The organism is Phytohabitans sp. LZ39, assembly GCF_059359075.1.
Map to the genome: position 1 here is coordinate 1 of NZ_JCADBM010000020.1, position 207,876 is coordinate 207,876.

Below are 207,876 nucleotides of genomic sequence, written 5' to 3' on the forward strand. Positions count from 1 at the left end.
AAGACCCGAAGTCAGTCCGTCGTAGGGTCAGACCCCCGACGGGAGGTGCTCACAAACATCATCTCTGTCCGTCGTGGTCGCTCTCCGTTGCTCCCGCGGCCTCACTCGTCCGCTGTTGGTTGCGCTTTGCCTCCGGCGGGAGCGCTCCGGACCAACGGATATGGGGTCGGCGCGGCCCCGCTGCGACGGTGGCGGCGATCTTGGGAGTTTGGGCGCCTCGCCTTTCGCGAGTTCGAGCCGGTTGTTCCTTGCTCTGCGGTTTCGGCTTCGCTTGTGGTTGCGGTTACTGCGCCTCCGGCGGGGCCTCGGGCTCCGGCCGGGCCGTCCCCGGCTTGTTCACTCTTCTTGGTGGGTGGTTGCGGTGGGAGCCGTGCCGTATGCCGTCGTCCAGGCAAAGCCGAGCAGACCAGCGCCGGGACCGCCAGCCTTCCGTCTGATCCTCACCCCGCGCGTGTCGTGGCGGCCCCGGCGCTGGTCCGCTCCCCGTGCGGGTGGACGACGGCATACGGCACGGCTCGGGCTACGCCAGCTAGCTGCGGCAAGGGGCGGGGCCGGCCGTGTGGGGTAATGACCGTTTTCAGCCGACTACTTGCAGGCGGATCTTTCCCGGGTCCGTGTCAGCGGTGGACCGTATGCTCCCGCGGGCAAGGGTCCGCTCCGGCCATCGGGCTATCGGTTACACGGGGTCACCGGCCGGGATCGGGTGCTTTGAGATCTAGGACGGTTAGGGTTGATATGACGCCCTACTCTCCAAGATCTCGAATCTTGTGCCGCTCACACCGTCACGGCGGTTACTCGCGGCGACAAAGCCCCGGCTGGCCCCGGCGCGGGGCCTCTGAGCTGGGGAGACACCGGAAAGCTCTGCGCCGCACGCGGTCTCAAACTCCGAACGTCGAGGGGCGGCCATAACAACCGTGAGGCGCCTAGATCGCGAAGTCGCCACCACACCCCGCTCACGCTGCGTCGACAGACGTCGGGGTGGGGCTCGGCGCAGCCGCTGGGGTTGGGGGGACCAGCGGCGGATGGGTTGGGCCGCGGGAAATGCACCCCAAGAAAACGCTCCGCTGCGCTCCACGTTTCCCCGGGGGCCCCGCGCAGCGGTCTGGACCACGACGGACGTCGCGGTAGCTCAAATCGTGGCTTTGAACGGTCCAGGGCGTATCCGCACGATCGCGGACACGCCCTGGACCCTGAGGCTCAGCTGCCGAAGAAGACTTCCGCTTCGGTGTAGCGCTCGATCGGGACCGTCTTGAGCTCGCCGGTGCCGTCCTTGAGCGGCACGCGGACGATGTCGGTGCCGCGCAAGGCCATCATCTTGCCGAAGTCGCCCTCGTGCACCGCGTCGATCGCCTGGAGGCCGAAGCGGGTGGAGAGCACGCGGTCGAAGGCGGTCGGGGTGCCGCCGCGCTGGATGTGGCCCAGCACGACCGTGCGGGCCTCCTTGCCGGTCTTCGCCTCGAGCTGCTCGGCCAGCCACTGGCCGATGCCGCCCAGCCGCACGTGCCCGAACGAGTCGAGCTCCTGGTTGTGCAGCACCATCTGGCCGTCGAGCGGCTGGGCGCCCTCGGCGACGACCACGATCGGCGCGTACTGGTGCTGGAAGCGCTTCTCGACGTACTGGGCGACCTGGTCGACGTCGAACTGGCGCTCGGGCAGCAGGATCACGTTGGCGCCACCGGCGATGCCGGCGTGCAGGGCGATCCAGCCGGCGTGGCGGCCCATCACCTCGACGACCAGCGTGCGGTGGTGGCTCTCCGCCGTGGTGTGCAGGCGGTCGATCGCCTCCATCGCGATGTTGACCGCGGTGTCGAAGCCGAACGTGTAGTCGGTCGCGTTGAGGTCGTTGTCGATGGTCTTGGGCACGCCGACGACCCTGACGCCCAGCTCGTCGAGGCGGGTGGCGACGCCGAGCGTGTCCTCACCGCCGATGGCGACGAGCGCGTCGACGCCGAGGGAGGCGAGGTTTTCCTTGATCTTCTCCACGCCACCGTCGATCTTGAACGGGTTGGTGCGGGAGGAGCCGAGAATGGTGCCGCCGCGCGGCAGGATGCCTCGCACCTCCGCGATACCCAGCGGCTTGGTCACGCCCTCCAGGGGACCCCGCCAGCCGTCCCGGAAGCCCACGAACTCGTGCCCGTAGGTGGCGACGCCCTTACGCACCACCGCTCGGATCACCGCGTTGAGACCTGGGCAGTCACCGCCGCCGGTGAGCACGCCGATACGCATGATGTCCTCAGTCCTCCTGGGGAAAATGTGAAAGAAATGGCCCGTCGGCGTCGTTGCCGGCCCGGGGCGGAGCCGTCAAACGCGCACTGTAGTCGCCCTGTCTGAACTCAAGATGGCCGGGCTAACCCATCGCCCGCCAGCGCGCCAAGTTGTGGCGGGCGTCCACCAACGCGTCGTGGCGGTCCGCTTCGGCCTCCGGCAGCGGCGGCCGGCCACGGTCGTCCCAGCGCTGCCGGAGATCCTTCGTAAACCGGGGTATCTCCCGCGGCAGCGCCGGCATCGGACCCCAGAGCTGCGCGAGGGCCACGTGGTCGTAGGCCGCGTACCAGGCCCACAGCTCCATCCGCTCGTGCTGGCGCCCCTTGATCGGCTCCAGCAGAAACGCGTAGAGGTCGTCGCGGATGCGCTCGCGCGAGCGCCAGGCGGGGTCGCCCGGCGAGGGGAGTCGGTCGAGCACGTTGCGGCGCACCCAAGGCACCGCCTTGGAGTCGTCGAACTCGGTCGAGATCGCGTAGAACTCGCGGCCGTACTCGTCGACGACACCGATCGAGACGAGGTCGACCACCTGGCCGTCCTCGATGAACTCGCAGTCGTAGAAATAGCGGTACACCATCGGGGGTCATCATGCCCTGTGCCCCGATCGGGTGTTAATGCGAGCCGGCCGGGTTAAAGCAGGCCCCCTCGCTTTAACCCGACCGACTCCTCATCCCCGCCGCCTGACCCGCCGCGGCCCCCGTAAGTTCCCCCACCTGCGACGGATCTGTGCTCTAGCCTGCACGTATCCTGAGACTCTGACTGTCACCGATGTGATCGCGGGACTGTACAGCACGCGACACGCGCGACAGCATCTGGTGTTGACAGGTCCGCCACTGGCGGTGATTGTTGTGTGTTCGACCTGTTTCTGCCGCGATGGTGGGCGAAACGGGAATGTGGTCCTTACCGGGGAGGGGTTGGACCGTGGAAGGTCGCCTGCCAGATCCTGGCGACGCACTGACAGGCGTCGAGATGTTCGCGGGTCTCGAGCCCGAGGCAAGACAGCGGGTCATCAACGCGGCGGTGCCGCGTACCTACCGCAAGGGTCAGCTTCTCTTCGTCGAGAGCGACCCCGGTGACTCGCTGATCATCCTCAAACGCGGCGCCGTCGCCGTCTTCCGCACCTCGCCCACCGGCGAGCGCGCCGTCCTCTCCGTGGTCCGTCCGCCCGACGTCATCGGCGAAGTGTCCCTTCTGGACGCATCCACCCGGTCGGCCTCGGCGGAGGCGATCGAAGACTGCACCGCACTCGCCCTGTCCCGCCAGGCGTTCATGGAGCTGGTGCACAACAATCCGCGCATCCTCGACGCCGTCATGCGTTCGCTCGGCGCACTGATCCGCCGCCTCACCGAGCAAAACGCCGACCACGTCTTCCTCGACCTGCCCGGCCGGGTCGCCAAGACCCTCGTCCGGCTGGCCGGCGAGAGCCAGGCCCCGATGATCACCATCGAGCTCAACCAGAGCCAGCTCGCCGAGATGGCCGGCGGCTCCCGCCAGAGCGTCAACCAGGCCATCGGATCGTTCGCCAGCCGCGGCTGGCTGCGCACCGAAGGACGCCGGATCGTGGTCACCGACGTGGCGGCCCTGCGCCGCCGAGCGGGCATGGCGGATCGGTAGGCCGGGTGATTCGGCCGACTGCCACCTTCCGGCGTCGGCTGGGCGCGGCGATACTCGGTCTGGTAAGGGCTCGACCACGCCCCTACCTTTCTGGAGGACGGCATCACCGCCCCATGCCCTCGGTGCGCCCGGCCAGCCGCCGCCGCTGACCGCTTCTGCGCAGGGTGCGGCGCCGAGCTCAGTCCGGCGTGCCCGCGCTGCGCGCGGCCGGTCGCGGCCGGTGCGGCGTACTGCACCGGGTGCGGGGCGGCCATCGGGCCGGTGCAGGCCACCGCGCCGCAGGAGGACCGGCGGCGGATCAGCGTGCTGTTCGTCGACCTGATCGACTTCACGCCCTATGTGGAGAGCAGCGACCCCGAGCTCGTCCGCGGCATGCAGACCGGCTTCTTCTCGGCCACCCGCCGCGTCGTGGGGCAGTACGGCGGGGTCGTCGAGAAGTACATCGGCGACGCGGTCATGGCCATCTTCGGCGCGCCGGTGGCCACCGAGAGCGACGCGCTGCGGTGCGTGCGGGCCGGGCTGGAGCTCCAGCGGGTGCTGGCCGGGTTCGCCGGCGACCTGCGCTTCCGGGTCGGCGTCGCGACCGGTGAGGCGCTCGTCGACGTGGCCGCCGCCCGTGACGGCGGGCAGGCGATCGTGGCCGGCGACGTGGTCAACACCGCCTCCCGCATGCAGGCCGTCGCACCGCCCGGCGGGGTGCTGGTGTGCGGCACCACCTACGCGCTGACCCGCGCCCGGATCCGGTACGCCGCCCGGCCCGCGGTGACGCTGCGCGGCCGCTCGGCGCCGACCGAGGTGTGGCTGGCGGAGGCACCACTGCGCGCGGCGCGCGCCGACCGGGCGCCCGATGCCACCCCGATGATCGGCCGCGAGCACGAGCTGCGGCTGCTCGACAACGCCCTCCACCGCGCGCTGCGCGACCGCGCGCCGCAGCTGGTCACCCTCTTCGGTCACGCGGGCATCGGAAAATCCCGCCTGGTACGCGAGCTGCACGCGGCCACTCCCCCGGTCGGCGCGGTGACCTGGCACGTGGGGCACTGCCCACCGTTCGGCGACGACGTGGCGTTCGCGGCGCTGGCCGACATCGTCAAGGCGGAGACCGGCATCCTCGACACCGACACCGCGCCCGCCGCCGCCCAGCGCCTCTCGCGCGCCGTCGCCGACCTTGTGCCGGCGGCCGAGGCGGGGCGGCTCGTCGACGCGCTGCGCCCGCTCGTGGGGCTCGACAGCAGCCGCATGCCGGCCGAGGAGGCCGAGTCGGCGTGGCGGCGGTTTCTCGTCGCGCTCGCCGCCCGCCGCCCCACCGTGCTCGTCTTCGAAGACCTTCACTGGGCCGGCGAGACGATGCTCCGCTTCCTGGAGCTGCTCGCCGCCTCGGCCCGCGACGTGTCGCTGATGGTGCTCTGCACCGCCCGGCCCGAGCTGCTCGACCGGGCACCCGGATGGGCCGGCACAAGCTCACTCGCGATCATGCTCCCGCCGCTGCCCGGCGCCGGGATCGCCGCCCTGTACACGCACCTGTTCGGCCGCGGGCCGGTCTCCGCCGACATGCTCGGCCCGCTCGTCGAGGTCGCCGACGGCAACCCGCTCTACGCCCACGAGTACGTCCGCATGCTGATCGAGCAGGGCGCGCTGCGGCAGTCCGGGCGCGGGTGGTCGCTCGACGCCGAACGCGAGCTGCCCATGCCCGACAGCGTCCACGGCGTGATCGCCAACCGCATCGACCTGCTCGACAGCGACGACCGTCAGGTCCTGCTGGCCGCTTCGGTGGTGGGCACGTCGTTCTGGCCCGGTGCGGTCGCCGCCGCGCTCAGCCGCCCGGCCGAGTGGGTGGAGCGCTGCCTGCGCCGGCTGGAGCAGCGCGACTTCGTGCACGAGCGGACCGTGTCCGCGATCGCCGGCCAGGCCGAGTACCGCTTTCGCCACGTGCTCGTCCGCGACGTCTGCTACCGCCGCATCCCCCGCACCGAGCGGGTCGCCCGCCACGAGCGCACCGCCGACTGGCTCGACGCGCTCTCCCGTACCCGGGACACGGATCTCGCCGAGGTCCTGGCCCACCACCGGTGGGCGGCGCACGACGTCGCCGGGCGGCTGGGCGTACGCGCCGAACGCTACGCCGCGGCCGCCCGCGAGGCCCTGCACCGCGCGGCCCGGCGCGCCTACGCACTGCACGCGCTCGACGCGGCGGCCGCGCACGCCGAGCGGGCCCTGGCGCTGCCCGGCATCCCCGGGCTCGAGCTGGAGCTGCTGGCCGCCGAGATCGCCTTCCACCGGGGCGGCTCGCTCGACGTCCCGTCGCTGACCTCGCTCGCCGAGCGCCTCTTCGCCGGCGGCGACCACGCCGGCGCGGCCCGCGCCTGGACGCTGCTCGGCCAGGCGGCCTGGGTACGCGCCGACCGGCCGGCCGCGCTCGCCAGCCTCGACCGGGCCGTCGAGCTTTTCGACGCCCTGCCGGACAGCGCGCAGAAGGCCGACGCGTACGCCGAGCTGGGCCGCCTCCACATGCTCAACTACGAGCGAGAGCCGGCGGTGCAGGCGGCGACCGCGGCGGCCGAGATGGCGTCACGCCTCGGCGCGGTGGAGGTCGCCGCCAACGCGCGCATCACCATCGCCGCCGCCCGCTACCAGGCCGGCGAACGGGCCGGGCTCGACGAGCTGCACGAGGTCACCGCATTCTGCCGCGAACGCCGGCTGCTCGCCCTCCCCCGCGCCGTGCAAAACCTCGCCTGGGCGGTACGCGAGGAGGGCGACTGGGTCGGTTCGGACACGCTGCTCGGCGGCGGCACCGACCCGGGCGTGCTCGCGACGGGCTACTCGGGCGAAGCGATGCGGGCGTACTTCGCCGGCGACTTCCCCGCGCTGCTGGCGGCGGCGGACGCGTTCCTGCACACGCCCACCGGCCAGTGGGACATGCAGGTACGCGGCGTCCGCTCCGTGCTCCGCATCCTCCGGAGCGAGCCACACACCGACGACGTCGACGAGGCACTCGACACGGCCCGGGGCAGCGGCTTCCATCGGCCGTACTGGACCGCGCTCGGCCTCGGCGCTCTCTGCCGTGCCCTGGGCGGCCGCCGGCGCGAGGCCGCCGCACTGCTCGACGAGCTGGTGGCCGCGTGGCGCCCGGTGCCCGCTTTGGCCAGCGGCGAATGGGTGGCCGCCGCCGCGAACGCGGCCGCTCTCACCGGCCCCGACGCGGCGGCCCTACTGCGCGAGGCGCTCGCCGATGTCCCGCACCGCACCCCATGGGTGGAGGCCGCGCTGCACACGATCTCACCGGGTGGCGCGGCGGGCCTCCTGGCGGCGGCCGAGATCTACGCCGGCATCCCGGACGCCACCGACCGGGTGCTGGCGCTGGCGCTCGGTGCGGGCGAGCTGCGCCGGTCGGGTGACCACACGGCCGCGGACGCCGCGCTGCAAGAGGTGCGCGCCTTCGCCCACCGCAACCAGGCGCCGGGCCTGGTGCGCCTGGCCCACGGCGCCACCCCCGACACCAACTACACCCCGATCCTCGCCTCCTGAGGGACGCGCTCGCCCGGATTTTTGGGCTACCGCGATGCCCGTCGTGGTCCATGCCGTTGCTCCCGCGGCCTCACCCTGGTTTCTTGGTCGCGGTTACCCCTTTCAAGCCTCCGGACCATCGGGATGGCTGTGACACCGAAACCACGCCCCAATCGGGCTAACGATCATGCGAGGAGCAGCTGCGAACCGCACGATGGGTTAAGGGCACCCCCTCCTGATGGGGAAGGCTGGAGAGGTGTGACCGTGACCTGCCCGACCGGCCTCACCAGCCACCGTCTGTGACGCAGCGTCAGCAGGCTCAGGCAAGAAACTTCGAGATCCAGGACAGTTAGGGTTGATATGGCACCTTAACTCTCCAAGATCTCGAATCTTGGGCCGCGCGCACGGCGACGGCGGTTACTCAGGGCGACGAAGCCCTGTTTTCGATCTCGCCGCGCCTGTTCGGTAACAGGCATAGTGGACAAACACCACCGCACCGCGGGAGCAGCGGACCAGACCATTGTCGACTTTCGGTGAGTGGCATTGGATCCGGACCACGACGGCCATAGCGGTGGCTCAAAATCGCTGTGCTCAGCGATCTCGGTCAGGCGGCCACCGGGGCGGGCGGGGGCTCGGCGCCGGTGTCGGTGGGGGGCGTGGCGGCCTTGGCCTGCTGGGTCTTGATCTTCTGGGCGTAGATGTCGACGTACTCGCGGCCGGACAGCTCCATCAGCTCGTACATGATCTCGTCGGTGATCGCGCGCTCGACGAAGCGGTCGCCGGCCATGCCCGCGTACCGGCTGAAGTCGAGCGGGCGGCCGAAGCGGATCTGCACGCGCTGGATCTTGGGGATGATCTTGCCGGGGGGCTGGATCTCGTCGGCGTTGAGCATCACCACCGGGATGACCGGGGCGCCGCTCTCCAGCGCCAGCCGCGCCACGCCGGTCTTGCCGCGGTAGAGCCGGCCGTCGGGCGAGCGGGTGCCCTCCGGGTAGATGCCGGCCAGCTTGCCCTCGCGCAGCACGCGCAGCTGGGTGTCGAGCGCGGCCTGGGCGGCGCGCCCGCCGGAGCGGTCGACCGGGATGGTGCCGGTGCCGACGAAGAACATCTTCACGAGCCAGCCCTTGATCCCCTTGCCGGTGAAATACTCGGCTTTGGCGACAAAGGTGACTTTCCGCTTGACCATCAGCGGCATGAAGATCGAGTCGGAGAACGACAGGTGGTTACTAGCGATGATGGCCGGCCCGGTGCTGGGCACGTTGTCGCGACCCTCCACCCGCGGCCGCCAGATCAACCTGAGCCATGGCCCCAGCAGGATGTACTTGAGCAACCAGTACAGCACAGGCGTCCTTCCCGCAGAGCTCCGCGCACGGAGCCGTCGGGATGAGCCTACGAAGCGGGTACGCCGCGCCACAACGCACTCCCCGAACCAGTCCTCGCCGTGTCACGATTCAGTGCACGGCCCGCACACCCGCGTGCGGGTCGTCGAGCCGAGCCGACCGGGCGCCACGAGCGCCAGCGAGGAGTGTGTGCGGTGTCAGCGGGTGGTGCCCGGCGGGGGCGGCGGGACAATGGGCTCGACGCGACCGAGTACGCCGTGGCCGGCGATGTCGACCCCCGGGTCGGCGAGCACCTCCTCGACGTGCTGGCCGCGGGAGGCATCGCGGCCTACCTCCAGCCCTCCGCCGATCTCAACCCCGTGACCCGCACGACCACCATCCCGCCGCGACCCACCGACCGCCTCTACGTCGACCGCGCCCACCTCGAGGTCGCCCGCGACCACTTGGCCAAGCTGGCCGAGCCGCCGCAGCCCGAGCCGCGCGAGATCGACGTCGACGTCGACGCGGAGTGGCAGCGGATCGTGGCCGGCTTCCACGACGAGGCGGCCGAGCCGACGCCGCCGTGGCCCCCCGCCGAAGAGGCGCGCCGGGGCGACCCCGACAAGCCGCTCACCGACGCCACCCGGGTCAGCGGGGTGACACTCGGCCGCCGCCACGAGGAGCCGTCCCTTCTGGACGGTCTCGACACGTTCGGCGCCGACCTGCCCGACGACGAAGACGACGAGGAGGGATACACCCCGCCTCCGCCGCCGCCCTTCCCCCGCATCTCGAAGTTCGCGGTCCTCGGCGTTCTCGCGATCATTGGCGGGTTCGCGCTCTTCCTCTTCCCCGAGCTGCTCCCGACCGACCGCGGCATCACGACGCTGATCGGGTTCACCGCGATCCTCGCCGGCTTCGTCACGCTGATCTGGCGCCTGCGCTCCGGCGACGAGGAAGACGACGACCCCGACGACGGAGCGGTCGTCTGACGCGTCGAGCACGATAAATTCGTCTGCCGGCGTATCCGCTACGTAACGCTTGTGTAACTTCGCGTCAGTAGGAATACTCCTAACACGCCAATTCCCCCGACCAAGGCGCACGGTTTTCGATGCCCTCTTCCGATCACCGTCCGCCGAAACGAGGTGCCGAATGCGGCAGACTTCCCTCGTGGTGGTGGCCAACCGCCTGCCCGTCGACGACACGGTCGCGCCCGATGGCGCCTGTGAGTGGCGACGTAGCCCAGGCGGCCTGGTCAGCGCCCTACACCCGATCCTCCACCACACACCCGCGACATGGATCGGCTGGGCCGGTGGCACCGGCGAGGCACCCAGCCTGCCCGACGTCGACGGGGTGCGCATGCACACGGTGGCCCTCACCGCCGAGGACGTGCGCGACCACTACGAAGGCTTCGCCAACGCCACCCTCTGGCCGCTATACCACGACGCGGTCGAGCAGCCCGTCTACCACCGCCGCTGGTGGGAGTCGTACCAGCGGGTCAACCAGCGCTTCGCCGAGGCGGCCGCGGAGGTCGCCGAGCCCGGCGCGGTCGTCTGGGTGCAGGATTACCACCTCCAGCTGGTGCCCGGCATGCTCCGCGAGCTCCGCCCCGACCTGCTGATCGGCTTCTTCCTGCACGTGCCGTTTCCGCCGCCGGAGCTGTTCATGCAGCTCCCCCGCCGGGCCGAGCTGCTGCTCGGCATGCTCGGCGCCGACCTGGTCGGCTTCCAGCGGGCCCAGGCCGCGCACAACTTCGCCCAGCTCTGCGCCAAGGTGCTCAACGTGCCGGCCACCGACCGCCGTATCGCGGTCGAAGACCGGGTGGTGCGCATCGGCGCGTTCCCGGTCTCGATCGACATGGCGGAGATGGAGCAGCTGGCCGCCCGCCCCGACGTTGTCGCGCGGGCGAAGCAGTTCCGCGCCGACCTCGGCGAGCCGCAGCACATGATCCTCAGCGTCGACCGCATGGACTACACCAAGGGCATCGAGCACCGGCTCAAGGCATACAGCGAGCTGATCGCCGACGGCCACATCAAGGTCCGCGACACGGTGATGGTGCAGGTCGTCGTGCCCAGCCGCGAACGGGTCGAGCGATACCAGGTGCTCCGCGACCGGGTCGAGCACAAGGTCGGCCGCATCAACGGCGAGTTCGGGCGCGTCGGCGAGCCGGCGATCCACTACCTCAACCAGCCGTTCGACCGGGCCGAGCTGGCCGCGCTCTACCGGGCCGCCGACATCATGGTCGTCACCCCGCTCCGCGACGGCATGAACCTCGTGGCCAAGGAGTACGTCGCCGCCCGCGTCGACAACACCGGCGCGCTGGTGCTGAGCGAGTTCGCCGGGGCGGCGGCCGAGCTGACGCAGGCGTATCTGGTCAACCCGCACGACCTCGACGGCCTGAAGCTGACGCTCATGCACGCGAAGGAGGCCGCGGCCAGCGACGTGAGCGCCCGGATGGGCGCGATGCGTGAACACCTGCGCGGCCACGACATCCAGGCGTGGGCCCGCACCTACCTGACGGCGTTGGACCACACCGGCTCGCTCGTGGCCCGCCTAGGAGCTTCTTGACCTTTATCTGGGCTACCGCGATGTCCGTCGTGGTCGCCGTCCGTCGCTCCCGCGGCCTCACCCATCTGCCGTTGGTCGCGGTCACCCCTTTCAAGCCTCCGGACCATCCGAAGAGGAAGTGAGCGTGACCAAGCGCGCAGGGTGAGGCCGCGGGAGCAGCGGTCTGGACCACGACGGACGTCGCGGTAGCTCAAATCCTTTTAGGAACCGCCCTTTTCCAGCCAGTCGAGGATGGCGTCGATCGGCTCGCGCCAGCGGGCGTCGAGCATCAGGTCGTGGCCCATGCCGGGGAACAGCAGGGGTGCGCCGCCGTAGCGCCGGGCCGCGCGGGTCAGTGCCGACGCGGGCACCACGCGGTCGTCGGGGCTGCCCACCACCAGCACAGGCGGGTCGCCGACCGGGGGCTCGGGTGCGCGGTGGAGCAGCAGCTGCCACTGCGCGCGGGCGGAGGCGCGGCCGAGCCGGTCGGTGTATCCGCGGGCCACCGTGTCTGGCACCTCGCGGCTGAAGAGCTGGCGGCGGCTCAGCCGGAGCCGGCCCCCGAAGATCGCCGGAAGCGTGCCCGCGGGGTTTCTTCGCAGCGCCGCGCCGAACGTCGCCCAACCGCCCAGCACCGGCGCCGCGAGCACCGCGGCCCGCGCCGGGTAGCGCGCCAGCGCGCGCTGCACCACCAGGGCGCCGGCACCCTGCCCCACCAGCACCGCCTGCCGTGGCAGGGCCGCCGCGGCCTGGACGACGTCATGCGTGTACGCCCGGAGGGTGGCCCTCGGTGTGTCGCCGCTGCCGCCGTGGCCCCGCGGGCTGACCGCGTGTGCGGGGAAGCCGCGGCCGGCGGCGTGCTCGAGCCAGAACTCGGCGAACGCCCACGCGCCGTGGCCGAAGCCCGGCACGAACAGGACCGGCGGCTTGCCCTCGTCGAGCTCCGGGGTGGCGCTGAGCACCTCTCGCCGCACGGGCGCGATCGGCTTGGCCCAGTCTTCGAAGCGGATGAGCCTCATGCGCGCGCTCCCGCCAGGCTGTCGATCATCTTCTGGAGCGCCCGCAGGTAGTCGACGTGGCTCACCTCGAACCAGTGGCGCGGCGTGTCCCGCACCTTCGCGCGGGTCCAGCGGCGGTCGGGCTGCTTGGCCACCGCGCCGGCCCAGAACTCGCCGGCCCGCTGGGGCGCGGCCTCGCGCAGGCGCAGCCAGCGCGCGATCGCCACGGTCTGCCAGTGAACGAGCGGCAGGATGCCCGAGTCGGACTCCAGCAGCCCGGCGACCGCCAGCGTGGGGTGGCGCCGCGAGAACGCGTGCAGGTGCAGCCGCGGCCGCCCCTCCGCCGTGGCGGCCAGTGCCTCCGGGGCCAGGAACTCGAAGCGCGGCCGGTATCCGGTCGCCGCGACCACCAGGTCGGGCTCCACCTCGGTGCCGTCGGCCAGCTCGACGCTGTACTGCCGGAAGCGGGCGATGTCGGGCACCGGCACGATGCCGCCGTGGCCCACCTGGTAGATCAGCTGACTATTGACGATCGGGTGGGTCTCGAAGACCTTGTGGTCGGGCCGCCGCATGCCGAAGCGCCGCGGGTCGCCCACCGTCAGCCGGAGCGTGCGCTGGAGCAGCCACTGCCGCAGGCGCAGCGGGAGGCGCAGCCGCAGCACCGCGTCGTGAAACTGGTCGGCGGGGCGGCCGAGGACGTACTTCGGCGCGTACCAGTAGCCGCGACGCGTCGAGTGCCAGCAGCGGGACGCCTGCTGCGCCGCCTCGACCGCGATGTCGCATCCCGTATTGCCACCGCCGATCACCAGCACCCGCTTGCCGCGCAGCTCGGCCGGATCCTTGTACGCCGACGAGTGGATGACCCGGCCCTTGAAGTCGTCGAGCCCCTCGTAGGCCGGGAGGCTGGGCGACCAGTTGTGACCGTTGGCGACGACGACGGCGGCGTAGCGGTGGGTGCGCTCCGCGCCGTAGCCACCGGTGCTGCGCGTGGTCACATCCCACCGCATGCCGTCGGCCGGCTCCACCTTGACCACCTCGGTGCCGAACCAGATGTGCGGGCGCAGGTCGAAGTGGTCCGCGTAGCGCTCCAGGTAGGACAGCACCTGGCTGTGGTGCGGGTAGTCGGGCCAGTCGTCCGGCATCGGAAAGTCGGGGTACTGCGTGAAGGGTTTGGACGAGATCAGATGGGCGCTGCCGTAGACCGGACTGCGGTCGTGGCGCCAATTCCACCCCCCGCCGACACCGGTCTCGCGCTCGTAGCAGTCGACGCCGAACCCGTGCTCTCTCAGGTTTTTGACGGCGACGAGCCCGCTCGGCCCGGCGCCCACGACGCAGACTGTCTCGCCCCGGTCGTAAACCGGGCGTCCGTCACGCCAAAGGGTCGCGCTGTCATGATCGGTGGAGGTGGTCACCGAGTGTCTCCTAAAATCGCGGCTGCGAAATCCTCTCGACTGGCCGCACCCTTTGTCCACCCCCGGGAGGAGTGTTTCAGCGTTTATGCCACGCTCTTATCCCTCACTGGTGTTTCCGCCGCCACGCGCCGGGGCGGGACGGAGGAGGTTGCGCAGGAGGATGACGGTCACGGCCATCAGGGCGATGTACAGCGGGACGCCCGCGCCCAGCTGCTGCGCCATCGCGGCCAACGGCGGGTAGTCGGCGGCCGGTGGCAGCGGGGACGACGGGTCGCCCAATGCCTGGGTGACCCGGTCGGCGACCCAGGTGCCGCGGCCGACGATCATGTCGTGTGCGATCGGGCCGGGCGTGGTCACCAGGGCGAAGGCCGTGCCGGCCACGGTCGCGTACAGCCAGGGGATCACGTGTCTGGACGCCGGTGCCACCGCTCGGGCGACCCACACCGCGAACGGCATGATGAGCGCCAGCGCGGGCGTGAGCGCCACGAAGGCGAACGACGAGTCGAGCAGCCAGTGCACCACCCAGCTGATCGCGGGCCCGCCTTCGTCGAGGTAGATCGCGTGAAACCAGAACATGGCCAGGCCGCCGACGTAACACATCGTCAGCGCGGTCACCAGCAGCGCTAGTCGGGATGCGGGGTCGCGGTAGAAGTCGGCGTAGGCACGGACGGATGGCGGCGGGGCCGCGTGGGCCGGGCTGAGGACGGCGCGGAACGAGGGGGACACGACGACACTCCATAGATGGATGTATATATCTCTATGGTTAGTGTCCGCCGGAATGCCGTGAAAACAGCTCCCCCCAAGGGATTCACGTGAACGAGAGGTGAGCCACCACGGGGAAGTGGTCGCTGGCGCGGAGCGCCTCGGGGGTGTCGACGACGTCGTATCCGAGCACCGTCACGCGCGGATCCACGAAGAGAGCGTCGATGCGCTCGCGCGGGTTGGCACAGGAGAACGTGGGCCGCTGGAGGTCGCCCGCCGCATCCGTCATCCCCTCCGCCAGGATCCGCCATGCCTCACCAGAAGTCGACTCGTTCAAATCAACGCCGAGGATCACCGGCAGGTCTACTTTGGACATCTCGGCCCGGACCGCGGAGGCCTGCGCCGGACGCTCGTCCGCATACTTGGACAGGTGTGAGCCGGCGATCACAAATCGCGCCGGACCCACCGAGCACTCCGCGAACGCCGCGCCCCGCATGTGCCGCCCCGCCGTGTGCGGCAGGCGGATGGACCACGCGTCGTGCACGCGCACCCGGAGGCTCGTCAGCACGAGGTTGCCCAGCGACGGCAGCCCGCCCGAGGCGACGAGCATGCCGAACGACCGGGCCAGCGCCGCGCCCTTGCTACGCCAGCGGAACCGGCGCGGTCCCTCCTGGACGATCAGCACGTCCGGCGCGATGTCCTTGACCACCGCGGCGAGCGCGTCCTGGTCGTCCTTCTGGCTGTGCACGTTGTACGTCAGCACCCGCAGATCCACAGCGTCTCCTGGTCGCTCGCTCACCACCGTCGTGGGCGAGGCCCGTCCGCGCCCGCTCACTCACGGACCGAAACCTAACGCCGGCGGGCGAGGTCTCCCGCACCGACCACGCCGGCCGTGTTGCCCATCTCGGCGGCCCTCAGCTCGGCCACCGCCGCCCTGTTGCGCTGCGCCAGGGAGTCCACATAGGACCGACGGGTGGGGCCGAGCAGGAGGTCGCCCGCCTCCACGACACCGCCACCCACCACGAGCATCTGCGGGTCCAGGATCTGCACCATGTCGGCGAGCGCGATGCCCAGCCAGTGGCCGATCTGCGCGAACGCCTGCCGCGACACCGGATCTCCGTCCATCGCCGCCGCGGTGACCATCGGGCCGGCGATCGCCTCCGCGTCGCCCTCGGCGAGCTCCAGGAGGGCGGCGGCGTTGCCCGGATCCTGGCGGGCGCCGGCGCGGGCGAAGCGGACCAGCGCGTTGCCGCTCGCGTACTGCTCCAGGCAGCCGTGGCGGCCGCACCCGCACAGGTGGCCCTCGGGCACCGAGAGCACGTGGCCCAGCTCGGCCGCGATGCCGTGGGTGCCGCGGACCAGGTCACCGCCGAGCACGAGCGCGCCGCCCACGCCGGTGCCGATCGTGAACATGACCATCGAGTCTTCGGCCTGCCGGGCCGCGCCGAAGCGGAACTCGGCCCAGGCGGCGGCGTTGGCGTCGTTTTCGACGATGACCGGTAGCCCGGTGGCGGCCGTGACGTACTCGCGGAGCGGCTCGTCGCGCCACGCGATGTTGGGGGCGAAGAGCACGTTGGAGCGGGTGGCGTCGATCCAGCCGGCGGCGCCGATGCCGACCGCCTCGATCTCGCGCCCCGCCGCCAGCTCGGTGACCGCCTCGATGATCACGTCGCGGGTCTTGGCCACGTCTTCCGCGGGCGTGTCGCGACGCGTGTGCGCCAGCACGGCACCGGCCGGATCGACGACTCCGGCGGCCACCTTCGTGCCGCCGACGTCAACACCGATGGTCAGCGTCACGCCGATGTCCCCTCTGAAATCCTTACTCCGACGCTGGATCATGACTGGCCCGCGTGGCGGCCCGCCAGACATCCTCCCCATCGTCTCGCGTACCGGAATCCGGCGTGGCGGCTTCGTCACGCTCGGCAGGCGTGGACAGGGACCGCAGCAGGCTCGCCACCCCCGCCGCGAAGTCACCCGCCCCGGTCGCCACCCGCTCCGCGAACTGGGGGTTGGGGTCGCGCATCGCGGCGATCACCCGGCACAGCGGGCACACGCAACACTCGGCGGAGCCGGTCGAGACCGGGCCGGCGGGCGCGCCGAAGAGGGACCCGGACGAGACCGTGGCCAGCACGGTGGCCACCAGGCGCTCGGCCTCCTCGCGGGCGGAGATGGGATCGGTCGGGTTCATGAGGAGGCTCCCTCGGCCCGGCGCTTGAGCTGCTTCAGCGCGGTATCCATGATCATTTTCTCGGCCTTGCGGCGGAACATTCCCAGCATGCCCACCGACAGCTCCACCTCCAAGGTGTAGGTGACGGTGGTCGTGCCGTCGCCGTTGTCGGCGATGTCGTACGACCCGTTCTGGGTCTTCTGCATCTTGGACGGCTCGACGAGATGCCACTCGATCCGGGAGATGTCCTCGGCGTACTCGTATGCGAGTGTGTACTCGTCCGCGATCACACCGGCGTCGAGGGTGAAGCGCACCTGGCTCGCGTAGCCGTCCTCGTACTCCTCGAGGACCTCGACCTTCTTCATCGCGTCGGTCCACTCGGGGTAGCGGGCGAAGTCGCAGATGACCTCCGCGACCCGCTCGGGGGGCGCGGCGACGACGATCGACTGGGTGGAGGAGTCCGCCATGCCCGGGAGGTTACCCCGTGCGAGCGGAGAGGCCCTGTTCCCGGGTAGGTTGCGGATAGTTTTCCGTGAGGAGTGCCGTGCGCGAGTTCGCCGTACCGCCGGTGGTGACCATCGGCGACACCGCCAACCTGACCGACCCCGTGTGGGACAACGCCGAGACCGCCCCGGACACGGTGCAGTTCTCCCGGCACACGTCCGGCGGGTGGGTCGACGTCACCTGCGCCCAGTTCCGGGACGAAGTGGTGGCCTTGGCCCGGGGCCTCGTCGCGGCGGGCGTCGAGCCGGGCGACCGGGTGGCCCTGATGAGCAAGACCCGATACGAGTGGACGCTCATCGACTACGCGATCTGGTCCGCCGGCGGCGTGACGGTGCCGATCTACGAGACCTCCAGCGCCGAGCAGGTGGCCTGGATCCTCTCCGACTCGGGCGCCACCGCGTGCTTCGTGGAGACCAACGCCCACGCCCTGGCCGTGGCGGGCGTGCGCGAGGAGGTGCCCGCGCTCGACAAGGTGTGGCAGATCGAGACCGGCGACCTGGAGGCGCTGACCGAGCGGGGCGCGGCCGTCGACCCCGCCGAGGTCGACCGGCGCCGCGCCGCGGTCAGCGCTGCCGACGTGGCCACCATCATCTACACCAGTGGCACCACCGGTCGCCCCAAGGGCTGCGTGCTCACCCACCGCAATATCTACTCCGACATCGAAAACGCCATCCCGGGGCTGCACCACCTCTTCCGCCCGGAGGCCTCGACACTGCTCTTCCTGCCGCTGGCACACTCGTTCGCCCGGCTGATCCAGGTCGGCGTGGTCACCGCGCGCGCCCGGATGGGGCACACCGCGGACGTGAAAAACCTGGCGGCCGACCTCCAGTCGTTCCGGCCGACGTTTGTGCTCTCGGTGCCGCGCGTCTTCGAGAAGGTCTACAACACCGCCAAGCAGCGGGCACACGGCGACGGCAAGGGCAAGATCTTCGACCGGGCCGAGGCGGTCGCGATCGCGTACAGCGAGGCCAAGGACAAGCCCGGCGGGCCAGGACTCGGCCTCAAGCTCCAGCACGCGCTCTTCGACCGCCTCGTGTACGGCAAGCTCCGCGCGGCCCTCGGCGGCCAGTGCGCCGACGCGATCTCCGGAGGAGCGCCGCTGGGCGCGAGGCTCGCGCACTTCTTCCGCGGCGTCGGGGTGACGGTCTACGAGGGGTACGGGCTGACCGAGACCTCACCCGCCGTCGCCGTCAACCTCGAGAAGGCGATCCGCATCGGCACGGTCGGCCGCCCGCTGCCCGGTGTGACCATCCGCATCGCCGACGACGGCGAGATCCTCATCAAGGGCGACATCGTCTTCGAGCGGTACTGGAACAACGAGGACGCCACGGCCGAGGTGCTCGACGCCGACGGCTGGTTCCACAGCGGCGACCTGGGCGAGCTCGACGGCGACGGCTACCTCGCGATCACCGGCCGCAAGAAGGAGATCATCGTGACCGCCGGCGGCAAGAACGTCGCCCCGGCGCTGCTCGAAGACCGGCTGCGGGCGCACCCGCTGGTCAGCCAGACGGTGGTGGTCGGCGACCGGCAGCCGTTCATCGCCGCGCTCGTCACGATCGACGAGGAGGCCTGGCCGAAGTGGCTCGCCACGGCGGGCTACCCGGAGACCGACACGGTCGCCGACCACCGCGAGGACGAAAAGCTGCGCGCCGAGATCCAGGCGGCGGTCGACGAGGCCAACAAGGCGGTCTCGCACGCCGAGGCGATCAAGGTGTTCCGCATCCTCCCGCGCGACTTCGCAGAAGCCACCGGTGAGCTCACCCCGTCGCTGAAGGTCAAGCGGGGTGTGGTGCACAAGACGTACGCCGACGAGATCGCCGCGATCTACGGAGGCTGAGTTGCTCCCGTCCCCCACCGCGGCCCGGCCGCGCACGCGCCCGCACGGGCAGCCGAAGCCACATCCGCTGGCGGTGGCGGCCCGGCTCGTCGTGCTCGCGCTCGTCGCGGTGCTTACGCTGATCACCACGCACGAGGTACCGCAGCTGCGGTGGATCGGGCTGCTGGCCGTCGCGGCGATTCCGGGCGTGCTCGCCCCCCGCCATGTGGTACTCGGGCCGCTCGGCCGCTTCGCCGAGGTGATCATCGTGGGGCTGGCCGCCGGCAAGGTGGCCGCCGAGGCGCAAAACCAGGGGATGCTCGGCTCCGGGCTGGGCGCCGAGGCGATGCTGCCGTACCTTGCGGTCCCGCTGACCGTCGCCACCCTCTACCGCCGCACCCGCGAGGCCCTCGCACTGCTCGGTGTGGCGGCGGCGACGCTGGCCTTCGGCGGCGTGGTCACCGAGGCCAACGGCGAGCGCCTGATCACCGACGCCGGCTACCTGCTGGCCTCCGCGCAGTGGCTCATCCTCGCCGCGGTGGGCATCACCGCCGCCGGCACGCTCCAGCGGGTGCTCCAGGCGCGCGGGGAGAGCCGGCCGCCGCAGCCGTACGCCGAGGCGACCCGCCTGCTCACCCAGCTGCGCAGCGTCGCCCGCCAGCTGCCCGGCGCCACGCTCGACCCGGGCGGCATCGCCGAGCACCTGCTCGACGAGCTGCGCACGATCACCCGCGCCGACCGGGCGGCCGTGCTGACCGCGAGCGGGGGCGGGCGCCTGGTGGTGCTCGCACAGACCGGTGTCGACCGGGTCGACTGGGAGACGACGCTCGACGCGGACTCGGCGATCGCCGACGCGTGGGCGAGCCAGCAGCCGCAGACCGCTCACCGGTCGCAGGCGCGGTCGCACCGCAAAGGCGACGTTTCGGCCCTCGTGGTGCCCCTTGTGGCTGGCGTCCGCACTGTCGGATTAGTGACTCTCGAGGCAGATATCACCAGCGCGTACCCCTCTTCGGTCGTAGATAGGGTGACCGCCGTGACGGGCCCCGCGGCGCTCCGCCTGGAGGCCGCGCTGCTCTTCGACGAGGTCCGTTCGCTCGCCACCAACGAGGAGCGGCAGCGCCTCGCGCGGGAGATCCACGACGGCGTGGCGCAGGAGTTGGTGATGGTCGGCTACGGCATCGACAACGCCCTCGCGCTCCTCCCGGAAGACGCCAAGGAGAGCGGCGAAGAGCTCCGCTCGCTGCGTGGCGAGGTCACCCGCGTCATCACTGAGCTGCGGCTCAGCCTCTTCGAGCTGCGCAGCGAGGTCGACCGGCAGGGCGGTCTGGCGGCCGCGATCTCCGAGTACGCGCGGCAGGTCGGCGCCTCCGCGGGGCTGCGCGTGCACTACACCCTGGACGAGTCGACCGCCCGGCTGCCGGCCGCCACCGAGGCCGAGTTGCTCCGCATCGCCCAGGAGGCGATCACCAACGCGCGCAAGCACGCGGGCGCGTCCAACCTCTGGGTCACCTGTGCCGTCGATCCCCCGTACGCCCAAATTGAAGTGTCGGATGACGGTCAGGGCATCGCTGACCAGCGGCCGGACGGGAGGTACGGTCTTGCGATCATGGCTGAGAGGGCGGAACGTATCCGTGGCCGGCTAGAGATCAGGCCACGCCACCCGAGCGGCACAACTGTCGCTGTCGTACTGGGAAGCTCGCCCCGGCGCGATAGCGTGCGCGATAGCGTAAATGCACCAGAAGGGGAGTAAGCCCAGCATGACCACCAGCCCCACACCACCGCCGACAACGCGTACGAAGGTTCTCCTCGTCGACGACCACGACCTGATCCGCAAGGGTCTTCGGCACGCCTTCGAGCGCGACCGCCAGTTCGAGGTCGTCGGTGAGGCGGCCACGGCCGCCGAGGGGGTCCGCCAGGCCGGCGCGCTTCAGCCCGATGTCGTGATCATGGATCTGCGCCTCCCCGACGGCAGCGGGTTGGAGGCCACCCGCGCGCTGCGCAAGTCGAGCAACACGATGGGCATCGTGGTGCTGACCATGTACGCCGGCGACGACCAGCTCTTCGGGGCGCTGGAGGCGGGCGCGAGTGCGTTCGTGCCGAAGACCGCCCCGGCCGACGAGGTCGTGGCGGCCGCCCGGCACGCGGCCTCCTCCCCCAGCGCGTTCACCGCGGCCGACCTGGCCGAGGCGATGAAGCGCCGGCTCGCCCCGTCCGGCCCGCAGCTGTCGCCCCGCGAGGGCCAGGTGCTCCGCCTGCTGGCCGACGGCATGAGCGTGGCCGGCATCGCCAAGCAGCTGTTCGTCAGCGAGTCGACGGCGAAGACCCACATCTCCAAGCTGTACGAGAAGCTCGGCGCGGCCAACCGCGCCCAGGCCCTCATGACGGCGCTGCGGCTCGGCCTTCTCGAAGCGCCCGACGCACCGAAGTTCTAGGGCGCGGGGACCCGGGCGGCCAGCGGCCGCCCGGTCAGGCGCCGGATCGCGAGGAAGACCTCGCACCCCAGGCACAGGCCGAAGACCGCGTTCAGGAAGGCCGCGACAAGCGCGAACCCGGCCATCACCAGGCCCAGCGCGGCCACGCCGGAGAGGTAGCCCACGGCCGCCACCGCCATGAACGCGAGGCCGACCACCTGGGCGAAGCGCACCGGTGCGGCCGGCTCCAGCTCGGCCGGGCGGCCCAGCCGGGGCGCGACAAGCGCGCGGTAGACCAGCCCGTACGGGCCGCGGCGGGGGTCGATGGCGGTGACGGCGAAGACCGCCGCCTGGACGAGGGCGAGCCATCCTGAGCCGGTGATCAGGACGGCGACGATGACGGCGGCGGTCAGCGCCGCGGCGAAGCGCGGCCCGCGCGGGTCGAGCAGCATGGAGAGCCTCCGGGAGAACGACGGGACGGACTAGGAAGTCGGTCCCGTACAGAGGCTCGCCGCGAGCCGCCCGTGGTCGACGGCGCGGCGGCGGGTGAGCAGCGGGCGCGTCATGCCGCCGGCTCCAGCAGCGGGGCGACGGCCGCGATGACCTGGCCCTTGGCGGGCACGCCGGAGGCCCGCTGGACCACCTGGCCACTCCGGTCGACGATCAGCACCGTCGGGGTGCGCCAGATGCCGAGCTCCCGGACCGCGTCCAGGTGGCTCTCGGCGTCGACCTCCACGTGCCGTACCCCATCGAGGGTCTTGGCCACGTCGGCGCAGATCCGCCGGACGGCGCGGCATGGCGCGCAGAAGGCGGACGAGAACTGGAGCAGCGTGGCCGGCGCCCCGGGCTCGACGCCCAGGGTGGTGAGGACCGCCGGCGGAGCCGCGGACGCCGCCCGGAGGCGACCATCGCGGCGGCGGCGCCACAGCCCGAACGCGGTCGCGGCGGCCAGCGCCACCACGGCCACGACGAGCCCGGTCCATGCCGTACGGTCCACGTCCACCACCGTGACACGTCACCGGCCGGAATGACCATGACGTCCCGCCGGCTGGGCGAACCTCACACCGGCCCGTTCGGGCGTAGTCTGCCCGTACGGGGCGGGGTATGGCGGGCGGTCTGGAAGGTAGGACACTCTCCGGGCACAATGGCGGCGACCACCCAAGCGCGCCTTTTAAGCCCCGGACAGGACAGAGGGGACGGTATGCGACGTCCGGACTGGGCACCAGCGACGATCGACATCGATCGGCCCAGCGCAGCCCGCATGTACGACTACTTCCTCGGTGGGTCGCACAACTTCGCCGTCGACCGCGAGGCCGCCCAGGCGATGATCGCGGCCGTCCCCGAGACACCGCTGATCGCCCAGGCCAATCGGGCGTTCCTGCGGCGGTCGGTGCGCTTCCTGGTGGAGGCGGGCATCCGGCAGTTTCTCGACATCGGCTCCGGCATCCCCACCGTGGGCAACGTGCACGAGATCGCCCAGTCGGTGGCGCCCGAGTCCACCGTGGCGTACGTCGACATCGACCCGGTCGCGGTCGGCCACAGCCGCGAGATCCTCGACGGCAACGAGCGGGCGGTGGCCATCCAGGCCGACATCCGCGACCCCGACCGGATCCTCGACCACCCGGACGTGCTCAAGCTGATCGACTTCGGGCAGCCGGTGGCGCTGATGATCGTGGCGGTGCTGCATTTCGTCCGCGACGAAGACCGGCCCGCCGAGATCGTCGCGCGCCTCCGGTCGGCCCTGGCCCCCGGCAGCTACCTGGCGCTCTCCCAGGCCTCCGGCGAGGGGCGCACCCCGGCCGAGTGGCGCGAGGCGGACGCCGTCTACCAGCGCACCGACCGACCGCTGCACAATCGGGGACGCGACGAAATCGCCCGCCTCTTCGACGGCTTCGACCTGGTCGAGCCGGGCGTGGTGTGGGTGCCCGAGTGGCGGCCCGACTCGCCGCACGGGGTCGAGGAGGCCGAGCGCTCCGTCTACATCGGCGGCGTGGGTCGGCTCGGGTGATCCGCGACCCGGACGCGATGCGATACCCGGTGGCCTCCCCCGGGTACGGTCCCGGGCTCGCCATCTTCGCCCGCGCCTGGGCCAAAGCCGTCACCGGCACCAGCTACCTGCCGGTGACGCCGGCTCAGCTGGAGGAGTACCTGGAAGGGCTCACGCTCCGCCTCGTCGAGGCGCTCTACGCCGAGCCGTTCAGCCTCCGCAGCGGATACCAGATCGGCGCCGACCTGGTCGCCGCGCACATCGCCTCGGCCGAGGGCCTGGGCCGCACGATCGAGGTCATCGAGCTGCGCCTCCTGCGCGACCTCGGCGTTTCCCCCACCTCCCCGTCCGCCGATCCTGGTTCCGGCGACGACCTGCGCGACCGGATGGCGCGGCTGCTCGGCACCGTCGCGATCGGATACGCCCGGGCACTGCGCGACCGCACGCTCGACGAGCAGGAGTCGATCCGCCGGGCCGCGATGGTCGCCCGCGAGCAGGCCGAGCAGGCGCTGCGCGAGAGCGAGGCCCGCTTCCGCCACCAGGCCACCCACGACCCGCTCACCAACCTGCCCAACCGCGCGCTGTTCACCGAGCGGCTCGCGGCCGCCTTCGCGCGCGACGGCGGTTCCACCCGCCGGCTCGGCGTCTGCTTCGTCGACCTCGACGGCTTCAAGATGGTCAACGACACGCTCGGCCACCACGCCGGCGACCTGCTGCTGACGTCGGTGGCCGACAAGCTGCGCCGCGGCGCCGGCGAGCACCTCGTGGCCCGGATGGGCGGCGACGAGTTCGTGATCCTGGTCGAAGACACCACCTGCACCGACGACGTGCTCAAGGTGGCCGACGCCGCGCTGGCCGCGATCAGCGAGCCGTCCACCGTGGACGGCCAGGAGCTGCGCGTCTCGGCCAGCATCGGCATCGTCGAGCGCCCGGTCGCCGGCACCACCCCCAGCGAGGTGATGCGCGCCGCCGACATCACCCTCCACTGGGCCAAGACCTCCGGCAAGAGTCGGTGGGCGCTCTTCGACCCGGAGCGCAACGAGCGCGAGCTCACCCGATACGCGCTCTCGTCCGCCATGCCCACCGCGCTAGAACGGGGCGAGTTCTGCCTCGACTACCAGCCGCTCGTCGCACTCGACGACGGACGGCTGCTCGGCCTGGAGGCGCTGGTCCGGTGGCGCCACCCGCAGCTTGGCGTGCTGCGGCCCGACAAGTTCATCGGGCTGGCCGAGGAGACCGGCCTCATCGTGCGGCTGGGCGGCTGGGTGCTCGCCGAGGCGTGCCGGCAGGCCCGCCACTGGGTCGACCTCAGCCCGAAGGCGCCCTTCGTCAGCGTCAACCTGGCCGTCCGCCAGGTGCGCGGCCCCGGCCTGGTCAAGCAGGTCACCAGCCTGCTCCGCGAGCACGACCTGCCACCCGGCCGGCTCCAGCTGGAGATCACCGAAAGCGCGATGATGAACGGCGCCGACGAGTCCGTCGACAGCCTCCGGTCACTGGCCGACCTGGGCGTGCGGATCGCGATCGACGACTTCGGCACCGGCTACTCCAACCTGTCGTACCTGCGCACCCTCCCGGTCTGCGAGCTCAAGGTGGCCGGGTCCTTTGTGGAGGGCCTGCGCGCCCCCGCCGCCGAGCCCGCCAGCCTCACCGACGAGCGCATCCTGGCGACGCTCGTCTCGCTGGCACACACCCTCGACCTGACGGTCACGGCGGAGGGCGTCGAGACAGCGGCGCAGGCCGACCGGCTCCGCGCCATCGGCTGCGACGCCGCCCAGGGCTGGCACTTCGGCCTTCCGATGCCACCGTCCCACGTCGACGCCCTGCTCTAGAGACCTTCGGGGTCGGGGTGGCTTCGACCCCTGAATCCCTTATTTAGACAGAGATTTGAGCTACCGCGACGTGCGTCGTGGTAGCCCGAAATGTCTTGGAAACTGGCGTGTGAACGCGATACTCGGTGGCTCGGCTTGGCCGCGTGACGTACCAAGAAGGGTATGGATGCGGGCGACGACGAGCTCAAAGTCCCGTACTGGCTGACCGCCACCGCCGAGGCGGCGAATGCCACCTTCTGGCGAATGCTGCGGCGGCTGCCGCACCTGCTCGCGCGGGCTTGGCGGCTGGCGTGGCAGGCGAGCCCGCGGCACACGGCGGCCGTCGTCGGGTTCGAGCTGGCGGCCGGCGTCGCGAGTGCTGTCGGCCTGGTGAGCGTCGTCGGTGTGCTCGATGGCCTGCTCCGGGAAGGGCCGACGCCCGAGCGGATCCGTGCGGCCGTGCCGTCGCTGCTGCTGATGATCGGCGCGCACGCCCTGCACACGATCCTCCGCGCGGCCGCGACCGGCGCGCAGGGCCGGCTCTCCCCGCAGGTGAGCCAGACCGCGGAGATGCGCCTGCTCGACCTGACGACACGGGTCGACCTGGCCACGTTCGACGACCCGGACTGGCGGGACGCCATGCAGCGGGCCCGCGACCGGGGCATCGACGCGGCGCAGCGGGTGGTCGACCACGCGATCGAGCTGGGCACCAACCTGGTGGGCCTGGCCGCGGCGGGCAGCGTGCTGGCGGTGCTGCACCCGGTGCTCCTCCCGCTCCTGGTGCTCGCGGTGCTCCCCACCGGCTGGGCGGCGGTGCGTTCGGCCCGGCTCGGATACCGGCAGCAGCTGCGCCTCGTCGCGGTGTGGCGTCGCAAGTGGATGCTCAGCGACCTGCTGGCCGACCGCGAGCCGGCGCCGGAGGTGCGCGCGTTCACCGTGCGGCGATACCTGCTGACCGAGGTGCGGCGGCTGCTCGACGTGGCGACCGGCGAGTACATGCGGGTCTCCACCCGCCAGGTGCGCACCAACCTGCTCGGCGCCGCGCTGGGCGGGGTGGCCACCGGCGTGACGTACACGGTGCTGATCATCCTGCTGGTCACCGGGCGGATGGACCTCGCGGTGGGCGGCGCGGCCGCGTACGCGATCAGCACCGGCATCGGCCGGCTCACCCAGGTCGCGTTCAGCATCAACCACCTCTACGAGCAGGGCCTGTACTTCAGCGACTACGAGGGCTTCTGCGCGCTGGCCACCGAGCGGGCCGAGTCGGCGCCGCCTGAGCGCGCGCCGCTCGGCCCGGGCGTGATCGAGCTGCGGGACGTCACGTTCGCCTACCCGGGCGCCGACCAGCCCGCCGTCCGCGACGTCACGCTGACCCTGCGGCGCGGCGAGACGATCGCGCTCGTCGGCGAGAACGGCTCCGGCAAGTCCACATTGGCCCGCCTGCTGGCCGGCCTCTACCACCCCGACCGGGGCACGGTCGCGTGGGACGGCGTCGACCTCGCCACGGTCGACCCGGTCAGCGTCCGCGACCAGGTCGCGGTCGTCATGCAGGAACCCACGAGGTGGCCGCTCTCCGCCCGCGACAACATCACCATCGGCCGCTACGAGCGCCCGGCCGAGCAGCCGCGGGTCGAGGTCGCCGCCCGGCAGGGCGACGCGCACGACTTCATCGAGGAGCTGCCCCGCCGGTACGACACGCTGCTGTCCCGCCACTTCACCGACGGCGCCGACCTGTCCGGCGGCCAGTGGCAGCGCCTGGCCGTGAGCCGGGCCTTCTACCGCGACGCCGCGCTGCTCATCTGCGACGAGCCGACCGCGAACCTGGACGCCCGCGCCGAGCACGACGTCTACCAGCGACTGCGCGAGCTGGCCGCGGGCCGCACGGTCGTGCTGATCACCCACCGCCTGGCCAGCGTGCGCGACGCCGACCGCATCTACGTGCTCGACCACGGCGCGATCACCGAGGAGGGCAGCCACCCGGAGCTGATGGCGCTGGCCGGCACCTACGCGACGCTCTTCACCCTCCAGGCCAGCGCCTACCAACAGCCAGACACAAATGCAGCGTGACAGCGCCCGCCCCGCCCTGGCCCCAGGAGGGCAGCCCTCCTGGGGCGTGAATTCCCAGCAGGGGTCCCCTATACCCGCCCAGACGGTGACAGGGCTGCCTCTTTGGGGCCGGGCGGGAGCGGGGAGCGGTGGGTGGGTTGGTTACTGGTCCGCGAGGAGGGTGGCCATGCGGGCGGCCTGGGTGTCCCAGCGCCACTCGCGCTCGACCCAGGCCCGCCCGGCCGTGCCCATCCGGCGGGCGAGGTCGCGGTCGGTGAGCAGCGTGGCGACGCGGTCGGCGACGGCGTCGCGGCCGCTGACCACGTAGCCGGTCTCGCCCTCGCGGACCGCGTCGGGTGCGCCGCCCGAGTCGCCGGCCACCACGGGCAGGCCGGACGCGGAGGCCTCCAGGTAGACGATGCCGAGGCCCTCCACGTCGAGGCCGCGGTTGCGGGTGCGGCAGGGCATCGCGAACACGTCGCCGGCCGCGTAGTGGGCGGGCAGCTCCTCAGCCGGCACCGAGCCGGTGAAGACGACGCTGGGAAGGCCGGCGGCGAGCTTTTCCAATGTGGACCGGTGTGGGCCGCCGCCGACCACGAGGAGCGCGGCGTCGGGCACGCGCCGGCGGATCGCGGGCAGCGCGCGGATCAGCGTGTCCTGGCCCTTACGGGGCACCAGGCGGGAGACGCACACGACGACGGGCCGGTCGCCGAGGCCGTGGCGGCGGCGGATCTCGCTGCCGTCGACCTCCGGGTGGTAGGCGTCGACGTCGACACCGGGGGCCAGCCGGCGCAGGTCGGTGAGGCCGTGCAGCGCCTTGTCGAGCCGCACGCGGGTGTACTCACCCAGGTAGGTCACCACGTCGGCGCCCCGCGCGATCCGGCGCAGCAGGCCGCGGGCGCCGGGTAGGGCCGCCCACCCGATCTCGTGACCGTGGGTCTGCGCGACCGCGCGCGCCACGCCGGTGCGCCGCCGCAGACCGGGCGCGAGCAGGCCGAGCGGGGCCGCCGCGCCGAACCACACGGTGTCGCAGCCGTGCGCTCGGGCGATCTCGGTGGCGCGCCGGGCCGCGCGACGGGTGGGCAGGAGCATCGAGGTCGCTTCGCGCACCACCTCGAACGGCTGCTCGGCGTCGAACTTCGCCGCGCCCTTCCACGTCGACGCGTACACGACGAGCGATCCGGGCGGCTGCCGCACCGCCAGCCCGTGCACGAACGACTGGATGCCGCCGGGGCGGGGCGGAAAGTCGTTGGTGACGAGGAGCGTGGTCATCGCTCTCCGCGCGCGTACGCCCGCGCGGCCGCCATGCGCTCCACTGTGGACGGGTGGGAGGCGGAGTACAGGTACTCCCAGCGGGGCGGGTCGGGGTCGCCGAGGTTGACGGTGGACAGCCGGCGCTGCATCGCCTCGAACGTGCTCGGGTCGCGGGTCAGCTCCAGCGCGTGCGCGTCGGCCCGCGCCTCGACCCGGCGGGAGAGGAAGCTCTGCGCCGGCGCGGCCACGACGCCGGCCAGGCTCACCACCGCGACCATCAGCGCGAGCGCGCGCGGCTCGCCCATCGAGTCGACGCCCGCCGTGCGCAGCAGCCACCCCCAGCCGCCGAGCAGGTAGAGCGCCACGACCGCGGCGGCGGCGCCGAGCGCGCCGATCAGCGTGCCGGTGAACACGTCGCGGTCTTTGGCGTGCCCGAGCTCGTGCGCCACCACGCTCGCCACCTCCTCCGGTGGCGCCTCGCGCAGCAGTGTGTCGTAGACGACGATGCGGCGGGTGGGACCGAGGCCGGACACGTACGCGTTGACCGCGCGGGTGCGCCTGGACGCGTCGGCCACCAGCACGTCTTTGACCGGCACGCCGTCGCGCTGCGCCAGGCTCATCAGCTCGGTGCGCAGCGGCCCCGGCTCCATCGGCGTGAACTTGTTGAAGACCGGCTCGACGAGCACCGGAAGGATGAACGAGAGCAGCACGACGAGCGCGGCCGCCCCCGCGGCGCCGAACGCCCACCACCAGCGCGGCGCCAGCCGGGTGACCGTGTAGAAGCCGAGCAGGGCGACGGCCGCGATGACGGCGCTCACCGCGTACGACTTCAGCATGTCGACGCTCCAGCCGGCCCAGGTCTGCGTGGAGAGGCCGTAGCGCGCCATGATCGTGTGCCGCCAGGCGGCGAGCGGAAGCGTGACGATCTCGGCGACGAGCACGACCGCGAGGCCGCCGAGCACCGCGCGCGCGATCCAGTGGTCGCCGAACGGGCGCCCGACCAGCTCCACGAGCCGGCTGCCGAGCGGGGTGAGGCCGAGCGCGAGCGTGACCGCCAGGCCGAGCGCCATCGCACCATACGACCCCGGGCGCAGCGCGGAGTGGAACTCGCGCCCCTTGCGCACCTGCTCCTGGGGCAGGTCGCGGAGGGCGTCGAGCTGGTCGGCGCGGGGCGCGGGCGGGCGCTGCCAGGGCACCAGCAGCACGGCCGCTACCAGCAGCGCCACCGCGAGGCCGCCGAGGGCGACGGCCGCCCAGAGCCTAGGGGTCATGCGAGCCGATGGTAATCGTTACGCGACGTGGCGGCGCCGGCGTCCTCCGGGCATGAGGCGGAGCCGGGGCCGGGCCGGCTCGGAGATGACCTCGACGTCGAAGCCGGCCCGCGCGAAGGCCTCGATCGCCCGGCGCTCGTCACCGGTGAGGTCGGCGTGCTCCGGCGGCGTGTCGAGCAGGGCGCTCAACATGCACCCGCCACACGCGGCTCCCCGCACCGCGCAGGTGTCGCAGTCGATGAGCATGGTCCCTCCTCAGGGTGGGCCGTCTGGCACCGTCCGTGACATCGACGCTATGCGAGGGGTACGACAAAACCGGGTCAGACCCGGGAGAGGCGGCGCAGGAGGGAGTCGGCTCCCAGCGGATACGCACCGTGGCGGCGCACGCCGTCGGCCACCTCGCGGTCGGAGGAGACCACCACGACGGGGCGGCCGGAGGGCTCGGCGCGGACGAGGCGGCGGATCAGCTCGTCGGCCGTCTCGCCCTTGCGGGAAAAGAGCACCCGCACGTTGCGCGGCGCGGGCGGCAGCCCGTGCACCCGCTCGGCACCGTCGAATACCACCGTCACCTCGTCGCCGGTCTGCGCGGCGATGCCGCCGAGCCCGGTGATCAGGCGTTTGCGCTGCTGCTCGAGGGACATCTCGCCGAACCCGCGCTTGGTCACGTTGTAGCCGTCGACCACCAGGTGGGCCCGGGGCAGCGCGAGCAGCTGGTCGAGGCGGGCGGGGTCGTCGGCGTCGAGGGCGCGGGTGCTGGAGACCTCTTCTGGCCGGTCGGCGAACGAGTCGGCCACGAAGTCGGCCGGCCGCCGGTCGGCCGGGTCGAGCGCCAGCTCGCGGCGCAGCCCCACCGCGGCCTGGCCGATCGTCTCCAGCAGCAGCCACAGCCGCGCGTCGTCGACCGCGCGGGCCTCCTTGGCGGTGTGGCGGGCATTGCCGGCGACGGCTTCGGCCTCGGCCAGCTTGGCGCGTATCCGCCGCAGCTCCGCGTCGTGGTCGGCGGTGGCCCGGGTGGCCCGGCCCCGCTCGGTGGCCAGCATCTCGGTGGCCTTGCGCTCGCGGGCCTGCGTCTCGCGGAGCGTCCGCGCGGCCTGCCGCGCCTCCTCCCGGACCTGGCCCAGCTCCTCGCGGACGCGGGCCAGCTCGTCGCGGAGCTTTTCGGCCTCCACCTTGGCGACCGCGCGGTCGTGCTCGGCCCGGGCGGCCCGGTGCTCGGCGTCGCGCAGCAGCTCGGCCACGGCGGCACTGTCGGCCTCGGCGCGGACCGCTTCTCCGGCGGCGGACACGAGGTCACGCCAGCCCTCGGGGCGGGCCAGGTAGGCGAGCGCGGCGACCTCGACCGGGTCGGCGGCCGCAGGGCAGATGCCCTCGATCACCGCCGCGCCCAGGTCGCCGGCCTCGTCGAGGACCCGGCTCGTGATCCGCTGGCGGAAGAGCGGGTCGCCGGCGAGCTGGGTGGCAATCATCGGACCACCGTGCCGGGCGCGGCGGTTGGGCGCGAACTTCGCCACCCGCCGCAGCACGGCCGGCACCTCGTCGGCGGGCAGGGTGGGCAGGGCCGCCGCGGTCAGCGTGATCACCCGCTGGCGGACCGGCTCGGGCAGCACCGGCTCGGGCTCGGCGACATCCAAGGCCGGGTCATAGGTGGGCATATCACCCGAAACAGGCTCCGACCCTCCATGAGCCGCGCCACCAGCGGGGCGGTCGTCGGGCGGAACCGGTACGGACATCCCACAAGTCTCCCACCACGCGAGCCGTCCCCGCCCGGTCGAGCAGACGATCTTTTCCAGATGACACAGGATGTCGTACCTGTGTTCTAGCGTGCCGGCCGTGACGAATGTGGACTACGTCCAGGGCACCCTCGAGACCCTCTTCGACGACCCCGCCGCCCGCTCCCTGCGGGAGACCACGTTCGTCGTCGTCGACCTCGAGACCACGGGCGGGGCGCCGGACGGTGGCGGCATCACCGAGATTGGCGCGGTCAAGGTGCGCGGCGGCGAGGAGCTGGGCGTGCTCGCCACGCTGGTCAACCCCGGGGTGCCGATCCCGCCCTTCATCACCGTGCTGACCGGCATCACCCAGGCGATGACCTACGAGGCGCCGCCCATCGAGCGGGTGCTGCCGAGCTTCCTGGAGTTCATGCGCGACGCCGTCCTCGTCGCGCACAACGCGCCGTACGACGTGGGTTTCCTCAAGGCCGCCTGCGCCAAGCACGGCTACCGCTGGCCCAGCCCCAAGGTGCTCGACACGGTGGCGCTGGCCCGGCGGGCGATGACCCGCGACGAGGTGCCCAACCACCGCCTCGGCACGCTCGCCGCCCACTTCCACACGGTCCGCCAGCCCACCCACCGCGCGCTCGACGACGCACAGGCCACGGTGGAGGTGCTGCACGCGCTGATCGGCCGGCTGGGCAGCTTCCGCGTGCACACGCTGGGCGACGCGATCGAGTTCGCCAAGGCGGTCACGCCCACCCAGCGGCGCAAGCGCCACCTGGCCGAGGGGCTGCCGCACGTCCCGGGGGTCTACATCTTCCGCGCCGGCGACGGCCGCCCCCTCTACGTGGGCACGTCCGGCGACATCGCGACCCGGGTGCGCAGCTACTTCACGGCCGGGGAAAAGCGGGCCCGGATCTCCGAGATGCTGGCCGCGGCCGAGGTGGTCGAGCCGGTCGAGTGCGCCCACTCGCTGGAGGCCGAGGTGCGCGAGCTGCGCCTGATCGCCGCGCACGCCCCGCCCTACAACCGGCGGTCCAAGTACCCGGAGCGGGTCGTGTGGCTCAAGCTCACCGCGGAGGCATACCCCCGGTTGTCGCTGGTCCGCGCGGTGGCCGAGCCGGAGGCGGCCTACCTGGGGCCGTTCAGCTCGCGGCGCTCGGCGGAGCTGGCGGCGGCCGGCGTGCACGACGCGGTGCCGCTGCGGCAGTGCACGCTGCGCCTCTCGACCCGCACCAAGACGCCCGCCTGCGCGCTGGCCGAGCTGGGCAAGTGCCCGGCGCCGTGCGAGCACCGGATCTCCACCGAGGAGTACACCGAGCGGGCCGCCATGCCATTTCGCGACGCGATCACCGGCGACCCCCAGCCGCTGGTCGACCCGCTCCTGGCCCGCATCCGAAAGCTTTCCGACGCGGAGCGGTACGAGGAGGCGGCCGTGGTCCGCACCCGCATGGCGGCCCTGCTCCGGGCGGCCGTGCGCATGCAGCGCCTCTCCGGCCTGACCAGCATCGCCGAGCTGGTGGCCGCGCGCCGCCACCAGGCGACCGGCGGCTGGGAGCTGGCGATCGTGCGCCACGGGCGGCTGGCCGCGGCCGGGGTGTCACCGCCCCGGGTGCACCCACGGTCCACGATCGACATGCTCCGGATGACCGCCGAGACCGTGATCGGGCCGACCGCGTCCACTGAGGAGAGCGAGCGGATCTTGTCCTGGTTGGAGCGACCCGACACGCGGCTGGTGCAGATGTCCGCCGGTTGGGCGTCACCCGTCCGAGGGGCGGCTCGCTTCCGTGATCTGCTCAATCGCGCGGAAAAGGCGGCTTCCGGTAAAGACTCGACCGAAAGCTCATGACTAAGTAACCATTCGTATGACCGAGACTCACTTAGGCTGTTAGGCAAGTGCATTCCTGGGAGCCAACGCCCGTTTTACGGCGTGATCGCGTGAGGGAGGTGTCTCGGTGGACGTCGACGCCGGCCACGGCGCCGCACTCGGACGCGCCCTGCCGACACAGACATCCGACCTCCCCCTCACGACTCGGTTGCGTTCCTACCTGTCCTGGACCACGTCGTCCGACGACGATCCGGTGACGCTGCTGACCAAGACCCACCGCAGCATCCACCCCTACGCGGACGCCAGCGTGCTCCGCCGTGGCTACGCGATCGCGGAAAACATGCACCGGGGCCAGTTCCGCAAGAGCGGCGAGCCCTACATCACCCACCCGCTGGCCGTGGCGCAGATCTGCGCCGAGCTGGGCATGGATACGACCACGCTGGTCGCCGCGCTGCTGCACGACACGGTCGAAGACACGACGTACACGTTGCAGGCGCTCGACGGCGACTTCGGTCCCGAGGTGGCCCACCTCGTCGACGGCGTCACCAAGTTCGACAAGTCGTTCTACGGCAAGGCCGCCGAGGCCGAGACCATCCGCAAGATGATCGTCGCGGCTGGCAAGGACGTGCGGGTCCTGATCATCAAGCTCGCCGACCGCGTGCACAACATGCGCACCCTCGACGCCCGCTCCCCCGCCTCCCGCGCTCGCATCGCCCGAGCCACGCAGGAGGTGCTGGTGCCGCTCTGCGACCGGCTCGGCATCCAGGCGCTCAAGCGCGAGCTCGACGACATCGTGCTGATGCACCTCCACCCGGAGGAGTTCGAGCGGATCGACGACCACGTGCGCAATCGCCCCGACTGGGCGGGCTACCTGGACACCGTCGTCGCCTCCGCCCGGCTGGCGCTCAAGCGGGGCAAGGTCACCGCTCTGGTCGCCCCCCGCCCCCGGCACTACTACTCGATCTGGAAAGACACCGTCGCCGGCGACCACCGCCTACCGTTCGACCTGCCCCGCATCGTGGTCGTGGTCGACGGCCCGGAGGGTGACTGTTACGCCGCCCTCGGCGCGATCCACGGGCAGTGGCGGCCGGTGCCCGGCCGGTTCAAAGACTTCATCGCCTCGCCGAAAAACAACCTGTACCGCTCGCTGCACACGACGGTCATCGGGCCCGACGAGCGCACCGTCGAGGTGCTGATCCGCACGGAGGCGATGCACCGCGCCGCGGAGTACGGGGTAGCCGCCAACTACCGCTACAAGCGCCCCGCCGACCACAACGAGTCGGTGCGGCTCGACGAGCTGTCCTGGCTGCGGCGGGTGCTCGACTGGGAGCAGGAGACCTCCGACGCGGCCCAGTTCCTCCAGTCGCTGCGGTGCGACCTGTCCGAGGCGCAGATCCTGGTCTTCGCCGAGGGGCGGCAGGTGCTGCTGCCGGCCGGCGCCACCCCGGTCGACCTCGCTTACGAGCTGGCCGCCGAGACCGGCGACCACTGCCTCGCCGCGAAGATCAACGGCCGCCTCGCCCCGCTCGCCTCCGAGCTGCACGACGGCGACGTGGTGGAGATCTTCACCGAGGCCGCGCACGGGCCGCAGCGCGAGTGGCTCGACTTCGTCAAGTCGCCACACGCGCAGATGCAGATCAACAGGTGGTTCGCCGACCACCAGGAGCCCGGCATCAGCATCGCCGACAAGGTGCGCCTGGGCCGGGCGACGATCGGCCTGGCGCTGCGCAAGCACAATCGGGGCCTGGCCAGCGAGGTGCCGCTGCGCACGCTCGCCGACGACCTCGGCTACCCCGACCTGGAGACCATGCTCGTCGCGGTGGTCGACCGCACGATCGCCCCTGACGAGGTCGTCGACCAGCTGATCGCCCTTGTCGACCGGCGCGAGTAGACAGTAGTTCCGGGCCGCGCTTCGCGAGGGCGGCTCGCGCGCCTCGAAGCCGCCCTGTAGACCTCGGTCGCTGTGGTCGCTTCGCTCCCGATGCTTGGTGAGGCCTGCGAGCGGCGGCGCGCTCGCGCGGCTAGCCTGGGCCCGTGAAATCTCTACGCGCCACGACCTACGGAGTCTTCTACCGGCTGCCCATCAGCGTGCGCCGGTGGATCGTGCGGCGCGTCGTCCCCAAGTACATCGTGGGTGCGGTCACCCTGGTCCGCGACTCGGAGGCGGGCGGCGAGCGGCTGCTGCTGCTCCGCCAGCCGCCCGGCCGCGGCTGGAGCCTGCCGGCCGGCCTGCTCCAGCGACGCGAGGCACCGATCGTGGGCGCCGCCCGCGAGCTGGCCGAAGAGTCCGGCATCAGCCTGCGCCCGGAAGACCTCCGCCCGGCCGTGCCCAACGCGGTCGTACACGCCCGGGGCTGGGTAGACGTCGTCTTCGAGGCGTCCGTGCCGGCGTCCACCACGACGCTCACCGTCGACGGCGCCGAGGTCTACGAGGCCGCCTGGCACCGCCTCGACGACCTGCCCAAGCTGACCCGGGCGACGGCCAAGCTGCTCGCCTACTACGGCATCGGCCCACTCGCCGACCAGCCCGGCCCCTGGGCGTCCGTCAAGCCATGAGCGACGTCTGTGCGGTGATCCTCGCCGCCGGTGAGGGCCGCCGGCTGCGCCCGCTCACCGCACACGTGCCCAAGGCGCTCTGCCCGGTCGGCAACGTGCCGCTTCTCGACCACGCGCTCGCCCGCGTCGCCCGGCTCGGCTTCGCCGGCCCGGCGACCGTCGCGGTCAATGCCAGCTACCTAGGTGACCAGGTGGTCGCCCATGTCGGAGGGCGGGCGCACGTCTCATCCGAAGATCACCCACTTGGTACCAGCGGCGGGGTGGGCAATCTCCGGACCTGGATCGACGGCCGGGGCGTCCTGGTGGGCAACGCCGACGCCTACCTCGCCGGCCCGGGGGCGGATCCGGCGGCGCTGCTCGACGGGTGGGATGGCGAGACCGTGCGCCTGTTCGGCCAGCCGGCGCCGGACGAGCCGTACGGCTTCTCCGGTCACCGCTTCGCCGGCTTCTCGCTGCTGCCCTGGCGCTACGTGCGCGACCTCCCGCCCGAGCCCGCCGAGCTGGTGCGCACCGTGTGGCGGCCGGCCGAGGCCGAGGGCGCGCTCGAAGTGGTGCCGTTCGCCGCCACCTACCTCGACACCGGCACGCCCCGCGACTACCTGGCGGCAAACCTCCACGCCGCCGGAGGCGCCAGCCTCGTCGCACCGGACGCCCGGGTCACCGGCGTGGTCGAGCACGCGGTGGTCGGTGCCGGCGCGGTCGTCGAAGGCCGACTGACCAGGGCCGTCGTGTGGCCCGGCGGGCGGGTCGCGCCCGGCGAGCACCTGGTCGACGCGATCCGGGTGGGGACAGACCTGACAGTTCGCGCGGAGGTTCACCCGATCGTCACCTGACCGTCCACCCCGGTTCTCCGTGGTGGTCATGACGGATTCATGGACTTCATAGTCGTGGTGGTGATCATCACCGCCCTAGCCTTCGATTTCACGAACGGCTTCCACGACACGGCGAACGCGATGGCCACCTCCATCGCGACCGGCGCGCTCCGGCCGCGGGTGGCGGTGGCCCTCTCCGCCGTGCTCAACCTCGTCGGCGCGTTCATCTCGGTGGAGGTCGCGCGGACCATCTCCGGCGGCATCGTCGACGAGACCGCGATCTCTCCCGCGGTCATCTTCGGCGGTCTCGTCGGCGCCATCCTCTGGAACCTCGTCACCTGGCTCTTCGGACTCCCCTCCAGCTCGTCGCACGCGCTGATCGGCGGGCTGATCGGGGCCACCTGGATCGCGGCCGGCGGGAGCGCGGTGCAGTTCGGCAAGATCGTGGAGAAGGTGCTGATCCCGGCCGTGGCCGCCCCGCTGATCGCGGTGCTCGTCGCCACCGTCGGCACCTACCTGGTCTACCGGATCACGCGGCGGGCGTCGGAGCGCGGCGTGCGGTCCGGCTTCCGGCACGGGCAGATCATCTCCGCGTCGCTCGTCTCGCTCGCCCACGGCACCAACGACGCGCAGAAGACCATGGGCCTGATCACGCTCACGCTGATCACGGCCGGGTCGCTGCAAGCGGAGGCCGACCCGCCGCTGTGGGTCATCGTCTCCGCCGGGTTGGCGATCGCCGCGGGCACGTACCTCGGCGGGTGGCGGATCATCCGCACGGTCGGACACCGGATCACGGACATCGCGCCGCAGCAGGGCTTCGCGGCCGAGACGAGCGCCGCCGCCGTGATCCTCACCTCCTCACACCTGGGGTACCCGCTGTCCACCACCCACGTCGCGTCCGGCGCGGTGGTCGGCGCGGGCCTGGGCAAGCGGCTGGCCGAGGTGCGGTGGGGCGTGGCCGGGCGGATGGCGGTGGCCTGGCTGGTGACGCTGCCGGCGGCGGGCGCGGTCGGTGCCGTCGCCGGCCGGGTGGCCGACCTGGGCACCCCGGGTGTCATCGCCGTCGCGGTCGTGGGCAGCGCTCTCGCGTTGGGGATCTACCTCGTCTCCCGCCGCGACGCGGTGGGCGCACACAACGTCAACGACCGCGAGCCGGGCGCCATGACGCCGGTCGCCGGCTGAGAGGAGCATCCGCGATGAATTTCCCCTGGTCCGAACTCGGGCAAGTCCTCGTCGTAGGCCTGCTCGCCGGGGCCGGCGTGGTGGCCCTCTTCGCGGCGGGCGTCCGCCTGCTGGCCGGCCCGGAGGGCGGGACAGCGCGGACCGTTCCCGCGTACGCCTGCTTCGCCCTGTGCGGTGCCGCCGTCCTCTACGGCCTCTATACGCTGCTGCCGCTCTGACCGCCGGCCGGCGCCGAGGCCGCAGCGGCGGCCGCCGCCAGACCCGAGGCCGGAGCCGGACCCGAAGCCGCCGCCGAACCCGAAGCCGAGGCCGCCGCCGGACCCGAAGCCGGAGCCGGACCCGAAGCCGCCGCCGAACCCGAAGCCGCCGCCGAGGCCGGAGCCGTGGGCCGTGACGCCAGCCACCAGGCCACGGCCGCGGCGGCGGCCGCCGCGCTCAGCGCGAGGCCCCAGCCGAACCTTGTCAGGGCACCTTGACGTCAGGGAAACTTGACGCGATAGTGGGTGGCATGTCACCGGACGAGCTGGAGCGCCAGCACACCCTCCAGACCGCGGTCGCCCGCTACGACACCCTCCGCACCCGCGACGCCCTGGCCTCGCCAAACGAGGAGGGCGAGCCACCCGCGGCCCCGCCACTGTCCAAAGAGGAGGCGCTGGAGATGCTCGCGCTCGGCGAGCTGATCGCGCGCAAGGCGGGCTACGGCCGCCAGCTCGGCGTGCGTTCGGCCCGCGCGGCCGGCGCCTCGTGGGCGCAGGTCGGCGCCGCGCTCGGCACCACCAAGCAGTCGGCCTGGGAGGCACACACCCGGTGGCTCGACGCGCAAACCAAAGGCGAGCGGCACGATAGGGTAGGCGCGTGATCACCGCGATCGTCCTGATCGACTGCGCCACCGACTCGATCCCCGAGGTGGCCGAGACGCTGGCCGCCCTGCCCAACGTCAGCGAGGTCTACTCGGTGGCCGGGCACGTCGACCTCATCGCGATCGTGCGCGTGCGGGAGTACGAGCAGATCGCCGAGGTGATCGCCGGGTCCATCAACAAGACGCCCGGCGTGATCGACACCGAGACCCACATCGCGTTCCGCGCCTACTCCCAGCACGACCTGGAGGGCGCGTTCGCGATCGGCCTCGACGATGCCGACTGAGGAGTACGTCCAGGAGCACCTCGACCGGGGCACCGACCGCCTCGGGCTCCAGGTCTACCCGGAGCCCGACGGCGTAGCGGACGCCCCGGTGGTGGTCGTCTGGCCGGCGATGGGCGTGCGCGCCCGCTACTACCGCCCGCTGGCCGCGTCGCTCCGGCAGGCCGGCCTGGCCCCCGTCGTGATCGACCTCCGCGGCACCGGCGCCAGCACCCCGGCGCCGAGCCGCTCCTCCCGATACGGGTACGCCGACCTGGCCGCCGACATCGGCGCGGTGCAGGAGGCGCTCAAGCCGAGGCTCGACGGCCGGCGCCGCCTGGTGCTCGGCCACTCGCTGGGCGGGCAGGCCGCGCTGCTGCACGAGGCCCTGCGGCCCGGCGACTCCACTGTGGACGGCGTCGTGCTGGTGGCGGTCGGCCTCCCGTACTGGCGCACGTACCCCCGCCGCCGCCTCGGCGTGCTGGCGATGACCCAGTCGATCGGCGCGACGAGCGCGGTCATGCGCGTGTGGCCCGGCTGGAGCTTCGGTGGCCGGCAGGCGAGCGGCGTGATGCGCGACTGGGCACACACCGCCCGCACCGGCCGCTTTCCACACCTCGACGGGGTCGACGTGGAGGCCGCGCTGCGCGAGGTGCGCACGCCGGTGCTGGCGATCAGCATCGACCACGACCAGTACACGCCGCACGAGACCCTCGACCACCTGTGCGCCAAGCTGGAGTCGGCCCCGCTGGTCCGCGAGCGGCACACCATCCCCGGCGCCGACCACTTCACCTGGGTACGCGACGCCGACGGCATCGCCGCCCGAGTCGCCGAGTGGTCCACCACCCTCCCCTGACCACCCCGCATCTGCGTCCAAGGTGGCTTGCGTCCGTCGCGGTCCAGACCGCTGCGCGGGGTCCCCGGGATGGGGGCTCGCACCGACGGCGGTCGACGTTTGTCCACCTAGAAATCCCAACCCCGGGGCTGGTTACGCCGCGTCAGGATGGCTGAGGTAGGGACCGCGGAGACCCTCGCGGGGCTTGTCTCGCGGAGCCGGCAGCGGACGGCCGGGGATTTCGGCTCGCCCCGCGAGCCGCCGCCGGGAGCGGTGCCCGCGGGAGCATACGGTCCGCCGCTGGCGCGGACGTGGGAAAATCCGCCCTCGAAGAAACGCCCCGACGGGCAGCGACCCTGACCCCGAGAGGCCTCTCGAGCGACGCGGAGTCAGGGCGCGACCGCGGCGGCCTTGGCTACCTCGATCCAGCGGTCGAGGGTCTTGGCGGCGGCGCCGGTGTCGATGCTCTCGGCCGCACGGGACAGGGCGTCGCGCATGGCCTCCAGCGGGTCGCCGGGCAGGCCGGCGTGGGCGGCCAGGGCGGCGGCGGCGTTGACCAGCACCGCGTCGCGCACCGGGCCCGGCTCGCCGGCCAGGAGGCGGCGGGTGACGTCGGCGTTGAAGCTCGCGTCGCCGCCGCGCAGGTCGCCCGGGGCCGACCGCGGAATGCCCAGGTCGGCCGCGTCGAGCACAAGCTCGGTGACCGTGCCGGCGCGCACCGCCCACACGCGGGTCGGTGCGGCCGTGCTGAACTCGTCGAGACCGTCTTCGCCGCGCATGACCAGCACCGAGTCGCCACGCCGGGCGAAGACCTCGGCCATCACCGGTGCCATGCGGGTGTCGAAGCAGCCCACGGCGCCGGCGCGCGGGCGGGCCGGGTTGGTGAGCGGGCCGAGGAAGTTGAAGACCGTGGGCACGCCGAGCTCGCGCCGCGGCACCGAGGTGTGGCGCATGCCGGGGTGGAAGCGGGCGGCGAAGCAGAAGCCGATGCCGGCCTCGGTGAGGCAGTGCGCCACCTGCTCGGGGCCCAGGTCGAGCGGGATGCCGAGGAACTCCAGCAGGTCGGCCGCGCCGCACGCCGAGGAGGCGGCGCGGTTGCCGTGCTTGACCACGCGCACGCCCGCGCCGGCGACCACCATCGCGGTCATCGTCGAGATGTTCACCGTGTGTGCGCGGTCGCCGCCGGTGCCGACCACGTCGACGGAGTTGGCACGTACCTCGTCGGGGAGGTGGACCAGCGCGGCGTTGGCCAGCATGGTCTCCACCAGGCCGCCGAGCTCGGCCGGGGTCTCGCCCTTGGCGCGCAGCGCCATGGCGAAGCCGGCGATCTGCGCCGGCGTCGCCGTACCACTCATGATCTCGCCCATCGCCCAGGCCGTGTCCGCGGTGGACAGCTCCTCGGCGCGCAGCAGCGCGGCGATCAGGTTGGGCCAGGTCCGCTCGCCCACGGTGGCCTCCAGGTCGTGAGATCCTCGCCCGCCTCCAGGCGAGGTGCAGCGAACGTCAGGCCGCGGCGTGCGAACGCAGCAGCCCGGCGACGGTCTGCCCGGTGGTGACCGGGTCCAGCGGGTGCAGCAGCGTCCCGTCCACCTGCGCGTACGCCGCGAGCCAGCGGTCGGCTGCCCGGGCGATCACGACGCAGGTCGGCGGCGCGTCGGTGCGATCGTCTTTGATCTGGCGGGCGATGCCGATGCCGCCGCCGGGGGTCGCCTCGCCGTCGAGCACCATCAGGTCGATCTCGTAGTCGTCGACCAGGCGAACGCACTCCGCGTACTCACTGGCCTCGACGAACTCCACCGTCAGGTCGGCCGCCGGCCGCGGCCCGATCGCGAGCCGCATGCGGTCGCGCACCTGCGGGTCGTCGCTGTAGAGCAGGACGGTGTACGTACGGTCGGTCATCGCGCTCCCCACCTCTTAGCTGCGGGCTGATCGTACCCGCCCGTCACGGAGCGGGTTCGGCCCCCGTACGGGCGGCCGCCGCGGCGGCGGCCTCCTGGCGATCAAGCTCGCGGTCGATGCGCCGGGCCTCCCGCTCGGACTGCTTGACCCACTGCATGACAAGCACGGCGATCATCGTGATCGAGACGAACTCGCCACCCGCCCACAGGATGCCGCCGGCCACCTTCTGGTCGGCCCACGGATCGGCCCAGGAGAGGCCGAGCGACGGGTACCAGTCGCCGCCGAGCAGCGTGGTGCTCTGCATGATGGTCAGCCCCAGCACCGTGTGGAACGGCACCGAGAGCACCATGAGCAGCGCCCGCCCCGGGTACGGCCACCGGCCGGGCAGCGGGTCGAGCCCCACCAGCGGCCAGAAGAACAGGCACCCGGTGAGGATGAAGTGCGCGTGTGTCACCTCGTGCGCGAACGAGTTTTCCAGCGTCAGCCGGTACAGGCCGCTGAAGTAGAGCACGAAGGGGTTGGCCACGAAGATCGCGTACGCGACGAGGGGAAACGAGAAGACGCGGGCGACCCGGCTGTGCACCACGGCGAGCAGCCGCCGGCGGGGCGCGCCGCGCAGCACCCGCAGCGCGAGCGTGACCGGGGCGCCGAGCGCCAGGAAGATCGGCGCGACCATGGAGAGCACCATGTGTTGCACCATGTGCACGGAGACCAGCGTCGTGTCGTACGCGTGGAGGCCGCTCACCGTCACCGCGGCGATCGAGCCCAGACCCGCGCCGACGAAGAGCAGCGTGCGGGAGAGCGGCCACTTGTCGCCGCGGGCCCGCAGCCGGTGCACGCCGTACAGGTAGAGGCCGGCCGCCACCACCAGCATCACCGCGATCCAGCTGTCGAGGCTGGCCTCGGTGAAGATGGCCGAAACGGTGAAGGGGCGCACGTTTCGAGGCTAGGCCACGCGGGTCCGGCAGCGGCAATCGGGCCACGACACACCGTCGTAGGTGACCCCGACGCAACGTCGTACTACGAGGTGGCGATAATGACCGCGTGACTGCGGCCTCAGCAATTGACAAGAGCCGGATCCACTCGCTGACGCGGCCCAACATGGTCAGCGTCGGGACGATCGTGTGGCTCTCCAGCGAGCTCATGTTCTTCGCGGCGCTCTTCGCGATGTACTTCTCGATCCGCGCGGCCGCGCCCGAGCAGTGGGAGCACCACACCGAGGTCCTCAACCTGCCGTACGCGACGGTGTTCACGCTGATCCTCGTCGCGTCGTCGGTGACCTGCCAGTTCGGCGTCTTCGCCGCGGAGCGGGGCGACGTCCACTCGCTGCGTCGCTGGTTCACCCTCACGTTCGTGATGGGGCTCATCTTCGTGCTCGGCCAGGCCAACGAGTACCGCCAGCTGGTGCACGAGGGCGTGAAGATCAACGGCGACGGCTACGGGTCGATGTTCTACCTGACCACCGGCTTCCACGGCCTGCACGTGAGCGGTGGCCTCGTGGCGTTCCTCATCTTCATGGCCCGCACGACCATGGGCCGGTTCACGCCGGCGCAGGCGACCTCGGCGATCGTCGTGTCGTACTACTGGCACTTCGTCGACGTCGTCTGGATCGCCCTGTTCTCGATGATCTACCTGCTCCAGTGAGCAAGCTGTCACGTTCCGCCCGCTCGGTTCGTCCCATAGTTATGAAGGACATCTGGCATGACTTCTGACACCCCCGGCGGCCTGATGGCGCGGCTGCGCCGCAGGCGGTCACAACCGCGCGGCCGGGTGCGGCGGCGCCTGGGCACGGTGGTGCGTCTCACCCTCGCGCTGACGCTCGCCGGCGGTGTGTACGCCGTCTTCGCCCCGGGCCTGTCGGCCGACGACACGCCGCAGCTGTCGACCGCGGGCGAGGAGGGCAAGGCGCTGTTCGACCAGAGCTGCATCAGCTGCCACGGTCGCAACGCGCAGGGTGTGCAGGGCCGGGGTCCGAGCCTGATCGGCGTGGGCGCGGCGGCGGTCGAGTTCCAGGTCAGCACCGGTCGCATGCCGATGGCGCGGCAGGAGGCGCAGGCGCCGCGCAAGCCGTCGATGTTCACCGACGACCAGACCCGCCAGCTCGCCCAGTACATCCAGGAGCTCGGCGGCGGTCCGCAGGTGCCCGACGGCGACCTGCGCGCGCCCGACGGCGACGACGAGGCGATCGCCCGCGGCGGCAACCTCTTCCGGATCAACTGCTCGTCCTGCCACGCGTTCGGGGGTGGCGGCGGCGCGCTGTCGTCCGGCAAGTACGCCCCTGACCTGAGCAAGGCGACCGACCGGCAGCTCTACGCCGCCATGCTGACCGGCCCGCAGAACATGCCGGTCTTCGGTGACAACCAGCTCACGCCGGAGCAGAAGAAGGAGATCATCTCCTACGTCCAGGAGTCCCTGAAGCAGGACAAGGACCCGGGCGGCTGGGGCATGGGGCGCTTCGGTCCGGTGACCGAGGGTCTCGCGATCTTCCTGGTCGGCATCGTCGCTCTGGTGTTCGCGGCTCTCTGGATTGCGGGGAAGTCATGACCACGGATACACACGCACACGGCCACGACGTCGAGCCGGAAGAGGTCGACATCGACGACCCGCGGCTGTCGCGGTTCGAGATCGTCCGCGAGGGCGCGCGGCGTGACGGTGTCGAGATCGTCCACTACGAAGACCCGTTCCCGCTCAAGGGTGGCAAGGCCGAGCGGCGCGTGGTCCGCACCGTCATGCTGTTCTTCCTGCTCACCGGCCTGGCGTCGACGGCCTTCATGGTCATCTACATCTGGTGGCCGTGGGAGTACGAGCTGGGCGCCAACAACAGCAAGCTCTACACCCCGCTGCTCGGCCTCACCCTCGGCATCGCGCTGCTCGGCATCGGCTTCGGCATCCTCCTCTGGGGCAAGAAGCTGATGCCGCGGGAGATCGCGATCCAGGACCGGCACGACGGCCCGTCCGACCGGGTGCAGCGCAAGCTGACCGGCAACACGATGGCCTACATCGTCGACGAGCTGGGCATCAAGCGCCGCAAGACGCTCGGCCTGGCCGCGCTGCTCGGCCTCGCCCCGGTCGGCCTCGTCGCCGCCGCCCCGCTCATCGGTGGCCTGATCAAGAGCCCGACCAAGGACCGCATCCTCTTCCGCACCGGCTGGGACCCGGCCGGCAACGGGGGCCGCCTCGTGCGGCTGACCCGCGAGGACGGCACGCCGATCCGGCCCGAAGACGTGAGCGTCGGCGGCCAGATGACGGTCTTCCCGGGCATCCCCGAAGGCGCCACCAACGAGCACGCCGACTCACCCACCCTGCTGATCCACCTGCGGGAGGACGACGCGGCGAAGGCGGCGAGCACCGCCAAGCCGGTCAACGAGGGCGCCCAGTGGCAAAACTTCGTGGCGTACTCGAAGATCTGCACCCACGCCGGCTGCCCGGCCAGCCTGTACGAGCAGGAGACCAACCGCCTGCTCTGCCCGTGTCACCAGTCGCAGTTCCTGATCACCGACAACGCCCGACCGATCTTCGGGCCGGCCACGCGTAGCCTGCCTCAGCTGCCCATCGAGGTAGACGAGGAAGGGTTCTTCGTGGCAACGTCCGACTACAAGGTGGCTGTTGGGCCAGCATTTTGGGAGCGGCCATGAAGCGCCGGAAGGTAGACGTCAGCGCGGTGCCCGCCAAGGTGGCCGGTGGGCTGGACGATCGGTTCCAGGCGGCCACACCGCTGCGCAACATCCTCAACAAGGTCTTCCCAGACCACTGGTCGTTCCTGCTGGGCGAGATCGCGCTGTTCTCGTTCATCGTCCTGCTGCTGACCGGCACGTTCCTGACGTTCTTCTACGACCCGTCGCTGAGCACGACGACGTACGACGGCAGCTACGCGCCGCTGCGCGGCGTCCACATGTCGCAGGCGTACGCGTCGAGCCTCAACCTCTCGTTCGACGTGCGCGGCGGCCTGATCATGCGGCAGATGCACCACTGGGCCGCGCTGACGTTCATGTCGGCGATCGTGGTGCACATGTTCCGGATCTTCTTCACCGGCGCGTTCCGCAAGCCGCGTGAGACGAACTGGATCATCGGCTCGCTGCTCTTCTGGATCGGCTTCCTGGCCGGCTTCACCGGCTACTCGCTCCCGGACGACGCGCTTTCCGGCACCGGCCTGCGGATCGCCTCGGCGATCATGCTGTCGATCCCGGTGATCGGCTCGTGGGTGACCACGTCGATCTTCGACGGCGAGTTCCCCGGCCACGTGATCATGGGCCGTTTCTACATCGCGCACGTGCTGCTCATCCCGGGTGCGCTGCTCGCGTTGATCAGCGTCCACCTGGGCCTCGTCTTCAAGCAGAAGCACACCCAGTGGCCCGGCCCCGGCCGCACCGAGCACAACGTGGTCGGCGAGCGCTTCGTGCCGCGGTACACGATCAAGCAGGGCGGCTTCTTCATGATCGTCTTCGGCGTCATCGCGCTGATGGGCGGTCTGTTCCAGATCAACCCGATCTGGCTCTTCGGCCCGTACGAGGCGTACACGGTCTCGGCGGCCAGCCAGCCCGACTGGTACGTGATGTTCCTGGACGGCTCGACGCGGCTCTTCCCGGCCTGGGAGATACGTTTCGACCTCTGGGGCTGGGGTGACGGCTACACCATCCCGCCGATCTTCTGGCCCACGGTGGTGTTGCCTGGCATCTTGACGATGCTGCCGCTGGCCTATCCGTTCATCGAGGCCAGGCTGACCAAGGACTACCGGGCGCACAACCTGCTCCAGCGCCCCCGCGACGTGCCCGCCCGCACCGCGCTCGGCGCGATGGCGATCGCGTTCTGGGTGGTCCTGACGCTCTCCGGCGGCAACGACGTGATCGCCGACAAGTTCCACATCAGCCTCAACGCGATGACCTGGGCCGGCCGCATCCTGCTGCTGCTCGCACCGCCGATCGCCTACTACGTCACCTACCGGATCTGCCTGGGCCTCCAGCAGCACGACCGCGAGGTGCTGGCACACGGCGTGGAGACGGGCATCATCCGGCGGCTGCCGGACGGCCGGTTCATCGAGGTGCACCAGCCGCTCGCGCCGGTCGACGAGCACGGGCACGGCAGCCTCGAGTACGCCGGCTGGGTGGTCCCGAAGAAGATGAACCGGCTGGGCGCGCTCGGCCCGGCCATCCGCGGCTTCTTCTTCCCGATCGAAAAGCCGGCCGAGGCGCCGGTCTCCCCCGGCCACCCGCCGGTCACGGCCGCGCCGTCCACGGACCGCGAAGAGATCACCAAGTAATCGCCGTACTTCCCGGGAGGCCGCGGTCCGCGTCAGCGGGCCGCGGCCTTTTGGCATGATGGACCCACGTGCGACTGGCGGCACTGGGATGGGTCTCACCATCGGGGAGCCTGCGTCGCGGGCGCCGACCGCCTGGGTGCCCGCGCCGAGGAGCGCGCATGTCCGCCCGACTGTTGCCCGGCGCACCCGTAGCCGAAGCCGTCCTCGCCGAGACCGCCGCCGCGGCCGCCGACCTCCGCGCCCGCGGTGTCACGCCCAGCCTGGCCACCATCCTTGTCGGCGACGACGAGGCCAGCGCCGGCTACATCCGCATCAAGCAGCGCCAGGCCGCCGAGCTCGGCTTCGCGTCGCCGCACGAGCACCTGCCGGCCACCGCCACCCAGGCCGACCTGGAGCAGGCCATCGGGCGCTTCAACGCGGACCCGGCCGTGCACGGGCTGCTCGTGCAGTACCCCGTCCCGGCCCACATGGACTACGACGCGGCGCTTCAGCGCATCGACCCGGACAAGGACGTCGACGGCATGCACCCGCTCAACATGGGTCGGCTCGCGGTCGGCCTGCCCGGCCCGCTGCCGTGCACGCCCGCGGGGATCGAGGCGCTGCTGGCGCACTACGAGATACCGGTGGCGGGGCGCGAGGTCGTGATCCTCGGCCGGGGCGCGACGCTCGGGCGGCCGCTGGCGATGCTGCTCGCGCAGAAGCGGCCGACAGCCAACGCGGCGGTGACCGTGGTGCACACCGGCGTGCCCGACTGGGACCGGTACACGCGGCGGGCGGACATCCTTGTCGCGGCCGCCGGCGTGCCGGGCATCATCCGGCCGGAGCACGTCCGGCCGGGGGCGGTGGTGGTCGGTGCCGGCGTGCGGTACGAGGGGCGGCGGCTCCTGCCGGACGTGGACGAGGCGTGTGCGGAGGTCGCCGGCGCGATCACCCCTCGGGTGGGCGGGGTCGGGCCCACGACGGTGGCGATGCTCTTCCGCAACGCGGTGCGCGCCGCCGCCGTTCGAACAGATGGCCGACACGCCGGCTAGCCTCCCCCACTTCGGGTCCTCGCCGTGGCACGTTGAAGAACTACAACCGGGTAGTTCCCGCTTCCAGTGAGCGAGCTCGCGAGCGAACCATTGGGCTCAGTGGTGACAAACGACGCTGCCGCCACAACCAGACGGCCGTAGCAGAGGAGAGACCCGTGCGAGAGATGCACTGTGCTACCTGTCAGGCCGAGATGCCGTTCGAGGCACTGCCCGTGTCCGCCGAAGACGACGGCGCCGACGAGTTTCCCGAGCTGGTCTGCACCGGCTGCGGCACCGCCGTGGTGGTCGCGCCCTTCACCCTGCGGGTCTGGCTGCGCGGCCGGGGCACCGCGATCGCCCCACAGCAGCGCAGAGCGGCCTAGAGCGCCGCACGCTATATCGGTAGACCCGCGCACGCTCCTGGGCCACCGTGGCCCTTGTGAACGACGCTGAGCGGCGGGTCTGGGGGCGGCTCCCCGACGGCACCCGCGATTCGCTGGCCGCGCTGCCGGCCTCCGACCTCCAGACCTTGCTGCTCTCGGTGGCCCGGATGCGCGCCTCCCGGGTACGCCCGCCAGACCTGCTGCGCCGCTGGCGCGAAGACCGCTTCGTCCGCCCCGCCCCCAGCGACCCCCGCGCGCTTGCCGCCCTGGAAGCCCGGATGTGGCGGCGGCTGCCCGCCGACTTCGAGGGCGTGGAGCTGTCGCCGGTCGTGCCGCTTGGCACGTGTTCGGCGGTCACGCCGCAAAGCCAGGACCGGATCGTCTCCACCGTGCGGAGCGCCGAGGTGGTCAGCGACTCCACCAACGCGCTCGCCATCGAGGCCGCCGACCGGCGACTGCGCCAGCCCGCCGGCGGCGAGGTGCACCTCGCCGCGTGCCACCGCATGCTGCGGGCGCAACGCTTCCCGGCGGGGTTCGGATCGCATTTCCGCCTCTTCACGCTGGTCTCCAGCGCCCGCGACACCGGCTCCGGCGCTACCGAGGCGCGGCTGCTGGTCCGCCACCTGAGCTACTGGCAGAGCGTCCTGCCCGCGGAGGCCAGGCCGCGGCTCATGTACACCGTCTTCGACAGCCCGGTGCTCCGCGACCGGATCGACGACACCGTGGCACCCGCCGTGCACATCGTCGAACAGCCCGACCGGCAGCACGGCCGCGGCTACTACGTCGACGGGGCCGTCCGCATCGCGGCCGGAGACGGTGACGAGATCGGCGACGGCGGCTTCACGACCTGGACCGCGCAGCTGATGGGCAACGCCAAGGAGCGCTGCCTGGTCTCCTGCGTGGCCACCGAGCGGCTGGCCACCATCCTCGGGCCTGAGGTCGCCTAGTGCTCGGCGGTGCGGCGGGTGCCGGTGTAGTACTCGAACAGCAGGCCGCACGTCGCGGCGGTGACCGCGATCATGCCGGCCACCAGCAGCCAGACCATCCAGAACACCAGGCCGAGGCCGGCCACCGTCGCGGCGAGCGCGAGGCCGAAGGGCCAGTAACTGCCCGGGCTGAAGAATCCGATCTCGCCCGCGCCCTCGGCGATCTCGGCGTCCGACCGGTCTTCCGGCCGGGGGTCGATGCGGCGGGACACGAACCAGAAGAAGCCACCGCACATCGTCGTCAGCAGGGCGGAGAGCAGCAGCGCGATCGTGCCCACCCAGTCGAGGCCGATGTCGTACCAGGTCCACCACGCGTAGACGGCGCAGGCGACGTAGAGGAACACCGACACGACGGCGAAGATCTTGTACTCGGTCTTCATCGCGCTGTCCTCATTCTCCGCCGGACGGATTGAAGTTCGAGACGTTGCGCTTCGTTTCGAACGGCTCGGTGGTGGTCGCCAGCGGCTCCTCACCGATCGAGGTCAACGCCTCCTGCGTCGTGGCGCCATCCCGCTTGGCCTGGAGGAACCGCTCGTACTCGTCCGGCGAGACCACGCGCAGCTCGAAGTTCATCATCGAGTGGTAGGTGCCGCACAGCTCGGCACACCGCCCCACGTACGCGCCCTCCTGGTCGATGCTCGCGACCTCGAAGACGTTGCGCACGTTGCCGGGGAAGACGTCGCGCTTGAAGAGCAGCTCGGGCACCCAGAACGAGTGGATGACGTCCTTGCTGGTCTCCTCGAAGCGGATCGGCTGGCCGGTGGGGAGCACGAGCACCGGGATCACGTCGCTGGAGCCGAGCGTGGAGGCGACGGTGTTGGCGTCTTCACCCTCGCCGTCGCGGTAGTTGAACTGCCAGTTCCACTTGAAGGCGACGACCTCGACCACCACCGGGTCGTCGTACCGGCCGGTCTTGTCGACATCCGTCTGGACGACCGCCGTGTAGTAGAACAGCACGCACACGACCAGGATCGGGGCGATCGTGTAGAGGAACTCCATCGGCATGTTGTAGCGGGTCTGCACCGGCAGCTCGGCGCCGCGCTTGCGGTAGCGCACCACGCACCAGAAGATCAGGCCCCACACCAGCGCGCCGACCGCGAGGGCCGCGATGGTCGAGCCGATCCACAGGTCGTACATGCGGTTGGCCTGCGGTGTGATGCCTTCTTCCGGCCAGCCGAAGCCACTGAACGCCGACCCGACGTCACAGCCCCCCAGCAGGGTCACCAGTGCCAGAGCGCCGGCGCCGAGCCCGGCGAGCCGGCCAACCCGGCCGCGCGCACCCCTTGCGATCACCTGGTCCTGCCTCCCTAGCAGTGCCGTAGCAAGCAACCGGCACATTACTCGACCATGCATCTACTACACGTCGTGGGGGTAGGTAGCGTCGCACTCATGCAGGCGTTCTTCGACGCCGCCTCGGGCGCGCCGCTCCACCCGGTCGCGCGCCAGGCGCTGCTCGCCGCCCTCGACGACGGCTGGGCCGATCCCGGAAAGCTTTATACGCAGGCCCGCCGGGCACGCCAGCTTCTCGACGCGGCGCGGTCCGCGACCGCCGAGATTCTGGGGGTACGGCCGGACGAGATCGCCTTCACCCCCGGCGGCACCGCCGCGGTGTGGTTGGCGATCGAGGGTGCCCGGAGAGGGCGGCGCCGGATCGGTAGCACCCTTGTGCACTCGGCGATCGAGCATTCCGCCGTGCTCCACGCGGCGGGTGACGACGGGGTGAGCGTGCCGGTCGACCGGCTCGGCCACCTCGACCTGGCCGCGTGGCGGAGGGCGGTGGGCGGTGACGGTGTCGCCCTCGCCGCGCTGATCAGCGCCAGCCACGAGGTGGGCACGGTCCAGCCGGTGGCCGAGGCGGCCGAGGCGTGCGCCGCACACGGTGTACCCCTCTATGTGGACGCGGCCCAGTCGGTCGGCCGGGTGCCGGTACCCGATGGGTGGTCTCTGCTGACGGCGAGCGCGCGCAAGTGGGGCGGCCCGGCCGGGGTGGGGCTTCTGGTGGTGCGCAAGGGGACGCGCTGGATCTCGCCGTACCCCGAGGATGGTGGCCGGGACACCGGCCGTGACCTGCCCGCGATCGTGGCCGCCGCGGCGGCCCTGCGTGCGGTGGCCGCGGAGGCCGTGGCCGAGGCGGCGCGGCTGGGTCCGCTGGTCGACCGCGTCCGGGCCGTAGTGCCCGCGACGGTGCCGGACGTCGAGGTGGTCGGCGACCCGGTGGCGCGGCTGCCGCACCTCGTCACGTTCTCCTGCCTGTACGTGGACGGCGAGGCGCTGCTGCACGCGCTCGACCGGCGCGGCTTCGCGGTGTCGTCGGGCTCGTCGTGCACGTCGTCCACGTTGCGCCCCAGTCACGTGCTGGAGGCGATGGGCGTGCTGTCGCACGGCAACGTGCGCGTCTCGCTGCACCGGCAGACCACGGAGGCCGAGGTGGAGCGCTTCCTGGCCGAGTTGCCGGGCGTCGTGGCCGACCTGCGCGCCGAGGCGGGGGTGATGGGCCTGTGATCGTGCTGGACTGCCTCGGCCAGCGGTGCCCGCTGCCGGTGATCGCGCTGGCCCGGCGCCTGCCCGAGGTCGAGGTGGGCGAGGTCGTACGGGTGCTCGCCGACGACCCCGCGGCGGCCAACGACATCCCGGCCTGGTGCCGGATGCGCGGGCAGGAATACGTGGGCGCGACGACCGTCGACGGCTCTCCCGCCTTCGACGTGCGCCGCGCCCGGTAAACCGATCAGGGGAGGTGCGGGCGGACCTCCTCGGCCGCCTCGTCGCCGTACGCGCCGGCGAGGCGCTTGAGGAACGCGTCGGACCGGATTTCGTACTCCTGCGGGCCGACCGTCTCCAGCACCAGCGCGGCGACGAGCGAGCCGACCTGCGCGGAGCGCTCCAGGCTCAGGCCCCACGAGCGGGCGGAGAAGAAGCCGGCGCGGAAGCCGTCGCCGACGCCGGTGGGGTCTTCGGTGCGCACGTCCGGCACGACCGGCACGTGGATGCGCTCGAGGTCGCGCCCGGTGATCTCGACACCGTCCTTGCCGAGCGTGGTGACCCGGATGCCGACAAGGTCGAGCATCTGCTCGCCGGAGAGGCCGGTCTTGTTTTCCAGCAGCGACTTTTCGTAGTCGTTGGTGAGCAGGTAGGCCGCGCCGTCGATGAGCTTGCTCAGGTCGCCGCCGTCCATCCGGGCCATCTGCTGGGAAATGTCCGCGACGAACGGGTAGCCGCGCTCGCGGCACTCCTGCGAGTGGCGGATCATCGCGTCGGGGTCGTTGGGGCTGACCAGCACCAGGTCGAGCCCGCCCACCCGGTCGGCGACCGGGGCGAGCTCGATGTTGCGGGCCTCGCTCATCGCGCCGGCGTAGAACGAGGCGATCTGGCACAGGTCGTTGTCAGTGGTGCAGACGAAGCGCGCGGTGTGTGCCACCTCGCTGACGTGCACCGACTCGCAGTCGACGCCGTGGCGCTCCAGCCACGAGCGGTAGTCGGCGAAGTCGGCGCCCACCGCGCCGAGGAGCACGGGGCGCAGACCGAGCTGGGCCATGCCGAACGCGATGTTGGCGGCGATGCCACCGCGCCGCACGACCAGGTCGTCGACAAGGAACGAGAGCGAGACCTTGTGGAGCTGGTCGGCGATGAGCTGGTCGGCGAACCGGCCAGGGAAGTGCATCAGGTGGTCGGTGGCGATCGAGCCGGTAACGGCGATCTTCATAGCGCCCTCGCGATCGGGTACGGGGGGTGTCCGGTGCGCCGTCAGCCTACCCACACCGTTAGAGCCCTGGTCGCGTCACAGTCGTGTTCCGGCCACCGTCAGGACACAAGAGTGGGCCACCCCGATGCGGGTGGCCCACTCCGAACGTGCTGTGTCGAGGTGGCGGCTCAGTGGAACGAGTCGCCGCACGCGCACGAGCCCTGCGCGTTGGGGTTGTCGATGGTGAAGCCCTGGGCGTCGATCCGGTCGGCGAAGTCGATCGTGGCGCCGGACAGGTAAGGCGCGCTCATGCGGTCGACGACGACCTCGACACCGTCGAACCCTGCGACCACGTCGCCGTCGAGCGAACGCTCGTCGAAGAAGAGCTGGTAGCGCAGGCCCGAACAGCCGCCCGGCTGCACCGCGACCCGCAGCCGCAGGTCGTCGCGGCCTTCCTGCTCGATCAGGGCCTTGACCTTCTGCGCCGCGACATCGGTGAGGACAACGGTGGTCGGGGCCTTGGCCTCGCTCGACTCGGTCTGCGTCGGAGTGGTCACTTGGAAGTCTCCCTGTGCCGGTGCGGATGGTTGCTCTCTACCGCGGATGGTTTGGTACTTATCTGGCAACGCTAGCCCGCTGGCCGGCGATTCCCAATGGAGCGTCACCCGAGTCTAGGCCAGTTTCACCCAGAATCTCAGTGAGCACCGCACGCTGAGTGGGTCTGGCGGCCTGCTGGCGGCGCCGGCCCTCGTCGGTCAGTGTGACGAAGACCCCTCTGCGGTCCTGCTCGCACAGGGCCCGACAGACGAGGCCGTCGCGCTCCAGGCGGGCGACCGCCCGGGAGAGCGCACTCTGGCTGAGATAGACCTGCTCACCGAGCTCCTGCATGCGGAGCTTGCTCTCCGCCGCCCCGGCCAGCCGGTCGATCACTTCGAACTCGCTCATGCCCAGCCCGTGCCGCTCCTGAAGCTCACGCTCCAGTGCACACGAGGCATCGTGGTAGCGCTGCGCGAGCGCGCGCCACGCCAGGACGATGCCGGGTTCCTCGGACACCCGGGCATCTTATCAGATGTACGTGCATTAGATGCACACACATCAGCGGCTCCACTGGCTGGCCAGGCGCTTGGCGATCTCGCGCAGGCCGTCGGCGGGACGGGCCATCGCCTCCTCCTCGCTGCCGAAGTGCTCGGTCAGCGACCACGACTCGGTCACACCCGCGGCGGAGGCCTCCCGGCGACCGGCGCTCACCTGCCCGGCGACCACCAGGCAGGGCACGCCGCGCTCGGCCGCGGCGGCGGCGACACCGGCCACGACCTTGCCGCGCAGCGACTGGAAGTCGAAGGAACCCTCACCGGTGATCACCAGGTCCGCGGCATCGAACGCGGCGTCCAGCCCGATCAGGCGGTTCACCATGTCGATACCCGACTCGCACCGGCCGCCCAGCGCGAGGATCGCGGCGCCCAGACCGCCCGCCGCGCCGGCGCCGGCCAGACCAGCCACGCCGGGCGGGCAGGTGGGGAGCTTCTCCAGCACGCCGGCCCACCGCTCCAGGGCGGAGTCGAGCAGCATGATGTCCTCGCGGGTGGCGCCCTTCTGCGGCCCGTACACGTTGGATGCCCCGTGCAGCCCGGTCAGCGGGTTGTCCACGTCGGTGGCGGCGACGAGGGTCACGTCGCGCAGCCGCGGCTCCCCGCCCAGCCCGGCGACCGCGACCAGCGCCGCACCGCCGTAGGGCAGGGCGTACCCGGACCCGTCGACCGGCGCCGCGCCCAGTGCGGCCAGCATGCCGGCGCCGCCGTCGTTCGTCGCGGAGCCACCGAGGCCGACCACGACGGTGCGTGCGCCGCTCTCCACCGCGTGCGCGATCAAAATCCCGAGGCCGAACGAGGTGGCGGCCCGGGGGTCGCGCTCTGTCTTCGCGAGGAGGTGCAGGCCGCAGGCCTGGGCGCTCTCCACGTACGCGGTGTCGCCCACCACCAGCACCTCACCCGCGGCGGGGCGGCCGAGCGGGTCGACGGTCTCCACCGGCACCGCCCGGCCGGGTAGGGCGGCCGCCAGTACCTCCACGAAGCCCGGCCCGCCGTCCGACAGCGGGCGCGTGACGATCTCGTCCTGGGGCTTCTCGTCGTGCCAGGCCTCCGCGACCGCCGCGGCCACGTCCGGAGCCGAGAGCGTGCCGGCGAACTTGTCCGGGCAGATCAGTACGCGCATGAGTCCGCAGTGTGGCAGGACACAGCGTCCGGCCTGCGCTCGGGCGCATCATGGAGGGCGTGACTTCAACGTGGATCGAGCCGTCGAGCACCGGTGCCGCCCTCCTGCTGCTCGGCCGGGGCAGCGACCCCTCCGCCGAGAAGGGTGTCGAGTGCCCCGGCGAGCTGCCCTCGCCGAGTGACCCCACGCTGGTCGAGCGCGCGCGCCGGGCCAAAGCCGCGCTCGGCGACCGCCTCTTCGTGCTGGGACACCACTACCAGCGCGACGAGGTGATCCAGTTCGCCGACGTGACCGGCGACTCGTTCAAGCTGGCCCGCGAGGCGGCGGCCCGGCCCGAGGCGGAGTTCATCGTCTTCTGCGGCGTGCACTTCATGGCCGAGAGCGCCGACATCCTCACCTCCGACGCGCAGAAGGTCGTGCTGCCCGACCTCGGCGCCGGCTGCTCGATGGCCGACATGGCCGCGCTCTCCCAGGTGGAGACCGCGTGGGAGCTGCTGGAAGACCTCGGCATCGCCGGGTCCACGATCCCCGTCACGTACATGAACTCGTCGGCCGACATCAAGGGCTTCGTCGGCCGCAACAACGGCGTCGTGTGCACCTCGTCCAACGCGAAGCGGGCGCTGACCTGGGCGTTCGAGCGAGGCGAGAAGGTGCTGTTCCTGCCCGACCAGCACCTCGGGCGCAATACGGCCGTCCTGGAGATGGGCTTCGACCTGGACGACTGCGTCCTCTACAACCCGCACAAGCCCAACGGCGGCCTCACCGCCGAGCAGCTGCGCGACGCCAAGATGATCCTGTGGCGGGGGCACTGCTCGGTGCACGGCCGCTTCACCCTGGAGTGCGTCGAGCAGGTGCGCGAGCGGGTGCCGGGCGTCAACGTGCTGGTGCACCCCGAGTGCCGCCACGAGGTGGTCACGGCCGCCGACCAGGTCGGCTCGACCGAGTACATCATCAAGGCCATCGAGGCGGCGCCGGCCGGCTCGGCGTGGGCGGTGGGCACCGAGCTCAACCTCGTGCGGCGGCTCGCCAACGCCCACCCGGACAAGCAGATCATGTTCCTCGACCGCAACGTCTGCTACTGCTCCACGATGAACCGCATCGACCTGCCCCACCTCGTGTGGGCGCTGGAGGAGCTGGCCGCCGGACGCCTGGTCAACCAGATCACAGTGGACACCGACACGGCTCACCACGCGCGCGTCGCGCTTGACCAGATGCTCGCCCTTCCGTAACGCTGTGTAGCTTGCCGTTTACGGTCTCCCCGTTTCGTGCCACCTCATACGGTGTGCACCCCGCCCGACAGGTCACGGAGCGCTATGCTCCTCGGGCGGCAAGCGGGGGCACAGTGCCGCGCTAGGGGCCATCTGGTGGAGGTTGTGCGTTGACCGTGAATGACGTGCTGACCGTGCATGGCGGCACTCCGCTGCACGGGCGGATCCGGGTCCGCGGTGCCAAAAACCTCGTCTCCAAGGCGATGGTGGCGGCACTGCTGGGCGACGCGCCGAGCCGGCTCTACGACGTGCCGCGCATCCGCGACGTCGAGGTCGTGCGCGGCCTGCTGGAGCTGCACGGCGTCCGGGTCAGCGACGGCGCGGAGGACGGCGAGCTGATCCTCGACCCGGCCAACGTCGCCAGCGCCACCTCTGACGAGATCAACGTGCACGCCGGCTCCAGCCGCATCCCGATCCTGCTCTGCGGCCCGCTGCTGCACCGGCTCGGGCACGCGTTCATCCCCGACCTGGGCGGCTGCCACATCGGCCCGCGCCCGATCGACTTCCACATCCAGGCGCTGCGCGAGTTCGGCGCGGTCGTCGACAAGGCCGCCGACGGCATGCACCTCACCGCGCCGAACGGGCTGCACGGCACCAAGCTGGAGCTGCCGTACCCGAGCGTGGGCGCCACCGAGCAGGTGCTGCTGACCGCGGTGATGGCCGACGGCGTGACCGAGCTGCGCAACGCGGCGGTCGAGCCGGAGATCATCGACCTCATCTGCGTCCTCCAGAAGATGGGCGCGATCATCAAGGTGCACACCGACCGGGTGATCGAGATCCAGGGCGTCCCCCGCCTCGGCGGATACACCCACCGCCCGATCCCCGACCGCATCGAGGCGGCCAGCTGGGCGGCGGCCGCGCTGGCCACCGGCGGCGACATCGAGGTGCTCGGCGCCGAGCAGGTCGACATGATGACGTTCCTCAACGTCTTCCGCTCGGTCGGCGGGGCGTACGAGGTGACCGACACCCGACCGCCGCGCGACGGCTCCCCCGGCCAGGAGGGCAAGATCCGGTTCTGGCACCCGGGCGGCGAGCTCAGGGCCGTGGCGCTGGAGACCGACGTGCACCCCGGCTTCATGACCGACTGGCAGCAGCCGCTCGTCGTGGCGCTCACCCAGGCGCGCGGGCTTTCGATCGTGCACGAGACCGTGTACGAGCAGCGGCTCGGCTACACCGAGGCGCTCAACTCGATGGGTGCCACGATCCAGGTCTACCGCGACTGCCTCGGCGGCACGCCGTGCCGCTTCGGCCGGCGCGACTTCAAGCACTCCGCGGTGATCGCCGGGCCGAGCAAGCTGCACGCCGCCGACCTGGTCATCCCCGACCTACGGGCCGGGTTCAGCCACCTGATCGCGGCACTGGCGGCCGAGGGCACCTCCCGGGTGTACGGCGTCGACCTGATCAACCGGGGCTACGAGGACTTCGAGGCGAAGCTGGCCGCCCTGGGCGCGCACGCCGAGCGCGCGTGATCCCGGTACCCTCGTGAGCGTGCCGTCACTGTTCCGCCGCAAGCCCGACCTCGCAGAAGAAGAGGAGGAGGTCGTAGAGACCTCCGCCGACGAGGAGACCGAGGCCGCCCGCCCGAAGGGCTACACGCCGAGCAAGAAGGAGCTCGGCGTCGAGACGCCCAAGCGCGCCAGCTCCAATCGGCGCCGGGCGGTCGAGCCCGCGCCGGCCAACCGCCGCGAGGCGTACAAGAAGATGCGGGAGAAGCAGCGCGCCGAGCGCGCGGAGGCGTCGGCCGGCATGCGGGCCGGTGACGAGCGCTACCTGCTCGCGCGCGACCGCGGCCCCGAGCGGCTGCTGGCGCGCAACGTCGTCGACTCGCGGCGCACGGTGGGCACCTGGTTCTTCGGTGGCGCGCTGGTCGTGCTGATCGGCTCGTCGGGCGCGATGCCGCCGGCCATCCGCCTGGTGTCCAACCTGCTCTGGGCCGCCCTGGCGCTCGGCGTCATCGTCGACTCGGTGCTGATCTCCCGCAAGGTCAAGCGGCTGGTCCGCGAGCGCTTCCCGAAGTCGACCCAGCGCATGGGCTCGCTCTACCTCTACGCGATCACCCGCTCGATCACCTTCCGGCGGATGCGCATGCCGAAGCCCAAGGTGCAGATCGGCGACGCGGTCTGAGACGGTGGCGTTCGCCGGTTTTCCCGCTGAGGCCTTCGCGTTCTACGAAGGGCTCGAGGCTGACAACTCGAAGACCTACTGGACCGCGCACAAGGACGTGTACGACACCTGCGTGCGCGGGCCGATGAGCGAGATGGCGGCGGAGCTGGCGGGTGTGGTACGCGCCGAGCCAAAGGTCTTCCGGCCGCACCGCGATGTGCGCTTCTCCAAGGACAAGTCGCCCTACAAGACCCATCAGGGCGCGTTCTTCGAGGTAGCCAGCGGTGTCGGCTACTACCTGCACATCGACGCCGAGGGCCTGTTTACGGCGGCCGGGTTCTACGCGCACACACGGGAGCAGACGGTCCGCTTTCGGGCCGCGGTCGACGCCCCCGCCACGGGTATCGAGCTGGAGAAGATCGTCCGGACGCTCACCCGCCACGGCTTCACCCCCGGCGGTGACCGGGTGCGCACGCGTCCGCGCGGCTGCCCGCCCGACCACCCGCGCCTGGAGCTGATGCGCCACGAGGCACTGACCGCCGGGCGGCGCCACGCCGCGGGCCCGGAGCTGGAGGGGCGCGCCTCCTACGACCTCGTCCGCACCGACTGGCGGCGCCTGCGCCCGCTCGTCGACTGGGTGGAGGCCAACGTCGGCCCGTTCGAGGCCGAGTAGGCGCGCCCGCCAAGACTCTGCTGGCTGCGCTCGCTCCGCTCGCCGCCGCCCCGGGCAGCCGGATCGGTCCGCCCTCGTCGCGTACGGACCTCGCCGGCTCCGGGGCGTTGTGCTCGGACGGCCAGCCGCGCGCACCGCTCCCGCCGCGGGCGCCGCGGGCCGGCCGCCCGAGGCTCGGGTGATGCCGGGCACGCAACAGCGCCGTGTGTTGACGCGCAGCACCGTGGCGAGCGCGGACGCGGCCGACCAGTGCCGGGCTCGGGTGGCGGGCTGGCCGCCCCGGAGCGCGACCCGCCAGTGATGCCCGGCCCGCACCGCGCGCGGCAGGCGCGCGTAGACCACCTGGCGCACCGCCGGGTCGGCGAACGCGTAGTCCGCGCCGGCCACCGGCACCAGCAGGTCGCCGAGCCGCGCCAGCGCCTCGCGCGCCGTGGCCGGCTCGTCGCCGAGCAGCATGGCGAGCGCCTCCGCCGAGATCGCGTCGCCGAGGATCGAGGCGGCACCGAGGACCCTGCGGTCGCGCTCGTCGAGCCGGCCGAGGCGGGCGGAGGCGATGCCGCGCACGCGCGGGGGCATCGGCGGCTCCCCCGCGTCGGGCCAGCCGTCGGCGGCGACCGCGCGGGTGTACTCCACGGCGTAGCCGGGAATGCCGCCGCAGAGCGGGGCGAGGCGGCCGGCCAGCTGGCGCGGCAGGCCGGCGCGGTCGAGCAGATGCCGCAGCAGCCGGCCGCTGCCGGCGGCGCCGAGCGGCTCCAGCACCACCGCCAGTGCCGTCCCGGCGGCGGCCCGGCCGGCGTCGGCGGCGGCCAGCGGCCCGAGCCCCACCGCTGGCGCCCTTTCGGCGGCGGCCAGCGGCCCGAGCGCCACCGCTGGCACCATTTCGGCGGCGGCCCGGTCGGTGACCACGACCGCCAGCGGCAGCGGGCCGAGCCGGGCCGGGAGCTCCGCCGCGAACGTGCGGGTCGCCGGGTCGGACAGGTGCAGGTCGTCGAGGAGCAGCGCGAGCGGCCGGCGCGCGGCGGCACCGCGGAACACGGCCAGGAGCGCGCTCTCCACCGCGCGGTCGGGACCGGACGTGCCGGTGCCGGCGAGCAACGTGGACAGTCCACGTAGGACGGTCGGCAGGTCGGCCGGCGCCACCAGGTCGGCCGCCCAGGCCCGCAGGCGGCGGCGCGTTTCGGCCGGTCCGCTGGCCTCGCCCACTCCGGCCTGGCGGCGGACCAGGTCGGCCAGCGGCGAGTACCGCCCGCCGCACGGGGTGCCGTATCCCACCCACCACCGCGCACCGGCCGCGGCCAGCGCCTCGCGGGCCAGGCGGGACTTGCCGACGCCGGCGGGACCGGTGACCCGGACGAGCGCGGGCGCCCGCCCGGCGAGCGCGCCGGCGACCGCATCGGCCGCTGTGGACAGCTCGGTGTCGCGGCCGACGAGCGGGATGTCACGGTCGGGCGCCGCCGGCGGCACCGGCGAAAGGGCGCGCCACACGTCGACCGGGACGGGCTTGCCGGCCGGGGTGATCGCGGGCAGCGGCGCGTAGCGCATCCACGGCCCGGTGGCGCCCCGCGTCGCGGCCGTGACCACGACGGTGCCGGGCGCGGCGTGGGTCTGCACCCGGGCGGCGGTGTTGACGACGTCGCCGCAGACCAGCGCCTGTCCCCCGTCTCGCACCGCGGCCAGGTCGACGACCACCTCCCCGGTGGCGACACCGACCCGCGCCCGCACCGGCGTGCCGTCGGGGCAGGCGAGGCCGGCGAGCTCGCGCTGCACGTGCAGGCCGGCGAGCACCGCCCGGTACGCGTCGTACTCGTCGGAGTCGGTCGCGCCGAAGACGACGAGGACCGCGTCGCCGACGTACTTCTCCACCACGCCGCGCCAGCGGTGGACGGCTCGGGTGACACGGCTGAAGTAATCCCGCTGGAGGGCGCGCACATCCTCCGGATCGAGCCGGCTGGCGAGGCGGGTGAAGCCGACCAGATCCACGAAGAGAACGCTCACCCAGCGGCGCTCGTCCCGGGCGGCCGGCGAGACGGCGGCCGGGGAGCGGGATGCCGGTGTGCGGTCGCCAAGGGACCACGTCATGTGAATCATGATTGGCCCGATGGCGTCCCGAATCGAAGGTACCCATGTCCCAAACCGCGTGGCCGGACGGCGCCAATAACTCACCGTATCAGCGGCGGCTTTTCCGACTCAGCCTTCGATTCCGGCGTCGCGGGCGCGGAGGGCGGCCTGCACGCGACTGTCCACGCCGAGCTTTTCGAACACTGCCGTGAGGTAGTTACGGACCGTCTTCTCGTTGAGCCCCATGCCCCGGCCGATCTCGGCGTTGGTGGCGCCCCGCACCAGGCCGGCGAGGATCTTCCGCTCCTGCCCGGTCAGCTTGTCGAACGGGGGTGGCAGCTGGGTCGGCGTGCCCTGGAGCGTGGTCAGCACCTCGGGCCCGACCTTCGGACCGAGCACCACGCCGCCGTCGGCCACGGTGCGGAGCGCGTCGACGATCGTGTCGGGCTCGGTGTCCTTGAGCACGTATCCCCGCGCGCCGGCCTTCAGCGCGCGGGCCACCCGGTCCTTGTCGTCGTACAGCGTGACGATGAGCACCCGGACGCCGGGGCAGAGGCTCACGATGCGCCGCGTCGCCTCGATGCCGTCGCCGTCGGGAAGGTTGATGTCCATCGCCACGACCTGTGCCTTGGTGCTCACCGCCGCGCGCACGGCCTCGTCCACAGTGGCCGCCTCGGCCACGCTCGCCACCCACTCCTCGTCTTCGAGCATCGCCCGGAGCCCGCGCCGCACCACAGGGTGGTCGTCGACGATCAGCACCCGGCAACGTGGCAGCACGTTTCACCTCGGCGTCAAGGGCGGCAATTGGCCGCCCGCATGTTAACGCCGGGAAAGCCGGAATGCGTACCCTCAAAGGGACGAATCACCAGGCTTTCGGGCGAGACGCCCCAACGGGATCGGCAGCTGCACGCGCACGGCCGTGCCACGCGGCTCGCCCGGCCGGACCACACATTCGCCGCCCAGCTCGGCCGCGCGCTCCCGCATGGACTCCAGGCCGACGCCGAAGTGGCCGTTGCCGGCGGACACGATCCCGACACCGTCGTCGACGACGTCGATGCTCAGCGCGCGGTCGGCGTCGACGGTGATGCGGCAGCTCTCCGCCCTGGCGTGCTTGGCCACATTGGTCAGTGCCTCGCTGACGATGCGGTACGCCGCCACCTCGATCGCCGCAGGCAGCCCGTCGAGATGCGTGGCCACGTGCAGGTCGATGGTGAGCGAAGGGCTGTGGAAGCGCTGGCACTGCGCGCGCAGCGCGGCCTCCAGCCCGCGGTCGAGCTCGGCCGGCCGGTGCAGGTGGTCGAGCAGCTGGCGCACCTCGGACCGGCACATCTGGAGGTCGGAGGTCATGTCTTCGAGGATGCGGCGCACCCGCTCCGGCTCGCCCGCCGCCTTGCGGGCCGCCCGCATCTGCATGCCGATGCCGGTGAGCGCGGGGCCCACGCCGTCGTGCAGGTCGCGGCGCAGCCGCTTGCGCTCCTCCTCACGGGCGGTGATGAGCCGCTCGCGGGAGTCCTGGAGGTCGCGGATGAGCCGGGTCGCCTCGGTCACCGCCGCGAAGTACTGCGCCACGTCGCCGAGCAGCCGCCGCTCCCGCTGGGTGAACCGGTCGCCCACACGCCGGGTCGCCACGAGCAGCTGGCCGAGCGGCTCGCCGCGCGCCACCATGTCGAACTCTTCCAGCCGCGTGCCGGTGCGGCCGTGCTCGGCCACCAGCCGCGGTCCGTCCGGAGTAGACACCCGCACCGCCACGTACGGCACGCGGAGTGAACCGGCGATCGCGCTGGTCAGTAGCGGCAGCATCGCGTCCGGGTCGGTGGTCGTGCCGTGCAGGTCGCCGAGGTTGACGATCACCTGGTACGGGTCGTCGCGCTCGCCGTAGAGCAGGCGGTCGACGACGCGCTGCACCCGGCGGCGTACCGGCTCGAAGGCCACCGCGATCATGCCGGTGGCGACCAGCGAGGCGTTCGAGGTGCTCCCGCGCATCACCAGGTCGCGCAGGATCGCGACGATCGCCACGAACCCGCCGATCAGCAGGAGCGTCATCAGCAGCCACACGACCGAGCGGTTGATCACGCGGTCGAGGTCGTACAGCCGGAACTTCAGCACCGCGACGGTCATCGCGAGCGGCACCACGGCCGCGGTGAGCGCCCAGGCCCCGGCCAGGCCGAAGCCCTCCAGCACGAGCCCGACCGGGAAGAGCACCACGGCCGGCAGGAGGCAGGCCAGCTGCTGGCGGGTCTCGCCGGTGGCGCGGCGCCACCGCGACACGAGCGAGGCCACCACCGCGACGAGGCCGGCGCCGATGGCCAGGACGGCGACCTTGGCGGTGGCGTCGAGCGCCTTGCCCAGGCTGTCCAGCGGGACATCCGGCGTGGTGACGAGGTCGCGCGGGTGGTCGAGCGCGGCGACCGCGAGTGCCACCGCCGCGACGGCCGCGGCACCCGCGATCCCGATCGCCACGGCCCGCCACCGCGGCGAGGGCAGGTGCCCGTCCGGGAAGTACAGCAAGGAGAGCACGACGAGCCCCAGCGGCGGCACGCCCGACCACTGGGTGAACCACGCGAGCGGCACCCACCCGGCCCAGCTCGCCGCCAGGAGCGACGCGCACGCGAACGCTCCGGCGGCGAACATCAGCCGGCCCACCGCGTGCCTCGGCGCACCGGCGAGCACGAACGCGCCGAGCGGCGCGAACACCGCCGCGATGCCCACGGTCAGCAGGACCGACCGCAGCGGTATCGCCCGGTCGTCGACCAACTGTCCAATGAGTACGAGAAGTACGACCGCGACCCCAGCGGCAGCAGCGGCCCACCGCGGCTTTCGCAGCGCACTCATCACGCCTCCTACACTTCCGTTCCGCCCGCTCCGTCCGCTCCGTCGGCGAAGGCGCGGTCAGTGGGCCCAGAAGTTGTGCCACCAGCCGCCGTCGTGCCGCGGCTGGATGGGTCCGGCGTTAGCGTACGAGTGCGAGAAGATCGGTTCGAGTAGCACGTAGCAGTCGGGCAGGCTCCGCCCCTCGAGGACCGCGAGATGGCTGAGCGCCTCGTCGCGCGTCACCTTCGGCTCGTGGCGGGCGATCCGGCTGTCGACGCTGCTGGCCAGGTTGGCCCGGGTGGTGTAGAGCCGCTGCTGCACACCGGTCGCGTTCGGCGCGGAGCCGGAGTCCTTCAGGCCGGTCAGCGCCCCCGTGTCGCTGAGCACCGGCACGAGCTTGCGCCCCTGCACGTCGAAGAACTCGATCCCCTTGAGCTGGTCGGGCTTGACCTCCCGGGTCTCCACGAGGCTCTGCACATCCCGGTAGACGTGCACCATCGCGTTGTTGGTGGCGACCACGAAGAGTGGACCGCCGGATGCCTGCTTCGGTGCGTTCATGATGCGCTCCTCCCGTTCGGTGAGAACCGTCCAGAGGAGACTGAGTCCCGCGCCGTCCTACGCGCCCCCGACAAACGTCCCGCGACTTGCGGGACGCCCCTTTTCCGTGTTGATCAGGGACTTGGTGGGCGTGTCCTACGGCGCGTCGCGACACCAAGTCCCTGATCAACTTGCGCGGGGTTAGGGGACACCGGCCAGGCGGAGCAGCGCGGCCGTTGCCGCCGCCGCCACCACGACCACGACGAAGGGGGCCTTGAGCCAGGCCAGCAGCGCGCCCACCGCCACGCCCAACGGGCGCGCGACGCCGGCGAAGCCGCCGGACTCGGTGAGTGCCGCCGTGCCGGCGAGTGCGGCCAGCAGTGCCGCGGCCGCGAGTGGGAGCATCCGCCGAAGCGGCGCGGGCAGGTCGAGCCGGTCGTGCAGCACCACGCCGGCGACGCGGAAGCCGTAGGTGCCGACGGCCAGCGCCACGATCACCGCGATCAGCATGCGGGTTTCCTTCGCATCAGCAGCAGGCCGCTCAGGGCGAGCAGCACGGGCAGCCCGGCCGGCAGCAGGGGCGTCATCGCGACCGCGACGAGCGCGCCGGCCAGCGCGACGTTTCGGGTCTCCCGGTCGCGCAGCGACGGCAGCAGCAGCGCGATCAGGCCGGCCGGGAACGCCGCGTCGAGCCCCAGCGCGTCCGTGTCGCCGACCGCCTCGCCCAGCAGCACGCCGAGCACGCCGCCGACGTTCCAGCTCACGAAGAGGGTGGCGCCGGTCAGCCAGTACGCCCGGCGCCGCGCGCCCGGGTCGGCCTGCGCCATCGTGAACGCCACCGACTCGTCGATCAGGATGTGGCTGCCGATCAGCCGGCGGCGCCAGCCGGTGCCGACCGCGTCCGCCACGGCCAGGCCGAAGGGAAGGTGGCGGGCGTTCAGCAGCAGACCGGCGAAGACGGCCGCGAACGGGTTGCCGGCCGCGATGAGGCCGACCGCCATGAACTGGGAGCCGCCGGCGAAGACCACGACCGACATGGTGATGACCGCCCAGGCCGGCAGCCCGGCGGCGATCGCGATCGCACCGAACGACATGCCGACCGCGAACACGGCCAGCCCGATCGCGCCGACATCCCGAGCCAGGGAGCTGTCTGCTGTTCGTTCTGCCGTACGCATAGTACAAAATAGTGAACACACGAACCCGTGTTCGTCAAGTCGAACGGATCGGATGATGGACCGAACAGCGCCCCCGCTCGCCACGATCGCCGCCGCGCTACGCCGCGAACGGGAGAAAGCCGGCATCTCGCTTACCGAGCTGGCCCGCCGCGCCGGGATCGCCAAGTCGACGCTCTCCCAGCTCGAAGCGGGCTCGGGTAACCCCAGCGTGGAGACGCTCTGGTCGCTCGGGGTGGCTCTCGGGGTGCCGTTCAGCCGGCTCGTCGAGCCGCCCACCCCGGCGGTGCGGGTGATCCGCGCCGGCGAGGCGCCCGGCGTCCGGTCCGAGCAGGCCGACTTCACCGGCATCCTGCTCTCGGTCGGCTCGCGCCACGCGCGGCGGGACATCTACCTGGTGGAGCTCGACCCGGGCGCGCTGCGCAAGGCGGAGGCGCACATCCCGGGCAGCGTGGAGCACATGATCGTGGCCCGCGGCCGGGTGCGCACCGGCCCGGCCGCCGAGCCGGTCGAGCTGCGTCCCGGCGACTACGCCGCCTTCCCGGGTGACGTCGAGCACGTGTACGAGGCGCTGGAGCCCGACACGCTCGTCGTGCTCGTCATGGAGCACCCGGACTGAGCGCCCCGTGGTCAGAGGACCTTTGATCACGGGGCGCTGAGGTACAGCTTCGTGACGACCTCTTCGATGTCCGGCTCGACGATCGTGAAGTCGCGGAGGGTGGGCAGGCCGGCCAGGCGGGCGATCACCGGCGCGACCGGACCGTCCACTGTGAACACCAAGCGCCGCCCGTCGGCCTCCACCGCCGCATCCTCCGGCGGCTGGCCGACCGGCTCGTCAAGGTCGACCACGATCCGGCGGCGCGAGCCGTAGCGGGCGTGCAGCGCCTCGATGCTCCCGTCGTGCACCACGCGGCCGTGGTCGATCACGACGAGCCGCCGGCAGAGCCGCTCGATGTCCGCGAGGTCGTGCGTGGTGAGCACCAGCGTGACGTCGCCACCCGCGCCCAGGTCGGCCAGGAACGAACGCACCGCCTGCTTGCTCACCACGTCGAGCCCGATCGTCGGCTCGTCCAGGAAGAGCACCTCCGGACCGTGCAGCAGCGCGGCGGTGAGCTCGCCGCGCATCCGCTGTCCCAGTGACAGCTGGCGCACCGGCGTGTCGACGAACTCGTCGAGGTCGAGCAGCCCGCGGCAGCGGCGCAGCCGGGCGGCGTGCTCGGCGGCGGGTACCCGGAAGATGTGGCGCAGCAGGTCGAACGAGTCGCGCAGCGGCAGGTCCCACCACAGCTGCGAGCGCTGGCCGAAGACCACGCCGATCCGCCGCGCCAGCCGGGTGCGCTGCGGCACCGGGACCAGCCCGCACACCCGCGCCTCCCCCGCCGAGGGCATCAGGATGCCGGTCAACATCTTGAGGGTGGTCGACTTGCCGGCGCCGTTGGGCCCGATGTAGCCGAGCATCTCGCCCCGCTCGACCCGCAGATCCACCCCGTCGACGGCGGCGACCACCCGTTTCTCCCGGCGCAGCCGCCCGGCCTTGACCCTTACCGTGAACTCCTTGCGCAGCCCGCGCGCCTCGATGACGACCGTCATGACCCCGTACTCCGGTAGTGCCTGATGCCGAACCGCCACACGGCGGCGGCCGCGAGCGCCGCGACCACGGCGACCGATGGCGCCGCGTATCCCACCCAGCCCGGCAGGCCCAGCGGGTCGGGCCGGCCGAGGAGCGCCAGCGCCGGGTAGTAGGAGACGAAGGCGAAGCCCATGCCGTACGCCAGGATGCGCCGAAACCATCCACTGTAGACAGTGATCGGGTACGACGTGAAGTCGCGCCCGCCGTAGGTGAACGCGTTGCCGATCTCTCCCGTGTCGATCCACCAGAACGCGACCGCCGCGCTCACCACGAAGATCGCGGCGAAGAACACCACGCCGGCCAGCGGGGCGACCACCACGAGCGCCACCCGTGCGGGCGTCCAGTCGATGCCGGCCATGGACGCGGCGACGGCGAGCACCCCCGTGCCGAAGACGGACCGTGAGATCTTGCGCAGCGGCAGGTCCATGAGCAGCAACTGGGGCAGCGCGCCGAGCGGGCGCACGAGCACCGCGTCGAGCATCCCGGTGCGCACGTAGAACTTGATCCGCTCGATGTTGCCCACCACGAGGTCGGCGGTGGCGAACGCGCACGACGACAACCCCACCACCAGCAGCGCCTCGCGGAGCGTGAAGCCGCCGACGGTACGGCTCACCCGGAAAAGCACCAGGACGGTCACCACGTCCATCACCGTCGCGAAGACGTTCGTGCTCAGCTCCAGCACGAACGAGGCGCGGTACGACGCGAGCGAACGGGCCTGGCCGCGCAGCAGCGCCGTGTACGGCCGCAGGTCAACCACCCTGGATCACCAGCTTCCGCTCGGCCAGCCGCTGCACGCGGCCGCACCCGGCCAGCAGCAGCACCACCCACACCGCCTGGAGCGCCACGAGACCGGCCTGCGTCGCCGGCGGGTCCCGTTCCACGAGGACGTCCAGCGGCGTCTGTAGCAGGCTCGGGAACGGCGTGCCCACCCACAGCGCCACGGCGAGCCAGTCCGGCAGGAAGCGCAGCGGGAAGTACAGCCCGGCCAGCACGCCCGAGCCGAGCGTCCAGGCGATCATCGGCCCGCGCACGTCGTGCAGCCAGTACGCGGAGGCGTTGATCAGGTAGCGGCAGCCGAAGCAGGCCACCACGGCGAGGAACGTGGAGACGGCGAAGAGCGGCCCGGTGATCCACCGCCCGGGCAGGTACATGTCGAAGAAGATCAGCCCGGTCACCACCGGCGGGAAGAGGCGGGTGAGCACGGCGTGGCCGGCCCGCCCAAGGTCCGCCGCCAGGTAGCTGAGCACCGGGTCGACCGGCCGCAGCAGGTCGCTGGCCACGTCACCGGTGCGGATGCGGTCGGCCAGCTCGGTCCAGCCCCAGAGGAGGATCACGGCCAGCAGGCCCTGCCCGGCCCAGACGAAGGTGGCCAGCTGCGCCCGGTCGTACCCGCCGGCCAAGCCCTGTGCGGTGGCGTCCGCGACGGCTAGCAGCACGTAGCAGCGGAGGAAGCCGAAGACCGTGTTCGTGAACGCGCCGGCGAGCGTGGCCATGCGGTAGGTCGAGTACCGCCGGAAGCCCGATCCGGTTATGGCGGCAAATGTCCGAAAGGACACGACAACGTTTTGATGTACCCACCGGGCGCCAGTGGCGTTGACCGAATCCACGCCGATACCCTCTTTCACGACCGCACAGCACCCGAGCCGGGAGACTCTACCGAGTACGTGCGGGGGCACAGCGATACATTTTCCGACGAGGTGAGATCGGCCGTGAGCGAAGCCACGACGGGCTCGCGGCCGAGCATGACCACCAAACCGGGCTTTCACCTCCCTCGGGAGGTGACGTGAGCGAGGATTTCATCGGATACCGGCGCGGCCCGGACGAGCCCTCGTGGGTCAACGAGCAGACCGACGAGTGGGAGGCTCTCCACCCCAGCCTGCGCTACCCCGGTGACACAGGTCGCGACCAGTTGCCGGAAGACACCGACGACCTGGCTCCGCGCCGCCGCTCGAGCACCGGTAGCCGCGGGTCCGCCTCGGTGCCGCCCGTGTCCGGCGCCGGCGTGTACCCGGCGAGCGCCCGCCCCGCCGACCAGCCCGTGGCCAAGCCGATCTCGGCCGAGGATCGCGGCCTGCCCGTGTCACCGCCCAGCGGCGGCGGCAGCGGCATCCGGTGGACCCCCACGCCCGCCCCGGGCCGCCGCCCCGCCGCCGCCCGCGGTCGCGGCGAGCCCACCGGCCCCGGCAAGGACCCGCGCGGCGACCGCGGCCCGGCGGCACCCGGAGACCCCCGCGACCCGCAGCGCGGCCGCGGCGGCCAGGACGAGCGCCGGGCCGACCCGGCAGCCGCCCGCGGCGCGCCCGAGCAGGACCCGCGATATGGCCCCGGCCGCCGCGACGACCGCTATCCCGGATCCGTCCCCCGCGGCGACGAGGGATGGGGCACGCCCGGCCGCACCCCCGGCGACCCCCTGGACGAACGCTGGCCCGCCGACGCCCGCGGCGGCCCAGCCGGCCGCGATGGCTGGGCCGCCGAGGAAGGCTGGGGCGGCCAGGACACCCGCCCGGTCTCCCCCGCCCGCGAAGGCCGCGGCGCCCCAGGCCGCGGCAGCGCGCCCGTCCCCGGCGGCCACGCCGCGGGCCCCGGAGCAGGCGGCGGCCGCGGAGCAGCACCAGGCCCCGGTGGCCGCGGGAGCGCGCCAGGCCCAGGCAGCCACGGCGGTGGCCCAGGCCCAGGCGGACCCGGCGGCGGCGCCCCAGGTCCAGGCGGATACGGCGGCGCCCCAGGTCCAGGCGGTCACGGCGGCGGACCAGGTCCAGGCGGTCACGGCGGCGGACCGGGTGCGGGTGGTCCCGGCGCGGGTGGACGCGCCGCGCCCGGAGACCGGCGGCCAGCCATGCCACCCCCGGGCGAACGCTGGGGCGACGGCGCCCCGGTCCCCGGCGGACGCGGCCGCTCCGACGAACGCTGGGCCGACCCCGCGGCCGGACCAGGCGGACGCGGCACCCCCGACGAACGCTGGGCCGCTGACCGCCGGCGGCCGGCGGCGCACGAGGGCTGGGCCAACGAACCGACCGGCGGCCGACCGACCACCGGGCCGCGCGACGGCCGCCCCGGCTGGGAGGGCCGGCCTGGCGACGGACGCCCGGAGTGGGACGGCGGCCCAGCGGCCGGCCGCGCGGTGCCGCCCGGGCGCGCCCAGCCACCGGGCCCCGGCCGCGGGCAGCCGGGCACGTACGAGCAGCCCGGCGGATACGAGCAGCCTGCCGCGTATGGACAGCCTGGAGGGTTCGACCAGCCAGGCGGCTACGACCGACCCGCGGCGCACGGGCCCGCGACGGGCCGCGGGCAGGGGCGCGCCCAGCCGGCGGCGGGACGCGCGCAACCAGCCGCGGGCCGGGCCCAGCCTGGGCGCGGCCAGCCACCTGGCTACGGCCAGCCGCCACCCGGCCCGGGGCCAGGCCACGGCGGGGCACCCAGCCACGGCCAGGCACCGAGTCAGGGGCCAGGTCAGGGCCACGGCCAGGCACCGGTCCAGGGCCACGGCCAGGCGCCAGGCCAAGGGCCGGGTCAAGGCCACGGCCAGGGGCCGGGTCAGGGCCAGGTACGAGGCCAGGCTCCAGGTCAGGGCCAGGGACCAGCCGCGGGCCGGGTGCCGCCGGCCGCCGCGAGCGCGCAGGCGCCGCGGGTCGCGGAGCCGCCGCGGGCCGTGGAGCCACCCCCGCTCGTCGAGTCGGCCCGGCCGGCGGTGGCGCCGTTCCCGGAGCCGCCCAGTCCGCTGCGGTGGGTCCCGCCACCGGGTCCCGGAGACCAGCCGCCCGACCACCTCGAGCCACCACCCGACCACCGCGAGCCACCACCCGACCGCCGCCAGCCGGCCGGCGACCGTGACCTGCTGGCCGGTGATCGGGGTGGCCCACCGGCGGGCGAGCGCGAGCCGGTCGCCGGCCTTGGCGCCCTGCTCGACCGCGACCGGCCGCCGGCCGAAGGGGACCGGCCACCGGCCGACCGTGATTGGCAGCCGGCGCAGGGTGACCGGGTGCCGGCCGACGCCGAGCGGGCACCGGCCGCGAGTGGTCAGCCCGTGCGCGAGGAGGCGTCGGCCGAGGCCGGGTGGTTCACCAAGAGTTCCGCGACCCCCACGTCCCCGGCGCCGCCCGCGCCGCCGGAGCGCACCGGAAAGGTGTCGATGGATCGCTCCGAGGTCGTCACCGCGCCCCCGGTCTCGCCCGCCGGGCCGGTGTCGCCGGCACCCGTGTCCGCGATCCCGGTCTCGCCGAGCGCCGCGCTCGGCGACCCGGTGTCCGCTCCGCCCGGCACGGGTGCCTGGGCGGACGACGACCTGCCCCATGCCGGCGCACCAGCCCGGTTCGGCGGCGAAAACCCGGCGGACGCGACCGAGGCGCCGGCGACCGAGCCGCTCGCGACCGAGCCGCACGCGACCGAGCCGCACGCGACCGAGGCGCCGGACGCGGGAGGCGCCGGCGACCGCGGGCTGAGCGGCGACTCAAGAGCAGACGGCGACACCGACCCCGCCGACGGGCTGGACGGTGTCGACGAGCCCGTCGCGGAGGCCAGCCCGGACACGGTGCTGCCGGCGCCCGCCGGGCCCGCGGCCGGTGCGGCGACCGCGCTGCGGGCACCCACGATGCTCGCCCCGATCGTGCCGCGCGACGGTGCCGCGAAGCGCGACGGCGGCGGCGGGCCGGGCGTTGATGGACCGCCGCCGGCTGGCGAACAGGCCGACGACGCGGACTCGACGCCCGATCCGGAGCAGGTGCTCTCGTCGTACGAGTGGCGCTTCCACCACGAGACGCTGCGCGAGCTGGTCGAAAACCCGGAGGAGCTGCGGGAGATCCGCGACCGGCTGACCGAGAAGCTCGAGCCGGCCACCGACAACCGCGCGCGGGCCCGCCTGCTCAGCCTCCGGGCCGTGGTCTCCCGCATCCTGGGCGACCTGGGCAAGGCACTGGCCGATGGCAAGCTGGCGCTGGCGCACGCCGAGGCGACCGGCGAGCTGCGGCGGATCGCGATCGCGCAGGCGCGGCTGGCGCACGTGCTCCAGTGGCGCGGCGACTTCGCCGAGGCCGACCGGCTCTTCGAGGAGGCCAACTCCTCCGAGCTGCCCGACCGCCTGCGCGCCACCATGCACGAGCACGCCGGGCGCTCCAGCTACGACCAAGGCCGCTACATGGAGGCGTGCAACCACTTCGAGCGCGCGCTGGAGCTGCGCAAGGTCGAAGACCCCGACCTCATCGCGCGCACCGAGCTCGCCCTCGACGCGGTCTTCAACAAGGTGGCGGAAAACGGGTGGGGGCCCTACCCGCGTACCAAGGATGAGATCTTGCAAATCCACCGGCCGCCGGCCCCGGCGTTCAACGACCGGGTGCAGCGCTGGGGGTTCGCCAACGCGGAGGGCGAGTTCGTCGTGCCGCCGGAGTACGCGGACGTGCAACCGTTCCGTGACGAGGTGGCGTGGGTGCGCCGCCCCGAGGCGAAGACCTGGGAGCTGATCGACGAGCAGGGGCAGCAGCTGATCACCGCGTCGGCCGGCTACCTCGGGGTGGGCTCGTTCTCGGACGGGCTGGCCTGGGTGTCGCGCGACGGCAACGGCAACTGGATCGCCATCGACAAGAGCGGCCGCATCGTCATCCACGAGGGCTTCGACGACGTGCGCCCGTTCCGGCGCGGCATCGCGGCCGTCCGCAAGGGCGGCTGGGGCGCGGTCGACAAGACCGGCAAGGTGGTGCTGCCGACCCGCTTCTCCGGCTTCGCGACCGCGCTCACCGACGGCCGGTACGTCGACGGCTTCACCGACGAGGGCCTGGCCATTGTGGACGGTGGTGGCCGCAAGGGCGTGGTGGACAAGGCCGGCCGCCTCATCGTGCCGCCGGTACACCCGGCCGTGGTCATCCACCCGGTCGCGTTCCTCATCGGCGGCGGCAACGGCCAGTGGGGCGCGCTCGACCGCCGCGGCGAGCCGCTCATCGACCCCGTGCACCCCAGCCGCGGCGATGTGATGGACGAGATAGACCGACTCCTCGCGGACACCAAACCCGTCCTCTAGAAGATCTATTTCAAGAGATATTTCTGAGCTACCGCGATGTCCGTCGTGGTCCGGACCGTTGCTCCCGCGGCCTCACCCGTCCGCCGCTGGTCGCGGACGTTGTCGCCTCCGGGTAGCGGGAGCAGCCTGGGTAGATCGCAATGCCGGCACCCCGAGCCCGCCTCCTATGGGGAAGCAGAGCAAATGCGGTCTGCGCACACCCCCATCCGTTGGGGGTTTGGGTTGTGAAGCGCGGAGGGTGAGGCCGCGGGAGCAACGGTCTGGACCACGACGGACGTCGCGGTAGCCCAAATCTCCATGGAGGCCGTGGCAGGTGGGAGCCGGAGGCCGTCTGGATAGGGTTCAGGCATGGAGTTCCGTCACCTTGGCCGTTCCGGGATGCTCGTCAGCGAGATCTCGTACGGCAACTGGATCACCCACGGCTCCCAGGTCGAGGAGGAGGCCGCCCTCGCGTGCGTGCGGGCCGCCCTCGACGTGGGCATCACGACCTTCGACACCGCCGACGTGTACGCGGGGACCCGCGCCGAGGCGGTGCTCGGCCGCGCGCTCAAAGGTGAGCGCCGCGAGGGGCTGGAGATCTTCACGAAGGTCTACTGGCCGACCGGTCCCGGCCCGAACGACCGCAGCCTCTCCCGCAAGCACATCATGGAGTCGATCAACGGCTCGCTGCGCCGGCTACAGACCGACTACGTCGACCTCTACCAGGCCCACCGGTACGACGTGAGCACGCCGCTCGAGGAGACGATGGAGGCGTTCGCCGACATCGTGCACGCGGGCAAGGCGCACTACATCGGCGTCTCGGAGTGGAACGCGGAGCAGATCCGTGAGGCGCACGCGCTCGCCCGCGAGCTGAAGATCCACCTGGTGTCGAGCCAGCCGCAGTACTCGATCCTGTGGCGGGTCATCGAGGCCGAGGTGGTCCCCGCGTGCGAGGAGCTGGGCGTCGGCCAGATCGTGTGGTCGCCGATCGCGCAGGGCGTGCTCACCGGCAAGTACCTGCCGGGCCAGCCGCCGCCGGCCGGTTCGCGGGCCACGGACGAGAAGTCGGGGGCGGGCTTCATCGCGCGCTTCATGAGCGACGAGGTGCTCACCACGGTGCAGCGGCTCAAGCCGATCGCGGAAGGGGTCGGGCTCACGATGGCCCAGCTCGCGATCGCGTGGGTGCTGCAAAACCAGAACGTCTCCTCCGCGATCGTCGGCGCCACCCGCCCCGAGCAGGTGCACGACAACGCGAAGGCGGCCGGCGTGAAGCTCGACGCCGACGTGCTCAAGGCGATCGACGAGGTGGTCAACCCCGTCGTCGAGCGTGACCCGGGCAAGACCGCCCAGGTCGCCCGCCGCCCGTAAACGCGATACTGAGGGCGCCCTGCGGTGGGGCGCCCTCAGTCCCAGAAGCGGATCAGCGCGAACCCGTCGTCGCGCAGCCACTCGGGCAGGCCGAAGGCGGCGCCGACCGCGTTGACCCCGTCGAAGAACCAGCCGCCGAGCCGGTCGTTCCAGAGCAGGGCGAAGAGCAGGATGAAGCCGTAGGGCGCGAGGATGTCGTAGCCGCGCTTCCACTGCGGCGAGAGCCACGGCTGGATGATGTTGCCGCCGTCGAGGCCCGGCACCGGCAGCAGGTTGAGCACGCTGGCGGTGAGCTGGAGGAAGCAGAGCAGCGCGACCGCCGCCCAGAAGTCGTGGTGGGCCACCACGTCGACCCCCACCGCGAAGGGGATCACCAGCAGCAACGCGAAGATCACGTTGGTGGCCGGACCGGCGAAGCTGACCAGCGTGTGCCGCAGCCGCCCCGGGATCTCGTGCCGGTCGATCCACACCGCGCCGCCGGGCAGGCCGATGCCGCCGAGCAGCACGACCACCACCGGCAGCACGATCGAGAGCAGCGGGTGGCTGTACTTGAGCGGGTTGAGCGTCAGGTAGCCGCGGTGCGCGACGTTGCGGTCGCCGGCCGCGAACGCGACGACCGCGTGCGCGTACTCGTGCAGGCACAGCGAGACGAGCCAGCCGGAGACCACGAAGAGGAAGACGTCGAGGCGGACGTTGCCGAACTCGGCCCACGTCATCCAGCCGCTGGTGACGAAGAGCGCGACGATGCACAGGAACACCACGCTCGGCCGGAACGCCTCCCGCGGGATGCCACCCACCGTGCTGCCGCGCCGGGCGAAGCTCATTCCGCGCTCGGCAGCAGGCTCATCTTGTACTCGACCCGGTCGTCCTCGACCAGGACCACCGAGGTCACGCCGGCCGTGGCCAGCTCGCGCCACGTCTGGCCGATCCAGGACTCGGCGTCGGCCTGGCTGCCGAACTGCTCGGCCGGCCCGGCCACCGCCCGCCCGTCCGTGCCTTCGTACCGCCAGCTCCACGGCATTTCGTACTCCCCCTCCACAGGACGACCCCCGCCAGCCTAGTGCCCCACCCACGAGCTCCAGGCAGCCGATCTAAGGTACGGAGCATGTCCGTTGAGGGGTGGCGTACCGCACTGGTCCTGGGTGGCATCCGGTCCGGCAAGTCGGAGTTCGCCGAGTCGCTGGTGAGCAAGGCGCCCGTTGTCCGTTATGTGGCGACCGGTACGTCCAATGGCGACGACCCTGAGTGGGCCGCGCGCATCGAGGCACACCGGGAGCGGCGGCCGGGTTCGTGGGTCACCGAGGAGGTCGGCCCGGACCCCGCCCAGCTCGTCGAGCTGATCGCCGGCGCCGGGCCGGACGAGACGCTGCTCGTCGACGACCTCGGCGGCTGGGTGACCGCGCGGCTGCCCGAGGCCGGCCCGGCCGACGCGCTCGCCGACGCCGTGCGCGGCTGCCGCGCCCGGCTCGTCGTGGTCAGCCCCGAGGTGGGGCTCTCGCTCGTGCCGACCACCAAGGTGGGCCGGGCGTTCGCCGACGCGCTCGGCGAGGCCAACCGCGCGGTCGCCGAGGCGAGCGACGCGGTCGCGCTGGTCGTGGCCGGCCAGCCGAGCTGGCTCAAGCTCCAGGACGCCACCCAGCGCCCGGTCGCGCTGCCCGAGGTGATCGCGCCACCGCCGCCCGAGGCTCCGGTCGCGATGCCAGAGGTGATCGCGGCACCGCCGCCGGTAGAGGCCGCACCCGCCACCAACGGCGTCACGCCCACCGGCGGAGACGCGCTCACCGCGCCGACGATGTCGCTGCCGATGATCACCACCGGCCTGGTGATCCAGCCGGGCATGGATCTGCCGATGCCGGACGAGTACGCCGGGCCGCAGGCCACCGACCGGCTCGCCACGCTCGATGTCGCCGGCGCCGGGCTGGGTGAGCTGGCCGAGGTGGTGTCGTTCGCGGCGGGCACCCAGGGTGTCGCGGTGCCGGCACCGTGGGAGTCGGTGCGCGTACTCCTGCTCCAGGGTGACCACGACGGCGGCGCGGCGGCGGGCACGACGGCGGGTGAGTCCGCGCGGCGGGCCGACGCGGCGCGGAGCGGTGAGGGCGCGCTGGCGCGCCTCGCCGCGGACGCCGGCGCGAGCCTCCAGGTGGTGCCGGCGCCGGCCGCGGCGCCGATGGAGGCGGGTCCGGTGCTCGCCGCGGACGAGGTGGAGTCGGCGCTGCGCTACGGCTGGCGGCTCGCCGAGGAGGCCGTCGACTCGGGCGTCGACCTGATCGTGCTGGCCGCCTGCGGCACCGGCACCGAGGCCGCGGCGGCGGCAGTGCTCGCGGCCGGCGCCGGCGCGGAGCCGTCGACCGTGCTGAGCCGGGTGGTGCTGCCCGGCGGGCGGATCGACGACGCGGCGTGGATGACCCGCTGCGCGGCGGTACGCGACGCGATGCACCGCACCCGGGAGAGCCCGCGCGGCGCCAAGGACATCCTCGCCGAGCTCGCCGGCGGCGACATCGCGATCGCGACCGGCGTGCTGCTCGGCGCGACCGCCCGCCGCACGCCGGTGCTGCTCGACGGCCCGGTGGGCGTGGCGGCCGCGATCGTCAGCCGCGACCTGGCCGGCCAGGCGCGCCACTGGTGCCTGCTGCCCGACCACGGCCGCGACCCAGCGGTCAAGCTCGCCGCCGACGTCCTCGGGCTCACGCCGCTGTTCGACCTCCGCCTCGACCTCGGCGAGGGTGTGACGTCACTGGCCGCGCTCCCGCTGCTGCGCGCCGCGCTGAAGCTGGCCGCCGCGCTGTCCGTGCACCCCGAGCCCGAGGTGGCGGCCTCCTGACGGGATGGCTGGCGGGGGCGCGACTCGCCGCCACGACCTTCACGGTCCTCCCGCTCCGGCCGGGGCCCGTCGACCGCGCGGCGGCGGCGCGGGCGATGTCGCTGGCGGCCGCGGTGGGCGCGGCCCTCGGCGCGGTGCTGGCCGGCGTGCTCCTCGCCCTGGACGCGGCCGGCGCGCCACCACTCGTCGCCGGCGCGGTCACGGTGGCGCTCGGCGCGCTGCTCACCCGCGGCCTGCACCTGGACGGGCTGGCCGACACGGCGGACGCGCTCGGCTCGTACCGTTCGGGCGCGGCCGCGCTCGACATCATGAAGAAGCCGGACGTCGGGCCGTTCGGCGTGGCGGCTCTGGTGCTCGCGCTGCTCGTACAGGCCGCCGCGCTCGCCGCGCTCCCGGCCCGCCCGTGGACCGCCACGCTCGCCGCCGTCGTCACCGCCACCGCCGCCGGGCGCCTGGCCGCCACCTGGGCCTGCCGCCGCGGCGTGCCGGCCGCGCGGCCGGACGGGCTCGGCGCGCTCGTCGCCGGCACGGTCGGGCCGGTCGCGCTCGCGGTCGCCACGGCCGCCGTCGTGGCACTGGCGGTCGCGGCCGTGCCGGGCCGTCCGTGGCAGGGGCCGGCCGCCGCCGTCACGGCCATCGCCGTCGCACTTGTCCTCACCCGCCACGTGGTACACCGAGTGGGCGGTATCACCGGCGACGTCCTCGGCGCCGCGATCGAGGTGTCCACGACGCTCACTTTGCTCGGACTGGCGCTCGACTGACGTCGTGGGGGACGGACGGCGGGACCGGTAGCGGGTAACGTTCGTGGGCGTGGGAGAGCCCGACGACGCGCTGATCCTGCCCGTTCCCGAGGCGGTGTCGGCCACCTACCTGGTGCCCGTCGCGACCCCGCCCGAGGAGCCGGCGGTGCTGGCCGACATGGCCGCCCGCGCGGTCGACCGCGTGGTGTCCGGGCCGGCCCGCGACCTCGCCAAGCAGATGCTCGCCGGCCCGCTCATGACGATCGAGGCGCGCGAGGTCGACGACCTGCCGCCGCTCCCGCTCGACCTGCTGACCGCGTTCGGCGCGGACGCGCCGCAGGTGGGTCGGGTGGCCGGAGCCTCGCACGTGGTCACGGTCAGCGCCGGCTTCCGGCCCGGCTGGCCGCCGGCCCACGAGTGGAGCGCCCGCGCGGTCGCCGCCGCGCTCGCCGGGGTGCTCGACGCCGACCTGATCGACGCGTTCCAGACCCAGGTCCTGACCGTCGACACGGCGCTGCGCTCGCTGCCCGACGCCGAGGGCCGGGTGCGGCTCACCGACTGGATCCTCATCCCGTACTCGCCGGGAGACGTGCCCGGCGAGGGCATGTGGTTCACCACCAAAGGGCTGGGCCGCTTCGGCCTCCTGGAGCTACAGACGCACGACGTGCCGCCGCAGCTGACCCGCGGCTGGGGCGCGACGCTGACCGGCGTCGCGCGGCGCCTGCTGCGCACCTGGAGCGACGCGCTGGAGCCGCCCGGCGAGCCGGCGTTCCTGCCGTTTCCGGCCACGGTGACGGTGACCGGCCACGACATCGCGGTGGCCTACGGCGCGCCACCGGAAAAGGGCTCCGACCGCGCCGCCGAGCTGTCACTCACGCTCGACCCCAGTCCCAACCCGGACGCCGACTCGTTCCTGACCATCGCGCCGCCCGAGCACTACCAGGGCCTGCCGGGCACGTACTACACCCGCGTCTGCGCCACCCTCTTCGGCGACCCGGTCCGCTAGCCGCGCACCTGGGGTTTGACGAAGGGCGGCTTGACAACGCGCATCTTCGAGCGGCGGCCGCGCACGTCGACCTCGACCTCGGCGCCGTCGGTCAGACCGGCCGCGGTGTCGAGGAGCGCAAGCCCGATGCCCAGCTTGCGGGTCGGCGAGAACGTACCGCTGGTCACCTCGCCCACCTTGTCGTCGCCGACCAGCACCCGCATGTGTGCGCGCGGGATGCCGCGGTCGAGCGCCTCCAGCCCGCGCAGCGTGCGGCGGGGGCCGGCCGCCTTCTCGGCGAGCAGCGCCTCCCGTCCCCAGAACGCGGGCTTGTCCCAGCCCACCGCCCAGCCGACCCGGCCCTGCACCGGGGTGATGTCGGGGGTGAGGTCCTGGCCGTGCAACGCGTACCCCATCTCGGTACGCAGCGTGTCGCGAGCGCCGAGCCCGCAGGCACGCAGCTCGTCGGTGGCCGCGAAGAGCCGGTCCCACACCTCGACCGCCCGCGCCGCCGGGACCACCAGCTCGTACCCGTGCTCGCCGGTGTATCCCGTGCGGCACACCACCAGGTCGTCCACTGTCGCGAAGCTCATGTAGTCGTGGTCCGTGGGCAGCCCCAGCGCCGCGACCGCGTCGGTCGAGCCGGGGCCCTGCACGGCCAGCACCGCGTACCCCTCGTGCTCGTTGGTGACCGTGACCGACGGCGGCGCGGCCGCCTGGAGGCGGCGGACGACCTCGGCGGTGTTGGCCGCGTTCGGGATGAGGAAGACGTGGTCGTCGGCGTGCAGGTACGCGATGATGTCGTCGACCGTGCCACCGGTGGACTCGTCGCAGCAGAGCGTGTACTGCGCCCGGCCCGGCCCGATGCGCCCGAGGTCGTTGGTGAGGCACGAGTTGACGAAGTCGGCCGCGCCGGGGCCGGTCACCCGCGCCTTGCCCAGGTGCGACACGTCGAAGACGCCGACCGCCTCGCGCACCGCCGCGTGCTCGCGCAACACGCCACCGCCGGCGTACTCCAGCGGCATGTCCCACCCGCCGAACGCGGCGAACTTGGCCCCGAGCGCGGCGTGCCGTTCGTGCAGCGGCGAGCGCCGCAACTCTTCGCTCACGGCCGTCCTCGCTTCGCTGCGGGCGGCCGTGAGGCTCCCCACCGGCTGTGCCCGACGATTCCCTCGCTGCGCTCGGTCATGGGTGGCAACTTACCCAAGGTTCTACGTGTGGTTAGCATCGGCGGGACACCAGCCAGCGTCGAGACCCGCCGGAGCCGCCGAGTGACCTCCCCCATCCCGACCCTGAGCCTGGTCGACACCGATCCCGCCGAGCTCGCCGTCGATGCGATCGTGATCGGCGTGCACAGCGTGAACGGAGACGGGGACGGCGGCAGCCTCCTGCTGGCCAGCGGCGCGGAGAGCATCGTCGCGGCGTTCGACGGGCGGCTCACCGGCACGCTCGCGCTGCTCGGCGCCACCGGCGCGCCCGGCGAGGTGACCAAGCTGGCCACCCTCGGCACGATCACCGCACCGGTCGTCGCGGCCGTGGGCCTCGGCCCGGAGCCGACCGGCGCCGCCCCACCGCCGGAGACGCTGCGGCGGGCCAGCGGCGCCTCGATCCGCGCGCTCGCCGGCGCCGGCACGGTCGCGCTCAGCCTCCCGCTCCCCGACGACGAGGACGCGCCCGCCGCGTTGCGCGCCGTCGCCGAGGGCGCGCTGCTGGGTGCCTACCGGTTCACCGGGTACAAGACGAAGCCCCAGCCGGGCCGCCGGGCACCCGTGGGCGCGGTGGTGGTGCACGTGCCCGACGCGGCGGAGCCGGCCGCCGAGGCGGAGATCACCCGCGCCGGGGTGGTGGCGCGGGCGGTCGCGCAGGCCCGCGACTGGGTCAACACCCCGCCGAACGAGCTGCGCCCACCCCAGTTCGCCGACGCGGTGGCGGCCGCCGCGGGCGAGGCCGGGCTGGCGGTCGAGGTGCTCGACGAGGAGGCGCTGCGCGAGGGCGGCTACGGCGGCATCCTCGCGGTGGGGCTCGGCTCGTCGGCACCGCCGCGGATGGTGCGCCTGTCGTACACGCCATCGTCGTCCGGCGACGCGCCCCGCCGGGTGGCGCTCGTGGGCAAGGGCATCACGTTCGACACCGGCGGCTTCTCCATCAAACCGGCGCAGGGCATGTGGGAGATGAAGTCCGACATGGCCGGCGCGGCCGCGGTCACCGCCGTGATGCTCGCGGTAGCCGCGCTCAAGCCATCGGTGGCGGTCACCGCGTACGTGCCGATGGCCGAAAACATGGCCTCCGCGACCGCGTACCGCCCCGGCGACGTGGTCACGATGCGCAACGGCAAGCGCGTCGAGGTCCTCAACACCGACGCCGAGGGCCGCATGATCCTCGGCGACGCGATGGCCCGCGCCTGCGAAGACGGCTGCGACTACCTCTTCGAGACGTCCACGCTGACCGGCGGCCAGGTGGTCGCGCTGGGCAAGCGCGTTGCCGGCGTGATGGGCACCGCCGACCTGTGCGAGCGGGTCAAGGCCGCCGGCGAGCAGGTCGGCGAGCCCGCGTGGCCGATGCCGCTGCCCGAAGACGTCCGCAAGGGCATGGACTCCGAGGTCGCCGACATCTCGCAGGTCAACGCCGGCATGGACCGCGCCGGCCACATGCTCCAGGGCGGCGTGTTCCTGCGCGAGTTCGTCGCCGACGACGTGCCGTGGGCCCACATCGACATCGCCGGCCCCAGCTACCACTCCGGCGAGCCGACGGGCTACTGGGCCAAGGGCGGCACCGGCGTACCGGTCCGCACCCTGCTGACGCTGATCGACGAGATCGCCACCGCCGGCTGACCGGAGCCGGCTAGACCGCGCCCCCGGCGGCCTTCTTGCGGCGCTCGTTGTAGTCGCGCATGCGCTGGGGATAGCCGACCAGCGCGACGTCGTAGATCGGGATCGCCAGCCGGTGGGCGAACCGCCGCGCCCCCTCCGGGCTGTCGATGCGCCGCCGGGTCCATTCACCGTCGTGGGCGATGAGGAGCACGGTCGTCTCGGTCACCGTGGTGCGTGGCTCGATGAAAGCCTCCACCCCACGCCGCGACCGGACAAACTCCTCAAGGTGCTCCAGATCGGCACGATTCGCCCCGCGATGACCCGGCGCGCCGCCCGAATCCTTGCGCCGACGAAACCAGGCCACCGGCTTTCTCCTTCCGCGCCCCGTCGATGAATGCGGCAAGCGTACGTCCCGGGGACGTGTCGTTGGGCACCTCGGTGACGCGTGACGGCCCCGCAAGTGACAAGATGGCCGGGGGATTTCACAGCGTAGACCCGCGTAGCAACGATGCGACCTGGGAGTTGAATATGAGCGGCGAGACCTTCGACGTAGTCATTCTCGGAGGCGGCAGCGGCGGTTATGCCACAGCCCTGCGAGCCGCACAACTAGACCTTTCGGTCGTTCTTGTCGAAAAGGACAAGCTCGGGGGCACCTGTCTGCACCGCGGCTGCATCCCCACCAAGGCGTTGCTCCACGCCGGCGAGGTCGCCGACCAGACCCGCGAGTCCGACGCGTTCGGCATCAAGGCCGAGCTGATCGGCGTCGACATGGCGGGGGTCAACGCGTACAAGGACGGCGTCGTCGCCAAGCTCTACAAAGGCCTACAGGGCCTGGTCAAGGCTGCCAAGATCACGTATGTCGAGGGCGCCGGCCGCCTCGTCGCGCCGGACACCGTGGAGGTCGACGGCACCCGCTACACGGGGCGCAACGTCGTGCTGGCCACCGGCTCCTACTCGCGGACGCTTCCCGGCCTCGAGCTGGACGGCAAGCGGGTCATCTCCAGCGAGCACGCGCTCAACCTCGACCGGGTCCCCGCCTCCGCGATCGTGCTGGGCGGCGGCGTGATCGGCGTCGAGTTCGCCAGCGCGTGGCGCTCGCTCGGCAGCGAGGTCACTATCGTCGAGGCGCTGCCCCGGCTTGTCGCCGCCGAAGACGAAGAGGTGTCGAAGGCGGTCGAGCGGGCGTTCCGCAAGCGCGGCATCGGCTTCAAGACCGGCAAGCCGTTCGAGAAGGTCGAGCAGACCGAGGGCGGCGTGCGGGTGACGATCGCCGGCGGCGAGACGCTCGAGGCCGAGCTGCTGCTCGTCGCGGTCGGGCGCGGCCCCACGACAGACGGCCTCGGCTACGAGGAGCAGGGCGTGAAGATGGAGCGCGGCTTCGTCCTCACCGACGAGCGCCTGCGCACCAGCGTCCCCAACGTCTTCGCGGTCGGTGACATCGTGCCCGGCCTCCAGCTCGCCCACCGCGGCTTCCAGCAGGGCATCTTCGTGGCCGAGGAGATCGCGGGCCAGCACCCGGCGCCGATCGACGAGGCCGGCATCCCGCGCGTCACCTACTCCGACCCCGAGGTCGCCTCCATGGGCCTGACCGAGGCGAAGGCCAAGGAGAAGTACGGCGCCGACAAGGTCCAGGCGTACAACTACAACCTCGGCGGCAATGGCAAGAGCCAGATCCTGCGCACCCAGGGCTTCGTCAAGCTGGTCCGGGTGGCGGACGGCCCCGTGGTCGGCGTGCACATGGTCGGCGCCCGGGTCGGTGAGCTGGTCGGCGAGGCGCAGCTCATCTACAACTGGGAGGCCTACCCGGCGGAGGTCGCCCAGCTCGTACACGCACACCCCACGCAGAACGAGGCGCTCGGCGAGGCCCACCTCGCGCTCGCGGGCAAGCCCCTGCACGCACACGCCTGATCAGAGTTTCCCGCGGAGCCTTTGAAGGAGTCTGGAAAGATGCCGGTATCCGTCCCCATGCCCCGCCTGGGCGAGAGCGTCACCGAGGGCACCGTCACTCGCTGGCTTAAGCAGGAGGGCGACCGCGTCGAGGTCGACGAGCCGCTGCTCGAGGTCTCCACCGACAAGGTCGACACCGAGATCCCGTCGCCCGCCGCCGGCGTGCTGACCCGGATCGTCGTGCAGGAGGACGAGACCGCCGAGGTCGGCGCCGAGCTGGCCGTCATCTCCGGCGACGAGGAGGGCGGCGGCGAGAGCGGCGGCGGCGGTGAGAGCGACGGCGGCGGTGAGAGCGGCGGCGCCGCTCCCGAGCAGGCCGCCGCGGAGGCCAAGGAGGACCAGGGCCAGCAGGAGGCCGCCTCCGCCGAAAAGACCACCCCGGCGGAGGAAAACGAGCCCGCACCCGCCCAGGCCGAGGCCGCCCCGCCGCAGGAGCAGCCGACCGACCAGGACGAGACGCCCGCGCAGAGCAGCGGCGGCGGCCAGGCCGGATCGAGTGGCGGCACCACCGTCGTGAAGATGCCGGCGCTCGGCGAGAGCGTCACCGAGGGCACGGTTACCCGCTGGCTCAAGCAGGTCGGCGAAAACGTCGACCTCGACGAGCCGCTGCTCGAGGTCTCCACCGACAAGGTCGACACGGAGATCCCGTCGCCGGCCGCCGGCACGCTCCTGGAGATCAAGGTCCAGCAGGACGAGACCGCCGACGTCGGCGCGGAGCTCGCCGTGATCGGCTCGGCCGGTGTGCCGGCGGAGGGCCACGCGACCGAGTCGGCCCCCGCACCGGCCGCCGAGGCGACGAAGGCTCCCGAGCCGCAGCGCGCTCCTGAGCCCGCCCGCGAGCCGGCACCGGCGCAGGCCCAGCAGGCGCCCGCGCCACAAGCGCCCGCCCAGCCGCAGCCGAGCGGCGCGGGAGCCCGCACCGCGCAGGCCAACGGCGGCGACACCGCGTACGTCACGCCGCTGGTGCGCAAGCTCGCCAGCGAGCACAACGTCGACCTCGCCTCGCTCAGCGGCACCGGCGTCGGCGGCCGCATCCGCAAGCAGGATGTGCTGGAGGCGGCGGAGAAGGCGAAGGCGGCCGCCGCGGCGCCGGCCCCCGCACCGGCACAGGCGCAGCCGCGGCAGGAGAAGGCGGCGCCCGCCAAGAGCGAGCCGAGCCCGCTGCGCGGCCGCACCGAAAAGCTGACCCGCACCCGCATCTCGATCGCCAAGCGGATGTACGAGTCGCTCCAGTCCTCGGCACAGCTCACCACCGTGGTCGAGGTCGACGTCACGAAGATCGCCCGGCTGCGCCAGCAGGCCAAGGGCAACTTCCAGCAGCAGCACGGCGTCAAGCTGTCGTTCCTGCCGTTCTTCGCGGTGGCCGCGGTCGAGGCGCTGGGTCGGTTCCCGATCGTCAACGCCTCGATCGACCTCGACGGCGGCACGGTCACCTACCCCGACGGCGAGCACCTGGGCATCGCGGTCGACACCGAGCGTGGCCTGCTGGTGCCGGTGATCCGCGACGCGGGCGACCTCAACCTCGCGGGTCTGGCCCGGCGCATCGCCGACCTGGCCGAGCGCACACGTACCAACAAGATCAGCCCGGACGAGATCTCCGGCGCCACCTTCACGATCACCAACACCGGCAGCCGCGGCGCCCTCTTCGACACCCCGATCGTGCCGAAGCCGCAGTCCGCGATCCTCGGCACCGGCGCGGTGGTCAAGCGGGCGGTTGTGGTCGACGACCCCGACCTCGGCGAGGTCATCACGCCACGCTCGATGTGCTACCTCGCGCTGTCGTACGACCACCGGATCATCGACGGCGCCGACGCGGCCCGCTTCCTCGGCGCGGTCAAGGAGCGGCTGGAGGGCGGCCACTTCGAGGCCGACCTCGGTTTGGCCTGACCCGCTCATGCGGGTTTTGATCTCGGGGGCGTCCGGCTTCCTCGGGAGGCGCTTGACCCGGTGGCTCACCGAAAACGGCCACCAGGTCACGCGGCTCGTGCGGCGGCCGGACGCCGGCCCTGGCGAGATCTCGTGGGATCCCGCCAGCGGCATGCTCGATCGCGCCGCGCTCGCGCCACACGACGCGGTGGTCAACCTGTCCGGCGCCAACATCGGCGACCACCGGTGGACCGACCGCTACAAGCAGGTGCTGATCTCCAGCCGGGTCGACTCCACCGGCACGCTCGCCCGCACGCTGGCCGCGCTGCCCGCCGGTGAGCGGCCGGGCACGCTCGTCAACGCCGGCGGCATCAACTGGTACGGCGACACCGGCGACACCACCGTCGACGAGCAGTCGCCGCCCGGCACCGGCTTTCTCGCCGACCTCTGCAAGCTGTGGGAGGCGGCGACGGCGCCGGCCGAGGAGGCGGGCGTGCGGGTGGTGCGCCTGCGCAGCGGCACACCCCTGCACCGCGACGGCGGCTACCTCAAGCCGCAGATGCTCCCCTTCCGCCTGGGTGTCGGCGGCAAGCTCGGCAACGGCCGGCAGTGGATGCCGTGGGTGTCGATGGTCGACTGGCTGCTGGCCGTCTCGTTCGTGCTCGACCACGACGGCGTCGCCGGCCCGGTCAATGTGATCTCGCCCGAGCAGGTGCGAAACGCCGAGTTCACCAAGGAGTTCGGGGCGGCGCTGCACCGGCCGGTCATCATGCCGATCCCGGCGTTCGCGCTGCGGGTGGCGCTCGGCGGGCTGAGCACCGAGGCGCTGGCGAGCATCCGGGCCTACCCAAGCGTGCTGCTCGACGCGGGATTCACGTTTCGGCAGCCGGGCGTGCGAGCGGCGCTCGAGGCCGCGCTGCACGACCGCTGAGGCGCGGTAACACCTCCGCGCCCAACGCCACGACCAGCTCCAGCGTGGCCGCCCGGTCGCCGGCCGCTTCCACCATCAGCAGTACCCGGGACGCGCCCGTGGCCAGCAGCTCGTCCGCGACATCCGCCGGTGTCCCGATCGGGCTTGTGCGGATCAGGTGCTCGGCGTACGCGTCGGTGTCGCGGGGCGGCGCGCCGTCGAGGCGCACGTACCCCCGGGTGGTGGCGAGCCACGGCCGCAACGTGCGCCGGAGCCGGCCCTCGGCGGCGGCCCGGCTGTCTCCCAGCGCCACCAGGCGGGCGACCGCGTGCTCCACATCGGACCGTCCGTATCGGGCGAGCAGCGGGGCCGGGTCGTCGTGCACGCCGAGCAGCATCGGCAGCCCTCGCGCGGCCGCGATGTCCACCGTCGACGGCGAGGTGGCGGCCACCCACACCGGCAGCGGGCGGGCCGGCCGCGGCACGACGGCCACCTCCCGGAACGCGAAGTGCCGCCCGGCCGCGGTCACCGTGGCACGGCCGGACACCCAGTCGAGCAGCACGTCGAGCGACTCGGCGAAGCCGTGCTCGTAGCGGGCCAGCCCGGTGCCGAAGACCTCCAGGTCGACCCAGGGGCCACCGCGCCCGACGCCGAGCCGGAAACGGCCGCCGGACGCCTCGTCGAGCAGCGCCGCCTCCTCGCCCAGCGCGACCGGGTGGCGGTTAGAAAGCACGCACGCGGCGGTGCCCACGGTCAGCCGGCTCGTGCGGCCCAGGATCAGGCCGGCCAGCGCGATGGCCGAGGGGCAGCGCCCGTACTCGATGAAGTGGTGCTCGGCGAGCCAGACCCCGGCGAACCCGGCGGCCTCCGCGGCGACCGCGTACTCCACGGTCGCCGCGGCCCCATGCGCCGAGAGCAGGAAGAGGTCAGCAGTCACGCAGCTCGGGCGACTGGTTGCGGATCTGCGCCACCGGCGAGATGAAATCCTGGTACGTCTCGCCACCGACCGCGGACAGCTTGAACGCGGCCACCCGGTGGCAGTTCTGGAACGCCAGCTTCACGCCGAAGTGCCGCTCCAGCCCACCCCGGATCGCGTCGCTGGCGAGCGCGCGCAGCAGCTGGCCGCGCTCCTTCTCGCTCGGCGGCGGCACGGCGTGGTCGGCGAACTCGTCGACCGTCGCGGCCGAGCGGGCGGCGACGTCCGAGACGACCGCCCAGGCGTACGGCAGCGACTCGCGCACGCAGGCGACGAACTCGGCGTCGTCGACCTGACCGCTCTCGGCGCGCTCCAGCAGGGCGGCGGGTACGTCGAGGGACATTCTTTCTCCTTACTGTCCTGGGCGCGGCGTTCGCGTCGCGAACGGCCCCGCCCGAGCTCAGTGGACCAGCGTCTGTGGCCCGAGCACGAAATCCGGGTCGACCTGGTCGGCGAGGTCTTCGCCCACCTTGTCGTTGGCCCAGGCGGTGGCGTTGCGCAGGTGAAACTCCACCGCCTGCCGGGTGTAGGTGGCCCAGTCCTTCGCACAAGCATCGACGGCTTTACGCATCGCGTCCAGAGCGTCACGGGTAGCGATCTCCAGCGCGGAGAGCGGCTGCGGGCGCCCCCGCTCGGCCGCCTTCACGTACGCCGAGCGCCCCACCCAGGTCAGCAGGTCGTCGCCGGCGTGCTCGCGGAGGAAGTCCACATCGGACTCGTCGTCGACCTTGTTGCCCACCACGTACACCCGGACGCCGAAGTCGCGCGCGTAGCCCACATACTGCCGGTAGACGCCCACGCTGCGCAGCGTCGGCTCGCACACCAGGAACGTCGCGTCGAAGCGGGTGAACAGCCCGGACGCGAACGAGTCGGCGCCGGCGGTCATGTCCACCACCACGTACTCCCCCGGGCCGTCGACCAGGTGGTTGAGCAGCAGCTCGACCGCGCCGACCTTGGAGTGATAGCAGGCCACGCCGAGATCCTCGGTCGCGAACGGCCCGGTGACCGCGAGCCGGATGCCGCCGACCTCGCGCACGAGCGCGTCGTAGATCGGGTTGGCCCCGGTGATCGAGAGCAGCCGCGAACCCCGCCCCGGCGGGGTGGTCTTGACCATGGCCGCGGCCGAGGAGATCCGGGGGTTGCTCCCGCGCAGGTGCTCCTTGATGTCGGCCAGGTGGTCACCGAGCGCGGGCAGCAGCACGGCCTCGTCCTCGGCGGCGCCGAGCGCGGCGGCCAGGTGCTGGTTGATGTCCGCGTCGACGGCGAGCAGCGGCGCGCCGCTGCCGGCCAGGTGGCGGGCCAGGAGGGCGGCCAGCGTGGTCTTGCCGCTGCCACCCTTCCCGACAAGAGCGATTTTCACGGTACGGGCTCCTTGGGCTGTCGTCTCTTGCTCGTATTGGATGTCATTTCCAATAGCAGCGCAAGCACTTTCGGGCGTGTCGGCATATCGAACCTTTTCACCGCCCAGTTACGGTCCGTCCCGACGCGCGGGCGCCGCGCGGTTCAGGTTGAAAAAAGTTCGTTGGTAGGGTTGCGGGCCGTGACGATGACCGAGCCCGTGGCCGCGCCCGCCGACCCGCCGGCCACCTCACGCCGCCGGCCGGACCTCGCCGTCGCGGCGCTCTCGCTGGGGCTCGCCGTGCTCGTCACCGCCGGCCTGTGGGCCGATCCCAACCACCGCACGATCAAGGTCAACTCCAGCGACCAGGCGCTCTTCGAGTGGCTCCTCGCGTTCGGGGCGCACGCACTCACCCACGCGGAAAACCCGCTCTTCACCCACCTGATGAACGTCCCCGACGGGGTGAACCTCGCGGTCAACACCTCGATCACCGTGTACGCGGTGCTCTTCGCCCCGGTCACGCTGCTCGCCGGTCCACAGTGGTCGTTCGTCGTGATCCTCACGCTCAACCTGGCCGCGACCGCGTTCGCCTGGTACCTGCTGCTCTCCCGCGCGTTCCGCCTACCGGTCCTCGCGGCGGCGGTCGGCGGCGTCTTCTGCGGCTTCGCGCCCGGCATGGTCTCGCACGCCAACGCCCACCTCAACTGGACCGCCGGCTGGCTGGTGCCGCTGCTGGTGTGGCGGGTGTTCGCGCTCCGCGAGCCGGGCCGCTGGCGCCGCAACGGGCTGATCCTCGGCGTGTTCGTGGCGATCGCGTTCTCCATCGCGGCCGAGGGGCTCTTCTTCACCGCCCTGGCCTGCGGCGTGTTCCTCGGCGTGTGGGCGCTCTCTCGCCGTGCCGAGGCGCGCGCGGCCCTGCCGCCGTTCCTCCGCGGTCTGGCGGTCGCCGGCGGCACGGCCCTGGTCCTGCTCTCGTACCCGCTGTGGCTGCACTTCTTCGGCCCGCAGCGCTTCCACGGCACGGGCTTCGACCCGAAGGTGCACAACGAAGACCTCGCCGCGTTCGCCGCTTTCCCGGAGCGCTCGCTCGCCGGCGTGGCCGGCCTTGGCACGGGCCTCGCGCCCAACCCCACCGAGGAAAACTCGTTCTTCGGCCTCCCCCTGCTCCTGCTCGCGATCGCCTGCTTCGTGCTGCTATGGCGGCGCGCCGAGGCGGGCCGGCGGGCGGTGCTGCGCGCGCTCGCGGTCACCGCCGGGGTGTTCTTCGTGCTGTCACTCGGGCCGGAGCTCAAGGTCGACGAGCGGCTGACCGGCATCCCGCTGCCGTACGCCGCGCTGGGTTCCCTGCCGGTCTTCAACGCCGCGCTACCCGCCCGCCTGGCGCTCGTGGTGATCCCGCTGATCGGCGTGGTCCTCGCCTACGCGCTGGCCGCCCTCGGCCCGCGGCCCGCGCCGGCCTGGCTCGGCGCCTTCGCCGTCGCGCTGTTGCCGCTCGTACCGGTGCCGCTGCACACCTCGGTGTACGAGCCGGTCCCCCGCTTCGTCACGTCCGGCACCTGGCGGGAGTACGTGAGCGACGGCGGTGTGCTCGCCCCCCTGCCGCCCACCTCCGACGTGCTGCCGGACGGGCAGCGCTGGCAGACGTACGCGTTGGCGCACCGGCAGGGCGAGTTTCGCATCCCGGCCGGCTTCTTCCTCGGCCCCGGCGGCCCGGACGGCAAGGGCCGGATCGGGCCGGTCCCCCGCCCGTCGGCCGACCTGCTCTTCGAGGTCGCGCGCACCGGCGTGGTGCCGCCGATCACCGACGCCGACCGGGCGGCCGCGCGCGAGGACCTGCGCTACTGGGGCGCGGAGGCCGTCGTGCTCGCCGATCACGTACACGGCGCGAAGTTTCCGGCCCACCCGGAAGCGTTGCTACGCGCCACGACCGAGCTGCTCGGCCCCCCGCAGCGGGTCGAGGATGTGTGGCTCTGGCGCGCCTGAAGCGCCCCACGGATCCGAATCGTCGCCAGCTACGAATCCGGGCTGGCGCACTATCACCAATCCATCGAGAAGAGGCAGCATCAGCTCGGACGACTCGACGAAAAGGTGGGGCTCGTGAGTCCTTGGGACAACATCGACCGGCACCTGAAGGAGATGCACGACTTCCTGATCAACGATCGGGCGAAAGTCGTCGCCCAGGCCCAGCGCGAGGCTGACGAGGCCAAGGCACGTGGCGAGGAGCAGTGGAGCCAGCTCCTTCAGGAGCGTGCGGACGAGCTCCGGTCATTCCGCTTCCATTGGGAGCGGGAGGAGGCGGCCGCGGCCTGAAGGGTGACGTGAGCGACACCCGGTGATCGGGCCCCTACCCGGGTTTAGGCTGGGTGGGTGACTAGTGCACTCACCCGGCTGCGCCACCGAAACCTCGGCCGCGTCGACTACCTCGCGGCGTGGGATGAGCAGCGGCGGCTGCACGAGGCCGTTGTCGCCGGCGCCGAGCCCGACACCGTGCTCCTGCTGGAGCACCCCAGCGTCTACACGGCCGGCAAGCGCACCGAGCCGCTCGACCGCCCGATGGACGGCACGCCGGTCATCGACGTCGACCGCGGCGGCAAGATCACTTGGCACGGGCCCGGCCAGGTGGTGGGCTACCCGATCCTCAAGCTGCCCGACCCGATCGACGTCGTGGCCTACGTGCGCCGCACCGAGCAGCTGCTCATCGACGTGTGCGCCGAGTTCGGCCTGGCCACGACACGGATCGAGGGGCGCAGCGGCGCCTGGGTGCCCGCCGACGACCGCGGTCCCGACCGCAAGGTGGGCGCGATCGGCATCCGCGTCTCGCAGGGCGTGACCCAGCACGGCTTCGCGCTCAACTGCGACTGCGACCTGTCCGTCTACGACCGCATCGTCCCGTGCGGCATCCGCGACGCGGCCGTCAGCTCCCTCAGCGCCGAGCTCGGCCGGCAGATCACAGTCGCCGACGTGTTCCCGGTGGTCGAGCGCCACCTGGGCACACTGCTCGCCGGGTAGGCGCCTTGTCCGTTCACGGGCTGGTCGTACGGCCCGGCGAGGGGCGCACGTTCGCGTACGCGGGGCAGCCGATGCGCGTGCTCGCCGAGACGCAGGGCTTCGCGGTCGTCGAGATGACCGTGCCGCCCCGATTCGCCGGCCCGCTGCCACACCGCCACCACGGCTTTGACGAGGGCATCCACGTGCTCAGCGGCATGCTCCTGCTGACGTACGGCACGGACGACCCGGTCGAGGCGCCAGCCGGGTCGTTCTGCCTCGCGCCGCGTGGCGTGCGCCACACCTTCGCCAACCCGACCGACGAGCCGGCCCAGGTGCTCGGACTCTGGTCCCCCGGCCCGGCCGGCCTCGCGTTCATGGCGGACGTCGGCGCGGTAATCCCCCCAGGCGGCGCCCCCGACCCGGCCGCGGTAGCCGCCGTCTACGCCGCCCACGACAGCGACCTGCTGCCCTAGGGCCTGTATCGGCTACCGCGATTTCCGCTGTGGTCCGGACCGCTGCTCCCGCACGCCTTACCGGCCCGGGAGGCTGTCGAGCCGCTCGCACAAACGGGGCAGCTCGACAGCCAGGGGTGACCGCACCCCACAGCGGACCCGGCGAGGGCCCTAGGGAGTCAGTCGGTGGCGGTCGCGCGGGAAGGCGGTCACCTCGCGCACGTTGCCCGCACCGGTGAGCCGGGCCACGAAACGCTCCAACCCGATCGCGAACCCACCATGTGGCGGCATCCCGTGCCGAAACGCCTCCACATAGGACTCGTACGGCGTGAGCGGCTCGCCCCGCGCGGCCAGCGCCGCCACATAGTCCTCGTACCGGTGCAGCCGCTGCCCGCCGGTGACCAGCTCCACACCCCGGAAGATGAGGTCGAAGCCGTTCGTGTAGCCGGGGCGGCCGGGGTCGGGGTGGGTGTAGAAGGGGCGCTTGGCCATCGGATAGCCGGTGACGAAGACGAAGTCCGAACCGTGCTCGCGTAGCGCCCACTCCCCGACCGCCCGCTCGTGCGCCGGCGCTAGGTCCGGCTCGTCCGGTGCGGCGCCGGCGATCTTCAGCGCCTCCGTGAAGTGCAGCGCCGGCAACTCGGCCGGCAGCACGGCGGGCAGCCCGGTCGCCGCGACCATGCCGCGGATCACCTCGGTGAGCACGGCCATGACGTCGCGATGGTCCTCGACGAAGCCGAGCTCGACGTCCAGCGACGTGAACTGCGCCAGATGCCGCCCCGTCTCGTGCGGCTCGGCGCGGAAGGCCGGGCCCACCTCGTACACCCGCTCGAAGACGCCGACCATCATCTGCTTGTAGAACTGGGGCGACTGGGACAGGAACGCGGGCCGTCCAAAGTAGTCGATCGCGAAGACGTTCGCCCCGCTCTCGGTCGAGCTGGCCACGATCTTCGGCGTGTGCACCTCCACGAAGCCCAAGCCGTCCAGTGTGGACCGGAAGCCGGCCGCGGCCGCCGCCGACAGGCGCAGCGCCGACGCCCGCGTGGGGTGGCGCAAGGAGAGCGACGCGTGGTCGAGCTGGGTCGGCAGCGTCGCCGCCAGCTCCGGCCGGAAGAGGTCGAACGGTGGCGGCTCGGCGGGCGCGCCCAGCACCCGTACCAGAGGCTCGACAACCTCGACCCCGGCGGGCGCGGCGGTGTTCGCGACGGCCTTGCCGGTGACCTCGACGGCGGTCTCCTCCCCCACGGCCTCGATCTGGGCGCGGACGCCGGGGTCGGTGACCACGACCTGGCTGAGCCCGGCGCGGTCCCGGACGATGAGGAAAGCCACCGACTTCAGCAGCCGGCGGCGGTGTACCCAGCCCGCGACCCGTACGGCCGAGCCGATGTGGGCATGGATCTGGGTGGAAAGGATGCGTTGCATGCGGCACCTCCTCGTCAATCGCGCAACGCGATCCCCGATGGGGCGCGGGCGAGTGGGGAACTCGCGGTGCCACCGCGCCTTCACCCCCGAAGGGGCCTCATTTTCGAAGCGGCTCAGGAGTGTCTTCACGCCCCGGCGCCGGGCCACCTTCACAGCACGCGGTAGCTCTCTCGGCCGGCGGATCGGGGCGGTACTTGGTTCCGTCGACGCCGCTCATGCCACGCTAACAGGACAAACCGGTGGTGGGCATCACATTAAGGGGAGGGTGAGGCTCGTCGCCTAATGTTCATGCGTGACCACGGCGAGCGTAGGCTCAGATCTGTGACCATCGCTCCAGAGGGACGGCGCCTGCTGCGCATCGAGGCGCGCAACGCCGAGACGCCGATCGAGCGCAAGCCGCCGTGGATCAAGGTCAAGGCCAAGATGGGCCCGGAGTACACCGAGCTGCGTGGCCTGGTCCAGCGCGAGGGCTTGCACACCGTGTGTCAGGAGGCCGGCTGCCCCAACATCTACGAGTGTTGGGAAGATCGCGAGGCCACCTTCCTCATCGGCGGCGACCAGTGCACCCGGCGGTGTGACTTCTGCCAGATCGACACGGGCAAGCCGGCCGAGTTCGACGCCGACGAGCCCCGCCGGGTCGGCGAGTCGGTCGCCACGATGGGCCTCCGCTACGCCACGGTCACCGGTGTCGCCCGCGACGACCTCCCCGACGGCGGCGCCTGGCTCTACGCGGAGACGGTCCGCCAGATCCACAAGCTCCAGCCCGGCTGCGGTGTCGAGCTGCTGATCCCCGACTTCAACGGCGACCCGGTGCAGCTCGGCGAGGTCTTCGACGCCCGCCCCGAGGTGCTCGCCCACAATGTCGAGACGGTGCCACGCATCTTCAAGCGCATCCGGCCGGCCTTCCGCTACGAGCGCTCGCTCGACGTGCTCACCCAGGCGCGCGCGGCCGGCATGGTGACCAAGTCCAACCTGATCCTCGGGCTGGGTGAGGAGCGTCACGAGATCTCCCAGGGCCTGCGCGACCTGCACGCCGCGGGCTGCGAGCTGGTGACCATTACGCAGTACCTCCGCCCGACCCCGCGCCACCACCCGGTGGAGCGCTGGGTCAAGCCGGAGGAGTTCGTCGAGCTCAAGGAGGAGGCCGAGCGCATCGGCTTCGCCGGCGTGATGAGCGGGCCGCTGGTGCGCTCCTCCTACCGCGCCGGCCGGCTATACCAGCAGGCTCTGGAGGCCCGCTCGAGCTGACGGCGCGATGTCACGCTCCGGGATGACTTACGGACGAAGCGTGTTGAGGAATCCTATAGAGATAGTTAGATTCCTCCCCATGAGTCTGCCGACGGAACCCATCGGAAGCATCCCCCGACCCGCCGCCCTCCTTACCGGTATCGCCGACCACGCGGCCGGCCGCATCGACAAATCCGCCCTGGACGGCCTGTACGACGATGCCGTGCGCGACACGATCGCGACGCTGGAGTCCCTCGGCTCGACCGTGGTGACGGACGGCGAGCAGACCAAGCCCTCCTTCGTGACCTACCCCCTCGCCGGTCTCGACAACCTCGCGCCGGACGGCGCGGTCATCCCCTTCGCCGACGGCCACACCCGGCAGCTGCCCCGGCTGGCGGCGGGTCCGTTCCGCTACGCGGCCCGCGCGGGCGACTACCTGCGCGCCGCCCAGCGACACGCGTCCGTGCCGGTCAAGCAGGCGGTCATCGCACCCTCCGCGCTGAGCCTTCTCTACCCCCAGGACCCCATCACCGGGTACAGCCGGGAAGAGTTCCTCGACGACCTCGTGGACGAGGCGGAGGCCGACATCCGCGACGCGCTCGACGCGGGTGCGCACCGCGTCCAGCTCGACTTCACCGAGGGCCGGCTCTCGATCAAGCTCGACCCGTCGGGTGGCGTGCTGCGGTCGTTCGTGGCACTCAACAACCGCGTGCTCGACCGCTTCACCGACGAGGAGCGGGCCCGGATCGGCGTACACACGTGTCCCGGCGGCGACCAGGACTCCACGCACAGCCTCGACGTCGAATACGCCGCGCTGCTTCCGGACCTGTTCGCCATCAACGCCGGCGTCTTCTACGTTCAGCTCGCCAGCGAGGCCGACCCCGACGCGGCGCTCGCCGCGGTGGCCGCGCACCTCCGCCCGGGCCAGCGGGTCTTCGTCGGCGTCACCGACCCGATCGACCCGGCGGTCGAAACCCCGGCCCAGGTGCGCGACCGCGTGCTCCGCGCGGCCGAGCACATCCCCCCGGACCGCCTCGGCACCTGCGACGACTGCGGCTTCGCGCCATTCGGCGACGACACCTCCACGTCGCGGGAGACCGCCTTCGCCAAGGTACGCGCGCGGGTGGAGGGGACCGCACTGGCCGCTGACGCATTGGGCGTCTAAAGATCGCTGCTCCCGCGACCGCAGGTCGCGGTCACCCGCCGGCCGCGCGACAGTCGCCGTTGCCCACGACATCCCCGCCGCGGCGGGGGCCGGCATCAGGGTGCCGTCGCAACCGGTAAGCGCGACGGCGGCAGGGACAGCGCACGGATTCCAGATCTAGGAGAGTTAGGGCGCCATACCAGCCCTAAGTCTCCTAGATCTCCATAGCTGACGCGGACCGCAGGCTCTCGTGGATAACACAGCGTAAGCAGGTGAGCGAGGGTTGCGCCGTTTGTGGTTCGGCGCAGTTCGCGGCAAGAGCCATTGCGGACAACGGCGACCGTCACGCGGTGTGGCGTCTTTGCCGCGACCAGCGGCGGACGGGCGAGGCCGCGGGAGCAACGGCATGGACCACGACGGGCGTCGCGGTAGCCCAAATCTGTCTTTGAATCGAGCTTGGAGGATGCGGCGCCCCGACTCCGGAAGCTCTCGAGAGGCCGGGAGCGACGTCTAGCATCCAACGATGTGGATACCGGCGCCGGCGACCGGGAGCTAGGCCGATGGAAAAGTGGGAGTACGCGTCGCTGTACCTGGTGAAGGTGAGAAACCAGGTGCGCGAGTCGCGCCTGTTTCGCGACGACAAGGTGACCGTGGAAAACAAGCTCGTCGCGGTCATCGTGCGGGTCAAGGTCGACACGATCCGCACGCAGGTCTCCTCCGACATCGCCGCGTTCAACTGGGCCGGGCAGCAGGGCTGGCGGGTGAGGCTCGACGGTGCGGCCCCGCCTGGCCCGGTGCCCGACCTGGTGACCGAGGCCGTCCGCGCCGACGGTGAGGCCGTCGCGTGCCGGCAGTTTTACCTGGAGCGGGCGCTCGCCGGCTGAGTGGCCGCACGGCGTAGCTCGCGCATGCCGCGCCGGCCGATGTAGACGGTCGCCACACCGGACAGCCCGCCGAACGCGGCCAGCGAGAGCGCTGGCGCCCACCCGCCGAGGCTGCCGAGCTCGTCGTCCGCGGCGAAAAGGGCCACGGTGTAGCCCGCGGTGGCGAGGATAAGCAGGGTGACGACGGCCCCGACGGCGGCCATCACCATCGCCGCGACGCCGCCGGCGCGTGTGGGAGTCTCCGCGGTCATGCCCGCATGGTAAAGCTAGGAACGCTCCTCCAGCAGCCCCAAGCGGTGTGCGACCGCGGCCGCCTCCACCCGATTGGCCACCGCGAGCTTGGCGATGATGCGGGAGACGTGGACGCTGGCCGTCTTGGGCGAGATGTAGAGCTGCTCGGCGATCCGCCTATTGCTCAGCCCTTCGGCCACCAGGCGGAGCACCTCCTGCTCGCGCACCGTCAGCAGCTCCGGCTCGTCGGGCGCGGAACGGCTGGACACCCGCAGGCCGACGCGGCGGGCCAGCGTGTCGAGCTCTTCCCGGAGGGGGGCGGCGTGCAGGTCGTCGGCGATGCAGCAGGCCTCCTCGACCGCCTCGCCGACAAGGCCGCGCTCGCCGGCCGCCGCGGCGGCCTCCGCGAGGCCGAGCAGGGCGCGGGCCAGCGGGTAGGGCTGGCCGTCGACCCGCCAGGCCGCGACCGCCTCCTGCCAGGCGGGCAACGCGCCGGGACCGCGGGCCAGGATGGCGCGGGTCTGTGCGGCCCCCGCCCGCTGCGCGGGGTGTCGCGAGCTCAGCTCGGCCATCCCGGCGCGGACCTGCTTGGCCACCGCTTCGTCGTCGCCGAGCGCGGCGGCGCGGGCGGCGGCGACCATCAGCGGCCACATGTAGCGCGGGAACTCCTCGGCGCGGGGCACGGCGAGCCCGGTCTTCGCCGCCTCGACCGCGCCAGGCAGGTCGCCGCGCTGGAGGGCGGCCTCGATGCGCAGCTCGTGCAGCGGGATGGCGAGCTGGTGCTCCAGGTATGGCCGGCCGAGGAAGCTCAACGCCCGGGCCACCAGCTCGTCGGCGCCGGGGTGGGCGCGGGCCAGCCGGAGCTGGGCGCGGATCTGGAGCCAGTGGAGGCCGAGCGTGCCCGGCGGGTCGATGCGGGCGGTCTCGGCGCAGAGCGCGTCGGCCTCGTCCCACCGGCCCAGCGCCCAGAGCGCCTCGGCGTGGTTGGAGAGCAGGAACGCGCCGGTCGAGCGGCTGATGCCGACCCGCTTGGCCTCGACCGTGCCGTCGGCGGCGTTGCGCGCGGACTCCGTGTACTCACCGACCTCGAAGAGGGCGTCGGAGATGTTGACCAGCGCGTGGACCAGCTGCGGCACGTCGCCGGTGCGGCGGGCCAGCTCTTCGGCCTTGCGCAGCTCGGCGAGGCCGGCCTCGGCGGAGATCTCGTTGGTGCACACGCGGCCGTAGGTGAGCGTCGCCGCGACCTGGGCCGCGGGGTCACCGAGCGCCTCGGCGTCGGCCATCGCCTCGCGGGCGATGCGCGCGCCCTCCGCCACGCCGACCTTGCCGAGGTGGGTGGCGACGTTGGCCAGGATCAGCACCCGCTCGGGCTCGTTGGGCACGTCGTGCACCAGCTCGTACGCCGTGCGGAGCTCGGTCGCGCCGTCGCCCTTGCCGAGCACGCGCATCAGCCGGCCGCGGCGCTCCAGCATGCGGGCGGCGCGCAGCGGCTCGGCGTCTCTGTCGATCTCGGCGAGTGCGGCGCGGGTGAGGCTCATCGCGCGGGCGTAGTCGCCGGCCGTGGACGCGGCGAGCAGCGTCTCCTCCAGCAGCCCGAGATGGTCCATGCCGAGCCGGTCGGCGGCGTCGGGCACCTGCTCCCACAGCTCGAGCACGCGCTCCAGCAGCCGGCTCTTCTCCGCGTACGCGTACCGCTTGCCGGCCGCCGTCGCCGCCGCCCACGCCGAGGTGAGCGCGCGGGGGTGGTCGTGCGCCGCATACCAGTGGTGGGCGATCTCGGCGGGCGCGCGGTCGGCGCCGACGAGCTGGGGCCGGGCCTCGATGGCGGCCGCGTAGCGGGCGTGCAGGCGGGCCCGCTCGCCGGGCAGCGCGTCTTCGTGGACGGCCTCGCGCACCAGCGCGTGGCGGAACTCGTATCCCCCGTCGGCGCCGGCCACCAGCAGCTGGGCGGCGACCGCGGTGCGGAGCGCGTCTTCGAGCGCGTGGTCGGGCTGCTCGGCGACCTGGACGAGCAGGTCGTGGCCGATCCGGTTACCACCGGCGGCGGCCAGCCGGAGGACCCGCTGCGCCGCGTCGGGCAGCCGGTCGATCCGGGCGAGGAGGAGGTCGCGAAGGGTGTCGGGCAGGTCGCGGCAGCCGTCGGGGTCGCTGGAGACGGCCAGCTCCTCGACGAAGAACGGGTTGCCCTGGGAGCGGTCGTAGACGTTGTCGACGAGCGCGGGGCGGGGCTCGGCGCCGAGCAGGTCGGCGAGGATCTCCATCGTGCCGTCGCGGTCGAGCCGGTCGAGATCGACGCGCTCGACGCCACGGGCCCGGTCGAGCTCGGCGAGGAACGGCCGTAGCGGGTGGCCCCGGTGCAGCTCGTCGGAGCGGAACGTGCAGATCAGCAGCGCCTGTGCCGTGCGCGCCGAGCGGATCAGAAACGCGATGAGGTCGCGGGTGGAGCGGTCGGCCCAATGCATGTCTTCGACGATCAGGACCAGCGGGCGCTCCCGGGCCAGCCGCCCGAAGAGGCCGGCCACCAGCTCGAAAAGGTAGCCCCGATTGGCGTCGACGAGCCCCTCTGGGCCGGCCGGGCCCAGCTCGGGCAACAGCCGGGCGAACTCGTGCTCGTGCCCGTCGAAAGCCGCCGGGCCGTCGCCGCGCAGCAGGTCGCGCAGTGCGGCCACGAAGGGCGCGAACGGCAGGCCCTCCTCGCCCAGCTCGAGGCACTGGCCGGTGAGGACGCGGACGCCCTCGCCCAGCGCGTAGCGCCGAAACTCCTCGACCAGCCGGGTCTTGCCGATCCCCGCCTCGCCGCCGAGCAGCACCGTCGTGGGCTCGTCGCCGCGGGCGCGCTTGAGCGCGTCGCGCAGCGCCGCGAAGTCGGCGTCGCGACCCACGAGGACGGAGCTTGTGGCTCGGGCGGTCACGAGATCGAGCATGCCATGCCCCTCCGACATCTCATTAACGATTAAGAGCCGTGGGGCTCGCCCCCGTGACGAGCCCCACGGCCGGAGATCAGGAGAGCGCTGGCGCCCGCGTGGCGGCCCCGTGGTGCCGCCGCCCGGCGCGGGACCACCAGCGTGGCTGCTCGGGGCCGTTCCCACCGCGTACGACGGAGCGGGCCAGGCGCACCCGGTCGGCCTCGGCGTGCAGCTCGGCGGAACGGTGACGGTGAAGGGTCAGTGCGGAGTGTGCGTCGAGGTTCGTCATGACCATTACTCTTCGCGCGAAGGCAGCGCCGGCGCATGGGTGCGATGCCCGATCTTCCAGGTGGGAGGGGTACTTACCCCGGCCCGCGGCGGAGCCCTAGGGCCGTAAGGTCCTTACCGCGCCCAGCCCTTAGACTTCCTGGCATGGCAAAGCCCGAGGAGAAGGTCGGTTTCGGTCAGCGGCTGAAGCAGATCGGGATGGTTTTCTCGTTCACCGCCAAACGCGACAAGTGGTTCGCCCCACTGGTCGCCGCCGCGGTGCTCATCCCGCTCGCCCTGACCGTGGTGGCGGTGATCACCTGGGGCTGGCTGTGGCTGCCGGTGGGCATCCTGCTCACGCTCCTCGCCGTGCTCATCGTGCTCAACGTGCGCTCCAACGCCGCGATGATGAACGCCGCGGAGGGCCAGCCCGGCGCCGCCGCCCAGCTCGTCGAAAACATGCGCGGCGACTGGCGGGTCACCACCGCCCTCAGCTCCACCACGCAGATGGACATGGTGCACCTCGTGCTGGGCCGGCCGGGCGTGATCCTCCTGGCGGAGGGCAACCCGCAGCGCGTGCGCAGCCTCCTCGGCCAGGAAAAGCGCCGGCTCGCCAAGGTCATCGGCAACGCCCCGATGTACGACTACATCATCGGCACCGAGGAGGGCGAGCTGTCGGTCCGCAAGCTGCGGACCACGCTCATGCGCCTGCCGCGCAACCTCACCGGCAAAGACGTCAACGCGCTCGACAAGCGGCTCACCGCCCTCTCCGCCCGCCCCAACCTCCCCAAGGGCGCCATCCCGAAGAACATGCGCCCCTCGAAGGGCGCCTTCCGCCAGATGCGCGGCCGCTAGGTCGCTGCCGGCTCCGGCCTCAAGGCCATTTCGAATATTTGAGCTACCGCGATGTTCGTCGTGGTCCGTGCCGTCGCTCCCGCGGCCTCACCCATCGCTGCTGGTCGCGGTTACCCCTTGATCACCCACACGCGCCGAAAAGATCGTGGTACTCCGGTCCCCCATAGGGGGTCTGAAGTACCACGATCTCGTTCCTGCCCGGCTAGCGGTCGCTAGAACGGGAGTCGTAGGCCCAGGCGGCCGCCGAGCGGGGCGTTCCAGTCGCGGACCAGGCGCAGCTCGGTGTCGGTGAGGCCGCGGCGGTAGACGCGCACCTCGTCGACCGTGCCGCGGAAGCGGTCGGCGCCGTCCACGCGCTGTCCGATGTGGATGCCTTGCACGCCGAACTCCTTGCCCGCCGTCACCGAGCCCGGCGGTGCGGTCGTCGATGCCACCTCGGTGCCGTCGACGAGCAGGGCCAGCCGGCCGTCCGCGCGGCGCAGGGCCACGTGGTGCCACGCGCCGTCGTTGTAGGCGGACGTCGAGGCCACGCTCACCGTGAAGCGGTCGACGACCATCAGGGCCCGGATCCGTTTGCTCGCCGGCTCCGCGCGCAGCCAGATCTGCGGGGTGGTCCCGCTTCCCATCCGGTACGCCCAGAGGATCGCGCCCTGCTTGGTCGGCTCGGCGTAGCGGATCCAGGCGGTGAGCGTGAAGTCGCCGCCGCCGAGGTCGATCGAGCGGTCGAACGGCACCTCGACGCGGTCGTCGACGCCGTCCAGCGCCAGCCCGCCGCCGAAGCGCCCGTCCTCGACACCGGCCGCTCCGCCGCGCAGGTAGGCGTCGTTGCGCGCGGGCGACACGTCCGGCGTCGTCGGGGCCGGAGCGGGTGGGCCGGGGATGCCCGGCGGCGTGCCGTTGGGCGTGTCCAGGTAGGCCTCGTCGAAGCGGGTCCACCGGATGCTCTCGTACGGCGTCGAGGTGCCTGACTCGTACATCAGCGCGGCCTCGTCGCCGTCGAGCCGCACCATGTCGGAGTACGCGGTCGGGCCCCACGAGAAGACCTTGCCCTGCCGCCACGTCTCCCAGGTGCGCCCCTCGTCGTACGACGAGCGGATCGACGCCACCTCGCGCGCGGCCGGGTGTGCCGGCGCCGAGAAGAGGATCCGCCCCGAGTCGAAGCGGAGCAGTGAGCCCTGCACGTCCGGCATCTCCAACGCCGGCAGTGTCCGGAAGGGACGATCCAAGGTCTCGCCGCCGTCGCTGCTCGTCGCGTACGCCCGGCTGCCCGGGTCGGTGCCCCGCTCGCGGGCCAGCGCGTATATCCGCCCGTCGCGCAGCTCGACGACGGTCACCTCCTGCGCGATGACCCGCCCGTCGTCGCGGGACGTCTCCGCGCCGATGTGCCATGTCTCGCCGCCGTCATCGCTGTAGAGCAGGTGTGTGCCGTACACGTGCGGGCCGACCCGATCCCAGCTCTCGAAGCTCGCGCCGACCACCAGTCGCCCGGCGTGCGGGCCGCGGGTGAGCTGGATGCCGTGCATCGGCCCGGTGGCGTACCAGTGGTTCCACTCCGGACGCTTCGCCTCGGTCAGCTCGCGCGGCGCCGACCAGGTGGCCCCGACGTCGTCGCTCACCTGCACGTACGGGTCGCGGTCGCACCCGTCGGGGCACGGTGCCGGTCCATTGTGGGTGGTCACGACGACGACCCGTCCGGTGCGGCGGTCGACGATCGGCACCGGGTTGCCGTGCGTGCTCCCGTTGCCCTCGGATACCACCTGGAGCGGCCCCCACGTGCGCCCGCCGTCGGTCGAGCGGCGGAGCACGAGGTCGATGTCGCCGTCGTCGCCGCAGTCCGCGACCCGCCCCTCGGCGAAGGCCAGCACGGTGCCGTCGTTGGCCCGCACGACGGCGGGGATGCGGAAGCAGGAGTAGCCGGAATCGCCCTGCCGGTACAGCACCTGCTCGTCGACCGAGGGTGCCGGGGCGGCCACCGAAGGGCCGAGCAGCGCGAGTGCGAGGAGCGCCTTCATCAGACCAGCCCCGCCGCGGCCAGGTACTTGCCGACCCGGGCGATCTCGTCATCGTCGAGCGGCACCTGTGGCGGCGCGGTCGTCGGGTGGTCGATGACGCCGCGCAGGAAGAGTGCCGCCTTGAAAGCACCCAGTGCGGACGAGCTGATGCCCATGCGTGTGCCTCCCACCGTGATGAGTTCGAAGAGGTGAAACAGCCGCTCCTGCTCGGCCCGCGCGGCGTCCCACTCGCCGGCCCACGCCGACCTCAGCAGCCGCACGTACCCGTGCGGGTCCACATTGCCCAGTCCGGGGACGACCCCGTTGGCGCCCATCCACAGCGCTGAGTCGACGGTCAGCTCGGACCCGGTCAGCACGCTGAACCCGCTGACGTCCTCCCGGTCGCGGCGGCCGAGGATCACCGACCGCAGCCCGCCCTCGTCGCCGCTGGAGTCCTTGACGCCGGCCAGTACGCCCTCGGCGGCCAGGTCCAGCACGAGGTCGGTGCTGAGCTTGGTGTGCACCGACACCGGCAGGTCGTACGCGTACAGCGGCCGCGCCGCCGCGTCGGCGATCGCGCGGAAGTGGGCCCGGATCTCGGTCGGATGCGTGCGCGCGTAGAAGGGCGCGGTGGCGACGATCCCGTCCACGCCGGCGTCCACAGCGGACCGCACGTGGTCCAGCACCCGCATCGTCGTCATGTCGATGACACCGGCGAGCACCGGCACCCGCCCGGCGACGTGCGCGACGACGGTGTCCAGCACGACCCGGCGGTGCCGGTCCGGCAGGAACGCCGCCTCCGACGAGGAACCGAGCAGGAACAGCGCGTCCACACCCCCGTCGATCAGGTGGTCGACGAGCCGGGTCAGCGAGCCGGTGTCCACCTCGTACCGCGGGGTGAGCGGGGTGCACACCGGAGGGATGACGCCGGTGAGGGCTTGGGCCGTGGTCATGAACGCTCCTGTGCTTGGCTGATCAGCTCGCGGTCGGTGGCGCCGGCCGGCACCGGGTGGTAGCAGCGGATGAGCTGCCCGGTGTCGCCGTCGAGCGGCGGCATCTCGTCCGCGCAGTCGTCTTCGGCCCGCCAGCAGCGGGTACGGAAAGGGCAGCCGCTCGGCGGCCGGGTGGCCGACGGCACCGGTCCCACCAGCGGGATGGGATCGATCGGGTGCAGCAGGCCGGGCGTGGCGGAGAAGAGCGCCCGCGTGTAGGGATGCCGCGCGCCGTGCGGCAGCGCCGCGGCCGGCGTCTCCTCGACGATCCGGCCGAGGTACATGGTGACGACCCGGTCGCTCATCCGCCGTACCGTCTGGATGTCGTGCGAGACGAAGACGAGCGCGAGGCCGAGCCGCTCTTTGAGGTCGAGCAGCAGGTTGAGGATCTGCGCCCGCACCGACACGTCGAGCGCGCTCGTCGGCTCGTCGGCGACCAGCAGGTCGGGTTCGAGCGCGAGCGCGCGGGCGATCGCCACCCGCTGCCGCTGCCCGCCGGAGAGCTGGCCGGGCAGCACGTCGGCGGCGCTGGCAGGGAGACCCACCTGGGCGAGCAGCTCGCGCACCCGCTCCGCGCGCTGCCGAGGTGTGCCCCGGCCGTGCACGTCGAGCGGGTCGCGCAGCACCTTGCGCACCGGCAGCCGCCGGTTGAGCGCGGTGGACGGGTCCTGGAAGACCATGCCGACGCCCGCTCCGATCAGGCGGCGCCGCCGGAAGTCGGGCATGCTTCCCAGGTCGTTCCCCTTGAAGGTGACCGTTCCCGACGTCGGGCGCTGGAGGCCGACGAGCACCTTGGCGAGCGTGGTCTTGCCGCAGCCGGACTCCCCCACGATGCCGACGGTCTCGCCGGGCGCGACGGTGAGGTCGGCGCCGGTGAGCGCATAGACACGGTCGCGGTGGAACAGCCCGCCGGAGCGCGCCTTGTGCACCACGTGCACATCGGACAGTTCAACAAGGACTGTCATGAGACACCCGCCAGTACGGTCGCCGGGTGATGGCAGGCGACGGCGTGCCCGTCGAGCCCGACCAGCGGTGGGGCTTCGGAGCGGCACACGGAGGAAGCCATCGGACAGCGGTCGGCGAAGCGGCAGCCGGACGGGAAGTCGGCCGGCGACGGCACCACGCCGCGGATCTGGGTGAGCCGCGGCGCCGCGGACTCCAGCGACAGCACCGAGCCGAGGAGCCCGCGGGTGTAGTGGTGCGCGGGCGCGCCGACGAGCGACGCGGTGACGCCGGTCTCGACGATCTGCCCGCCGTACATCACCGCGACCCGGTCGGTCACGTCGGCGACCAGGGCCAGGTCGTGGGAGACGAGGATCAGTGCGAAGCCGAGCTCGGCGCGCAGGCGCAGCAGCAGCTCGATCACCTGCGCCTGGACGGTCACGTCGAGCGCGGTCGTGGGTTCGTCGGCGACGATCAGCTTGGGGTCTCGGGAGAGCGCCATCGCGATGAGCACCCGCTGCCGCTGCCCGCCGGAGAGCTCGTGTGGGTACGACGAGAGCGTGCGCTTCGGGTCGAGCCCGACCATCTCCAGCAGCTCGGTCGCGCTCCGCTTGCCGCCACGCCGGATCAGCTGCTTGAGCTGGGCCCGGATGGTCATCGCCGGGTTGAGGGAGGAGAGCGCGTCCTGGTAGATCATCGCCATGTCGTGGCCGAGCAGCCGCCGGCGGGCCCGGCGCGGCAGGGCGAGCAGGTCCTTCCCGTCGAAGCGCACCTGCCCGCTCACCCGGGCCCCGCGCGGCTCGAGACCCATCACGGTCAGCGCGGTGAGCGACTTGCCGCAGCCGGACTCGCCGACCAGCCCGAGCACCTCGCCGGGGCGCACTTCGAAGCCGATGCCGTCGACGATGTCCACGTCGTCGTGCCGGCCGGGGAAGCTGATCCGCAAGCGCTCGACCGAAAGCACGGGCCGGCCGGCGGGCAGCGGCCGGGCCCGCTCGGCGAGCCGCCGGGCCGCCTCGGCGAGTCCGGGCAGCTGGACCACGTCGCCCGAGCCGGGCTTGACCGCCTCGATGGCGTCACCCTCCTTTGTGGAGCGGGGCGCCCGGCGTGCGGTGGGCGCGGCCCAGGCGTCCGAGACGCCCTCGGAGAGGATGTTGAGCGACAGCACGGTGAGGAGGATCAGCAGGCCCGGGAATACGGTGGCCCACCAGCCGCCGAGCAGCACCATGTTCTTGCCGTCGGCGATGACGCTGCCCCAGGAGGGGTTCGGCGGCCGCACACCCGCGCCGATGAACGACAACGACGCCTCGAAGACGATCGCGTCGGCCACCATCACCGTGCAGAAGACCAGCACCGGCGCGGCGCAGTTGACGGCGACGTGCTTGACCAGGATGTGCCAGGTGCGCGCGCCGATGGTCCGCTCGGCGGCGACGTAGTCCTCGCCGTACTGGGCGAGCACGTTGGCGCGTACCACGCGGGCGACGGGCGGTGTGTAGAGGAAGGCGATCGCGAAGACGAGCACCTGTATGCCGCCGCCGAAGACCGCCACGAGCACGGCGGCCAGTGCGATCCCGGGAAACGCCATGACGACGTCGAGGATCCGCATCATGCCCTCGTCGACCCACTTCGGGGCCGCGGCGGCGGTGGCGCCCACGATGGCGCCGACGACGAGCGCGGACGCGGTCGCGCCCAGGCCGATGACGAGCGACCAGCGCGCGCCGTGCATGAGCCGGCTGAGGATGTCGCGGTTGGCGCTGTCGAGCCCCATCCAGTGGTCGGCCGAGGGGCCGCCGCCGGCACTGGCCTGGTCGAGGGGCGAATGCGGCGCGATCCACGGCGCGAGGAGCGCGACGAGCGCGATCGCGAGGAGCACGCCGAGAGATATCCAGGAGAGCGGCGAGAGGCGTCTCATGAGGCGCTCCGGAGGCGCGGGTTCACCAGCAGGTACAGGATGTCGACGGCGAGGTTGACCACGACGAAGCCGGTGGCGATGGTCAGCACCACGCCCTGCACGACGGCGGGGTCGCCGTTGGTGACCCCGTCGATCATGAGCTTGCCCATGCCCGGGAGCGCGAAGATCGTCTCGATCACCACCGCGCCGCCGAGCAGGTAGCCGACCCGCAGACCGAGCACGGTCAACGGGTTGATGAGCGCGTTGCGCAGGACGTTGCGGCCGACCACGACGATCGGCGGCAGCCCGCTGCCGATCGCCGTGCGCACGTAGTCCTTGTCCAGCTCCTCCACCATCGACGTGCGCACGATGCGGGTGAGCTGTGCGGCGACCGGCAGCGACAGGGCCAGCGCGGGCAGCGTCATCGAGCGCAGCCACCCGGTGAACGAGTCGGCCGGGTTGATGTACCCGCCGGTCGGGAACCACCCCCGGTCCACCGCGAGCCACTGGATCATCAGCAGCGCCAGCCAGAACCCGGGCGCCGCCACCCCGCCCAGCGACACCACCCGGATCACCTGGTCGGGCCACCTGTCCCGGAAGATCGCCGCGGTGACACCCAGCAGAAGCGAGGTCACCACGGCGATCCCGAGCCCGAGGAAGGTCAGCTGCATCGTCAGCGGCAGCGCGGTGAGCACCGAGTCGAGCACCGGCGCCCGGGTCAGCACGCTCGTGCCCATGTCGCCCTGGAGCAGGTCGCCGACGAAACGCACGTACCGCACCGGCAGCGGGTCGGTCAGCCCGTTCTCCTCGCGAAACTGCTGGATCTGCTCCTGCGTCGGGTTCGTGCCCTGGAAGTACGCGTACTCGGGCTTGTTGTTCGAGAACCGCATGACGATGAAGACGAACAGGATCACACCCAGCAGCAGCGGGATCAGGATGAGGATGCGGCGGGCCAGCATCCGGGCGATCACGGACACGAGCTCAGACTCGCTTGGACTGGAGCAGGTTGATGCCTGGGTACCCCTGCGGGCGCACGCCGGTGAGCTTCTTGCTGTCCCAGGCGGTCATCAGCTCGGTGTGCACGACCGGGTAGAGCACCGCCTGCTCGGCGATCACGTTGAGGTACTGGTGGGTGAGGTCCAGCTTCTTCGCCGGGTCGGGCTCCTCGGTCGCCTTGTCCATCAACGCGAAGAGGTCCTTCGCCGCCGGGCTGGCGTCCCACTTCGTGTACTTCATCCAGACGCCGCCGGGCGTGTAGTTGTACCGCAGGATCAGGTCGGCGTCGATGCCGAACTGGTTGGGGTTGGAGGCGGCCGCCACGACCTGGTAGTCCTGCGACTGGTCCATCTTCGTGAACAGCGCGCTGGTGTCCTGCGGCTGGAGCGTGGTCTTGACGCCGATCGCGTTCCAGGAGTTGGCGATCGTGGGCAGGCAGTCGGCGATCCAGCTCACGTTGACCGCCATCAGCGTGATCGACAGCCCGGTCACACCAGCCGCGGCGAGCAGCGACTTGGCCTTGTCCGGGTCGTACGCGTACACGGTGCTGGCCCGTTCGTAAGACGGGTTGCCCTCGTTGAGGAAGCTCGTCGACGCGGTGCCGTGCCCCTTGAGCGCGACGTCGATCATCGTCTTGGTGTCGATCGCGTACAGCAGGGCCTGCCGCACCCGCACGTCGTCGAACGGCTTGTTGCCGGTGTTGAACATCAGGAACATGTGGTTCATGCCCTTGGCGCCCTCGACCGTGAGCCCGCCGCTCTTGAGCTGGTCGATGTTGGCGTACGGGATGTTGTCCGAGATCTGCGCCTCCGCGTGCGAGCCGGAGATCTTCGCGACGCGGGCCGCGGCGTCCACGATGGACAGCCAGTTCATCTTCTTGTACGCGGCCGGGCGCGGCCCGTTGTAGTCGGCGAACGCCTCGAAGGTGGTGTTCGACTTCGGGTTGTGCGCGGTCTGCTTGAACGGTCCGGAGCCGACCGCCTTGCCGCCCTTGGCCGCGTCCCAGCCGCCGGCGACGCCGAAGACGTGCTTCGGCAGGATCTTGGCGATGGCGAGCCGCCGGAGCGCGTCCGGGAAGGGGAACTTGAAGACGAGCTCCACGCTCGTGTCGTCGACCTTGCGCACCTCCTTCAGCCACGCCCGGAAGAAGTTGCCCACCAGCGGCTTGACCTCGGGGTCCAGGACCCGTTCGAAGGTGAAGAGCACGTCGTCGACGGTGACCGGCTGCCCGTCGTGCCACTTGGCGCCCTGCCGCAGCGTGAACTTCCAGGTGGTCGCGGTCGGGTCGGCCGGCAGCGCGGTGGCGAGCGCCGGGTACGGCTCGCGGCTCACCGGGTCGGTCTCGACGAGCGCCTCGTAGATGTGCTGGATGGCGGCCATCGAGAAGGCGGACGCGGTCTGGGTGGGATCCCAGCTCTGGTCGTTGCCGTAGCCGATCACGGCGGTGACCAGCTCCTTGTCTCCGTCGCCACCCGTCGAGCCGGTGGAGGCCGGCCCGCTGCCGCAGGCGGACACGGTCGCCGTGACGGTGGTGGCGGCGCCGAGGATCGCGGTGTAGCGCAGAAGATCGCGGCGGCTTATGGTCCGATATGTCGAGGTACCCACGGTGCCTCCTTCGCGTCCACTCATGGGACGTCCTATGTCCTACGTCCTGGAGAGGCTAGGCGCCCATCGATCACGCGGTCAAGAGGCTGTTACCGGTGTGTTTCGTTTCCACTACGTCGAACGGCCACGCTCGCTTCGCTCGCCACGGCCGCCCCTTATGTGATCTTGAGCCACTCCGTGGCGGTGGTGTGGTCGCCCAGCGCGTCCGGGTCGGGCTCGACGCCCAGGCCGGGGCCGGTCGGCACGCGTACGTGCCCCTCCTCCAGCACGAACGGCGCGGTGATGTCCCGCGCGAAGTACCGGTCGGAGGCGGACGTGTCGCCGGGCAGCGTGAAGTTGGGCAGCGCGGCGAGCGCGACGTTGGCCGCGCGGCCGAGGCCGGTCTCCAGCATCCCGCCGCACCACACCGGCACGCCGTGCGCCGCACACACGTCGTGCACCCGCCGGGCCTCCAGGTAGCCGCCGACCCGACCGGGCTTGACGTTGACGATCGCGGCCGCGCCGAGCGCGATCGCGTCCGCCGCCGCCCGCGCCGAGGTGATCGACTCGTCGAGGCAGACCGGGGTGCGGATCTGGCGGGCCAGCTCGGCGTGCCCGCGCACGTCGTCTTCGGGCAGCGGCTGCTCGATCAGCAGCAGGTCGAACGGGTCGAGCCGGGCCAGCTGGCGGGCGTCGGCCAGCGTGTACGCGGTGTTCGCGTCGACCTGGAGCAGCACCTCGTCGCCGAAGCGCTCGCGCACGGCGCGCACCGGCTCGACGTCCCAGCCGGGCTCGATCTTCAACTTGATCCGCAGGTATCCCTGCCCGAGATAGCCGGCGACCGCGTCCAGCAGCGCGGGGATCGAGTCCATGATCCCGACCGAGACGCCGGCCGGCACCCGCTCGCGCACCGCGCCAAGGTAGCCGCCGAACGACAGCCCGGCCGCCCGGAGCTGGGCGTCGAGCAGCGCCGTCTGCACCGCCGCCTTCGCCATGGGATGCCCCTTGATCTCGGCGAACACCGGCTCGACCGCGACCGGGTCGGCACTGGGCAGGGCGGCGAGCGCCGGCACGAGGAAGCGGCGGATCACCTCGGCCGCGCCGTCCACGTACTCGCTGGAGTAGCGCGGCTCGGACATCGCCACGCACTCGCCCCAGCCCTCGGCGTCGCCGGTGACCGCGCGCACCAGCAGCACGTCGCGGTCGTACTCGGTGCCGAACGAGGTGCGAAACGGTGAGACCAGCGGCATGGCGACGCGCCGCAGCTCCAATCCGGTCAGCCTCATGCGTCTTCCAACACGTACCAGCCGTCTCGCGTCACGCCCGCCACGCTATAGCCCCGGTCCATCGCCGCGGTGATCGCGTCGCGCAGCGCGTACCGCCAGCGGCTGGCGAGCGTGGGGTCGGCGCCGCGCAGCGCCTCGACGTCGGCCGGCGCGGCCACCAGGAGCCGCCGGCCGACGGCCCCGGCGACCGGCGCCGGGGAGCCGTCGCCGCCCCGCCCCAGCACCACGACGCCGCCGGCCGGATCGACCTCCCGGCACTCACCGCGGGCCGCCGCGTTCGCGCTGGGCGAGGTGAGGTCCCAGCGCACGTACATGCGGTCGCTCGGGCCGCCGGAATTGATGCCGTCGTCCATCGGGCCGTAGAAGTCCGGCAGGTACGCGGTGGCCCGGGCGCCGAGCTTGCACAGGTTGAAGTAGGCGTTGCGCCGGACCAGCGGGTCGTAGGTCCAGCACACCGTGTCCAGGCCGCGGTCGAGCGCCCAGGCCCGCTGGTGCAGCTTCATCGCGAACCCGACGCCGGAGCCCTGCCGCCCCGGCTCCACGCCGGCGATGTGCGAGTGCAGATGGTCGGCGCCGATGAAGGCGACCGCGGCGCCGAGCAGCTGGCCGCCTCGGTACGCGCCGACGACGTAGTTGCCGGAGTGCGAGAACGCCCGCATGAAGCCCGCGTTGACAAGCTGGTCGGGTGAGTCGGCGTTCCAGACGCGCTGTAAGAGCTCCGCGGCCGCCCGCTGATCGTCCACCTCGGACAGCTCCAGGACCCGCACCCCGAGCCGGTCAGCGGCTCCGTTTGCCGCCATCCGCGCCTCATCGGCCAGCGTGCTCATCGCTCTACGGTACTGATCCGTGCCGGGAAGTGATCAGGGCGTCTCCCCGGACGCCCTGATCACCAGTCGTTTGATCAGTGGCTGTGGCCCAGCTGGGCGCGGATCTCCCCGGCGGGGTAGAGGCTGCTGTGCACGTTCACGTAGGTGGCGCCGGCCCGGACCGCGGCGACGAGCTCGCTGAACTGCCCGGCCGTGATCCCCTGGCCCGCCGGACCGATCACGTCGGCCGGCCGGATGGTGCCGGTGACGGTCGCCGGCGCCGCGGGGCAGGCCTGCGTGCCGGCCGGCCCGTTACCGAGATTGGTGCAGATGAATACGCTGATACCGCCACTTTGCGCTTTCCCCCCAAGGTGGATGTGCGCCTGCGTGACGGTGCCTTCCAGAGCGGAGTAGGTCAACCGGTACGAAATCTCCTGAGCGCGCTCGTTGATCTGAGCGCGGAACTGCCCCGAGCCGGTCGTGGAGATGACGAGCGGATCCTCCTCGTACCCGGAAAGCCGCTCCACAACGGTGTTTCCACCCCGTGGGCCGTCGGCGCCCGCCGTCGCGGCGCTCCCCCCGACAGTGCTGACGACGGTGACCGCGATCGCGACGGCCAGGAGCCGCGCATGCGTGAGTTTCACTGTTGCCTCCGTCCATAGACAACGTGCCCTATTCGGAGGCCACGCAGCTGGTGGAGGCCCGGTTCAAGCCATTCGCATCCTGCGAAACCGCCCCTTTCACCGATCCCGGTGGGTAACGAGACCAGCCAGGCCGGTCAGCTCGGCGGCCGGCGCGGCGGCCGGATGGGCCTGCCGGAGGTGGTGCAGCGCCTGGCCGAGCAGGTCGTCGGCCTGCGCCTGGCTCCAGTCCCGGCCACCGGCCTCGGCGACGAGCTCGGCGGCGCGCACCAGGTCGGCACCGGACGGCGGCGCTCCACTGTAGAGAACCGCGAGCTCCCGGCCGGCCGGCGTACCAGAGGTCAGCGCGGCGACCACCGGCAGCGACTTCTTGCGCTGGCGCAGATCGGCGTGCACCGGCTTGCCGGTCACCGCGGGATCGCCCCAGATGCCGAGCAGGTCGTCGACGAACTGGAACGCTAGCCCCAGCCGCTCGCCGAACTCCCGGAACCGGTCGACCCGCTCCCAACCCGCCCCGCCGAGCGTGGCACCGAGCGCGCACGCGCACCCGAGCAGCGCGCCGGTCTTGCCCCGCGCCATGCCGAGGCATTCGCGGAGCTCCACCTCGGACCGCATCTCGAACGCCAGGTCGGCGCTCTGCCCGTCGAGCAGGTCCTGCACCGCGCCGTGCAGCAGCCGGCTGGCGGGCATGACGGCCGGATGACCGCTGCTGGCCAGCACGTCGAACGCGAGCGCGAGCAGCGCGTCGCCGGCCAGGATCGCCGGTCCGACGCCGTACACGGTCCAGGCGGTGTCCCGGTGGCGGCGGGTGCGATCGCCGTCCATCACGTCGTCGTGCAGCAGGGAGAAGTTGTGCACGAGCTCGACGGCGACCGCGGCCGGCAGCGCGGCGGTCGGGTCGCCGCCGACCGCCTCGGCGCTGAGCAGCACGAGCGCCGGCCGGATCGCCTTGCCACCGGGCGCGCCGACCGCGCGCCCGTCCCGGTCCCACCAGCCGAAGTGGTATCCGGCGATCTGGCGCAGGGTCTCCGGGAGCGTGTCCACCGCCGCGCGCAGCGCCGGGTCGACGCACGTGCGGCTCCACGCCAGCACCTCCGGCGCCGACCGACCGCTGCTCGTTTCCTTCTCCGACACAGTCGTCATCGCTCGATCTCGACATTCTCCAGGACGCCGAGCGCGTCCGGCACCAGCACCGCGGCCGAGTAGTAGGCGCTGACCAGGTACGAGCGGATCGCCCGGTCGTCGATCCCCATGAAGCGCACGTTGAGGCCCGGCTCGTACTCGTCCGGCAGCCCTGTCTCGCGCAGGCCGACCACGCCGCTCTCGTCCGTGCCGATGCGCATCGCCATGATCGAGGTGGTGCCGCCCGGCCCGATCGGGATCTTGTCGCAAGGCAGCACCGGTACGCCCCGCCACCCCATCACCCGGCGCCCCTCCACCTCCACCGGCTCCGGGTACACGCCGCGGCTGCTGCACTCGCGGCCGAACGCGGCGATCGCGCGCGGATGGGCGAGGAATAACCGCGTGTTGCGCCGGCGGCAGAGCAGGTCGTCCATGTCCTCGGGTGTGGGTGGCCCGGTGCGGGTGTGTATCCGCTGCTTCAGATCCGCGTTGTGCAACAACCCGAACTCCCGGTTGTTCACCAACTCGTTCTCCTGCCGCTCCCGCAACGCCTCCACCGTCAACCGCAACTGCTGCTCCACCTGATCCATCGGCTGGTTGTACAAATCCGCCACCCGCGAATGCACCCGCAACACCGTCTGCGCCACCGACAACTCGTACTCCCGAGGCGACAACTCGTAGTCCACGAACGCGCCCGGCAGCTGGTGCTCGCCCTTGTGGCCGGCGGACATCGCGATCGCCGCCTCACCCTGGCGGTTGCGCCGCTGGCGCGGGCGGGCGAGGACGCGCCGCACGTGCGCGACCGCCTCCTCCACAAGGGACTGTCGTGGCAGCGCGAGCAGGATGCACGGTGTGAGTGCCGTGACGCCGAAGTCCCACGTCCGTTCCGTGCCGTCCAGCACCTGGTCGCCGAAGTGGTCGCCGTCGGCCAGCGTGCCGAGCACCGTGGGGTCGCCGTAGCGGCCGCTGCCGACCCGGTTCACCTTGCCGTGCGCGACGAGGTACACGTCCTCGGCCGGCTGCCCGGCGGTGACGATGACGTCGCCGGGGGCGTACTCGCGCTGCTCGAAGCGGTCGGCCAGCGCGGCGAGCACGCCGTCGTCGGCCAGCTCGCGCAGCAGCCGCAGCTCGCGCAGCTCCTGCGGCACCACCCGCACCCGGGCGCCGGTGTTGGTGAAGCTCACCCGCCCGTCGCCGACGGTCAGGGTCAGCCGCCGGTTGACCCGGTACGCGCCGCCCGGCGCCTCCTCCCACGGCAGCATGCGCAGCAGCCACCGCAGCGAGATGCCCTGCATCTGCGGCACCGACTTGGTCGTCGTCGCGAGGTTGCGCGCCGCCGTCGTGCTCAGGCTCTGGTTCGGTCGTACGTCTGTCGTGGACTCGGTCACGGTCACCACACACCACCATTCAAGCGAGGGGATGGCCCGGCCGCACCGGGGCGCGACCGGGCCGCGGTCGGGTCAGCCCTCCCGGCCTATCTCCACGTTCTCCAGGACGCCGAGCGCGTCCGGCACCAGCACCGCCGCGGAGTAGTAGGCGCTGACCAGGTACGAGATGATGGCCTGGTCGCTGATGCCCATGAAGCGCACCGACAGCCCCGGCTGGTACTCGTCCGGCAGCCCGGTCTGGTGGAGGCCGATCACGCCCTGCCGCTCCTCGCCGGTGCGCAGCAGCATGATGGAGGTCGTGCGGGTGTCGCTGATCGGGATCTTGTTGCACGGCAGCAGCGGGATCCCGCGCCACGCCGGCACCTGGTGGCCGGCTAGGTCGACGCTCTGCGGGTAGAGGCCCCGGCGGCTGCACTCCTGCCCGAACGCGGCGATCGCCCGCGGGTGGGCCAGCATGACGGTCGGATCCTTCCAGACGGTGGCGAGGAGCTCGTCCATGTCGTCGGGGGTGGGCGGGCCGTTACGCGTGTGTATCCGCTGCTTCAGATCCGCGTTGTGCAACAACCCGAACTCCCGGTTGTTCACCAACTCGTTCTCCTGCCGCTCCCGCAACGCCTCCACCGTCAACCGCAACTGCTGCTCCACCTGATCCATCGGCTGGTTGTACAAATCCGCCACCCGCGAATGCACCCGCAACACCGTCTGCGCCACCGACAACTCGTACTCACGAGGCGACAGCTCGTAGTCCACGAACGTGCCGGGCAGGACGGGCTCTCCACTGTGGCCGGACGAGACCTCGATCGCCGCCTCGCCGTGGGGGTTCTGCGGTTGGCCGGAGCTGGCGCGCAGCTCCTCGATGTGCGCCCGCAGCTGCTCGGACTGGTCGGCGAGGCGTTCGACGTCGGTACGCGGCAGCGACAGCACCGTGCACGGGGTGACGGCCTTGACGGTGAACTCCCAGATGCCCGCCGCGTCCACGATGGACTGGTCGCCGAAGTAGTCGCCGTCGGCGAGCACGCCGAGGACGGTCTGGTCGCCGTAGCGGCCGGTGCCGACCTTGTTCACCTTGCCGTGCGCGATCAGGTAGACCTGGTCCGCCTGGTGTCCGAACTCGACGATCACGTCGCCGGGCGCGTACTCGTGCTGGTCGAAGCGCTCCGCCAGCGCCATCAGGACCTCGTCGTCCTCGACGCCGCGCAGCGCGGGCAGCTCGCGTAGCTCCTGGGGTACGACGCGCACCTGCGCGCCGGTGTTGGTGAACGTCACGCGGCCGTCACCGATCGCGTACGACATCCGGCGGTTCACCCGGTACACGCCGCCGGCTGCCTGCACCCAGGGCAGCACGCGGAGCAGCCAGCGCGAGGAGATGCCCTGCATCTGCGGCACGGACTTGGTCGTCGTCGCGAGATTTCGCGCCGCCGCCGTGCTCAGGCTCTGGTTCGGTTGGGCATCCTCGATGGATTCGGTCACGGTCACTGCGCACACACCACCAATCGCGGAAGGCGTAAGGGGGAGAGAAAGAGACGGCGCACGGCCGCTGCGATGGAAGCTAACACCGCGTAATCGACCCCGTACAGGGCTGTGACCTGGAGGTCGTTCGAACGGGTGGTTCGCCGTCATCGCAGGTCACAAGCCCGCGTCCACCGGACATGAGCTCCGAATCCGAGCCCGGCTCCGGCGCGATCTTCTCGATGGTGGGCGTGCTGTACGCGATCCTCCTCGCATTCGTGGTCATCGTGGTCTGGGAGTTCTCCAGCAAGGTCCACGACGACGTGCAGGCCGAGGCGAACGACGTCTCGCAGATCTACTTCACCGCCCGCACCCTGCCCGAGCCGCAGCGCAGCCAGCTCACCGCGCTCGCCCGCGACTACGCGCACACCGTGGCGTACGACGAGTGGCCGGCGATGCGGGAGGGGCGGACGAGCGCCGACGCCCGCGCCCAGGTGGCCCGGATGCGCGCGGAGACAGCGGCACTGCGCCCGGCGGACGCCCGCCAGGAGATCCTGATGGGGCAGACGCTGGACGCCATCAACGCGCTCGTCGACGCCCGGCGGGAGCGCACCGGCGCGGTCACCTCACCGGTGCCACCGATCATGTGGATCGGCCTGCTCGCCGGCGCGGTCATCACCGTGGCGTTCACGTTCTTCTTCAGCTACGGCCGCTTCCGCAACCAGCTGGCGATGATCGGGGCGATGACCGTGCTGCTCGCGTTCACGCTGTGGCTGACGTACGAGATGAGCCACCCGTTCGGCGGCCCGACCGGGCTGGGTCCGGACGCGTTCCTGGCGGTCCTCGCCAGGTTCGACGAGTTCAGTTAGGTTCGACGATTTTGAGTCAGGAGAGTGGCGATGAACAGGCGCGACCACCTTGCCGGCCTCGGGCTCGGCCTCGTCGCCGGCGCGCTGGCCACACCGGCACCGGCCCAGGCACGATCCACTGTGGAGCTGATTGCCAAGCGGAAGAGGATAACGCTGCCCGACCTGCCGGTCCTGGGCCTGACGTACATCGCCACGTTCGACCTGACCGACAAGGCCGGCGCGGCCTCGGGCGTCGCCGCCGCCTCCACGTCCATCGTGGACGTCACGCTGGACGGCCCGGTCATCCTGAGCCAGGTCGTGCTCCAGTTGGCCGACGGCGAAATCCACTACCAGCGCGTGATCAACCGGTTCGGCGCCTTCCCGCGCACCGCCGTCGGCGCGATCCTCGGCGGCACCGGCGTCTACGCGATCGCCCGCGGCGACGTGAAGATCACCTGGCCGGACCAGGACACGGTGGCGATCGCGCTCAACCTGATCGAGCCGTCTACCTGACGGTGGTGCCGGGCACGGCGTCCAGCAGGGCCAGCTCCGCGCGGGTGGGCAGCCCTTCCCAGTCGCCGCGCGCGGCCACCGCGAACGCCCCGGTCGTCACCGCCCGGTCCAGCCGGCCGGTCAGGTCGAGGTCGTCGAGCAGCCCGGAAAGGTAGCCGGCCACGAACGCGTCACCGGCGCCGACGGTGTCCACCACCGGCACCCGCCGCGCCGGCCGGTCCACGGTCAGGTTGGGCCGGTGCGCCGACGCCCCGTCGCCACCGCGCTTGACCACCACCTCGCGTACGCCCGCCCCGAAAAGCGTGGTGAGCGGGTCGGCACCGGGGTCGACGAGCACCGGCAGCTCGTCCTCGGACGCGACCACGACGTCGACGCTCGACAGCAGCGGCCGCAGCGCGGCGGCGGCGCGCTCGACGCTCCACAGCCGCGCCCGGTGGTTCACGTCGAGGCAGACGGTCGCCCCGACCGCCTTGGCCTGGGCGGCCGCGCGCATCACCGCGGCGGCCGGCCCGTCGCCCAGTGCCGGCGTGATGCCGGTGACGTGGAGGACCCGTGGCCGCCCGAGCTCGAACGCCGCCACGACCTCCGCCTCGGACAGCTGCGAGCCGGCCGAGCCGGAGCGGTAGTAGGTCACCCGCGTCACGTCGGCCACGCGCGGCTCGAAGATGATCAGGCCGGTCGGCGCGTCCGGCGATACCGCGCAGCCGGAGACGTCGACGCCCTCGGCCCGCAGCGTGCGCAGCACGAGCGCGCCCATCTCGTCGGCGCCGGTGACGCCCACCCACCGGGCGGCGTGGCCGAGCCGGGCCAGCCCGATCGCGACGTTGGCCTCCGCGCCGGCGATCGAGAGCGACAGCTGCCCGCCGAGGCGCAGCGGCCCACCCGCCCGGAGGGCCGCCATGGTCTCCCCGAACGTGAGGACGTCCGTCATGACGCCCGCGCCACCGCGTCGAGGAACTGCTTCGCCCGCGCGCGAAGACCGGCGATGTCGCCGCCGTGCGGCGCGTCACCCAGCAAGGGCGAACCCACGCCGACCGCGACCGCGCCAGCGGCCAGGTAACCGCGGGCCAGCTCCGCGTCAACCCCGCCCACCGGGACGAACGGGACATCCGGGAAGGGATCGCGGAGCGCCTTGAGGTAAGCCGGTCCGCCGACGGACGCCGGGAAGAGCTTCACCGCGGTGGCACCCGCCCCGGTGGCGGCGATCACCTCGGTCGGGCTGAGCGCGCCGACGAGGGCGGGCAGCCCGAGCCTGGTCGCCTCGTCGACGCCCGGCCCATATCCCGGCGTCACCACGAACGACGCGCCCGCTTCGGCCGCCCGCATCGCGTCGACGGCGGTGCAGACCGTGCCGGCACCGAGCGCCGCGCCGGGCCCGAGGTGGGCGCGCGCCCGCTCGATCACGCTCTCCGCGCCCGACGTGGTGAGCGACACCTCGACGAGTGACACGCCGGCCTCGACGAGCGCGACGACGCTCCGGGTGGCCGCGTCCGCGTCCCGCCCCCGGACGATCGCCACCAGCCGGCGCTGCTCCAGCAACCCCCTGAGATCCACAAACCCATCCTGCCCGCTGCCACGCGAGCCCGCACCGGGGCCTACGGGTTCACGACGATCGAGCCGGCCGCCTTGTCGTGGAGGCCGCGGCGGTGGGGGTCCATGATCAGGGCGGGCACGACCAGCGCGAGCAGCAGGCCGCGCAGCAGCGCGCGGGGGATGCCGATCCGGCCGCCGTCCTTGAACGAGACGCACTTGAGCCGGACCACGGCCATGCCCGGGGTCTGCGCGAAGAGGCCGATGAAGAAGCCGTACTCCAAGACGAGGACGAGCACGGGCGGCCAGCCGTCGCGGAGCGGGTCGCCGAAGAAGTTGGACACGAGTAGGCAGAGCACCCAGTCGATCACCAGTGCGCCGAAGCGCTTGGCCAGGCTGGGAAGCTCGTCCGGCTCGGTCACAGCCGCCCAGCCTACGGGACACCTGGCCGCATACCACCCGCGGAGGTGGTCGGCCGGTGTATGGTCCGTTCGGTGACCTGGCCACGGCTAAGTGGTGGACGTCGCGCCCTCTACCGCTGACGTAACACGGCGGAAACATTAGAGACACGCCTGGGCAACGGCACAGCCATACCGTCGCGACCAGCCAGCCATGCAGGCGGCCGTGCCCGCCCTTAGCTCAGCGACGTAATAGCTCAGCGACGTGCCAGGAGGACGTGTTGTTCGCCAATTCCGAGGAACTCCTTCGGTACCTCAAAGACGAGGGCGTGAAGTTCGTCGACGTACGGTTCTGTGACCTGCCCGGTGTGATGCAGCACTTCAACACCCCGGTCGAGTCCGTCGACGAGGCTCTTTTCACCGACGGCCTTGCCTTTGACGGTTCGTCGATCCGCGGCTTCCAGCAGATCCACGAGTCGGACATGCTGCTGCTGCCGGACGTGGCAAGTGCATACATCGATCCGTTCCGCGCGCAGAAGACGCTCGCGCTCAACTTCTTCATCCACGACCCGTTCACGCGCGAGGCCTACACGCGTGACCCGCGCAACGTCGCCAAGAAGGCCGAGGCCTACCTCGCCGCCAGCGGCATCGCGGACACCGCGTACTTCGGCCCCGAGGCGGAGTTCTACGTCTTCGACTCGATCCGCCACGAGACGGCGGCCAACAAGGCCTACTACTACATCGACTCGATCGAGGGCGCCTGGAACACGGGTGCCGAGGAAGAGGGCGGCAACAAGGGCTACAAGACGCCCTACAAGGCCGGCTACTTCCCGGTGCCGCCGGTCGACCACTACTCCGACCTGCGCGACGAGATCGTGACCAACCTGATCGGCGCCGGCTTCACCGTCGAGCGCGCGCACCACGAGGTCGGCACCGCCGGCCAGGCCGAGATCAACTACAAGTTCTCGACGCTGCTGCACGCGGCCGACCAGCTCCAGCTGTTCAAGTACATCGTCAAGAACACCGCCTGGGCCGCCGGCAAGACCGCGACGTTCATGCCCAAGCCGCTCTTCGGCGACAACGGTTCCGGCATGCACACCCACCAGAGCCTCTGGCTCAACGGTGAGCCGCTGTTCTACGACGAGACCGGCTACGCGGGCCTCTCCGACACCGCCCGCTGGTACATCGGCGGCCTGCTGCACCACGCGCCGTCGCTGCTGGCGTTCACCAACCCGACCGTCAACTCGTACCGGCGCCTGGTGCCCGGCTTCGAGGCCCCGGTCAACCTGGTCTACTCGCAGCGCAACCGCTCCGCCTGCACCCGCATCCCGGTCACCGGCAGCAACGCCAAGGCCAAGCGGGTGGAGTTCCGGGTGCCCGACCCCTCCGCCAACGTCTACCTGGCGTTCTCGGCCATGCTGATGGCCGGCCTCGACGGCATCAAGAGCAAGATCGAGCCGCCGGAGCCGATCGACAAGGACCTGTACGACCTGCCGCCGGAGGAGTGGGGCAGTGTCAAGCAGGTGCCGGGTTCGCTGCCCGAGGTGCTCAACTCGCTCGAGGCCGACCACGACTTCCTGCTCGAGGGCGGCGTCTTCACGCCCGACCTCATCGAGACCTGGGTCTCCTGGAAGCGGGAAAACGAGGTCGACCCGATCCGCCTGCGCCCGACGCCGCACGAGTTCGAGCTCTACTACAACGTCTGATCGAAAGTCCGGGTCGTGAAGGCCGGCGCACCTCGGTGCGCCGGCCTTCACGTTTGCGCTGCTCCGCTCGTTTCGGGTTTGTTTGTGGTTGCGGCTACTTCGGCGGGGCCACTAAGCCCTGCTTCGATCTTCCGCCGCCTGGTCGGCGACAGGCGTTGTGGACAAACGCCCACCCCCGGAGGGTAAGCGTGACCAACCGCGAAGGGTGAGGCCGCGGGAGCAGCGGTCTGGACCACGACGGGCATCGCGGTAGCTCAAAAAGATCCTCAGGGGAGTTGGTGCAACGGCGTGGCACCAACTCCCCCAGGTCTCGCGGCCCTAGAGGAGCTTGCCGAGCCGCATGAAGACGGTCTCGCCGGTGGAGTCGTCGACGCCGTCGTTGTCGGTGACCGCGTACGTGCGGCCGTCACCACCGATGGTCAGGCCTTCGACCTTGTCCTGGGTCCAGCCGTTGCCGGCGTGCAGCAGGGGCAGCAGGTCGGCGGCGAGGCGCTTCTTCGCCAGCGGTAGCCCGGTGCCGAAGCCGGCCGGCAGGTCGAAGGTGTAGACCTTCTTGACCGTCGCGGCCGGGCCGCGCTGGTTGTCGCGCTCGACCACCGCGAATGTGTCGTGGTCGACGGCGGCGATCTCGGAGAGCCCCACCCAGGCGCCGCTCGGGGCGGCGTCCAGCGGGTAAGCGAGCCAGGCCCACGACTTCGTGGCCACCGAGTAGCGGCCGATCCGGACCAGGCCCTTCGGGTCGCCGGTCAGCTCGCGCTGGATCGCGACCCACACCTGCTCTTTGGAGCCGTAGCCGGTCACCGCGACGCCCTCGATGCCGTTGCCGGTGACCGCGGCGGCCACGTCGGCGGGCAGCGGCACCTCCTCGACGACCGCGCCGCCGGGGGCGAGGCGCACGAGGAGGTTGGGCTTGCCGCCGGAGCCCTCGACGCCAAGCCAGTAGCCGCCTCCGATCCGGGCCGCGACGCCTTCCGCGTCATACGCCACTGGAACGCCGCCCTTCGAAACCACCTGGGCCGCATCGATGCGAGCGGGCCGTGCGCCGGTGTCGATCGTGAGGAGGCGGGTGGGGGTGTACACGCTGTCGGTCACCGACACGAGCCGGTCCCGCTTGCCCGGCACCGCGGAGAGGCCGGAGAGCGCGCCCCAGCCGATGCCGCGGGTGGAGACGATCGACGGGAAGTCGCTCTTCGCGCCGAACTTGTACAGCTGCACCGAGGCGCGGATGCCCTCGTCCGGCATGTCTTCCTCGCTGGAGACCACGACGAGGCCGCGGGACGGCGCGGTGACCACGCCCTCCGGTCCGTTGACAGCCGGCATCAGCTGCACGAAGCGCGGCGCCCACGGCTTGCGCACGTCGTACACGGCGACGAAGTTGGCCCGCTCGGCATTGACGAAGAGGTACGGGGTGCCGCCGAACGTGCCGACCGCGACGTTTTCCGGCTCGCTGCCCTTGGCGTCCGAGCGGCTGTCCGGGTAGAGGCCGTGTGCGACCGCCAGGCGCTCCAGCGCGTTGCCGCTGTCGAAGACCACCCGGCCGGTGCGCTTGTCGAAGACGCTGAAGCCGCGCGAGCCGCCCTCGTAGTCACCCTCGTTGGCGGTGGCGAAGAGGTTGTCGTCCAGCCACGTCACACCGTCCGGCTCGCGCTTGGCGGTCACCGTTCCATTGAGGAGGATCTGGCCGTCGTCCTCAGTGTCCACACCGGACACCGTGACGGCACCGGCGGAGAAGTGCTTGACCACCTTGCGATCGCGCAGCCGCACGACGGCGAGGTGGTTGTTTTCCTGGAGGCTCACCACCGCTTCGTCGTCGCGGTTGATGCTCACGTACTCCGGCTCGGGATCACCTGGCGCCACCGTGGCCAGCCCGATCAGGTCCACCGTGGACACCGACCACGTGCGGGTGTCCACGACGGACAGCCAGCCGGCGGGCAGCTGCGGGATCGCGCCGTCGTCGACGTCTTCGTCCCGCTCGTTCTCGATGGCGATGGCGACGTACCGGCCGCTCGGCGCGACCGCCACCGAGTCAGGCTGCCCGCCCAGCTTGATCGTGCGCACCACGGCGCGGGTCTTCACGTCCACGACCACCAGCTCGCCGGACGGGTCGGTGAAGCTCGCGCTGGTGTTGACGGCGGCGAGCGCGTACCGGCCGAACGTGGCCACCGACGTCGGCTCGCCGGCCAGCTCCAGCACGCCCGCGGGCTTGGGGTGCGACGAGTCGGTGATGTCGAAGAAGCCGAGGCGCTCCCCCGGGCTGTCGGTGTAGATGACCGTACGGCCGTCGGAGCTCACCGCCGCGATCTCAGCCGCGGCGTCGTCGGTGATGTCGCTGTTGAGGTATGCCGGAACTGTGGCGATCCGGCCGAACGGGCCCGTGCCGCCGGGACCGTGCGCCGATGCCGGCACAGCGGGCAGCATCGATGCGACGAGAACGCCGGCCGCGAGCGGTCCTATGTGTCTGCGCTTCATTCACTGTGCGTACTCAAAGCGCCTGTCCACCCGGATAACAGCGGGGAAACGTCAGGGAATCAGCGACCGGACGACCTCGACGAACGTGTCGATGTCCGACTCCGTGGTGCGCCAGTTGACGATCGCCGGGCGCAGCGCGACACGGCCACCGTACACAGTGGTGCCGGCGAAGACCCGCCCGTCCGCGAGCAGCTTCGCGCCCAGCTCACGGTTGAGGTCGTCCAGCTCCTCCTCGGGTACGCCGGCGGGGCGCGCCCGGAAGCAGACGATGCACAGCGGCACGTCGGCGAGGCGCTCCAGCTCGGGTGCCGCGTCGACGAGCGCGGCGAGGTGCTGGGCGAGGTCGAGGTGGCGCTCCACCATCGCCTGGTAGCCGGAGCGGCCGTACGCGGCGAGCGTCGCCCAGATCGGCAGCGACCGCGCCCGGCGGGACGACTCGGGGCCGAGCAGCGCGTACCCTCCGCGTGGGTCGTCCGGGGCCGGCAGGTACGCGGCGCCGGGCATGCCGAACGCGGCCGCCAGGCGGGCCGGCTCGCGCAGGAAGGCGAAGCCGCTCTCGTACGGCACGTTGAGCCACTTGTGCGCGTCGCAGGCGATCGAGTCGGCCCGCTCGATCCCGGCCACCAGCCCGGCGGTGCGCGGGGACAGCGCGGCGAAAAGCCCGAACGCGCCGTCGACGTGCAGCCAGGCGCCGTACCGCTCGGCGAGGTCGGCGAGGTCCGCGACCGGGTCGAAGTCGCCGGCGTTGACCTCGCCGGCGTTCGCGATGATCACGGCGGGAGCGTTCGACGCGGCCAGCCGCCGCTCCATCGCCGCGAGGTCGACGCGGCCGATCCCGTCGCGGGCGAAGACCTCCACGCACTCGCGCCCGTGGCCGAGCATCTGAAGCGCCTTGCGCGAGCTCGCGTGCACGTACCCGCCGGAGAGCACCGGCATGCGGGGCAGCCCGGCCAGCCCGTTCGCGGCGACGTCGGCGCCGTGCCGCTCGCCCCACCAGTGGGTGGCCGCGCCGAGGCCGGTGAAGTTGGCGAACGTGGCGCTGGCCACGAGCGCGCCGCCGTACCCCTCCGGCAGGCCGAACAGCTCTCGCAGCCACCGCAGCGCGACCGTCTCCACCTCGGTGGCGAACGTCGAGGAGGCGCGGAAAGCCGCGTTCTGGTCGAGCAGCGACGAGGCCCAGTCGCCGGCGAGCGCGGCCGGCGTCACGCCGCCGATCACGAAGTGGAAGAAGCGCGGGCCGGCGGAGTGCGTGCCGGCCTCGGTACCCACGTGGAGAAGCCGGCGCACGGCGGCGGCCGCGCCTTCGCCCTTGTCCGGGAGGTCTCCGGCCAGATCCTGGAGGAGCGGCGCGGAGGCCGGGTCGCGGACCGGCCGGTCGGCGAGCGAGGTGAGATACGGTCCGGCGGCGTCGTACACCTGGCGCAGCACGCCCTCGCCGTTGCCGTCCAGCAGCGGATCGGACCCTGTCTGCCACGCTCCGTCGCTCGGCGCTCGTCCGCCGTCGTGGTCCCTGCCCGTAGCCTCACGACTCCCGCTCATGCCCTCACAATGCGCCGATGATCCGTCCTGGCGGAGGACCAATCGGCAACATGTGGCCCATCGGCCCTGTCGGGTATCGGCAGGAGGACGAGCAGGGCGATGCTGAGCCAGACGTACATGTTGCTGCCGACGAAGCCGCTCACGCCGGGCGAGCCGCGCTCCCAGATCCAGACAAACCGGCTGATCAGGAACCCGTAGGTGACGATCGCGAAGATGACCAGGCGGCGGTTTCGGGCCTCCAGCGCCCGGTCGAAGAGCAGGATCAGCGCCGGTAGCAGCCAGACCAGGTGGTGCACCCAGGTCACCGGGCTGACCAGGCACTGGACGACGCCGGTGAGCGCGAGGCCGGTGCGCACGTCGGCGCGCCGCACCCGCCACACCCAGACCGCGAGTGTCGCCACCACCAGTGCCAGCCACAGGACCGTTCTGGGATGCACCGGGTCGAGCCGCGCCACGACCCCCTCCAGCGACTGGTTGGAGATGAACGAAAGCGAGCCGACCCGGTCGGTGTTCCACAGCATCTCGGTCCAGAACTGCCGGGACGCGTCGGGTGCGGCCGCCGCCGCCAGCAGCGTCACGCCGGCGGCGGTCGCGCTCGCCGTGATCGCGGCCCGCCAGCGGCGGGTGACCAGCAGGTACAGGATGAAGATCCCCGGGGTCAGCTTGACCGCGGTGGCCAGGCCGATGCCGACGCCGGCCGCCTTGTGCCCGCGCCCCACCAGCCACAGCAGGTCGGCGGCGACCAGGAAGAGCAGCAGCGTGTTGACCTGCCCGAAGGTGAACGTCTCGCGCATCGGCTCGAACGCCGCGACAAGGCAAAACGCGATCGCGAACGCGAACCAACGGGTCCACCCCTCGCGCCGGGCGATCGGGTCGACGAGCCACCACACGACAAGCCCGCCGGTGACCACCGCGGCGGCGCAACTGATCACGACCGCGACCGGCCAGGAGACGAACGCCATCGGCACCATCACGAGCGCGGCGAAGGGCGGGTACGTGTAGCCGTACTTGCTGTTGGGCTTGAGCCAGTCGTAGATCTGGCCGCCGTCGTGCACCCAGTAGTTGATCGCGCCGTAGTAGACCTTGAGGTCGAAGAAGTTGTGCCGGATCGTGGCCACGCTCAGGAAGGCAGCCGTCGCCAGGACGACGGCGGCGACGACGGCGATCCTCCTGTTCACCTGTTCCATGCTGCCAGTTACTCTCGGCGCGAATGCGAGGTAGGTGTGAAGCGCGAGGAGTGAGCTCCGACGGCCAGGACGGTCCGGCGCAGGTCCGCCTGCGAGCCCCGCAGTCGCGAACGAAGGTAGGCACAGTGTCCGAGGGTCGTACGGTGGGTGCCACCGCGGCCCTGGCGACGGCACTCGCCGCCGCGTTCCTCGCTTTACCCCGCATGGGCTCCGACCTATCCGCCCAGGTCGCCCGCGCGAGCTTCTTCGCCGATCACGGCCTGACACCCATAGACCTCCGCTGGTACGGGGGGACCAACCAGTTCGGCTACAGCCTCGTGTCGCAGCCGGTCATGGCCCTTCTCGGGGTACGCGTGACCGGAGCGCTCGCCCTGGTCGGCGCGGCGGTGGCGTTCGCGGCGCTGCTGGTGCGTACCGGCGCACCCCGGCCCCTGCTCGGCGGCCTGGTGGGTGCCGTGTGCATCGCCGGCAACCTCGTCTCCGGGCGGGTCACGTACGCGCTCGGCGTGGCGGTCGGGCTGGCGGCGCTCGTGGCCCTGGTGTCCGGTTTCCGCTACCGGCTCGCCGTCGCCGGCCTGCTCGCCTTCCTGGCCTCCGCCACGAGCCCGGTGGCCGGGCTGTTCGTGGGGCTGGCCGGGGTCGCGCTGATGATCGGCCGCCGGCCGCGGGACGGCGCGGTGGTCGCGGCGGCCGGCGCGGTCCCGCTCGGGCTGACCGCGCTGCTCTTCGGCGAGGGCGGCTGGATGAACATCAGCCGCACCGACGCCACCCACGCGATAGTGACAAGCCTGGCGGTGGCGCTGCTGGTCGGGTACCGCCCGGTCCGGGCCGGCGCGCTGCTCTCCGCCGCCGGCGTGCTGGCCGCGGCACTCGTGCACACGCCCGTCGGGCTCAACGCGACCCGGCTCGTCGCGATGTTCGCGCTCCCGGTGCTGGCGGCCGCCGCTCGGGTGCCCCGGATGCCCCGCGGGGTGCGCACGCCCCGGATCCACGCCCGGGTGCGCCTGCCCCGCCGCATCCGCAACCGGCTCGCCGCCGCCGGCCTCGCCGCCGCGCTCGCCGCCGGCTGCTGGTGGCAGCCGCCGGTCTCCTGGGCCGACCTGCGCGACGCGGGCAACCCGACCAGCGACCGGGCGTACTTCGCCCCGCTGCTCGCCGAGCTGCGCGCCCGCCGCCCGGCCGGCCGGGTGGAGATCCCGCCCACGCGCGACTACTGGGAGGCCGCGTACCTGGACGGCTTTCCGCTGGCCCGGGGCTGGCTGCGGCAGGCCGACATCGCGCGCAACCCGCTCTTCTTCGAGACCGTGCCGGGCGCGTCTGGCACCGGGGTGGCGCTCACCCCGCGGTCGTACCGCGCCTGGCTCGCCGACAACGCCGTCACGTACGTCGCCGTACCCGACGCGCAATTGTCCTGGGTCGGGCGGGCCGAGGCCGCGCTCGTGCCACAACTGCTCACCGAGGTCTGGTCGGGCGGCCACTGGCGCCTGTACGCGGTGCCCGACCCCACGCCGATCGTCACCGCACCGGCCACGCTGGTGGCGGGCGGCGCCGCGGCCCTGACGTTCGACGCGCCGGCCGGCGGCGAGGTGCGGGTCCGGGTGCGGCACAGCCGCTGGCTCACGGTCGACGGCGGCGCGGCCCTGGCCCGGGACGGCGACTGGACGGTCGCCCGCCTCCCCGGGCCGGGCCGCTACACGATCACGTCGTGATCAGGGCTTGCGGGCGACGCCACCGAGGTTGTCCAGCGGCCGGGTCTCGCCGCTGCCGGGGTCGGGCCGCCACGCCGTGACGTCCGTCAAGCCGGGCTCGACGAACTCCAAGCCGTCGAAGTAGCTGGCGATCTCCTCCGGCGTGCGCATCGCGTACGGCGGGTTGGCCGACTCGTTCCAGATCTTCATGACCTCGTTGAGCTCGGGGTTGGTGTTGGCACCGTCGCACACCACGAGGTGGCTGCCGGGCGCCAGCGCGCCCATGAGCCGCCGCACCACAGCCTGAGCCTGCTCCACTGTGGGCAGATGGGCCAGGATGCCGGAGAGGATGACCGCGACCGGCTTGCCGAAGTCGAGCGTGCGCCCCGCCTCGCGCAGGATCGTCTCCGGGTCGCGCAGATCGGCGTCGATGTAGTCGGTGGCGCCCTCGGGACCGCTTGTCAGCAGCGCCCGGGCGTGCACGAGCACGAGCGGGTCGTAGTCGACGTAGACGATGCGCGCCTCCGGGGCGACCGACTGCGCCACCTCGTGCGTGTTGTTGGCCGTGGGGAGCCCGGTGCCGATGTCCAGAAACTGCACCACACCGGCCTCACCGGCCAGGTAACGCACCGCCCGGTTGAGGAAGGCGCGGTCGGCACGGGCGATGTCCACAATGATCGGAAACGCCTTCGCGATCTCGTCGCCGAGCGCGCGGTCGACGGCGTAGTTGTCCTTGCCGCCAAGCCAGTAGTTCCACACCCGCGCGGTCTGCGGGACGGTGGTGTCAATCTTGGGCTTTGCCTCTTCGCTGGATTCCTCGGTCACGAGCGATGCCCTTCGGGGGGTGTGCCGCATGTCGGGTTCGGCGCGGGGCCAGGATACATCCGGTCAGTCGAACGCCTCGTCGAGGTCGTGGGCGATGCGATCCAGGATCCGCACGGTGTCGCGCACCGGCGCGGCCTCGACGAACAGCCGGTTTACCGCGTCGAAGTAGTAGTCGACGTCTTCGCGCTTGTCCAGGTAGAGCGCGCCGGCCAACTGTTCGATGTAGACGACGTCGGGCAAGCTGGCCTGCGGAAAGCGCAGGATCGTGAAGGGGCTGCCGGCGGCCGCGTAGCCACCGGCCGCGAGCGGCACCACCTGGAGGCTCACGTTTGGCGCCTTGATGACCATCGCGATCAGCGCCTCGATCTGGTCACGCATCACCCGCCGTCCGCCAACGGGACGGCGCAGCGCCGCCTCGTCGACCACCGCCCACAGCCGCGGCGGATCGGGCCGGGTGAGCACCTGCTGCCGCTCCAGCCGCAGCCGCACCCGCCGCTCGATCTCGTCGAGCTGCGCGGTGCCGTGGCTCAGCCGCATCACCGCCCGCGCGTACTCCTCGGTCTGGAGCAGCCCCGGCACGAACGCGACCTCGTAGGTGCGGATCAGCGACGCGGTCGCCTCCAGGCCGAGGTAGCGCTGGAACCAGTTGGGCGTGACATCGCTGTACGGCTGCCACCAGCTCGGCTCGTTGGCCTCCCGGACCCGGTCGAGCACGGCCGCCCGCTCCGCCTCGTCGTGCACGCCGTAGAGGGTCAGGAGGTCTCTGACGTCGCGCATCTTGAAGCCCACCCGCCCAAGCTCCATCCGGCTGAGCTTCGACTCAGACGCGCGGATCGTCTCGCCAGCCTCCGCGCGGGTCAGCCCCCGCTCCTCCCGCAGCTGCCTGAGCTGGGCACCCACGAGAATCCGCACCGCGGTGGGGCCGTCGATGGGCCGGTCCTGCTCTGCTGATCCAGTCACCCGCACCTCCCGGGGCTGTCCCGAGGCATAGCATGCCACCGGCTTGGCACCAGCGCCACCGATCACGCGGTCACCCTCCGTGACGGATTCTCTGAGCTACCGCCCCGTTTTGATCTCCCGCCGGCTGTCCGTCACCGGGCATTGTGGACAAACACCGCGGGCCACGCATCCGCCGGAGGCGGAGGAGTGACCGCGACCAAACGCGGGGTGAGCGCGACCAGCGGCGGACGGGTGAGGCCGCGGGAGCAGCGGCCTGGACCACAACGGACATCGCGGTAGCTCAAATCCGTGAAATGGCACGACGCCAGCAGCGACCTCCAACGCCGGTTGCGCTACGTGGCGAGGACGCGTTCGCAGGCGGCGCGGGACCTTCGGGTCGTGCGCAGGTAGTAGTCGAGGAACTCGCCCGGGTCGGCGGCGTCGAGCAGGCGCACCACACCGGCAAGGTCGACACCGTGGCGGGGCAGCTGGTCGGTCGGGCGGCCGCGGACGAGCGTCAGCGCGTTGCGTACGCGGGCGGCCAGGGTCCAGCCGGCGGCCATCGCCTCGGCGTCGGCTGGGGGGACGAGGCCGGCGGCGCGGGCGGCTACGAGTGCGTCGAGGGTGCGGGTGCAGCGCAGCTCCGGCACCGCCCGCGCGTAGCGCAGCTGCACGAGCTGCACCGCCCACTCCACATCGGCCAGTCCGCCTCGGCCCAGCTTCGCGTGGGTGGCCGGGTCGGCGCCGCGGGGCAGGCGTTCAGTCTCCACGCGTGCTTTGATGCGGCGGATCTCGGTGACCTGCTCGCGCTGGAGGCCGTCTTGCGGATAGCGCACGGTGTCGGCCAGCGCCTCGAACTCGCGTCCCAGCGCCTCGTCGCCGGCCACCCAGCGGGCGCGCAGCAGGGCCTGCGCCTCCCACACCTTCGACCACCTGGCGTAGTACTGGGCGTACGCGGCGAGGCTGCGCACCAGCGGGCCCTGCCGCCCCTCGGGGCGGAGGTCGGCGTCGACGCCGAGCGGCGGGTCCGGTGCGGGGCGGCCGAGCTGGCGGCGCAGCTCCTCGGCGATCGCGTGTGCGGCGGCGCTTGCCGCGTCTTCCGCGACACCCGCCGGTGGGTCGTAGACGAAAAGCACGTCGGCGTCGGAGGGATAGCTCATCTCGTAGCCGCCGAGCCGTCCCATGCCGATGACGGCGAAGCGCAGCCCCGGCATCTCCGGCACGAAGGCGTGCGCGGCCCGCAGCGCGGCGGCCAGTGTCGCATCGGCCACATGGGACAGTGCACTCCCGGCGGACGTGATGTCGAGCGGCTGGGCGGGTGCCAGCGTGCCGGCACGGGCGAGCACGTCGGCGCAGGCGATGCGGAAGAGCTCGCGGCGGCGCAGCGCGCGTACCGCCCCGATCGCCTCCTGCGGATCGGGGTGGCGCTCGGCCGCGGCGCCGAAGCCTTCGCGGAGCACCTCGCTCGGGCGCGGCACGAGCTCCGCGTCGTCGGCCAGCAGGCGCAGCGCCTCGGGGTCGCGGGCGAGCAGGTCGGCCGCGTACCGGGACAGGCCCAGCACCCGGGCCAGCCGCAGTGCCACCGGGCCCTCGTCGCGGAGCAGCCGCAGATACCACGGCGTGCTGCCCAGCTTGTCGGAGACCTGGCGGTAGCTGAGCAGGCCGCGGTCGGGCTCGGGCGCGTCGGCGAACTCCTGGAGCAGCACCGGCAGCAGCGTGCGCTGGATCGCGGCGGTGCGGGACAGGCCGCCGGTCAGTGCCTCGATGTGGCGCAGCGCGGTCGCCGGTTCGAACCCGAGCACCCGCAACCGTTTCGCGGCCGACTCGGGCACCATGCGCAGCCCTTCGGCCGGCACCCGCGCCACCGCCTCCAGTAGCGGGCGGTAGAGCAGCTTCGCGTGCAGGCGGCGTACCTCGGCGGCGTGCGAGACCCAGTCGGCGCGGAACGACTCGACGGCCTGGCGCCCCGGAACGGCCGTGTACCCCAACGCGTGCGCGAGCCAGCGGACCGCGGCCGGGTCGGTGGGGACCGTGTGGGTGCGGCGCAGCGCCTGGAGCTGGAGCCGGTGTTCGACGGCGCGCAGGAAGTGGTATCCGCGCAGCAGCGCCTCGCCGTCGGCGCGGCCGACGTATCCGCCGGCCACCAGCGCGCGCAGCACCGGAATCGTGCCCGGGACGCGCAGCGACTCGTCCACCCGTCCGTGTACGAGCTGGAGCAACTGCACGGCGAACTCGATGTCGCGCAGCCCACCCGGCCCGCGCTTGATCTCGCGGTCGAGCTCGGCGCGCGGCACGCTGTCGATGATTTTGCGGCGCATCGCGCGGACGTCTTCGACCGCCTCCGGGCGTTCGGCGGCGTGCCAGACCAGCGGGGCGAGCTCGTCGATCCACTCCTGGGCCAGCGCCGTGTCGCCCGCCGCCGGGCGGGCCTTGAGCAGCGCCTGGAACTCCCACGTGCGGGCCCACCGCCGGTAGTACGACAGATGGCTGGCGAGCGTTCGCACCAGCGGGCCGCGGCTGCCCTCCGGCCTCAGTGCGGCGTCGACCTGCCAGGCGACCTGGCCGCAGATCGCGATCAGGCGGGCGGCGACCGTCGTGCCCGCGGTCAGGTCGGCGTCGGTCGCCGCCACGAAGATGACGTCCACATCGGACACGTAGTTGAGCTCGTTGCCGCCGCACTTGCCCATCGCCACGACCGCCAGCCGCGGCGGCTCGGTGCCGGCGGGCAGCTCGGACACCGCGATGTCGTACGCCGCCGCGAGCGTCGCGTCGGCCAGGGCCGACAGCGCCGCCATGGTCTGCACCAAGCCGCGCCCGCCGGTCAGGTCGGCCGCCGCGATCCGCAGCAGAGCCAGCCGGTACGCCGTGCGCAGCGCGGGCACGGACGCTGTGCCGAGGTGCAGCCCGCCGTCGCCGTTGGGCGCCACGCCGTCTTCGCCGGTGGTCAGCGCCGCCCAGTGGTCGGGGTTGGCGACGAGGTGGTCGCCGAGCGCCGAAGAGGCACCGAGCACCGCGACGAGGCGGCGGCGCAGGCCGGGGTCCGCCGCCATCGTGCCGAGCAGCGAGCCCTCCTGCCGGCGGTCGGCCTCGACGAGCCGGTGCAGCTGCCGCAGCGCGAGATCCGGGTCGGCCGCGCGGGACAGCGCGGTGAGCAGCTCGCCGGCCGCCTCGTCGTTGGGCTCCTGGGTGGCCTGGTCCCACAGCCCCAGCCCGTCCGGCCCGAGCAGGCCGGCGGCGCGCACGATGTCGGCGTTGAGCCCGAAGCCGTATCGCGCCAGCCGCGCCTGCGCGCTCGTCGGCCTCGCCACTACTGGCCCAGCAGCGGCAGGGGACGGCGGACGTCGCTCAGCTCACCGAGCGCCAGCGCCGCGAAGCGGGCCGCGAACGGCTGCCACACCTCCTCGACGTCGACCATCACGGCGTCGCAGGCGGCGACGATCTCCTCGGGGTCGTAGCCTTCCGGCGCGCTACGCGCCCAGTCCGCGATCATCTCGGTGTCGCACTCGATGTGGAACTGGAGCGCCCAGGCCCGCTCCCCCATCCGGAACGCCTGGTGCGGGTATCGCGTGGACGCGGCCAGCAGCACCGCGCCCGCGGGCAGCTCGGTGATCTCGTCGAGGTGCCACTGGAGCACGTCCGGCGCCAGCGGCACGTACCGGAAGAGCGTGTCGGTCTCCGCGGCGTCGCGCCGGCCGACCAGCGCCGGCCCGATCTCCGGCCCGGCGGCGCTGCGCTCGACGGTGCCGCCGTGCGCGGTCGCCATCAGCTGCGCGCCGAGGCAGATCGCCAGCGTCGGGGTGCCGTGGCGGGTCGCCTTGCGCAGCAGCGCCTCCACGCCGTCGAACCAGTCCGGCCGCGGCGGGTACGCCGACTGCTCGCCGCCCAGCACCACCAGCGCGGCGAACCCCTCCAGGTCGGCGGGAAGCTCCTCCCCCGCGTACGGCCGGAGGACCGAGAGGGCAAGCCCTGCCTCGGTCAGCCACTCCCCCAGCCGCCGCGCGTCGTCGGTCGGGTCATTTTCGATCACCAGCGCCGTCGTCACCCACCGAGGCTATCGCCTTAGGCTCGGGAGGTGACCGCCTTGCTGCCTAGCGCTCTCCGCCCCGGCGACACCGTGATGCTCGTCTCGCCGAGCGGGCCCACCAAGCCCGAGCGCGTGGCCCGCGGCATCGAGCTGCTGACCGGGTGGGGCCTGCGGCCGGTGCTGGGGCCCAACGCGTACGCCCGCCAGGGTTATCTCGCCGGCTCCGACACGCTGCGCGCCGCCGACCTCAACGCGGCCTTCGCCGACCCCGAGGTGCGCGGCGTGCTGTGCACCCGCGGCGGATACGGCGCCCAGCGGATCGTCGACGCGATCGACATGGACGCGGTGCGACGCGACCCGAAGGTGGTGGCCGGCTTCTCCGACATCACCGCGCTTCAGCTCGCCCTGTGGCGCGCCATCCGACTGGCCACAGTGCACGGTCCCGGCGCGGCGTGGCTCGACGAGCGCACCCCGCCGGTGTCGGCCGAGTCGCTGCGGGCCGCGCTGATGGGCACCGACCCGGTCGTGGTCAAGCGGGTCGAGACCGAGGAGACGGCACCCGTCGCGGTGCCCGGCACGGCCACCGGCCCGCTCATCGGCGGCAACCTCAGCCTGATCGTGTCCTCCGTGGGCACTCCCGACTTCCCCGATCTGCGCGGCGCGATCCTGCTCGTCGAAGACGTGGGCGAGGCTCCGTACAAAGTGGACCGGATGCTCACGCACCTGCGGCGCGCAGGCGCGTTCGACGGGGTCGCGGGGGTGGCGGTCGGGCAGTTCACCGACTGCGCCGACGGCTGGACCGTGCCGGTGACCGAGGTGTTGACCGACCGCCTCGGTGACCTGGGCGTGCCGGTGCTCGGCGGCCTGCCGATCGGCCACGGCACCGGGCAGCTCACGGTGCCGGTCGGCACGCCCGCCACGCTCGACGCGGACGCGGGTGTCCTGACCGTCGCGCCGGGTGTGACGTGACAGTCATTTTCTCCGTGGCCGGTCGAGCCCTCTCCGGAGCAGGGTGAGAAGTGGGTGGGAGACCCCCACCGTTCTCCTCAGGGAGGTGGGTCGCGATGACTGCGACCGCGATCGAGCAACACCCCGACATCGCCGCTCTCCGGGCCCGGTACGACCGGGTGGCGGAGACCCCGACCGCACAGCTGGTCGAGGGCCTGACCCTACTCACCGGCTTGTACCTGGCGATGTCGCCGTGGGTCGTCGGCTTCACCGACCACGGCAGCCTGGCCGCGAGCAACCTCTTCTCCGGGGTCGCGATCGCGCTGCTGGCTCTCGGCTTCGCGTCCGCGTACGGCCGCACGCACGGCATCGCCTGGGTCGCGCCGGTGATCGGCGTCTGGACGATCGTGGCGCCCTGGCTGGTCAGCGGCCCGACGGCGGACAGCTCCGCGGTCACCAGCACGGTGATCACGGGCGCGCTGGCGGTGCTCTTCGGCCTCGGCATGCTCACGATGGGCATGCGGCGCCGGATGTAAAGGCAGGGCCGGTCAGTGGCCGGCGACGATCAGATCGGCAGCGGTGAGCCGGCGCGGGGGCGCCGGCTCACCCGTCGCCACCAGAGACTCGATGCGGTCCGTGCGGAAGGCACGGACCGCATCACGCATCCGGCACCAAGCCACCAGGTACCAATAGTCGTGGTCGGCGATGTAACCCAGCGGCTCGATGCTCCGCGTGGTGGCCGTGCCGTGCCGGTCGGCGTAGTCGATCCGCAGCACGGTGCGCTCGTGCAGCGCGTCCGCGACCACCCGCGGCACCACCGGGGTCGTGTCGCGGGACGCCCGGTCGGCCAGCTCGCGGGCGGTCACCAGGTCGGCGTCGGGCATCACGCGCACCAACTTGCGCAGCGCCGAGGCCGCGTCGGCGTGCAGCGGGGTGCCGGCCAGGCCGTAGAGCGCCATCGCGATCGCGACCGACTCCGTCGGCGTGACCTCCAGCCTCATCCCATCGACGCTACGGCCGGCACCCGTGATCGAACAAGTGTTCTAGTCGATTCCTGTGCGCGGGCTGGTGACGCAGCGCGCGAAACAACGCTTTCCGCGCAAGGCAGACCCGGATTTTCAGCGCCGCGACAGGTTGCGCAGGGTGACAGCCCAGGTCACGCCTCCAGCCTCGGGCGGGTACCCCCTTCCGAGCGAATTTGGAGGTTTCATGAGTAGGCGTATCTCGAAGCGGGCGGCCCTTGGCGGGCTGGCCGTCGCGGGCGTGCTGTCGGTGGGCATCGCCGCGCCGATCGCCGCGTACGCCGCCGACCGCGACGGCCGGCCGCCGTCCGGCTCCTACTACGGCCAGGGTTACGGCCCCGGCCGCCCCGGCGACGGCAAGGACCGCGCCGCGCGGGACGCCGAGTTCGCGGCGGCGCTCGCCAAGGAGCTGGGCATCCCGGAAGACCAGGTGGCGGACGCGCTGAGCAAGGTGCGCGAGCAGCTGCGTCCCGCGGGCAAGCCCGGCGAGGGCCGCGGTCACGGCCCCCGCGGCGGCCAGCCACCGTCGCCGGAAAGCCCGGCACCGACCCCGACCAAGTAACCGAAGCCGGATACCCAGGCGACGTCCGGCACCACCGTGCGTCGCCTGGCCGCTTCCGGGTCACGGTGGCCTCACCCGTCCGCCGCTGGTCACGCTTACCCCGGCGGCCCCTACGACCCGGCTGGGTGGGTGCGCGCGGGATGCGTTTGCTCTGCTTCCCTATAGTGGCCACCCCCGGGTGGACCCGCCGCCGGCAGGCAAGGCCGCCGGTCGCGGCGGTGGTGGGCGTTGCCCCGACATCGCCCGTCGCCAGCCCGGGCGAGGGCAATGTCCGGCAACTTCCCCACCGCACCACGCCTCGACGTGTGAACGCACTGACGCGCTCAGCTCGACAGCTTCCCCGACAGACCAGCCCGCGGCCCGCCGCGGGAGCAACGGTCTGGACCACGACGGACATCGCGGTAGCTCAAATCTCTGTCCAAATAAGGGATTCGGTGGTCGAAGCCACCCCGACTCCGAAAGGTCTCTAGAGGGCGCCCAGGTAGCGCTGGCGCTCGTACGGGGTGACCTCGCGGCGGTACTGCTCCCACTCGGCGCGCTTGTTGCGCAGGAAGAAGTCGAAGACGTGCTCGCCGAGCACCTCCGCGACAAGCTCGGAGCCGGACATCACGTCGATCGCCTCGGAGAGGTTTTCCGGCAGCGCCTCGTAGCCCATGGCCTTGCGCTCGGCGTTGGAGAGCGACCACACGTCGTCTTCGGCGCCGGGCGGGAGCTCGTAGCCCTCCTCGATGCCCTTGAGACCGGCGCCGAGCATGACCGCGAACGCCAGGTAGGGGTTGGCCGCCGAGTCGAGTGAGCGGACCTCGACGCGGGCCGAGTTGGGCTTGCCGTACGCGGGGACGCGGACCAGTGCGGAGCGGTTGAGGTGGCCCCAGCACACGTACGCCGGGGACTCGGTGATCCGGTCGGGCAACGCCTGCGGGAAGAGCCGCTTGTACGAGTTGACCCACTGGTTGGTGACCGCCGTGTACTCCCGGGCGTGCACCAGCAGGCCGGCGATGAACGCCTTGGCGACCTTGGAGAGCTTCATCGGGTCGCTCGCGTCGTGGAACGCGTTGCGCTCGCCCTCGAAGAGTGACAGGTGGGTGTGCATGCCGCTGCCCGGCTGGTCGGTGAACGGCTTCGGCATGAACGTGGCCCGCACGCCGTGCGACAGCGCGACCTCCTTGACCACGTGCCGGAACGTCATGATGTTGTCGGCGGTGGTCAGCGCGTCGGCGTAGCGCAGGTCGATCTCCTGCTGGCCGGGCGCGACCTCGTGGTGGCTGAACTCCACCGAGATGCCGATCCGCTCCAGCGCGAGCACGGCCTGGCGGCGGAAGTCGCGGGCGATCGCGTGGGTGGTGTGGTCGAAGTAACCGCCCGCGTCGACCGGGATCGGCACCGAGCCGTCGGCCGGGCCGTTTTCCAGCAGGAAGAACTCGATCTCGGGGTGGGTGTAGAAGGTGAAGCCCTTTTCCGCCGCCTTGGACAGCGCGCGGCGCAGCACGTGGCGCGGGTCGGCCCAGGAGCCGCTGCCGTCGGGGAGCAGGATGTCACAGAACATCCGGGCGCTCTCGCCGCTCACGCCGCCCTCGAACGGGAAGACCTGGAACGTCGTCGGGTCGGGCATGGCGATCATGTCGGACTCGAAGACGCGGGCGAAGCCCTCGATCGCCGAGCCGTCGAAGCCGATGCCCTCGTCGAACGCCGCCTCCAGCTCGGCTGGCGCCACCGAGACGCTCTTGAGCGTGCCGAGCACGTCGGTGAACCACAACCGGACGAACCTGATGTCGCGCTCCTCGAGGGTGCGGAGCACGAACTCCTGCTGACGGTCCACTTCAACCCCTAGTGACGCTCTAGCTGCGCTTTGCTGGCGGATCAGTCTCCCGCTGCGCCGTTACACCGACGTTACGTGAAGAGACCGCTGGCCGCCGTACCGGGTCCCGGCGCAACCTGTCCGGTTCGTGGCCGTTGATACCAAAAGTACGGGAGGGGACAAGCGCCATGCCACGATTCCGCATGATCGCCGGCGGGGTCGCGCTCGGTACCGCGCTGGCCGGGGTGATCGCGCTGGCCGGCGTCATCCACGTGCGGGTGAACCACGGCGACCGCGACGCCGCGCCGAGCCCGTCCGCGCTGGCCGGGCCGCTCACCGCCACACAGCCCGAGCTGGCCGACGCGCTGCTGGGCGACCGCGACCTGCCCGACGGGTACCGGTCCGCGCCAGCCACCCGGCCCGCGCCGGTCGAGGACACCGGCCGTACCGAGCGGTGCCGAGCGCTTTTCGAGCGTCCCTGGGACGTGGCCGGGGCCGGCGCGCGGGACCGGGCGGTCGGCGACTACGCCGGGCGGCAGCGGGCCGCGCTGCTCCGCCAGGCGCTCGCGCTCTTCGAGCCGGGCGGCGCGGCCCGCGCGATGGGCGAGCTGCGCCGGGCGTCCGGCTCGTGTCCCGAGTTCGACGCCCGGTTGGAGGACGGGACCGCCGTCCGGGTCCAGCTCCGCGAGATGGCTCTGCGGCGGGTGGGCGACGAGGCCTACGCAATACGTTTCACCGCCCGTCCCCTGGAGGCCGGCGCTCCCCGGTACGGGTACCTGGCCGTCGGACGGCTCGGGCCGGTGCTGTCCGTGCTGCGCCACGTGGGTCCGACCGCCTCCGAACCGGCGCACGTGGCCGGGGTGCTGGGCCGGGCGCTGCGGCGGGCGGAACCCCTCGTGCGGCCTCTCACAGGGCATGAACGGCCCGGACTTGGGAAGATGAAGCCATGCCGACTCTGCGCCTCGCCCTCGCCCAGGTAAACCCGACCGTCGGCGACCTGTCCGGCAACGCCGCCATCGTGCGCGAGTGGAGCCGGGCCGCGGCCGACTCCGGCGCCCAGCTCGTCGCGTTCCCGGAGATGATGCTGACCGGATACCCGGTGGAAGACCTGGTCTTCCGCGAGTCGTTCGTGGCCGCCTCGGTCGCCGCGCTGGAGCGGCTCGCCGCCGACCTGGCCGCCGACGGCCTCGGCGACCTGCCGGTCGTGGTCGGCTACCTCGACGCGGACGGCGCGGCCCGGATCAGCGCCGAGGCCGAGCCCGACCGCGGCCCGCGTGACGCGCTCGCGCTGCTGCACGGCGGCCGGGTCGCCGCCAAGTACTACAAGCACCACCTGCCCAACTACGGCGTGTTCGACGAAGACCGCTACTTCGTGGCCGGCGACTTCCTGACGGTGGTGCGCGTGGCCGGCGTCGACGTCGCGCTCACCGTCTGCGAAGACATCTGGCAGGCCGGAGGTCCGTTCGCGGTCGCCCGCGCGGCGCGGGTGGGCCTGGTGGTCAACATCAACGGCTCGCCGTACGAGCTGGACAAGGACGACGTACGGCTCCCGCTCGTCGCCCGGCGCGCCCAGGAGGCCGGCGCCGCCGTGGCGTACGTCAACATGGTCGGCGGCCAGGACGAGCTGGTCTTCGACGGCGACTCGATGGTGGTGGCCGCCGACGGCACGCTGCTGGCCCGCTCGCCACAGTTCGGCGAGCACCTGCTGATCCACGACCTCGACGTGCCGGCGGCGGACCCCGAGGCACCGGAGGGCGACCTAGGCGAGATGAGCGTGCGGCGGCTGGTGATCGACCCGGTGCCGGCCGCACCTTCGACCCCGGTCGAGGGTGGTGTCGCCGAGCGGGTCACCGACGAGGCCGAGGTGTGGCAGGCGCTGGTGCTCGGCCTGCGCGACTACGTCCGCAAAAACGGCTTCCGCTCGGTCGTGCTCGGCCTCTCCGGCGGCATCGACTCCTCGGTGGTGGCGGCGATCGCGGTCGACGCGCTCGGCCCCGACCGGGTGGTCGGCGTCTCGATGCCCAGCCAGCACTCGTCCGAGCACTCCCGCGACGACGCGGCCGACCTCGCCAAGCGCACCGGCCTCGACTACCGGATCGAGCCGATCCAGCCGATGGTCGACGCCTTCCTGGCCAACATGTCGCTCTCCGGCCTCGCGGTGGAAAACCTGCAAGCACGCGTGCGCGGGGTGATCCTCATGGCACTGTCCAACCAGGAGGGCCACCTTGTGCTCACCACGGGCAACAAGAGCGAGCTGGCGGTCGGATACTCCACTTTGTACGGTGACTCGGTCGGCGGCTTCAACCCGCTCAAAGACGTGCCGAAGACGATGGTGTGGACGCTCGCGAGGTGGCGCGACGCCGAGGCCGAGCGGCGCGGCGCCGAGCCGCCCATCCCGGAAAACGCGATCAGCAAGCCGCCGAGCGCCGAGCTGCGCCCGGGTCAGCTCGACACCGACTCGCTGCCCGACTACCACGAGCTCGACGCGATCCTGGCCGGCTACGTCGACGGCGACAAGGGCCGCGACGACCTGATCGCCGAGGGCCACGACCCGGCGGTGATCGACAAGGTGCTGCGCATGGTCGACGTGGCCGAGTACAAGCGCCGCCAGTCCGCGCCGGGCACGAAGATCTCGATAAAGGCCTTCGGCCGCGACCGCCGGCTCCCCATCACGAACAGGTGGCGCGAGCCTTTCGACCGGTAGCATGGGCAGATCGAGGGAGGTTGAGCCATGACCGCAGTGCACCCCGGCCGGCGGTTGCGGGTTGAGTTGCCGCCACGCCCACTCACCCTTGACGATGTGGCGGAATTGGCGGCCGCCGATGAGTATGGACACCGTTACGAGCTCGTTGACGGTAGCCTCATCGTCGTGCCTCCGGCGGATTTCGACCACGCGGAGACCATCACTCGCCTGACGGTTTGGTTTGTTGCCAACGGATATGGCACACACCAGGTGCTGTCCTCACCCGGCGTCCGGATCACGGAGCGGAACTCTGGCCGCGTTCCAGACTTGATCATCCTGCGGCGGCGCAGAGACGGGCGCACGGTTTGGGCCGACCCCGCCGATGTCGCCGTGGTGATCGAGGTTGTTTCGCCCGGATCCGAGCGCGTTGACCGCGAGACCAAGCCAGGTGAGTACGCCCGGGCCGGGGTCCAGGAATACTGGCGGATCGAGCGCGGCGACAACGAGACCACCGTGCACCAGTACCGGCTGGGTCAGGGCGAGCGCGGCGAGCCGGCCTACGTCAGCCACGCCGCTGTCCTGCTCGACGACCTCCTCGCCGGAGCGCCGCCCGCCCTCGCGTAACGCGTGTGAAATCTTCCACTAACACCTGACGTGTCCGGTAGGGGCGGTGGGAGGCTTGCTCCAGTGACCCGGGGACCGCGTGCGCGGCCTCGAGGCGAGAGGAGACGACGATGTCCGAGCCGACCCTGTACGGCGGCCCAGCCACCCGGCGTGTGCGTACGCGCGACCTGATCGCGGCAAAGCAGCGCGGCGAGCGGTGGCCGATGCTCACCTCGTACGACCAGTACACGGCGGCCATCTTCGACGAGGCCGGCATCCCGGTGCTCCTCGTCGGCGACTCCGCGGCCAACAACGTGTTCGGCTACGAGACCACCGTCCCGGTCACGGTCGACGACCTGCTCCCGCTCGTACGCGCCGTGGTGCGCGCCACAAAGCGCACGCTGGTCGTGGCCGACCTGCCCTTCGGCTCGTACGAGGAGGGCCCGACGCAGGCGCTGCGCACCGCCGTCCGGTTCATGAAGGAGGGCGGCGCCCACGCGGTCAAGCTGGAGGGCGGCCGCCGCGTGGCCGAGCAGATCGCCGCGATCACCAACGCCGGCATCCCCGTGATGGCGCACGTGGGCTTCACCCCGCAGAGCGAGCACGCCATCGGCGGCTACCGCGTGCAGGGCCGCGGCGACGCCGCAGAAGACGTGGTGGCCGACGCCCACGCGGTGGCGGAGGCGGGCGCGTTCGCGGTGGTGCTGGAGATGGTGACCAGCGAGGTCGCCAAGCGCATCACCCACGACCTCCCCATCCCGACGGTGGGCATCGGCGCCGGCCCGGACACCGACGCCCAGGTGCTCGTCTGGCAGGACATGGCCGGCCTCCGCACCGGCAAGGCCCCCCGCTTCGTCAAGCGCTACGCCGACCTGGCCGGCGCGCTGACCGACGCCACCAAGCGCTTCGCCGACGAGGTGCGCGGCGGCGAGTTCCCCGGCCCGGAGCACGCCTTCCACTAGAGCTTCCAGGTTTCCCGACGACGTCGCTCTAGTCGGCTACGACCACGGCCAAAACCCTCAATTCAAAACCGAGATTTGGGCTACCGCGACGTCCGCGGTGGTCCAGACCGCTGCGCGGAGTCCCCGGGGAAACGTGGAGCGCAGCGGAGCGTTTTCTTGGGGTGCATTTCCCGCGGCCTCACCCGTCCGCAGTTGGTCCCGCTCACCCCAAGGCGGCCTTGCCCGGCCGCGCGGGCCCGGCCAGGACGGGTGTGCGCGCGCATCCCCTTTGCTCTGCTTCCCCATAGTGGGCACCCACACCCAGCGGCGATCGACCCGTCGACCGCCTCCTATAGGGAAGCAGAGCAAAGGCCCCCGGAGCACCTCACCCACCCCCGGGCCACCGGCCCGGGGATCGCTGTCGAACCCCGCACGCACAGGCCGGCAGCAAGGGGTGAGCGCGACCAACGGCGGACGGGTGAGGCCGCGGGAGCAACGGCCTGGACCACGACGGACGTCGCGGTAGCTCAAATCTTGAAAATGACCGTAACCCTGAAAGATCTCTAGACGCGCAGCTGGGACTCCAGGACGGCCCGCGCCTCGACGAGGGACGGGCCGTACCACGTCAGGTGGCGGCCGGAGACGAGCACGCACGGCACCCCGGGGAACGCTTCCGGGCCGTCGTCGGTCGTGAAGGCGTACGGCTCGTCGGGGAGCACGACGACCTCCGGGTCGCGGGCGAGGATCTCGGCCAGCGGCGGGCGGGGATAGCGGTCGGGCGCGTCGTCGTAGAGGTTGTGCACGCCCAGGCGGCGCAGCACGTCGCCGGCGAAGGTGTCGCGGCCCAGCACCACCCACGGGCGGCGCCAGACGGGCACCACGGCGCGCCTCGGGGGTGCGGGGGCGGGCCGTGCCCACGCGGCCCGCGTCTCGCCCAGCCACGGCGGATCGGGCGCGCCGAGAGCGGCGAGCAGCCGCGCGAGCGAAGCCAGCGCCTCGTCCAGCGTGCGCGGGTAGGTCACCCACACCGCCACGCCCGCGGCCCGCAGCGCCTCGACGTCTTCGCGGCGGTTCTCCTCCGCGTTCGCCACGACCAGATCGGGTGCCAGCGCCAGGACGCGGTCCACCGACGGGTACTTGGAGCCGCCCACCCGCGGCACGTCGAGGCCCGGCGGGTGGGTGCAGTAGTCGGTGGCGCCGGCGAGCAGGTCGGGGGTGCTCAGCGCGATCGCCTCGGTCAGCGACGGCACCAGCGAGACGACGCGGCGCGGCGGGCGCTCCACGGGTACCGCCGCGCCGAGGTCGTCGTTCACCCCGAGAAGGTGAAGAGGACGCGCCGCTGCCCCGGGTCGGCGGTGACGAGGCGGGCGCGGATGCGTTCGCCGAGCGGGAGGGCGCCTTCGCAGCGGGCGCGTACCGGCGGCTCGTCGAGCGCGATCATCCCGCCGGGCACGCGCTTGGGGCGGTCGTCGAGGTCGAGCACCGCCGCGTCGAACTCCTCGCCCACGCGGCCGGCGAGCAGCATCGCCTCGGTGAGGTCGACCGCCGCGCGCTCGGCGGCCGAAGCGACGCGGTCGGTGTCGGCCATCACCTCGGGCAGCTTGGGCAGTGCGGCGCCGGCCCAGTCGGGCACCGGCATGCCGGCGAAGAGGGCCAGGCACACCTCGGTGACGTACCGGTCGGCCAGCCGCCGCAGTGGCGCGGTCACGTGCGCGTACGGCGCCGCCACCGCGCCGTGGCCCGGGTCGTCCGGCACCTTGCCGTCGAACGCCGTGTAGCCGGCGCCGCGCATCAGCTCGGCCGCGTGGTCGAGGAACGCCGCGGCGCGCGGCTGTGCCGGGTCGACGCCGGCCACCACGCGTCCGACCGGCGCGCCGTCGGGCCACTCCACGCCGAGCGGCGCGGCCGCCGCGCGGAGCTTGGCGATCGCCTGCTCGCGGGGTGCGGGCATGGTGCGCAGCAGGCCGATGCCGCCGTCGAGCATGACGCGCGCGGCGGCCATGCCGGTCAGCAACGAGATCTGCGCGTTGAACTCCTCGACCGGGTACGGGGCGCGGAGCACGAGCCGCCACCCGGTGCCGTCCGGTTCGATGTCCTGCTCGGGCAGCGGCAGGCTGATCGCGCCGCGCGCGAAGCCGCGCTCGACGAGCAGGGTGCCGAGCTGGGGCAGCGCCGCGATCGGCTCGGGCAGCCGCCCCGCGTCGGCGTCCGCCTGTACACCGGCGTAGTCGAGCTTCGCGCGGCTGCGTACCCGTGCGCGTTCGAGGTGTACCGACTGGGTTTCGCCCGAGGAGTCGAGGTCGATCGTCCACACGACCGCGGCCCGCTCCTGATCGGGCAGAAGGCTCACCGCGCCCTCGCTCAACGCGACGGGATGCAGCGGCACCTTGCTGTCGGGAAGGTAGACGGTCTGGCCGCGGCGCCAGGTCTCTGCCTCGAGTTCGCCGCCGGGGCGTACGTACGCGGCCACGTCGGCGATCGCGTAGTGCACCCGGTAGCCGCCGTCGCGGCGCCCGATCCACATGGCCTGGTCGAGGTCGCGCGAGGTGGGCGGGTCGATCGTGACGAACGGGATGTCTGTGCGGTCGGCGGCCGGAAGTGCGGTGCGGAAAGCCGCCTCGTCCGCTTCGCGCTGCGCCGCGGGCGGGAACGCCTCAGGGAGTTCCAGCTCGCGGCGCAGCTCGCCGAAGTCGATGCGGGGTGCGACAACGCGTCGAATAACCACGCGGTCATTCTTACTCAGCGCGCCGCACCCCGTTGTACTAGCGGGTGGTGCGAGTGGTCGTCTTGCGGGCGGTGGCCTTGCGCGCCGGCGCCTTCTTGGCCGCCGTGGTGGTGCGCTTGGCCGCGGTGCTCTTCGCCGCCGTCTTCTTGGCGACCGCCTTCTTGGCCGGAGTGGCCTTGGTCGTCGTCTTCTTCGCGGCGGTCTTGCGCGCGGTGGTGGTCTTCGCGGCGGCGGTCTTCCGCGCCGTCGTCGACTTGGCGGCCGCGGTCTTCTTGGCCGTGGTCGTCTTCTTGGCAGCCGTGGTGGTCTTCTTCGCGGCCGCCTTACGCGCGGTGGTGCTCTTGGTCGCGGTGGCCTTCTTCGCGGGGGCCTTCTTTGCCGCTGTTCTCGTCGCCGGCGCGGTCTTCTTGGCCGCGGTTTTCTTGGCGGTCGTCGTCTTCTTGGCGGTGGCCGTCTTACGAGCGGTCGTCGACTTCGTCGCCGAAGCCTTCTTCGCCGCGGTGGTGGTCTTCTTGGCGGGGGCCTTCTTCGCCGTCGCCTTGCTCGTGACGGTCTTCCGTGCGGCCGTGGTCGCCGGCACCGCTGCCTTGACCTCGTCCACCGCCGGCTGTGCCTCAGGCTTCGCCGTGCTGTTCTTGGCAGCCGCGCGTTTCGCGGCCGGGGTGCTGGTGGCCTTCTTCGCTACGGCCATCTCTGTCTCCTCCTTGCGAATGTGTCCCGCGCTAAGCCGACGGCCGCGCGTGCGGAACCGTGTCGATTACTTGTCCTCCCCGGACCAGTGGGCGTCTTCCTCATCCCACTTGTCATTGCGCTCACGCACCTGCTCGAGCGCACGCTCCGCTTCCTGTGCGGATCCGTACGGACCGAGCGTGTACTTGGCCGGGCACGAGTTGGAGTCGTCCTCGACGCGGTGGTGGCGCACACACCAGTAGTACCGTGCGCCACTTCCGCCGTTAGTCATGAGATCACTGTGCACCGCAAACCGAACAAGCGCCACCTTTTCCGCAGAAAAATCGGACGCGTCTCCACAATAGACCAGCCCGGTAGACAACGGTAGGCGGCTCGCCGCGTGACGCGATTCGAAGAGAAAGCCTTATTCGATAAGGGATTTATCCGCGTAAGCGCAAGGACCCGCACACGGCCGCGCCCGTGACCGCGTCCCAAAAAAAATTCTTGCGCCATGACACCCGCGTGGCGTACGTCAGCCTCCACTGTGGCCCTCCACGCGAGTGGAAGAGGTGCGACGGACGAGTCGGCCTGTACGCCGGATTCTGTCCCGGCGGCATGTGCCGCCGGTGGCGGCCATCCATCTCGGCCTACCGTTGCCGGCAGGCTCCAGCGGCCTACCCGCAGGCATCGGACGGGCCGCCCTCAAACGCCTGCGCGAGCCGCCGCCTCGCGGTGGCGACTCTTCTTGGCCTTGCTCCGGGTGGGGTTTACCGAGCCGCTCCGGTCACCCGGAGCGCTGGTGGGCTCTTACCCCACCGTTTCACCCTTACCGCGCCGAAGCGCGGCGGTCTGTTTTCTGTGGCACTGTCCCGCGGGTCACCCCGGGTTGCCGTTAACAACCACCCTGCCCTGTGGAGTCCGGACGTTCCTCGGCAACCACGCGCTCCTAGGAGCACGAAGCTGACGCGACCGCCCGGCCGACTCGTCCGTCGCGTCCTCAATCGTACTAGCCTCGGCGGCGATGGATCTTCCAGGAATGGCGCTGCTCGCCGCCGCCGGTTTGGGCGCGGGCACGGTGAACGCGATCGCGGGCGGCGGCTCGCTCATCACGTTTCCCGCGCTCATCGCGGCGGGGCTCGCGCCCGTGCCGGCGAACGTGACGAACTCCGTCGCGGTCAGTCCCGGCTACGTCGGAAGCGTGGTGGGCAGCCGCGCCGACCTACCGCGCGAACGCCTGCGCGCGCTCGTGCCGCTCGCCGTGCTGGGCGGCTTCGCCGGGTGTGTGCTGCTGCTCGCCACGCCGCAGCGCGCGTTCGAGGTCGTGGTGCCGTTCCTCGTCCTCGCGGCCGCGGCCGTGCTCGCCTTCCAGGACCGGCTACGGCGGCTGGTCGGCCACCCGAAGAGCATGGCTCCGCGCCGCCACGCGATCGCGCTGTACGGGCTCGTGGCGGTCGGCGGGGTGTACGGCGGCTACTTCGGCGCCGCGCTCGGCGTGATGCTCGTCGCCGGGCTGGCGTTGCTCCTCGACGAGCGGCTCGCCCGGATCAACGCGCTCAAGAACCTGCTCTCCGCGGTCATCGGCGCCGCCACGGTCGTCGCGTACGCGGTCTTCGGCCCCGTCGACTGGGTGGGCGTCGCGGTCATCGCGCCGGCGACTCTGCTGGGCGGGTACGCCGGCGCGCGGCTCGCCCGCCGAATGCCGGGCGCCGTGCTGAAGGGGGTCGTCGTGACCGCCGGCACCGTGGTGGGACTGGCGCTACTCGTACGTGCGTTCAGTTAGCCGGCGAGGTGCGCGGTCTCGTTGACCATCCGCACCGCCACACCGCCGTCCCCCCACATGTCCACGATGGACAGGCCGGCCGGGTCGAGGTAGAGCCGGTGGAGGAAGGCGTCGCCGGCGGCGAGCGCGTCGCGCAGCAGGATCTTCAGCGGCGACACGTGCGAGACGACGACGACCGTGCTCTCCGGGTAGCCCTTGTGGAGGGTCGCCACGACGCGGCGCACGCGCGTGGCCACGGCGCGGAACGACTCGCCGCCCGGCGGTGCCTCCTCAGTGGACCCCAGCCAGGCGTCCATCTCGTCCGGCCACTGTGCACGGACCTCCGTGAAGGTCTTACCCTCCCACGCGCCGAAGTCGCACTCGACGAGGTCGGGCTCGACCTCGACCGGTACGCCGCGGCCGAGCGTCTCGGCGATGATCTCCGCCGTGCGCGTGCACCGCACCAGCGGCGAGCTGACGACGGCGGCGACCGAGGGCGCGAGCGCCTTCACGCGCGCGCCGGTCGCGCGGGCCTGGGCCAGCCCGGCGTCGGAGAGCGGCACGTCGCCGCGGCCGGAGTAGCGGCGCTGCGCGGTGAGCGCGGTCGCGCCGTGGCGGACGAGGAGCAGGCGTGTGGGCGTCGCGGCGGGCGGCTCCCACGACGGGCGGACGCTACCGGCGGCGGGTTGCTCTTTTCCCTTCGCCGCACCGCCGCCCGGGGCGTCACGCGTGATCCCGGCCGCCTCGTCCATCGCCTTGTTGGCGAGCGCGTCGGCGTGCTTGTTACGCTCGCGCGGCACCCACACGAACGTGACGAGCTCGAACCGGCGCACGAGCGTGGCCGCCTGGGCGGCGAGCGGGCGCAGGCCCGGGTTTTTGATCTGCCAGCGGCCGGACATCTGCTCCACGACGAGCTTGGAGTCCATCCGCACCTCGACCTCGGACGCGCCGAGCTCGGCCGCGGCGCGCAAGCCGGCGAGGAGCCCGGAGTACTCGGCGACGTTGTTGGTCGCCACGCCGAGCGTGTCGGACCGCTCGGCGAGGACCTCGCCCGAGTTGGCCTCGCGGACGACCGCGCCGTAGCCGGCCGGCCCGGGATTGCCCCGCGCGCCGCCGTCGGCCTCGACGACGACCCTCACAGTGCCTCCTGGTTCGCTCGCTCGTGCGGCACCGAAGGCGACGTCTTCCTCCGCCACCCCGAAACCCCGACTACGTCGGCGGGCCGGCTCCGTCCAGACGCCGCCGCGCCAACTCGCTCGCTCACAGTGCCTCCTGGTTCGCTCGCTCGTGCGGCACCGAAGGCGACGTCTTCCTCCGCCACCCCGAAACCCCGACTACGTCGGCGGGCCGGCTCCGTCCAGACGCCGCCGCGCCAACTCGCTCGCTCACAGTGCCTCCTGGTTCGCTCGCTCGTGCGGCACCGAAGGCGACGTCTTCCTCCGCCACCCCGAAACCCCGACTACGTCGGCGGGACGGCTCCGTCCAGACGCCGCCGCGCCAACTCGCTCGCGCGGGGCCCCCGGGGAAACGTGGAGCGAAGCGGAGCGTTTTCTTGGGGTGCGATTCACAGGCCCGACTCCGCGGTGCGGACCATGATGCGGCGGCACTCCTCGCAGCGCACCACCTCGTCGGGCGGCGCGGCCTTTATCCGGGCGCGCTCGCTGCCGGCAAGCTCCAGCCGGCACCCGCCGCAGCGGCCGCCCTTCAAGAGCGCGGCGCCGAGGCCGCCGGACGACTCCCGGATCTTGTCGTAGAGGGCGATGAGGTCAGCCGGCAGGTCGGCGACGAGGGGCTGCCGCGCGGTGGTGCGAAACTCCTCGTCCTTGACGATCTCGGCCAGCGCCTGGTCGCGCCGCGCCTCGGCCGCCTCGCGCGCCTCCCGGCCGGCCTCCTGCTGGGCGAGCAGCTCGTCGAGCGTCGCCTGTGCGGTCTCCCGCTGCTCCATCAGCTCCAGCTCGGCGTCTTCAAGCTCGCTCTGCCGGCGGGTGAGCGAGACGAGCTCGTGCTGGAGCGCCTCCAGCTCGCGCGCCGGCCCGCGCCCGGTGTCCAGCCGCGCCTGGTCCTTGTCTTTGCGTGAACGCACCTGGTCGACGTCGCGCTCGATGCGCGCGATGTCCCGGTCGAAGTCGTCGACGGCGACCTGGGCCCGCACGCGCTCGTCCTCCAGCGCGGACAGCTGCCGCGCGAGGGTCTCCAGCTCGGCGTGCTCCGGCAGCGTACGGCGCTTGTGGGCCAGCTGGGCCAGCGCGGTGTCGATCGCCTGGAGGTCGAGCAGGCGTCGCTGTGCTTCCGGGTCTGCCTTCACGAGCGGGGCTCCTTCAACGAGTCGTGCACGGTCCACGGGTCGGTGTCGAGATCGGAGACGACCGTCTCCACACCGCAGGCGTCGCGCAGGTGCGCGGCCAGGTCGTCCAGCCACGGGCGCTCGGTCGCCCAGTGCGCGGCGTCGAGCAGCGCCGGGCCACCGCTCGCGATGTGCTCGCTGACCGGGTGGTGGCGCAGGTCGGCGGTGAGGTACGCGTCGACGCCCGCGGCGGTCGCGTCGGCGAGGAACGGGTCACCCGCACCGCCGCACACCGCCACAGTCGAGATCACCCGATCGGGCCGGCCGGCCGCCCGTACCCCCCAAGCTGTTTGGGGAAGGGTGCGGGCCGCGTGGTGGGTGAGCTCGGCGAGGGTCATGGGCGCCGGAAGGCGCCCGATCCGGCCGGTGCCGCGACCGTCGCCGTCCGGGCCGTCGCCGGACGAGGCCGGCTTCAGCGGGCGCAGGTCGGTCAGGCCGAGCCGGGCGGCGAGCGCGTCGGAGACGCCCGGGTTGGCGACGTCGGCGTTGGTGTGCGCGACGAAGAGGGCGATGTCTGCCTTGATGAGCTGGTGGACGATCCGTCCTTTGTACGTCGTCGGCGCCACCGACGACACCCCGCGCAGCAGCAGCGGGTGATGCGCCACGATCAGGTCGGCGCCCACCTCCCGCGCCTGCGCCACCGTCTCCGGCACGCAGTCGACGGCGCACAGCACCCGCCGCACCGGCGCCTCCGGCTCGCCGAGCACCAGGCCCACCCGGTCCCACGACTCCGCCCACGACGGCGGAAATCGCGCGTCGAGGGTGGCCACCAGGTCCGCCACGGTGGGTTCAGTTGTCACGGCGGCGAGGCTACCAGCGCGAGGACGCCCTTCTCACGGTCCTCTCACACACGGTGGCGCAACGTGTCCCCATGACGGAGAACCTCCACCGCGACCGCCGGCAACGACTCGGCGCTCGGCGGCGCGCGGGTGGGCGTCAGCTTCGGCTAGGCCCTGCCTCGACCCGCGAGTGCAGGGCTTCGAGCGCGCGGCTCCACGGAAACGTGTCGCGGTGCTGCTCGCCCGTGCCGGGCGGGTGCAGCGGGAAGAAATCGTCGCCGAACAGCACGGTGATCCCCCACCCGCGCAGCCGCGCCAGGCTTTCCCGGAAGGCGGGGTGCGAACCCATCGCCACGTTGGTGTACGGCATGACGACGATCGGCAGCCCCTTGCCCTGCCCCTCGACGACGAGCCCGAGGGCGAGCGTGTCGGCGATGCCACAGGCCCATTTGTTGACCGTGTTGACGGTGGCCGGCGCGACGATGATCGCGTCCGGGGCCGGCAGCACGTCGGGGTCGCCGGGGTTTTTGTAGAGCGTGCGGACCGGGTGGCCGGTCTGGAGGGCGAGCGCGGGCACGTCGACGAACTTGCGGCCATCCGGCGTGACGACCACACACACGTCCCAGCCCTCGCGCTGGGCCTCCGTCACTAGCCGGCCCACGTCGCGGGCGACCGGCGACCCGCACGAGATGACGTAGAGCACGCCCCGGTCGCTCACCCGCTCATACTCCCACCCCCATGTGCTCGGCGAGCTCCGCCACCGGGGTCGGCGGTGCCCCCTTGGTGCGGCGCAGCACGTCCGAGAGCACCTCGTGTGCGATCGGCCGGCAGCGGATCTCCGAGGGGGCGAGGCGGTCGCCCTCCAGCAGCATCTCGCTGGCCCGCTCGACGTCGCCGATCTGGGTGTACCCCCGGGCGATGTCGATGAAGTGGTGCGCGCGCCGCTCCGGCAGCAGGGCGGCGAACGCGTCTCCGTCGATCTGCTCGTGGGTGTCGACCGCGACGCGCCCCTCGCCCAGCTCGACCGCTGCGGCGGCGCGGTGCAGCTGGACGTTGGTGGGCCCGAACGAGGTCCACAGGTGGTTTTGGTCGCTGCCCAGCTCGAGGGCGGCTTCCTCGGCGGCGGCGAAGAGATCCCGGACGGTCGCGCTGTCGCCGATCCGGGCGGCCGCCATCGCGCCGTTGAGCAGCAGCATGCCGTACACCGAGAGCCGCTCGGGCGTGGCCTCGTTTTCGTCGCCGGGCGCGAGCCGGTTGGCGATGTTGACGTTGACCTCCAGCGCCGGGCGGGCCCGGCCGAGCGCGAGCAGCGCGCTGCCGACCCGGTAGCTGGCGATGCCGGCCAGCAGCTGGTCGCCGGCCCGCTGTGACACGGCGATCGAGCGGTCCGCGGCGAGCCAGCACAGCTCGTGCTCGCCCAGCTTGCGCAGGGTGGACGAGGCGATCTGGTAGATCTGGCCGAGCAGGTGCGCGGCCTCGTTGGACTGCTCACCGTCCGCGTACGCCGTGTCGGCGGCCTGCCCGTCGCGCAGCAGCTTGGGCAGCGCGCGGGCCAGTACGCCGTACTTCGCGTGCTGGTAGGTCAGCCAGGCGTGGCTGACCGCCTTGCGCATCTCCGGCAGCGGCAGTGCCTGCGTGGGGGCGAAGAAGAACGCGCTGATCTGGTCGTAGCGCTCCAGGGCGGCGCGGATCTCCTCCACCTCGACCTGGTCGATGCAGTTGACGCTGTCGATCCGGCGCTCCGGCTCCTTGCCCAGCAGGAGTTGTACGTCGACCTGGAGCACGTCTGCTATCTCGTAGACGACGGAGAACTTGTCGAGGCGGCGGACGCCCCGTTCGACCTTGTCCACCCAGCTCTTCGACTTGCCCAGCCGGTCGGCGAAGACCTGCTGCGACATCTTGCGGCGCCCGCGCCAGTACGCGACGCGGCGCCCGATGGGCAGCTCATCCACGTCGTACCTCCCCCTGCCTCGCCGGCGACCGGGCCGGTTGGGCGGTGCGGTCCGTTTCGTCACTCATTCGGGGCCGATCGCACACTCTGTGCGCTGGCACTTCGGCCCTCGCTCGTAGTTTCTGATGCAAGTTGCAAGCAGCTCTCTGTCAAAGGCAACGACCGCGTGTCGTGCTTGGTGACGGTGCCCGGCGCCTGATATGACGCCAGACCGCTGACGTGGGAGGTTTTCTGACCATGCGGTGGAGTCCTCGACCGCCATTCATACGATCTGTGGTGCTCGACCGCTCCCGGCTGCGCCACTCGGCTCTGCGCTACGCGGAGCACGGCTGGGACGTTACACCCGGCGCGTACCTCGCGGGAGACAGGTTTGACTGTGCCCGCCCCGGCTGCCCGACCGTCGGCTGCCACCCGGCGCTGGAGCGCTGGGAGGAGGCCGCGACCTGCGACACCGCGAAGGTCGCGGACTGGTGGCGGCGGGCGCCACACGCGGTGCTGCTGCCGACCGGACGAGCGTTTGACGTGCTGGAGGTGCCCGCCCATCTCGGCCTCCGGGTGCTCGGCGCGGCCCGGCTGCACGCGAGCGTGCTCGGGCCCGGCCGTGGCCAGGTGCGCGGGCCGGTGGCGGTGACGCCGACCGGGCGCTGGATGTTTCTGGTGCGCCCGGGTGATCCGCTGCGGCCCGAGCTGGACGACAGCCTCGACGTGGTGCGGCACGGTGCCGGCTCGTGGATCCCGGCGCCGCCGACCCGGCTGCCCGAGGGGCTGGTGCGCTGGTCGGTGTCGCCGGAGGAGACCCGCTGGCGCCTGCCCGACTCCTACGCCGTGCAGGGGATGCTGGTCGACGCGGTGGGCGCGGCGTCGCGCGGGGCGCAGCTGCCCCGGCAGACGTCCACGTTGCGCCGCGCGGCATAGCGGCATAGCAGCCAAGGTAACGGCGCCCATCGTGGTGGTCGAGCCCCGGATGGGTGACGGCATACCGGCATCTTTGCCGGTTTCGCGGCGGCCATAGATCCGCCAGATGGCCTATGCGTTGAACAGTTTCATCGGCGCGTAGCGGCGCTGCGGGAAGATCTTCGCCACCTGCGCGTCGGTCAGGCCGAACTGGCCCTGCACCACCGACCCGTACACGTCGAAGAGGTTGTTGAACTCCGGCACGTCGCCGCTGTCCAGCGTGCCCAGACCGTCCCACCGGCCGATCAGCGAGCCGCTCAGCTTGCGGCCGGACAGCAGCATCACGACGCCGCCGTGGCCGTGGTCGCTGCCGGTGCCGCTCTCCGCCACCCGCCGGCCGAACTCGCTCGACACCAGCACGGTCACGTCGGCGGCCGCCGGGCCGAGGTCGGCGAAGAACGCGGCCATCCCCCGGGCCAGGTCGGTCAGCCGCCCGTGCAGGTATCCGCCGTCCTGGGTGCCCTGGTCCTCGTGGGTGTCCCAGCCGCCGTCCGCGATGGCGGCGACGCGCACGTTGGCGCCGCCCTTGATCAGGTGGGCGACCTGGCGGAACGCGAGCCCGATCCCGTCGTACTCGACGCCGTCGGCCGGCCGGTAGGCCATGCCGGGCACGGCGCGCACCGCGCCGAGCGTGGCGGCGACGGCGTCCTGGACGGGGTGGTTGATGTCCTTGTAGAGCGCGCCGATCGCGGCGAGCGTCGGATCCTTGAAGCGCCCGTCGCCGTTGAGCGCCAGACCGTCCACTGTGCTCAGCGACAGCGCGCCGTTGGTGCCCACCAGCGAACGCGGGAGCGTGGCTCCGACACCGACGCCGCGGAAGGCGGTGCCCGGGCCGAGCTGGTCGACGAGGCGGTCGAGCCAGCCCCGCCCGCCCGCCTCGCGGGGCAGGCCACCGAGGTCGCACATGTCGACCGCCTGGAAGTGGCTGCGGGACAGGCGCGGGTCGGAGACGGCCGGGACGAAGCCGAGCAGCCCGTCCTTCAGGGCACCCTCCAGCGGCCGGAACGCGCTGTTGAGCCGGAACGAGCGATCGACCGCCAGCGCGGTGCGCTCGGTCATCAGCAGGTTGGGGCGGGCGTCTTCGAGCACGGACTCGTCGGTCGGCGCGACGACGGCGAGCCCGTCGAGGCCGCCGTGCAGGAAGACGTGTACGAGCGTGCCCTTGGCCGAGGCCGCGTACGCCGCGCGTCCGGGCAGCGCCTGGCTGGTGGCGACCGCCGTGACGGTCGCCGCGGCACCGGTGAGGAACCCGCGCCTGCTGAGTTCGTGGCTTTTCATGGCTACCTCAGCAGGTGTTGGGGAGAAGCGAGGATCACCCGGGCCACGGCCACCGCCGCGCCGTTGAGCGTCGCGTCGACCGCCGCGCCGGGCGCGAGGCCGGCCACGCCGGTGATCGTCCGCAGGGCTTCCGGGGGCAGCGGCTGGTGCACGAGCCGCTGGGCGAGGGCGGCGACATAGGGCAACGCCGTCTTCGGCGGGTTGGCGCCGACGAGCTGCTCCGGCCGCTGGTACGTGAACATCGGGCGGCTGCCCGCGACGGCGTCGGCGGCCTCGTTCCAGAACGCGACCATCGTGCTCGCCGACGACCACGCGACGAAGACGTCCGGGTAGCCGGTCGGGCCGGGCGCGCCGGCCGGGTAGTGGCCCAGCTCCTGGAGGCGCCCCTGGAGCTGCCGCATCCCTTCGGCGAACGGCGTGCGGTCGGGCCCACCGGCCCGGTAGCTGGCCGGCGTCTCCGGTGACACGCCGAGCGTGCGGTACGTCGCCACCACGTACTCCAGCGGCCGGCGCACCTTCTGCCCGACCGCCGCCCAGAACTCCGAGGAGCTGAGCAGCTCCAGCAGCACCGGCTTTACCGCACCGCGGTTGACCGTGTAGCTGCGGGCCAGCCGCTCCACCAGCGCCGGCGGCGGGGTGTCCGAGACGAAGCGGGTGGCCAGCCGCGTCGCGATCCGGCGCGCCGTCGAGGGGTGGTTGGCCAGGTACCGGAAGTACTCCTCGCCGGCCTGCTCGCCGCCCGCGGCCGTGGTGTTCGGGTGGCTGAACCCCATGACCTTCACGGCGCCGACGTAGTGCTTGTCGGCGCGGTACACGTACCGGTCGTCCTTGACCGCGCGGCCGGTCTGGAGCAGCGCGGCCTGCCGCACGTCGCGCTCGGTGTAGCCGCCGTCGACGCCGACCGAGTACCGCTCCAGGTTTTCCCGGGCCAGGTTGTCGGTCACCTCGTCCTTTGTGGACTCCGACTGGTTGAGGTAGGTCAGCAGGGCCGGGTGGCGGTTGGCGGCGACCAGCATGTCCGGGTAGTTGTCCAGCGCGTACCGCCGGATCACGTCACGGTCGAACGACGACCGCAGCACCGGCGAACCCTCGTGGAACGCGGGCACGTGCAGGAAGTCGTTCCAGAAGTCGACCATCACCTCGAAGACCTGGCGGTCGGACCAGATCTGCCGGGCGATCGTGGCCTGCACCATCTCGTCGTCGGCCCGGATGCCCTTGGCCTCGTGGTCCTTCCGCGCGGCGCGCAGATCGGCGACGCTCATGCCCAGCGTGGTCAGGTCGCCAAGCTTCGCCTCCGCGGGCGTGGCCGGGATCCGCTCCGGGTCGAGCTGCTGGCTGATCCACTCGTCGATGCCGACCCGCGCGACCTCCGCCATCACCTTCTGCGTGGGACCGAAGGTGAGCCGGCTGACCAGGTGGCGCACCGGATCGTTGGCCAGCGCGGTCGGCACCGTCACCTTCGTCGCCTGCGCGGCGATCGCGGGGCTGGAGAAGCGCCGGCCACCGGCCGGGATGTTGCCGCGCAGCGCGTCGCCGGCCTTGGAGGCCATGTACGACTCGTTCTGCTCGGTGTACGTGCGCACGGTGCTCGGCTGTTGCCCGCCGGGGCGCGCCGGGTTGCCGTCGCTGGCCTCGTCGGCCGCCGGGTCGTAGTCGGACCGGCCCAGCGCCCAGTCGACGACCTCCTGCCCGCCCGGCGTCGCGGCGAACGCGGTGCCGCCGGTGAGTGCGGCCAGCCCACTGATGCCGAGGATCGCCTTACGCCGGCCCATCCGCGCGCGCCGCTTTTTGGGTGCCGTGACGGGCACCGCGGCCGGCTGCGGCTCGGCCGGCGAGCGGGTCGGTTGCTCCGAGGCGCGGTGCCGTGGCGGCGGCGGCACGTAGGGCCGGTAGTGATGCGAGTGCGGCTTTTGCTGCACCGCCGGCTCGGCGTGCTGCGCGTGGCGAGGCACACTCCGATCGACCATGCACCAGTCCCAATTCTCACCAATACTCAGTGATACGGGACGGTAGTTAACCTTCTGGGCTGACTCAAGGTGACGACCCCCATCCGGGCGCCCGCTTAAGCCCGCGCTGCATCGCTTCGGGATCTCGCGGCCCCGGGATTCCCGGCGCGGAGCAGCGCAAACCGATCTGCGGAGCAACACGGCCGTTTATCCCGTCGCGGATGACGGCCTCAACCAGATTTAAGGACCCGCTAAGAGTGGCACCCGCCGGACGCTTGAAGGCCCCATGCGGTGGGTAAGTGCGCCGTCATGCTCAGCAGCGACGAGCGGCGCCGGCTCGATGCGATGGCGCAGCACCTTCGTACCACAGACCCTGACTTCGTCGCCCGCATGGGCGACCGCACGGGATCCCGCCACGGTCGCGTGCTCTTCGCCGTCAGCGCCCTGCTCTGGGCTACTGTGCCGGCTCTCGCGTTCATCGGCGGCTGGGTGGCCGGCATGGTCTCCGCCGCGGTGCTCGTACTGGCCGGCATCATCGTCCTGAAGGCAAGGCGCTGGTAGCCACGTTCCTACCCGATGGGCACGCGGCCTGCCGCCACCAGGGCGGCTGGCCGCTCACGTTGCGGCCCGGTCCACTCCGACACGGCCCGCTCGGCGAAGGTGACCCCGCTGCGCACCACATCGTCGAGCGGATCGAGCAGGTGCTCCGTGCCCGGCCGCTCCCAGCCCGCGTTGACCCGCGCCCGTAACCCCTGGCGGGCGAGGCCCAGCAGAGCCTCCGCGGTCGCGCCCACGGACCGGTCGCCCACCATCGCGTCGAGCCCTTTGACCGCCACGTCCTCCGACGCCTGCGCCAGGTCCGCGGCGGTGATGCCGTCGAGCAACGCGAGCGCCGACCGCCGCGCCGGCGCGTGGTAGGCCAACCCGACGCAGAACGCCGGCGCCGCCGCGAACGCCTCCCACGGCAGCCCGTCGAACGCCCGCATCTCGAGCGTGTGCCGGGCCCGCACCTGCGGCCACACCTGGGAGAGGTGGGCCCGCCAGTCGTCCAGGTCCGGCGCCGTGCCGTCGCCGAAGCCATGCTCGACAAGCTCACGGAACGGCCGGGCCGGCCCGGGCACGTAGCCCGCGCCCACCCGCCGGTAGATCATCGGCAACGCGCTCCCCCACTCGACCACGTCGGCGGCCGAGACGTCGGGCCGCACCGCGAACTCCAGGACGCCGCACCGGCTCGGATCCACGTAGCCCCACATCTGCATGCGGCGGGAGAGCACACCGGTCGGCCGCCCCTCCTCGATCGGCGAGTTGACGAACAGCGCCGCCGCGATCGGCGCCGCCTTCACCAGCAGCGCCAGCTTCTCCCGGAAGTCCTCCGGCGACAGGTAGTCCACTGTGGTCTGTGTGGAGAGGGTCAACCCCATGACGTTCTCCGCGAACGCCGCGGCGGGCCCCAACCCTCGGAAGTAGCGGCGCATGATGCCGATCCGCGGCTTCGGCGCCCACGGGATCCGCTCCCGCGGCGTGAACGGCACCAGCCCGCCCGGCAGCAGGGCGAGACCACCCCGCGCGGCAAGACCGGCGATCACCCGCAGATCGCGCCGCGCGGTCGCGACGAGGGCACCGAGCGACTGGAACGGCGCCGACGAGTACTCCACCGCGCCACCCAGCTCCAGCGACAGCTGTGCACCGTACGCCAGCTCCACGCCGACGAGCGCGCCCCCTTCGAGGACGGGCTTGGCGCCGAGCTCGCGGACCGCCCGCTCCAGCAGCGCCCGCGACCCGCACGGGCCGTCGTAGGGCGCGCTCCGACCACTTCGCTCGTCGACCAGGCCGAGCTCGACCTCGATCCCGATCCGCTCGTCGGCCGCTGGTGCGAAGACCGCCAATCCGTCCACCATCGCCTCCCACCCAGCCGCGCGATAACCACCCGTAGCCACACGACCACACAGAGGCACCAAAGGGCAAGGGCCTGTACGCGACGCGGCCCGGCTCCAATCTCAGAGCCGGGCCGCGCCGTCACCACCTATGCGCCGTAGCTCTCCGGGTGGAGATACTCCAAGATCCACAGCGCGATGGGCACGGCGGCCAACACCGCGAGCGTCACCGCCGTCCACCAGTCACGAAGAAACTTCACCTCGCCCCTTCCCGGCCCCGGCGCCCTGTGACGCGACGCGCCTCCCACGGGGCACCGGTGCCAGCCGGGGAACTTACCCCGCTGGGGCGCGTCTGTCCACAATGGGCGGACCAGAACCAACGCGAGTTTCCCCGACCTCCAACCCCTTATTTCACATAGATATGTGAGCTACCGCGACGCCCGTCGTGGTCCAGACCGCTGCGCGGTCCCCGGGGAAACGTGGAGCGCGGCGGAGCGTTTTCTTGGGGTGCGTCTCCCGCGGCCTCACCCATCCGCCGTTGGTCGATCTTGTGTCGCGGGCCTGGCAGTGCGGGTCGGGGATCTCGGCGAGCGCCAGCTCGCCGCCGACCCGTGCGGTCTCCGGCGGGAGCAGCGGTCCGCCGCTGACACGGCCCGGGAAATCCTGCGCTGAGGACCATCACGAAGGTCATCACCCTGATCCGGGATCCACCCACCGCCCTCGGCGGTCTGGAAGGCAAGCGAAACGTGGCTGCGACGACTCGGCCGGCTTCCTTGATCGAGGCGGCGGAGGCAGGTCAGGTTAGTGATCGTGGTGAGTTCTTGCTCCTGGAGGGGCAGTAAACGTCCACGATCCGTTTGGGCGTGGTCGCCCTCTGCGCCGATCAAGGAAACCGAACAAGCGATAGCGTGTCTGCCCCTCAGCCTCTGACTTCAAAGATCCGTGGACGACCTCGGGTCGCGTGGAGCGACACGCTGCGTTACTTCTGGGCGGTGGCCGGCGCGCTTTCCCGAAGCTCGGCTATGTATTGGTCTCCGGTGGCCTGGTAGACGTTTACGCAGTTGGTGGCGGTCATCGTCACGGAGCCGCCGGCGGAGGCGCGGCGGGCCGGCGGGTCCGGCGGGCGCCTGTCGCGGTCGGGTTCGTTCGTCAGCTGGCGGGCGAGGGCGACGACATCCGGGCCGGGGCGGGTCTTCGCGACATCTCGCAAGCGGTCGGCCGTGCGTGCCATGAAGGCTGGGATGAGCGCCCGCTGCCCGCTCGCCGCCAGGCCCCGGATCGCCAGCGCCAGCGTCTTGTCGGTGGGGTCGTCGAGGGCCAGCTCGGTCGCGCGGGTCGCCATCGCGGTCGCCCGGCCGGCGCGCAGGTGAAGGTCGAGGAGGTCGTAGGTCGCGTCGAGCCGTTGCCGCCTCATCCGCACCCGGTGCGCGTCCGCCCAGAGGCCGGTGACGTCGGCCAGTGCCTCGCCGCGCCACAGGGCGAGGGCGCGCTCCAGCGTCTCCGCCGCGCGCTGGTGGTCGCCTTCGCGGTGGCGGACGCGGGCGGAGGCGCGCAGGTCGACGAACCTCCGGTAGTCGACCACCCGCGGGTCGACGTCCAGCTGGTATCCGCCCAGCCGCCGGTTGGCCAGCGACAGGCGGTCACCGCCGCCGCGGGCGATCGTCCGCCGCACGGCGCGGACGTAGGTGGCGACCGTCTCCTCGGCCTTCGCCGGTGGGCGAGCGCCCCAGATGTGCTCGACGAACGTGTCGACCGACACCGGGCGCCCGGGGTTCAACGCCAGCGTCGCCAGGACGCAGCGCTCCGCCGCCCGCCCCGGCGCGAAGGTCGCGCCGTCGATCTCCACCTCGACGTCGCCGAGCAGTCTGATCTCCATCAGCGCGGGCAATCGCTGAGGAGGTCGGCCGCTGTCTTGGCGCCGCCTGGCACGCCTATCCGTTGGAAGACCGCCTGTGCCTGGCGGAACAGGCCGGCCGCCTCCGCCGGCGCGCCGGCGCGGGCCGCGCATCGCCCGGCGCCGAGAAGCGCGTTGGCCTCGGGGTGGGGCAGTCGCGCCCGCTCGGCCAGCTCCAGCGCCCGGCGGTAGCGGATGACCGCCTCGCCCTCCTGGTCGAGGAGCAGCAGCAGGTCGCCGAGGTTGACCAGGGCCTCGGCCTGGCCGAGCGCGTCGGACAGCGCCTCGAAGATGACAAGTGCCCGCCCGTGCCGGTCGGCCGCGCTCTGGGTGTCACCGGTGAGTCGGTCGAGGACACCGAGCTGGTTGAGCGCGTCGGCCTGCCCGGCCCGGTTGCGCATGCCCTGGTACATCGCCAGCGCCTGCATCATCAGCCGCCGCGCGCCCGGGTACGCGCCGGTCTGGCACAGCACGATGCCGAGGTAGTTGAGTGCGTTGGCCTGGCCCGGGCGGTAGCCGAGCTCGCCGTGGATCGTGAGCGCCTGGGCTAGTGCGTCGCGGCTCTCGTCGTACTCGCCCATGTGGCAGTGCGCGGCGCCGAGGTAGTTGAGTGCCTTCGCCTCGCCGTGCCGGTCGCCCAGATCGCGGTAGATGTCGAGGGACCGCCGGTGCGCGTCGACGGCGGGCGGGTAGCCGACCGTCAGCTGCTGGATGCCGCCGATCTGGCGCAGCGTGTCGGCGGTGCCGTGCGGGTCGCCGAGCTCCTCGTACAGCGCCAGTGCCTCGCGCTGCGCCGCGAGCGCTTCCCCGTACTCGCCGCTCGCCCAGAAGACGAGGCCGATCTCGTTGAGGGCCTCGGCACGCCCCTGCGGCACGCCGAGATCCTGGTAGATGGCGAGCGCCGAACGCAGGGCCGCGGTGGCGCGTACCGGGTCGCCCGCATGCCGCCGGACGCCGCCGAGCTGGGTCAGCACGTCGGCGACACCGCGCTGGTACCCGCTGCTCCGGTGCAGCGCCAAGGCTTGGCCGAGGGTCGTTTCGGCGTCGTCGTAACTGCCGGTGTGGCGATGCAGGGTGCCGAGCTCGCGCAGCGCGTCGGCCTGTGCCCGCCGGTTGCCGGCGGCACCCGCCGTGGCCGCCGCCGCGCGGTGCAGCGAGATCGCGCGGTCCCAGGGGCCGGCGAGGCCGAGGTACGGCGCCATCGCCGTGGCGAGGGCCGGGAGCACGGCTTCGGCGGGATGCGCCGGTGCCGTGCTCGAGCAGGCGAAGAGGTTGGCCTGCTCCACCCTCATCCAGCTCATCGCCGCGTGCCGGCTGTTGATCGGTGGAAGGCGGCGGACCGCCCCGTTCGACGCGCCGGCGGGCGGGCCGGCGCGGCGGGACAGGTGCCGGGACGCCGACTCCGCGGCCCGCCGGTAGTAGTCGAGCAACCGCGCCGTCGCCGCGCCGAGGTCGGCCGGTGCGTCGCTCTCGGCGCGCATGACCGCGTACTGCCGGATCAGGTCGTGCAGCCGGTAGCGGCCGAACGCGGGCTGGTCGACGAGGTGGTGATGGTAGAGCGCGTCGAGGCTCTGCCGCGCCTGGTCCGGTGTCGTGTCGTTGAGCGCGGCGGCCGCGTACGGGTCGAGATCGGGCCCCGGGTGCAGTCCGAGGCGGCGGAAGAAACGCCGGAGGTTGACCGACAGCTGGCGGTACGACAGGTCGAACGCCGCCTCCACCGTCACGTCCTCGGCGCCCATCCGGGAGAGATGGTGCTTGGTCTGTGCGAGGTCGCGCACGAGCTCCGTTATCGGCCACTGCGGCTCCGAGGCCAGGGGTGAGGCCAGGAGGCAGATCGCGAGCGGCAGGTAGCCGCAGAGCCGGGTGAGGTCGTCGACCAGACCCTTCTCGGCGGGCTTGAAGTGACGGTTGGCCATCCGGCCGAAGAGCGCCGCGGCGTCCTCCGGCGGCAGCGTGCCCAGCGCCAGGCTTATCGACGCCTGCTGTGCCAGCAGTCCGGTCAGTCGCTGCCGGCTGGTGACCATCACGAGGCAGTGACTGGCACCGGGCAGCAGCGGTAGTACCTGCTTGCGGCTGTGCGCGTTGTCGAGGACGACCAGGGCGCGGCTGCGGGCCAACCGCTTGCGCCAAAGCGCCGCGCGCGCGTCCAGCGCCGCCGGAATGTGGGCGGGGCGCACGCCGCCGGCGGCCAGCAGTTCGAAGAGCGCGTCCGCCGGATGCATGGGCCGATGCCCGGTCGTATGCGCGTGCAGATTGATATAGAACTGGCCGTCCGGAAAATGGTCTTGCAACATGTGCGCGGCGTGTACCGCGAATGCGCTCTTGCCGACGCCGGGCATCCCGTCGATGACGTAGACGGGAATGATCCGCTTGGCCTCCGCGGTCTGGGTGACGTTGTGCACCAGGGCCATCAGTTCGCGCTTGCGACCGGTGAAGGCCGGAGTGTCCCGCGGAAGATCGTTGCAGGGTGCGGCCGGTGCGGGAGCCGTCGACGTGTTGTAGATGTACTGACTGCCACTCGATTGATAAACATGTTCGCTGTCTTGCACGTGCAGACGCCTTTCGCCCGCGGGCATGGCGTCGTCGGGATCATCATCTGCCCCTGGTGTCCACCCCACAACAACCACCGGTCCTCACTGATCGTGGTGTGTTAACTACCGTACGAGATGGACGCGAATACAGTTCAGCTCGATTCGAAGATCGGTCGAGACTGAAATGATCGGCTTTCTCATTCATTTCAATTCATTGGCGCCCGATGCCACTGAAATTGGTCGCCGTGAAAATTACGGATGATGTGGGACCACCACTTTGGCATGTTACTGGCAGCGATGCGTGCCCTACTCTGGGTGGTTGGGGAGGGGGCCGCATGATCGATCCCATGATGCTCGCCGTCGCGACGGCGCTGGCCACCAAGGCCGCGGAAGGGCTTTCGGAGGCGGGCCGCGCCGCGTTCGGCGCGCTCGTCCAGCGGGTCCGCTCCCGGTTGGCCGCCGAGCCCGGCGGGACGGGGACGCTGGAGTCGGCCGAGAGTCATCCCGGAGACGAGCGGCTCGTCGAGCGGTTGGCGGCCGCACTTTCCGTCGCCGCCGACCGCGACCCGACGTTCGCCGCCGACCTGGCCAGGCTGTGGTCGGCGGTGCGCGATGCCGCGGTGGTGGCCGCGCACGACGGCGTGGTCAACCAGCAGTCCGGCTCGGTGGGCGGACACGTCGTACAGGCACGTGACGTGAGCGGCGGGATCACGTTCGGCGCCGGCTCCGCCGAGGACTCCCGCGGCGGCCGATGAACCGGCCTGACCCGGGCGGCGTCAACACCGAAAACGCGATCGGTGGCTACGTCGGTGGACACGCGGTGCAGGCGGGGGTGATCCACGGCGGCGTACACGTCCACGGGGCGCCGCCCGCCGCGCCGCCCGCGCCCCGGCAGCTGCCACCGGCACCGGCGCACTTCGTCGGTCGCGAGCGGGAGCTGGCCCAGATCGACGCGATCGTCGCGCGGCCCCGCGGCGGGCCCGCGCTCGTCGTGATCAGCGGGCCGGGCGGGGTGGGCAAGTCCAGCCTCGCGCTCGCCTGGGCACACCGGGCCAGCGCGCGCTTCCCCGACGGGCAGTTGCACGCCAACCTTGGCGCGTTCGATCCGACGGGTCCGAGCAGCCCCAGCACGTTGCTCGCACACCTGCTGCGTTCGTTCGGCCTGGCACCCGAGCGGGTCCCGGCCGGCCTGGCGGAGCAGAGCGCGCTCTTCCGCTCGCTGGCGGCGGGCCGGCAGCTGCTCGTGTTGCTGGACAACGCGATCTCCGCGGCCCAGGTCCGGCCCCTGCTGCCCGCCGCACCGTCCTGTGTGGTGCTGGTGACCGCGCGGTGGCGGCTGGGCGGCCTGCTCGGCGACGGCGCCGCCTTCATGACGGCGGAGCCGCTCGGCGAGGAGGCGGCCACCGAGCTGCTGGCCCGCGCCATCGGGCGCGAGCGGGTCACGAGCGACACCGCTTCGACGTCGTCGCTGGTACGGCTCTGCGCCGGGCTGCCGATCGCGCTCACCATGGCCAGCGCGCGCCTGGCGACCCGTCCACGCTGGCCGGTGAGCCGGATCGTCGGCGAGCTGGCACAGGAACATCGGCGGCTGGCCGCCCTCGGCCGCGAAGGGGTATCCGTGCAGGGCGCCTTCGACCTCAGCTACCGGGCGCTCGACGCGCCGGCGGCACGCTGCTACCGGGCGGTGGGTTTGCACCCCGGTGCCACGTTCGGCGTGCCGGTCATCGCGGCGGCGCTGGAGGCCGGCGAGGAAGACGCGGCGGTGGCACTCGACGAGCTGGTCGAGGCGAGCCTGCTGGAAGAGGGCGCGGACGGGCGCTTTCGCCCGCACGACCTGGTGCGGCTGCACGCCCGGCAGGCCGCGGCCACCGATCCGGAGGCGCCCGCGCTCCTGCTCCGGACGCTCGAATGGCACCTCGCCGGTGTCCTCGCGGCGGACCACATCCTGACGCCGTACCGGGAGCGCGACCTCGACGCCCCGTTCAGGTACCTGCGGCCGGACGCCGTCACGCACGCCGGCCGCGGTGAGGCGCTCGACTGGTTGGAGGCGGAGCGGGACAACCTCGTGGCCGCGGTCCAGGAGGCCGCGCGCGACCGGCCGCTGCTCGCCTGGCGGATCGCGGACTCGATGTGGCCGTTGTTTCACCTGCGCCGCCACCACCACGACCGGATGGTGGTCGACCGCATCGCCGTCGAGTGTGCGACGCGCCTCCAGGACCGCAAGCGCGAGGCGGACATGGTGCGGCGCTGGGGATTCGCGCACTTCGACGTCGGGCGCTTCGACGAGGCGGGCGAGCTGTTCGAGCGCGCCCGCCGCCTTTCCGCGGAGTTGGGCGACCGCCCAGGCGTGGCCGTGGCCATCGGCGGCCTCGGCATCGTGGCGGCGGCCCACGACCGGTACGGCGAGGCGATTGTCCACTTCGGAGAGCAGGAGCGCCTCTGCCGCGAGCTGGGCGACCTGCGGTGTATCGGCTTTGCGCTGTTTCGCCTGGGCACCGCGCACAACGCGCTCGCCCAGCCGGAGCCGGCGGCCGACCACCTGCGCCGGGCGGACGCGGTCTTCGCCGACCTCGGCGACGTCGACCCGTACAACCAGTCGCGGGTGCACATCGAGCTCGGCTACGCGCTGGGCCGCCTCGGCGACCGGCCGCAGGCGGAGAAGCGCCTCACCGCCGCCCTGCACCGGATGCGCGAGCTGGGCTCGCCGCGCGGCGAGGCCTATGCCCTGCACCGGCGGGGAGAGCTGGCCCTGGCGGCGACGGACCTGCCGCGGGCGCGTGCCGACCTGGCCCGTGCCCTACTGATCTACGAGCGGCTGGCGGACGTCGAGGCGGCTGAGGTACGCCGCCTGCTGGCTACCCTTCCAGCACCCGACCCGGCTCCATCCAATCTCGACAGTGACGCCGTCGAGCGCGGCGACCGGCCGCCCGGACGCCAGCCACCCGTGTAGAAACGCGGCGACCGGCACCGGCCGCCCGCCCGCGGCCGTGACGAGCGATCCGTCCCGGAGCCCGAGCAGGGTCCTCCCGTCACCGCGGTCCATCGCCACGATCCCCGCGCCGGGAAACCGTTCCAACGCCTCGTGAATCCACTGTGGAGAGGGCTGCGCGCGCCGGGCGACGATGACGTCGGCCACCTCAAGCCAGCGCGGCGGCGCCCGATCGACGTCGGCGATCACCGCGACCTCGGGGCGGCTCACAGCCGGCTCCGGTCGTCGCCGACCGGCATGGGCCGGCCTACCGGCGCCGGCGCGCAGCCCGTCTCCGGTTCCGGCAGCCGCAGCAGGTGGTACATCCGGGCGCGCAGCAGGCTGGCCGCCGCACCCGGCCGGGCGGTGACCGCGCCGGCGACCCGGGCGTACGCGGCGGCGTCGAAGGAGGCGACTGCCGCGCGCAGCTGGGGACCGAGCGGGCGGCCCGGCTCCACCGCCCGGGTGACGGCGCCCATGATCTCCGCGGCCGCACCCGGCGCGGTCGGCGGCAGTGGTCCGGCCCGGAGCACGGGCACACCGGCGGCGGCCGCGTAGATCGTCGCCGAGCCGTGGTCACCGATGACGACGTCCGCCGCGGCGACGAGGCCACGCCAGCTCGCCGGGTCGACGAGCCGCAGCCCGGCCCGCCGCTGCCGGGCGAGCCACGCGAGCACCTGCCGGCTCCCGTGGCCGTGCCAGGCCCCCGGATGGATCACCATGGTCACCGCGTACCGGTCCGGAAGGTCGGCGACGAGGTCGAACAGGGTGTCCGGCGCGCGCCCGAGCAGCGAGTCCGGGCCCCAGGTGGAGCTGATCGCGACAAGCGTGCGCTGGTCGTCGACGCCCAGCGCCTCCCGATAGGCGGCGCGATGCCGCCGGCTCTCGACCAGGCGGTCCAGGCAGAGGTCGCCGGTGACGGCCGCCACGGGTACCGCCTCCGGGCACTGGTGCCGCAGAGCGTCCACCACGTCGGGGTGCGACACCGCCACCGCCGCCGGCAGGAGGCGGCCGAAGTGGGTGAACCACGGCGCGCCGAGGCCGACCACCATGCCGCCGCTCGCCCGGGTCAGCTTGTTGTTCATGACGCCATGGGCCAGCGCCAGCCACGGCCCGCCGAGCTCGTGCAGGCCGCCGCGATCGGCGGACACCACAAGGTCGAAGTCCGTGTGCACCGCCTGGTCCCAGTCGATCGCGACGACGCCCGCCGCGCGCAGGTGGTCGTGCACCCCACCGCTGAACCGATCCGGCGCCTGTGTGAACACCACCTGGATCCGGCGGTCCGGCTCCAGCAGCTCGATCGCGTCGAGCACGTGCCCGGCGCTCGCCATCGTGTGTACGGCGGCGAGCACGGTGCGCTCGGTCGCCACGGTCCGCCAGAAAGCGGCGTCACGCCCTATCGGAAACCTCAGCCATCGCATGCCGAGATCGTGCGACGCGTTGGCGGACAAGTTCCGTGCACGAATCCGGACACCAACCCGGACAGGATCTCCAATCGCGCAGGTCGGAACCGTGAAAAATTGTCACGTCGAATCGTAAGGGACAAAGACGCTTGCCCATACTTACGGGCTCGCAAGGAATTGTTCAGCGGGCTGACAAATAAGCTTGTAACGCCGCGCGCACGCTCAGCAAAGATCGCAATCTTCCTTGCGTGGCGCAAGCGTGCCCCGATAGCATGATCGCGAATTCGCGGGATGGCCCCAACGGGCACGGCGCCCCTCGCCAGCCGCGTAGAGACGTCACCGACCAGGAGGTTGCCCAGCCCAACGCAGTGGCGTCTCCTCCACCCACCATTCACCGGACGGCCGTCATAGCGGCCGGCATATCGGTGTGCCTAAATGGATAGAGGTTGATTAGCAGTGGTCAGGTTGATAGCCGCCGTCGCGCTCGCGCTTTCCCTGCTCGCCGCACCGGCCGCCGTGGCGGCGGCTCAGTCCGTCGCACCAGCGCCCAAGAAAGAGGCGTACCTTCACCCCGAGGTTCAGCGGCGATGCACCCCGCAGAATGCAATTTTCATCTGACCGCCCCGACTATTAAGAACGTAAATTCAGTCGGCGATGCGGGCGGCGCGGGCGTGCAGATATCGCTGCTGCGGCTGGCTTGTCGTGCGGCCGGCCGCCAGGTCGTACGCCGCGCGGGCCGCCGCCCGCTCGCCCGCCATCTCCAGCAGGTGGGCCCGGACCGCCTCCAGCCGGTGGTCGCGCGCGATCCGCTCGTCGGCCTCGAGCCCTCCGAGCAGCTCGAGACCGGCCCGCGCGCCGCGCACCATCGCCACCGCGACGGCGTGGTTGAGCGCGACCATCGGGTTGTCCGAGATCTCCATCAGCACCTCGTACAAGGCGAGGATCTGCGGCCAGTCGGTCGCCTCCGCGCTCGGCGCCTCGTCGTGGACCGCCGCGATGGCCGCCTGGATCTGGTACGGCCCGGCCACGCCCTTCGGCAGCACGGCACTGATCAGGTCGACGCCTTCCCTGACGTACGCCGCGTTCCACCGGCTCCGGTCCTGCTCCGCCATCGGGACGAGCTCGCCGTCCGGACCGGTGCGCGCCGGTCGCCGCGCGTCGGTGAGCAGCATCAGCGCGAGCAGGCCGGCCACCTCACCGTCATCGGGCAGCAGTCGGTGCACCATGCGGGCCAGCCGGATCGCCTCGCCGGCGAGCTCGGCGCGCTGGAGCGCCGGGCCGGAGGTGCTCGTGTACCCCTCGTTGAAAATCAGGTAGAGGACGTGGAGGACGGCGGCGAGCCGGGCGGCGCGCTCCTCGGGCCTCGGCATCCCGAAGGGGATGCCGCTCTGCTGGATGCTCTGCTTGGCCCGGGTGATCCGCCGGGTCATCGTGCCCTCGGGCACGAGAAACGCGCGCGCGATCTCGGCCGTGGTCAGGCCGCCCACCGCCCGCAGCGTGAGCGCGATCTGGCCGGCCGGGGTGAGCGCCGGATGGCAACACATGAAGAGCAGGATCAGTGTGTCGTCGGAGTCGGACACCGGGCGGTCGGCGGCCGGCGCCAGCCACTGCTCGGGCAGCACCCACTGGGCGACCGTGTCCTCGCGGCGCTGGCGGGCCTGCTCGCTGCGGAGCAGATCGGTCAGCCGCCGCGCGGCCACCGTGATCAGCCAGGCCTTCGGCCGCTCCGGCACGCCCTCCTCCGGCCACTGCGACGCGGCCGCGAGCAGCGCCTCCTGCACGGCGTCCTCGGCGGTGTCGAAGTGCCCGTACCGCCGCACGACCGCGCCGAGGACCTGCGGCGCGAGCGTGCGCAACAGGTCCTCGACCTCGGCGTCCGGCACGGCTCCGCTCAGAGCTCCAGCTCGTCCACGCCGTCGACGATCGGCCTGACGTCGACGTACCACTCGTTGGCGAGCTTGGCGTGCTCCGGGTGCGGCGTGTACGCGAGCTTGGCGGCGATCTCGGTGGCCCGGTCGAAGCTCTCGCACTCGACGATGTTGTAGCCGGCCAGGACCTCCTGCGTCTCCGCGTACGGCCCGTCGGTCACCACCGGCACGCCGTCCCGCAACCGCACCCGCCGCGCGTGCACCGGCGCGGTGAGCCCGCGCGCGTCGACGAACTCGCCGGACTCGACCAGCTCCTCGTTCCACTTGCGCATGAAGTCGTGGAGTGCGCCGATCTCCTCGGGCGTCCAGGCCGGGCTGTCTCCGCCGGCCTTCCCGGTGATCATGTCGTAGTCCCGCTGCGACCCCATCAGCATGATCATGTACTTCATGGCCGTGCTCCTCTCCACCGGCGCCACGGTGGCGCCTTCACAGGAGACGTCGGAGCCACCGCTCGCCACCGGACACCACCTTTGGAAGATAGTCGGCGAGCGCGGGCGGGGTGCCCCGCCCGCGCCGTCTCAGCCCAGGCCTTCGCCGGCGGGCTGGCGGATCGTGACGTTGAGGCGGTTGAAGAGGTTGGTGGTGGCGATCCACATGACGATGGCGGCCAGCTCCCGCTCGTCGAAGTGCTTCGCCGCCGCCTCCCACACGTCGTCCGGCACCGCGTCGCCGCGGTCGGCGATCCGGGTCGCCGCCTCGCTCAGTGCCAGCGCGGCCCGCTCGGCGTCGGTGAAGTACGGCGACTCGCGCCACGCGGCCACGGCGAAGAGCCGCTCGTCGGTCTCGCCGGCCTTCTTCGCGCTGCGCGCGCCGGCGTCGACGCAGTAGCCACACCCGTTGACCTGGCTGGCACGCAGGTGCACCAGTTCCAGGATCGAGGCCGGCACGCCCACGCCGTGCGTCACCTTGACGAGCATGTTGATCGCCTTCATCGACTCCGGCAGGACCATCGCCGGGTTGGTCATCCGCTGCATTTCCGTCTTCCTCTCTCGGTCTTCGTTACCGCGTTGACGGGACCCGCGGGGAAGAGGTGACACGGCCGCATGAGACGCCCGTCACGGGGAATCGAGCCCTCCATGACCACGACGCTCTCCATGCTGGAGACCCATCCGCGGCGGGCGGACGTCGACCGGACCCGCCTCGCCGCGGCGATCGACTCGCTGAACGCGTGCGCGGAAACCTGTACCGCGTGCGCCGACGCCTGCCTCAGCGACGACCAGGTCGCTGACCTGACCCGCTGCATCGCGCTCAACCTCAACTGCGCCGACATCTGCCTCGCCACCGCCCGAATGCTGTCGCGCCACGCCGGTGCGGACGGCGCGATCAGCCGGACGATGCTGGAAGCCTGCGCGACCGCCTGCCGCGCGTGCGCGGAGGAGTGTGCCCACCACGTCGAGCGGCAGCAGCACTGCCGGGTCTGCGCCGAGGCGTGCTATTCGTGCGAGCGGGTCTGCCGCGACCTGATGGTGGCGTTGCGGTGACGACCGGGCCGCGGTTTGTGGGCGGCCCGAGCGGGTAGCCCTTTCGGTATGAGTGCAGACACCGATGGCGTCTGGCGGGACGAGGAGAAGCTGCCGCTGTCCGAGCTGACCCGCGCGATGGCGAGGTCACCCGGGGACGGGCAGGTCGACGACGAGTCCGGCAACGACGCGGGCATCGTGCAGGCCGAGGAAGAGGTCCGGCGCGAGGTGGACGACACCGATGGCGAGCCCGATCCGCACAGCGCGGCGGGCCGTGCGCTGCGCCCCGACTTCACCGGTCACACCGGACCGCACTGAGCAACCCCCCTTTGAAAGCCTTGTGAAAGACCCCTGCAAGCCGTCGCGGATAGATTCCTGTCCACACCGCGACGTTGAACGCCGGCCACATGTGTCGCGTTCCTGACCCTGCTGTGCCGCAACCGATACGTCGTGCCAGGCGTGTTGCCGGCCGCGACCGTTGGAGTCGGCAGAGCGGGGAGAGACGTGAAAAGACTGGGCAGGCTTGCGCTAGCGCTTATTGTCCTATTAGGAGCGAGTGCGACCGGGGCCGCCGCTCCGCAACCGGCGGCCGCCGCCGGTCGTGCCGCGGAGCAGCGGTGGGTGACGCTCGTTACCGGCGACCGGGTGCTCGTCCGGGTGCTCGGTGCCCGGGTCGAGGTGGTGTCGGCCCGAGCGGGCGAGGGCCGGCACGTGGGGTTCGTGCGGCATGCGGACCGCGGCGGCGAATACGTCCTGCCGACCGACGCGTTGCCGCTCGTCGCGGCGGGCCGGGTGGATCGGCGGTTGTTCGACGTCGCGGCGCTCATCCGCATGGGATACGACGACTCGCGCCCGGATCTGCCGGTCATCGTGGGTCACCAGGGCTCGTCCGCCCGGTCGGCCGGTGAGCGGCTGCGCGACGCCGGCGGCCGGGTGACACGTGACCTGCCGGTGATCGGTGCCTCGGCCGCCACGGTCGGCAAGGCTCGCGCCGGCGCGTTCTGGCGGGCGGCCACCGAGTCCGGCCTGAGCGGCCTCTGGCTGGACGGCAAAGGCAAGGTCAGCCTGGATCGAAGTGTGCCACAAATCGGTGCGCCGGCGGCCTGGCAGGCCGGGCACACCGGCGCCGGTGCGACCGTCGCCGTGATCGACTCCGGGCTCGACGCCACCCATCCCGACCTCGCCGACGCCGTGGCCGGCGCGAAGGGCTTCGTCGACGAGGAGCCCGGCACCGACGACCGCAACGGTCACGGCACCCACGTCGCCGGCATCATCACCGGCAACGGCGCGGCGTCCGGCGGCGAGCGGGTCGGTGTCGCGCCCGACGCCAAGCTGCTCGTCGGCAAGGTGGCGGACGTCTACGGCGACGTCTCCGAATCCCAGGTGATCGCGGCCATGGAGTGGGCCGTCGACGAAGGCGCCGACGTGGTGAACATCAGCATCGGCTTCTACGACGAGGAGGGCACCGGTCCGCTCGAGTCGGCGCTCAACCGGCTGGCCCGGGACTCCGGCACGCTCTTCGTGGTGTCGGCCGGCAACGACGGTCCCGCGCCCGGATCGCTCGGAAGTCCCGGCACGGCCGACGAGGCCCTGACCGTCGGTGCGGTCGACCGGCAGGAGGCCCTGGCCGACTTCTCCTCCCGCGGCCCGCGCATCGGCGACCTGGCCGTCAAGCCCGACATCACCGCGCCGGGCGTAGACATCGCGTCGGCTCGGGCGGGCTCGGACGGCGACCCCTACGTGGCCATGTCCGGCACCTCGATGGCCGCACCACACGTCGCCGGGGCCGCGGCGATCCTCGCCGGCCAGCACCCCGGATGGGACGCCGACGAAATCAAGCCGGCCCTCATGGGCAGCGCCACGCCGAGGGACGGCGCCACCGTCTACGCGCAGGGCGCCGGGCGGGTGGACCTCGCGCGGGCCACAACGCAGTCGGTGACCGCCGCGCCGGCGAGCCTGAGCAAGGGGTTGGTCCGCTGGCCGTACGCCAGCGGCGCGGGGACCACCGACACGATCACGTACCGGAACCACGGAAGCGCCCCGGTGACGCTCGACGTCGCGACCGACGTGCGGGGACCGGACGGCCAGCCGGCGCCGGCCGGGATGTTCACCGTCGAGCCCGCCCAGATCACGGTGCCGGCCGGCGGCACGACGTCGGTGCGCCTGGTCACGGACCCGTCCGGACCCCGGCCGCCGGGCATCTACGGCGGGTACGTCGTCGCCGGCGACGGGCGAACGTCGGTGCGGACGCCGGTCGCGGTGACCCTGGAGGTCGAGAGCTACGACCTGTCCCTCAGCTTCCTCGACCGGGGCGGCGCGCACACGTCCTCGTACTCGGTCCAGGTGACGGACGTCGACACCGGGAAGAGCAGCGAGCCGTACGACGCCTCCGGAACGGTCGGCGTGCGGCTGCCCCGGGGCCGCTACTACGTCACGGCCACCGTCACGACCCCCGACGGCTCTGGCGGCGACAGCACCACGCTGGTCGCCGAGCCGCTGGTGACGGTCACCGCCGACAGCACGTTCGTCGTCGACGCCCGGCAGGCCGTGCCGGTCGGGCTCGCCGTCGACCGGCCCACGGCCCGGCCCGCGTCCGCCGAGTTCGGTTTCTCCCGCCGGGTGGCCGGCTACGACGCGGAGACGCGGTACTTCGCGGAGAACTTCGACGGGCTCTTCGTCCGGCCGTCGCGCACGTCCGCTCCCGCCGACGAGTTCACCGTCCACATGCGAGGCCACCTCGCCGAGCCGGACGGCACCGGCGGATTCACGGGCAGCCCGTACTTTTACCACCTGAGCTGGACCGACGCCGCCGGCGGCCTGCCGGACACGCTCGTCAAGCGGATCCGTGACGCCGACCTGGCCACGGTGCGCACCGAGATCGCGGCGTCGGCTCCGGACCAGGTGGCCCGCAAGGACAACCTCGTCGACGTGGCGACCCCGGCCACGCTCGTCGAGCGCTACACACCGGGGCTGGAGTGGCGGCGCGAGGTCTCGCTGCGCCCCCGCGGTGCGGGCGAGTACGAGTACACCGCGTTGATCCGGTCCGCGCCCGCGACCTACCGGCGAGGCACCACAGTGGAACGCTGGAACGCCGCCCCGTTCGGACCGTCCTTTCCGGACCATCCCTCGCTCGGCGGGCAGGGCGGCTGGCGCTCGGACGACACGATCGGATACACCCTGAACCTCTTCACCGACCAGGCGGACCGCCACGTGGGCTGGTCGGCCACCGACACGGCCCAGACGGCGCTGTCGCGAAACGGCCGGCAGGTGGGCGTGGGAGACGGGCTGAGCGGCTCGTTCGACGTGCCCTCCGCGCCGGACACCTACCGGCTGGAGGCCAGCGCGACACGATCCACCGCGACACTGTCCACAAGGGTCGACGCGGCCTGGACCTTCCGGTCCGGGCACTCGGCGGCCCCCGACGCCCAGCCGTTGCCGTTGCTGGCCATCCGTTTCGCACCCACGCTCGACCAGCGAAACCGGGCCAAGGCCGGCTGCACGTTCGCGCTGCCGGTGCACGTGCAGCGCCAGCCCGGCGCACCGGCGAGCGGGCCGCGCGCACTACGGGTCGACGTGTCCTATGACGACGGTGGGCACTGGCAGCCCGCGCCGCTGACCGGCTCGGGCTGGAGTCGCACGGCGGTGATCACCCACCCGGCGGCGGACGGTTTCGTCTCCTTGCGCGCCACCGCCGTCGACCGCGACGGAAACACCGCGGAACTCACTCTGGTCCGCGCCTACGCCATCGGCTCGTAGGGCCGCGTCTCGCCGGGGCCGCGGCCACTCGTCGCGGCCCCTGGCGGGAGGGCTCCGCTGGCCTGGTGGGCGCGGCAGGGTTCGAACCTGCGACCCCTCGGTTGTAAGCCGAGTGCTCTTCCGCTGAGCTACGCGCCCCGACGCCGGCTGTGAGGCCAGGCGGCGGCAATCGTACCTTGCCTGCCCTTGGCGATCGGCGCAAGTCGACGGGTCAGGCCTCCACCTCAGCCAGCGCCTTGCGCCAGCCGGCCTGGTCGCGGGCCTCGCCGGGCATGTTCATCTCGGCGAACCGGACGATGCCCGCCTTGTCGATGACGAAGGTGCCGCGGTTGGCGTAGCCGCGGTCGGCGTTGAAGACGCCGTACGCCTGGGCGACCGCGCCGTGGGGCCAAAAGTCGGACAGAAGGGGAAAATCAAACCCCTCCCGGTCGGCCCACACCTTGTGGCTGTAGACCGAGTCGACGCTGACGGTCAGGACCTGGACCTCCGCGTTGGCGTAGGCGTCGAGGTTTTCCGCCACCTCGCACAGCTCGCCCTGGCACGTGCCGGTGAACGCCAGCGGGTAGAACACCAGCAACACGCTCTTGCCGCCCCGGAAGTCGGACAGGCGGACCTCCTGGTTGTTTTGGTCGCGCAGGAGGAAGTCGGGCGCCTCCACGCCCACCGGGATCGGCATCGGTGAAACCCTTCTCGTAGAGCGCATGGCGACGGGCCGGCGGTCCGTGGGAGGGGGCGCCGCCGGTCGTACGCGGGATGGCTACTTCTTGCGCGCGGCGCGCGGTGTCACCAGCCGTGCCGCACTCCAGTCCTTACCCGCGTTGACCGTCGACGTCTGCTGGAGCCCGGCGGTCGGTGCCACCTCGCTGATCTCGCTCGGCTCGACGTGCCCCGGCCGGCCGGCCTTGGGCGTCAGCAACCACACCACGCCGCTGTCGGCGAGGGGGGTCAGCGTCTGTACCAGCAGGTCGAACAGGTCGCCGTCGCCGTCGCGATACCAGACCAGCACCGCGTCGACGACTTCGTCCGTGTCTTCGTCGACCAGCTCCCCGCAGCGGTCTACAAGGGCGTCGCGGAGATCCTCGTCGACGTCGTCGTCGTAGCCCATCTCCATGACCACCATCCCCGGCTCGATGCCGAACCGGTCCGCCAGGCTGCGTACGCCGTCGGCGGCCTGACCAGCGGTCGCGCTCACTGTCGCATGCCTCCTCATCTCAACAGCTCCCGGCGTGAACCGCCGATAGCGCGTAGTCCACACAGTTGCGTCGCCGCGCGCAAGTGGCGCACCGAGTGGAAGGCAATTTACCGTGCCAAGAGCCCTCGGGCACCCTGGGTGATGGCATCTTCGGTCACGAGCACGTGACGGGCGGCCGGACCTAGCGGGATGAACGAGTCAACTGACGCGATTCGCCGCGCCGCGCCCACGTAGCCGCCATCGACGAGAGCCGCCAAAACACCCTCGCCGACACCGCCGGAACGGCGTGTCTCGTCCACGATGAGCACCCGCCCGGTCGCGGAGGACTCGCGGATGATGTCGGCCACCGGCAGCGGGGCGAGCCACCGCAGGTCCACCACCCGCGCGCCGACGCCCTCGGTGGCCAGGCGGGCGGCGGCCCGCAGCGACATGCGCACCCCGTTGCCGAACGTGATGATCGTGATGTCTTCGGCCGAACCCACGCCGTACACGCGAGCGCGCCCGATCGGCACATGAGCGGCCGACCAGGCATCCGGGGGCAGGTAGGGGGCGAGCCACTCGCCGTCACCCTCCGCGTACAGGTCGCGGGTGTGGTACAGCGCGATCGGCTCCAGGTACACGCACACGCTGCCGTCCACCGCCGCGCTGGCGAGGCAGGTGCGCAGCATCGGCGCGGCGTCGTCCGGCCGGGCCGGCACCGCGACCACGATGCCGGGGATGTCCCGCAGCACCGCCACCGAGTTGTCGTTGTGGAAGTGGCCGCCGAACCCCTCCTGGTACGCGAGGCCGGCGACGCGTACCACCATGGGGTTGCGATAGGCGCCCCGCGAGAAGAACTGCATGGTGGCCGCCTCGCCGCGGATCTGGTCCTCGGCGTTGTGCAGGTAGGCGAGGTACTGGATCTCCGGGACCGGCAGCATGCCGCTCAGGCCGGCACCCAGCCCCAGGCCGAGGATCGAGGTCTCGTCCAGCAGTGTGTCGAAGACCCGGGACGCGCCGAAGCGGTCGCGCAGGCCCTTCGTGACCCCGTACACCCCGCCCTTGACCGCGACGTCCTCGCCGAACGTGGCCATGCTCGGGTTGGCGACCATGCCGTCGGCGAGCGCCGCGTTGATCGTCTGGGCGAGCGTGAGCGGGCCGGCCTCCTCCGGCAGCCGCCCGGAGAAGCCCGCGTCCCGGGCCGGTCCAGAGGGCCCCTCCGCCCGCGCGGCGGCCTCGGAGATCGCCTTCGCCACGCGTACCGGCCGGCGGGGCGCCAGCGGGGCCGCGACGTCGGCCGGACCCTCCAGCTTCGCCTCGCTGAGGACCTCCTCGGCCACTTTGCGGACCTGCCAGCCCACTTCGTCGTAGCGCGAGACGATCTCGTCCGGCCGGGCCAGGCTGGCGGCCACGAGCAGCCGGGCGGTGGCGACGAGCGGGTCGCGGGCCACGTCCCGCTCGATGTCGCCCGGTGTGCGGTAGGCGGTCTCCGCGTCGGCGCCGGCGTGACCCATCAGTCGCACGGTGGTCAGGTGGAGCACGGCGGGCCGCCGGTGCCGCCGCACCCACGCGGCCGCCTCCGTCGCCGCGTCGAACGTCGCGGCCACGTCGCACCCGTCCGCGGCGAAGTACCGGATGCCCGGCCGCGCACGCAGCGCGGCCTCCACCCAGCCCGACGGTGAACGGACGCTGATGCCCAGGCCGTTGTCCTCGCACACGAAGAGCAAGGGCAGGCGCAGGCCGGAGTGGTCGCACCAGCCGGCCGTGTTGAACGCGGCCACCGCGCTCGCGTGGTTGATCGAAGCGTCGCCGAACGAGGACACCGCGATCGCGTCCGCCGGCCACGGCGACCGCGCGTCGAGCTGGGGACGCGCGGCACGCGTGGAACGGGTGGCCGGGCCCAGCCGCCGCAGCCGCTCGATCGCGAACGCGACCCCAACCGCGCGGGGCAGGTGCGAGGCCACCGTGGACGTGGTCGGGATCACGTGGAGATCGGCGTTGCCGAAGACCTTGTGCCGCCCGCCGGCGATCGGCTCCTGGCTCGAGGCCACCATCCCCCGAAGCACGTCACGCGCGGCGGCGGCGACCGCGCCGTCGCCGTTTTCCTCGTCCTTGACCGGCATCGCCTGCGCCACGCGGGCGCAGTAGAACCCGCCCGAGCGGTAGTGCAGCAGGGCCGGATCACTGGGGCGCAGCGCGGCGGCGACGGCGGCGTTGCCCTCGTGGCCCGAGGAGCCGATCGTGTAGAACCCCTCGCCGAAGCTGCGCAGCCAGCGCCCCGCCAGGTCAAGATGACGGCTGGTGAGCTGGGCGTCGAACAGGTCGAGCGCGGCGCTCCCGGTGAGCCCGCTGCCCTCACGCACCGGCGCGCCGGGCTCCTGCTCGCCCGCGGACTCGGCCAGGCCGCCTACCGCCTCTCGGAAGCGCTGATCCAAATCTTGAGGGGTCGTCACGGTGCACAGCATTACCGACCGGAGCCAACCCCGGCCACCCGGAGCGTCCGCCGGCCGCTCAGATCCGGCCACTCCGGCGCCCGGCTCACGCTGGAGGCGATCACGAAACGACCTGCCACGCGTGGGGCGTGGCAGGTCGCGTATTTCCGTCCATGGGTCGTGCAATTTGTGATTGTCAAATGCCAGTTGCCTTCTGCCAAATACACCGGCCCTTATATTCCGGATGCAGGTAGCACTTATCCGGTGCCGCGACCACGACCGACACGGCCGAGGCCGGAGCCGCGACCGCTGGAGCCGCGACGGCGGCCGTGCTGGCGAGTATGACGGACGCGATCACGAGGACGCCGCGAGCTAACAGTCCGGCCACGCTGACTCAAACCTCTTTTCATTCTTGGGCACGACGATGTGCCGGCCTTTAAGGAAGGCCGCTTTCTGGTTTAGGCGATGTGGATGACGTCAGGCACCACTACGTTGTGCTGGCTGCCTCCCAGTCGGTAACGTCACTCCACCACTTGGCCAAGGCCCGGTTCCCTTGGTTGCCTTGCGCCAACGGAGATCGACGTTAGTACTCCGCAGGACTGGAAGCAACACCTTTGGGGCATCTCGCCCAACGTGCCCATTGCGTTACGAATTGTTGGTCGTCGCTCAAAACAAATAGGTCCACAAATATTTACGTGCGCAAATCATTGACGAACCGCCCATACACGGGACACCTAAAGTGAGCGGGCCTCGGCAATTGCGCCGGGCCCGCTCGCTCGCCGGATTCACTCGTCGGGTGGTGCCTCACATGCGATGCCATCACCGTCGCGGTCGAGGTCGTACGGATCGTTGTTCGGGTCGAGACGGAACGGCCGCTCCTTGAAGTCTTCGCAGTCCGGGTCGTCCGACTCACCTGACCCGGGCGGCGGTTCGCAGGCGATGCCGTCGCCGTCCGCGTCGAGGTTGTCCGGGTCGTTGTTCGGGTCGATCGGGAAGGACTGGCGTTCGAAGTCGGCGCAGTCCCGGTCGCCGTTCCTGGGCATCGGTGGGCCGACCATCGGCGGCCGGCTGGTCTCGGCAGGCGCTGCCGCGCTCTCCGCGGCGGCGGGCTCCTCCGCCACCTCAGGTGCGGTCTCTACCCCAGGCGGCGAAGGCTCGGACGACGCCGGCGGGGCGATGGCCGCATCATCCTCGGCGGCCGGTGCCTCGGCGGTAGGCGAGGACGACGGGATCGGGACGCGGATGCCGTCGGCGGCGGGGACATCCAGCTCGGTGGTGGCCGGCTCCGCGGTCAGCGGCGTTGCTGACGGCATCACTACGGCGTCTGACGCGAGTGCGAGCGCGGGCGCGCCCGTCTCCATGGCCGCGCCCAGGCCGACCGCCAGCGCGAGGCCGGCTGCCCCGCACAGGCCGACGGCGGCGGACCGCCATGGATGCGTGGATGCGTACATGAGCATGAGGGTGACGCCGGCCCCGGCCCGGCCGGGCCGGAACGCGGGAAGTCGCCGCCCGCCGCCCGCCCGGCGCGCATAATGCCCGGCCCACGCCCGGGAGGCGCTCACCGCCCGCCGGACCTACGCCCGGGACGCGCTCACCGCCCGCCGCCCCACGCCCGGGAGGCGTTCACCGCCCGCCGCCCCTACGGCCCAGGGCGGCACCGCCCGCCTCGGCTCACGCCCGGGAGGCGCTCACCGCGCCGCCGCACAGCAGGGCCGCGATCAAGACCGTGACCAGCGCGAACGACCCCGTTCCCAGGTACACCGCGCCGAGCGCGGACACGCCCAGCACGCTCGCGAGCAGGGCGCCGGTCGACACCAGCGCGGAGAAGGACGCGGCCTGCTCGGGGCGGATGAGCGGGGAGATCCGGGTGACCAGCGGCGTGAAGCCGGCCGCGTGGCCGGCGCCGCCGACCAGCAGCAGGCCGCTGCCGACGATCCAGGGCCAGCCGGTACGCCCGACGGCCGCGGTCGCCAGCGCCGCCGCCCCAAACGCCAGCGGGCCGACCACCGACACCGCCCGCGCGGGCAGGCGGCGGGCCAGCAGGCTGCTCGTCGCGAAGCCGGTCGCGTACGGCACGAACGCGAGCCCCGCCGCCAGCGCGCCGAAGCCCAGCGTGTCCTGGAGGTGGAGCGTCAGCGTGAAGAGGAACGCGGCGTAGCAGCCCATCACCGCGCAGCAGGCGGCCAGCCCGCGCCGCACCGGGCGTACGGCCAGCACCGCGAGGTCGACCAGCGGCGCCGCCACCCGCCGCTCATGGCGGACGAACGCCGCCAGCAGCGCCGCGCCGGCCCCGAGCGGGAGGGCCCACGCCCAGGCCGGCCAGCCCTGTTCGCGCCCGAGCACGAGCGGGAGAACGACGCCGACCATCGCCGCGGAGAGCAGCCACACGCCGGTCAGGTCGAGGCGTGCCGGCGTGGGCGTGCCGGCCGGCAGCAGGCGCGGGCCGAGCACGAGCAGGACGAGCCCGACCGGCACGTTCACGAGGAACGCCGGCCGCCACGACAACCCGCCCAGGTCGACGCTCACCACCAGGCCGCCGACGATCTGGCCGGCCGCGACGCCGAGGGCGAGGATCATCGAGTACAGGCCGATCGCCCGCGCCCGCGCCGCGCTGTCCAAGCGGATCTGGATCAGCGAGAGCACCTGGGGCGTCATGATCGCGGCGGCTGTGCCCTGCGCGATCCGCGCGGCGACGAGAAACGCGGCCCCGGGCGCGAGGCCGCACGCCAGCGACGTCACGGTGAAACCGCCCAAACCGATCAAAAACACGCGCTGGTACCCGTACCGCGCGCCGATCCGGGCGCCGGTGACCACGAGCACGGCGAACGCCAGCGTGTACCCGGCCAGCACCAGCTGCTGCACCGCCCCGCTCCCGCCGAGGTCGGCCCGGATGGCGGGCGCGGCGACCGCCACGATCGAGTTGTCCATCGACGCCATGGCCTGGCCGGTGAGCAGGACGGCGAGCATCGTCCCCGCGCGCGGCCGGGAGTCGAGTGTGGTCACGGCGGCAACTCTGCGTCCGGCCGGCGGGGGCGGTCTTGAACATCCTTGCGGGCATACGCTGGCCGCATGCGCGCCACCCGGCTGCTGGTCGACCGCCCTGACTTCAGCGTCAGCGCGGTGACCTGCCGCGACGACCACGCGCGGTGGTCGCCGCCCGAGCCCGTCCCGGGGTACGGCGTGGTGCTGGTCCGCTCCGGCGGCTTCCGCCGGAAGGGGCGGGGCGGCGAGGTGCTCGCCGACCGCACGGTGGGCTACGCGACGTCACCGGGAGACGAGGAGCGTTTCGCCCACCCGTACGGCGGCGACGAGTGCACGTCGATCCGGCTCGGCCCCGACCTGTGGCGCGGGCATGCCGGGCCGATCTACGTGGACGCCCGGCTCGACCTGGCCCACCGGCTGCTGTGGCGCGAGACGCACGGCGACGACCCGGACTTCGCGGTGGCCGAGCGGCTGGTCCAGCTGCTGGACGGCACGCCGGCACACAGCGCCGGCGACGGCGACCGGGAGACCGTCGAGCGGGCGCGCGAGGCGATCCGCGCGGGCCACCCGGACGCGGCCGGCCTGGTGCCGCTGGCCCGGCTCGTGGGCGTGTCGCCGTACCGGCTCAGCAGGTCGTTCCACGCGGTGGTCGGCGCGCCGCTCACGCGATACCGCAACAGGGTGCGGGTGGGCGCGGCGCTGGACCGGATCGAGCAGGGTGAGTCGAGCCTGGCCCGCCTGGCTTTTGATCTTGGTTTCGCCGACCAGGCCCACCTGACACGGACCGTGCGCGCCCACCTCGGCCACACGCCGCGCCAGCTCCAGCGGCTACTCGCCGGTGTGCGCGTGTGACTTGACCACCGGCTTCGACTGCGGCGAGCCGTGCTGCCGCAGCACGATGCTGAGCACGATCAGGCAGCCGACCGCGAGGAACTCGCTCTGCCAGTTCTGCATCGACTGGAACCAGAAGTCGCTGGTGGTCAGGAACTTCGCCGCGCTGATCGGGGGCGCGCCGCTCTCCAACGCCTGCTGCTCGTTGTACTCGGCCGTGCCGCCGAGCAGGTGGATGACGAACGAGAGCACGAAGAGCCCGAGCAGCGCGATGGAGAGGCTGTTGCGGTAGATCGTGTTCGCGAGCCCGTGCCGCTTCGCCAGCGCGGGCGAGTGGGGACCGGCCTTCTCGGGGTAGTCCTCGGCCCGGTCCTGCTCGTCGAGCGGCTTGGACTCCGGCGAGCCGCGCTGCACGAGGTACGCGGTCAGCAGCACGTAGGAGCCCATCTGGAGAAACTCGGACTCCCAGTTTTCGAAGACCGCCTCGACGAAGTGTCCGGTGCCGAGATACGCCCAGTAACCGTCGGCGGGGTGGCCGTACTGAGCCAGCTCCTCGTTGCGTACATGCCACCCGAAAATGCTCTGTAGCAGGAGGAACACGAAGAAAGCGCCAAACATCACCAGGGAGAGGGCGTTGAACCAGATCCACCTGCGCATGAACCGCTTCTACCCAGATCCGTCCGGCCTGAATACACGCCCTGTTCGGCGTGGGTTCAACATCAACAGTGAGGCTGCCGGGGTCGGTATTCGTCGATCCCTGGGGAGGAAAACGATGCCCATATCCCGGCGTACCCTCATCGTCGGTGGCGTGGCGGCCGGCGCGGCCGCCGCCGCCCTGCCCGGCACGGCGGCCTCGGCCTCCGGCGGTCCACTCCGGACCGACCCGTTCACGCTCGGCGTGGCCTCCGGCGACCCGGACCACGACGGCTTCGTCCTCTGGACCCGCCTAGCCCCACGGCCGCTCGCCGAAGACGGCCTCGGCGGCATGCCCGACCGCCCCGTCGCGGTGCAGTGGGAGCTCGCCGCCGACGAGCGCTTCCGCCACGTGGTCCGCCGCGGCGTGGCGCTCGCCCGCCCGCAGGCCGCGCACAGCGTCCACGTCGAGCTCAACGGGCTGCCGCCCGGCCGCGAGTTCTTCTACCGGTTCAAGGCCGACCGCCACGTCTCACCGGTGGGCCGCACCCGCACCGCGCCGGCGCCTTGGACGCTGGGCGGCGCACTCGCGATGGCGTTCGTCTCCTGCTCGCAGTACGAGCACGGCTACTTCACCGCGTACCGGCGACTGGCCGAGGAGGAGCCGGACCTGGTACTCCACCTGGGCGACTACCAGTACGAGTACACGAAGGACACGTACAACATCCCGGGTGGCAACCCGCGCGACCACGAAGGCCCGGAGACCGAGACGCTGGCCAACTACCGGCAGCGGCACGCGCAGTACAAGGCGGACGCCGACCTCCAGGCCGCGCACGCGGCGGCGCCGTGGCTGGTGGTCTGGGACGACCACGAGGTGGACAACAACTGGGCCGACGAGGTGCCGGAGAACCCCGACGTCCCGCAGCCCCACTTCCTCGCCCGGCGCGCGGCGGCGTTCCAGGCGTACTGGGAGAACATGCCGCTGCGCCGCACCTCGATCCCGCGCGGCATCGACATGCGGCTGTACCGGCGGATCCAGTGGGGCCGGCTGGCGACGTTCCACATGCTCGACACCCGCCAGTACCGCGACGACCAGGGCTGCGGCGACGGCTACAAGGACTGCCCGGCCGCGTACGACCCGGCCCGCTCGATCACCGGCCCGGAGCAGGAGGCCTGGCTGCTCGACGGCTTCCGCCGCTCGTCCGCCCGCTGGGACATCCTCGGCCAGCAGGTCTTCTTCGCGCAGCGGGACAACAACGCCGGCCCGGCGACCGTGACGAGCCAGGACTCCTGGGACGGGTACGCGGCCTCGCGCGACCGGATCACCCGCGGGTGGCTCGCCGCCGGCGTGCGCAACCCGGTCGTGCTCACCGGCGACGTGCACGCGCACTGGGCCAGCGACCTCAAGCTCGACTACGCCGACCCGACCTCGCGGACGGTGGGATCCGAGCTGGTCTGCTCCTCGATCACGTCGGGCGGCAACGGCGCCGACTCCGACCCGGCGACCCACCCGTTCCTGGCGATCAACCCGCACCTGCGCTTCTACAACAACCAGCGCGGGTACGTCTCCACCAAGATCAGGGCAGACCGGCTGGACGCCGACTTCAAGGTCGTACCCCAGGTGACCACGCCCGGCGCGCCGGTCTACACGCGCGCTTCGTACACAATCGAGGACCGGGTGCCCGGCCTCCACCAGACGTATCTGCGCCCGCTTGGCTAGGGGTTCGTCAGAGGGATTTCCCGGGTCCGCGTCAGCGGCGGACCGCTGCTCCCGCCGGAGACCGCGGCGGCCGGCGGCTCGCGGAGCGAGCCGAAATCCCCGGCCGCCGCTGCCGCCTCCGCGCGCCAAGCCCAACTCGCAGGGCTGCCCTCAAGAGGGCTGCCCTCTTGGGGCAGCGGCAGCCGAAGGGCGGGCGGGGTGAGGCCGCGGGAGCAACGGCCTGGACCACGACGAGCATCGCGGTAGCTCAAATATCCGAGGGGTCTCAAGACCACGGAACGGCAGAGACCTCGACGTCGAACGCTTTCTGGATCACTCCCGCCAGCCGGACATCTCCACACCCCGGGCGAGCTCCACGCGGAGGCCCATGTGCACTTCCTTGGTCTCGCCCGGGGCCAGCTCCAGCTTCCAGCTCAGCACACCCAGGTCGGTGCGGTCGGCCGGGTTGGGATCGACCTTGAACGCCCGCACCGTGATCCCCTCGTCACGGGAGACCGGGATCTGGTCGAGCACCGTCACGTTGGCCGGTCGGGGCGTGTGGTTGGCGACCGTGGTCCGGTACTCCACCTCGCGGCGCCGGGTCGAGCCGAGCGCCGCCTTCGTGGCCGAACGCCGGGTCAGCTTGCGCTCCACCCGGATCCGGTCGTCGAGGCCCAGGGCGAGCTCCACCTCCTCGCCCGGCGCCCAGGTCTCCAGCCGGGTGCTACCGACGAAGTCGGCGTCGTGGAAGACCGAGGCAGGACCGGGCAGCAGCGTGTGGGCCGAGGTGTTGACCGCGGTCGCGCGCAGGTGGGCGTCGGGCGACTGGGCCGGCGCGGTCACGTAGTCGAGCCGCGCGCCGAGCTCGAGCACCGCCACGGTGGCCCGGTGGGACGAGCCGTCGGCGGGCACCGCCACCGGATGTTCCGGCCGGTACGTAGCCGCGGCGATGCCCTGCTCGACCACGCCGGTGCTCTCGCCGAGCAGCGCCAACTCCTCCTCGCTGAAGGCATCCGTCACCGCCCCGCCCGAGGCCGGGGCGGGCGCCGCCGCGGCCCGCATCATGTCCTTGCTCCGGTACGCGGCCACGGCCCGCGCGACCGGAAGCGGACGGATCCGGTCGAGGTACCAGGGGTCGAGCTCCGGCACGGTCGTCGTGGTCGCCGGGCGGGCCGTCGAGAGCACCAGCTCGCACTCCGGCCAGTCTTCCCCGGTGTGCTGGGTGACCAGCCCGAACCAGGTGACCGCCAGCCGCTCGTCGTCGAGGCGCACGTCGTACGTGGACTCCCAGCCGGCGCCGCCCACCACGTACGACAGCTCCAGCTCGACACCTTCCTCGGCGGAGACGTCGAGGGTGACCGCGGCGGCCAGCTGGTCCGGCGCCCGCTTGCCGGTGAGCTGGGCGAGCCGGCGGTCGAGCGCGGCCTGCCGGTCGCGGGCCTCCGCGGCGCGGCGGGTGAGGTCTCGCCGGCGGGCCTGGCCGCTGGCGAGCTGCTCGGCGGTCGAGTCGGCGAACGCGGCGACGGCCGCCGGGTCGGACTCGCCGGCGGCGACCGTGCGGGCATAGGTGGAGGCGGCGCGCTGAGCCAGCGTGGTGATGAACTCCGCGCGCTGGATCTCCACCGCCTCGGCGTCGGCGAGCTCGACCAGCTCGGCGGCGACCGCCCGGCGGGCCTCCTCGACCTCGGCGACCGTCTCGTCGGCGGAGCGGGCCTGGTGGCGGACGACCACATCGACGCCGAGCACGGTGGCTGGGCCGTGGCCGCCGACCCGGACCGAGTCGCGGTGCAGCCCGAGCGGCAGCGGTCCGATGTGGACCGTGCTCGTGCCGGCGGGCGGCCGCAGCTTGCCCCGCCGGGTGACCCGGGCCCGGTCCGGATATACCGTGACGGCCACGATGGGGGCGTCGAGTATCACGCGGCCACTTCCGCGCCGGCTAGGAGCCGCGGGCGACACACGACGGTGACGGACCGGTTTTCCGGTTTGCTTTCCACGGGGTCCAACATACTGGCGCGATGCACACAGAGGTGATCACCGTGCGGACCGGTGGGCGCGCCACAGTCCGCGACATCACGGGCGAGGCGGCGGCCTTCGTCGATGGCCAGGGCGACGGGCTGCTGCACGTCTTCGTGCCGCACGCCACCGCCGGCGTGGCGATCATCGAGACCGGCGCCGGCTCGGACGACGACCTGCTGACCGCCCTCGACGCGGTGCTGCCCACCGACGACCGGTGGCGTCACCGGCACGGCGCCAAGGGGCACGGGCGGGATCACGTGGTGCCGGCGTTCGTCGCGCCCTACGCCTCCCTGCCGGTGATCGCCGGGCGGATCGCGCTGGGCACCTGGCAGTCGATCTGCCTCGTCGACACCAACGGCGACAACCCCACCCGGGAGGTCCGGCTCTCGTTCCTCCCAGGTTGACGCTTTGTTACCGCTCGGTACATGTGTCGAGCGTCGCGTAGGGGTCCACCAGGCGTGACGGAGCCCTTTGCGCAAGGCAGGATGGAAGGCTACAGAGACCCATCACACACAATGCAGAGGGAGCGCTGGTGGCTACCGAACGCAAGCGCCCGGTGATCAGCGATGGCCTGCCGAGCCAGCTTCTCGACATCGATCCCGAGGAGACCCGCGAGTGGATCGAGTCGCTCGACGCGGTCATCGACGAGCGAGGTGCCAAACGCGCCCGCTACGTCATGCTGAGCCTGCTCGAACGCGCCCGCGAGCGCCAGGTCGGGGTCCCACCCCTGACCACGACCGACTACATCAACACCATCCCGCCCGAGCAGGAGCCCTGGTTCCCGGGTGACGAGTTCGTCGAGCGGCGCATCCGGGCCTACATCCGGTGGAACGCCGCGATGCTCGTGCACCGCGCCCAGCGCCCGGAGATCGGCGTCGGCGGGCACATCTCGACGTACGCGAGTGCCGCCTCGCTCTACGAGGTCGGCATGAACCACTTCTTCCGCGGCAAGAGCCACCCGGGCGGCGGCGACCACATCTTCTTCCAGGGCCACGCCTCCCCCGGCATGTACGCGCGGGCGTTCCTGGAGGGGCGGCTGGGCGAAGACCGGCTCGACGGGTTCCGCCAGGAGCTCTCGCACGCGGGGCCGGGCCGCGGCCTGCCCAGCTACCCGCACCCGCGGCTGATGCCGGACTTCTGGGAGTTCCCGACGGTATCGATGGGCCTTGGCCCGCTCAACGCGATCTACCAGGCCCGGTTCAACCGCTACCTGCACCACCGGGGCATCAAGGACACGTCCGACCAGCACGTATGGGCGTTCCTCGGCGACGGTGAGATGGACGAGGTCGAGTCGCTCGGCGCGATCGGGCTGGCCGCCCGCGAAGAGCTCGACAACCTGACCTTCGTGATCAACTGCAACCTCCAGCGCCTCGACGGCCCGGTGCGCGGCAACGGAAAGATCATCCAGGAGTTGGAGGCCTTCTTCCGCGGCGCCGGGTGGAATGTGATCAAGGTGATCTGGGGCCGCGAGTGGGACCCGCTGCTCGCCGCCGACACCGACGGCGCGCTGGTCAACCTCATGAACACCACGCCCGACGGCGACTACCAGACCTACAAGGCCGAGTCCGGGGCGTTCGTTCGCGAGCACTTCTTCGGCCGCGACCCCCGCACCCGCAAGATGGTCGAGCACATGAGCGACGAGGAGATCTGGAACCTCAAGCGCGGCGGTCACGACTACCGCAAGCTCTACGGGGCGTACAAGGCGGCGACCGAGCACACCGGCCAGCCGACCGTGATCCTCGCCAAGACGATCAAGGGCTGGACGCTCGGCTCGCACTTCGAGGGCCGCAACGCCACCCACCAGATGAAGAAGCTGACGCTCGACGACCTCAAGTCGTTCCGCGACCGCCTCTACCTGGACATCCCCGACTCGGCGCTGGAGTCCAACCCCTACCTGCCCCCTTACTACCACCCGGGTGAGAAGTCGGACGAGGTGCAGTACCTGCGGGAGCGGCGCGAGCAGCTCGGCGGCTACCTGCCGACGCGGCGCACGACCACGATCCCGCTGCGAATTCCGGGCCCGGAGCGGTTCGCCGACGTCAAGCGCGGCTCGGGCAAGCAGAAGGTGGCCACGACGATGGCCTTCGTCCGCCTGCTGAAGGACGTGATGAAGGACAAGGAGTTCGGCAAGCGGTGGGTGCCGATCATTCCGGACGAGGCCCGCACGTTCGGCATGGACTCGCTCTTCCCGACCCAGAAGATCTACTCGCCGCACGGGCAGAAGTACACGTCCGTCGACCGCGAGCTCTTCCTGTCGTACAAGGAGGCGACCGCCGGGCAGATCCTGCACGAGGGCATCAACGAGGCCGGCTCGGTCGCGTCGTTCACGGCCGCCGGCACCTCGTACGCCACGCACGGCGAGCCGATGATCCCGCTGTACATCTTCTACTCGATGTTCGGCTTCCAGCGCACCGGTGACGGGTTCTGGGCGGCGGCCGACCAGATGGCCCGCGGCTTCGTGCTCGGCGCCACGGCGGGTCGCACCACGCTCAACGGCGAGGGCCTCCAGCACGAAGACGGCCATTCGCACCTGATCGCGGCGACCAACCCGGCCGTCGTGGCGTACGACCCGGCGTTCGCGTTCGAGATCGCGCACATCGTCGAAGACGGCTTGCACCGCATGTACGGCGAGCAGTCCGAGCCGATCTTCTACTACCTGACCGTCTACAACGAGCCGATCCTCCAGCCGGCCGAGCCGGAAAACCTCGACGTCGAGGGCGTCAAGCGGGGCATCTACCGCTACTCGCCGGCGCCCAGCGTCGAGGGGCCGAAGGCGCAGATCCTCGCCTCCGGCACGGGCATGCAGTGGGCCCTCAAGGCCCAGCAGCTGCTCGCCCAGGATTGGGGCGTGGCGGCCGACGTGTGGTCGGTGACGTCCTGGACCGAGCTGCGCCGCGACGCCGTGCAGACCGAGGAGTACAACCTGCTCCACCCGGGCAGCCCGGCACGCACGCCGTACATCAAGTCGAAGCTGGCCGAGGCGCCGGGCCCGGTCGTGGCGGTCAGTGACTGGATGCGGGCGGTGCCGGATCTGATCTCCCGGTGGCTGCCCGGCGACTACACCTCGCTCGGCACGGACGGCTTCGGCCTCTCCGACACGCGGCACGCGCTGCGCCGGCACTTCCACGTCGACGCCGAGTCGATCGCGGTGGCCACGCTGCGCCAGCTCGCCGTCCGCGGGGAGATCCCGGCGGCGGTGCCGGCCGAGGCGGCCAAGAAGTACGCGATCGACGACGTCAACGCCGCCCCGGTCGGCGAGACCGGCGGCGACAGCTGACCCCACCGTTTGTTCCGTGCGGCTTACCTTGATCGGGTGAGCCGCATGGAATGGGTGGTCTTCGACCGGCGGGATCCGTCGGTCGTGGTCGAGCTCATCCGCGGGGTCGCCGCCAGCGGCGACCCCGGGGAGTACGGCGACGGCGTCGAGGTGGTCCTCGAAGCGCCGGCGCCGTCGTTCCTGCGCGACATCTTCGGTGCCGAGCCGGCGAGCGCACACATCGCCGTCACCAAGCCCGGCGGCGAGGTCGGCTACCCGTTCCACGTGCGGCTGGTCAGCGACCAGGGCGGCGACGCCGGGCGGCGCGCGCCCCGGCGGGATGGCTGGGCGATCAGCAACTCGGCCGGCCTCGCGTTCCTCATGCAGAAGGGCGTGGCGGGCGCCCCGTACGACTGGGCCGACCTGGTGGAGGGCGCGATCGCCGCACTCACCGCGCTGCGCACCGACGCCGGCGACCCCGGCTGGCGGGCCGCGGTGGATCGCACAGTGTTCCGGGCGTATTGGGATAAATCATGAATTGGCAGCAAGTTCTCCGCTGGCGTATCGAACGGCAGTTCCTCGGCGGTTCGCCGGCCGACGACGCGGTGACGGCGGCGCGGCGGCTGAGCGGGGTGCACGCCCAGCTCGCCGCCTCCGCGGTGACCGCGCTCGACCTGCGGGTCGCCGGCGGCGCCACCGCCGAGAGCGTCGACGCCGAGCTGTGGGAGACGAAGCGGCTGGTCAAGACCTGGGCCGCGCGCGGCACCCTGCATCTGCTGCCCGCCGCCGACCTGCCGACGTGGGTGGCCGCGATGTCCACCCGCACCCGCGAGACCACCGGCTCCTGGCTGCGCTACCACGGGGTGACCGCCGAGCAGATGGCGGACATCATCGCCGCGATGCCCGACGTGCTCGGCGGCGAGCCACTCACCCGCGAGGAGCTGGCCGGCGCGATCATCAAGGCCACCCGGCACAAGGACCTGCGCGAGCCCCTCACCCAGGGCTTCGGCGCGGTGCTCAAGCCGCTCGCGTTTCGCGGCCTGCTCTGCTCGGGGCCGCCGCGCGGGCGCAACGTCACGTTCGTCGCGCCGCGCGCCTGGCTGCGGGAGTGGGACGAGGTGGACACCGAGGCGGCGATCGACACGCTGACGCTGGCGTACCTGGGCACGTACGGCCCGTCGACCGCGGACGAGTTCAGCCGCTGGTTCGACCTGAAGCCGGCGCTGGCGAAGAAGTCGTTCGCGCGGCTGGCCGACCAGCTCGTCGAGGTCGACGGCGGCGCGCTGGTGGCCGAGTTGGCCGGCGAGGTGGCGAAGAAACGGCCCTTGTCGGTGCGGTTGTTGCCGGCCTTCGACCCGTACACGGTGGCCAGCCTGCGCCAAGCCGACCGGGTGGTGACCGGGCCGAACAAGGCCAAGGTCTCCCGCCCGCAGGGGTGGATCTCGCCGGTGCTCGTGGTCGACGGTCGCATCGAGGGCGTGTGGGAGGGCGATACGGTGACCCCGTTCGCCCCGCTGGAAAGGTCGGTCCGTTCGGCCCTGACGAAGGGGTTCCCGGAGGTCAGCGTCGCAGACTAGAGTGCGAGGATCTTTCGCGTTTTCACGCCGTCGCCGCCCCGGCACGGCGGATCCTAGGGAGCGGCGGATGGCCTTCACGTGGGGTGTGTCGACGGCGGCGTACCAGATCGAGGGCGGTGCCGCCGAGGGCGGGCGCGGACCGTCCATTTGGGACGTCTTCTCCCACGAGCCGGGGCGGATCGCCGACGGCAGCACCGGTGACGTGGCGTGCGACCACTTCCATCGGTATCCGGAAGACGTCGACCTCATGGCGGGGCTCGGCATCGACGCGTACCGGTTCTCGATAGCCTGGCCGCGCATCCAGCCCGACGGCACCGGCCCGGCCAACGCGGCAGGGGTCGACTTCTACGACCGCCTCGTCGACGCGCTGCTCGCCAAGGGCATCGACCCGGTCGTCACCCTCTTCCACTGGGACCTGCCGCAGGCGTTGGAAGACAAGGGCGGCTGGCTGAGCCGCGACACAGCCTTCCGGTTCGCCGACTACGCCGGGCTCGTCGCGGACGCGCTCGGCGACCGCGTGCGCATGTGGATCACGCTCAACGAGCCCTTCATCCACATGACCCTCGGGTACGCCACGGGCGAGCACGCGCCCGGCCAGACCCTGCTCTTCGGCGCGCTCCCGGTGGCCCACCACCAGCTGCTCGGCCACGGTCTGGCGGTGGCGACACTGCGCGCACGGGGCGCCGGCGCGGTGACCATCGCCAACAACTACTCCCCCGTCTGGCCGGTGGGTGACGGAGACGCCGAGGCTGCGGCCGCCTACCACGCCTTGCACAACCGCCTCTTCACCGATCCGCTGCTCGGGCGGGGCTATCCGGAGCTGGGGCTGGACCCGTCGGTCGTGCGCGACGGCGACCTCGACACGATCGCCGCACCGCTCGACGCGCTGGGCGTCAACTACTACAACCCCACCTCGGTACGCGCGCCGTCCACTCCGGACAGCCCACTCCCGTTCGAGATAGTGCCGGTCGAGGGGTATCCGACGACGGCGTTCGGCTGGCCGGTCGTGCCCGACGGGCTGCGCCAGCTGCTGGCGTGGCTCAAGGATGAGTACGGCGAGGCGCTCCCGCCGATCCACGTGACCGAGAGCGGCTGCGCGTACGACGGGATCGACGACCCGGAGCGGGTGACCTATCTGGACGGTCACATCGGAGCGGTGCGCGCGGCGATGGCGTCCGGTGTGGACGTTCGCGGCTACTTCGTGTGGTCCCTTCTGGACAACTTCGAGTGGGCCGAGGGATACACCAAGCGCTTCGGCCTCGTGCACGTCGACTACGAGACGCAGGTGCGCACGCCGAAGACCTCGTACGCCTGGTACCGGGACCTCATCAGAGCCTCCCGATGACGACCGGGGTCGAGCTTCCCGCCGCACTCGCCGAGCCGACCACACCGGTGCGGCGGAGCTGGATCGCGCTCGTCTTCAGCGCCAACCTGGGCGTGTGGATGGCGTTCTTCACGCCGATCCAGGTGCTGCTGCCCAACCAGGTGGAGCTGATCGACCCGGCCAACAAGGAGGCGATGTTCGGTTGGGTGACCGCGCTCGGCGCGCTCGCGGCCGTCATCGCCAACCCGCTGGCCGGCGCGCTCTCCGACCGTACGTCCCCGCGGATCGGCAACCGGGACTACGGGCGGCGCCACGTGTGGACGCTCTCCAGCGCGGTCCTCGGTGCGGCGTCGCTCGCGGTCCTCGGGCAGCAGCGCACGATCGTCGGCGTCGCGGTGTGCTGGGTCGCCGCGCAGGTGTGCTTCAACGCGGCGCTTGCGACGCTCACCGCGGCCATCCCCGACCGCGTGCCGGTGGCCCAGCGCGGCGGCGTGTCCGGCTGGGTGGGGATCCCCCAGTCACTCGGCCTCGTCGTGGGCGCGGTGCTGGTCACCGCGATCTTCACGGACAACAAGACCGGCTACTACGCGGTGGCGGTGGCCGTGCTGATCCTGGCGCTGCCGTTCGCCCTCCTCACCCCGGACGACCCGCTGCCCCGCGCGTACCGCCCGCGGGTGCACGTGCTCTCCGGCATGTGGATCAGCCCGCGCCGGTACCCGGACTTCGCCTGGGCCTGGGGCACCCGCTTCCTCGTACAGGTCGGCAACGCGCTCGGCACGCTGTACCTGCTGTACTTCCTCCAGGACGGGGTGAAGTACCACGATCCCGAGGGCGGGCTGCTCGTCCTCATCCTGATCTACACGGCGGGGATGATGGCCACCGCGGTCGTGGCGGGGCGCCTTTCCGACCGCTCCGGCCGGCGCAAGATCTTCGTGATCTGGTCCGGCGTGATCATGGCGGTGGCGGCGATCCTGCTCGCGATCTGGCCGCTGTGGTCGATGGCCATCGTGGCGGCGGTGCTGCTCGGCGCCGGGTACGGCGTCTACCTCGCCGTCGACGCCGCGCTGATCACACAGGTGCTCCCCCGCGCCACCGACCGCGGCAAGGACCTGGGCGTCATCAACATCGCCAACTCCGCGCCGCAGGTGCTCGGGCCGGCCATGTCCGCGCCGATCGTGGTCCACCTCGGCGGCTATCCCACGCTGTACGCGCTCACCGCCGTCGTCACCCTCCTCGGCAGCGTCTTCGTGGTACGGATACGCTCGGTGCCGTGACGGTACGCGTGCGCTTCGCCCCTTCTCCGACCGGTATGTTCCACGTCGGCGGTGCCCGTTCGGCGCTGCAAAACTGGATCTACGCGAAGCAGCACGGCGGGGCCTTCGTCCTGCGGATCGAAGACACCGACGCCGCCCGCAACCGCCCGGAGTGGACCGAGGGGATCCTCACCGCGCTCGACTGGATCGGCATCGCGCGCGGCAGCTACGAGGGCCCGTACTTCCAGTCCGCCAACGCGGGCGAGCACCGCGCCGCCGCCGAAAAGCTGTACGCGGCCGGCCGCGCCTACTACTGCGACTGCACCCGAGAGGACGTGCAGGCCCGCACCGGCTCGCAGTACCAGGGCTACGACGGCTTCTGCCGCGACCGGGGCCTGACCGCCGGGCCCGGGCGCGCGCTGCGCTTCCGCACCCCCGACGAGGGTGAGACCGTGGTGATCGACCTCATCCGCGGCAAGCCCACCTGGGAAAACAAGCTGCTGGAAGACTTCGTCATCGCCCGCGGCGACGGCTCCCCCGTTTTCCTCCTCGCCAACGTCGTCGACGACATGACCCAGGGCATCACCCACGTCATCCGCGCCGAGGAGCACCTGCCCAACACGCCGAAGCAGCAGCTGCTCTGGGACGCGCTGGGCGTGCGGCCGCCGATCTGGGCGCACGTGCCCGTCGTGGTAAACGAAAAGCGCCAGAAGCTTTCGAAGCGGCGCGACAAGGTGGCGCTGGAGGCATACCGCGACGAGGGCTACCTCGCCGACACCATGTGCAACTACCTGATGCTGCTCGGCTGGGCGCCCAGCGGCAACCGGGAGATCGTGCCGTGGTCGGTGATCGAGGAGGAGTTTCGCCTCGAGGAGGTCAACCCGTCGCCCGCGTTCTTCGACGAGAAGAAGCTGCGCGCCTTCAACGGCGAGTACATCCGCGCCCTCGACACGGCCGCCTTCTCGGCCGCCTGCCAGCCCTGGCTCACCGGCACCGAGACGATCCCGCCGCCGCCCTGGCGCCCGGAAGACTTCGACCCGGCCGCCTTCGCCGCGGTGGCGCCACTCGCGCAGACCCGCATCGCGGTGCTGAGCGAGATCGTGCCGAACGTCGACTTCCTTTTTGTGCCGTCACCCGAAATCGACGAGGCCTCCTGGGCGAAGGCGATGAAGGACGGCGCCGCCGACCTCCTGGACGCCGCGGCCGCCGCCTTCGCCGCCCTGCCCTCGTGGGACGCCGAGTCGCTGAAGGCCGCTCTCGAGGCGGTGGGTGCCGAGCGCGGGCTCAAGCTGGGGAAGGCCCAGGCACCGGTGCGGGTGGCGGTCACCGGGCGGAGCGTGGGGCTGCCGCTGTTTGAGTCGCTGGTGGTGCTCGGCAAGGAGCGCACGCTGGCCCGCATAGAGGCCGCCCGCATCCGCCTCCCCTGACCGGAGACAAAGAAAGACCCGGCCCACAAGGGACCGGGTGAGTGATACGAACAGTCTAGCGGGTCGCGCGCGTTGATGCCACCCATTCACCAGCCAATCGGCTTCGCGTAGCCGGCGGCCGGATCGTGCAGTTGGTGGCGAAGGTAGTCCAATGCGTTGAGCCTTCGCCACCAATGATTTCCCACACCGTCGTCCTTCCTGCCAGCCAGGTCGCCGGCGAACAGACCAGAGCGCGGATTGACATGGCCCACCGGCACCCGCCGACGGGCGGTCTGCACCGGTAACCGCAGGTCACTGTCGTTGGAGATCACCACCACACCATCCACACGGTCTTCGAGGACGTCCATCATCAAATGGGTGGCGACGTTGACATCGGTGCCCTTCTCCTCCTGATGGCGATGGGACACCATGAACATGGCTTGTGGATCTGGTGCACCAATCCCGGCAACGATTTTCACGGGCCACTCTGGCCTGACGAGAATCGGCACACCGTTAGGGCCCTTGATAGCGAGTGGGGCGTACTTGACTCTCGCGACATAGTTCCCGTACTCGATGAAGTCGACGCTCTTCGTCGCGACCAGGGCCTTTAGATATCGATCCTGGTCGGCCGCTCCACCCGGGTTGGTGGCCGCGTCGATGCGGGCGGTGCAGTAGACGATGCGGTCGATCGTGGCGCCGGCCCAGCCGCGCTGCGCTGTCACCAGCGACGTGGCCAGCGCACGCAGGTCGAGCCACCGCCAGCCGGGCGTGCTCCGGCCGCAAACCGCGCGCCCGCCGTAGTAGAGGTTGTAACCGTCGATGTACACGCCGACGCGCGTAGGAATCGGGGGCATAGCAGCTGACGCTAGGCGGGAGTGGCAGTTGGTGATGGCCCACCAACGCCCCGTGGACCACCCGCGAGCCGATGATTGGCCGCTATCGTGCTTATCGCGCCCGTCCGCGCCCATCCTCCGGCGGCCCGCCCCAGCCGGTTCGCCGTGCGCGAGCTGCCCCGCCGGCTGGGCCCGCGCCCGCAGCTTCCGCGTACCAAGGCGGCGGCTCGGCTGACCCAGGCGGCGCTGGACCTGGCGACGGAGGCCTCGGCGGCGTCTCGGGGGCGTTCGGCACGCCGGCCTGGCGGTGCGACGAAGGAAAGCAAGCGATCGTGGACGGGTCCCCACGATCAGCCGCCGACGGTTACGATTCGGCGGCCGAATGAATGGGCATGTTGTCTGCCGCTCGGCAATCGCAGATAGTTCGAAAAACCTGGGCTGCGCATGCAACCGCGCGAGGTTTGGCGGAGTCTTTGGTTTAAAGCGGATCGTCGGCCGCACCACGGGGGCGGGACCATCCATCGGGCGGGGAGGTCGGTCATGGTCGCAAGGGTGAGCCGCCGATGGTTCTTGAGCGGCGCGGTGCTGGTCACCGTCGCCGCTCCGTTGCTCGCCCCGTCGCCCGCCCTCGCCGCGCCCCCCAAGCCCGACACCATCACCATCGACGGCGAGGAGCTCGACGAGGCCATCACCGTCCGCGCGAAGGCCGATCCCGAGCTGTTCGAGGCGATGCTCAGCCAGGTCAACTGGCTGTCAAACGCGAAGGGCCTGTCCACCTCACCGAAGGCGGACAAGCTCGGCCGCAAGTACACGGTGGTCGTGCGCGTGGGCGACCAGGCCAAGCAGACCTACGACCTCTACCCGCTCGCGGCCGGCGGCCCCCGGGCCTACCGCCCGGGTAAGCAGCCCGACAAGCGGCGGACGACCAACGCGTGGTTCTACGGCCGGCTCAACATGTCCGAGACCCTGCGGGCGGCCGGCGTCCCGCTTCCGGGAAAGCCCGAGTCGCTGCACGGCGGCATCGGCGGCGGCGAGCGCGTCTTCGACGAAGACACGCTCAACCCCGGCCGCGACATCGACAAGCTGCTGACCGACCTGCGCGAGGTGCTGCTGCTCAACGGCGCGGTGGTGCTCGTCATCACGCTGGGCCTGGCGGGCATATCGCTGCTCGTCCGCCGCCGCGCCCGCTAGCACGTCGCACCCGGCGTTTCGCCGAGCTGGGCGCCGCCGCACGTCCCGCCAGGACCGAGCCCGAGCGCTCGAACGCGAGGGTGAGCCGCGGGAGCAGCGGACCAGACCATGGTCGACTTACGGTGAGTGGCATTGGGTCCAGACCGCTGCTCCCGCGGCCTCACCCGTACGCCGCTTGTCCTCGATCAGGTCTTGCGCCGCGGACCTGGCAGCGGAGGTCGGGGATTTCGGCTCGCCCCGCGAGCCGCCGACCGCCGCGGTCTCCGGCGGGAGCGGCGGTCCGCAGCTGACTCGGACCCGGGCAATACGCACTAACTCTCCACTGTGGAGCCGGCGGCGGCCTCGATCAGGCGGATCAGATCGCGGAGGTCGGCTTCGAATTCGGCGTCCCAGTCGACCTCGTCCTCGAGCCAGCGCGACAGCCGGGCGTGCGCGGGCAGCACGTCGGGGTCGTGGGCCGACTCGGCGCCGCGGCGGCCGGCGGCGAAGCGGCCGTTGACCTCGGACGTGGCGTAGCCCAGCACGAACGTCGACAGCATCCGCTCCAGGCGGGGCACCTCCGGCTCGGGCACGCCGGCGTCGAGCAGTGCGGCGTAGACGAGGTCGACCACGCGCAGCGCGTCCGGCGTGACCGAGGGGCGGACCATGAGCAGCGGGTACGCGCCGGGGTGGGCGCTCGCCAAGGCACGCGCGGCCCGCGCCACCGCCCGCAGCCGCTCCCGCCAGTCGGTGCTGGCTCCAGGCTCCGGGAGCAGGTCGGCGAGCAGCCGGCCGACGAGGCCGTCGAGCAGGTCGTCCTTGGTGCCGACGTACGGGTAGAGCGCCATAGAGCTCAGGCCCAGCCGGCGGGCGACGGCGCGCATCGAGATCGCCCCCAGGCCACGCTCATCGGCCAAGGCTAGTGCTTCGTCCAGAATCTGCTGTTTTGCGCGCACTCGTACAGCGTAAGAGCGTCAGCACCACCGGTCCGGCGGACGCTCCCGCCGGGTCGCGCGGGCCCGCGGGCGCACGGCGCCGTGGCGGTGGGCACCCGCCCACCCCGCGCGGCTCGACCGGCAGACCGCTGGGCCGCGCCGCTCGGGCACGAGGGTGCGCCCCTCGTCGAGCGGCGGATCGTCTGCCGCGCCGTCCGCCGGGGCGCCTTCCACATCGAGAGTGGCCGGCGGCCCCGCCTCCTCGACGGGCTGCGGACCGGCCCCGCACACCCACCGCAGGTGCCTGCCGGGCACACCGTGCTCGCCCAGCAGGTAGTGCTGCTCGCTCTCGGCGCTGCCGTGCTCGGCCTCCCCGTGCGCCATACTTTCTCCTTACTGGCGGCCAACCACCGCCTGCACCAGGCTCCCCCGGTGCCTACTACATCACTCCTTGGGCCGCGCGGGAAATAACGTGGCCCACAGTGGGAAGGCGATCAGCCAGACGACGAGCGCCACGGTGAGCCGCCAGATCCACGCATCCAACTGTTCGGTCCGGCTCCGGTCGTCGACAAGGAGGATGCCGCCCGCCAACAGGCCACACGCGACCGCCCAGCCGGCCAATCCCTTGAACCACTCCCGCCACTCGTAGCGGGCGCGCTCCCACCCGCCCTTCGGCGGCTTCCACGGTGGCGGCCCGCCGGCGAAGCGGTGGGCGAACCGCTGGTCGGCCCAGCGCACCATCGTGTGCCCGAACGCGATGGAGAAGCCGATGTACGCCGCGGCCAGGCCGTGGGTGAAGTTGGCCTCGGTGCCACGCCGCAGGTCGATCACCGTCGCGACCAGCAGCACCACGTCGACCAGGGGCACACACAGCAGGAGTACGCCACCGAGGCGGCGCATCCGCAACATGTACCGCGCGACGAGACCGGCGCCCAGGATCACCCAGAACCCGATCTCGCACGCGGCGATGACCGCAAGAACCATGCCTCCCAGCCTCACCGCGCCGGTCGCCCCGGGCGTCGGCAGCGGTGAGGGATTCCGGGTACATCCTTCGACGGACGCCGCGCCGCGCGGGCTCGTCACGCGGTCGGAGGTCGGGCGGCGAAACGTGTGATGTGATCGGAGCGTGTCCAGGGCTCTGCGGCGGGATCTGACCCTGGCGGGCATCTCGCTCGCCGGCGGCCTGATCATGTTCGCCCTCGGCATCGTGCGTACCTTCCAGCCCGCGCCCGACGCGCCGACCTGGCTCTTCGTGCCGCCGCTCGTGGCCGTCTGCGTGGCGCTGGCCCTGCGCCGCGTCGCCACCCGCACCGGCTTCGCCCTCGGCACGGTCGCGGTCGCCGCGGATCTCGCGCTGGGCAGTTCGCTCGGCACGCTGCTCATCTACACCCAGGTCCTCTACGACACCTGCCTGTACGGCTCGGCCCGCATGTGGCGGATCCTGCTGCGCGTCGGCATCGGGGTGAGCGCCCTGGCCGCCGTCGTCGGGCCGATCCTGGCCGGCTCGTGGCGCGGGCTGGCCCTCGCCGTACCGGCGACGCTGCTCCTCGTCCTCCCCGTGGTGACGGCGATCAGCGTGCGGCAGTACCGCGACCAGGCCGCCGCCGAGCGAGCCCGCGCGGAGCAGACCGCCCGCCTCGTCGAGCTCGACCGCCGCCAGGCGGTCACCGCCGAGCGCACCCGGATGGCCCGCGAGCTGCACGATGTGATCGCCAACCACCTCAGCGCGGCGGCCATCCACGCGACCGCCGCCCTGTCCCTGCACAAGCGCGATCCGGACGCGGTCGAGCAGGCGCTCAAGGTCATCCGGGAAAACAGCGTTCAGGGCCTGGCCGAGATGCGCCAGATGATCGACCTGCTGCGCGAGGGCGCGAGCGACGACGAGCCCATCCGCGCCCGGCTGGCCGAGCTCGACCAGCTCATTGCCCGCGCGCGGGGCGCCGGCCTCACCGTGCGGCTGGAGACCACCGGAGAGCCGCGGCCGCTGCCGGTGGGTGTCGACCTCGCGGCCTACCGGATCGTGCAGGAGTCGCTCACCAACGCGCTCAAGCACGGCACCGGCCGCGCGGACGTGGCGGTCGCGTACCGCACCGGCGTCGTCTCGCTCACCGTCGAAAACCCCATCAACGGCCGATCGGCGGTACCCGGTGCCGGCGCCGGTCTGATCGGCATGCGGGAGCGGGCCGCGCTGCTGCACGGCCACTTCGACGCGGGCGGGGACGGCGTCCGCTGGCGGGTGCACGCGGAGCTGCCGACGGTCGCGGAAGAGGCGGCATGACAATCCGAGTCGTGATCGCGGACGACCAGGACGCGGTGCGCGCCGGCCTCGCGATGATCCTCAACGGCGCGCCGGACCTGGAGGTGGTCGGCCAGGCCGCCGACGGCGCCGAGGCGCTCGCGCTCTGCCGCCGCCTCAGCCCGGACGTGGCCGTGCTCGACGTGCGCATGCCCAGGCTGGACGGCATCTCCGCCACCCGCGAGATCGTCGCCGAAGGATTGGCCGATGTGGTGGTACTAACCACATTCGACCTCGACGAGTACGTCTTCGGCGCCCTCCGCGCCGGCGCGGCCGGTTTCCTGCTCAAGGACACCGACGCGGACGGCCTCGTCGACGCGGTCCGCACGGTCGCCCGCGGCGACGGCATCATCGCGCCGGCCGTGACCCGACGGCTGATCGCGGCGTTCGCCGCCACCGCACCCGGCGCGCCAGCGGCCCTGCGAACTGCGGTGGAAGGGCTGACGCCGCGGGAAAGGGACGTGCTCGCGTGTCTCGGCCGGGGCCTTTCCAACCAGGAAATCGCCGAGCGCTTGGAGATGGCCGAGTCCACGACGAAGACCCACGTCAGCCGGATCCTCACGAAATTGGGGCTACGCAGTCGAGTGCAGGCGGCAATTCTCGCCCAGGATCTTCATTTATCGATCAAGGAATAGTTAATTGTTCCACCGGGAGGTGACCACCGAGGCGGTCAGGGGGACGACCGTCAGGGCGAGGAGCCACCCACCCAGCACATCCATCGGCCAGTGAGCCAGCAGCATCACCCGCGTCCCGCCGACGAAGAGGGCCAGCGCCGCCGCGCCCGCCACCACCAGCGCCCGCCCGCGCCGCGCGAGATGGGGCCACAGCAGCAGCACCGCTACCACGGCCGCCGACGCCGCGTGTGAGGTGTGGCCGCTCGGAAAGCCGTTGCTGTCGACGAAGACGAAGCCGTCCGCCGGCCGTGGACGATGCAGGGCCCAGTGCATCAGGCCCCACAGCACCGGGATGAGCACGGTGACCCAGGCGCACAGGTACGCCTCCCGCCGGTGGCGGCGCACCAGCAGGCCCACCGTAGCGACCACGCCGGCCGCCACGAACGGGACCGTCGCGGCGATGTCCGTGGCCACGCGAAGCACGTCGACCAGGCCCGGATGGTCGGTGCCGAACTCCCGCAGATCCTCACTCAGCGTCACGTCGAGCCGCTCGACCGGGGCCCAATCGCCGACCACGACGGCCATCAGGGCGAGAAACGCCACCAGTGCCACGAGCGGCACGACCAGTGGAGGGCGGGCGATCATCCCGGCCATAGTGGCACGGACACGGGCATGACAGGCTGGAGCCGTGCCCCCGGGGAGTAATGACGGCGCCGCGTTGAGCGAGACCGTACGGCGGATCGAGCGATCTGCCGGCGCCCTCGCGACCGCGAGCGTCTCCCGGATGGACGAGACCCTCCCGTGGTTTCGCGAGCTGCCGGCCGACCAGCGGGCCTGGGTCATGCTCGTCGCCCAGGCGGGCGTGCGTTCGCTGGTCGAGTGGCTGCGCCGGGACGGGCGGCGGCCCACGCAGGATCTGGCCGACGAGATCTTCGACGCGGCGCCCACCGCGCTGGCCCGTTCGATCTCGCTCCAACAGACGGTGGCGCTGGTAAAGGTGACCATCGACGTGGCCGAGGAGCAGGTGGCACACCTGGCCGTGCCGGGTGAGGAGGCCGCCCTCCGCGAGGCCGTGCTGCGGTTCTCCCGCGAGGTGGCATTCTCGGCCGCGCGGGTCTACGCGCGCGCCGCCGAGTCGCGCGGCGCCTGGGACGCGCGGCTCCAGGCCCTGCTGGTCGACGCACTGCTGCGCGGTGACTCCTCGGACGTGCTGGCCAGCCGGGCGGCCGCGCTGGGCTGGGCGGACGCGCCGCCGGTCGCGGTCGCGGTGGGGCGCTCGCCGGGTGGGGAGGCGGCCGCGGTCCTGCATACGGTGTACCGGGCGGCGCGGCGGATCGGCGTGGAGATCATCGGCGGGGTGCACGGCGACCGGCTGGTGCTGGTGCTGGGCGGGGCGAGCGATCCGGTGGCCGCCACCGCCAAGCTGCTGGCCGGTTTCGGCGCCGGCCCGGTCGTGGTCGGACCGGCCGTGGCCACGCTCGACGAGGCGACCGAGTCGGCGCGGGCGGCGCTGGCCGGCTTCCGCGCGGCGCCCGGGTGGCCGGACGCACCGCGGCCCGTGTCCGCCAGCGACCTGCTGCCGGAGCGCGCGCTCGCCGGCGACGTCGAGGCCCGGCGCCGCCTCCGGCAGGATGTCTACGGCAGCCTGGTGCGGGCCAGCGGCGAGCTGCTGGAGACGCTCGACGCGTTCTTCGCGGCGGGTGGTGTTTTGGAGGGCGCGGCGCGGGCACTCTTCGTCCACCCGAATACGGTTCGTTACCGGCTCCGCCGGGTCGCCGACGTCACCGGCCTGTCGCCGCTGACCGCGCGGGACGCGTTCGCGCTGCGGGTGGCGCTCACGATCGGGCGACTGGATCCCCAGGCGCCTGTGACGCAAAGCACAACCTAAACGATCCTTAGGGCACCACCAGCGATCTTTGTAGGGTCTCCACAAAGTCCGTAGTGCGGTTTGGTGCATGCCAACACACACCTGACCCGCGAGTATCAAGGAAAGTCTTAGGCGTGCTCGCCGTACTGTCGCCCGGACAGGGCTCCCAGAAGCCCGGATTCCTGACCCCATGGCTGGAGCTGCCCGGCGCCGAGGCGCGCCTGCGGTGGTGGTCAGCCCTCGCGGGTGTCGATCTCGTGCATCTGGGCACCGAGGCCGGCGCCGACGAGATCAAGGACACCGCGCGCACCCAGCCGCTGCTGGTCGCCGCCGCCCTGCTCGCGGCCGAGCAGCTCCCGCTGTACGACGTGTCGGTCGTCGCCGGCCACAGCGTCGGCGAGCTTGGCGCGGCCGCGCTGGGCGGGGTGCTGTCGCCCGAGGCGGCGATCACGTTCGCCGGTGTGCGTGGCCGCGAGATGGCCGCCGCCTGCGCGCTCGAGCCGACCAGCATGGCCGCCCTGCTCGGCGGCGAGGCCGAGGAGGTCGTGGCCGCGATCGAGGCGCTCGGCCTGCACCCGGCCAACCGCAATGGAGCCGGCCAGATCGTCGCCGCCGGCGCGGTCGACCGGCTGGAAAAGCTGGCCGCCGAGCGGCCCGGCGGTGCCCGCGTGATCACGCTTCAGGTGGCCGGGGCGTTCCACACGCCGTACATGGCGCCGGCCGAGAAAGCGCTCGCCGCGGTGGCCGCCGGCATCACCCCGTCCGACCCGAGCAAGATCGTGCTGTCCAACCTGGACGGCGCGGCCGTCAACCACGGCCGCGAGCTGCTCCAGCGGCTGGTCCGCCAGGTCACCGCGCCGGTGCGCTGGGATCTGTGCATGCGGACGCTCGCCGACCTCGGCGTCACCGCCGTGATCGAGCTCGCGCCGGCCGGCACGCTCGCCGGGCTGGTCAAGCGGGAGCTCGCCGGCAGCGGCGCGCCCGAGATCGTCACCCTCAACACCCCGGACGACCTGCCCAAGGCGCGCGACCTGATCGCCCGCCACGGTGTCGCGCCCGACCACGAGCCAACCCCCCAGTTCCGGGTCGTGGTCTCGGCCAGCGCCGGCACCTTCGAGCCCGCCGCCGGCCTCGCCGAGGGCGACGACATCGCCGCCGGCCAGGTGATCGGCCACGTCGCCACCCGGCAGGGTGCCGTGGAGGTCGCCGCCCACCAGGCCGGCGTGCTGACCGAGTGGCTCGCGCACCACGACGACCCGGTCGCCCCGGGCCAGCCCCTCGCCCGCATCGGAGGACACCTCTAATGGCCGGTACGCGCATCCTGTCGATGGGGCACTACCAGCCCTCGCGGCTCGTCACCAACGACGACCTCGCCGCCATCGTCGACACCAACGACGAGTGGATCCGCGACCGGGTCGGCATCGTGACCCGCCGGATCGCGGAGGGCGAGACGGTCGCCGACATGGCCACCGCCGCGGCCGGCAAGGCGCTCGCCGCCTCCGGGCTCACCGCCGCCGACATCGACATGGTCGTGGTGGCCACGTGTTCCTCGATCGACCGCTGCCCCAACGTGGCCAGCCGGGTCGCCAACAAGCTGGGCATCGCGGCCCCGGCGGCCATGGACGTCAACACCGCGTGCTCCGGCTTCTCGTACGCGCTGGGCACGGCCGACCACGCGATCCGGGCCGGCGCCGCGCGCAACGCGATCGTGATCGGCTCGGAGAAGCTCTCCGACGTCACCGACTGGAGCGACCGTTCCACGTGTGTGCTCTTCGGCGACGCGGCCGGCGCGGCGGTGGTCACGGCGACCGCCGACGGCGAGGAGCCGGGCATCGGGCCGGTCGTGTGGGGCTCGGCGCCGGATCGGGGCGACGTGCTGACGATCGAGGGTTGGCAGCCCTACATCAAGCAGGACGGCCAGATCGTCTTCCGCTGGGCCACCACGATGCTCGCCCCGCTCGCGCGCCAGGCGTGTGAGCGGGCCGGTGTCGCGCTGGAAGACATCGCGGCGTTCGTGCCGCACCAGGCGAACACGCGGATCATCGACGGCATCGTCAAGCGGCTCGGCATCCCCAACGCGGTGATCGCGAAGGACCTCGTCGAGTCGGGTAACACCTCCGCGGCCAGCGTGCCGCTGGCCCTGTCGAAGATGATCGAGCGGCGTGAGGTGCCTTCCGGCGCCCCGGTGCTGCTCTTCGGCTTCGGCGGCGGCCTCACCTACGCCGGACAGGTCATCCGCTGTCCGTAAGCGGCCGACGCCCACAGAAAACAGCACGGCATCAACCCATTGCAGGAGAGGAAACCAATCCCCATGACCCGTGACGAGATCATCGCCGGCCTCGCCGAGATCCTCGAAGAGGTGGCCGGGGTGAACCCGGACGACGTGGCCGAAGAGAAGTCGTTCACCGACGAGCTCGACGTGGACTCGCTCTCGATGGTCGAGGTCGTGGTCGCGGCCGAGGAGAAGTTCGGGGTCAAGATCCCGGACAACGAGGTGCAAAACCTCAAGACCGTGGGTGACGCGGTCTCCTACATCGAGAGCAACGCCTGACCATGCCACACACAGACGTCGTCGTCACCGGGCTCGGCGCGACCACCCCGTTGGGCGGGGACGTCGCGTCCACCTGGGACGCAATGCTTGCCGGCCGCTCCGGGGTGGGTCCGCTCACCCAGGAGTGGGCACAATCCCTACCGGTACGGATCGCGGCGCAGCTCGCCGTCGAGCCGTCCGAAAAGATCGAGCGGGTCAAGCTGCGCCGGCTCGACCGGTCCGAGGCGGTCGCGCTGATCGCCGCGCACGAGGCGTGGGCCGACTCCGGCCTCGCCGACTCCGGGCTCGACACCGAGCGGCTCGCGGTCAGCGTCGGCACCGGCATCGGCGGTGCGATGACGCTGCTCGCCCAAGACGACATCCTGGAGGCCTCCGGCCCCCGCAAGGTGTCGCCGCACACCGTGCCGATGCTGATGCCCAACGGCCCGGCCGCCTGGGTCGGCCTGGAGCTGGGCGCCAAGGCCGGGGTGCACTCGGTCGCCAGCGCCTGCGCCACCGGCGCCGAGGCGATCTCGCTGGGCCTCGACATCATCCGCTCCGGCCGCGCCGACGTGGTGGTGGCCGGCGGCACCGAGGCGGTCGTGCACTCGCTGCCGATCGCCGGGTTCGCCTCGATGCGCGCCATGTCGGTGCGCAACGACGACCCCGAGCGTGCCTCCCGCCCGTGGGACAAGGGCCGCGACGGCTTCGTCCTCGGCGAGGGCGCGGGCGTCGTCGTCCTGGAGCGGGCCGAGCACGCCAAGGCCCGCGGGGCCAAGGTGTACGCGCGCCTCGCCGGCTCCGGCATCACCTCCGACGGGTTCGACATCGTGCAGCCCGACCCGGAGGGCGCCGGCTTCGTGCGGGCCATCCAGAAGGCGCTCGCCGACGCGGACCTGTCCGGCAAGGACGTGGTGCACGTCAACGCGCACGCCACCTCCACGCCGACCGGCGACATGGTCGAGGTCTCCGGCCTCCGCGGCGCGATCGGCGACCACGTGGTGCTGACCTCCACCAAGTCGATGACCGGCCACCTGCTCGGTGCGGCGGGCGCGGTGGAGACCATCGCCACGATCCTGGCCATCCGCGACGGGGTCATCCCGCCGACCATCAACCTCGACGACCCGGAAGACGGCCTGCTCGACGTGGCCGCACACAAGGCCCGGCACCTCGACGTCCCCGTCGCGCTGAACAACTCGTTCGGCTTCGGCGGTCACAACGTCGCGCTGCTCTTCACCCGCCCCTAATGGGAGGAAACGTCGTGACGACCACGTCTGTCAGCGCCGACTCATCCACAGTGGACTATCGCGACCCCGAAGTGCGGCTGCGCGCCCTCTTCGACGCCGGGTCGCTGCGGCTGATGATGCCACGCGACGACTCCGGTGTGCTGTGGGCGCGCGGCGAGATCGACGGCACGCCCGCCGTCGCGTACGCCAGCGACGGCACCAGGATGGGCGGCGCCATGGGCAGCGAGGGCTGCCGACACGTCGTCGACGCGATCGACGAGGCGGTGCGCGAGCGGGTGCCGGTGCTCGGCCTGTGGCACTCCGGCGGCGCCCGGCTGGCCGAGGGCGTGGTCGCTCTCGACGCGGTCGGTCAGGTCTTCGCCGGGATGGTGCGGGCCTCCGGGCGCGTACCGCAGATCTCGGTGGTGCTCGGCCCGGCGGCCGGTGGCGCGGCGTACGGGCCGGCGCTGACCGACATCGTCGTGATGGCGGGCGCGGGCCGGATCTTCGTGACCGGCCCCGAGGTGGTCCGCTCGGTCACCGGCGAGCAGGTAGACATGGAGCGCCTCGGCGGCCCCGAGCCGCACGGGCGTCGCTCCGGCGTGGTGCACGTGACCACGAAGGACGACGACTCGGCGATGGTCGAGGCGCGCAAGCTCGCCCACCTACTCGGCCACCAGGGCCGCCTCTCCCCCGCCGACGTGCCGGTCGGCGACGTCGAGGGGCACGACATGGCGGCCGCGATGCCGGCCGAGGCGAGCCGGGCGTACGACGTGAAGCCGGTCATCAAGGCCCTGCTCGACGGCGAGTCCGTGGAGCTGCACGCGCGCTGGGCGC

At 72.1% G+C, this 207,876-nt stretch carries 184 protein-coding genes, 1 tRNA gene, 1 other RNA gene, 3 pseudogenes and 1 riboswitch; of the genes and pseudogenes, 87 read left to right on the top strand and 102 right to left on the bottom strand.

Features of this window, described 5'->3' with window-relative positions; translation table 11 throughout:
- Nucleotides 1-1,197 precede the first annotated feature (1,197 nt).
- On the bottom strand, nucleotides 1,198-2,226 hold the full coding sequence (locus AC5L36_RS31840) for a 6-phosphofructokinase (protein WP_441222470.1): 1,029 nt from the start codon (nucleotides 2,224-2,226) through the stop codon (nucleotides 1,198-1,200).
- Between the two features lie 121 nt (nucleotides 2,227-2,347).
- Nucleotides 2,348-2,839, bottom strand: coding sequence for a polyadenylate-specific 3'-exoribonuclease AS (locus tag AC5L36_RS31845; protein WP_441222471.1), 492 nt, complete (start codon nucleotides 2,837-2,839; stop codon nucleotides 2,348-2,350).
- A gap of 344 nt (nucleotides 2,840-3,183) precedes the next feature.
- Between AC5L36_RS31845 and AC5L36_RS31850 the strand changes: the two genes are divergently transcribed.
- Together AC5L36_RS31850 and AC5L36_RS31855 are read left to right on the top strand one after the other, a co-directional pair.
- Complete coding sequence (locus AC5L36_RS31850; RefSeq protein WP_441222472.1) at nucleotides 3,184-3,876, top strand: Crp/Fnr family transcriptional regulator; 693 nt, start codon at nucleotides 3,184-3,186, stop codon at nucleotides 3,874-3,876.
- Nucleotides 3,877-3,978: 102 nt separating this feature from the next.
- Nucleotides 3,979-7,395, top strand: a complete 3,417-nt coding sequence (locus AC5L36_RS31855; RefSeq protein ID WP_441222640.1) for an ATP-binding protein — start codon at nucleotides 3,979-3,981, stop codon at nucleotides 7,393-7,395.
- A gap of 583 nt (nucleotides 7,396-7,978) precedes the next feature.
- On the opposite strand, the gene AC5L36_RS31860 is transcribed toward AC5L36_RS31855, so the two are convergent.
- Nucleotides 7,979-8,716, bottom strand: a complete 738-nt coding sequence (locus AC5L36_RS31860) for a lysophospholipid acyltransferase family protein (protein ID WP_441222473.1) — start codon at nucleotides 8,714-8,716, stop codon at nucleotides 7,979-7,981.
- 192 nt (nucleotides 8,717-8,908) lie between these two features.
- Here AC5L36_RS31860 and AC5L36_RS31865 point away from each other — a divergent pair, with 192 nt between their 5' ends.
- Both AC5L36_RS31865 and AC5L36_RS31870 read left to right on the top strand, forming a co-directional pair.
- Nucleotides 8,909-9,682 carry a DUF308 domain-containing protein gene (locus tag AC5L36_RS31865; protein ID WP_441222474.1) on the top strand — a complete coding sequence of 258 codons (774 nt, stop codon included), beginning with the start codon at nucleotides 8,909-8,911 and terminating at the stop codon, nucleotides 9,680-9,682.
- Nucleotides 9,683-9,842: 160 nt separating this feature from the next.
- Entirely contained in the window at nucleotides 9,843-11,258 is a 1,416-nt protein-coding gene (locus AC5L36_RS31870) for an alpha,alpha-trehalose-phosphate synthase (UDP-forming) (protein ID WP_441222475.1), read from the top strand.
- A 200-nt stretch (nucleotides 11,259-11,458) separates the two neighbouring features.
- Here AC5L36_RS31870 and AC5L36_RS31875 read toward each other — a convergent pair whose 3' ends face one another.
- The 7 genes and pseudogenes from AC5L36_RS31875 to AC5L36_RS31905 form a co-directional block, all read right to left on the bottom strand.
- Nucleotides 11,459-12,256 carry an alpha/beta hydrolase gene (locus AC5L36_RS31875; protein ID WP_441222476.1) on the bottom strand — a complete coding sequence of 266 codons (798 nt, stop codon included), beginning with the start codon at nucleotides 12,254-12,256 and terminating at the stop codon, nucleotides 11,459-11,461.
- A complete protein-coding gene (locus AC5L36_RS31880; protein ID WP_441222477.1) occupies nucleotides 12,253-13,647 on the bottom strand; it encodes a flavin-containing monooxygenase in 1,395 nt (464 codons plus the stop codon). The genes AC5L36_RS31875 and AC5L36_RS31880 overlap by 4 nt, the downstream gene beginning before the upstream one ends.
- A 96-nt stretch (nucleotides 13,648-13,743) precedes the next feature.
- Nucleotides 13,744-14,373 (bottom strand): hypothetical protein, encoded by a 630-nt coding sequence (locus tag AC5L36_RS31885; RefSeq protein WP_441222478.1) that lies wholly within the window; start codon nucleotides 14,371-14,373, stop codon nucleotides 13,744-13,746.
- A gap of 82 nt (nucleotides 14,374-14,455) precedes the next feature.
- Complete coding sequence (locus tag AC5L36_RS31890) at nucleotides 14,456-15,124, bottom strand: endonuclease/exonuclease/phosphatase family protein (RefSeq protein ID WP_441222479.1); 669 nt, start codon at nucleotides 15,122-15,124, stop codon at nucleotides 14,456-14,458.
- Nucleotides 15,125-15,198: 74 nt separating this feature from the next.
- Nucleotides 15,199-16,146, bottom strand: coding sequence for an ROK family glucokinase (locus tag AC5L36_RS31895; RefSeq protein ID WP_441222480.1), 948 nt, complete (start codon nucleotides 16,144-16,146; stop codon nucleotides 15,199-15,201).
- Nucleotides 16,147-16,174: 28 nt separating this feature from the next.
- Nucleotides 16,175-16,537, bottom strand: a pseudogene (locus AC5L36_RS31900) (hypothetical protein); the annotation flags it as partial.
- Nucleotides 16,534-16,983 (bottom strand): SRPBCC family protein, encoded by a 450-nt coding sequence (locus AC5L36_RS31905; protein ID WP_441222481.1) that lies wholly within the window; start codon nucleotides 16,981-16,983, stop codon nucleotides 16,534-16,536. The gene AC5L36_RS31905 and the pseudogene AC5L36_RS31900, both read right to left, overlap by 4 nt.
- A 77-nt stretch (nucleotides 16,984-17,060) precedes the next feature.
- Here AC5L36_RS31905 and AC5L36_RS31910 point away from each other — a divergent pair, with 77 nt between their 5' ends.
- The 3 genes from AC5L36_RS31910 to AC5L36_RS31920 all read left to right on the top strand — a co-directional run bounded on the left by AC5L36_RS31910 (nucleotide 17,061) and on the right by AC5L36_RS31920 (nucleotide 21,268).
- Nucleotides 17,061-18,857, top strand: a complete 1,797-nt coding sequence (locus AC5L36_RS31910; protein WP_441222482.1) for an AMP-dependent synthetase/ligase — start codon at nucleotides 17,061-17,063, stop codon at nucleotides 18,855-18,857.
- A 73-nt stretch (nucleotides 18,858-18,930) separates the two neighbouring features.
- The gene (locus tag AC5L36_RS31915; RefSeq protein WP_441222641.1) at nucleotides 18,931-20,586 is read left to right on the top strand and encodes a sensor histidine kinase; all 1,656 of its coding nucleotides are present in this window, start codon (nucleotides 18,931-18,933) and stop codon (nucleotides 20,584-20,586) included.
- A gap of 7 nt (nucleotides 20,587-20,593) precedes the next feature.
- Nucleotides 20,594-21,268 carry a response regulator transcription factor gene (locus tag AC5L36_RS31920; RefSeq protein WP_441222483.1) on the top strand — a complete coding sequence of 225 codons (675 nt, stop codon included), beginning with the start codon at nucleotides 20,594-20,596 and terminating at the stop codon, nucleotides 21,266-21,268.
- Here the strand turns inward: AC5L36_RS31920 and AC5L36_RS31925 are convergent.
- Nucleotides 21,265-21,699, bottom strand: a complete 435-nt coding sequence (locus AC5L36_RS31925; RefSeq protein WP_441222484.1) for a DUF4395 domain-containing protein — start codon at nucleotides 21,697-21,699, stop codon at nucleotides 21,265-21,267. The two genes, AC5L36_RS31920 and AC5L36_RS31925, sit on opposite strands and share 4 nt — an antisense overlap.
- Before the next feature lie 110 nt (nucleotides 21,700-21,809).
- Nucleotides 21,810-22,244 carry a thioredoxin family protein gene (locus AC5L36_RS31930; RefSeq protein ID WP_441222485.1) on the bottom strand — a complete coding sequence of 145 codons (435 nt, stop codon included), beginning with the start codon at nucleotides 22,242-22,244 and terminating at the stop codon, nucleotides 21,810-21,812.
- Between the two features lie 204 nt (nucleotides 22,245-22,448).
- Between AC5L36_RS31930 and AC5L36_RS31935 the strand changes: the two genes are divergently transcribed.
- The 3 genes from AC5L36_RS31935 to AC5L36_RS31945 all read left to right on the top strand — a co-directional run bounded on the left by AC5L36_RS31935 (nucleotide 22,449) and on the right by AC5L36_RS31945 (nucleotide 27,109).
- Nucleotides 22,449-23,255, top strand: coding sequence for an SAM-dependent methyltransferase (locus tag AC5L36_RS31935; RefSeq protein WP_441222486.1), 807 nt, complete (start codon nucleotides 22,449-22,451; stop codon nucleotides 23,253-23,255).
- Nucleotides 23,256-23,272: 17 nt separating this feature from the next.
- Nucleotides 23,273-25,063, top strand: a complete 1,791-nt coding sequence (locus tag AC5L36_RS31940; protein ID WP_441222642.1) for a putative bifunctional diguanylate cyclase/phosphodiesterase — start codon at nucleotides 23,273-23,275, stop codon at nucleotides 25,061-25,063.
- Nucleotides 25,064-25,225: 162 nt separating this feature from the next.
- Nucleotides 25,226-27,109, top strand: coding sequence for an ABC transporter ATP-binding protein (locus AC5L36_RS31945; protein WP_441222487.1), 1,884 nt, complete (start codon nucleotides 25,226-25,228; stop codon nucleotides 27,107-27,109).
- Between the two features lie 141 nt (nucleotides 27,110-27,250).
- Here AC5L36_RS31945 and AC5L36_RS31950 read toward each other — a convergent pair whose 3' ends face one another.
- The 4 genes from AC5L36_RS31950 to AC5L36_RS31965 all read right to left on the bottom strand — a co-directional run bounded on the left by AC5L36_RS31950 (nucleotide 27,251) and on the right by AC5L36_RS31965 (nucleotide 31,343).
- Complete coding sequence (locus AC5L36_RS31950; protein WP_441222488.1) at nucleotides 27,251-28,360, bottom strand: glycosyltransferase family 4 protein; 1,110 nt, start codon at nucleotides 28,358-28,360, stop codon at nucleotides 27,251-27,253.
- Nucleotides 28,357-29,613, bottom strand: a complete 1,257-nt coding sequence (locus tag AC5L36_RS31955; protein ID WP_441222489.1) for a M48 family metallopeptidase — start codon at nucleotides 29,611-29,613, stop codon at nucleotides 28,357-28,359. Before AC5L36_RS31955 ends, AC5L36_RS31950 begins: the two co-directional genes overlap by 4 nt.
- Nucleotides 29,614-29,631: 18 nt before the next feature.
- Nucleotides 29,632-29,859 carry a hypothetical protein gene (locus AC5L36_RS31960; RefSeq protein ID WP_441222490.1) on the bottom strand — a complete coding sequence of 76 codons (228 nt, stop codon included), beginning with the start codon at nucleotides 29,857-29,859 and terminating at the stop codon, nucleotides 29,632-29,634.
- Nucleotides 29,860-29,933: 74 nt separating this feature from the next.
- Nucleotides 29,934-31,343 carry an NYN domain-containing protein gene (locus AC5L36_RS31965; RefSeq protein ID WP_441222491.1) on the bottom strand — a complete coding sequence of 470 codons (1,410 nt, stop codon included), beginning with the start codon at nucleotides 31,341-31,343 and terminating at the stop codon, nucleotides 29,934-29,936.
- A 70-nt stretch (nucleotides 31,344-31,413) separates the two neighbouring features.
- Between AC5L36_RS31965 and AC5L36_RS31970 the strand changes: the two genes are divergently transcribed.
- The 9 genes from AC5L36_RS31970 (at nucleotide 31,414) to AC5L36_RS32010 (ending at nucleotide 39,678) form a co-directional block, all read left to right on the top strand.
- Nucleotides 31,414-33,174, top strand: coding sequence for a DEDD exonuclease domain-containing protein (locus tag AC5L36_RS31970; protein WP_441222492.1), 1,761 nt, complete (start codon nucleotides 31,414-31,416; stop codon nucleotides 33,172-33,174).
- A gap of 106 nt (nucleotides 33,175-33,280) precedes the next feature.
- Nucleotides 33,281-35,044, top strand: a complete 1,764-nt coding sequence (locus AC5L36_RS31975; RefSeq protein WP_441222493.1) for a RelA/SpoT family protein — start codon at nucleotides 33,281-33,283, stop codon at nucleotides 35,042-35,044.
- Nucleotides 35,045-35,187: 143 nt separating this feature from the next.
- Complete coding sequence (locus AC5L36_RS31980) at nucleotides 35,188-35,709, top strand: NUDIX domain-containing protein (RefSeq protein ID WP_441222494.1); 522 nt, start codon at nucleotides 35,188-35,190, stop codon at nucleotides 35,707-35,709.
- Entirely contained in the window at nucleotides 35,706-36,542 is an 837-nt protein-coding gene (locus AC5L36_RS31985; protein WP_441222495.1) for a nucleotidyltransferase family protein, read from the top strand. Before AC5L36_RS31980 ends, AC5L36_RS31985 begins: the two co-directional genes overlap by 4 nt.
- A 39-nt stretch (nucleotides 36,543-36,581) precedes the next feature.
- Nucleotides 36,582-37,703: an inorganic phosphate transporter gene (locus tag AC5L36_RS31990; protein WP_441222496.1), complete on the top strand. Its 1,122-nt coding sequence runs from the start codon at nucleotides 36,582-36,584 to the stop codon at nucleotides 37,701-37,703.
- A gap of 14 nt (nucleotides 37,704-37,717) precedes the next feature.
- Complete coding sequence (locus AC5L36_RS31995) at nucleotides 37,718-37,921, top strand: hypothetical protein (protein WP_441222497.1); 204 nt, start codon at nucleotides 37,718-37,720, stop codon at nucleotides 37,919-37,921.
- Between the two features lie 290 nt (nucleotides 37,922-38,211).
- Nucleotides 38,212-38,562: a hypothetical protein gene (locus AC5L36_RS32000; protein WP_441222498.1), complete on the top strand. Its 351-nt coding sequence runs from the start codon at nucleotides 38,212-38,214 to the stop codon at nucleotides 38,560-38,562.
- Nucleotides 38,559-38,846: an Lrp/AsnC family transcriptional regulator gene (locus AC5L36_RS32005; protein WP_441222499.1), complete on the top strand. Its 288-nt coding sequence runs from the start codon at nucleotides 38,559-38,561 to the stop codon at nucleotides 38,844-38,846. Before AC5L36_RS32000 ends, AC5L36_RS32005 begins: the two co-directional genes overlap by 4 nt.
- Nucleotides 38,836-39,678, top strand: coding sequence for an alpha/beta hydrolase family protein (locus AC5L36_RS32010; RefSeq protein ID WP_441222500.1), 843 nt, complete (start codon nucleotides 38,836-38,838; stop codon nucleotides 39,676-39,678). Before AC5L36_RS32005 ends, AC5L36_RS32010 begins: the two co-directional genes overlap by 11 nt.
- A gap of 368 nt (nucleotides 39,679-40,046) precedes the next feature.
- Here the strand turns inward: AC5L36_RS32010 and trpD are convergent, their stop codons facing one another.
- Genes trpD through AC5L36_RS32025 form a run of 3 tightly spaced genes read right to left on the bottom strand, consistent with a single transcriptional unit; the run spans nucleotide 40,047 to nucleotide 42,493 of the window.
- Nucleotides 40,047-41,105, bottom strand: a complete 1,059-nt coding sequence (trpD, locus tag AC5L36_RS32015) for an anthranilate phosphoribosyltransferase (RefSeq protein WP_441222501.1) — start codon at nucleotides 41,103-41,105, stop codon at nucleotides 40,047-40,049.
- 55 nt (nucleotides 41,106-41,160) lie between these two features.
- The gene (locus tag AC5L36_RS32020; RefSeq protein ID WP_441222502.1) at nucleotides 41,161-41,556 is read right to left on the bottom strand and encodes a hypothetical protein; all 396 of its coding nucleotides are present in this window, start codon (nucleotides 41,554-41,556) and stop codon (nucleotides 41,161-41,163) included.
- Between the two features lie 43 nt (nucleotides 41,557-41,599).
- Nucleotides 41,600-42,493: a cytochrome c oxidase assembly protein gene (locus tag AC5L36_RS32025; RefSeq protein WP_441222503.1), complete on the bottom strand. Its 894-nt coding sequence runs from the start codon at nucleotides 42,491-42,493 to the stop codon at nucleotides 41,600-41,602.
- A 107-nt stretch (nucleotides 42,494-42,600) separates the two neighbouring features.
- On the opposite strand from AC5L36_RS32025, the gene ctaE reads away from it, so the two are divergent.
- The 7 genes from ctaE to AC5L36_RS32060 all read left to right on the top strand — a co-directional run bounded on the left by ctaE (nucleotide 42,601) and on the right by AC5L36_RS32060 (nucleotide 49,153).
- The gene (gene ctaE / locus AC5L36_RS32030) at nucleotides 42,601-43,200 is read left to right on the top strand and encodes an aa3-type cytochrome oxidase subunit III (RefSeq protein ID WP_441222504.1); all 600 of its coding nucleotides are present in this window, start codon (nucleotides 42,601-42,603) and stop codon (nucleotides 43,198-43,200) included.
- A 57-nt stretch (nucleotides 43,201-43,257) separates the two neighbouring features.
- Nucleotides 43,258-44,100, top strand: coding sequence for a cytochrome bc1 complex diheme cytochrome c subunit (gene qcrC / locus AC5L36_RS32035; protein ID WP_441222505.1), 843 nt, complete (start codon nucleotides 43,258-43,260; stop codon nucleotides 44,098-44,100).
- The gene (gene qcrA, locus AC5L36_RS32040; RefSeq protein ID WP_441222506.1) at nucleotides 44,097-45,191 is read left to right on the top strand and encodes a cytochrome bc1 complex Rieske iron-sulfur subunit; all 1,095 of its coding nucleotides are present in this window, start codon (nucleotides 44,097-44,099) and stop codon (nucleotides 45,189-45,191) included. The genes qcrC and qcrA overlap by 4 nt, the downstream gene beginning before the upstream one ends.
- A complete protein-coding gene (gene qcrB / locus AC5L36_RS32045) occupies nucleotides 45,188-46,813 on the top strand; it encodes a cytochrome bc1 complex cytochrome b subunit (protein ID WP_441222507.1) in 1,626 nt (541 codons plus the stop codon). The genes qcrA and qcrB overlap by 4 nt, the downstream gene beginning before the upstream one ends.
- Before the next feature lie 62 nt (nucleotides 46,814-46,875).
- Nucleotides 46,876-46,958: riboswitch (ZMP/ZTP riboswitch) on the top strand.
- Between the two features lie 13 nt (nucleotides 46,959-46,971).
- Nucleotides 46,972-47,844, top strand: a complete 873-nt coding sequence (locus AC5L36_RS32050; protein WP_441222508.1) for a bifunctional 5,10-methylenetetrahydrofolate dehydrogenase/5,10-methenyltetrahydrofolate cyclohydrolase — start codon at nucleotides 46,972-46,974, stop codon at nucleotides 47,842-47,844.
- Between the two features lie 164 nt (nucleotides 47,845-48,008).
- A complete protein-coding gene (locus AC5L36_RS32055; protein WP_441222643.1) occupies nucleotides 48,009-48,206 on the top strand; it encodes a hypothetical protein in 198 nt (65 codons plus the stop codon).
- A 56-nt stretch (nucleotides 48,207-48,262) separates the two neighbouring features.
- Nucleotides 48,263-49,153, top strand: a complete 891-nt coding sequence (locus AC5L36_RS32060; RefSeq protein ID WP_441222509.1) for a hypothetical protein — start codon at nucleotides 48,263-48,265, stop codon at nucleotides 49,151-49,153.
- Here the strand turns inward: AC5L36_RS32060 and AC5L36_RS32065 are convergent.
- Both AC5L36_RS32065 and ctaC read right to left on the bottom strand, forming a co-directional pair.
- Nucleotides 49,150-49,572 carry a cytochrome c oxidase subunit 4 gene (locus AC5L36_RS32065; protein WP_441222510.1) on the bottom strand — a complete coding sequence of 141 codons (423 nt, stop codon included), beginning with the start codon at nucleotides 49,570-49,572 and terminating at the stop codon, nucleotides 49,150-49,152. The genes AC5L36_RS32060 and AC5L36_RS32065 overlap by 4 nt on opposite strands.
- A gap of 10 nt (nucleotides 49,573-49,582) precedes the next feature.
- Entirely contained in the window at nucleotides 49,583-50,482 is a 900-nt protein-coding gene (gene ctaC, locus AC5L36_RS32070; protein ID WP_441222644.1) for an aa3-type cytochrome oxidase subunit II, read from the bottom strand.
- A 99-nt stretch (nucleotides 50,483-50,581) separates the two neighbouring features.
- Here ctaC and AC5L36_RS32075 point away from each other — a divergent pair, with 99 nt between their 5' ends.
- Nucleotides 50,582-51,694, top strand: a complete 1,113-nt coding sequence (locus AC5L36_RS32075; RefSeq protein ID WP_441222511.1) for a cysteine desulfurase family protein — start codon at nucleotides 50,582-50,584, stop codon at nucleotides 51,692-51,694.
- Nucleotides 51,691-51,912 (top strand): sulfurtransferase TusA family protein, encoded by a 222-nt coding sequence (locus AC5L36_RS32080; protein ID WP_441222512.1) that lies wholly within the window; start codon nucleotides 51,691-51,693, stop codon nucleotides 51,910-51,912. Before AC5L36_RS32075 ends, AC5L36_RS32080 begins: the two co-directional genes overlap by 4 nt.
- A gap of 5 nt (nucleotides 51,913-51,917) precedes the next feature.
- Here the strand turns inward: AC5L36_RS32080 and AC5L36_RS32085 are convergent, their stop codons facing one another.
- The 4 genes from AC5L36_RS32085 to AC5L36_RS32100 all read right to left on the bottom strand — a co-directional run bounded on the left by AC5L36_RS32085 (nucleotide 51,918) and on the right by AC5L36_RS32100 (nucleotide 55,082).
- Nucleotides 51,918-52,892, bottom strand: a complete 975-nt coding sequence (locus tag AC5L36_RS32085; RefSeq protein WP_441222513.1) for a carbohydrate kinase family protein — start codon at nucleotides 52,890-52,892, stop codon at nucleotides 51,918-51,920.
- A gap of 167 nt (nucleotides 52,893-53,059) precedes the next feature.
- Nucleotides 53,060-53,428, bottom strand: a complete 369-nt coding sequence (gene erpA / locus AC5L36_RS32090) for an iron-sulfur cluster insertion protein ErpA (RefSeq protein WP_441222514.1) — start codon at nucleotides 53,426-53,428, stop codon at nucleotides 53,060-53,062.
- 58 nt (nucleotides 53,429-53,486) lie between these two features.
- The gene (locus AC5L36_RS32095) at nucleotides 53,487-53,924 is read right to left on the bottom strand and encodes a MarR family winged helix-turn-helix transcriptional regulator (RefSeq protein WP_441222515.1); all 438 of its coding nucleotides are present in this window, start codon (nucleotides 53,922-53,924) and stop codon (nucleotides 53,487-53,489) included.
- A 42-nt stretch (nucleotides 53,925-53,966) separates the two neighbouring features.
- Nucleotides 53,967-55,082, bottom strand: a complete 1,116-nt coding sequence (locus AC5L36_RS32100) for a glycerate kinase family protein (protein ID WP_441222516.1) — start codon at nucleotides 55,080-55,082, stop codon at nucleotides 53,967-53,969.
- A 59-nt stretch (nucleotides 55,083-55,141) separates the two neighbouring features.
- Between AC5L36_RS32100 and nadA the strand changes: the two genes are divergently transcribed.
- The 4 genes from nadA (at nucleotide 55,142) to AC5L36_RS32120 (ending at nucleotide 59,126) form a co-directional block, all read left to right on the top strand.
- Nucleotides 55,142-56,311 (top strand): quinolinate synthase NadA, encoded by a 1,170-nt coding sequence (gene nadA, locus AC5L36_RS32105; RefSeq protein WP_441222517.1) that lies wholly within the window; start codon nucleotides 55,142-55,144, stop codon nucleotides 56,309-56,311.
- Nucleotides 56,312-56,460: 149 nt separating this feature from the next.
- Complete coding sequence (gene murA, locus AC5L36_RS32110; RefSeq protein WP_441222518.1) at nucleotides 56,461-57,819, top strand: UDP-N-acetylglucosamine 1-carboxyvinyltransferase; 1,359 nt, start codon at nucleotides 56,461-56,463, stop codon at nucleotides 57,817-57,819.
- Between the two features lie 19 nt (nucleotides 57,820-57,838).
- Nucleotides 57,839-58,474, top strand: coding sequence for a DUF3043 domain-containing protein (locus tag AC5L36_RS32115; protein ID WP_441222519.1), 636 nt, complete (start codon nucleotides 57,839-57,841; stop codon nucleotides 58,472-58,474).
- 4 nt (nucleotides 58,475-58,478) lie between these two features.
- Nucleotides 58,479-59,126, top strand: a complete 648-nt coding sequence (locus tag AC5L36_RS32120) for a DUF2461 domain-containing protein (RefSeq protein WP_441222645.1) — start codon at nucleotides 58,479-58,481, stop codon at nucleotides 59,124-59,126.
- A 915-nt stretch (nucleotides 59,127-60,041) separates the two neighbouring features.
- Here AC5L36_RS32120 and AC5L36_RS32125 read toward each other — a convergent pair.
- From AC5L36_RS32125 to AC5L36_RS32150, 6 genes and pseudogenes are all read right to left on the bottom strand, one after another.
- A pseudogene (locus AC5L36_RS32125) lies at nucleotides 60,042-61,214 on the bottom strand (adenylate/guanylate cyclase domain-containing protein); the annotation flags it as partial.
- Between the two features lie 99 nt (nucleotides 61,215-61,313).
- Nucleotides 61,314-61,961: a response regulator transcription factor gene (locus AC5L36_RS32130; RefSeq protein ID WP_441222520.1), complete on the bottom strand. Its 648-nt coding sequence runs from the start codon at nucleotides 61,959-61,961 to the stop codon at nucleotides 61,314-61,316.
- A 72-nt stretch (nucleotides 61,962-62,033) separates the two neighbouring features.
- Entirely contained in the window at nucleotides 62,034-64,016 is a 1,983-nt protein-coding gene (locus tag AC5L36_RS32135; RefSeq protein WP_441222521.1) for a sensor histidine kinase, read from the bottom strand.
- Nucleotides 64,017-64,073: 57 nt separating this feature from the next.
- Nucleotides 64,074-64,553, bottom strand: coding sequence for a hypothetical protein (locus tag AC5L36_RS32140; protein ID WP_441222522.1), 480 nt, complete (start codon nucleotides 64,551-64,553; stop codon nucleotides 64,074-64,076).
- Between the two features lie 180 nt (nucleotides 64,554-64,733).
- Nucleotides 64,734-65,042: an AzlD domain-containing protein gene (locus AC5L36_RS32145; RefSeq protein WP_441222523.1), complete on the bottom strand. Its 309-nt coding sequence runs from the start codon at nucleotides 65,040-65,042 to the stop codon at nucleotides 64,734-64,736.
- Nucleotides 65,036-65,707 (bottom strand): AzlC family ABC transporter permease, encoded by a 672-nt coding sequence (locus AC5L36_RS32150; RefSeq protein ID WP_441222524.1) that lies wholly within the window; start codon nucleotides 65,705-65,707, stop codon nucleotides 65,036-65,038. Before AC5L36_RS32150 ends, AC5L36_RS32145 begins: the two co-directional genes overlap by 7 nt.
- 55 nt (nucleotides 65,708-65,762) lie before the next feature.
- Here AC5L36_RS32150 and AC5L36_RS32155 point away from each other — a divergent pair, with 55 nt between their 5' ends.
- Complete coding sequence (locus tag AC5L36_RS32155) at nucleotides 65,763-66,323, top strand: helix-turn-helix domain-containing protein (protein WP_441222525.1); 561 nt, start codon at nucleotides 65,763-65,765, stop codon at nucleotides 66,321-66,323.
- 26 nt (nucleotides 66,324-66,349) lie between these two features.
- Here the strand turns inward: AC5L36_RS32155 and AC5L36_RS32160 are convergent, their stop codons facing one another.
- The 4 genes from AC5L36_RS32160 to AC5L36_RS32175 form a co-directional block, all read right to left on the bottom strand.
- A complete protein-coding gene (locus tag AC5L36_RS32160) occupies nucleotides 66,350-67,294 on the bottom strand; it encodes an ABC transporter ATP-binding protein (protein WP_441222526.1) in 945 nt (314 codons plus the stop codon).
- The gene (locus AC5L36_RS32165; RefSeq protein ID WP_441222527.1) at nucleotides 67,291-68,091 is read right to left on the bottom strand and encodes an ABC transporter permease; all 801 of its coding nucleotides are present in this window, start codon (nucleotides 68,089-68,091) and stop codon (nucleotides 67,291-67,293) included. Before AC5L36_RS32165 ends, AC5L36_RS32160 begins: the two co-directional genes overlap by 4 nt.
- Nucleotides 68,084-68,941, bottom strand: a complete 858-nt coding sequence (locus AC5L36_RS32170; RefSeq protein ID WP_441222646.1) for an ABC transporter permease — start codon at nucleotides 68,939-68,941, stop codon at nucleotides 68,084-68,086. Before AC5L36_RS32170 ends, AC5L36_RS32165 begins: the two co-directional genes overlap by 8 nt.
- 473 nt (nucleotides 68,942-69,414) lie before the next feature.
- On the bottom strand, nucleotides 69,415-70,740 hold the full coding sequence (locus AC5L36_RS32175) for a hypothetical protein (RefSeq protein ID WP_441222528.1): 1,326 nt from the start codon (nucleotides 70,738-70,740) through the stop codon (nucleotides 69,415-69,417).
- Between the two features lie 186 nt (nucleotides 70,741-70,926).
- Between AC5L36_RS32175 and AC5L36_RS32180 the strand changes: the two genes are divergently transcribed.
- A complete protein-coding gene (locus AC5L36_RS32180) occupies nucleotides 70,927-73,341 on the top strand; it encodes a WG repeat-containing protein (RefSeq protein ID WP_441222529.1) in 2,415 nt (804 codons plus the stop codon).
- A 348-nt stretch (nucleotides 73,342-73,689) separates the two neighbouring features.
- Nucleotides 73,690-74,688 (top strand): aldo/keto reductase family protein, encoded by a 999-nt coding sequence (locus AC5L36_RS32185; protein ID WP_441222530.1) that lies wholly within the window; start codon nucleotides 73,690-73,692, stop codon nucleotides 74,686-74,688.
- Nucleotides 74,689-74,723: 35 nt separating this feature from the next.
- On the opposite strand, the gene AC5L36_RS32190 is transcribed toward AC5L36_RS32185, so the two are convergent.
- The gene (locus tag AC5L36_RS32190; protein WP_441222531.1) at nucleotides 74,724-75,512 is read right to left on the bottom strand and encodes a site-2 protease family protein; all 789 of its coding nucleotides are present in this window, start codon (nucleotides 75,510-75,512) and stop codon (nucleotides 74,724-74,726) included.
- Nucleotides 75,509-75,709 carry a hypothetical protein gene (locus AC5L36_RS32195; protein WP_308713150.1) on the bottom strand — a complete coding sequence of 67 codons (201 nt, stop codon included), beginning with the start codon at nucleotides 75,707-75,709 and terminating at the stop codon, nucleotides 75,509-75,511. The genes AC5L36_RS32190 and AC5L36_RS32195 overlap by 4 nt, the downstream gene beginning before the upstream one ends.
- Nucleotides 75,710-75,793: 84 nt before the next feature.
- On the opposite strand from AC5L36_RS32195, the pseudogene AC5L36_RS32200 reads away from it, so the two are divergent.
- From AC5L36_RS32200 to AC5L36_RS32210, 3 genes and pseudogenes are all read left to right on the top strand, one after another.
- A pseudogene (locus AC5L36_RS32200) lies at nucleotides 75,794-77,497 on the top strand (bifunctional adenosylcobinamide kinase/adenosylcobinamide-phosphate guanylyltransferase); the annotation flags it as partial.
- Nucleotides 77,498-77,505: 8 nt separating this feature from the next.
- Nucleotides 77,506-78,270 (top strand): adenosylcobinamide-GDP ribazoletransferase, encoded by a 765-nt coding sequence (locus AC5L36_RS32205; protein WP_441222647.1) that lies wholly within the window; start codon nucleotides 77,506-77,508, stop codon nucleotides 78,268-78,270.
- A 49-nt stretch (nucleotides 78,271-78,319) separates the two neighbouring features.
- On the top strand, nucleotides 78,320-79,255 hold the full coding sequence (locus AC5L36_RS32210) for a hypothetical protein (RefSeq protein ID WP_441222532.1): 936 nt from the start codon (nucleotides 78,320-78,322) through the stop codon (nucleotides 79,253-79,255).
- Here the strand turns inward: AC5L36_RS32210 and gcvT are convergent.
- Nucleotides 79,252-80,343 carry a glycine cleavage system aminomethyltransferase GcvT gene (gcvT, locus tag AC5L36_RS32215; RefSeq protein ID WP_441222533.1) on the bottom strand — a complete coding sequence of 364 codons (1,092 nt, stop codon included), beginning with the start codon at nucleotides 80,341-80,343 and terminating at the stop codon, nucleotides 79,252-79,254. The genes AC5L36_RS32210 and gcvT overlap by 4 nt on opposite strands.
- 162 nt (nucleotides 80,344-80,505) lie before the next feature.
- Between gcvT and AC5L36_RS32220 the strand changes: the two genes are divergently transcribed.
- Nucleotides 80,506-82,065 carry a leucyl aminopeptidase gene (locus AC5L36_RS32220; protein ID WP_441222534.1) on the top strand — a complete coding sequence of 520 codons (1,560 nt, stop codon included), beginning with the start codon at nucleotides 80,506-80,508 and terminating at the stop codon, nucleotides 82,063-82,065.
- 10 nt (nucleotides 82,066-82,075) lie between these two features.
- Here the strand turns inward: AC5L36_RS32220 and AC5L36_RS32225 are convergent, their stop codons facing one another.
- A complete protein-coding gene (locus AC5L36_RS32225) occupies nucleotides 82,076-82,408 on the bottom strand; it encodes a hypothetical protein (RefSeq protein ID WP_441222535.1) in 333 nt (110 codons plus the stop codon).
- A 164-nt stretch (nucleotides 82,409-82,572) separates the two neighbouring features.
- Here AC5L36_RS32225 and lpdA point away from each other — a divergent pair, with 164 nt between their 5' ends.
- The 3 genes from lpdA to AC5L36_RS32240 are packed head-to-tail and all read left to right on the top strand — an operon-like array spanning nucleotide 82,573 to nucleotide 86,788.
- Nucleotides 82,573-83,952 (top strand): dihydrolipoyl dehydrogenase, encoded by a 1,380-nt coding sequence (lpdA, locus tag AC5L36_RS32230; protein WP_441222536.1) that lies wholly within the window; start codon nucleotides 82,573-82,575, stop codon nucleotides 83,950-83,952.
- 39 nt (nucleotides 83,953-83,991) lie between these two features.
- On the top strand, nucleotides 83,992-85,878 hold the full coding sequence (sucB, locus tag AC5L36_RS32235) for a 2-oxoglutarate dehydrogenase, E2 component, dihydrolipoamide succinyltransferase (protein WP_441222537.1): 1,887 nt from the start codon (nucleotides 83,992-83,994) through the stop codon (nucleotides 85,876-85,878).
- A gap of 7 nt (nucleotides 85,879-85,885) precedes the next feature.
- Complete coding sequence (locus AC5L36_RS32240) at nucleotides 85,886-86,788, top strand: TIGR01777 family oxidoreductase (RefSeq protein WP_441222538.1); 903 nt, start codon at nucleotides 85,886-85,888, stop codon at nucleotides 86,786-86,788.
- On the opposite strand, the gene AC5L36_RS32245 is transcribed toward AC5L36_RS32240, so the two are convergent.
- The 3 genes from AC5L36_RS32245 to AC5L36_RS32255 are packed head-to-tail and all read right to left on the bottom strand — an operon-like array spanning nucleotide 86,730 to nucleotide 89,103.
- Nucleotides 86,730-87,704: an LLM class flavin-dependent oxidoreductase gene (locus tag AC5L36_RS32245; RefSeq protein ID WP_441222539.1), complete on the bottom strand. Its 975-nt coding sequence runs from the start codon at nucleotides 87,702-87,704 to the stop codon at nucleotides 86,730-86,732. The two genes, AC5L36_RS32240 and AC5L36_RS32245, sit on opposite strands and share 59 nt — an antisense overlap.
- On the bottom strand, nucleotides 87,694-88,086 hold the full coding sequence (locus AC5L36_RS32250; protein ID WP_441222540.1) for an SCO5389 family protein: 393 nt from the start codon (nucleotides 88,084-88,086) through the stop codon (nucleotides 87,694-87,696). Before AC5L36_RS32250 ends, AC5L36_RS32245 begins: the two co-directional genes overlap by 11 nt.
- Before the next feature lie 57 nt (nucleotides 88,087-88,143).
- Nucleotides 88,144-89,103: an ATP-binding protein gene (locus AC5L36_RS32255; RefSeq protein WP_441222541.1), complete on the bottom strand. Its 960-nt coding sequence runs from the start codon at nucleotides 89,101-89,103 to the stop codon at nucleotides 88,144-88,146.
- A 186-nt stretch (nucleotides 89,104-89,289) separates the two neighbouring features.
- On the opposite strand from AC5L36_RS32255, the gene AC5L36_RS32260 reads away from it, so the two are divergent.
- From AC5L36_RS32260 to AC5L36_RS32275, 4 genes are all read left to right on the top strand, one after another.
- On the top strand, nucleotides 89,290-91,065 hold the full coding sequence (locus tag AC5L36_RS32260) for a DUF6311 domain-containing protein (protein WP_441222648.1): 1,776 nt from the start codon (nucleotides 89,290-89,292) through the stop codon (nucleotides 91,063-91,065).
- Nucleotides 91,066-91,179: 114 nt separating this feature from the next.
- The gene (locus AC5L36_RS32265; RefSeq protein WP_441222542.1) at nucleotides 91,180-91,392 is read left to right on the top strand and encodes a hypothetical protein; all 213 of its coding nucleotides are present in this window, start codon (nucleotides 91,180-91,182) and stop codon (nucleotides 91,390-91,392) included.
- Nucleotides 91,393-91,449: 57 nt separating this feature from the next.
- The gene (gene lipB, locus AC5L36_RS32270; RefSeq protein ID WP_441222543.1) at nucleotides 91,450-92,091 is read left to right on the top strand and encodes a lipoyl(octanoyl) transferase LipB; all 642 of its coding nucleotides are present in this window, start codon (nucleotides 91,450-91,452) and stop codon (nucleotides 92,089-92,091) included.
- 5 nt (nucleotides 92,092-92,096) lie between these two features.
- Nucleotides 92,097-92,543, top strand: coding sequence for a cupin domain-containing protein (locus AC5L36_RS32275; RefSeq protein WP_441222544.1), 447 nt, complete (start codon nucleotides 92,097-92,099; stop codon nucleotides 92,541-92,543).
- A gap of 150 nt (nucleotides 92,544-92,693) precedes the next feature.
- On the opposite strand, the gene aspS is transcribed toward AC5L36_RS32275, so the two are convergent.
- Entirely contained in the window at nucleotides 92,694-93,944 is a 1,251-nt protein-coding gene (gene aspS, locus AC5L36_RS32280) for an aspartate--tRNA(Asn) ligase (protein WP_441222545.1), read from the bottom strand.
- A gap of 288 nt (nucleotides 93,945-94,232) precedes the next feature.
- Between aspS and lipA the strand changes: the two genes are divergently transcribed.
- The 3 genes from lipA (at nucleotide 94,233) to AC5L36_RS32295 (ending at nucleotide 97,199) form a co-directional block, all read left to right on the top strand.
- Nucleotides 94,233-95,192 (top strand): lipoyl synthase, encoded by a 960-nt coding sequence (lipA, locus tag AC5L36_RS32285; RefSeq protein WP_441222546.1) that lies wholly within the window; start codon nucleotides 94,233-94,235, stop codon nucleotides 95,190-95,192.
- A 79-nt stretch (nucleotides 95,193-95,271) separates the two neighbouring features.
- Nucleotides 95,272-96,336 carry a cobalamin-independent methionine synthase II family protein gene (locus tag AC5L36_RS32290; RefSeq protein ID WP_441222547.1) on the top strand — a complete coding sequence of 355 codons (1,065 nt, stop codon included), beginning with the start codon at nucleotides 95,272-95,274 and terminating at the stop codon, nucleotides 96,334-96,336.
- A gap of 539 nt (nucleotides 96,337-96,875) precedes the next feature.
- Nucleotides 96,876-97,199, top strand: coding sequence for a hypothetical protein (locus AC5L36_RS32295; protein ID WP_441222548.1), 324 nt, complete (start codon nucleotides 96,876-96,878; stop codon nucleotides 97,197-97,199).
- On the opposite strand, the gene AC5L36_RS32300 is transcribed toward AC5L36_RS32295, so the two are convergent.
- The 3 genes from AC5L36_RS32300 to AC5L36_RS32310 are packed head-to-tail and all read right to left on the bottom strand — an operon-like array spanning nucleotide 97,172 to nucleotide 100,625.
- Nucleotides 97,172-97,450: a hypothetical protein gene (locus AC5L36_RS32300; protein WP_441222549.1), complete on the bottom strand. Its 279-nt coding sequence runs from the start codon at nucleotides 97,448-97,450 to the stop codon at nucleotides 97,172-97,174. The genes AC5L36_RS32295 and AC5L36_RS32300 overlap by 28 nt on opposite strands.
- 15 nt (nucleotides 97,451-97,465) lie before the next feature.
- On the bottom strand, nucleotides 97,466-100,372 hold the full coding sequence (locus AC5L36_RS32305) for a helix-turn-helix transcriptional regulator (RefSeq protein WP_441222550.1): 2,907 nt from the start codon (nucleotides 100,370-100,372) through the stop codon (nucleotides 97,466-97,468).
- A 58-nt stretch (nucleotides 100,373-100,430) separates the two neighbouring features.
- Nucleotides 100,431-100,625: a hypothetical protein gene (locus AC5L36_RS32310; RefSeq protein WP_441222551.1), complete on the bottom strand. Its 195-nt coding sequence runs from the start codon at nucleotides 100,623-100,625 to the stop codon at nucleotides 100,431-100,433.
- Between the two features lie 143 nt (nucleotides 100,626-100,768).
- Between AC5L36_RS32310 and AC5L36_RS32315 the strand changes: the two genes are divergently transcribed.
- Nucleotides 100,769-101,458, top strand: coding sequence for a DUF4191 domain-containing protein (locus AC5L36_RS32315; protein ID WP_441222552.1), 690 nt, complete (start codon nucleotides 100,769-100,771; stop codon nucleotides 101,456-101,458).
- Between the two features lie 212 nt (nucleotides 101,459-101,670).
- Here the strand turns inward: AC5L36_RS32315 and AC5L36_RS32320 are convergent, their stop codons facing one another.
- The 12 genes from AC5L36_RS32320 to AC5L36_RS32375 all read right to left on the bottom strand — a co-directional run bounded on the left by AC5L36_RS32320 (nucleotide 101,671) and on the right by AC5L36_RS32375 (nucleotide 116,573).
- The gene (locus AC5L36_RS32320; RefSeq protein WP_441222553.1) at nucleotides 101,671-103,470 is read right to left on the bottom strand and encodes an exo-alpha-sialidase; all 1,800 of its coding nucleotides are present in this window, start codon (nucleotides 103,468-103,470) and stop codon (nucleotides 101,671-101,673) included.
- The gene (locus AC5L36_RS32325; RefSeq protein ID WP_441222554.1) at nucleotides 103,470-104,402 is read right to left on the bottom strand and encodes a dihydrodipicolinate synthase family protein; all 933 of its coding nucleotides are present in this window, start codon (nucleotides 104,400-104,402) and stop codon (nucleotides 103,470-103,472) included. Before AC5L36_RS32325 ends, AC5L36_RS32320 begins: the two co-directional genes overlap by 1 nt.
- Nucleotides 104,399-105,406: an oligopeptide/dipeptide ABC transporter ATP-binding protein gene (locus AC5L36_RS32330; RefSeq protein ID WP_441222555.1), complete on the bottom strand. Its 1,008-nt coding sequence runs from the start codon at nucleotides 105,404-105,406 to the stop codon at nucleotides 104,399-104,401. Before AC5L36_RS32330 ends, AC5L36_RS32325 begins: the two co-directional genes overlap by 4 nt.
- Nucleotides 105,403-107,295 carry a dipeptide/oligopeptide/nickel ABC transporter permease/ATP-binding protein gene (locus AC5L36_RS32335; protein WP_441222556.1) on the bottom strand — a complete coding sequence of 631 codons (1,893 nt, stop codon included), beginning with the start codon at nucleotides 107,293-107,295 and terminating at the stop codon, nucleotides 105,403-105,405. The genes AC5L36_RS32330 and AC5L36_RS32335 overlap by 4 nt, the downstream gene beginning before the upstream one ends.
- Nucleotides 107,292-108,251 carry an ABC transporter permease gene (locus AC5L36_RS32340; protein WP_441222557.1) on the bottom strand — a complete coding sequence of 320 codons (960 nt, stop codon included), beginning with the start codon at nucleotides 108,249-108,251 and terminating at the stop codon, nucleotides 107,292-107,294. The genes AC5L36_RS32335 and AC5L36_RS32340 overlap by 4 nt, the downstream gene beginning before the upstream one ends.
- Before the next feature lie 4 nt (nucleotides 108,252-108,255).
- On the bottom strand, nucleotides 108,256-109,875 hold the full coding sequence (locus AC5L36_RS32345; protein WP_441222558.1) for an ABC transporter substrate-binding protein: 1,620 nt from the start codon (nucleotides 109,873-109,875) through the stop codon (nucleotides 108,256-108,258).
- A gap of 155 nt (nucleotides 109,876-110,030) precedes the next feature.
- A complete protein-coding gene (gene menC / locus AC5L36_RS32350) occupies nucleotides 110,031-111,140 on the bottom strand; it encodes an o-succinylbenzoate synthase (protein WP_441222559.1) in 1,110 nt (369 codons plus the stop codon).
- Nucleotides 111,137-111,967 carry a GNAT family N-acetyltransferase gene (locus AC5L36_RS32355; RefSeq protein WP_441222560.1) on the bottom strand — a complete coding sequence of 277 codons (831 nt, stop codon included), beginning with the start codon at nucleotides 111,965-111,967 and terminating at the stop codon, nucleotides 111,137-111,139. The genes menC and AC5L36_RS32355 overlap by 4 nt, the downstream gene beginning before the upstream one ends.
- Before the next feature lie 74 nt (nucleotides 111,968-112,041).
- Nucleotides 112,042-112,590, bottom strand: a complete 549-nt coding sequence (locus AC5L36_RS32360) for a CHRD domain-containing protein (protein ID WP_441222561.1) — start codon at nucleotides 112,588-112,590, stop codon at nucleotides 112,042-112,044.
- A 96-nt stretch (nucleotides 112,591-112,686) separates the two neighbouring features.
- Entirely contained in the window at nucleotides 112,687-113,730 is a 1,044-nt protein-coding gene (locus AC5L36_RS32365) for a family 2 encapsulin nanocompartment cargo protein polyprenyl transferase (RefSeq protein WP_441222562.1), read from the bottom strand.
- A complete protein-coding gene (locus AC5L36_RS32370) occupies nucleotides 113,727-115,103 on the bottom strand; it encodes a family 2B encapsulin nanocompartment shell protein (RefSeq protein WP_441222563.1) in 1,377 nt (458 codons plus the stop codon). Before AC5L36_RS32370 ends, AC5L36_RS32365 begins: the two co-directional genes overlap by 4 nt.
- A 66-nt stretch (nucleotides 115,104-115,169) precedes the next feature.
- The gene (locus AC5L36_RS32375) at nucleotides 115,170-116,573 is read right to left on the bottom strand and encodes a family 2B encapsulin nanocompartment shell protein (protein ID WP_441222564.1); all 1,404 of its coding nucleotides are present in this window, start codon (nucleotides 116,571-116,573) and stop codon (nucleotides 115,170-115,172) included.
- Nucleotides 116,574-116,746: 173 nt separating this feature from the next.
- On the opposite strand from AC5L36_RS32375, the gene AC5L36_RS32380 reads away from it, so the two are divergent.
- Nucleotides 116,747-117,415 carry a bestrophin-like domain gene (locus AC5L36_RS32380; protein WP_441222565.1) on the top strand — a complete coding sequence of 223 codons (669 nt, stop codon included), beginning with the start codon at nucleotides 116,747-116,749 and terminating at the stop codon, nucleotides 117,413-117,415.
- A gap of 30 nt (nucleotides 117,416-117,445) precedes the next feature.
- Nucleotides 117,446-117,907 carry a hypothetical protein gene (locus AC5L36_RS32385; RefSeq protein ID WP_441222566.1) on the top strand — a complete coding sequence of 154 codons (462 nt, stop codon included), beginning with the start codon at nucleotides 117,446-117,448 and terminating at the stop codon, nucleotides 117,905-117,907.
- Here the strand turns inward: AC5L36_RS32385 and AC5L36_RS32390 are convergent.
- The 3 genes from AC5L36_RS32390 to AC5L36_RS32400 are packed head-to-tail and all read right to left on the bottom strand — an operon-like array spanning nucleotide 117,900 to nucleotide 119,859.
- Nucleotides 117,900-118,838 (bottom strand): sugar kinase, encoded by a 939-nt coding sequence (locus tag AC5L36_RS32390; protein WP_441222567.1) that lies wholly within the window; start codon nucleotides 118,836-118,838, stop codon nucleotides 117,900-117,902. The two genes, AC5L36_RS32385 and AC5L36_RS32390, sit on opposite strands and share 8 nt — an antisense overlap.
- Nucleotides 118,835-119,461 carry a bifunctional 4-hydroxy-2-oxoglutarate aldolase/2-dehydro-3-deoxy-phosphogluconate aldolase gene (locus tag AC5L36_RS32395; RefSeq protein ID WP_441222568.1) on the bottom strand — a complete coding sequence of 209 codons (627 nt, stop codon included), beginning with the start codon at nucleotides 119,459-119,461 and terminating at the stop codon, nucleotides 118,835-118,837. The genes AC5L36_RS32390 and AC5L36_RS32395 overlap by 4 nt, the downstream gene beginning before the upstream one ends.
- Nucleotides 119,462-119,502: 41 nt before the next feature.
- Complete coding sequence (locus tag AC5L36_RS32400) at nucleotides 119,503-119,859, bottom strand: RDD family protein (protein ID WP_441222569.1); 357 nt, start codon at nucleotides 119,857-119,859, stop codon at nucleotides 119,503-119,505.
- 257 nt (nucleotides 119,860-120,116) lie between these two features.
- On the opposite strand from AC5L36_RS32400, the gene glnA (AC5L36_RS32405) reads away from it, so the two are divergent.
- Nucleotides 120,117-121,541, top strand: a complete 1,425-nt coding sequence (gene glnA / locus AC5L36_RS32405) for a type I glutamate--ammonia ligase (RefSeq protein WP_441222570.1) — start codon at nucleotides 120,117-120,119, stop codon at nucleotides 121,539-121,541.
- A 318-nt stretch (nucleotides 121,542-121,859) separates the two neighbouring features.
- On the opposite strand, the gene AC5L36_RS32410 is transcribed toward glnA (AC5L36_RS32405), so the two are convergent.
- The 3 genes from AC5L36_RS32410 to AC5L36_RS32420 are packed head-to-tail and all read right to left on the bottom strand — an operon-like array spanning nucleotide 121,860 to nucleotide 126,736.
- Nucleotides 121,860-124,010: an esterase-like activity of phytase family protein gene (locus AC5L36_RS32410; protein ID WP_441222571.1), complete on the bottom strand. Its 2,151-nt coding sequence runs from the start codon at nucleotides 124,008-124,010 to the stop codon at nucleotides 121,860-121,862.
- A gap of 51 nt (nucleotides 124,011-124,061) precedes the next feature.
- Entirely contained in the window at nucleotides 124,062-125,549 is a 1,488-nt protein-coding gene (locus AC5L36_RS32415) for a pyridoxal phosphate-dependent decarboxylase family protein (RefSeq protein WP_441222572.1), read from the bottom strand.
- Entirely contained in the window at nucleotides 125,546-126,736 is a 1,191-nt protein-coding gene (locus AC5L36_RS32420) for a glycosyltransferase 87 family protein (protein ID WP_441222573.1), read from the bottom strand. Before AC5L36_RS32420 ends, AC5L36_RS32415 begins: the two co-directional genes overlap by 4 nt.
- Before the next feature lie 125 nt (nucleotides 126,737-126,861).
- Between AC5L36_RS32420 and AC5L36_RS32425 the strand changes: the two genes are divergently transcribed.
- Nucleotides 126,862-128,445 (top strand): hypothetical protein, encoded by a 1,584-nt coding sequence (locus tag AC5L36_RS32425; protein ID WP_441222574.1) that lies wholly within the window; start codon nucleotides 126,862-126,864, stop codon nucleotides 128,443-128,445.
- Here AC5L36_RS32425 and AC5L36_RS32430 read toward each other — a convergent pair whose 3' ends face one another.
- From AC5L36_RS32430 to AC5L36_RS32445, 4 genes are all read right to left on the bottom strand, one after another.
- A complete protein-coding gene (locus AC5L36_RS32430) occupies nucleotides 128,446-129,279 on the bottom strand; it encodes an SAM-dependent methyltransferase (RefSeq protein WP_441222575.1) in 834 nt (277 codons plus the stop codon). It abuts the gene before it with no gap.
- 33 nt (nucleotides 129,280-129,312) lie between these two features.
- Nucleotides 129,313-130,209, bottom strand: a complete 897-nt coding sequence (locus AC5L36_RS32435; RefSeq protein WP_441222576.1) for a Sco1979 family transcriptional regulator — start codon at nucleotides 130,207-130,209, stop codon at nucleotides 129,313-129,315.
- 332 nt (nucleotides 130,210-130,541) lie between these two features.
- Entirely contained in the window at nucleotides 130,542-133,496 is a 2,955-nt protein-coding gene (locus AC5L36_RS32440; RefSeq protein WP_441222577.1) for a bifunctional [glutamine synthetase] adenylyltransferase/[glutamine synthetase]-adenylyl-L-tyrosine phosphorylase, read from the bottom strand.
- Complete coding sequence (locus tag AC5L36_RS32445) at nucleotides 133,496-134,230, bottom strand: type 1 glutamine amidotransferase (RefSeq protein ID WP_441222578.1); 735 nt, start codon at nucleotides 134,228-134,230, stop codon at nucleotides 133,496-133,498. Before AC5L36_RS32445 ends, AC5L36_RS32440 begins: the two co-directional genes overlap by 1 nt.
- Before the next feature lie 75 nt (nucleotides 134,231-134,305).
- Here AC5L36_RS32445 and AC5L36_RS32450 point away from each other — a divergent pair, with 75 nt between their 5' ends.
- Nucleotides 134,306-135,181, top strand: coding sequence for a S66 peptidase family protein (locus AC5L36_RS32450; RefSeq protein WP_441222649.1), 876 nt, complete (start codon nucleotides 134,306-134,308; stop codon nucleotides 135,179-135,181).
- Between the two features lie 95 nt (nucleotides 135,182-135,276).
- Nucleotides 135,277-135,696 carry an SPW repeat protein gene (locus AC5L36_RS32455; protein WP_441222579.1) on the top strand — a complete coding sequence of 140 codons (420 nt, stop codon included), beginning with the start codon at nucleotides 135,277-135,279 and terminating at the stop codon, nucleotides 135,694-135,696.
- Nucleotides 135,697-135,708: 12 nt separating this feature from the next.
- Here the strand turns inward: AC5L36_RS32455 and AC5L36_RS32460 are convergent, their stop codons facing one another.
- Nucleotides 135,709-136,161: a helix-turn-helix transcriptional regulator gene (locus tag AC5L36_RS32460; RefSeq protein WP_441222580.1), complete on the bottom strand. Its 453-nt coding sequence runs from the start codon at nucleotides 136,159-136,161 to the stop codon at nucleotides 135,709-135,711.
- Nucleotides 136,162-136,369: 208 nt separating this feature from the next.
- Here AC5L36_RS32460 and AC5L36_RS32465 point away from each other — a divergent pair, with 208 nt between their 5' ends.
- Complete coding sequence (locus tag AC5L36_RS32465) at nucleotides 136,370-136,744, top strand: hypothetical protein (RefSeq protein WP_441222581.1); 375 nt, start codon at nucleotides 136,370-136,372, stop codon at nucleotides 136,742-136,744.
- A gap of 466 nt (nucleotides 136,745-137,210) precedes the next feature.
- Here AC5L36_RS32465 and glnA (AC5L36_RS32470) read toward each other — a convergent pair whose 3' ends face one another.
- Nucleotides 137,211-138,563 (bottom strand): type I glutamate--ammonia ligase, encoded by a 1,353-nt coding sequence (glnA, locus tag AC5L36_RS32470; RefSeq protein WP_441222582.1) that lies wholly within the window; start codon nucleotides 138,561-138,563, stop codon nucleotides 137,211-137,213.
- Nucleotides 138,564-138,730: 167 nt separating this feature from the next.
- Between glnA (AC5L36_RS32470) and AC5L36_RS32475 the strand changes: the two genes are divergently transcribed.
- The 4 genes from AC5L36_RS32475 (at nucleotide 138,731) to panB (ending at nucleotide 142,790) form a co-directional block, all read left to right on the top strand.
- A complete protein-coding gene (locus AC5L36_RS32475) occupies nucleotides 138,731-139,522 on the top strand; it encodes a hypothetical protein (RefSeq protein WP_441222583.1) in 792 nt (263 codons plus the stop codon).
- Nucleotides 139,489-141,246 (top strand): NAD+ synthase, encoded by a 1,758-nt coding sequence (locus tag AC5L36_RS32480; protein WP_441222584.1) that lies wholly within the window; start codon nucleotides 139,489-139,491, stop codon nucleotides 141,244-141,246. Before AC5L36_RS32475 ends, AC5L36_RS32480 begins: the two co-directional genes overlap by 34 nt.
- A 27-nt stretch (nucleotides 141,247-141,273) precedes the next feature.
- Nucleotides 141,274-141,849: a Uma2 family endonuclease gene (locus AC5L36_RS32485; protein ID WP_441222585.1), complete on the top strand. Its 576-nt coding sequence runs from the start codon at nucleotides 141,274-141,276 to the stop codon at nucleotides 141,847-141,849.
- Between the two features lie 110 nt (nucleotides 141,850-141,959).
- Nucleotides 141,960-142,790 carry a 3-methyl-2-oxobutanoate hydroxymethyltransferase gene (panB, locus tag AC5L36_RS32490; protein ID WP_441222586.1) on the top strand — a complete coding sequence of 277 codons (831 nt, stop codon included), beginning with the start codon at nucleotides 141,960-141,962 and terminating at the stop codon, nucleotides 142,788-142,790.
- Between the two features lie 542 nt (nucleotides 142,791-143,332).
- On the opposite strand, the gene AC5L36_RS32495 is transcribed toward panB, so the two are convergent.
- From AC5L36_RS32495 to rnpB, 5 genes are all read right to left on the bottom strand, one after another.
- Nucleotides 143,333-144,052, bottom strand: a complete 720-nt coding sequence (locus AC5L36_RS32495; protein WP_441222650.1) for a helical backbone metal receptor — start codon at nucleotides 144,050-144,052, stop codon at nucleotides 143,333-143,335.
- Between the two features lie 26 nt (nucleotides 144,053-144,078).
- A complete protein-coding gene (locus tag AC5L36_RS32500) occupies nucleotides 144,079-145,494 on the bottom strand; it encodes an RNB domain-containing ribonuclease (RefSeq protein WP_441222587.1) in 1,416 nt (471 codons plus the stop codon).
- A 37-nt stretch (nucleotides 145,495-145,531) separates the two neighbouring features.
- On the bottom strand, nucleotides 145,532-146,185 hold the full coding sequence (locus AC5L36_RS32505) for a hypothetical protein (RefSeq protein ID WP_441222588.1): 654 nt from the start codon (nucleotides 146,183-146,185) through the stop codon (nucleotides 145,532-145,534).
- Nucleotides 146,186-146,251: 66 nt separating this feature from the next.
- A complete protein-coding gene (locus AC5L36_RS32510) occupies nucleotides 146,252-146,455 on the bottom strand; it encodes a hypothetical protein (RefSeq protein ID WP_441222589.1) in 204 nt (67 codons plus the stop codon).
- 283 nt (nucleotides 146,456-146,738) lie between these two features.
- An RNA gene (rnpB, locus tag AC5L36_RS32515) (RNase P RNA component class A) lies at nucleotides 146,739-147,148 on the bottom strand.
- A 36-nt stretch (nucleotides 147,149-147,184) separates the two neighbouring features.
- On the opposite strand from rnpB, the gene AC5L36_RS32520 reads away from it, so the two are divergent.
- A complete protein-coding gene (locus tag AC5L36_RS32520) occupies nucleotides 147,185-147,943 on the top strand; it encodes a sulfite exporter TauE/SafE family protein (protein ID WP_441222590.1) in 759 nt (252 codons plus the stop codon).
- Here the strand turns inward: AC5L36_RS32520 and AC5L36_RS32525 are convergent.
- The 5 genes from AC5L36_RS32525 to AC5L36_RS32545 all read right to left on the bottom strand — a co-directional run bounded on the left by AC5L36_RS32525 (nucleotide 147,940) and on the right by AC5L36_RS32545 (nucleotide 152,997).
- Nucleotides 147,940-149,061: a bifunctional RNase H/acid phosphatase gene (locus tag AC5L36_RS32525; protein ID WP_441222591.1), complete on the bottom strand. Its 1,122-nt coding sequence runs from the start codon at nucleotides 149,059-149,061 to the stop codon at nucleotides 147,940-147,942. The two genes, AC5L36_RS32520 and AC5L36_RS32525, sit on opposite strands and share 4 nt — an antisense overlap.
- Before the next feature lie 425 nt (nucleotides 149,062-149,486).
- On the bottom strand, nucleotides 149,487-150,227 hold the full coding sequence (locus tag AC5L36_RS32530; protein ID WP_441222592.1) for a zinc ribbon domain-containing protein: 741 nt from the start codon (nucleotides 150,225-150,227) through the stop codon (nucleotides 149,487-149,489).
- Complete coding sequence (locus tag AC5L36_RS32535; RefSeq protein ID WP_441222651.1) at nucleotides 150,224-151,039, bottom strand: Nif3-like dinuclear metal center hexameric protein; 816 nt, start codon at nucleotides 151,037-151,039, stop codon at nucleotides 150,224-150,226. Before AC5L36_RS32535 ends, AC5L36_RS32530 begins: the two co-directional genes overlap by 4 nt.
- Before the next feature lie 163 nt (nucleotides 151,040-151,202).
- A complete protein-coding gene (locus tag AC5L36_RS32540) occupies nucleotides 151,203-151,763 on the bottom strand; it encodes a flavoprotein (RefSeq protein ID WP_441222593.1) in 561 nt (186 codons plus the stop codon).
- 4 nt (nucleotides 151,764-151,767) lie between these two features.
- Nucleotides 151,768-152,997: a helix-turn-helix domain-containing protein gene (locus AC5L36_RS32545; RefSeq protein WP_441222594.1), complete on the bottom strand. Its 1,230-nt coding sequence runs from the start codon at nucleotides 152,995-152,997 to the stop codon at nucleotides 151,768-151,770.
- 236 nt (nucleotides 152,998-153,233) lie between these two features.
- Here AC5L36_RS32545 and AC5L36_RS32550 point away from each other — a divergent pair, with 236 nt between their 5' ends.
- Nucleotides 153,234-153,911, top strand: coding sequence for a bifunctional DNA primase/polymerase (locus AC5L36_RS32550; RefSeq protein ID WP_441222595.1), 678 nt, complete (start codon nucleotides 153,234-153,236; stop codon nucleotides 153,909-153,911).
- A 111-nt stretch (nucleotides 153,912-154,022) separates the two neighbouring features.
- Here AC5L36_RS32550 and AC5L36_RS32555 read toward each other — a convergent pair whose 3' ends face one another.
- A complete protein-coding gene (locus AC5L36_RS32555; protein ID WP_441222596.1) occupies nucleotides 154,023-155,228 on the bottom strand; it encodes a DUF1501 domain-containing protein in 1,206 nt (401 codons plus the stop codon).
- A 2-nt stretch (nucleotides 155,229-155,230) separates the two neighbouring features.
- Complete coding sequence (locus AC5L36_RS32560) at nucleotides 155,231-157,195, bottom strand: DUF1800 domain-containing protein (RefSeq protein WP_441222597.1); 1,965 nt, start codon at nucleotides 157,193-157,195, stop codon at nucleotides 155,231-155,233.
- A 288-nt stretch (nucleotides 157,196-157,483) separates the two neighbouring features.
- On the opposite strand from AC5L36_RS32560, the gene AC5L36_RS32565 reads away from it, so the two are divergent.
- Nucleotides 157,484-157,735, top strand: coding sequence for a DUF3040 domain-containing protein (locus tag AC5L36_RS32565; RefSeq protein ID WP_441222598.1), 252 nt, complete (start codon nucleotides 157,484-157,486; stop codon nucleotides 157,733-157,735).
- An 8-nt stretch (nucleotides 157,736-157,743) separates the two neighbouring features.
- Here AC5L36_RS32565 and AC5L36_RS32570 read toward each other — a convergent pair whose 3' ends face one another.
- The 3 genes from AC5L36_RS32570 to AC5L36_RS32580 form a co-directional block, all read right to left on the bottom strand.
- Entirely contained in the window at nucleotides 157,744-159,072 is a 1,329-nt protein-coding gene (locus AC5L36_RS32570) for a glutamate-cysteine ligase family protein (protein WP_441222599.1), read from the bottom strand.
- A 955-nt stretch (nucleotides 159,073-160,027) separates the two neighbouring features.
- Nucleotides 160,028-160,924 carry an AfsR/SARP family transcriptional regulator gene (locus tag AC5L36_RS32575; protein ID WP_441222600.1) on the bottom strand — a complete coding sequence of 299 codons (897 nt, stop codon included), beginning with the start codon at nucleotides 160,922-160,924 and terminating at the stop codon, nucleotides 160,028-160,030.
- Nucleotides 160,924-163,353: an ATP-binding protein gene (locus tag AC5L36_RS32580; protein WP_441222601.1), complete on the bottom strand. Its 2,430-nt coding sequence runs from the start codon at nucleotides 163,351-163,353 to the stop codon at nucleotides 160,924-160,926. Before AC5L36_RS32580 ends, AC5L36_RS32575 begins: the two co-directional genes overlap by 1 nt.
- Nucleotides 163,354-163,808: 455 nt before the next feature.
- Here AC5L36_RS32580 and AC5L36_RS32585 point away from each other — a divergent pair, with 455 nt between their 5' ends.
- Together AC5L36_RS32585 and AC5L36_RS32590 are read left to right on the top strand one after the other, a co-directional pair.
- Nucleotides 163,809-164,228 (top strand): hypothetical protein, encoded by a 420-nt coding sequence (locus AC5L36_RS32585; protein WP_441222602.1) that lies wholly within the window; start codon nucleotides 163,809-163,811, stop codon nucleotides 164,226-164,228.
- Nucleotides 164,225-166,423 carry an ATP-binding protein gene (locus AC5L36_RS32590; protein ID WP_441222603.1) on the top strand — a complete coding sequence of 733 codons (2,199 nt, stop codon included), beginning with the start codon at nucleotides 164,225-164,227 and terminating at the stop codon, nucleotides 166,421-166,423. Before AC5L36_RS32585 ends, AC5L36_RS32590 begins: the two co-directional genes overlap by 4 nt.
- 245 nt (nucleotides 166,424-166,668) lie before the next feature.
- On the opposite strand, the gene AC5L36_RS32595 is transcribed toward AC5L36_RS32590, so the two are convergent.
- The 4 genes from AC5L36_RS32595 to AC5L36_RS32610 form a co-directional block, all read right to left on the bottom strand.
- A complete protein-coding gene (locus tag AC5L36_RS32595) occupies nucleotides 166,669-167,862 on the bottom strand; it encodes a hypothetical protein (protein WP_441222604.1) in 1,194 nt (397 codons plus the stop codon).
- Between the two features lie 626 nt (nucleotides 167,863-168,488).
- Nucleotides 168,489-169,727 carry an RNA polymerase sigma factor gene (locus tag AC5L36_RS32600; RefSeq protein WP_441222605.1) on the bottom strand — a complete coding sequence of 413 codons (1,239 nt, stop codon included), beginning with the start codon at nucleotides 169,725-169,727 and terminating at the stop codon, nucleotides 168,489-168,491.
- Between the two features lie 8 nt (nucleotides 169,728-169,735).
- Nucleotides 169,736-170,161 (bottom strand): YciI family protein, encoded by a 426-nt coding sequence (locus AC5L36_RS32605; protein WP_441222606.1) that lies wholly within the window; start codon nucleotides 170,159-170,161, stop codon nucleotides 169,736-169,738.
- Between the two features lie 129 nt (nucleotides 170,162-170,290).
- Entirely contained in the window at nucleotides 170,291-170,746 is a 456-nt protein-coding gene (locus tag AC5L36_RS32610; protein WP_441222607.1) for a carboxymuconolactone decarboxylase family protein, read from the bottom strand.
- Between the two features lie 102 nt (nucleotides 170,747-170,848).
- Here AC5L36_RS32610 and AC5L36_RS32615 point away from each other — a divergent pair, with 102 nt between their 5' ends.
- The 3 genes from AC5L36_RS32615 (at nucleotide 170,849) to AC5L36_RS32625 (ending at nucleotide 174,988) form a co-directional block, all read left to right on the top strand.
- On the top strand, nucleotides 170,849-171,253 hold the full coding sequence (locus AC5L36_RS32615) for a four-helix bundle copper-binding protein (RefSeq protein ID WP_441222608.1): 405 nt from the start codon (nucleotides 170,849-170,851) through the stop codon (nucleotides 171,251-171,253).
- A gap of 48 nt (nucleotides 171,254-171,301) precedes the next feature.
- A complete protein-coding gene (locus tag AC5L36_RS32620; protein ID WP_441222609.1) occupies nucleotides 171,302-171,550 on the top strand; it encodes a hypothetical protein in 249 nt (82 codons plus the stop codon).
- 303 nt (nucleotides 171,551-171,853) lie between these two features.
- Nucleotides 171,854-174,988 carry a S8 family serine peptidase gene (locus AC5L36_RS32625; RefSeq protein ID WP_441222610.1) on the top strand — a complete coding sequence of 1,045 codons (3,135 nt, stop codon included), beginning with the start codon at nucleotides 171,854-171,856 and terminating at the stop codon, nucleotides 174,986-174,988.
- A gap of 63 nt (nucleotides 174,989-175,051) precedes the next feature.
- Here AC5L36_RS32625 and AC5L36_RS32630 read toward each other — a convergent pair.
- The 6 genes from AC5L36_RS32630 to AC5L36_RS32655 all read right to left on the bottom strand — a co-directional run bounded on the left by AC5L36_RS32630 (nucleotide 175,052) and on the right by AC5L36_RS32655 (nucleotide 181,594).
- A tRNA-Val gene (locus AC5L36_RS32630) sits at nucleotides 175,052-175,126 on the bottom strand.
- A gap of 73 nt (nucleotides 175,127-175,199) precedes the next feature.
- Nucleotides 175,200-175,664, bottom strand: a complete 465-nt coding sequence (locus AC5L36_RS32635; protein WP_441222611.1) for a peroxiredoxin — start codon at nucleotides 175,662-175,664, stop codon at nucleotides 175,200-175,202.
- A gap of 81 nt (nucleotides 175,665-175,745) precedes the next feature.
- Nucleotides 175,746-176,180 (bottom strand): DUF3052 domain-containing protein, encoded by a 435-nt coding sequence (locus AC5L36_RS32640; protein ID WP_441222612.1) that lies wholly within the window; start codon nucleotides 176,178-176,180, stop codon nucleotides 175,746-175,748.
- A 107-nt stretch (nucleotides 176,181-176,287) separates the two neighbouring features.
- Nucleotides 176,288-178,624, bottom strand: a complete 2,337-nt coding sequence (locus AC5L36_RS32645) for a thiamine pyrophosphate-dependent enzyme (protein ID WP_441222613.1) — start codon at nucleotides 178,622-178,624, stop codon at nucleotides 176,288-176,290.
- 752 nt (nucleotides 178,625-179,376) lie between these two features.
- Complete coding sequence (locus tag AC5L36_RS32650; protein ID WP_441222614.1) at nucleotides 179,377-180,042, bottom strand: hypothetical protein; 666 nt, start codon at nucleotides 180,040-180,042, stop codon at nucleotides 179,377-179,379.
- A gap of 220 nt (nucleotides 180,043-180,262) precedes the next feature.
- On the bottom strand, nucleotides 180,263-181,594 hold the full coding sequence (locus AC5L36_RS32655) for an MFS transporter (protein WP_441222615.1): 1,332 nt from the start codon (nucleotides 181,592-181,594) through the stop codon (nucleotides 180,263-180,265).
- Between the two features lie 66 nt (nucleotides 181,595-181,660).
- Between AC5L36_RS32655 and AC5L36_RS32660 the strand changes: the two genes are divergently transcribed.
- Nucleotides 181,661-182,425 carry an AraC family transcriptional regulator gene (locus AC5L36_RS32660; protein WP_441222616.1) on the top strand — a complete coding sequence of 255 codons (765 nt, stop codon included), beginning with the start codon at nucleotides 181,661-181,663 and terminating at the stop codon, nucleotides 182,423-182,425.
- On the opposite strand, the gene AC5L36_RS32665 is transcribed toward AC5L36_RS32660, so the two are convergent.
- Nucleotides 182,402-183,061: a DUF6766 family protein gene (locus AC5L36_RS32665; protein WP_441222617.1), complete on the bottom strand. Its 660-nt coding sequence runs from the start codon at nucleotides 183,059-183,061 to the stop codon at nucleotides 182,402-182,404. The genes AC5L36_RS32660 and AC5L36_RS32665 overlap by 24 nt on opposite strands.
- A gap of 115 nt (nucleotides 183,062-183,176) precedes the next feature.
- Here AC5L36_RS32665 and AC5L36_RS32670 point away from each other — a divergent pair, with 115 nt between their 5' ends.
- A complete protein-coding gene (locus AC5L36_RS32670) occupies nucleotides 183,177-184,757 on the top strand; it encodes an alkaline phosphatase D family protein (RefSeq protein ID WP_441222618.1) in 1,581 nt (526 codons plus the stop codon).
- Nucleotides 184,758-185,069: 312 nt separating this feature from the next.
- Here AC5L36_RS32670 and AC5L36_RS32675 read toward each other — a convergent pair whose 3' ends face one another.
- Nucleotides 185,070-186,632, bottom strand: a complete 1,563-nt coding sequence (locus tag AC5L36_RS32675) for a DUF4139 domain-containing protein (protein WP_441222619.1) — start codon at nucleotides 186,630-186,632, stop codon at nucleotides 185,070-185,072.
- 119 nt (nucleotides 186,633-186,751) lie between these two features.
- On the opposite strand from AC5L36_RS32675, the gene AC5L36_RS32680 reads away from it, so the two are divergent.
- From AC5L36_RS32680 to gltX, 7 genes are all read left to right on the top strand, one after another.
- The gene (locus AC5L36_RS32680; protein ID WP_441222620.1) at nucleotides 186,752-187,156 is read left to right on the top strand and encodes a YjbQ family protein; all 405 of its coding nucleotides are present in this window, start codon (nucleotides 186,752-186,754) and stop codon (nucleotides 187,154-187,156) included.
- A 128-nt stretch (nucleotides 187,157-187,284) separates the two neighbouring features.
- Nucleotides 187,285-190,029 (top strand): pyruvate dehydrogenase (acetyl-transferring), homodimeric type, encoded by a 2,745-nt coding sequence (gene aceE / locus AC5L36_RS32685; RefSeq protein WP_441222621.1) that lies wholly within the window; start codon nucleotides 187,285-187,287, stop codon nucleotides 190,027-190,029.
- Nucleotides 190,030-190,065: 36 nt separating this feature from the next.
- Nucleotides 190,066-190,545: a hypothetical protein gene (locus AC5L36_RS32690; RefSeq protein ID WP_441222622.1), complete on the top strand. Its 480-nt coding sequence runs from the start codon at nucleotides 190,066-190,068 to the stop codon at nucleotides 190,543-190,545.
- Complete coding sequence (locus AC5L36_RS32695) at nucleotides 190,542-191,585, top strand: winged helix DNA-binding domain-containing protein (protein ID WP_441222623.1); 1,044 nt, start codon at nucleotides 190,542-190,544, stop codon at nucleotides 191,583-191,585. Before AC5L36_RS32690 ends, AC5L36_RS32695 begins: the two co-directional genes overlap by 4 nt.
- A 67-nt stretch (nucleotides 191,586-191,652) precedes the next feature.
- The gene (locus AC5L36_RS32700) at nucleotides 191,653-192,930 is read left to right on the top strand and encodes a GH1 family beta-glucosidase (RefSeq protein WP_441222624.1); all 1,278 of its coding nucleotides are present in this window, start codon (nucleotides 191,653-191,655) and stop codon (nucleotides 192,928-192,930) included.
- A complete protein-coding gene (locus AC5L36_RS32705) occupies nucleotides 192,927-194,183 on the top strand; it encodes an MFS transporter (RefSeq protein WP_441222625.1) in 1,257 nt (418 codons plus the stop codon). Before AC5L36_RS32700 ends, AC5L36_RS32705 begins: the two co-directional genes overlap by 4 nt.
- Nucleotides 194,180-195,589, top strand: a complete 1,410-nt coding sequence (gltX, locus tag AC5L36_RS32710; RefSeq protein WP_441222626.1) for a glutamate--tRNA ligase — start codon at nucleotides 194,180-194,182, stop codon at nucleotides 195,587-195,589. The genes AC5L36_RS32705 and gltX overlap by 4 nt, the downstream gene beginning before the upstream one ends.
- Before the next feature lie 86 nt (nucleotides 195,590-195,675).
- Here gltX and AC5L36_RS32715 read toward each other — a convergent pair whose 3' ends face one another.
- Nucleotides 195,676-196,395: an NYN domain-containing protein gene (locus AC5L36_RS32715; protein WP_441222627.1), complete on the bottom strand. Its 720-nt coding sequence runs from the start codon at nucleotides 196,393-196,395 to the stop codon at nucleotides 195,676-195,678.
- Nucleotides 196,396-196,953: 558 nt separating this feature from the next.
- Here AC5L36_RS32715 and AC5L36_RS32720 point away from each other — a divergent pair.
- Nucleotides 196,954-197,592, top strand: coding sequence for a hypothetical protein (locus AC5L36_RS32720; RefSeq protein ID WP_441222628.1), 639 nt, complete (start codon nucleotides 196,954-196,956; stop codon nucleotides 197,590-197,592).
- 311 nt (nucleotides 197,593-197,903) lie between these two features.
- On the opposite strand, the gene AC5L36_RS32725 is transcribed toward AC5L36_RS32720, so the two are convergent.
- From AC5L36_RS32725 to AC5L36_RS32735, 3 genes are read right to left on the bottom strand one after another with little or no spacing between them, the layout of a single operon-like run.
- Nucleotides 197,904-198,527, bottom strand: coding sequence for a TetR/AcrR family transcriptional regulator (locus tag AC5L36_RS32725; RefSeq protein WP_441222629.1), 624 nt, complete (start codon nucleotides 198,525-198,527; stop codon nucleotides 197,904-197,906).
- 18 nt (nucleotides 198,528-198,545) lie between these two features.
- Nucleotides 198,546-198,890, bottom strand: a complete 345-nt coding sequence (locus AC5L36_RS32730) for a hypothetical protein (RefSeq protein ID WP_441222630.1) — start codon at nucleotides 198,888-198,890, stop codon at nucleotides 198,546-198,548.
- A 60-nt stretch (nucleotides 198,891-198,950) separates the two neighbouring features.
- Nucleotides 198,951-199,490 carry a hypothetical protein gene (locus AC5L36_RS32735; RefSeq protein WP_441222631.1) on the bottom strand — a complete coding sequence of 180 codons (540 nt, stop codon included), beginning with the start codon at nucleotides 199,488-199,490 and terminating at the stop codon, nucleotides 198,951-198,953.
- 142 nt (nucleotides 199,491-199,632) lie between these two features.
- On the opposite strand from AC5L36_RS32735, the gene AC5L36_RS32740 reads away from it, so the two are divergent.
- A complete protein-coding gene (locus AC5L36_RS32740) occupies nucleotides 199,633-200,784 on the top strand; it encodes a sensor histidine kinase (RefSeq protein ID WP_441222632.1) in 1,152 nt (383 codons plus the stop codon).
- The gene (locus tag AC5L36_RS32745; RefSeq protein ID WP_441222633.1) at nucleotides 200,781-201,437 is read left to right on the top strand and encodes a response regulator; all 657 of its coding nucleotides are present in this window, start codon (nucleotides 200,781-200,783) and stop codon (nucleotides 201,435-201,437) included. The genes AC5L36_RS32740 and AC5L36_RS32745 overlap by 4 nt, the downstream gene beginning before the upstream one ends.
- On the opposite strand, the gene AC5L36_RS32750 is transcribed toward AC5L36_RS32745, so the two are convergent.
- A complete protein-coding gene (locus tag AC5L36_RS32750) occupies nucleotides 201,438-202,061 on the bottom strand; it encodes a phosphatase PAP2 family protein (protein WP_441222634.1) in 624 nt (207 codons plus the stop codon).
- 43 nt (nucleotides 202,062-202,104) lie between these two features.
- Here AC5L36_RS32750 and AC5L36_RS32755 point away from each other — a divergent pair, with 43 nt between their 5' ends.
- The 6 genes from AC5L36_RS32755 to AC5L36_RS32780 all read left to right on the top strand — a co-directional run.
- Nucleotides 202,105-203,304: a PucR family transcriptional regulator gene (locus AC5L36_RS32755; protein ID WP_441222635.1), complete on the top strand. Its 1,200-nt coding sequence runs from the start codon at nucleotides 202,105-202,107 to the stop codon at nucleotides 203,302-203,304.
- A gap of 113 nt (nucleotides 203,305-203,417) precedes the next feature.
- The gene (locus tag AC5L36_RS32760; RefSeq protein ID WP_441222636.1) at nucleotides 203,418-204,587 is read left to right on the top strand and encodes an acyltransferase domain-containing protein; all 1,170 of its coding nucleotides are present in this window, start codon (nucleotides 203,418-203,420) and stop codon (nucleotides 204,585-204,587) included.
- Nucleotides 204,587-205,531, top strand: a complete 945-nt coding sequence (locus tag AC5L36_RS32765) for a beta-ketoacyl-ACP synthase III (protein ID WP_441222637.1) — start codon at nucleotides 204,587-204,589, stop codon at nucleotides 205,529-205,531. The genes AC5L36_RS32760 and AC5L36_RS32765 overlap by 1 nt, the downstream gene beginning before the upstream one ends.
- Before the next feature lie 63 nt (nucleotides 205,532-205,594).
- Entirely contained in the window at nucleotides 205,595-205,834 is a 240-nt protein-coding gene (locus AC5L36_RS32770) for an acyl carrier protein (RefSeq protein ID WP_173038887.1), read from the top strand.
- Between the two features lie 2 nt (nucleotides 205,835-205,836).
- The gene (locus tag AC5L36_RS32775) at nucleotides 205,837-207,060 is read left to right on the top strand and encodes a beta-ketoacyl-[acyl-carrier-protein] synthase family protein (protein WP_441222638.1); all 1,224 of its coding nucleotides are present in this window, start codon (nucleotides 205,837-205,839) and stop codon (nucleotides 207,058-207,060) included.
- 14 nt (nucleotides 207,061-207,074) lie between these two features.
- The coding region (locus AC5L36_RS32780) for a carboxyl transferase domain-containing protein (RefSeq protein WP_441222639.1) at nucleotides 207,075-207,876 on the top strand (802 nt) is incomplete at its 3' end.

Excerpts from the sequence above, each read along its gene's own strand:
- AC5L36_RS32695 (WP_441222623.1), top strand. The coding sequence starts at position 190,542 with ATGAATTGGCAGCAAGTTCTCCGCTGGCGTATCGAACGGCAGTTCCTC.
- AC5L36_RS32145 (WP_441222523.1), bottom strand. The coding sequence starts at position 65,042 with ATGCTGATCGCGGTGATCGTGGCGCTGGCCGTCGGCACCTACGGCTTC.
- AC5L36_RS32705 (WP_441222625.1), top strand. The coding sequence starts at position 192,927 with ATGACGACCGGGGTCGAGCTTCCCGCCGCACTCGCCGAGCCGACCACA.
- qcrC (WP_441222505.1), top strand. The coding sequence starts at position 43,258 with ATGACTTCTGACACCCCCGGCGGCCTGATGGCGCGGCTGCGCCGCAGG.
- menC (WP_441222559.1), bottom strand. The coding sequence starts at position 111,140 with ATGAGGCTGACCGGATTGGAGCTGCGGCGCGTCGCCATGCCGCTGGTC.
- AC5L36_RS32480 (WP_441222584.1), top strand. The coding sequence starts at position 139,489 with ATGCCGACTCTGCGCCTCGCCCTCGCCCAGGTAAACCCGACCGTCGGC.
- AC5L36_RS32385 (WP_441222566.1), top strand. The coding sequence starts at position 117,446 with ATGAACAGGCGCGACCACCTTGCCGGCCTCGGGCTCGGCCTCGTCGCC.
- AC5L36_RS32055 (WP_441222643.1), top strand. The coding sequence starts at position 48,009 with ATGCACTGTGCTACCTGTCAGGCCGAGATGCCGTTCGAGGCACTGCCC.
- AC5L36_RS32570 (WP_441222599.1), bottom strand. The coding sequence starts at position 159,072 with ATGGTGGACGGATTGGCGGTCTTCGCACCAGCGGCCGACGAGCGGATC.
- AC5L36_RS32485 (WP_441222585.1), top strand. The coding sequence starts at position 141,274 with ATGACCGCAGTGCACCCCGGCCGGCGGTTGCGGGTTGAGTTGCCGCCA.
- AC5L36_RS31935 (WP_441222486.1), top strand. The coding sequence starts at position 22,449 with ATGCGACGTCCGGACTGGGCACCAGCGACGATCGACATCGATCGGCCC.
- AC5L36_RS32770 (WP_173038887.1), top strand. The coding sequence starts at position 205,595 with ATGACCCGTGACGAGATCATCGCCGGCCTCGCCGAGATCCTCGAAGAG.
- AC5L36_RS32700 (WP_441222624.1), top strand. The coding sequence starts at position 191,653 with ATGGCCTTCACGTGGGGTGTGTCGACGGCGGCGTACCAGATCGAGGGC.
- AC5L36_RS31940 (WP_441222642.1), top strand. The coding sequence starts at position 23,273 with ATGCGATACCCGGTGGCCTCCCCCGGGTACGGTCCCGGGCTCGCCATC.
- AC5L36_RS31905 (WP_441222481.1), bottom strand. The coding sequence starts at position 16,983 with ATGGCGGACTCCTCCACCCAGTCGATCGTCGTCGCCGCGCCCCCCGAG.
- AC5L36_RS32420 (WP_441222573.1), bottom strand. The coding sequence starts at position 126,736 with ATGGAACAGGTGAACAGGAGGATCGCCGTCGTCGCCGCCGTCGTCCTG.
- AC5L36_RS32020 (WP_441222502.1), bottom strand. The coding sequence starts at position 41,556 with ATGACCGACCGTACGTACACCGTCCTGCTCTACAGCGACGACCCGCAG.
- AC5L36_RS32575 (WP_441222600.1), bottom strand. The coding sequence starts at position 160,924 with ATGGAGATCAGACTGCTCGGCGACGTCGAGGTGGAGATCGACGGCGCG.
- AC5L36_RS32615 (WP_441222608.1), top strand. The coding sequence starts at position 170,849 with ATGACCACGACGCTCTCCATGCTGGAGACCCATCCGCGGCGGGCGGAC.
- AC5L36_RS32065 (WP_441222510.1), bottom strand. The coding sequence starts at position 49,572 with ATGAAGACCGAGTACAAGATCTTCGCCGTCGTGTCGGTGTTCCTCTAC.
- AC5L36_RS32610 (WP_441222607.1), bottom strand. The coding sequence starts at position 170,746 with ATGCAGCGGATGACCAACCCGGCGATGGTCCTGCCGGAGTCGATGAAG.
- AC5L36_RS32590 (WP_441222603.1), top strand. The coding sequence starts at position 164,225 with ATGAACCGGCCTGACCCGGGCGGCGTCAACACCGAAAACGCGATCGGT.
- AC5L36_RS31920 (WP_441222483.1), top strand. The coding sequence starts at position 20,594 with ATGACCACCAGCCCCACACCACCGCCGACAACGCGTACGAAGGTTCTC.
- AC5L36_RS32050 (WP_441222508.1), top strand. The coding sequence starts at position 46,972 with ATGTCCGCCCGACTGTTGCCCGGCGCACCCGTAGCCGAAGCCGTCCTC.
- AC5L36_RS31955 (WP_441222489.1), bottom strand. The coding sequence starts at position 29,613 with ATGACCCCTAGGCTCTGGGCGGCCGTCGCCCTCGGCGGCCTCGCGGTG.
- AC5L36_RS32310 (WP_441222551.1), bottom strand. The coding sequence starts at position 100,625 with ATGACGAACCTCGACGCACACTCCGCACTGACCCTTCACCGTCACCGT.
- AC5L36_RS32680 (WP_441222620.1), top strand. The coding sequence starts at position 186,752 with ATGCACACAGAGGTGATCACCGTGCGGACCGGTGGGCGCGCCACAGTC.
- sucB (WP_441222537.1), top strand. The coding sequence starts at position 83,992 with ATGCCGGTATCCGTCCCCATGCCCCGCCTGGGCGAGAGCGTCACCGAG.
- AC5L36_RS32460 (WP_441222580.1), bottom strand. The coding sequence starts at position 136,161 with ATGAGGCTGGAGGTCACGCCGACGGAGTCGGTCGCGATCGCGATGGCG.
- AC5L36_RS32325 (WP_441222554.1), bottom strand. The coding sequence starts at position 104,402 with ATGACCACGGCCCAAGCCCTCACCGGCGTCATCCCTCCGGTGTGCACC.
- AC5L36_RS31970 (WP_441222492.1), top strand. The coding sequence starts at position 31,414 with ATGTCGTACCTGTGTTCTAGCGTGCCGGCCGTGACGAATGTGGACTAC.
- AC5L36_RS32010 (WP_441222500.1), top strand. The coding sequence starts at position 38,836 with ATGCCGACTGAGGAGTACGTCCAGGAGCACCTCGACCGGGGCACCGAC.
- AC5L36_RS32415 (WP_441222572.1), bottom strand. The coding sequence starts at position 125,549 with ATGAGCGGGAGTCGTGAGGCTACGGGCAGGGACCACGACGGCGGACGA.
- AC5L36_RS32730 (WP_441222630.1), bottom strand. The coding sequence starts at position 198,890 with ATGGCGCACGGGGAGGCCGAGCACGGCAGCGCCGAGAGCGAGCAGCAC.
- AC5L36_RS32645 (WP_441222613.1), bottom strand. The coding sequence starts at position 178,624 with ATGCTGTGCACCGTGACGACCCCTCAAGATTTGGATCAGCGCTTCCGA.
- AC5L36_RS31950 (WP_441222488.1), bottom strand. The coding sequence starts at position 28,360 with ATGACCACGCTCCTCGTCACCAACGACTTTCCGCCCCGCCCCGGCGGC.
- AC5L36_RS31870 (WP_441222475.1), top strand. The coding sequence starts at position 9,843 with ATGCGGCAGACTTCCCTCGTGGTGGTGGCCAACCGCCTGCCCGTCGAC.
- AC5L36_RS32160 (WP_441222526.1), bottom strand. The coding sequence starts at position 67,294 with ATGACGGTCGTCATCGAGGCGCGCGGGCTGCGCAAGGAGTTCACGGTA.
- AC5L36_RS32085 (WP_441222513.1), bottom strand. The coding sequence starts at position 52,892 with ATGAAGATCGCCGTTACCGGCTCGATCGCCACCGACCACCTGATGCAC.
- AC5L36_RS32660 (WP_441222616.1), top strand. The coding sequence starts at position 181,661 with ATGCGCGCCACCCGGCTGCTGGTCGACCGCCCTGACTTCAGCGTCAGC.
- AC5L36_RS32355 (WP_441222560.1), bottom strand. The coding sequence starts at position 111,967 with ATGAGCACGCTGGCCGATGAGGCGCGGATGGCGGCAAACGGAGCCGCT.
- AC5L36_RS32595 (WP_441222604.1), bottom strand. The coding sequence starts at position 167,862 with ATGCGATGGCTGAGGTTTCCGATAGGGCGTGACGCCGCTTTCTGGCGG.
- AC5L36_RS32455 (WP_441222579.1), top strand. The coding sequence starts at position 135,277 with ATGACTGCGACCGCGATCGAGCAACACCCCGACATCGCCGCTCTCCGG.
- AC5L36_RS32335 (WP_441222556.1), bottom strand. The coding sequence starts at position 107,295 with ATGAGACGCCTCTCGCCGCTCTCCTGGATATCTCTCGGCGTGCTCCTC.
- AC5L36_RS32775 (WP_441222638.1), top strand. The coding sequence starts at position 205,837 with ATGCCACACACAGACGTCGTCGTCACCGGGCTCGGCGCGACCACCCCG.
- AC5L36_RS32365 (WP_441222562.1), bottom strand. The coding sequence starts at position 113,730 with ATGACGACTGTGTCGGAGAAGGAAACGAGCAGCGGTCGGTCGGCGCCG.
- AC5L36_RS32305 (WP_441222550.1), bottom strand. The coding sequence starts at position 100,372 with ATGTCGGAGGGGCATGGCATGCTCGATCTCGTGACCGCCCGAGCCACA.
- AC5L36_RS32295 (WP_441222548.1), top strand. The coding sequence starts at position 96,876 with ATGGAAAAGTGGGAGTACGCGTCGCTGTACCTGGTGAAGGTGAGAAAC.
- AC5L36_RS32100 (WP_441222516.1), bottom strand. The coding sequence starts at position 55,082 with ATGCGCGTACTGATCTGCCCGGACAAGTTCGCCGGCACGCTCTCGGCT.
- AC5L36_RS32330 (WP_441222555.1), bottom strand. The coding sequence starts at position 105,406 with ATGACAGTCCTTGTTGAACTGTCCGATGTGCACGTGGTGCACAAGGCG.
- AC5L36_RS32240 (WP_441222538.1), top strand. The coding sequence starts at position 85,886 with ATGCGGGTTTTGATCTCGGGGGCGTCCGGCTTCCTCGGGAGGCGCTTG.
- AC5L36_RS32555 (WP_441222596.1), bottom strand. The coding sequence starts at position 155,228 with ATGAAAAGCCACGAACTCAGCAGGCGCGGGTTCCTCACCGGTGCCGCG.
- AC5L36_RS32320 (WP_441222553.1), bottom strand. The coding sequence starts at position 103,470 with ATGAAGGCGCTCCTCGCACTCGCGCTGCTCGGCCCTTCGGTGGCCGCC.
- AC5L36_RS32260 (WP_441222648.1), top strand. The coding sequence starts at position 89,290 with ATGACCGAGCCCGTGGCCGCGCCCGCCGACCCGCCGGCCACCTCACGC.
- AC5L36_RS32565 (WP_441222598.1), top strand. The coding sequence starts at position 157,484 with ATGCTCAGCAGCGACGAGCGGCGCCGGCTCGATGCGATGGCGCAGCAC.
- AC5L36_RS32155 (WP_441222525.1), top strand. The coding sequence starts at position 65,763 with ATGGACCGAACAGCGCCCCCGCTCGCCACGATCGCCGCCGCGCTACGC.
- AC5L36_RS32135 (WP_441222521.1), bottom strand. The coding sequence starts at position 64,016 with ATGAGTGCGCTGCGAAAGCCGCGGTGGGCCGCTGCTGCCGCTGGGGTC.
- AC5L36_RS32430 (WP_441222575.1), bottom strand. The coding sequence starts at position 129,279 with ATGCGGCACACCCCCCGAAGGGCATCGCTCGTGACCGAGGAATCCAGC.
- AC5L36_RS31840 (WP_441222470.1), bottom strand. The coding sequence starts at position 2,226 with ATGCGTATCGGCGTGCTCACCGGCGGCGGTGACTGCCCAGGTCTCAAC.
- AC5L36_RS32605 (WP_441222606.1), bottom strand. The coding sequence starts at position 170,161 with ATGAAGTACATGATCATGCTGATGGGGTCGCAGCGGGACTACGACATG.
- AC5L36_RS32290 (WP_441222547.1), top strand. The coding sequence starts at position 95,272 with ATGAGTCTGCCGACGGAACCCATCGGAAGCATCCCCCGACCCGCCGCC.
- AC5L36_RS32505 (WP_441222588.1), bottom strand. The coding sequence starts at position 146,185 with ATGGCCGTAGCGAAGAAGGCCACCAGCACCCCGGCCGCGAAACGCGCG.
- AC5L36_RS32745 (WP_441222633.1), top strand. The coding sequence starts at position 200,781 with ATGACAATCCGAGTCGTGATCGCGGACGACCAGGACGCGGTGCGCGCC.
- AC5L36_RS32620 (WP_441222609.1), top strand. The coding sequence starts at position 171,302 with ATGAGTGCAGACACCGATGGCGTCTGGCGGGACGAGGAGAAGCTGCCG.
- AC5L36_RS32380 (WP_441222565.1), top strand. The coding sequence starts at position 116,747 with ATGAGCTCCGAATCCGAGCCCGGCTCCGGCGCGATCTTCTCGATGGTG.
- AC5L36_RS31945 (WP_441222487.1), top strand. The coding sequence starts at position 25,226 with ATGGATGCGGGCGACGACGAGCTCAAAGTCCCGTACTGGCTGACCGCC.
- AC5L36_RS32580 (WP_441222601.1), bottom strand. The coding sequence starts at position 163,353 with ATGGCCCTGGTGCACAACGTCACCCAGACCGCGGAGGCCAAGCGGATC.
- AC5L36_RS32150 (WP_441222524.1), bottom strand. The coding sequence starts at position 65,707 with ATGCGTACGGCAGAACGAACAGCAGACAGCTCCCTGGCTCGGGATGTC.
- panB (WP_441222586.1), top strand. The coding sequence starts at position 141,960 with ATGTCCGAGCCGACCCTGTACGGCGGCCCAGCCACCCGGCGTGTGCGT.
- AC5L36_RS32465 (WP_441222581.1), top strand. The coding sequence starts at position 136,370 with ATGAGTAGGCGTATCTCGAAGCGGGCGGCCCTTGGCGGGCTGGCCGTC.
- AC5L36_RS32750 (WP_441222634.1), bottom strand. The coding sequence starts at position 202,061 with ATGATCGCCCGCCCTCCACTGGTCGTGCCGCTCGTGGCACTGGTGGCG.
- AC5L36_RS32650 (WP_441222614.1), bottom strand. The coding sequence starts at position 180,042 with ATGTACGCATCCACGCATCCATGGCGGTCCGCCGCCGTCGGCCTGTGC.
- AC5L36_RS32510 (WP_441222589.1), bottom strand. The coding sequence starts at position 146,455 with ATGACTAACGGCGGAAGTGGCGCACGGTACTACTGGTGTGTGCGCCAC.
- AC5L36_RS32520 (WP_441222590.1), top strand. The coding sequence starts at position 147,185 with ATGGATCTTCCAGGAATGGCGCTGCTCGCCGCCGCCGGTTTGGGCGCG.
- AC5L36_RS32450 (WP_441222649.1), top strand. The coding sequence starts at position 134,306 with ATGCTCGTCTCGCCGAGCGGGCCCACCAAGCCCGAGCGCGTGGCCCGC.
- qcrB (WP_441222507.1), top strand. The coding sequence starts at position 45,188 with ATGAAGCGCCGGAAGGTAGACGTCAGCGCGGTGCCCGCCAAGGTGGCC.
- AC5L36_RS32390 (WP_441222567.1), bottom strand. The coding sequence starts at position 118,838 with ATGACGGACGTCCTCACGTTCGGGGAGACCATGGCGGCCCTCCGGGCG.
- AC5L36_RS32475 (WP_441222583.1), top strand. The coding sequence starts at position 138,731 with ATGCCACGATTCCGCATGATCGCCGGCGGGGTCGCGCTCGGTACCGCG.
- AC5L36_RS31990 (WP_441222496.1), top strand. The coding sequence starts at position 36,582 with ATGGACTTCATAGTCGTGGTGGTGATCATCACCGCCCTAGCCTTCGAT.
- aspS (WP_441222545.1), bottom strand. The coding sequence starts at position 93,944 with ATGCAACGCATCCTTTCCACCCAGATCCATGCCCACATCGGCTCGGCC.
- AC5L36_RS32670 (WP_441222618.1), top strand. The coding sequence starts at position 183,177 with ATGCCCATATCCCGGCGTACCCTCATCGTCGGTGGCGTGGCGGCCGGC.
- AC5L36_RS32000 (WP_441222498.1), top strand. The coding sequence starts at position 38,212 with ATGTCACCGGACGAGCTGGAGCGCCAGCACACCCTCCAGACCGCGGTC.
- AC5L36_RS32075 (WP_441222511.1), top strand. The coding sequence starts at position 50,582 with ATGCAGGCGTTCTTCGACGCCGCCTCGGGCGCGCCGCTCCACCCGGTC.
- AC5L36_RS32190 (WP_441222531.1), bottom strand. The coding sequence starts at position 75,512 with ATGAGCTTCGCCCGGCGCGGCAGCACGGTGGGTGGCATCCCGCGGGAG.
- AC5L36_RS32195 (WP_308713150.1), bottom strand. The coding sequence starts at position 75,709 with ATGCCGTGGAGCTGGCGGTACGAAGGCACGGACGGGCGGGCGGTGGCC.
- AC5L36_RS32560 (WP_441222597.1), bottom strand. The coding sequence starts at position 157,195 with ATGGTCGATCGGAGTGTGCCTCGCCACGCGCAGCACGCCGAGCCGGCG.
- AC5L36_RS32585 (WP_441222602.1), top strand. The coding sequence starts at position 163,809 with ATGATCGATCCCATGATGCTCGCCGTCGCGACGGCGCTGGCCACCAAG.
- AC5L36_RS31995 (WP_441222497.1), top strand. The coding sequence starts at position 37,718 with ATGAATTTCCCCTGGTCCGAACTCGGGCAAGTCCTCGTCGTAGGCCTG.
- AC5L36_RS31965 (WP_441222491.1), bottom strand. The coding sequence starts at position 31,343 with ATGTCCGTACCGGTTCCGCCCGACGACCGCCCCGCTGGTGGCGCGGCT.
- AC5L36_RS32665 (WP_441222617.1), bottom strand. The coding sequence starts at position 183,061 with ATGCGCAGGTGGATCTGGTTCAACGCCCTCTCCCTGGTGATGTTTGGC.
- AC5L36_RS31925 (WP_441222484.1), bottom strand. The coding sequence starts at position 21,699 with ATGCTGCTCGACCCGCGCGGGCCGCGCTTCGCCGCGGCGCTGACCGCC.
- AC5L36_RS32635 (WP_441222611.1), bottom strand. The coding sequence starts at position 175,664 with ATGCCGATCCCGGTGGGCGTGGAGGCGCCCGACTTCCTCCTGCGCGAC.
- AC5L36_RS32300 (WP_441222549.1), bottom strand. The coding sequence starts at position 97,450 with ATGACCGCGGAGACTCCCACACGCGCCGGCGGCGTCGCGGCGATGGTG.
- AC5L36_RS32140 (WP_441222522.1), bottom strand. The coding sequence starts at position 64,553 with ATGAACGCACCGAAGCAGGCATCCGGCGGTCCACTCTTCGTGGTCGCC.
- AC5L36_RS32735 (WP_441222631.1), bottom strand. The coding sequence starts at position 199,490 with ATGGTTCTTGCGGTCATCGCCGCGTGCGAGATCGGGTTCTGGGTGATC.
- AC5L36_RS32550 (WP_441222595.1), top strand. The coding sequence starts at position 153,234 with ATGCGGTGGAGTCCTCGACCGCCATTCATACGATCTGTGGTGCTCGAC.
- lipA (WP_441222546.1), top strand. The coding sequence starts at position 94,233 with ATGCGTGACCACGGCGAGCGTAGGCTCAGATCTGTGACCATCGCTCCA.
- AC5L36_RS32765 (WP_441222637.1), top strand. The coding sequence starts at position 204,587 with ATGGCCGGTACGCGCATCCTGTCGATGGGGCACTACCAGCCCTCGCGG.
- AC5L36_RS31845 (WP_441222471.1), bottom strand. The coding sequence starts at position 2,839 with ATGGTGTACCGCTATTTCTACGACTGCGAGTTCATCGAGGACGGCCAG.
- AC5L36_RS32185 (WP_441222530.1), top strand. The coding sequence starts at position 73,690 with ATGGAGTTCCGTCACCTTGGCCGTTCCGGGATGCTCGTCAGCGAGATC.
- AC5L36_RS32410 (WP_441222571.1), bottom strand. The coding sequence starts at position 124,010 with ATGAAGCGCAGACACATAGGACCGCTCGCGGCCGGCGTTCTCGTCGCA.
- AC5L36_RS32250 (WP_441222540.1), bottom strand. The coding sequence starts at position 88,086 with ATGTCCCTCGACGTACCCGCCGCCCTGCTGGAGCGCGCCGAGAGCGGT.
- qcrA (WP_441222506.1), top strand. The coding sequence starts at position 44,097 with ATGACCACGGATACACACGCACACGGCCACGACGTCGAGCCGGAAGAG.
- AC5L36_RS31985 (WP_441222495.1), top strand. The coding sequence starts at position 35,706 with ATGAGCGACGTCTGTGCGGTGATCCTCGCCGCCGGTGAGGGCCGCCGG.
- lpdA (WP_441222536.1), top strand. The coding sequence starts at position 82,573 with ATGAGCGGCGAGACCTTCGACGTAGTCATTCTCGGAGGCGGCAGCGGC.
- AC5L36_RS32315 (WP_441222552.1), top strand. The coding sequence starts at position 100,769 with ATGGCAAAGCCCGAGGAGAAGGTCGGTTTCGGTCAGCGGCTGAAGCAG.
- AC5L36_RS31875 (WP_441222476.1), bottom strand. The coding sequence starts at position 12,256 with ATGAGGCTCATCCGCTTCGAAGACTGGGCCAAGCCGATCGCGCCCGTG.
- AC5L36_RS31960 (WP_441222490.1), bottom strand. The coding sequence starts at position 29,859 with ATGCTCATCGACTGCGACACCTGCGCGGTGCGGGGAGCCGCGTGTGGC.